General features: G+C 71.2%; 204 protein-coding genes and 1 tRNA gene (2 of these 205 cut by a window edge). 110 read left to right on the plus strand and 95 right to left on the minus strand.

Annotated features, from left to right (window positions below; translation table 11 throughout):
* Positions 1 to 543, minus strand: the 5' portion of a protein-coding gene (locus BLT62_RS05940) for a glycosyltransferase family 2 protein (protein ID WP_083363233.1). 195 nt of this gene lie to the left of the window's left edge; 543 of the gene's 738 nt are visible here — the first part of the coding sequence; the start codon lies at positions 541 to 543; the stop codon falls past the left edge of the window.
* A 36-nt stretch (positions 544 to 579) separates the two neighbouring features.
* Entirely contained in the window at positions 580 to 1,512 is a 933-nt protein-coding gene (locus BLT62_RS05945; protein WP_197675171.1) for a glycosyltransferase family 2 protein, read from the minus strand.
* 42 nt (positions 1,513 to 1,554) lie between these two features.
* Between BLT62_RS05945 and BLT62_RS05950 the strand changes: the two genes are divergently transcribed.
* On the plus strand, positions 1,555 to 2,814 hold the full coding sequence (locus BLT62_RS05950) for a lipopolysaccharide biosynthesis protein (RefSeq protein ID WP_231919365.1): 1,260 nt from the start codon (positions 1,555 to 1,557) through the stop codon (positions 2,812 to 2,814).
* A gap of 52 nt (positions 2,815 to 2,866) precedes the next feature.
* Here the strand turns inward: BLT62_RS05950 and BLT62_RS05955 are convergent, their stop codons facing one another.
* Genes BLT62_RS05955 through BLT62_RS05970 form a run of 4 tightly spaced genes read right to left on the minus strand, consistent with a single transcriptional unit; the run spans position 2,867 to position 8,628 of the window.
* Complete coding sequence (locus BLT62_RS05955; protein ID WP_156786256.1) at positions 2,867 to 4,738, minus strand: DUF4012 domain-containing protein; 1,872 nt, start codon at positions 4,736 to 4,738, stop codon at positions 2,867 to 2,869.
* Between the two features lie 36 nt (positions 4,739 to 4,774).
* Positions 4,775 to 6,079 carry an ABC transporter ATP-binding protein gene (locus BLT62_RS05960; RefSeq protein ID WP_083363235.1) on the minus strand — a complete coding sequence of 435 codons (1,305 nt, stop codon included), beginning with the start codon at positions 6,077 to 6,079 and terminating at the stop codon, positions 4,775 to 4,777.
* 3 nt (positions 6,080 to 6,082) lie between these two features.
* Positions 6,083 to 7,402: an O-antigen ligase family protein gene (locus tag BLT62_RS05965; protein ID WP_083363236.1), complete on the minus strand. Its 1,320-nt coding sequence runs from the start codon at positions 7,400 to 7,402 to the stop codon at positions 6,083 to 6,085.
* 47 nt (positions 7,403 to 7,449) lie between these two features.
* On the minus strand, positions 7,450 to 8,628 hold the full coding sequence (locus BLT62_RS05970) for an acyl-CoA dehydrogenase family protein (protein ID WP_083365333.1): 1,179 nt from the start codon (positions 8,626 to 8,628) through the stop codon (positions 7,450 to 7,452).
* Between the two features lie 131 nt (positions 8,629 to 8,759).
* Between BLT62_RS05970 and manA the strand changes: the two genes are divergently transcribed.
* Positions 8,760 to 10,037: a mannose-6-phosphate isomerase, class I gene (manA, locus tag BLT62_RS05975; RefSeq protein WP_083363237.1), complete on the plus strand. Its 1,278-nt coding sequence runs from the start codon at positions 8,760 to 8,762 to the stop codon at positions 10,035 to 10,037.
* Positions 10,038 to 10,046: 9 nt separating this feature from the next.
* Here manA and BLT62_RS05980 read toward each other — a convergent pair whose 3' ends face one another.
* Positions 10,047 to 11,042 carry a GlxA family transcriptional regulator gene (locus BLT62_RS05980; RefSeq protein ID WP_083363238.1) on the minus strand — a complete coding sequence of 332 codons (996 nt, stop codon included), beginning with the start codon at positions 11,040 to 11,042 and terminating at the stop codon, positions 10,047 to 10,049.
* Between the two features lie 249 nt (positions 11,043 to 11,291).
* On the opposite strand from BLT62_RS05980, the gene galE reads away from it, so the two are divergent.
* The 4 genes from galE (at position 11,292) to BLT62_RS06000 (ending at position 17,127) form a co-directional block, all read left to right on the plus strand.
* The gene (galE, locus tag BLT62_RS05985; RefSeq protein WP_083363239.1) at positions 11,292 to 12,254 is read left to right on the plus strand and encodes a UDP-glucose 4-epimerase GalE; all 963 of its coding nucleotides are present in this window, start codon (positions 11,292 to 11,294) and stop codon (positions 12,252 to 12,254) included.
* 146 nt (positions 12,255 to 12,400) lie between these two features.
* Positions 12,401 to 12,721, plus strand: coding sequence for a WhiB family transcriptional regulator (locus BLT62_RS05990; protein WP_083363240.1), 321 nt, complete (start codon positions 12,401 to 12,403; stop codon positions 12,719 to 12,721).
* A gap of 91 nt (positions 12,722 to 12,812) precedes the next feature.
* Complete coding sequence (locus BLT62_RS05995; protein ID WP_083363241.1) at positions 12,813 to 15,680, plus strand: glycosyltransferase family 2 protein; 2,868 nt, start codon at positions 12,813 to 12,815, stop codon at positions 15,678 to 15,680.
* Positions 15,670 to 17,127, plus strand: a complete 1,458-nt coding sequence (locus BLT62_RS06000) for a DUF5719 family protein (protein ID WP_156786257.1) — start codon at positions 15,670 to 15,672, stop codon at positions 17,125 to 17,127. Before BLT62_RS05995 ends, BLT62_RS06000 begins: the two co-directional genes overlap by 11 nt.
* Before the next feature lie 39 nt (positions 17,128 to 17,166).
* Here the strand turns inward: BLT62_RS06000 and BLT62_RS06005 are convergent, their stop codons facing one another.
* Positions 17,167 to 17,634: a metallopeptidase family protein gene (locus tag BLT62_RS06005; RefSeq protein ID WP_083363243.1), complete on the minus strand. Its 468-nt coding sequence runs from the start codon at positions 17,632 to 17,634 to the stop codon at positions 17,167 to 17,169.
* 74 nt (positions 17,635 to 17,708) lie between these two features.
* On the opposite strand from BLT62_RS06005, the gene BLT62_RS06010 reads away from it, so the two are divergent.
* Both BLT62_RS06010 and ahcY read left to right on the plus strand, forming a co-directional pair.
* Entirely contained in the window at positions 17,709 to 17,963 is a 255-nt protein-coding gene (locus tag BLT62_RS06010; RefSeq protein WP_083363244.1) for a DUF3499 family protein, read from the plus strand.
* A 4-nt stretch (positions 17,964 to 17,967) separates the two neighbouring features.
* The gene (gene ahcY / locus BLT62_RS06015) at positions 17,968 to 19,446 is read left to right on the plus strand and encodes an adenosylhomocysteinase (RefSeq protein ID WP_083363245.1); all 1,479 of its coding nucleotides are present in this window, start codon (positions 17,968 to 17,970) and stop codon (positions 19,444 to 19,446) included.
* Between the two features lie 133 nt (positions 19,447 to 19,579).
* On the opposite strand, the gene BLT62_RS06020 is transcribed toward ahcY, so the two are convergent.
* Positions 19,580 to 20,461, minus strand: a complete 882-nt coding sequence (locus tag BLT62_RS06020; RefSeq protein ID WP_231919366.1) for an RDD family protein — start codon at positions 20,459 to 20,461, stop codon at positions 19,580 to 19,582.
* A 17-nt stretch (positions 20,462 to 20,478) separates the two neighbouring features.
* Here BLT62_RS06020 and BLT62_RS06025 point away from each other — a divergent pair, with 17 nt between their 5' ends.
* Positions 20,479 to 21,474 (plus strand): stage II sporulation protein M, encoded by a 996-nt coding sequence (locus tag BLT62_RS06025; RefSeq protein WP_083363246.1) that lies wholly within the window; start codon positions 20,479 to 20,481, stop codon positions 21,472 to 21,474.
* A 17-nt stretch (positions 21,475 to 21,491) separates the two neighbouring features.
* Here BLT62_RS06025 and BLT62_RS06030 read toward each other — a convergent pair whose 3' ends face one another.
* From BLT62_RS06030 to BLT62_RS06050, 5 genes are read right to left on the minus strand one after another with little or no spacing between them, the layout of a single operon-like run.
* Positions 21,492 to 22,820, minus strand: coding sequence for a DUF58 domain-containing protein (locus BLT62_RS06030; protein ID WP_083363247.1), 1,329 nt, complete (start codon positions 22,818 to 22,820; stop codon positions 21,492 to 21,494).
* A 2-nt stretch (positions 22,821 to 22,822) separates the two neighbouring features.
* Entirely contained in the window at positions 22,823 to 23,815 is a 993-nt protein-coding gene (locus tag BLT62_RS06035) for an AAA family ATPase (protein WP_083363248.1), read from the minus strand.
* Positions 23,812 to 25,137, minus strand: a complete 1,326-nt coding sequence (locus BLT62_RS06040; RefSeq protein ID WP_083363249.1) for a DUF4350 domain-containing protein — start codon at positions 25,135 to 25,137, stop codon at positions 23,812 to 23,814. The genes BLT62_RS06035 and BLT62_RS06040 overlap by 4 nt, the downstream gene beginning before the upstream one ends.
* Complete coding sequence (locus BLT62_RS06045) at positions 25,134 to 25,799, minus strand: DUF4129 domain-containing protein (protein WP_083363250.1); 666 nt, start codon at positions 25,797 to 25,799, stop codon at positions 25,134 to 25,136. The genes BLT62_RS06040 and BLT62_RS06045 overlap by 4 nt, the downstream gene beginning before the upstream one ends.
* Positions 25,796 to 27,007, minus strand: coding sequence for a hypothetical protein (locus tag BLT62_RS06050; RefSeq protein WP_083363251.1), 1,212 nt, complete (start codon positions 27,005 to 27,007; stop codon positions 25,796 to 25,798). The genes BLT62_RS06045 and BLT62_RS06050 overlap by 4 nt, the downstream gene beginning before the upstream one ends.
* 108 nt (positions 27,008 to 27,115) lie before the next feature.
* Here BLT62_RS06050 and mtrA point away from each other — a divergent pair, with 108 nt between their 5' ends.
* From mtrA to BLT62_RS06085, 7 genes are all read left to right on the plus strand, one after another.
* On the plus strand, positions 27,116 to 27,793 hold the full coding sequence (gene mtrA, locus BLT62_RS06055) for an MtrAB system response regulator MtrA (RefSeq protein ID WP_083363252.1): 678 nt from the start codon (positions 27,116 to 27,118) through the stop codon (positions 27,791 to 27,793).
* 3 nt (positions 27,794 to 27,796) lie between these two features.
* On the plus strand, positions 27,797 to 29,404 hold the full coding sequence (gene mtrB, locus BLT62_RS06060) for an MtrAB system histidine kinase MtrB (protein ID WP_083363253.1): 1,608 nt from the start codon (positions 27,797 to 27,799) through the stop codon (positions 29,402 to 29,404).
* Complete coding sequence (locus BLT62_RS06065; protein WP_083363254.1) at positions 29,401 to 31,101, plus strand: LpqB family beta-propeller domain-containing protein; 1,701 nt, start codon at positions 29,401 to 29,403, stop codon at positions 31,099 to 31,101. Before mtrB ends, BLT62_RS06065 begins: the two co-directional genes overlap by 4 nt.
* Positions 31,102 to 31,207: 106 nt before the next feature.
* Positions 31,208 to 31,963 (plus strand): ComF family protein, encoded by a 756-nt coding sequence (locus BLT62_RS06070; RefSeq protein ID WP_083363255.1) that lies wholly within the window; start codon positions 31,208 to 31,210, stop codon positions 31,961 to 31,963.
* 101 nt (positions 31,964 to 32,064) lie between these two features.
* A complete protein-coding gene (gene hpf, locus BLT62_RS06075) occupies positions 32,065 to 32,733 on the plus strand; it encodes a ribosome hibernation-promoting factor, HPF/YfiA family (RefSeq protein ID WP_083363256.1) in 669 nt (222 codons plus the stop codon).
* Positions 32,734 to 32,926: 193 nt separating this feature from the next.
* On the plus strand, positions 32,927 to 35,734 hold the full coding sequence (gene secA / locus BLT62_RS06080) for a preprotein translocase subunit SecA (RefSeq protein WP_083363257.1): 2,808 nt from the start codon (positions 32,927 to 32,929) through the stop codon (positions 35,732 to 35,734).
* Positions 35,735 to 35,862: 128 nt separating this feature from the next.
* Entirely contained in the window at positions 35,863 to 36,339 is a 477-nt protein-coding gene (locus tag BLT62_RS06085) for a DUF2871 domain-containing protein (RefSeq protein WP_083363258.1), read from the plus strand.
* On the opposite strand, the gene BLT62_RS06090 is transcribed toward BLT62_RS06085, so the two are convergent.
* Entirely contained in the window at positions 36,326 to 36,748 is a 423-nt protein-coding gene (locus tag BLT62_RS06090) for an Rv3235 family protein (protein ID WP_083363259.1), read from the minus strand. The genes BLT62_RS06085 and BLT62_RS06090 overlap by 14 nt on opposite strands.
* Positions 36,749 to 36,884: 136 nt before the next feature.
* Between BLT62_RS06090 and BLT62_RS06095 the strand changes: the two genes are divergently transcribed.
* A complete protein-coding gene (locus BLT62_RS06095) occupies positions 36,885 to 37,505 on the plus strand; it encodes a hypothetical protein (protein ID WP_083365335.1) in 621 nt (206 codons plus the stop codon).
* 61 nt (positions 37,506 to 37,566) lie between these two features.
* On the opposite strand, the gene BLT62_RS06100 is transcribed toward BLT62_RS06095, so the two are convergent.
* Positions 37,567 to 37,908, minus strand: coding sequence for a helix-turn-helix domain-containing protein (locus BLT62_RS06100; protein WP_083363260.1), 342 nt, complete (start codon positions 37,906 to 37,908; stop codon positions 37,567 to 37,569).
* 146 nt (positions 37,909 to 38,054) lie between these two features.
* Here BLT62_RS06100 and BLT62_RS06105 point away from each other — a divergent pair, with 146 nt between their 5' ends.
* Genes BLT62_RS06105 through BLT62_RS06115 form a run of 3 tightly spaced genes read left to right on the plus strand, consistent with a single transcriptional unit; the run spans position 38,055 to position 41,467 of the window.
* Positions 38,055 to 38,699: an SAF domain-containing protein gene (locus BLT62_RS06105; RefSeq protein WP_083363261.1), complete on the plus strand. Its 645-nt coding sequence runs from the start codon at positions 38,055 to 38,057 to the stop codon at positions 38,697 to 38,699.
* A 2-nt stretch (positions 38,700 to 38,701) separates the two neighbouring features.
* Positions 38,702 to 39,952: an AAA family ATPase gene (locus BLT62_RS06110; protein ID WP_083363262.1), complete on the plus strand. Its 1,251-nt coding sequence runs from the start codon at positions 38,702 to 38,704 to the stop codon at positions 39,950 to 39,952.
* Between the two features lie 15 nt (positions 39,953 to 39,967).
* On the plus strand, positions 39,968 to 41,467 hold the full coding sequence (locus BLT62_RS06115) for a sensor histidine kinase (RefSeq protein WP_083363263.1): 1,500 nt from the start codon (positions 39,968 to 39,970) through the stop codon (positions 41,465 to 41,467).
* Between the two features lie 156 nt (positions 41,468 to 41,623).
* Here BLT62_RS06115 and BLT62_RS06120 read toward each other — a convergent pair whose 3' ends face one another.
* Entirely contained in the window at positions 41,624 to 41,872 is a 249-nt protein-coding gene (locus BLT62_RS06120) for a WhiB family transcriptional regulator (RefSeq protein ID WP_067226211.1), read from the minus strand.
* 255 nt (positions 41,873 to 42,127) lie between these two features.
* Between BLT62_RS06120 and BLT62_RS06125 the strand changes: the two genes are divergently transcribed.
* Positions 42,128 to 42,514 carry a hypothetical protein gene (locus tag BLT62_RS06125; protein ID WP_083363264.1) on the plus strand — a complete coding sequence of 129 codons (387 nt, stop codon included), beginning with the start codon at positions 42,128 to 42,130 and terminating at the stop codon, positions 42,512 to 42,514.
* Here BLT62_RS06125 and bcp read toward each other — a convergent pair.
* The 3 genes from bcp to aroA all read right to left on the minus strand — a co-directional run bounded on the left by bcp (position 42,485) and on the right by aroA (position 45,463).
* Positions 42,485 to 42,964 carry a thioredoxin-dependent thiol peroxidase gene (gene bcp, locus BLT62_RS06130; RefSeq protein ID WP_083363265.1) on the minus strand — a complete coding sequence of 160 codons (480 nt, stop codon included), beginning with the start codon at positions 42,962 to 42,964 and terminating at the stop codon, positions 42,485 to 42,487. The two genes, BLT62_RS06125 and bcp, sit on opposite strands and share 30 nt — an antisense overlap.
* A gap of 70 nt (positions 42,965 to 43,034) precedes the next feature.
* Complete coding sequence (gene rsgA / locus BLT62_RS06135) at positions 43,035 to 44,105, minus strand: ribosome small subunit-dependent GTPase A (RefSeq protein ID WP_083363266.1); 1,071 nt, start codon at positions 44,103 to 44,105, stop codon at positions 43,035 to 43,037.
* Positions 44,102 to 45,463, minus strand: a complete 1,362-nt coding sequence (gene aroA / locus BLT62_RS06140; RefSeq protein WP_083363267.1) for a 3-phosphoshikimate 1-carboxyvinyltransferase — start codon at positions 45,461 to 45,463, stop codon at positions 44,102 to 44,104. Before aroA ends, rsgA begins: the two co-directional genes overlap by 4 nt.
* A gap of 138 nt (positions 45,464 to 45,601) precedes the next feature.
* On the opposite strand from aroA, the gene BLT62_RS06145 reads away from it, so the two are divergent.
* From BLT62_RS06145 to BLT62_RS06155, 3 genes are all read left to right on the plus strand, one after another.
* Positions 45,602 to 46,240 carry a sigma-70 family RNA polymerase sigma factor gene (locus BLT62_RS06145; RefSeq protein WP_104474176.1) on the plus strand — a complete coding sequence of 213 codons (639 nt, stop codon included), beginning with the start codon at positions 45,602 to 45,604 and terminating at the stop codon, positions 46,238 to 46,240.
* Positions 46,237 to 46,479, plus strand: coding sequence for a zf-HC2 domain-containing protein (locus BLT62_RS06150; protein ID WP_083363269.1), 243 nt, complete (start codon positions 46,237 to 46,239; stop codon positions 46,477 to 46,479). The genes BLT62_RS06145 and BLT62_RS06150 overlap by 4 nt, the downstream gene beginning before the upstream one ends.
* 84 nt (positions 46,480 to 46,563) lie before the next feature.
* Positions 46,564 to 48,789 (plus strand): MMPL family transporter, encoded by a 2,226-nt coding sequence (locus tag BLT62_RS06155; RefSeq protein ID WP_231919367.1) that lies wholly within the window; start codon positions 46,564 to 46,566, stop codon positions 48,787 to 48,789.
* Positions 48,790 to 48,878: 89 nt separating this feature from the next.
* On the opposite strand, the gene BLT62_RS06160 is transcribed toward BLT62_RS06155, so the two are convergent.
* Positions 48,879 to 49,271 (minus strand): PGPGW domain-containing protein, encoded by a 393-nt coding sequence (locus BLT62_RS06160; RefSeq protein ID WP_083363270.1) that lies wholly within the window; start codon positions 49,269 to 49,271, stop codon positions 48,879 to 48,881.
* 83 nt (positions 49,272 to 49,354) lie between these two features.
* The gene (locus BLT62_RS06165; protein WP_083363271.1) at positions 49,355 to 53,047 is read right to left on the minus strand and encodes a multifunctional oxoglutarate decarboxylase/oxoglutarate dehydrogenase thiamine pyrophosphate-binding subunit/dihydrolipoyllysine-residue succinyltransferase subunit; all 3,693 of its coding nucleotides are present in this window, start codon (positions 53,045 to 53,047) and stop codon (positions 49,355 to 49,357) included.
* Positions 53,048 to 53,200: 153 nt separating this feature from the next.
* Between BLT62_RS06165 and guaB1 the strand changes: the two genes are divergently transcribed.
* The 5 genes from guaB1 to BLT62_RS06190 all read left to right on the plus strand — a co-directional run bounded on the left by guaB1 (position 53,201) and on the right by BLT62_RS06190 (position 58,559).
* Positions 53,201 to 54,640, plus strand: a complete 1,440-nt coding sequence (gene guaB1 / locus BLT62_RS06170; RefSeq protein ID WP_083363272.1) for a GMP reductase — start codon at positions 53,201 to 53,203, stop codon at positions 54,638 to 54,640.
* Positions 54,641 to 54,736: 96 nt separating this feature from the next.
* The gene (locus tag BLT62_RS06175; RefSeq protein WP_172829649.1) at positions 54,737 to 56,098 is read left to right on the plus strand and encodes a hemolysin family protein; all 1,362 of its coding nucleotides are present in this window, start codon (positions 54,737 to 54,739) and stop codon (positions 56,096 to 56,098) included.
* On the plus strand, positions 56,095 to 57,150 hold the full coding sequence (locus BLT62_RS06180) for a hemolysin family protein (protein ID WP_083363273.1): 1,056 nt from the start codon (positions 56,095 to 56,097) through the stop codon (positions 57,148 to 57,150). The genes BLT62_RS06175 and BLT62_RS06180 overlap by 4 nt, the downstream gene beginning before the upstream one ends.
* Positions 57,151 to 57,278: 128 nt before the next feature.
* Positions 57,279 to 57,656: a VOC family protein gene (locus BLT62_RS06185; RefSeq protein ID WP_331710518.1), complete on the plus strand. Its 378-nt coding sequence runs from the start codon at positions 57,279 to 57,281 to the stop codon at positions 57,654 to 57,656.
* A 9-nt stretch (positions 57,657 to 57,665) separates the two neighbouring features.
* Positions 57,666 to 58,559: an ADP-dependent NAD(P)H-hydrate dehydratase gene (locus BLT62_RS06190; RefSeq protein WP_083363275.1), complete on the plus strand. Its 894-nt coding sequence runs from the start codon at positions 57,666 to 57,668 to the stop codon at positions 58,557 to 58,559.
* Positions 58,560 to 58,614: 55 nt separating this feature from the next.
* On the opposite strand, the gene BLT62_RS06195 is transcribed toward BLT62_RS06190, so the two are convergent.
* The 3 genes from BLT62_RS06195 to BLT62_RS06205 form a co-directional block, all read right to left on the minus strand.
* Complete coding sequence (locus tag BLT62_RS06195) at positions 58,615 to 59,391, minus strand: amino acid ABC transporter ATP-binding protein (protein WP_156786450.1); 777 nt, start codon at positions 59,389 to 59,391, stop codon at positions 58,615 to 58,617.
* A gap of 59 nt (positions 59,392 to 59,450) precedes the next feature.
* Positions 59,451 to 60,314, minus strand: a complete 864-nt coding sequence (locus tag BLT62_RS06200; protein WP_083363277.1) for an amino acid ABC transporter permease — start codon at positions 60,312 to 60,314, stop codon at positions 59,451 to 59,453.
* Between the two features lie 64 nt (positions 60,315 to 60,378).
* Positions 60,379 to 61,233, minus strand: coding sequence for an ABC transporter substrate-binding protein (locus tag BLT62_RS06205; protein WP_231919368.1), 855 nt, complete (start codon positions 61,231 to 61,233; stop codon positions 60,379 to 60,381).
* Positions 61,234 to 61,317: 84 nt separating this feature from the next.
* On the opposite strand from BLT62_RS06205, the gene BLT62_RS06210 reads away from it, so the two are divergent.
* The 3 genes from BLT62_RS06210 (at position 61,318) to BLT62_RS06220 (ending at position 64,311) form a co-directional block, all read left to right on the plus strand.
* The gene (locus BLT62_RS06210; protein WP_083363279.1) at positions 61,318 to 62,637 is read left to right on the plus strand and encodes a glycosyltransferase 87 family protein; all 1,320 of its coding nucleotides are present in this window, start codon (positions 61,318 to 61,320) and stop codon (positions 62,635 to 62,637) included.
* A gap of 9 nt (positions 62,638 to 62,646) precedes the next feature.
* A complete protein-coding gene (locus tag BLT62_RS06215; RefSeq protein WP_083363280.1) occupies positions 62,647 to 62,964 on the plus strand; it encodes a thiamine-binding protein in 318 nt (105 codons plus the stop codon).
* 78 nt (positions 62,965 to 63,042) lie between these two features.
* Complete coding sequence (locus BLT62_RS06220; RefSeq protein WP_231919369.1) at positions 63,043 to 64,311, plus strand: MFS transporter; 1,269 nt, start codon at positions 63,043 to 63,045, stop codon at positions 64,309 to 64,311.
* Positions 64,312 to 64,380: 69 nt separating this feature from the next.
* Here the strand turns inward: BLT62_RS06220 and BLT62_RS06225 are convergent, their stop codons facing one another.
* From BLT62_RS06225 to BLT62_RS06250, 6 genes are all read right to left on the minus strand, one after another.
* Positions 64,381 to 65,016, minus strand: a complete 636-nt coding sequence (locus tag BLT62_RS06225; RefSeq protein WP_269457802.1) for a response regulator transcription factor — start codon at positions 65,014 to 65,016, stop codon at positions 64,381 to 64,383.
* A gap of 65 nt (positions 65,017 to 65,081) precedes the next feature.
* Positions 65,082 to 66,350 carry a hypothetical protein gene (locus BLT62_RS06230; protein WP_083363281.1) on the minus strand — a complete coding sequence of 423 codons (1,269 nt, stop codon included), beginning with the start codon at positions 66,348 to 66,350 and terminating at the stop codon, positions 65,082 to 65,084.
* A complete protein-coding gene (locus BLT62_RS06235; RefSeq protein WP_231919370.1) occupies positions 66,347 to 67,636 on the minus strand; it encodes a sensor histidine kinase in 1,290 nt (429 codons plus the stop codon). Before BLT62_RS06235 ends, BLT62_RS06230 begins: the two co-directional genes overlap by 4 nt.
* Before the next feature lie 38 nt (positions 67,637 to 67,674).
* Positions 67,675 to 68,895, minus strand: a complete 1,221-nt coding sequence (gene metX, locus BLT62_RS06240) for a homoserine O-acetyltransferase MetX (RefSeq protein WP_083363282.1) — start codon at positions 68,893 to 68,895, stop codon at positions 67,675 to 67,677.
* Between the two features lie 92 nt (positions 68,896 to 68,987).
* On the minus strand, positions 68,988 to 70,319 hold the full coding sequence (locus BLT62_RS06245) for a bifunctional o-acetylhomoserine/o-acetylserine sulfhydrylase (RefSeq protein WP_083363283.1): 1,332 nt from the start codon (positions 70,317 to 70,319) through the stop codon (positions 68,988 to 68,990).
* Positions 70,320 to 70,456: 137 nt separating this feature from the next.
* Positions 70,457 to 71,548: an acyltransferase family protein gene (locus tag BLT62_RS06250; RefSeq protein ID WP_083363284.1), complete on the minus strand. Its 1,092-nt coding sequence runs from the start codon at positions 71,546 to 71,548 to the stop codon at positions 70,457 to 70,459.
* Positions 71,549 to 71,649: 101 nt separating this feature from the next.
* On the opposite strand from BLT62_RS06250, the gene BLT62_RS06255 reads away from it, so the two are divergent.
* Positions 71,650 to 72,444 (plus strand): SDR family oxidoreductase, encoded by a 795-nt coding sequence (locus BLT62_RS06255; RefSeq protein WP_083363285.1) that lies wholly within the window; start codon positions 71,650 to 71,652, stop codon positions 72,442 to 72,444.
* A 173-nt stretch (positions 72,445 to 72,617) separates the two neighbouring features.
* On the opposite strand, the gene BLT62_RS06260 is transcribed toward BLT62_RS06255, so the two are convergent.
* Positions 72,618 to 74,135: an MFS transporter gene (locus BLT62_RS06260; RefSeq protein ID WP_083363286.1), complete on the minus strand. Its 1,518-nt coding sequence runs from the start codon at positions 74,133 to 74,135 to the stop codon at positions 72,618 to 72,620.
* Between the two features lie 76 nt (positions 74,136 to 74,211).
* Here BLT62_RS06260 and BLT62_RS06265 point away from each other — a divergent pair, with 76 nt between their 5' ends.
* From BLT62_RS06265 to BLT62_RS06280, 4 genes are all read left to right on the plus strand, one after another.
* Positions 74,212 to 74,721: a phosphoribosyltransferase gene (locus BLT62_RS06265; RefSeq protein ID WP_083363287.1), complete on the plus strand. Its 510-nt coding sequence runs from the start codon at positions 74,212 to 74,214 to the stop codon at positions 74,719 to 74,721.
* A gap of 4 nt (positions 74,722 to 74,725) precedes the next feature.
* Positions 74,726 to 75,439 (plus strand): uracil-DNA glycosylase, encoded by a 714-nt coding sequence (locus tag BLT62_RS06270; protein WP_083363288.1) that lies wholly within the window; start codon positions 74,726 to 74,728, stop codon positions 75,437 to 75,439.
* A gap of 23 nt (positions 75,440 to 75,462) precedes the next feature.
* Positions 75,463 to 76,041: a GNAT family N-acetyltransferase gene (locus tag BLT62_RS06275; RefSeq protein WP_083363289.1), complete on the plus strand. Its 579-nt coding sequence runs from the start codon at positions 75,463 to 75,465 to the stop codon at positions 76,039 to 76,041.
* Positions 76,042 to 76,169: 128 nt separating this feature from the next.
* Positions 76,170 to 77,162, plus strand: a complete 993-nt coding sequence (locus tag BLT62_RS06280; protein ID WP_083363290.1) for an IS481 family transposase — start codon at positions 76,170 to 76,172, stop codon at positions 77,160 to 77,162.
* A gap of 10 nt (positions 77,163 to 77,172) precedes the next feature.
* On the opposite strand, the gene BLT62_RS06285 is transcribed toward BLT62_RS06280, so the two are convergent.
* On the minus strand, positions 77,173 to 78,003 hold the full coding sequence (locus BLT62_RS06285; RefSeq protein ID WP_083363291.1) for an SDR family NAD(P)-dependent oxidoreductase: 831 nt from the start codon (positions 78,001 to 78,003) through the stop codon (positions 77,173 to 77,175).
* A 143-nt stretch (positions 78,004 to 78,146) separates the two neighbouring features.
* Positions 78,147 to 78,449: a hypothetical protein gene (locus BLT62_RS06290; protein ID WP_083363292.1), complete on the minus strand. Its 303-nt coding sequence runs from the start codon at positions 78,447 to 78,449 to the stop codon at positions 78,147 to 78,149.
* A gap of 61 nt (positions 78,450 to 78,510) precedes the next feature.
* Here BLT62_RS06290 and BLT62_RS06295 point away from each other — a divergent pair, with 61 nt between their 5' ends.
* On the plus strand, positions 78,511 to 78,984 hold the full coding sequence (locus tag BLT62_RS06295; protein WP_083363293.1) for a hypothetical protein: 474 nt from the start codon (positions 78,511 to 78,513) through the stop codon (positions 78,982 to 78,984).
* Here BLT62_RS06295 and BLT62_RS06300 read toward each other — a convergent pair.
* Genes BLT62_RS06300 through BLT62_RS06315 form a run of 4 tightly spaced genes read right to left on the minus strand, consistent with a single transcriptional unit; the run spans position 78,981 to position 81,301 of the window.
* Entirely contained in the window at positions 78,981 to 79,190 is a 210-nt protein-coding gene (locus BLT62_RS06300) for a hypothetical protein (protein ID WP_083363294.1), read from the minus strand. The two genes, BLT62_RS06295 and BLT62_RS06300, sit on opposite strands and share 4 nt — an antisense overlap.
* 20 nt (positions 79,191 to 79,210) lie before the next feature.
* A complete protein-coding gene (locus BLT62_RS06305) occupies positions 79,211 to 79,936 on the minus strand; it encodes a hypothetical protein (protein WP_083363295.1) in 726 nt (241 codons plus the stop codon).
* A 19-nt stretch (positions 79,937 to 79,955) separates the two neighbouring features.
* The gene (locus BLT62_RS06310) at positions 79,956 to 80,858 is read right to left on the minus strand and encodes an ABC transporter ATP-binding protein (RefSeq protein ID WP_083363296.1); all 903 of its coding nucleotides are present in this window, start codon (positions 80,856 to 80,858) and stop codon (positions 79,956 to 79,958) included.
* The gene (locus BLT62_RS06315) at positions 80,855 to 81,301 is read right to left on the minus strand and encodes a GntR family transcriptional regulator (RefSeq protein ID WP_156786259.1); all 447 of its coding nucleotides are present in this window, start codon (positions 81,299 to 81,301) and stop codon (positions 80,855 to 80,857) included. Before BLT62_RS06315 ends, BLT62_RS06310 begins: the two co-directional genes overlap by 4 nt.
* A gap of 343 nt (positions 81,302 to 81,644) precedes the next feature.
* Between BLT62_RS06315 and BLT62_RS06320 the strand changes: the two genes are divergently transcribed.
* On the plus strand, positions 81,645 to 83,063 hold the full coding sequence (locus BLT62_RS06320) for an HNH endonuclease signature motif containing protein (protein WP_083363297.1): 1,419 nt from the start codon (positions 81,645 to 81,647) through the stop codon (positions 83,061 to 83,063).
* A 24-nt stretch (positions 83,064 to 83,087) separates the two neighbouring features.
* On the opposite strand, the gene BLT62_RS06325 is transcribed toward BLT62_RS06320, so the two are convergent.
* The gene (locus BLT62_RS06325; RefSeq protein ID WP_083363298.1) at positions 83,088 to 83,573 is read right to left on the minus strand and encodes a hypothetical protein; all 486 of its coding nucleotides are present in this window, start codon (positions 83,571 to 83,573) and stop codon (positions 83,088 to 83,090) included.
* 93 nt (positions 83,574 to 83,666) lie between these two features.
* Between BLT62_RS06325 and BLT62_RS06330 the strand changes: the two genes are divergently transcribed.
* The 5 genes from BLT62_RS06330 (at position 83,667) to BLT62_RS06350 (ending at position 90,224) form a co-directional block, all read left to right on the plus strand.
* On the plus strand, positions 83,667 to 85,094 hold the full coding sequence (locus tag BLT62_RS06330; RefSeq protein ID WP_083363299.1) for an amidase: 1,428 nt from the start codon (positions 83,667 to 83,669) through the stop codon (positions 85,092 to 85,094).
* A 138-nt stretch (positions 85,095 to 85,232) separates the two neighbouring features.
* Positions 85,233 to 86,054 carry an ABC transporter ATP-binding protein gene (locus BLT62_RS06335; protein WP_083363300.1) on the plus strand — a complete coding sequence of 274 codons (822 nt, stop codon included), beginning with the start codon at positions 85,233 to 85,235 and terminating at the stop codon, positions 86,052 to 86,054.
* A gap of 129 nt (positions 86,055 to 86,183) precedes the next feature.
* Positions 86,184 to 87,152 (plus strand): ABC transporter substrate-binding protein, encoded by a 969-nt coding sequence (locus tag BLT62_RS06340; RefSeq protein WP_083363301.1) that lies wholly within the window; start codon positions 86,184 to 86,186, stop codon positions 87,150 to 87,152.
* Between the two features lie 7 nt (positions 87,153 to 87,159).
* Entirely contained in the window at positions 87,160 to 89,325 is a 2,166-nt protein-coding gene (locus BLT62_RS06345) for an iron ABC transporter permease (protein WP_231919371.1), read from the plus strand.
* Entirely contained in the window at positions 89,322 to 90,224 is a 903-nt protein-coding gene (locus BLT62_RS06350) for a siderophore-interacting protein (protein ID WP_083363302.1), read from the plus strand. Before BLT62_RS06345 ends, BLT62_RS06350 begins: the two co-directional genes overlap by 4 nt.
* Before the next feature lie 191 nt (positions 90,225 to 90,415).
* Here BLT62_RS06350 and BLT62_RS06355 read toward each other — a convergent pair whose 3' ends face one another.
* The 3 genes from BLT62_RS06355 to BLT62_RS06365 form a co-directional block, all read right to left on the minus strand.
* Entirely contained in the window at positions 90,416 to 91,279 is an 864-nt protein-coding gene (locus BLT62_RS06355; protein ID WP_083363303.1) for a carbohydrate ABC transporter permease, read from the minus strand.
* A 1-nt stretch (position 91,280) separates the two neighbouring features.
* Positions 91,281 to 92,288: a carbohydrate ABC transporter permease gene (locus tag BLT62_RS06360; RefSeq protein ID WP_083363304.1), complete on the minus strand. Its 1,008-nt coding sequence runs from the start codon at positions 92,286 to 92,288 to the stop codon at positions 91,281 to 91,283.
* A gap of 113 nt (positions 92,289 to 92,401) precedes the next feature.
* Positions 92,402 to 93,691 (minus strand): ABC transporter substrate-binding protein, encoded by a 1,290-nt coding sequence (locus BLT62_RS06365; protein ID WP_197675173.1) that lies wholly within the window; start codon positions 93,689 to 93,691, stop codon positions 92,402 to 92,404.
* Between the two features lie 186 nt (positions 93,692 to 93,877).
* On the opposite strand from BLT62_RS06365, the gene BLT62_RS06370 reads away from it, so the two are divergent.
* Positions 93,878 to 95,092 carry an ROK family transcriptional regulator gene (locus BLT62_RS06370; protein WP_083363306.1) on the plus strand — a complete coding sequence of 405 codons (1,215 nt, stop codon included), beginning with the start codon at positions 93,878 to 93,880 and terminating at the stop codon, positions 95,090 to 95,092.
* A 123-nt stretch (positions 95,093 to 95,215) separates the two neighbouring features.
* Positions 95,216 to 97,045: a glycoside hydrolase family 35 protein gene (locus tag BLT62_RS06375; protein WP_156786260.1), complete on the plus strand. Its 1,830-nt coding sequence runs from the start codon at positions 95,216 to 95,218 to the stop codon at positions 97,043 to 97,045.
* 9 nt (positions 97,046 to 97,054) lie between these two features.
* Here the strand turns inward: BLT62_RS06375 and BLT62_RS06380 are convergent, their stop codons facing one another.
* A complete protein-coding gene (locus tag BLT62_RS06380) occupies positions 97,055 to 97,432 on the minus strand; it encodes a Fe-S oxidoreductase (RefSeq protein ID WP_083363308.1) in 378 nt (125 codons plus the stop codon).
* Between the two features lie 122 nt (positions 97,433 to 97,554).
* Between BLT62_RS06380 and BLT62_RS06385 the strand changes: the two genes are divergently transcribed.
* Both BLT62_RS06385 and BLT62_RS06390 read left to right on the plus strand, forming a co-directional pair.
* Positions 97,555 to 97,770, plus strand: a complete 216-nt coding sequence (locus BLT62_RS06385) for an RNA polymerase subunit sigma-70 (RefSeq protein ID WP_083363309.1) — start codon at positions 97,555 to 97,557, stop codon at positions 97,768 to 97,770.
* Positions 97,763 to 98,227, plus strand: coding sequence for a Clp protease N-terminal domain-containing protein (locus BLT62_RS06390; protein ID WP_083363310.1), 465 nt, complete (start codon positions 97,763 to 97,765; stop codon positions 98,225 to 98,227). Before BLT62_RS06385 ends, BLT62_RS06390 begins: the two co-directional genes overlap by 8 nt.
* Before the next feature lie 37 nt (positions 98,228 to 98,264).
* Here the strand turns inward: BLT62_RS06390 and BLT62_RS06395 are convergent, their stop codons facing one another.
* The 12 genes from BLT62_RS06395 to paaA all read right to left on the minus strand — a co-directional run bounded on the left by BLT62_RS06395 (position 98,265) and on the right by paaA (position 110,413).
* Positions 98,265 to 99,050, minus strand: a complete 786-nt coding sequence (locus BLT62_RS06395) for an arginase family protein (RefSeq protein ID WP_083363311.1) — start codon at positions 99,048 to 99,050, stop codon at positions 98,265 to 98,267.
* 185 nt (positions 99,051 to 99,235) lie between these two features.
* Positions 99,236 to 99,970 (minus strand): PspA/IM30 family protein, encoded by a 735-nt coding sequence (locus BLT62_RS06400; protein WP_083363312.1) that lies wholly within the window; start codon positions 99,968 to 99,970, stop codon positions 99,236 to 99,238.
* A gap of 54 nt (positions 99,971 to 100,024) precedes the next feature.
* Entirely contained in the window at positions 100,025 to 102,031 is a 2,007-nt protein-coding gene (locus BLT62_RS06405; RefSeq protein ID WP_231919372.1) for a TPM domain-containing protein, read from the minus strand.
* A gap of 112 nt (positions 102,032 to 102,143) precedes the next feature.
* Entirely contained in the window at positions 102,144 to 103,322 is a 1,179-nt protein-coding gene (locus tag BLT62_RS06410; RefSeq protein WP_156786261.1) for an ROK family transcriptional regulator, read from the minus strand.
* 127 nt (positions 103,323 to 103,449) lie between these two features.
* Positions 103,450 to 104,151, minus strand: a complete 702-nt coding sequence (locus tag BLT62_RS06415; RefSeq protein WP_231919373.1) for a protein-L-isoaspartate(D-aspartate) O-methyltransferase — start codon at positions 104,149 to 104,151, stop codon at positions 103,450 to 103,452.
* Positions 104,152 to 104,232: 81 nt separating this feature from the next.
* Positions 104,233 to 105,630 (minus strand): GH1 family beta-glucosidase, encoded by a 1,398-nt coding sequence (locus BLT62_RS06420; protein ID WP_083363316.1) that lies wholly within the window; start codon positions 105,628 to 105,630, stop codon positions 104,233 to 104,235.
* A gap of 136 nt (positions 105,631 to 105,766) precedes the next feature.
* The gene (locus BLT62_RS06425) at positions 105,767 to 106,543 is read right to left on the minus strand and encodes an enoyl-CoA hydratase/isomerase family protein (protein ID WP_083363317.1); all 777 of its coding nucleotides are present in this window, start codon (positions 106,541 to 106,543) and stop codon (positions 105,767 to 105,769) included.
* A gap of 54 nt (positions 106,544 to 106,597) precedes the next feature.
* The gene (gene paaE, locus BLT62_RS06430; RefSeq protein WP_083363318.1) at positions 106,598 to 107,725 is read right to left on the minus strand and encodes a 1,2-phenylacetyl-CoA epoxidase subunit PaaE; all 1,128 of its coding nucleotides are present in this window, start codon (positions 107,723 to 107,725) and stop codon (positions 106,598 to 106,600) included.
* Between the two features lie 3 nt (positions 107,726 to 107,728).
* Entirely contained in the window at positions 107,729 to 108,250 is a 522-nt protein-coding gene (paaD, locus tag BLT62_RS06435; protein WP_083365342.1) for a 1,2-phenylacetyl-CoA epoxidase subunit PaaD, read from the minus strand.
* A gap of 5 nt (positions 108,251 to 108,255) precedes the next feature.
* A complete protein-coding gene (paaC, locus tag BLT62_RS06440; protein WP_083363319.1) occupies positions 108,256 to 109,080 on the minus strand; it encodes a 1,2-phenylacetyl-CoA epoxidase subunit PaaC in 825 nt (274 codons plus the stop codon).
* Positions 109,077 to 109,385 (minus strand): 1,2-phenylacetyl-CoA epoxidase subunit PaaB, encoded by a 309-nt coding sequence (gene paaB / locus BLT62_RS06445; protein ID WP_083363320.1) that lies wholly within the window; start codon positions 109,383 to 109,385, stop codon positions 109,077 to 109,079. The genes paaC and paaB overlap by 4 nt, the downstream gene beginning before the upstream one ends.
* Positions 109,382 to 110,413: a 1,2-phenylacetyl-CoA epoxidase subunit PaaA gene (paaA, locus tag BLT62_RS06450; protein ID WP_083363321.1), complete on the minus strand. Its 1,032-nt coding sequence runs from the start codon at positions 110,411 to 110,413 to the stop codon at positions 109,382 to 109,384. The genes paaB and paaA overlap by 4 nt, the downstream gene beginning before the upstream one ends.
* Before the next feature lie 223 nt (positions 110,414 to 110,636).
* On the opposite strand from paaA, the gene BLT62_RS06455 reads away from it, so the two are divergent.
* Positions 110,637 to 111,320 (plus strand): TetR/AcrR family transcriptional regulator, encoded by a 684-nt coding sequence (locus BLT62_RS06455; protein ID WP_231919374.1) that lies wholly within the window; start codon positions 110,637 to 110,639, stop codon positions 111,318 to 111,320.
* Here BLT62_RS06455 and paaZ read toward each other — a convergent pair.
* The 3 genes from paaZ to BLT62_RS06470 form a co-directional block, all read right to left on the minus strand.
* Entirely contained in the window at positions 111,260 to 113,356 is a 2,097-nt protein-coding gene (paaZ, locus tag BLT62_RS06460) for a phenylacetic acid degradation bifunctional protein PaaZ (protein WP_083363323.1), read from the minus strand. The two genes, BLT62_RS06455 and paaZ, sit on opposite strands and share 61 nt — an antisense overlap.
* A gap of 99 nt (positions 113,357 to 113,455) precedes the next feature.
* On the minus strand, positions 113,456 to 114,334 hold the full coding sequence (locus tag BLT62_RS06465; protein WP_083363324.1) for a 3-hydroxyacyl-CoA dehydrogenase family protein: 879 nt from the start codon (positions 114,332 to 114,334) through the stop codon (positions 113,456 to 113,458).
* The gene (locus BLT62_RS06470; protein ID WP_083363325.1) at positions 114,331 to 115,077 is read right to left on the minus strand and encodes an enoyl-CoA hydratase/isomerase family protein; all 747 of its coding nucleotides are present in this window, start codon (positions 115,075 to 115,077) and stop codon (positions 114,331 to 114,333) included. The genes BLT62_RS06465 and BLT62_RS06470 overlap by 4 nt, the downstream gene beginning before the upstream one ends.
* A 385-nt stretch (positions 115,078 to 115,462) precedes the next feature.
* Between BLT62_RS06470 and paaI the strand changes: the two genes are divergently transcribed.
* From paaI to BLT62_RS06485, 3 genes are all read left to right on the plus strand, one after another.
* Positions 115,463 to 115,861, plus strand: a complete 399-nt coding sequence (gene paaI / locus BLT62_RS06475; protein ID WP_083363326.1) for a hydroxyphenylacetyl-CoA thioesterase PaaI — start codon at positions 115,463 to 115,465, stop codon at positions 115,859 to 115,861.
* Positions 115,858 to 117,177 carry a phenylacetate--CoA ligase PaaK gene (gene paaK, locus BLT62_RS06480; RefSeq protein WP_083363327.1) on the plus strand — a complete coding sequence of 440 codons (1,320 nt, stop codon included), beginning with the start codon at positions 115,858 to 115,860 and terminating at the stop codon, positions 117,175 to 117,177. The genes paaI and paaK overlap by 4 nt, the downstream gene beginning before the upstream one ends.
* Positions 117,178 to 117,313: 136 nt before the next feature.
* Positions 117,314 to 117,649 (plus strand): hypothetical protein, encoded by a 336-nt coding sequence (locus tag BLT62_RS06485; protein WP_083363328.1) that lies wholly within the window; start codon positions 117,314 to 117,316, stop codon positions 117,647 to 117,649.
* On the opposite strand, the gene BLT62_RS06490 is transcribed toward BLT62_RS06485, so the two are convergent.
* Entirely contained in the window at positions 117,646 to 118,077 is a 432-nt protein-coding gene (locus BLT62_RS06490) for a PPOX class F420-dependent oxidoreductase (protein WP_083363329.1), read from the minus strand. The two genes, BLT62_RS06485 and BLT62_RS06490, sit on opposite strands and share 4 nt — an antisense overlap.
* Positions 118,078 to 118,087: 10 nt before the next feature.
* Positions 118,088 to 119,764: an HNH endonuclease signature motif containing protein gene (locus BLT62_RS06495; RefSeq protein ID WP_156786262.1), complete on the minus strand. Its 1,677-nt coding sequence runs from the start codon at positions 119,762 to 119,764 to the stop codon at positions 118,088 to 118,090.
* 259 nt (positions 119,765 to 120,023) lie between these two features.
* On the opposite strand from BLT62_RS06495, the gene BLT62_RS06500 reads away from it, so the two are divergent.
* The 3 genes from BLT62_RS06500 (at position 120,024) to BLT62_RS06510 (ending at position 121,597) form a co-directional block, all read left to right on the plus strand.
* Positions 120,024 to 120,608, plus strand: a complete 585-nt coding sequence (locus tag BLT62_RS06500; RefSeq protein ID WP_083363331.1) for a pyridoxine/pyridoxamine 5'-phosphate oxidase — start codon at positions 120,024 to 120,026, stop codon at positions 120,606 to 120,608.
* Position 120,609: 1 nt separating this feature from the next.
* On the plus strand, positions 120,610 to 121,041 hold the full coding sequence (locus tag BLT62_RS06505) for a cupin domain-containing protein (RefSeq protein WP_083363332.1): 432 nt from the start codon (positions 120,610 to 120,612) through the stop codon (positions 121,039 to 121,041).
* A 112-nt stretch (positions 121,042 to 121,153) separates the two neighbouring features.
* A complete protein-coding gene (locus BLT62_RS06510; RefSeq protein WP_172829650.1) occupies positions 121,154 to 121,597 on the plus strand; it encodes a DUF2975 domain-containing protein in 444 nt (147 codons plus the stop codon).
* Positions 121,598 to 121,676: 79 nt separating this feature from the next.
* Here BLT62_RS06510 and BLT62_RS06515 read toward each other — a convergent pair.
* Positions 121,677 to 121,749, minus strand: a tRNA-Arg gene (locus BLT62_RS06515).
* 73 nt (positions 121,750 to 121,822) lie between these two features.
* Positions 121,823 to 122,455, minus strand: a complete 633-nt coding sequence (locus BLT62_RS06520) for a hypothetical protein (RefSeq protein WP_156786263.1) — start codon at positions 122,453 to 122,455, stop codon at positions 121,823 to 121,825.
* A gap of 45 nt (positions 122,456 to 122,500) precedes the next feature.
* On the opposite strand from BLT62_RS06520, the gene BLT62_RS06525 reads away from it, so the two are divergent.
* The 10 genes from BLT62_RS06525 (at position 122,501) to BLT62_RS06570 (ending at position 135,786) form a co-directional block, all read left to right on the plus strand.
* Positions 122,501 to 124,195 (plus strand): arginine--tRNA ligase, encoded by a 1,695-nt coding sequence (locus tag BLT62_RS06525; RefSeq protein WP_083363335.1) that lies wholly within the window; start codon positions 122,501 to 122,503, stop codon positions 124,193 to 124,195.
* A 2-nt stretch (positions 124,196 to 124,197) separates the two neighbouring features.
* The gene (locus BLT62_RS06530; RefSeq protein ID WP_083363336.1) at positions 124,198 to 124,986 is read left to right on the plus strand and encodes an LmeA family phospholipid-binding protein; all 789 of its coding nucleotides are present in this window, start codon (positions 124,198 to 124,200) and stop codon (positions 124,984 to 124,986) included.
* A 178-nt stretch (positions 124,987 to 125,164) separates the two neighbouring features.
* Complete coding sequence (gene lysA, locus BLT62_RS06535; protein WP_083363337.1) at positions 125,165 to 126,595, plus strand: diaminopimelate decarboxylase; 1,431 nt, start codon at positions 125,165 to 125,167, stop codon at positions 126,593 to 126,595.
* Complete coding sequence (locus BLT62_RS06540; RefSeq protein ID WP_083363338.1) at positions 126,592 to 127,908, plus strand: homoserine dehydrogenase; 1,317 nt, start codon at positions 126,592 to 126,594, stop codon at positions 127,906 to 127,908. Before lysA ends, BLT62_RS06540 begins: the two co-directional genes overlap by 4 nt.
* Positions 127,905 to 129,002: a threonine synthase gene (thrC, locus tag BLT62_RS06545; protein WP_083363339.1), complete on the plus strand. Its 1,098-nt coding sequence runs from the start codon at positions 127,905 to 127,907 to the stop codon at positions 129,000 to 129,002. The genes BLT62_RS06540 and thrC overlap by 4 nt, the downstream gene beginning before the upstream one ends.
* Before the next feature lie 8 nt (positions 129,003 to 129,010).
* A complete protein-coding gene (gene thrB / locus BLT62_RS06550) occupies positions 129,011 to 129,979 on the plus strand; it encodes a homoserine kinase (RefSeq protein ID WP_083365343.1) in 969 nt (322 codons plus the stop codon).
* 758 nt (positions 129,980 to 130,737) lie between these two features.
* Positions 130,738 to 132,939, plus strand: coding sequence for a transcription termination factor Rho (gene rho / locus BLT62_RS06555; protein WP_083363340.1), 2,202 nt, complete (start codon positions 130,738 to 130,740; stop codon positions 132,937 to 132,939).
* A 100-nt stretch (positions 132,940 to 133,039) separates the two neighbouring features.
* Positions 133,040 to 134,119, plus strand: coding sequence for a peptide chain release factor 1 (prfA, locus tag BLT62_RS06560; RefSeq protein WP_083363341.1), 1,080 nt, complete (start codon positions 133,040 to 133,042; stop codon positions 134,117 to 134,119).
* 183 nt (positions 134,120 to 134,302) lie between these two features.
* Positions 134,303 to 135,496 carry a N(5)-(carboxyethyl)ornithine synthase gene (locus BLT62_RS06565; protein WP_083363342.1) on the plus strand — a complete coding sequence of 398 codons (1,194 nt, stop codon included), beginning with the start codon at positions 134,303 to 134,305 and terminating at the stop codon, positions 135,494 to 135,496.
* A 35-nt stretch (positions 135,497 to 135,531) separates the two neighbouring features.
* Positions 135,532 to 135,786, plus strand: coding sequence for a PLDc N-terminal domain-containing protein (locus BLT62_RS06570; protein WP_083363343.1), 255 nt, complete (start codon positions 135,532 to 135,534; stop codon positions 135,784 to 135,786).
* Positions 135,787 to 135,823: 37 nt separating this feature from the next.
* On the opposite strand, the gene epsC is transcribed toward BLT62_RS06570, so the two are convergent.
* Positions 135,824 to 136,402 carry a serine O-acetyltransferase EpsC gene (gene epsC, locus BLT62_RS06575; RefSeq protein WP_083363344.1) on the minus strand — a complete coding sequence of 193 codons (579 nt, stop codon included), beginning with the start codon at positions 136,400 to 136,402 and terminating at the stop codon, positions 135,824 to 135,826.
* A gap of 4 nt (positions 136,403 to 136,406) precedes the next feature.
* Positions 136,407 to 137,345, minus strand: a complete 939-nt coding sequence (cysK, locus tag BLT62_RS06580) for a cysteine synthase A (RefSeq protein WP_083363345.1) — start codon at positions 137,343 to 137,345, stop codon at positions 136,407 to 136,409.
* Positions 137,346 to 137,461: 116 nt separating this feature from the next.
* On the opposite strand from cysK, the gene prmC reads away from it, so the two are divergent.
* From prmC to BLT62_RS06645, 13 genes are all read left to right on the plus strand, one after another.
* A complete protein-coding gene (gene prmC, locus BLT62_RS06585) occupies positions 137,462 to 138,343 on the plus strand; it encodes a peptide chain release factor N(5)-glutamine methyltransferase (protein WP_083363346.1) in 882 nt (293 codons plus the stop codon).
* Positions 138,344 to 138,510: 167 nt separating this feature from the next.
* A complete protein-coding gene (locus BLT62_RS06590) occupies positions 138,511 to 139,317 on the plus strand; it encodes an L-threonylcarbamoyladenylate synthase (RefSeq protein ID WP_083363347.1) in 807 nt (268 codons plus the stop codon).
* Entirely contained in the window at positions 139,314 to 140,603 is a 1,290-nt protein-coding gene (locus BLT62_RS06595; RefSeq protein WP_083363348.1) for an MraY family glycosyltransferase, read from the plus strand. The genes BLT62_RS06590 and BLT62_RS06595 overlap by 4 nt, the downstream gene beginning before the upstream one ends.
* On the plus strand, positions 140,600 to 141,100 hold the full coding sequence (locus BLT62_RS06600; protein WP_083363349.1) for a hypothetical protein: 501 nt from the start codon (positions 140,600 to 140,602) through the stop codon (positions 141,098 to 141,100). Before BLT62_RS06595 ends, BLT62_RS06600 begins: the two co-directional genes overlap by 4 nt.
* A gap of 174 nt (positions 141,101 to 141,274) precedes the next feature.
* Positions 141,275 to 142,072 carry a F0F1 ATP synthase subunit A gene (gene atpB, locus BLT62_RS06605; protein WP_067226461.1) on the plus strand — a complete coding sequence of 266 codons (798 nt, stop codon included), beginning with the start codon at positions 141,275 to 141,277 and terminating at the stop codon, positions 142,070 to 142,072.
* A 48-nt stretch (positions 142,073 to 142,120) separates the two neighbouring features.
* Positions 142,121 to 142,357 carry an ATP synthase F0 subunit C gene (gene atpE, locus BLT62_RS06610; RefSeq protein WP_055833920.1) on the plus strand — a complete coding sequence of 79 codons (237 nt, stop codon included), beginning with the start codon at positions 142,121 to 142,123 and terminating at the stop codon, positions 142,355 to 142,357.
* A 29-nt stretch (positions 142,358 to 142,386) separates the two neighbouring features.
* The gene (locus tag BLT62_RS06615) at positions 142,387 to 142,953 is read left to right on the plus strand and encodes a F0F1 ATP synthase subunit B (RefSeq protein WP_083363350.1); all 567 of its coding nucleotides are present in this window, start codon (positions 142,387 to 142,389) and stop codon (positions 142,951 to 142,953) included.
* A gap of 5 nt (positions 142,954 to 142,958) precedes the next feature.
* Positions 142,959 to 143,759: a F0F1 ATP synthase subunit delta gene (locus BLT62_RS06620; RefSeq protein WP_083363351.1), complete on the plus strand. Its 801-nt coding sequence runs from the start codon at positions 142,959 to 142,961 to the stop codon at positions 143,757 to 143,759.
* Between the two features lie 89 nt (positions 143,760 to 143,848).
* The gene (gene atpA, locus BLT62_RS06625; RefSeq protein WP_083365344.1) at positions 143,849 to 145,480 is read left to right on the plus strand and encodes a F0F1 ATP synthase subunit alpha; all 1,632 of its coding nucleotides are present in this window, start codon (positions 143,849 to 143,851) and stop codon (positions 145,478 to 145,480) included.
* Between the two features lie 56 nt (positions 145,481 to 145,536).
* The gene (locus tag BLT62_RS06630) at positions 145,537 to 146,436 is read left to right on the plus strand and encodes a F0F1 ATP synthase subunit gamma (RefSeq protein WP_083363352.1); all 900 of its coding nucleotides are present in this window, start codon (positions 145,537 to 145,539) and stop codon (positions 146,434 to 146,436) included.
* A gap of 40 nt (positions 146,437 to 146,476) precedes the next feature.
* Positions 146,477 to 147,940, plus strand: coding sequence for a F0F1 ATP synthase subunit beta (gene atpD / locus BLT62_RS06635; RefSeq protein ID WP_083363353.1), 1,464 nt, complete (start codon positions 146,477 to 146,479; stop codon positions 147,938 to 147,940).
* Between the two features lie 2 nt (positions 147,941 to 147,942).
* Positions 147,943 to 148,203 carry a F0F1 ATP synthase subunit epsilon gene (locus tag BLT62_RS06640; protein WP_083363354.1) on the plus strand — a complete coding sequence of 87 codons (261 nt, stop codon included), beginning with the start codon at positions 147,943 to 147,945 and terminating at the stop codon, positions 148,201 to 148,203.
* Positions 148,204 to 148,305: 102 nt separating this feature from the next.
* Positions 148,306 to 149,067 carry a YaaA family protein gene (locus tag BLT62_RS06645; protein WP_083363355.1) on the plus strand — a complete coding sequence of 254 codons (762 nt, stop codon included), beginning with the start codon at positions 148,306 to 148,308 and terminating at the stop codon, positions 149,065 to 149,067.
* 115 nt (positions 149,068 to 149,182) lie between these two features.
* Here BLT62_RS06645 and BLT62_RS06650 read toward each other — a convergent pair whose 3' ends face one another.
* The 3 genes from BLT62_RS06650 to BLT62_RS06660 form a co-directional block, all read right to left on the minus strand.
* Positions 149,183 to 149,752 (minus strand): DNA-3-methyladenine glycosylase I, encoded by a 570-nt coding sequence (locus BLT62_RS06650; RefSeq protein ID WP_083363356.1) that lies wholly within the window; start codon positions 149,750 to 149,752, stop codon positions 149,183 to 149,185.
* The gene (locus tag BLT62_RS06655) at positions 149,749 to 150,303 is read right to left on the minus strand and encodes a methylated-DNA--[protein]-cysteine S-methyltransferase (protein WP_083363357.1); all 555 of its coding nucleotides are present in this window, start codon (positions 150,301 to 150,303) and stop codon (positions 149,749 to 149,751) included. The genes BLT62_RS06650 and BLT62_RS06655 overlap by 4 nt, the downstream gene beginning before the upstream one ends.
* Before the next feature lie 105 nt (positions 150,304 to 150,408).
* Positions 150,409 to 151,305 carry an SDR family oxidoreductase gene (locus tag BLT62_RS06660; protein ID WP_083363358.1) on the minus strand — a complete coding sequence of 299 codons (897 nt, stop codon included), beginning with the start codon at positions 151,303 to 151,305 and terminating at the stop codon, positions 150,409 to 150,411.
* Positions 151,306 to 151,448: 143 nt separating this feature from the next.
* Between BLT62_RS06660 and BLT62_RS06665 the strand changes: the two genes are divergently transcribed.
* From BLT62_RS06665 to BLT62_RS06675, 3 genes are all read left to right on the plus strand, one after another.
* The gene (locus BLT62_RS06665) at positions 151,449 to 152,462 is read left to right on the plus strand and encodes a hypothetical protein (RefSeq protein ID WP_083363359.1); all 1,014 of its coding nucleotides are present in this window, start codon (positions 151,449 to 151,451) and stop codon (positions 152,460 to 152,462) included.
* A complete protein-coding gene (locus tag BLT62_RS06670; protein ID WP_156786264.1) occupies positions 152,459 to 152,815 on the plus strand; it encodes a GntR family transcriptional regulator in 357 nt (118 codons plus the stop codon). Before BLT62_RS06665 ends, BLT62_RS06670 begins: the two co-directional genes overlap by 4 nt.
* 90 nt (positions 152,816 to 152,905) lie before the next feature.
* Positions 152,906 to 153,874, plus strand: a complete 969-nt coding sequence (locus BLT62_RS06675) for an aldo/keto reductase (protein ID WP_083363360.1) — start codon at positions 152,906 to 152,908, stop codon at positions 153,872 to 153,874.
* A gap of 188 nt (positions 153,875 to 154,062) precedes the next feature.
* Here BLT62_RS06675 and BLT62_RS06680 read toward each other — a convergent pair whose 3' ends face one another.
* The 3 genes from BLT62_RS06680 to BLT62_RS06690 all read right to left on the minus strand — a co-directional run bounded on the left by BLT62_RS06680 (position 154,063) and on the right by BLT62_RS06690 (position 158,133).
* Positions 154,063 to 155,589, minus strand: a complete 1,527-nt coding sequence (locus BLT62_RS06680) for an FGGY-family carbohydrate kinase (RefSeq protein WP_083363361.1) — start codon at positions 155,587 to 155,589, stop codon at positions 154,063 to 154,065.
* Entirely contained in the window at positions 155,590 to 157,233 is a 1,644-nt protein-coding gene (locus tag BLT62_RS06685; protein ID WP_231919375.1) for a fucose isomerase, read from the minus strand.
* Between the two features lie 144 nt (positions 157,234 to 157,377).
* On the minus strand, positions 157,378 to 158,133 hold the full coding sequence (locus BLT62_RS06690) for an HpcH/HpaI aldolase family protein (protein ID WP_083363362.1): 756 nt from the start codon (positions 158,131 to 158,133) through the stop codon (positions 157,378 to 157,380).
* 168 nt (positions 158,134 to 158,301) lie between these two features.
* On the opposite strand from BLT62_RS06690, the gene BLT62_RS06695 reads away from it, so the two are divergent.
* The 9 genes from BLT62_RS06695 (at position 158,302) to BLT62_RS06735 (ending at position 169,551) form a co-directional block, all read left to right on the plus strand.
* On the plus strand, positions 158,302 to 159,282 hold the full coding sequence (locus BLT62_RS06695; protein WP_083363363.1) for a LacI family DNA-binding transcriptional regulator: 981 nt from the start codon (positions 158,302 to 158,304) through the stop codon (positions 159,280 to 159,282).
* Positions 159,283 to 159,452: 170 nt separating this feature from the next.
* Complete coding sequence (locus BLT62_RS06700) at positions 159,453 to 160,442, plus strand: tripartite tricarboxylate transporter substrate binding protein (RefSeq protein WP_231919376.1); 990 nt, start codon at positions 159,453 to 159,455, stop codon at positions 160,440 to 160,442.
* A gap of 9 nt (positions 160,443 to 160,451) precedes the next feature.
* Positions 160,452 to 161,078, plus strand: coding sequence for a tripartite tricarboxylate transporter TctB family protein (locus BLT62_RS06705; RefSeq protein ID WP_083363365.1), 627 nt, complete (start codon positions 160,452 to 160,454; stop codon positions 161,076 to 161,078).
* On the plus strand, positions 161,075 to 162,613 hold the full coding sequence (locus BLT62_RS06710) for a tripartite tricarboxylate transporter permease (RefSeq protein ID WP_083363366.1): 1,539 nt from the start codon (positions 161,075 to 161,077) through the stop codon (positions 162,611 to 162,613). The genes BLT62_RS06705 and BLT62_RS06710 overlap by 4 nt, the downstream gene beginning before the upstream one ends.
* A gap of 37 nt (positions 162,614 to 162,650) precedes the next feature.
* On the plus strand, positions 162,651 to 163,520 hold the full coding sequence (locus BLT62_RS06715) for a dihydrodipicolinate synthase family protein (RefSeq protein ID WP_083363367.1): 870 nt from the start codon (positions 162,651 to 162,653) through the stop codon (positions 163,518 to 163,520).
* A 187-nt stretch (positions 163,521 to 163,707) separates the two neighbouring features.
* Positions 163,708 to 164,346, plus strand: coding sequence for a TetR/AcrR family transcriptional regulator (locus BLT62_RS06720; RefSeq protein ID WP_156786265.1), 639 nt, complete (start codon positions 163,708 to 163,710; stop codon positions 164,344 to 164,346).
* A gap of 7 nt (positions 164,347 to 164,353) precedes the next feature.
* On the plus strand, positions 164,354 to 166,087 hold the full coding sequence (locus BLT62_RS06725; protein ID WP_083363369.1) for an ABC transporter ATP-binding protein: 1,734 nt from the start codon (positions 164,354 to 164,356) through the stop codon (positions 166,085 to 166,087).
* Positions 166,084 to 168,171 carry an ABC transporter ATP-binding protein gene (locus tag BLT62_RS06730; RefSeq protein WP_083363370.1) on the plus strand — a complete coding sequence of 696 codons (2,088 nt, stop codon included), beginning with the start codon at positions 166,084 to 166,086 and terminating at the stop codon, positions 168,169 to 168,171. The genes BLT62_RS06725 and BLT62_RS06730 overlap by 4 nt, the downstream gene beginning before the upstream one ends.
* Before the next feature lie 195 nt (positions 168,172 to 168,366).
* Positions 168,367 to 169,551, plus strand: coding sequence for a DUF4192 family protein (locus BLT62_RS06735; RefSeq protein ID WP_083363371.1), 1,185 nt, complete (start codon positions 168,367 to 168,369; stop codon positions 169,549 to 169,551).
* Here BLT62_RS06735 and BLT62_RS06740 read toward each other — a convergent pair.
* The 4 genes from BLT62_RS06740 to BLT62_RS06755 form a co-directional block, all read right to left on the minus strand.
* Positions 169,496 to 169,951, minus strand: a complete 456-nt coding sequence (locus BLT62_RS06740; protein WP_083363372.1) for a DUF805 domain-containing protein — start codon at positions 169,949 to 169,951, stop codon at positions 169,496 to 169,498. The genes BLT62_RS06735 and BLT62_RS06740 overlap by 56 nt on opposite strands.
* 142 nt (positions 169,952 to 170,093) lie before the next feature.
* Positions 170,094 to 171,536: an NAD(P)/FAD-dependent oxidoreductase gene (locus BLT62_RS06745; protein ID WP_231919377.1), complete on the minus strand. Its 1,443-nt coding sequence runs from the start codon at positions 171,534 to 171,536 to the stop codon at positions 170,094 to 170,096.
* Entirely contained in the window at positions 171,521 to 172,918 is a 1,398-nt protein-coding gene (locus BLT62_RS06750; protein WP_083363373.1) for an aspartate aminotransferase family protein, read from the minus strand. The genes BLT62_RS06745 and BLT62_RS06750 overlap by 16 nt, the downstream gene beginning before the upstream one ends.
* A gap of 3 nt (positions 172,919 to 172,921) precedes the next feature.
* Positions 172,922 to 173,404: an Lrp/AsnC family transcriptional regulator gene (locus BLT62_RS06755; RefSeq protein ID WP_083363374.1), complete on the minus strand. Its 483-nt coding sequence runs from the start codon at positions 173,402 to 173,404 to the stop codon at positions 172,922 to 172,924.
* A gap of 124 nt (positions 173,405 to 173,528) precedes the next feature.
* On the opposite strand from BLT62_RS06755, the gene BLT62_RS06760 reads away from it, so the two are divergent.
* The 5 genes from BLT62_RS06760 (at position 173,529) to BLT62_RS06780 (ending at position 180,694) form a co-directional block, all read left to right on the plus strand.
* Positions 173,529 to 174,962 carry a gamma-aminobutyraldehyde dehydrogenase gene (locus BLT62_RS06760; protein ID WP_083363375.1) on the plus strand — a complete coding sequence of 478 codons (1,434 nt, stop codon included), beginning with the start codon at positions 173,529 to 173,531 and terminating at the stop codon, positions 174,960 to 174,962.
* The gene (locus BLT62_RS06765) at positions 174,959 to 175,921 is read left to right on the plus strand and encodes an FHA domain-containing protein (protein WP_156786266.1); all 963 of its coding nucleotides are present in this window, start codon (positions 174,959 to 174,961) and stop codon (positions 175,919 to 175,921) included. The genes BLT62_RS06760 and BLT62_RS06765 overlap by 4 nt, the downstream gene beginning before the upstream one ends.
* Positions 175,922 to 175,959: 38 nt before the next feature.
* Positions 175,960 to 176,793, plus strand: coding sequence for a PP2C family protein-serine/threonine phosphatase (locus BLT62_RS06770; protein ID WP_083363377.1), 834 nt, complete (start codon positions 175,960 to 175,962; stop codon positions 176,791 to 176,793).
* Positions 176,790 to 177,383: an FHA domain-containing protein gene (locus tag BLT62_RS06775; protein WP_083363378.1), complete on the plus strand. Its 594-nt coding sequence runs from the start codon at positions 176,790 to 176,792 to the stop codon at positions 177,381 to 177,383. The genes BLT62_RS06770 and BLT62_RS06775 overlap by 4 nt, the downstream gene beginning before the upstream one ends.
* A gap of 191 nt (positions 177,384 to 177,574) precedes the next feature.
* Positions 177,575 to 180,694 carry an FtsK/SpoIIIE domain-containing protein gene (locus BLT62_RS06780; RefSeq protein WP_083363379.1) on the plus strand — a complete coding sequence of 1,040 codons (3,120 nt, stop codon included), beginning with the start codon at positions 177,575 to 177,577 and terminating at the stop codon, positions 180,692 to 180,694.
* 60 nt (positions 180,695 to 180,754) lie between these two features.
* Here BLT62_RS06780 and ald read toward each other — a convergent pair whose 3' ends face one another.
* Both ald and BLT62_RS06790 read right to left on the minus strand, forming a co-directional pair.
* Positions 180,755 to 181,870 (minus strand): alanine dehydrogenase, encoded by a 1,116-nt coding sequence (gene ald, locus BLT62_RS06785; protein ID WP_083363380.1) that lies wholly within the window; start codon positions 181,868 to 181,870, stop codon positions 180,755 to 180,757.
* Between the two features lie 108 nt (positions 181,871 to 181,978).
* Positions 181,979 to 182,980: an asparaginase gene (locus BLT62_RS06790; protein WP_083363381.1), complete on the minus strand. Its 1,002-nt coding sequence runs from the start codon at positions 182,978 to 182,980 to the stop codon at positions 181,979 to 181,981.
* Between the two features lie 115 nt (positions 182,981 to 183,095).
* Between BLT62_RS06790 and BLT62_RS06795 the strand changes: the two genes are divergently transcribed.
* Entirely contained in the window at positions 183,096 to 183,566 is a 471-nt protein-coding gene (locus tag BLT62_RS06795) for an OsmC family protein (protein ID WP_083363382.1), read from the plus strand.
* Between the two features lie 51 nt (positions 183,567 to 183,617).
* On the opposite strand, the gene BLT62_RS06800 is transcribed toward BLT62_RS06795, so the two are convergent.
* Positions 183,618 to 184,637 (minus strand): hypothetical protein, encoded by a 1,020-nt coding sequence (locus BLT62_RS06800; RefSeq protein WP_156786267.1) that lies wholly within the window; start codon positions 184,635 to 184,637, stop codon positions 183,618 to 183,620.
* A 58-nt stretch (positions 184,638 to 184,695) separates the two neighbouring features.
* The gene (locus BLT62_RS06805; RefSeq protein ID WP_407937557.1) at positions 184,696 to 185,481 is read right to left on the minus strand and encodes a lysophospholipid acyltransferase family protein; all 786 of its coding nucleotides are present in this window, start codon (positions 185,479 to 185,481) and stop codon (positions 184,696 to 184,698) included.
* 98 nt (positions 185,482 to 185,579) lie between these two features.
* Between BLT62_RS06805 and dxr the strand changes: the two genes are divergently transcribed.
* Positions 185,580 to 186,665 carry a 1-deoxy-D-xylulose-5-phosphate reductoisomerase gene (gene dxr / locus BLT62_RS06810; protein WP_083363384.1) on the plus strand — a complete coding sequence of 362 codons (1,086 nt, stop codon included), beginning with the start codon at positions 185,580 to 185,582 and terminating at the stop codon, positions 186,663 to 186,665.
* Positions 186,666 to 186,762: 97 nt separating this feature from the next.
* On the opposite strand, the gene BLT62_RS06815 is transcribed toward dxr, so the two are convergent.
* Positions 186,763 to 187,677 carry an NAD-dependent epimerase/dehydratase family protein gene (locus BLT62_RS06815; protein WP_083363385.1) on the minus strand — a complete coding sequence of 305 codons (915 nt, stop codon included), beginning with the start codon at positions 187,675 to 187,677 and terminating at the stop codon, positions 186,763 to 186,765.
* 178 nt (positions 187,678 to 187,855) lie between these two features.
* Here BLT62_RS06815 and BLT62_RS06820 point away from each other — a divergent pair, with 178 nt between their 5' ends.
* On the plus strand, positions 187,856 to 189,187 hold the full coding sequence (locus BLT62_RS06820) for a M50 family metallopeptidase (RefSeq protein ID WP_197675175.1): 1,332 nt from the start codon (positions 187,856 to 187,858) through the stop codon (positions 189,185 to 189,187).
* Between the two features lie 881 nt (positions 189,188 to 190,068).
* Here the strand turns inward: BLT62_RS06820 and BLT62_RS06825 are convergent.
* Positions 190,069 to 191,619 (minus strand): succinic semialdehyde dehydrogenase, encoded by a 1,551-nt coding sequence (locus tag BLT62_RS06825; RefSeq protein WP_197675176.1) that lies wholly within the window; start codon positions 191,617 to 191,619, stop codon positions 190,069 to 190,071.
* Between the two features lie 78 nt (positions 191,620 to 191,697).
* Between BLT62_RS06825 and BLT62_RS06830 the strand changes: the two genes are divergently transcribed.
* From BLT62_RS06830 to BLT62_RS06840, 3 genes are all read left to right on the plus strand, one after another.
* Positions 191,698 to 193,068, plus strand: coding sequence for an MFS transporter (locus tag BLT62_RS06830; protein ID WP_083365349.1), 1,371 nt, complete (start codon positions 191,698 to 191,700; stop codon positions 193,066 to 193,068).
* Positions 193,065 to 194,603, plus strand: coding sequence for a pyridoxal phosphate-dependent decarboxylase family protein (locus BLT62_RS06835; protein ID WP_083363387.1), 1,539 nt, complete (start codon positions 193,065 to 193,067; stop codon positions 194,601 to 194,603). Before BLT62_RS06830 ends, BLT62_RS06835 begins: the two co-directional genes overlap by 4 nt.
* Positions 194,604 to 194,710: 107 nt before the next feature.
* Positions 194,711 to 195,655 (plus strand): DUF1214 domain-containing protein, encoded by a 945-nt coding sequence (locus BLT62_RS06840; RefSeq protein WP_083363388.1) that lies wholly within the window; start codon positions 194,711 to 194,713, stop codon positions 195,653 to 195,655.
* A gap of 81 nt (positions 195,656 to 195,736) precedes the next feature.
* Here BLT62_RS06840 and BLT62_RS06845 read toward each other — a convergent pair whose 3' ends face one another.
* Genes BLT62_RS06845 through BLT62_RS06855 form a run of 3 tightly spaced genes read right to left on the minus strand, consistent with a single transcriptional unit; the run spans position 195,737 to position 198,765 of the window.
* Complete coding sequence (locus tag BLT62_RS06845; protein WP_083363389.1) at positions 195,737 to 196,888, minus strand: Mrp/NBP35 family ATP-binding protein; 1,152 nt, start codon at positions 196,886 to 196,888, stop codon at positions 195,737 to 195,739.
* Entirely contained in the window at positions 196,872 to 197,426 is a 555-nt protein-coding gene (locus BLT62_RS06850; RefSeq protein ID WP_083363390.1) for a DUF1003 domain-containing protein, read from the minus strand. The genes BLT62_RS06845 and BLT62_RS06850 overlap by 17 nt, the downstream gene beginning before the upstream one ends.
* Entirely contained in the window at positions 197,413 to 198,765 is a 1,353-nt protein-coding gene (locus BLT62_RS06855; protein ID WP_083363391.1) for a magnesium transporter MgtE N-terminal domain-containing protein, read from the minus strand. Before BLT62_RS06855 ends, BLT62_RS06850 begins: the two co-directional genes overlap by 14 nt.
* Positions 198,766 to 198,820: 55 nt before the next feature.
* On the opposite strand from BLT62_RS06855, the gene BLT62_RS06860 reads away from it, so the two are divergent.
* Positions 198,821 to 199,366, plus strand: a complete 546-nt coding sequence (locus tag BLT62_RS06860; protein WP_083363392.1) for a general stress protein — start codon at positions 198,821 to 198,823, stop codon at positions 199,364 to 199,366.
* Positions 199,367 to 199,387: 21 nt separating this feature from the next.
* On the opposite strand, the gene BLT62_RS06865 is transcribed toward BLT62_RS06860, so the two are convergent.
* The 3 genes from BLT62_RS06865 to BLT62_RS06875 form a co-directional block, all read right to left on the minus strand.
* On the minus strand, positions 199,388 to 199,999 hold the full coding sequence (locus BLT62_RS06865) for a hypothetical protein (protein ID WP_083363393.1): 612 nt from the start codon (positions 199,997 to 199,999) through the stop codon (positions 199,388 to 199,390).
* Positions 200,000 to 200,179: 180 nt separating this feature from the next.
* Positions 200,180 to 201,739: an aminopeptidase P family protein gene (locus BLT62_RS06870; protein WP_083363394.1), complete on the minus strand. Its 1,560-nt coding sequence runs from the start codon at positions 201,737 to 201,739 to the stop codon at positions 200,180 to 200,182.
* Positions 201,740 to 201,784: 45 nt separating this feature from the next.
* On the minus strand, positions 201,785 to 202,819 hold the full coding sequence (locus BLT62_RS06875) for an endonuclease/exonuclease/phosphatase family protein (protein WP_083363395.1): 1,035 nt from the start codon (positions 202,817 to 202,819) through the stop codon (positions 201,785 to 201,787).
* 80 nt (positions 202,820 to 202,899) lie between these two features.
* On the opposite strand from BLT62_RS06875, the gene BLT62_RS06880 reads away from it, so the two are divergent.
* Positions 202,900 to 203,769: a PHP domain-containing protein gene (locus BLT62_RS06880; RefSeq protein WP_083363396.1), complete on the plus strand. Its 870-nt coding sequence runs from the start codon at positions 202,900 to 202,902 to the stop codon at positions 203,767 to 203,769.
* Positions 203,770 to 204,009: 240 nt separating this feature from the next.
* Here BLT62_RS06880 and BLT62_RS06885 read toward each other — a convergent pair whose 3' ends face one another.
* Positions 204,010 to 205,533, minus strand: a complete 1,524-nt coding sequence (locus BLT62_RS06885; RefSeq protein ID WP_407937558.1) for a DEAD/DEAH box helicase — start codon at positions 205,531 to 205,533, stop codon at positions 204,010 to 204,012.
* Positions 205,534 to 205,767: 234 nt separating this feature from the next.
* A complete protein-coding gene (locus tag BLT62_RS06890) occupies positions 205,768 to 206,130 on the minus strand; it encodes a cupin domain-containing protein (RefSeq protein WP_083363397.1) in 363 nt (120 codons plus the stop codon).
* A gap of 288 nt (positions 206,131 to 206,418) precedes the next feature.
* Between BLT62_RS06890 and BLT62_RS06895 the strand changes: the two genes are divergently transcribed.
* Both BLT62_RS06895 and BLT62_RS06900 read left to right on the plus strand, forming a co-directional pair.
* Entirely contained in the window at positions 206,419 to 207,147 is a 729-nt protein-coding gene (locus BLT62_RS06895; RefSeq protein WP_083363398.1) for a ferritin-like fold-containing protein, read from the plus strand.
* A 31-nt stretch (positions 207,148 to 207,178) separates the two neighbouring features.
* Positions 207,179 to 208,897 (plus strand): long-chain-fatty-acid--CoA ligase, encoded by a 1,719-nt coding sequence (locus BLT62_RS06900; protein ID WP_083363399.1) that lies wholly within the window; start codon positions 207,179 to 207,181, stop codon positions 208,895 to 208,897.
* Between the two features lie 130 nt (positions 208,898 to 209,027).
* On the opposite strand, the gene BLT62_RS06905 is transcribed toward BLT62_RS06900, so the two are convergent.
* From BLT62_RS06905 to BLT62_RS06925, 5 genes are all read right to left on the minus strand, one after another.
* Positions 209,028 to 209,963: an endonuclease domain-containing protein gene (locus BLT62_RS06905; RefSeq protein ID WP_197675177.1), complete on the minus strand. Its 936-nt coding sequence runs from the start codon at positions 209,961 to 209,963 to the stop codon at positions 209,028 to 209,030.
* A gap of 173 nt (positions 209,964 to 210,136) precedes the next feature.
* Positions 210,137 to 210,547, minus strand: a complete 411-nt coding sequence (locus BLT62_RS06910; protein WP_083363400.1) for a VOC family protein — start codon at positions 210,545 to 210,547, stop codon at positions 210,137 to 210,139.
* Positions 210,548 to 210,557: 10 nt separating this feature from the next.
* Positions 210,558 to 211,025, minus strand: coding sequence for a helix-turn-helix domain-containing protein (locus BLT62_RS06915; RefSeq protein ID WP_083363401.1), 468 nt, complete (start codon positions 211,023 to 211,025; stop codon positions 210,558 to 210,560).
* 9 nt (positions 211,026 to 211,034) lie between these two features.
* On the minus strand, positions 211,035 to 211,337 hold the full coding sequence (locus BLT62_RS06920; protein ID WP_083363402.1) for a hypothetical protein: 303 nt from the start codon (positions 211,335 to 211,337) through the stop codon (positions 211,035 to 211,037).
* A gap of 2 nt (positions 211,338 to 211,339) precedes the next feature.
* A complete protein-coding gene (locus tag BLT62_RS06925; protein ID WP_083363403.1) occupies positions 211,340 to 211,564 on the minus strand; it encodes a DUF3107 domain-containing protein in 225 nt (74 codons plus the stop codon).
* Between the two features lie 152 nt (positions 211,565 to 211,716).
* Here BLT62_RS06925 and BLT62_RS06930 point away from each other — a divergent pair, with 152 nt between their 5' ends.
* Positions 211,717 to 214,992 carry a UrvD/REP family ATP-dependent DNA helicase gene (locus BLT62_RS06930; protein WP_172829653.1) on the plus strand — a complete coding sequence of 1,092 codons (3,276 nt, stop codon included), beginning with the start codon at positions 211,717 to 211,719 and terminating at the stop codon, positions 214,990 to 214,992.
* The gene (locus BLT62_RS06935; RefSeq protein WP_083363405.1) at positions 214,989 to 218,396 is read left to right on the plus strand and encodes an ATP-dependent DNA helicase; all 3,408 of its coding nucleotides are present in this window, start codon (positions 214,989 to 214,991) and stop codon (positions 218,394 to 218,396) included. The genes BLT62_RS06930 and BLT62_RS06935 overlap by 4 nt, the downstream gene beginning before the upstream one ends.
* Positions 218,397 to 218,757: 361 nt before the next feature.
* Here the strand turns inward: BLT62_RS06935 and BLT62_RS06940 are convergent, their stop codons facing one another.
* Positions 218,758 to 219,936 (minus strand): phosphotransferase, encoded by a 1,179-nt coding sequence (locus tag BLT62_RS06940; RefSeq protein ID WP_231919378.1) that lies wholly within the window; start codon positions 219,934 to 219,936, stop codon positions 218,758 to 218,760.
* A 118-nt stretch (positions 219,937 to 220,054) separates the two neighbouring features.
* On the opposite strand from BLT62_RS06940, the gene nudC reads away from it, so the two are divergent.
* Both nudC and BLT62_RS06950 read left to right on the plus strand, forming a co-directional pair.
* Positions 220,055 to 220,996, plus strand: a complete 942-nt coding sequence (gene nudC / locus BLT62_RS06945) for an NAD(+) diphosphatase (protein WP_231919379.1) — start codon at positions 220,055 to 220,057, stop codon at positions 220,994 to 220,996.
* Positions 220,993 to 222,732, plus strand: a complete 1,740-nt coding sequence (locus tag BLT62_RS06950) for an ATP-dependent helicase (protein ID WP_083363408.1) — start codon at positions 220,993 to 220,995, stop codon at positions 222,730 to 222,732. The genes nudC and BLT62_RS06950 overlap by 4 nt, the downstream gene beginning before the upstream one ends.
* A gap of 981 nt (positions 222,733 to 223,713) precedes the next feature.
* Here the strand turns inward: BLT62_RS06950 and BLT62_RS06955 are convergent.
* Complete coding sequence (locus tag BLT62_RS06955; protein ID WP_083365352.1) at positions 223,714 to 225,045, minus strand: zinc-dependent metalloprotease; 1,332 nt, start codon at positions 225,043 to 225,045, stop codon at positions 223,714 to 223,716.
* A gap of 200 nt (positions 225,046 to 225,245) precedes the next feature.
* Between BLT62_RS06955 and BLT62_RS06960 the strand changes: the two genes are divergently transcribed.
* Positions 225,246 to 225,323 carry the start of a YlbL family protein gene (locus tag BLT62_RS06960; RefSeq protein WP_231919380.1) on the plus strand. 1,068 nt of this gene lie beyond the right edge of the window, so only the first 78 of its 1,146 coding nucleotides appear in the window; it begins with the start codon at positions 225,246 to 225,248; its stop codon lies beyond the right edge, outside the window.

The following is a 225,323-nucleotide window of genomic DNA, read 5'->3' on the forward strand; positions in this document are numbered from 1 at the left end:
GATCGTGTCGCCGAGGTATTCGGCGGGGTAGTGCTGGGCGAACAGGCTCACGGTGCGCGGCCCCATCGCCTTGAAGCCGGAGGTGGTGTCGGTGAGCGTGGTTCCCGCGGTGCGGCTGAGGGTGGCCGCGAGGAATCGCATGGCCCACTTGCGCGGGCCGCGCACCTCGTAGTCGCCCTCGCCGGCGAACCGGGCCCCGATCACGAGGTCGGCGCGGTCGAGGGCGTCCAGCAGCGCGGGAACGCTGCGCGGGTCGTGCTGGCCGTCGGAGTCGAGCTGCACCACGTTGTCAAAGCCCTGCTCGATGGCGTAGCGGAATCCGAGCCGCATCGCGCCGCCAACGCCCAGGTTGTAGGGGAGCTCGGCGACGGTGGCGCCGGCCGCGCGGGCGACGGCGGTCGTCGAGTCTCGGGACCCGTCGTTGACCACGAGGCAGTGCACGCCGGGGAGCGTCCGCAGGACCTCCCGGACGACGTCTCCGACGACCTCTTCCTCGTTGAACGCCGGCATGACGATGAGCGTGCGTTTCAGGCGTTCAGACATGGCTTCGATCCTATCAATCGGCAACTGGGCGAGCGCTCAGGCCGCACTGCCGCGGAGGCTGAACGCATGGCCGAGCAGGCTGCGGATGCCGCGGCCATCGCGTGCCGCGAGGGCGGAGGGCAGCCGGGTGATGGCGTTCAGGCGGCTGGACACGTGCCGGGTGGCGGCGCCGGCGGCCCGGCGCCAGCCCAGCGCGCGCAGGGCGGCGGCCGTCTCGAGGAAGTAGGACTGCTCCTCGAGGAAGCGACTGCCGTCGCTCGCCTTCCACGAGGAGACGCTGGCCTGGTGCCTGCGGTAGCGGAAGCTCGGCACCGTGTCCAGGATGAGGGTTCCGCCCTCCGCCACGATCTCCATCTGCAGCGCCAGATCCAGCACGACATCGAGGTCTGCCCGGAATCCGTGGCTCTTCAGCACGGAGGTGCGCCAGAGGATCGAGGGGAAGTAGGTCCAGTTCCCGCGGAGCAGGCTGGTGGCCAGCGTCTCGCCGCGGAGGGCGAGGGGCCCGGGGCCGCTCGGCCGGTAATAGCCCTTCACCCGGTCGGCGAGCGGCAGGCAGACGGTGCCGTCGGCGTCGATCACCTCCACCCCCGGCTGCACGTAGGCGGCATCCGGAAAACGCTGCGCGAGCTCCCGCATGCGGGCGACGTAGCCGGGCAGCAGCACATCGTCGCACCCCATGATGGTGGTGAAGTCGGCCGTCGCCAGCTCGACGCTGCGCGCGAAGTTGCCGCTCACGCCCAGGTTCACCGGGTTCTCCAGCACGGTGATGCGCGGGTCGGCCAGGGCGCGCGCCCACCGCATCGGCTCCGGGTCGGGGTAGCGATCGTCGATGATCACGAGGCGCCACGCGGGGTCGGTCTGCGCCTGCACGCTCAAGACGGCGGCGCGGAGCAGCTCGAAGCTGCCGTAGAACGGCATCATGATGTCGATGCTCGGGACTGGCAGGGGGGCCGATGCGGGTGATGACATAATTGCCTCCAGCCTAGCAATCGAAGGGACACGCTGATCTTGGTGACCGAGAGGGAGGCCGTGCGCGCTCCCGCGCCCTCCGGCGTGAAGTGGATGCTGGCAGCGACCCTGGTCAGCGGGGTGGCCGGATACCTGGTGACCTTCTTCGCCTATCAGGCGCTCGCGGGCGCCGGCTACGTCGTGTTCGCGGCCTTCTGGTCGGCACTGTTCCTGGTGGTCGGCGTGCTGTTCGGGCTGCAGCAGGAGTCGACGCGGGCGACGGCGGAGGCGCTGCGCGACGCGGACCGGCCGGGCCGCCGACAGAGCTCGCTCTGGATCTTCGGTGCGGGGGCCGGCCTGATCGTCGGCGCGATCGTGCTCGTCTCCAGCGTGCTCTGGGCGCCGGACTCGCTCGGCCAGGAGAACACCGGGCTCGCCCTGCAGGTGGCGCTCGGCTCGGCCGCGAACGCCGTCGTCGCCACCATGAGCGGGGCCCTCGCCGGGTCGCAGCGCTGGCGGCTGCTGGCGGCCGTGATCTTCCTCGACGGCATCCTGCGCCTGGCCGCCGTCTCCCTCGTGCTCAGCGTGAGCGACGACCTCAACCTGCTGGCGTGGGCCGTCGTGCTGCCGTTCCCGCTGGCCATCGGAACCGTGTTCTGCTTCGCGCCCGGCGTGCTGCGCCGGCTCGGCCACTCGCCGCTGCGCTACCGCACCCTGGCCGTCAACTCGGTGCACACCGTCATCGCCGCGTCGGCGACGGCGATCCTCATCAACGGCTTCCCGCTCGTGCTCGCCTTCTACGGACAGGGCAGCGACAAGGACGTCCTGGCGGACCTCATGTTCGCCATCATGCTCACCCGGGCGCCGATCCTGGTTCCGCTGATGGCGCTGCAGAGCTACCTGGTGACCCGCTTCACCAACGACAGGGCGGCGCTCTGGGCGTTCCTGCTCAAGGCCATCGGCGCGGTGGCCGCAGTGATGGCGCTGCTCGGCGCCGCGACCTGGCTGTGGGGGCTCTGGGCGTTCCAGACCTTCATCAACGAGTCGTTCACGCTGCCGACCGCGGCGCTGGTGCCGCTCGTGGTCTCCTCCGGCTTCATCGGCATCCTCTGCGTGACGGGCCCAGCGCTGCTGGCGCTCGGCCGGCACCGCGCATACGCGGCCGGCTGGGTCGCGGCATCTGCCGTCGCGCTCGCCGTGCTGTTCGTGCCGATCCCGATCGAGTTCCGCGCGCCGCTCGCGCTCTCGCTCGGCCCGGTGGTCGGCATCATCTGGCACCTGCTCGCCATCCGGCAGGGGCTGCGCGCGCAGCGCCGGCCGTAGCCGGCCCGGGCGGCAGCGGCCCCGCGGCCCCGTGGTTCAGCGGCCCCGTGGTTCAGTGGCCCCCGCAGCCGGCGTCGATGACGGTCGTCGTGGTCGGGTTCAGCATCGGCGTCGTGCGCAGCGCGGAGGGGCCGAATGTGCCGACGGCGGCGGCGGCGCTCACCGTGCCGCTCGCGCCGCCGGCCACGGGGGCATCGGCGTCGAAGCGCGCACTGAGCGTGACCGTCTCGCCGGGGCTCAGCATCACCCAATAGGTGGCGACGGGGCGGCCGAGGTCGGCACCGGAGTGGCCGACGAAGGTCTCCTCGTCGCCGCCCGCCTCAATCTCCGCGCCGCTCAACGTTGTGCCGGGCGGGCCGTAGACGAAGACCTGTGTCTTGAACTGCCTGCCCTGCCAGACCCCGCCGGAGACGAACTCGGGCAGCGCGTCGGCTTGTTCCTGGGTGAGCGAGGAGTGCAGCTCGACCTGCGCGGTGAAGTGTGGGGGCTCTGCGCCGCACGCACTGGACGTGAGCGTCGCCGCCGTGTGCAGGTAGTAGTCGATCTTGGAGGCGGACATGTCGCGGAAGAAGACGCCGGTCACGCTGGCTGCCGTGTTGTCCGTCGGCAGGATGCCGGACAACGGCGTGCTGGCCAGCACGGCCTGCTCGGCCGGGTTCGCGCTCCACGCCATGATGCGGTGCTCCGCCACACCGCGCTCGACGGCGTCGACCAACCCGTGCGTGTTGGCGTTGCCCCGGCTCAACGCGTCGAAGATCTCCCGGGCGGCCATGGCGAAGAAGGCATCGGTGATGTCCGGCCCATCGGGGCCGGGATTCTCGATGTAGATCTCGTTCAGCAGCAGCGAGACGGCGTTCTCGGCCGTGAGCGGGCCACCGAAGTCGAGCTCGACGGGGCCGGTCGCCTGGAGGATGTATGAGAGGGCGACGGGGTCGATCGAAATCACCCCGTCCGGGCGCGTTCCGAAGTCACGCTCCCAGAACGCCGAGGCGATCACGGCGGCAGTGGGGAAATCCGGCCGGCTGGTGGCCAGGTTCAGCGTCGCATACATGTAGGGGTTGAAGATCGCCGCGACGCCGGGATCAACGGGCAGGGCCGGGGCGTTCAGATCGCGCCCGAAGCTCTGGCTGGAGGCCTGGTTCACGAGCGCGATGGCCCCGTTGTTGACCGTTACCTCCGCGAGGGCAGCCGCTGTGCCGCCGAGCGCCGTCGATTCGGCCAGATTCTGGAACATCAGCAGGTAGCTGCGCGGCCCGGACGCACCCAGAGCGTCCGGGGCGAGGCTGAGCGTGGTGCTCAGCTCGTCGACGACGGGCATCGCCTCGGCTAACTGCGCGGTGAGCTTCTGCCCAACGGCGGCGAGTGGGGGGACCGTCTGTGTGAAGTCGACCGCGGCGATGCGGGCCGCGGCCTCGCGGAACGCCGTGGCGGCGGGCAGCGCGCTGCGCGACAGGCTGCTGATCTTCTCGACGTCGATCCGCCCCTCGAACGGTTTGATGGTGTCGATCGTCAACGTTCCGGCGACGCTGCTGAGCGGTGCGACGGTCTCCCGCGCGATGTGGTCGACCGATTCGGCGACGGCGCGCAGCGCGGAGAGGTTCACGCCGAGCCCTGGCACCAGCTCGGCGACACGCCAGACGGGATCGGCGGTCTGCTCGACGGCGGTCGAGCTCAACGCGCTGAGCTCTGCGGATGCCGAGGGGAGGGTCGTCAGGTCGCCGGTTGTGAGCTGCGCGGCGACGGTGCGAACGAGAGCCTCACCATCCTCGAGTGCGGACTTCGCGTTCAGCACGCGCAGCGTCAGCCAGCCGCCCGCGAGCAGCGCCAGCAGCAACACGGCCGCAGCGCAGAGCAGGCCGACCCGCCAGGCGCGGCGCCGTGCGGCATCCGGTCGACCGGTCGTCCCCTCTTCGACTGCGCTCATGCGATGAACGTAACGCATCGGTGGGGATAATTGTGACTATTCTTCAGGAATCGACGATGGCTCGTGCCGGCGCAGGGCGTCGCGCCAGCTCATCGCCTGCGAGGCCTTGATGGCGCAGACGATGAGCAGCATCCAGCCGTACTCGCCGAGCACCGTGCTCTCGGCGAGGGAGGTGACCGCCAGCGCCAGCACGATCAGCGCCGGCCAGACATAGACCGAGCTGCGCTTCTCGCTGGCCAGCAGCCAGGAGCGCACCACGGCGAAGCCGAGCAGCGCGATGAACGTGATCAGCCCGACCAGGCCGAGCTGGAAGTACACGTCGAAGAAGGCGCTGAGCGCCGAGTTCTGCGTGCCGCGGGTGGCCAGGTTGAGCCAGAGGTAGGGTGGTTCGCTCGGCTGCCAGGCGCCGACCCAACCCCAGCCCTGCAGCGAGTTCAGTTGAGAGTAGCGCTGGATCTCGCGCCACAGGGCGGTGCGCACCTCGAACTCGCTGCCGGCGTTGAGAAGGTTCAGGATGCCGGAGCGCAGCAGCCAGAGCACCCCGCCGGCGACGGCGACGGCCGCCAGCAGGCCCAGCTGCCAGTACATGCGGCTGGCGGCGGGCACCCGGCGGATCCCGGCCAGCGCGAGCGCGGCGAGGCCGACGATGACGAAGGCGCCGAACGTCACGGGCGAGCCGGAGAGCAGGATCAGCAGTGTGGCCAGCGCGATGGAGAACATCGCCTGCATCCGCGGGACGGACCGGGTCATGAACTCGACGGCGAAGGTGATGAGGGCGATCAGGGCGACGAGGCCGAGCTGGTTGCGGCTGCCGAAGACGCCCTGCAGCGGCCCGAGCGCCGCGATGTTGCCGTGGATGTCGAGGAAGGCGATCGGCAGGTCCAGCAGCAGCCCGGAGAGCACCTCCAGGGCGAGCGAGAGGCCGAGCAGCACGCGGAGCACGTCGCCGAGGGCGCGCACGAGCTGGATCGTGTCGCGCACCAGGGTCAGGTAGACGGCCAGCGCCGTGAACAGCAGCAGGTAGAGCACGCGGGTCCCGCTGACGATGGTCGTGGTGCTCCAGAACACCGAGAGGATCACCCAGCCGAGGAACATCAGGATCGTGATCGGCGGCAGGCCGTACCAGTCGATGCTCTCGCGGCGGGAGAGCAGCGAGAGCGTGGCCAGCGCGACCAGGGCGATGAGGATCGCCAGCAGACCGGCCCAGCCCATCGTGGCGCGCAGCAGGTGCGTGCTGAACGCGGTGCCCAGGATGCACAGGGTGAGCGCGGAGGCGAAGCGGGCGGAGCCCAGCAGGTGGGCCGCCGCGGGCGGCAGCACTGTGCGTCGGATGGCTTCCATGCCTTAGGGCATCGTCTCGACGCGGCGCAGGTTGCGCTTGGTGATCAGGGCGAGCGCGACCAGCAGCATCCAGCCGCCCTCGACGAGGATGCGGCTCTCGGTGACGCTCTGCACGAGCAGAGCGACCATCAGCAGGTAGGGGACCAGGGCGGATGCCGTGTACGGCCGCTCCAGTGCGGCGCCGTCCCTGGGCCGGTCAACGGCGAGGAACCAGCTGCGCCAGAGCGTGCCGAACACGAGGGCGGCGAACAGCACGACGCCGATCACGCCCAGCTGCAGCCAGACGTCGAGCCAGGCGCTGTGCGCCTGCAGGTAGGTGACCCCCTTGCGCACCGCGAGGTCGTCGAACGGCTCCACCCACGGCGCCCAGTAGCTCACCCAGCCCCAGCCGGCGACGGGGCGCTGGGCGGCCAGGGCGCTGACGGAATCCCAGATGTCGAAGCGGCCGGTCAGGTCGTCGCTCTTGCCGAACACGGCCAGCAGCTGGCCCCAGAAGGCGGCGCAGAGCGCCCCGACGACGACGACCGCGCCGGCGGCGCTCAGGTAGACGGGGCGGCGGCCGTCCGGGCCGGCCCGGCGCGCCCAGAGGGCGAAGCCGAGGGCGGCCGCGACGACGACGAGCGCGACGAGCACGGTAGCCGAGCGGGTGAGTGCGAGCGTCAGCGCGGCGATGACCAGCCAGGCGATTCCGGGGCCGCGGCGCACCGTCCTCGCCGCCAGCTGCGCGGCGAAGACGATGACCGCCAGCAGGGCGGCCGCGGCCAGCAGGTTGCGGTTGGCGACGATGCCCTCGATCGGCCCGCCGTCAAAGAGCAGGCCGCGCGACCAGTAGAACGCCGCGGGGATCTTGCCCTCGTAGTCGGTGAAGAACGGCAGCACCGGGCCGCCGACCCAGGCTGCGACGATGAACTCGAACAGGAGCGACAGGCCGAGCAGCCAGCGCAGCGCCGCCCCGAGCGCGCGCAGGAACTCGGCCCAGCTCAGGCACAGCCCGAGCAGGAGCGCCGGGACGGTCGCGGCCAGCTGCGCGGCGAGGCCGACCGCGGTGGCGCCCGGGTAGAACGACCAGGCCAGGGAGAGCACCGCGAAACCGAGGAAGAGCCAGAGGCTGCTCGGGGTGCGCCGCCAGAAGGAGCCGCCGCCGAGCCAGTCCGGCTTGAGGCGTACCAGCGCGACGACGCTGGCGGCCACCAGCAGCAGCACGAGCGCCCCCCAGCCCCACCAGCCGAGCAGGTTGCGCCAGAACTGGCCGGCGAGCGCCGAGAACAGCAGCAGCGTGGCCAGCGTGTGCACGGCGAAACGGCTACGGACCGGCTGCATCATGGCACAAGGCTATCGAACTCGGGCGGGGGAGCGGTGCAGGGTGGCGTTCAGGCGAACGCCGCGTGGCCGGTGATGGCGCGGCCGACGATCAGCGCGTTCATCTCGCGGGTGCCCTCGTAGGAGTACAGCGCCTCGGCGTCGGCGAAGAACCGCGCCACCTCGTAGTCGAGAACGATGCCGTTGCCGCCGAACAGCTCCCGGCACCAGGCGACGGTCTCGCGCATCCTGGACGTGCAGAACGCCTTGGCCAGGGCCGAGTGCTCGTCGCGCAGCTCGTCGCGGTCCTGCATCTCCGAGGCCCGCACCACCATGCCGAGCGACGCGGTGATGTTGCCGAGGCTCTTGGCCAGCAGGTCCTGCACGAGCTGGTGCGAGCCGATCGGCCTGCCGAACTGCACGCGCTCCTTCGAGTAGGCGACGGCCGCCTCGTAGGCGCCGGCCGCGACGCCGACCGCCGACCAGGCGACCTCGGCGCGGGTCAGCCGGAGCACCTTCGCGGTGTCCTTGAACGAGTGTGCGTTCGCCAGCCGGAGCGACTCAGGGACGACGACGTTCTCCAGCGTGATGTCGGCGTTCTGCACGGCGCGCAGGCTGATCTTGCCCTCGATCTTCTCCGTGGAGAAGCCGGGGGTGGAGGTCGGGACGATGAAGCCCAACACGCTGTTGTCCGCGGCATCCCGCGCCCAGATGATGGTCACGTCGGCGAAGGTGGCGTTGCCGATCCAACGCTTGGTTCCGTTCAGCACCCAGTTGTCGCCGTCGCGGGTGGCCGTCGTCCGGAGGCCCTGGGCGCTGTCGGAGCCGCTCTGCGGCTCGGTCAGGCCGAAGCTGCCGATGACCTCGCCGGATGCCAGCCGGGGCAGCCACTCCGCCCGCTGCTCTGCGGACCCGCACACCGCGATCGAGCCGCAGGTGAGGCCGTTCTGCACGCCGACGAAGGTCGAGACGGAGGCGTCGATGCGGGAGAGCTCGTAGGCGACGAAGCCGCGGAACATCGCGGAGTTCGGGAATGCGCGGGTCTCGTCCCAGGCGTAGCCGAGCACGCCGAGCTCCGCCAGCTTCGGCACGACCTGCAGGGGGAACTCCGCGCGGTCCCAGTAGCCGCCGATGATCGGGCGGACCTCGGCCTCGAGGTAGCCGCGGAGCGCCAGGAGGGCGGCCTGCTCCTGCCCGGTGAGGAGCGACTCGTAGTTGTAGAAGTCGGAAACGAGGGGCTCGAAGGTCATGCTGTGCTCCATTGCATGCTGAGGCCCCTGCGGTGGGGCGACGGTGACGTGACGCTCAGCCTAGGGCCCGAGTCGGCCAGGGGCAGAGGCGCTTGGTAGTTTGGGCTGAAGCCAGCCAGACGGGATCCACAATGTTTGTAGCAATCACCAGTTCGCCGCGCGATTACGCCTGGGGCTCGACCTCGGCCATCGCCGGGCTGCTCGGCCGGCGCCCGAGCGGGCGCCCGGAGGCCGAGCTCTGGCTGGGCGCGCACCCGGGCTCGCCGAGCCTGCTGCTCGGCGAGGACGCCCCCGCCGCGACGCTCGCCGACTGGGTGGCGGCCGACCCCGCCGCCGTGCTGGGGGCGGACGCCATCGCCGAGCACGGACCGCGCCTGCCGTTCCTGCTGAAGGTGCTGGCCGCCGCCGCGCCGCTCTCGCTGCAGGCCCACCCCTCCCCGGCGCAGGCGTTGGCCGGCTTCGCCCGCGAGAACGCCGCCGGCATCGCGCTGGACGCTCCGGAGCGCAACTACAAGGACGCCTTCCACAAGCCGGAGCTGATCGTGGCGCTGAGCGAGCGGTTCGAGGCGCTCTGCGGATTCCGCGCGCCCGCCGAGGTGCGGGCCATCCTCGCGGCGCTGCGCGCGGCGGACGCCGAGAGCGCGGCGCCGGACCCGGCGCCCCTGCAGGGGCTCGAGGCCCGGCTGTCCGGCCCGGACGGGCTGCGGGACACCGTGCAGTGGCTGCTGCGCGCCGACGCCGACGACGCCGACGACGCCGACGACGCCGACGACGCCGACGACGCCGAGGCGGGCGAGGTGGCCCGGCTGGTCGAGCGCGTGCTGGCGCTCGCGGCATCCGACACCCTGGCCGGCGGCGAGTTCGCCCGCGAGTTCGCCACCGTGCGCGGCGTGGCCGACGCCTACCCGGGCGATCCTGGCATCGTGCTCACCCTGCTGCTGAACCGGGTCACCCTGCGCCCCGGCGAGGCGCTCTACCTGCCGGCCGGCAACATCCACGCCTACCTGGACGGCCTCGGCATCGAGCTGATGGCCGCCAGCGACAACGTGTTGCGCGGCGGCCTCACCCCGAAGCACATCGACGTGGACGAGTTGCTCGACGTGCTGAGCTTCAAGCCGGTCCCCGTGCCGCTGATGGTGCCGGAGAACCCGCACCCGGGCGCGCTGGTCTACCGGCCGGACGTCGCCGACTTCGTGCTGCACAGCATCGAGCGCTCGGAGGGGCAGGAGCCGACCCCGGTCGCGCTCGCCGGCCCGGCGATCGCGCTCTGCACGGCGGGGCGGCTGCAGCTCACGGGCGCGCACGGCGGGGCCACGCTGGAGCGCGGCGAGTCGTGCTTCATCACGCCGGACGAGGGCGACCTCCGCGTCGACGGCGCCGGCACGCTGTTCATCGCCACCGTCGGCTAGGGCCAGCGGCTAACTGAGCGGGGCGAGCTCCCGCTGCCCGGTGCGCGGGCCGAAGGTGTGCCGGTACGCCGTCGGCGTGGTCTGCAGCACCTTGACGAAGTGGTGCCGCATCACGGAGGCCGTGCCGAAGCCGGTGTCGCTGGCGATGACCTCCAAGCTGAGCTCGCTCTCCTCGAGCAGCTGCTGGGCGCGCAGCAGTCGCTGCCGGTTCAGCCAGGCCGTCGGCGTGGTGCCGAGCTCGGCCCGGAACCGCCTGGCGAAGGTGCGCGGCGACATGAGCGCGATCCGGGCGAGCTGGTTGACGCTCTGCTCGCGATCCAGGTTGGCCAGCATCCACGTGGTCACCCCGGCCATCGAGTCGTCGGGGGTGGCGGCCGGCAGCTGGATGAACTGGGACTGGCCGCCGTCGCGCTGGGGCGGAACGACCATGCGCCTGGCGATGTTGTTCGCCATGGACGCGCCGAGCTCGCGGCGCACGATGTGCAGTGCCGCATCGATGCCGGCCGCGGTGCCGGCGCCCGTGACGACGTGGCGGTCCTCGACGAAGAGCACATCGGCGTCGACAGTCGTGGCCGGGAAGCGCTGGGCGAGCGTGTCGGTGTACATCCAGTGCGTCGTGCTGCGCCGGCCGTCGAGCAGCCCGGCCTCGCCGAGCAGGAACGCCCCGCTGCAGACGCTCAGCACCCACGCCCCGCGCGCCTCCGCCTCGCGCAGCAGGCGCAGGATCTCCGGGTGCGCGGCCGGCACATCGTCACCGCAGATGTCGGCGCCGTAATAGGCGGGGACGACGACCAGGTCGGCGTCGGCCGCCGCGGTCAAGTCGTTGTGCACGACGATGTCGAAGCCCAGCTTCGTGCGGATCGGGCCGGGCTCGGCCGCCACGATCGTGAAGTCGAAGCGCGGGCCGCCGGCATCCGACCGGTCGATGCCGAACACCTCGCAGACCACGCCGAACTCGAACGGGGCCATGCCCGGCAGGGCGAGGCAGGCGACCTTGTTGAGCATGGGAACCTCCGCGGGGACGGCTGCCGGATGGCAGGAACTCGACGAATACTGGCGATTCTGCCACTCGTGGCAGGAAAGCACAAGGGCGAGACTTCCTGCCATGATCATTCTCCTTTTCCTCACGGCCCTCGGAATCTGGGCCATCGTCGGAGCAGTCATCTCGGTGCGACGCGACGGCTATCGCCGCTGCAATACAGTGGAGGCTGGCCTGCGGCTGGCTCCGCGGAACGCACTCGAGATGGGGAAACAATGGCGTGGTTGGTAACGGGCGGCGCGGGATACATCGGATCGCACGTCGTGCGGGCGTTTCTCGCCGACAACATCGACGTCGTCATTGTCGATGACCTCTCCAGCGGCCACGCCGAGTTCGTGCCGGCCGAGGTGCCCTTCTATCGGGGCAGCATCCTGGACGCCGAGCTGCTCGGCCGCCTGTTCGCCGAGAACCCCATCGACGGCGTCGTGCACGTGGCCGGCTTCAAGTACGCCGGCGTCTCCGTGCAGCGGCCGCTGCACACCTACGAGCAGAACGTGACCGCGACGGCCGTGCTGTTGCAGGCGATGCAGGATGCCGGCGTCAACCGGATCGTGTTCTCCTCCAGCGCCGCCGTCTACGGCACCCCGAACACCGATCTCGTCACCGAGGACACGCCGAAGGCGCCCGAGTCCCCGTATGGGGAGAGCAAGCTCATCGGCGAATGGCTGCTGCGCGACGAGGGCGTCGCGACCGGCCTCGCCCACACCTCGCTGCGCTACTTCAACGTGGTCGGCTCCGGCCACGACGGCCTCTACGACACCAGCCCGCACAACCTGTTCCCGCTCGTGTTCGAGGCGCTGCTGGACGGCCGCACCCCGCGGATCAACGGCAATGACTACGCGACGGCCGACGGCACCTGTGTGCGCGACTACATCCACGTCGCCGACCTGGCGATCTCGCACGTCGCCGCGGCGGAGCGCCTGCAGGCCGGGCGGGAGATCGAGCCCGTCTACAACCTGGGCAGCGGCGACGGCGTCTCCGTCGGCGAGATCATGAGCGCGATGGCCGAGGTGACCGGCATCCCGTTCGCCCCGGAGATCGCGCCGCGCCGCGCCGGCGACCCCGACCGGATCGTGGCCTCGGGGGAGCGGGCCCGCCGCGACCTCGACTGGCAGATGCGGCACACCCTGGACGACATGGTGCGGAGCGCCTGGGAGGCGCGCCGCGCCGCCGCGTGAGCGCGGCCGGGAACATTCGGCGCGCCGAACCCTCGATATTGAGTTGAGGGTTTATGCTCCAAGACTTGACGCCAACCTAATCACACCGGTGTAATTAGATTCGGACGCGCCGTGCAGGTGCGTGGACAAGAAGGGTGGGAGACGGTATGTCGGTAATCGAGTATCGTCCGGGGGTACCCGAGGATTGGTTCGTCGATCCCGTCAAGTTGGGTGTTCCCGGGGTCAGAACGAACAGCGACGACGGCAACCCGTTGGCGTGGCAGACGGATTCCCTCTGCGCGCAGACCGATCCGGAGGCCTTCTTCCCGGAGAAGGGCGGCTCCACCCGGGACGCCAAGAAGATCTGCGGCTCCTGCGAGGTGCGCACGGAGTGCCTGGAGTACGCGCTGGCCAATGACGAGCGCTTCGGTATTTGGGGCGGGCTCTCCGAGCGCGAGCGCCGCAAGCTCCGCAAGCGCGCGAGCTAGTCTGCACCGCGAAGATCTGAGCGCCCGAGTTTGCGGCGCGCCTGCCGCGCCTCCTGATGATCGGACGCGCGCAACCTAGGCTGGTTCCGATATGTCTCCCCGAGTAACCGCCATCCTCATCGCGCGCAACGGCGCACAGCATCTGGACCGCACACTGGCGGCGCTCGCGGCGCAGACCCGGCGCCCAGACACCGTCATCATGGTCGACTGCGGCGGGACGGATGCCACCGCGCAGCTGCTCACGGCCGCCGCGCCCACCCAGCTCATCGCCGCGGAGCCGGAGCTCAGCTTCGGTGACGCCGTCGCGCTGGCCGTGCGGCTGATCCCAGAGCCAAGCGCCGACGACGAGCTGCTCTGGCTGCTCGGGCAGGACACCGCGCCGGAGCCCGGCGCCCTGGCCGCCCTGGTCAACGCCCTCGAGGTCGCCCCGTCCGTCGCGGTCGCCGGCCCGAAGCTGATGGACTGGGAGCGGGCCGACTACATCCGCGAGTTCGGCGAGACGATGACCCGCTACGGCCGCACCGTGACCGTCGTCGGCGCGGAGCTCGACCAGGCCCAGCACGACGACTTGAGCGACGTGCTCGCCGTGGGCTCTGCCGGCATGCTGGTGCGCCACCACGTCTGGCAGCGGCTGGGCGGCTTCGACCCGGCGCTGCCCGTCGTCGACAACGCGCTCGACTTCTGCGTGCGCACCCGGTTGTCCGGCCACCGAGTCTCTCTCGTGCCTGCCGCCCGGGTCGCCGTCGCCGGCGACGGCATCACCGGGGCCGACAGCTCGCAGGAGGGCAGCGCCGTCCGCAAGCGCGTGCGCCTGCGCCGCCAGGCCCAGCTGCACCGCCGCCTGGTCTACGCACCCGCCGCCGCACTGCTGCCGCACTGGCTCTCGCTGGTGCCGCTGGCCTTCCTCCGTGCCTTCCTCCGGCTGATGCGCAAGGAGCCCGGCTCCATCGGCGCCGAGTTCGGCGCCGCGTTCGGCGCCGCATTCTCCGGCCGCAGGGTGCCTGCTGCCCGGCGTCGGCTGCGGCGCACCCGCACGCTCGGCTGGGGGGCGATCGCCTCGCTGCGGATGCCGGGCGCCGAGGTGCGCCGACGCAAGGCCCTGCTGCGCGAGCAGCACCGCACCCTCGCCCGCGGCTCGCGCAGCGAGCTCGCCTTCCTCAGCACCGGCGGCGGCTGGACCCTGATCGGGGCCGGCGTGGCCGGCGTCGCGCTGCTCGCCCCGCTGCTCGGCGCCTCCGCGCTGGTCGGCGGCGGGCTGCTGCCGGTCAACAGCCCGGCCGCGCTCTGGCAGAACATCGGCTACGGCTGGCGCGACATCGGCACCGGCTTCGTCGGCGCCGCCGACCCGTTCGCCGCCGTGCTGGCCGTGCTCGGCTCGCTCACCTTCTGGTCGCCGTCCGCGCTCCTGCTCTGCCTGTACTTCGCCGCGCTCCCGCTGGCGGCCCTCGGCGCCTGGCTCGCCGCCGCCCGGTTGAGCGGGCGCGGCTCGCTGCGCGCCCTCGCGGCCGTGCTGTGGATGCTCGCCCCCACCTTCCTCAGCGCGATCGCCGACGGCCGCCCCGCGCCGATGATCGCCCACATCCTGCTGCCGTGGCTGTTCTTCGCGGCCGCCGCGGCCGGGCGGTCCTGGTCGGCGTCTGCGGCATCCGCCCTGCTGTTCGCCGCGATCGTCGCCTGTGTGCCCTCGCTCGCCCCGGCGCTGCTCGTGCTCTGGGTGATCGCCGTTGCCGTCAGCGGCCGCAGCATCATGCGCTTCATCGGCATCCCGATCCCCGCCGTCGTGCTCGTCGCCCCCCTGCTGCTCCAACAGGCCGTCGCCGGCAACTGGTGGGGGCTGCTGGCAGACCCCGGGGTGCCGCTGGCCGGGGCGGGCGCCTCGAGCTGGCAGCTGCTGCTCGGATTCCCGAACGGCGGCTTCGGCGGCTGGGGCGCGCTGTTCGCAACGCTCGGGCTGCCGGAGGCGAGCGCGGCACTGCTCGCCCCGATCCTGCTCGCGCCGCTCGTCGTGCTCGCCGTCCTCGCGCTGTTCCTGCGCGGTTCGCGGCTGGCGCTGTTCGGCCTGCTCACCGCGCTGCTCGGCTATGCCACCGCCGTCGCAGCCCTGCAGATCAGCGTCTCGATGCTCGGCGAGCAGAGCGTGCCGATCTGGCCGGGCGGCGGCCTCAGCCTCTACTGGGCCGGACTCATCGGCGCAGCGGTCATCGGCCTGAACGCGCTCGGCCGGGCCGCAGCGGCCCCCGCGCTCGTCGCCGGCGTCGCGCTGTTCGCGCTGGCGCTGCCGCTGGCCGGCTCGCTCGCGCTCGGCGCCGCCGCGCCACAGCCGGCCGCCGTGCACAGCGGCGACCAGCGGATCCTGCCCGCCTTCGTCACCGCCGAGGCGCAGGCCGACCCGCGCGCCGGCACCCTCGTGCTGGTGCCCCAGCCGAACGGGGCCGTGCTGGCCCAGTTGCAGCGCGGAGCGGGCACCCGACTCGACGACCAGTCCACCCTGTTCGCGACGGACACGACGCTGAGCGCCGAAGAGCAGGGCTTGGCCGAGCTGGCCGGCAACCTGAGCTCGCGCAGTGGCTTCGACGCCCGCCCGGGCATGGACGCCCTCGGCATCCACTTCGTGCTGCTGGAGCCGGGCGCCGACTCTGCCGCCGCGCGCGACACCGCGCGGCGGGCGGCGAGCTCGCTCGACGGCAACGCCGTGCTGGTGCCCGTCGGGCAGACCGACTTCGGCGCCCTCTGGCGTTACCAGGGCGACGCGGGGGCGGCGACGGATGGCGGTGCCATCCCGCCGGACGCCGGCGGATGGTTCGGCAGCGTCGTGCTCTGGAGCCAGCTGGCCGTGTTCGGTTTCGTGCTGCTGCTCTCCATCCCGACCGGAGCCGGGCGCGACGCCCCGCGCGGCCGCACCGCACCCGCCGCAGCACCCGCAGTCGCAAGAGAGAGCGAGCAGGACGATGAGCGCTAGCCGTCGATGGGCGCTGGCCGGCGCCCGCGTCATGACCGGGCTCGTCGGCATTGCCGCGTTCGGCGCCACGGTGGCGGCCGCAACCCTGCTCCCGCTGCCCAGCCACCACGCCGAGCCGGTGCAGAGCACGGTCACCCCCGTCGCCACGCAGCAACAGCGCGTCTGCGCCGGCCCGCTGCTGGCCCTGGCCGCCGACGCCAGCGCGGCATCCACCGCCTCGTCGATCGGCGTGGCATCCGCCGTCTACGCCGCCGGCAGCGCGGGCGCGCTCTCGGCCGACGAGGTCACCGTCTCCCCGATGGACGTGCCGGACAACGCCGCCCGCGACGTGGCCGGAACGCCGCTCGCCCTCAGCGTCCCCGCCCAGGGCGACGCGCTCGAGGAGCCGCTGCTGGCCGGGGCCCAGTCCCAGGGCGCGGCGACCGAGACGCTCACCGGCTTCGCCGCGGCCAGCTGCGCGGAGGCCGCATCGGACGGCTGGCTCGTCGCCGGCTCGACCGCGATCGGGCAGACCAGCCTGCTGCTGCTCAGCAACCCCACCGAGGTCGTCGCCACGGTCGAGCTGACCGTGTACGGCGAGAGCGGCCTCGTGGACGCGCCCGGCGCCAGCGGCATCCTGGTGCAGCCCGGATCGCAGCGGGTCGTCTCCCTGGCCGGGCTCGCCCCCAACCTGAACTCCCCGGTCATCCACGTGGCGACGCGCGGCGGCCAGGTCGTCGCCTCCCTGCAGCAGAGCGTCATCCGCGGCCTCGCGCCCGGCGGCATCGACCTGGTCGGCACCACCACGGCCCCGGACGTCGAGCAGGTCATCCCCGGCTTCATCGTGCCCGCCACCCTGATCGATGACACGCACAGCAACGACAGCGGTTTCCACGACGATGCGGCCGCGGTGCGTGTGCTCAACCTGGGCGACGTCGCGACCGAGGTCGAGCTGAGCGTCACCGCCGACGACGGCGGCAACGGAAGCTCCACCCGGGTCACCCTGGAACCGGGGGTCGCGTCGGAGATCCCGCTCGACGAACTCGCCGCCGGCAGCTACACGCTGCGGCTGAACTCGCAGGAGCCGATCGTCGCGGCCGCCCGCAGCACCGAGAAGTCGGCGACGAGTGAGGACTTCGCCTGGTTCCAGGCCTCCGGCCCGCTCGGCGAGCAGAGCGCCTTCTCCGTCGCCGACGGCCCGGCCCCGACGTTGCACCTGGCGAACGCGAGCGGCACGGAGCAGTCGCTGACGCTGTACCCGCAGGACGGCGCTCCCGCCCTGCTCACCCTGCCGGCCGGCAGCATGCTCACCCGGCCGGTCGCGGCCGGCGCCAGCTACACCCTCGTCGGCGACGGCCTGGGCGGCGCGCACGCGAGCATCAGCTACCAGGGCAGCGCGGAGCTGGCCTCCTACTCCGTCAACCCGCTCGGTCCGTTGGCCCAGCCGATCGGCGTGTACGTCCGCTAACGGCGGCAGCCGCAGCAGCCCGCCGGCCGCGCACGTCGCCTAGAAGTGGCGGAAGCGGTCGGGGGCCAGGTCCCAGGGGTCCTTGCCGAGCAGGTCGCCGACGGCCCGGAACACGCAGCTCTCCACCATCATCCGGCGGTGCAGGTCGTCGTCGTGGTGCAGCTTGCTCATGCGCTGGATCGGCACTCGGAAGAACACGATGCGCGCGCGCTCCGCATCGACGTGCCAGCGGTCGACGTGGTCGCCGTGCAGCGCCTGCTCTGGCGCGGCGGCGACCTCGAAGCGCACGTGCGCCAGCTCGGCCGGCCAGACGCCGCGCAGATACTCCGCGGTGGAGAGGATGGTCTCCTCGAACGTCTCGATGCGCCCGCCCAGCATCGGCAGGTACGGCCCGGCCACTGAGGAGCGCAGGCCCCGGCCGTGCCGGTCCCGGATGCCGCGGCGCGGCGATCCCGCGCTCGCGCGGGACGCTGCGCGGCCGGAGGGAGAACGGGGGGAGCGGGGCATATCCCCAATCCTAGGCGGCCATACCGGCATCCTCACCCGGAATCGGGGCGTGCTGGCGATACGCTGGAGTCGACATGAACAGGCCCTGCTCCAAGATCGCGTGCTCCGAGAGCGCCGTCGCGACACTTACGTACGACTACGCAGACTCGATGGCGGTGCTCGGCCCCCTCAGCGTGACCCCGGAACCGCATTGTTACGACTTGTGCGGGAGGCACGCCGACAGACTCTCTGCCCCCGTGGGCTGGCAGGTTGTGCGCCATATGAGCCTCGCCAGCAGGCCCGGCCGGCACGCCGCGCGTGACGAGGGCGCGGGCATGCTGCGAGAATAACGCCATGACTGCCGCCTCCTCCACAGCCCTGCCGTTCAAGGTCGCCGATCTCGCCCTCGCGGAGGCCGGCCGACACCAGCTGCGCCTCGCCGAGAACGAGATGCCCGGGCTGATGGCGCTGCGCGCGGAATTCGGCGCCTCCCAGCCGCTGGCCGGCGCCCGCATCGCCGGTAGCCTGCACATGACCGTGCAGACGGCCGTGCTGATCGAGACCCTCACCGCCCTCGGCGCGCAGGTGCGCTGGGCCAGCTGCAACATCTTCTCCACCCAGGACGAGGCCGCGGCCGCGATCGCCGTCGGCCCGAGCGGCACCGTCGACGAGCCGGCCGGCATCCCCGTGTTCGCGTGGAAGGGCGAGACGCTCGAGGACTACTGGTGGTGCACCGAGCGCATCTTCGACTGGAGCGCGGAGGCCGCCGCGGCCGGCGAGAGCTGGTCCGGCCCGAACATGATCCTGGACGACGGCGGTGACGCCACCCTGCTCGTGCACCGCGGGCGCGAGTTCGAGTTGGCCGGCTCTGTGCCGGCGACGACGGATGCCGACAGCGCCGAGTACCGCGTGGTGCTGGACACCCTGCGCCGCTCGCTCGACCTCTCCACCGACCGCTGGACCCGCATTGCCGCGGAGATCAAGGGCGTGACGGAGGAGACCACGACGGGCGTGCACCGCCTCTACGAGCTCGCGGCGGGCGGCGGACTGCTGTTCCCCGCCATCAACGTCAACGACTCGGTCACCAAGTCGAAGTTCGACAACAAGTACGGCATCCGGCACTCGCTGCCGGACGGCCTGAACCGCGCCACCGACGTGCTGATGGGCGGCAAGGTCGCCTTCGTCGTCGGCTACGGCGACGTCGGCAAGGGCGCGGCGGAGGCGCTGCGCGGCCAGGGCGCCCGCGTCATCGTCAGCGAGGTCGACCCGATCTGCGCGCTGCAGGCGGCGATGGACGGCTACCAGGTCGCGAAGCTCGAGGACGTCGTCGGCGACGTGGACATCTTCGTCACCTGCACCGGCAACTTCAATGTGATCACCCTCGACCACATCCTGGCGATGAAGCACCTCGCCATCGTCTCCAACGTCGGCCACTTCGACAACGAGATCGACATGGCCGCGCTGGAGTCGCTGCCGGGCGCCGTGCGGGTGCAGATCAAGCCGCAGGTGCACGAGTGGCGCCTGCCCACCGGCCGAAGCGTGCTCGTGCTCAGCGAGGGCCGCCTGATGAACCTCGGCAACGCGACCGGGCACCCCTCCTTCGTGATGAGCAACTCGTTCACCAACCAGGTGCTCGCCCAGATCGAGCTGTGGTGCTACCCGGAGCGCTACCCGATCGGCGTCTACGTGCTGCCGAAGCACCTCGACGAGAAGGTGGCCCGGCTGCACCTGGACGCCCTCGGCGTGCGGCTGACCACCCTCTCGCCGGAGCAGGCCGCCTACATCGGCGTCCCCGTCGACGGCCCGTACAAGGTCGACCACTACCGCTACTAGCCGGGCCGGCATCCGCCGCCCGCCCTGCGCTCCGCGCTCCGCGCCACTTCGTCGGGCTCCACGCCCGCTCAGCTGGCGTGGAGCCCGACCAAGTGGCGCGGAAGGCGCCGCTGGAGGCGGCGGGCGCTGGGACTCAGCGCTCGGGGAAGCCGTGCGGGCGGCCGTGCAGCACGGGGGAGAGGCGCTCCAACCGGGCGGCGGTGAGCTCCAGGGCCGCGGCGTCGCGCTGCCGGCGGATGGCGGCCACCCCGGCGAGGAACAGCTCCGGCTCCACCTGCGGCAGCGGCGAGACGTAGCGGGCGGCCTCCTGGGTCAGCTGCCCGGCCAGGCGCGCCCTGGCGGCGGGCGAGAGCTGGGGGGCCTGCGCCAGGAACTGCGCGATGCGCCGCTGCAGCCGGTCGGGCAGCGTCGCGACGTCCGCGACCTGCGCCCACGCCTGCAGCGGCTCCGGCACGCCGTAGGCGGGGGCGCTGTAGCCGGGCACCCGCTCCATCTGCGCGTGCGTGCCGGCCAGCAGGTCGCCCAGGCGCTTGCCGTCCGGGTTCAGCATGCCGACGATGACGGCGAGGCCGCCGAGCGTCATGTAGATCTCGAGCACGCCGGTGAGGGCGCGGATGAAGGCGTGCCGCAGCGCGATCGCGCCGCCGTCGTCGCGCACGACGCGGGCGCCGATGGCGAGCTTGCCGAGGGAGCGCCCGCCGCTGGCCGTCTCGACGACCGTCGGCGCGATGACGAGCGCGGTGACGAGGCCGATGATGGTGAGGGCAGCGGCCAGCGACTGGTCCAGGCCGTCGCCGGCGGCGGCCGTCACGATCCAGGCCAGCCCGGCGAGGGCGCCGAGGTAGACGATGGCGTCGATCATGGCGCCACCGGCCCGTAGCAGCACGCTGGCCGGGCGCACATCGAGGGCGACGGCCTCACCGGTGAACACCGAGCCTGGCTCGTGCCGGGGATCGGGACCGGGCGCGTCCGCGGCGCGGAATATCGCGGCGTGCGGTTCGCGGGGCATGGCCATGGTTAGTATTCAATCAGATGGATCTTGACGCCTACTCCGCAGCCCACCGCGAGCGCTGGGAGCGCCTTGACGCCCTCTCGACGAAGCGCAGGCTGAGCGGGGCGGAGGCGGACGAGCTCGTCGAGCTCTACCAGGCCGGCGCCGCGCAGCTCTCGCAGCTGAAGACGACGGCCGGTTCCACGGTGCAGGGCGACGCCCTCTCGGTGAGCCTGTCCCGGGCCCGGCTCCGCTTCACGGGCACCGGCGACAACCTGCTCTCCCAGCTGCCGCGCTTCTTCCTCGTGCAACTGCCTGCCGCCCTCTACCGGCTGCGCTGGCTCACCCTCGTCTTCGCGCTCGCGACCGCCGTCATCGCGACGCTGTACGCGCTCTGGGCCCTCGGCGACCCCCGGGTGCTGGCGAACTTCGGCTCGGCCGAGCAGCTGCGTCAGCTCGCCGACGAGGACTTCGTCGACTACTACTCGGTCAACCCGGCCGCCTCCTTCGCCGGCCAGGTCTGGACCAACAACGCCTGGATCGCGGCGCAGTGCATCGCCTTCGGCGTGCTCGGCGTCTACGTGCCCGCCGTGATCTTCGGCAACGCGCAGAACCTCGGCGTGACGGCGGCCGTCATGTTCGCGCACGGCGAGGGCGACACGATGCTGCTCTACATCGCCCCGCACGGCCTGCTCGAGCTGACCAGCGTGTTCGTCGCCGCGGCCGCCGGCATGCGCATCTTCTGGGCCTGGATCGCTCCGGGCGCCCGCAGCCGTGGGCAGGCGCTCGCCGCGGAGGGCCGCGCCATGTTCACCGTCGTGATCGGCCTGGCCATCGCGCTGTTCGTCTCCGGCATCATCGAGGGCTTCGTCACCCCGGCCCCCTGGCCGTGGCCGGTGAAGATCGGCATCGGCGCCCTCGCCCTCGGCGCGTTCCTGTTCTACATGCTCGTCGTCGGTGGCCGCGCGTACCGGGCGGGCGAGACCGGCGACCTCGACGAGCACGCGGCCGGCGCGCGCACGATCGCCGCCCACTAACCAGAGCGCTGGGGCGGCTACAGCCGGCCGGCCGCCTTCAACGCGATGTAGCGGTCGGCGAGCGCCGGTGGCAGCGCGGCGGGCGCGGCCGTGACGACCTCCGCGCCACTCTGCCGGATGGCCGCGGAGACCCGCTCGACGTCCAGCAGCGCCTGCTCGGCCGCCGCCGCCCGGTAGATCTCGTTCCGGCTGCTGCGGGCGGATGCCGCCTGCAGCAGGGCGGGGTCGGTGACGGACGCCACCACCACCGTGTGCCGTTTGCTGAGCTCCGGCAGCACGGCGAGCAGGCCGCTGGCCGCCCCGGGCGCCTCGATCGACGTGAGCAGCACCACGAGCGCGTGCCTGCTGGTCACCCCGCGCACCAGCGACGGCACCGCCGTCCAGTCCATCTCGATCAGCTCCGGCTCGATTCCCGCCATCGCGTCGACCATCCGGCTGAGTAGCTCCGGGCCGGACGCCCCCTGCACGCGGCCGCGCACGAGCCGGTCGTAGGCCAGCAGGTCGACCCGGTCGCCGGCGTGGCTGGCGAGGGCGGCCAGCAGCAGGGCGCTCTCGAAGGCCGTGTCCAGGCGCGGCTCGTCGGCGATGCGGGCGGCGGAGGTGCGGCCGCTGTCGATGACGATGACCACCCTGCGGTCCCGCTCCGGCCGCCAGGTGCGCACCATGAGCGAGGGCGCCAAGCTCGGGCTGCTGCGCCGGGCCGTCGCCCGCCAGTCGATGGAGCGCACGTCGTCGCCGCGCACGTACTCGCGCAGGCTGTCGAACTCGGTGCCCTGGCCGCGCAGCATGACCGCGGTGCGGCCGTCGAGCTCGCGCAGCCGAGCCAGCCGCGACGGCAGGTGCTTGCGGGAGTGGAACGGCGGCAGCACGCGCAGCCGGCCGGGCGCCTCGAGCGTCGCCTGGCGCGCGGCCAGGCCGAGCGGGCCGAGCGAACGGATCGTGATCTGCTCCACCCGGCGCTCCCCGCGCCGCGTCGGCGTGAGCCGGGTGCTGACGCGGCGGCGCTCGCCGGCCGGCAGAGCGATCCTCTGCCGGTTCGTGTCGGCCCCGGCCGAGGGCTGCCAGGCGTCGCGCACGACGCCGCGGAGCGCCCGGGTGCCCCGGTTGCCGAGGAACAGCTGCGCCTCCGCGCTCTCGCCGAGCCGCAGCCTGGCCGGCACGACGCGCTCGGCGGAGAGTAGCCGCGGCGAGGCGGCCAGCACCAGGTCGAGCGCCGCCAGCACCAGCACGAACGCCAGCCACACGCCGAGCACGGTCGCCGCATCCGCCAGCGAGTCGCCGCCGAGCGCCACGATGGGCACCACGCCGAGGGCGAGGAGCAGGACGAAGCGCGGGGTGATGGCCATAGTTAGATCGGCACCTGCACCTGGGAGACGATGGAGCGCAGGATCGCGTCGACGGACACGCCCTCCAACTCGGCCTCCGGCCGCAGCTGCACCCGGTGCCGCCAGACCGGCAGCAGCATCGCCTGCACGTGGTCGGGGGTGATCGAGTCGTAGCCGCTCAGCCAGGCCCACGCCTTCGCGGAGGCGAGCAGCGCCGTCGTGCCGCGCGGGCTGACACCGAGCTTGACCGAGGGGCTGGTGCGGGTGGCGCGGGCGAGGTCCACGACGTAGGCGAGCACGTCGGCGCTGACGCCGACGGATGCCGCGGACGCCTGCGCCTCGGCCAGCCGCCCCGCGTCCAGCACCGGGCGCACCCCGGCGCCGGCCAGGTCGCGCGGGTCGAAGCCGGCCGCATGCCGGCGCAGCACCTCGATCTCGGTGTCGCGCTCCGGCAGGTCCAGCACGAGCTTGAGCAGGAAGCGGTCCAGCTGCGCCTCTGGCAGCGAGTAGGTGCCCTCATACTCGACGGGGTTCTGCGTGGCCGCCACGATGAACGGCTCCGGCAGCGGCCGGGAGACCCCGTCGACCGAGACCTGGCGCTCCTCCATGGCCTCCAGCAGCGCAGACTGCGTCTTCGGCGGGGTGCGGTTGATCTCGTCGGCGAGCAGGATGTTGGTGAACACGGGCCCGGCGCGGAACTCGAAGTCGCCGGCCTTGACGTCGTAGACGATCGAGCCGGTCACGTCGCCGGGCATCAGGTCGGGGGTGAACTGCACGCGCCGGGTCTGCAGGTCCAGCGCGGCGCTCAGGCTGCGCACGAGCAGCGTCTTGGCGACGCCGGGCACACCCTCCAGCAGCACATGGCCACGGGCGAGCAGGGCGATGATGAGACCGGTGACGGCGGCATCCTGGCCGACGACGGCCTTGCCCACCTCCGCGCGCACCTGGGCGAGCGACTGGCGGAGCTCTGCGGCGCGCGTGGGCGCGTTCAGGGTGTCGGCAGCGATGTCTGTCATGGTTCCATTCTCTCTGTCGGAGGGGTCGAACTCGGAGCGGGCGAACTCGGCGGTGTCGTGCCGCGGATGACGGCATTCTCGAGCCCGGCGAGCCGGTCCGAGAGCGCCAGCATTGCCGTGTCGTTCTGTGGCTGCTCGTCCACGAGCACGGAGCGCACGGCGTGGAGCGGCAGGCCCGTCGCGGCGGAGGCGGCCGCCACCACCTCGTCGAAGGAGGCGGTGCGGGCCAGGCCGAGCCGGCCGGCGATGCGCCCGATCGCGGCCAGGCGCAGCGCGTCGACGGCGCGGAGCCGGGCGGAGCTGCGGGCATAGAGCCGGGACCGGCCCTCCATCGTCTCGCTGGCGCGGACGGTGACGGGCAGGCGCTCCAGCACGAGCGGGCCGAAGCGCCGACCGTAGGCGACGGCGGCGGCGACGCCGGTGAGCACGAGCAAGGCCATCACCGGGGTGACCCAGCCGGGGCTGAGCTCGGCCATGCTCGGCGGGGCGCCGGCGGCGACGTCGGCGAGGGTGGGCAGGTACCAGACCAGGGTCGGCGCCTCGCCGAGCAGCCCGAGCGCGAGCGCCGCGTTGCCGGCGGCCGTGATCGACTCGTTGGCGAGGATCGCGGGGTCGGCGAGGAAGCTCAACCGGGCGTCCTGGTCGCCGCCCTGCACCAGCACGGAGGCCCCGGCGCCGTCGGTGAAGCAGCCGGCGTAGCCCGCGGCGTTGGCGGGAATCCGCAGCGTCTTCAGACCGGCCCCCGGCAGCGCGGCCACGCTGCCCGCCCGCTCGCCCGCCGCGCTCGCGCAGGAGGCGCCGGCCTCGATGGCCCGGTCGGCGGCGCTGACGCCGCCGAAGCCGATCTCGGGGGCGAGGCCCTGCAGCAGGGCGAAGCCCGGGTCGACGACGACGGTGTGGGCGGCGGCATCCTGCAGGCGGGCGATCTGCTCCGCGTCGAGGAGAGCGTTCTCGTCGTAGACGAGCAGTGTGGCGCCTCCCGCCGCGGCGGCCGTCGCCGCGAGGGCGGCGTCCAGGCTGTCGGCGGTGATGACGTCGACGCCCTGTGCCGCGAGCACCTCGGCCACCGCCTTCGCGCCGACGGGCGCCGGGTTGGCGCGGCCGAGGGCCGGACCGCCGGCGATGGCTGCGCCGTTCAGCAGCAGTGCGATCACGGCGACGACGAGGGCGCCGGCCGCGGCGGCCAGCCAGAACGCCGCCTTTCGGCCGCTGGCGCGCAGCGTCGGAGTGACGGCCGGGGCGAGGGCGGGGTCGAGTGCGGGGTCGAGTGCGGGAGCCGCGGCGGGGGCCGCAGTGGGGCGCCGGGCGCCGGTGTCGATCACGCGAGCACCGCCGGCTCCGGCAGGGCGGGCCTGGACGCCCGGAGGCGCTCGTCCAGGGCCTGCACGGCGCGGTAGTCGGCCTCGCTGCCCGGGTGGCCCAGATAACGGACCTCGTCGAAGGCGCGGGCGGCATCGGCCAGCGCGCGGCCCTCCTCCGGCAGGGCGCGGCCGGCCGCCGCGGCGAAGTCGGTGGCGGTGGTGCCCGGGCTCAGCGTGACGATGGTGCGATCGGCCAGGTCGGCGGCCAGGGCGCGGAACTGCTCGGCGATGGCGAGCGGCCAGTCCTGCCCGGCCGCGGCGGCGCGGGCGGCGGCGCGCATCTGCTCCGCGCTGCGGGTCTCGCGCTGCCCGAACAGCTCGCTCGCCGCGGAGCGCCGGTTCAGCCGCGGGACGCCCCAGACCAGCAGGGCGACGACGACGGCGGCCACGACGAGGATGACCGCCACCAGCGGCAGCCAGCCGCCGCCCGCGCCGTCCGCGCCGGCGAACAGGCTGCCCAACCAGTCGAAGAATGCCTGCGAGGCCCGGTCGAACCAGGTGGGCGCTGCGGCCCGGTACTCCGGCTTGGCCAGCTCCTCCAGCAGCAGCCGGTGTGCCTCGGGGGCGTCCGGGTCGACGGGGACGGACACGGCGATCGCCGACAGCGCGTGGGTTCCGATCATGCGGCGGTCTGCGCGGCGTGCGGAACCAGGTACGGGTCGGCGACGCCCTGCTCGCCGAGCTCGCGGGCCTCGACGAAGCGCAACAGCTCGAGGTCGAGCCCTTCCTTGCGCATGCGGAGGTCGATGTAGATCAGCGCCACCGCCGCCGACTGCGCGACGACGGCGATCGACGTGATGATGAGGGTGACGAGCATGAGCAGCAGGTAGGAGGCGGCGGCCGGGCCGATCGTGCCGAGCACGTCGTTGGGGTCGATGAAGGTGGCCGCGAAGCCGTAGAGCAGCGAGACCGGGGTCGTCACGATCTGGGAAGCCAGGTTGACGATGAAGCCGACGAGGAACTGCACGCCGAGCGTCTTCCAGAAGTAGCCGCGGGTCAGCGACCAGGAGCGGGCGACGGCGGTGCCGACGCCGAGCCGTTCGAGCATGATCAGGCAGGGGGTGAGGGAGGTCTTCACGGTCAGCCAGGCCAGCAGCGCCACCACGCCGAGCCCGAGCAGCACGCCGACAGCGATCGTCAGGCCGAGCAGCTGCACTCCCTGCACGGCCAGCAGCACCACGATGCCGACGGCGGCGGCGATGATGACGACGTACCCGGCGGCGAGCAGCAGCACCCAGCCGAGCAGCGGCCAGATCCGGCGCAGCGCGGTCTTCCACAGGGCGAACAGGGTGAGCTTCTCCCCGAGCGTCGCGCGGGCCACCTCCAGCACGATGACGCCCTGCAGCACGGCGGATGCCAGCACGGTCAGCAGCACGGGGATGAGCGCGGCGAGGAGGATCGCCGTCACGGCGCCGGCGGCGACGGCATCCGACTCCGCGGCGCTCGCCCGCTCCATCCGGTCGATGGCGATGAAGGTCACGGGTCCGAGCACGAGCAGCGAGACGAGCACCGAGAGGGCCTGCACGAGCAGCGCGCTGCCGAAGGTGGCCTTCGGGTTGCGGCGGAGCACCTGGAACGGGGCGCCGAGCAGCGTGCCGAAGCCGAGCGGGCGCAGCGGGATGAGCCCGGGCTTGGGCGGCGGGGTCCAGCCCGGCGCCTGGCCGTACGGCGCCTGCCCGTAGGACGGCTGGCCGTACGGCGCCTGGCCGTACGGCGCCTGGCCGTACGGCGCCTGGCCGTACGGCGCCTGGCCGTACGGGGGCTGCCCCGGCACTGCGCGGCCGGGCTGGCCCTGCTCCGAGGGCGACTGCCAGCTCTGCTCGTCGGTCATACCGCCCATGCTGCCACATCACGGCCCCTGGAGGCCCGGACTGCACTACTGTTGTCCCAAAGCATGCCGCTGCATGAATATGTGCACGGCCTCAGCGGGAATGGATGCATGAGCGCACGGATTTTGGTCGTCGATGACGACACCGCACTGGCGGAGATGATTGGCATCGTCTTGCGCAGCGAGGGCTTCGAGCCCAGCTTCTGCGCAGATGGCGCGCTCGCGCTGGACGCCTTCCGGCAGAACAAGCCCGACCTGGTGCTGCTCGACCTGATGCTGCCCGGCCGCGACGGCATCGAGGTGTGCACGCTGATCCGCGCCGAGTCCGGCACCCCCGTGATCATGCTCACCGCCAAGTCCGACACCACCGACGTGGTCAAGGGCCTGGAATCCGGTGCCGACGACTACATGGTCAAGCCGTTCAACCCCAAGGAGCTGGTGGCCCGCATCCGCACGCGCCTGCGGCCGAGCGCCGCGGCATCCGAGACGCTGCAGGTCGGCGACCTGGTGGTGGATGCCGCCGGGCACGAGGTGCGCCGCGGCGAGGAGCGCATCAACCTCACCCCGCTGGAATTCGACCTCCTGCTCGCGCTGGCCTCCAAGCCGCAGCAGGTGTTCACCCGCGAGATGCTGCTCGAGCAGGTCTGGGGCTACCACTACAAGGCAGACACCCGGCTGGTGAACGTGCATGTGCAGCGCCTGCGCGCCAAGGTCGAGCACGACCCGGACAACCCCCGCATCGTCATGACGGTGCGCGGGGTCGGCTACCGGGCCGGCGCCGCCAACTGACCCATGGTTGATTGGCGCTCCTGGCGCAGCTGGCCGCAGCGGGCGGTCAGGGCCTGGCGGGAGTCGCTGCAGTTCCGCACCGTGCTCATCTCGCTCGGGCTCTCCAGTGTGGCGATCCTGCTCACCGGGCTCTACCTCTCCGTGAGCGTCAGCAACAACCTGTTCCAGGCGCGGCTCGACCAAGTGCTCGGCGACTCCTCGCGCGCCGTCGCCACCGCCCAGCAACTCGTCGACGCCTCCGACGCCACCGACCGCGCCGCCATGCTCGGCGTGATGAACAGCGCCCGCAACGCCATGAGCGCGAGCTCCGCCAGCCGGCTGGTCGCCGGCTTCCGGGTGCCCGGCCAGGAGCCGAGCCCGATCGCCCCGCTGGACTTCGTGCCGTCGACGCTGCGCACCGGGGTGATCACCCCGGAGCTGCAGCAGCGCGTCCGCGACAACGCCGACGAGCAGTTCTGGCAGTCGGTCAGCCTGCAGACGCCGGAGGGGGCGACGGTGCCCGGTATCGTCGTCGGCTCGCAGCTGGTGCTGCCCACCGCCGGCCGCTACGAGATCTACATCGCGTACAGCCTGGCCGACGCCGAGCAGACGCTCGGCTTCGTGCAGCAGACGGCCGCCGTCGCCGCGATCGCCCTGCTGCTCCTGATCGGCGCGGTGACCTGGGTCGTCGTGCGCCTCGTGGTGACACCGATCCGGGTCGCGGCGGAGACCAGTGAGCGCCTGGCAGCCGGCGAGCTCGAGGTGCGCATCCCGGAGAAGGGCGAGGATGTCATCGCGACACTGGCCCGCTCCTTCAACGGCATGGCCGACAGCCTGCAGGCGCAGATCAAGAAGCTCGCCGACCTCAGCGAGGTGCAGCAGCGATTCGTCTCCGACGTCTCGCACGAGCTGCGCACTCCGCTGACCACCATCCGACTGGCCGGGGACGTGCTCTACGACCAGCGCGAGAGCTTCCCGCCGGCCACCGAGCGCACCGCGGAGCTGCTGCACACCCAGGTGCAGCGCTTCGAGCTGCTGCTGGCCGACCTGCTCGAGATCAGCCGCTACGACGCCGGCTCCGTCGCCCTCGACCTGGAGCCGACCAGCCTCGTGCACATCGTCGAGGAGACGATCGAGTCGATGGGCGAGCTGGCCGCACAGAACGGCACCGAGCTGCGCCTGGTCGCCCCCGGCGGGCACCTGCCGGCCCAGCTCGACCCGCGCCGCATTCGCCGCATCGTGAGCAACCTGCTCGGCAACGCCATCGAGCACAGCGAGGGCAAGCCGATCGTGCTGTTCGTGGACAGCACGGCCAGCGCGGTCGCCCTCACCGTGCGCGACTACGGCGTCGGCATGAAGGAGGGCGAGGCCGCCCGCGTCTTCGACCGCTTCTGGCGTGCGGACCCCTCGCGCAAGCGCACCATCGGCGGCACCGGCCTCGGCCTGCCCATCTCGCTCGAGGACGCGATGCTGCACGGCGGAACGATCGACGTCTGGTCGGCCCCCGGCGCCGGCTCGGCGTTCCGGCTGACGCTCCCGCGCGTGCACGGGCGCCCGATGGGGGAGTCCCCGCTGCCGCTGCCGCCGGAAGACGCGGGCCGCAACCGGCCGGAACAGGGAGGATCCTCGTGAGGAACAGATCCAGGCTCGCCGCCGTCGCCGCACTGCTCGCCCTTGCCCTGGCCGGCTGCGCCGGCATCCCGAGCTCCGGCGGCGTGCACGCCGGGCGGGGCGTGGAGAATGAGGTCAGCCCCGAGTTCGACTTCCTCGCCCGCAGCCCGCAGCCCGGCGCCACCCAGGAGGAGATCCTGCTCGGCTTCGTGGAGGCCGCGGCCAGCCCGCACGACCGCTACGCGGTGGCCAAGGAATACCTCACCCCCGAGTTCTCCGCCGAGTGGGACCCGGACTCCAGCGCCCTCATCGACAGCGGCACCCTGCGCAGCACGCAGCCGCAGGGCGCGGATTCCATAGCCCTCACCGTGTCGGCGCTCGCCGACGTGAGCGCGACCGGGGACTTCGTGCAGCGCGAGGAGCCCACCACACAGGTGCTCGGCTACGAGTTCAGCCGGGTCGGCGAGCAGTGGCGCATCAGCAGCGCGCCGCAGGGGATCCTCGTCGACCAGCCCACCTTCGCGCTCGTCTTCGGCAGCTACCCGCTCTATTTCTTCGACCCGACGTTCAGCTACCTGGTGCCCGACCTGCGCTGGTTCCCCCGCCGCACGTCGACACCGACGGTCATCGTCAAGGCACTGCTCAGCGGCCCGAGCGACTGGCTGGCCGACGCCGTGCAGTCCGCGTTCCCGGAGGGCACCGCGCTGGCGTCGGACTCCGTGCGCATCGTCGCGCGCGACGCCATCGTCGACCTCTCGCCCGGCGTGCTGCAGACCGAGGCGGTGCAGTTGAGCCGGATGCGGTTGCAGCTGCGCGAGAGCCTGCGCAACGTCTCGGCGATCTCCGGGGTGGCCATCACCGTCGATCAGATCGAGCAGCAGATCCCCGAGGTGCCGGGCACCGTGATCACCGACCCGCACGTCGACCCGCGGGCGCTCATCCTGCGCGACGGCCAGATCGGCTACCTGGCCACCACCGGCGACACCATCACGCCGCTGGAGCAGTCGGCCCAGATCACGGCGCTGAACCCCACGGCCGTGAACCTCGGCGTCCGGCAGCAATCCGGCGACACGGCGGCCGTGCTGAGCGCAGACGGCGTGCACGTCGCGCGCGCAGGCAGCGATGCGCGACTGTTGGACGACCGGGCGGGACTGATCGCCCCCGCCGTCGACGTGTTCGGCTACGTCTGGTCGGTGCCGGCCGATGCGCCGGGGGAGCTGCTGGCGTTCGCGCCGGACGGCTCGGAGCACGTCGTCGGCACGAGCTGGCCCGACGCCACCCAGATCACCTCCATCGCACTCTCCCGCGACGGCACCCGCCTGCTCGCCCTCTACCGGGCGGGTGACGCGACCCGGCTGGTGGCGGCCGCCGTGCAGCGCCGCGACGGCGAGGGGCGCAACGCCCCGCTCAAACTGGGCATCCCGCTCGAGCTCGCCATCCCGGCAGAGACCCCGCTCGGCACGGCCTGGGTGAACGAGCTGACGGTGGCGACGCTGACCCGCGGGGAGGGCGAGGAGACGCTGATCACGACACAACAGCTGGGCGGGCCGAGCTCCGAGATCGAGGGCTCACCCGGCGCCACCACCCTGAGCGGCGGCAACGCGACTCGGGAGCTGCGGCTGCTCACCGCCGACGGGGTGCTGCTGCAGCGCCGCGGGCTGACCTGGCAGCCGCGCCTGGACGGCGTGGCGGTGCTGGGGGTCTCGCTCGGGCGCTAGGCCCGTTCCGCGCGGCCTGTTGTGCACAGCGCCCGCGCGCGGCGGGTCCGTGCACAGGCCGGGCCGGCTCCGCGCGGGCGCCGCCGCAGTGGGCCAGCATGGCGCCATGGCCTCGCTGCTGCCGCCCCTGCCGCCCACACTGAGCTCGGCCCTGAACGCGGCGCTGAACTCATCGCTGAACTCGGCACTGCGCACCGCGCTCGCCGAGGCTGTCGCCGTCTTCGCCCCGAGCGAGTGCGTCGGCTGCGGCCGCCCGGAGCGGGGGCTCTGCCCCGGCTGTGCCGCCGCCTTCGCGGCATCCGTCCCGCACCCCGCGGAGCGGCTCGGCCAGCGGGTGTGGTGCGGCCTCGACTACGCCGGCCCCGCCCGGCGGGCGCTACTCGCTTTCAAGGACGCCGGGCGCACCGAGGCCGCCCGGCCGCTGGCCGTCCCGCTCGCCGCGGCCATCGCGGCCGCCGTGGCCGAGGCGCCGGCCGGTGCCCCGATCGAGCTGGTCTGCGTGCCATCGGATGCCGCGGCGCTGCGCCGACGCGGCTACCACCCGGTCGGCAGCCTGCTCGCCGCGGCCGGGCTGCGCGGTGCCCCGCTGCTCGCCCACGCCGCCTCGCACCGCGACCAGGTCGGCCTCGGCCGCGGCGCCCGCCGCGACAACCTGGACGGGGCGCTGCGGCTGCGCCGGGGCACGGCCTCCCTGGCCGGGCGCCGCCTGCTCCTGGTGGACGACATCCTCACCACGGGGGCCACCGCGGCCGAGGCCGTGCGCGCCCTGCGGGCCGCGGGCGGCACCGTCTGCGGCGTCGCGGTGCTGGCCGACACCCGCCTGCGCAACCCTCCGGCCGAGACTCGTGGCACCTTCGGATGAAATGGCGATGACTTTCCCTGGGGCAGCGACTACGGTGGGCCTAAAGGCGAGAAAGGTCCGCCCAGTAGACGCCGGGCGGCACGCCTGTCTGGGAGGTCGTCATGGAAATTAACATCGTCGGACGCAACCTGGGAATCACCGATCGTTTTCGGGACTACGCAACAGAGAAGGCCGAGAAGGTCGCAAATCTGGCCGAGAAGGCACAGGTACTCGAGATCAAGGTAAGCCGCCAGAGCCAGGCCAACGGCTCCGTGCGCAGTGACCGGGTGGAGCTCACGCTGATCGGCAAGGGACCACTGGTCCGCGCCGAGGCCGAGGGCTCAGACAAGTACGCCGCGTTCGATGTCGCACTCGGCCGATTGTTGGAGCGGGTCCGCCGCGCCAAGGATCGGCGCAAGGTGCATCGTGGCAACCACCGGCCGATCTCGCTGCGCGAGGCCAGCACGGGAGGTTTCGAGGCCGTGCACATCGAGCCGGCCGACGCCGAGGTGCTGGAGCAGGTGCGAACGGGCTCTGTTCCCGTTGTGGGCGAGGCAGGCGGCGAGGGGGACGAGCAGGACTACACGCCCGTCGTCATCCGGCGCAAGCTCTTCGCCTCCATCCCCATGTCGATCGACGACGCCCTCTACAACATGGAACTGGTCGGGCACGACTTCTACCTGTTCCACGACATCGAGACCGACCGCCCGAGCGTCGTCTACCGGCGCAAGGGCTGGGACTACGGCGTGATCGGGCTCGGAGACGCCGAGTTGGAGGCCGTCTCCGCCTGAGTGCCGTCGCAGGTCGCCCGGGCCCCACACCAGTCGCTGGTGCGGGGCCCGGTGCCGTCCGGGCGGCGCATTCACACCGTTCTGCCCGATACGATTGCTATCGTTGCCGAGTGGAGTCGGCCGCGCGCTGACGCGCCCGCTGTCCGACAACGTGGCGGCACGACCCGAGCCCTCAGACAACTGGAGACAATCCGTGGCCTCAATTCTGGAAAAAGTCCTTCGCGTCGGTGAGGGGCGCACTCTCAAGCGCCTCGAGAACTACGCCAAGGCGATCAACGCGCTTGAAGACGACTTCACGCACCTGAGCGACGAGGAGCTCAAGCACGAGACCGTCGAGCTGCGCGAGCGCTACTCGAACGGCGAGTCCCTGGACGACCTGCTGCCGGAGGCGTTCGCCGCCGTGCGCGAGGCCAGCCGCCGCACCCTCGGCCTGCGCCACTTCGACGTGCAGCTCATGGGCGGCGCTGCCCTGCACCTCGGCAACATCGCCGAGATGAAGACCGGTGAGGGCAAGACTCTGGTCGCGACGACCGCCGCCTACCTCAACGCCATCACCAGCCGCGGCGTGCACATCATCACCGTCAACGACTTCCTGGCCAGCTACCAGTCCGAGCTGATGGGCCGCGTGTTCCGCGCCCTCGGCATGACGACCGGCTGCATCGTCGCCGGCCAGACGCCCGAGGTGCGCCGTGAGCAGTACGCCTCCGACATCACCTACGGCACGAACAACGAGTTCGGCTTCGACTACCTGCGCGACAACATGGCCTGGCAGGCCAGCGACATGGTGCAGCGCGGCCACTACTTCGCCATCGTCGACGAGGTGGACTCGATCCTCATCGACGAGGCCCGCACCCCGCTGATCATCTCCGGCCCGGCATCCGGCGAGGCGAACCGCTGGTTCACCGAATTCGCCCAGCTGGCCAAGCGCCTCGTCCCCGGCACCGACTTCGAGGTGGACGAGAAGAAGCGCACCGTCGGCGTGCTGGAGCCCGGCATCGAGAAGGTCGAGGACTACCTCGGCATCGACAACCTGTACGAGTCGGCCAACACCCCGCTGATCTCCTTCCTGAACAACGCGATCAAGGCCAACGCCCTGTTCAAGCGCGACAAGGACTACGTCGTGATGAACGGCGAGGTGCTCATCGTCGACGAGCACACCGGCCGCATCCTGATGGGCCGCCGCTACAACGAGGGCATCCACCAGGCCATCGAGGCCAAGGAGGGCGTCGCGGTCAAGGCCGAGAACCAGACCCTGGCCACCGTCACGCTGCAGAACTACTTCCGCCTCTACTCCAAGCTCTCCGGCATGACCGGCACCGCCGAGACCGAGGCCGCCGAGTTCATGTCGACCTACAAGCTCGGCGTCGTCTCGATCCCGACCAACAAGCCGATGCAGCGCATCGACCAGCCCGACCTCGTCTACAAGAACGAGGAGGCCAAGTTCGGCCAGGTGGTCGAGGACATCGTGGTACGCCACAAGGCCGGCCAGCCGGTGCTGGTGGGCACGACATCCGTCGAGAAGAGCGAGTACCTCTCGCGCCTGCTCGCCAAGAAGGGTGTCCGCCACGAGGTGCTCAACGCCAAGAACCACGCCCGCGAGGCAGCCATCGTCGCCCAGGCCGGGCGCCTCGGCTCCGTCACTGTCGCCACCAACATGGCCGGCCGTGGAACCGACGTGATGCTCGGCGGCAACGCCGAGTTCCTCGCCGTCGCCGAGCTGAACGCGCAGGGCCTCAGCCCCGTCGAGACGCCAGAGGAGTACGAGCTGGCCTGGGACGAGGTCTTCGAGAAGGTCAAGGCCACCGTCGAGGAGGAGGCCAGCAAGGTCGTCGCGGCCGGCGGCCTCTACGTGCTCGGCACGGAGCGGCACGAGTCGCGCCGCATCGACAACCAGCTGCGCGGTCGTTCCGGCCGTCAGGGCGACCCGGGCGAGAGCCGCTTCTACCTCTCGCTGACCGATGACCTGATGCGCCTGTTCAACGCCGGCGCCGCCGAGGCCCTGATGGGGCGCACCGGCGTGCCGGACGACATGGCCATCGAGTCGAAGGTCGTCAGCCGCGCCATCCGCAGCGCGCAGTCGCAGGTGGAGGCGCGCAACGCCGAGATCCGCAAGAACGTGCTCAAGTACGACGACGTGCTGAACCGCCAGCGCGAGGCCATCTACAGCGACCGCCGCCACATCCTCGAGGGCGACGACCTGCACGAGCGCACGCAGGCGTTCCTGGAGAGCGTGATCGACGACGTGCTCGAGCAGCACACCAGCGAGGGCTCCGGCGACGACTGGGACTTCGACGCCCTGTGGACCGAGCTGAAGACCCTCTACCCGGTGGGGCTCACCATCGACGAGGTCGTCGCGGAGGCGGGCAACAAGGGGCGAATCAACCCCGAGTTCATGCGCCGCGAGATCCTCTCCGACGCCAAGCTGGCCTACAAGAAGCGCGAGGAGTCGCTCGGCGCCCCCGCCATGCGCGAGCTCGAGCGCCGCGTCGTGCTCTCGGTGATCGACCGCCGCTGGCGCGAGCACCTCTACGAGATGGACTACCTCAAGGACGGCATCGGACTGCGCGCCATGGCGCAGCGCGACCCGCTGGTCGAGTACCAGCGCGAGGGCTACGCCATGTTCCAGCAGATGATGGGCCAGATCCGCGAGGAGACCGTCGGCTTCCTGTTCAACCTCGAGGTCGAGGTGACGCAGGGCCAGGGCGAGGTCGCAGGGCCGCGCGTCGCGGCCAAGGGGCTCTCCCGCTCCGAGGCGCCGGTCGAGAAGCTCAGCTACACGGCTCCGAGCGACTCCGGCGGAGTCGAGGTGCGCAACCAGCGCGGCCAGATCCAGCAGGCGGCGACCGACCGCGCCCGCCGTCAGGTGGCCGCGAGCCAGACCGAGCCGGATGCCGCAGAGGCCGCCGCCGAGGCGCCGGCCGGCCGCGGTGCCTTCGGTCAGAGCACCGGCGGTGCCGCCCCGTCCAACCGTGCCGAGCGTCGCGCCCAGGGCAAGAAGTAACACACGAGACACCCGGAATGCCCCCGCACTCATCCAGTGCGGGGGCATTCCGTCTTTGGATGGATGTGCTTGCGGCTGGCCCGCTGGGAGACTGAGTGGACCCCCGCCACCCAGAAAGCTGCTGCCTGATGAGAAGACTGTTCTACGCCGCGTTCGCCTCGATGCTGCTCGGCGTCGCGTCCGGGTTGTTCTACCGCGAGTTCACGAAGGGCAACGACTTCACCGGAGACACCCAGCTCGCCCTCGTACACACCCACCTGCTCGCGCTCGGCATGACCGTCTTCCTCATCCTGCTGGCGTTGGAGAAGCTCTTCGCCGTCGCGGAGAGCCCGCTGTTCGGCTGGTTCTTCTGGGTCTACTCCGCCGGCATCCTCGTCACGACCGGCGCGATGACCGCCCAGGGCATCCTCGCCGTGCTCGGCCGGGAGCACAGCGCGGCCATCGCCGGCATCGCGGGCCTCGGCCACATCGCGCTGCTGGTCGGCCTGGTGCTCTACTTCGTCGCGCTGCGCCCGAAGGTGCTGGCCGCGCGCCCGGCCGTCGCCGCGACGGGGTCTGCCACCGCGGAGCCTGCCACGACGGAAGCTGTCGCTACAGGACGCTGATCGCGCTGGCCCGCCAGCGCTGATCCAGGCCCTCGAGCCGGATCGCCACGGCCCGGCTGCGAGCCCGGCTGTGCACGATGACGACGGCCTCCACCGCCCCGTCGCGCGGCTCGCTGACGATCACGCGGGCGATGTGATGGCTCTGCCGTTGCACCGGGATCTTCTTCACGGCGCGCGCCCTGGCCGCGATGGTCACCCGGGTCGTCAGCGAGGCGTACACCTCGTCGGTGACCCAGCGGGCGATCTGCTCCAGGTCGCGCTCGCCGGAAAGGATCTCCAGCACGCTCCTCGTCAGGTTGACCAGGAGCGGCTCCGGGTCCGGCAGTGCCGCGCGCCCCGTCCGCTGTCTGGCGAAGGCGTCATCGGCTGGAGCCTCGGCTTGGGCCGGTCGGTGCAGTTCACTGGGCATGATGCCTCCGCGGGTGACCCCCGTTCAGGGGGTGTGCTCCTGACATGAAAGCACCCGCGCTTCCCTCCTGTCCAGAGTCAGATCGCGCTGTGGATAACTTTCGACCGTCCGGGCCGGAACAAGCTAGCGTGTGCGCATGCGCTGGGAGAGCCTGTTCGACGACATGGAGAGCCAACTCGAGCAGGAGCTGACGGCAGAGGACGAGCAGCTGCGCGCCGAGGAGGAGCGGCTGCGGCTCGGCCGGCTGACGATGCGCTCCCGCCTGGCGGCGCTGAGCGGCGATGGCCCGGATGCCGGCGGCGGGCTGCTGCGGCTCGAACTGCGCTCCGGCGCCCTCGTCACGGTGCGCGCGCTCACCTTCGGGCGGGATTGGCTCGCCGGTGAGCTGGGCCGGGCCGGCGGGCACGGCACGCAGTGCGTGATCCCGCTCGCGGCCGTCAGCGGCGTGCTGCTCGACCCCGACGGCATTCAACGGAGCCTGGCCGAGCAGCCCGCCGCACCGGCCCGCCTGGCGGAGCGGATCGGCCTGGCCTTCGTGCTGCGCGACCTCTGCCGGCGGCGCGCCCGCGTCGAGCTCGACTGCGGGCCGCGGCCGTCCGGCGCGCCCTGGCTGCTGCACGGCACCATCGACAGGGTCGGCAGGGACCACTGCGACCTGGCGCTGCACGAGCCCGGCACTCCGCGGCGGGAATCACTCGTGACCGGCTACCGGCTCATCCCCTTCGAGCAGATCATGATGCTGCGGGTGGCCGGCTGAGCGATTGGCCGGGCGGTTGGTCGGGCGGTCGGCCGGGTGGTCGGCCGGGCGGCCGGTCGGCTCAGTCCTCGTCGGTGGCATCGGCGGCGGGCGGCGTGCCCGGGCCGCGCACGATGGTGCCGCCGGAGAGTTCGGGGATGTTCGCGAACTCGGCCTGGTTCCAGAGCCCCATCCGCCGGGTCTCCTCGTACTTGCCCTCGATGTAGGCCTCCAGCACCGTGCGCTCCACCCGCCACCTGCTCGCCCCGCCGCTCGTGTCTGCCGCCCGGCCGACCCGGATCGCCGGCAGCTCGCCGGAGCGGACGAGCGCCAGCGCCTCGTCGACGCTGATCTTCAGGATCTCGGCGGTGTCGCCCAGGGTCACGAAGCGACCGAGGGCGTCGTCGGGGGCGGCAGCGGGCATGCTTCGATTATGGCCGCGCGCGCGGTGCGCGGAACGGGCAGATCCAAGCTGTGGATAACTTTTTCGGGCGACCCGGATTTTTGCGATCATGGGAGCCGCATCGCGGTCGGCAGCGCTCGCGAGCGTCACGGACGGAGGGCGCGCTCATGGGGCAGGTCGAGGGTGAGGCCGTGCGGGGGTCCAAGCGGCCGTTCTGGGTCGACCCGCGTTTCGCGGTCGGCATCGTGCTCGTCGCCGGCTCGATCGTCGGCGTCTCCGCCATCGTGGCCGGCGTCGACGACACCGCCGAGGTCTACGCGGCCCGCGGCATGCTCCCGGCCGGCACGACGATCACCGCCGCGCAGCTGGAGGCGGCCCCGGTGCGCCTGGGCGCGGTCGCGGAGCGCTATCTCGCGGTCGGCGAGCTGCCGGAGGAGGGCCTCGTGCTCACCCGTGCCGTGGCCGCCGGGGAGCTGATCCCGGCCTCCGCCCTCAGCCGGCAGTCGGAGGCCGGTCAGACAGGGGTCGTGGTCGCGCTCTCCGGCGACATCGCCGCCGCGGTCGCGCCCGGAGCGCCCGTCGACCTCTGGGCGGCGGAACAGCTCGAGCACGGCCGCTTCGGGCCGCCGGCCGTCATCCTCTCCGCCGCCGAGGTGGTGCGCGTGATCGACGGCGGGGGCATCCTGGGCGGGCAGGGGCGCTCGGTCGAGCTGCGATTGCCGACCGCCAAGGTCGCCGCCGTGCTGCAGGCGATCGCCAACGGGGACGCGCTCTCGCTGGTGCCGGCCAGCATGGCGCAGGCGGGGGAGTAGCGGTGGCCACCCTCGCCCTGGCCCTCGACGCCCGCACGGAGGACAGGCTGCTGGCCGACATCCTCGAGCACGGGCACCGGATTGCGGCCCGGCTCGGCACCGCACGCGAGGTGGTCGCCGCCCTGGACGCCCCCGCGACCGGCAGCATCGACGTCGTGCTCGTCTCGGCCACCGCGCAGACCCTCGGGGCCGAGCTGCTCGCCGCCTGTGACCGCCGCGGCATCCGGCTGATCGCGCTCGCCTCCGATGCCGCCGAGCGCGCCCACGCGGCGCGGATCGGCCTGCACGAGGTGCTCGCGGCGGACGCCCCCTGGGCGGAGATCGAGGCGCAGCTCGGCGCGGGCGACCCCAGCCTGCCGGAGCCGCGGCCGGCACAGCCCGCTGTGAGACGGGGCGGCACCGTCATCGTCGTCTGGGGCCCGGCCGGGGCGCCGGGGCGCACCACCGTGGCCGTCAACATCGCGGCCGAGATCGCCGCCCTCGGCCGCTCCGTCGTGCTGGCGGATGCCGACAGCTATGGCGGCAGCGTGGCGCCCGTGCTCGGCCTGCTGGACGAGTCGCCCGGGTTCGCCGCCGCCTGCCGGCTGGGCGGCGGCGGGGGCTTGAACCGGGCCGAGCTGGAGCGGGTCGCGGAGCGCTACCCCGCGCCGCCCGGCGCCCTCTGGGTGCTGACGGGCATCGGGCGGGCGGAGCGCTGGCCGGAGCTCGGCGCCGAGAAGGTCGCGGCGACGATCGAGGCCTGCCGGGACTGGCTGGAGTACACGGTGGTCGACATCGGCTTCTGCCTGGAACGCGACGAGGAGATCGCCAGCGACCTGTTCGCGCCGCGGCGGAACGCGGCCGCCGTCGCCGCGCTGGCGGCGGCCGACCACGTCGTGGCCGTCGGGCTGGCCGACCCCGTCGGCATGTCCCGGTTCCTCCGCGGCTTCGCCGCGCTGCCGGAGTACGCGCCGATGGCCAGCCTCAGCGTCGTCATCAACAGGGTGCGGGCCAGCGCCATCGGCCTGGACCCGCACGGCCAGGTGCGCCAGACGCTGCGGCGCTTCGGCGGCATCGAACAGGCGACGCTGCTGCCGCACGAGCTGAACGCGCTGGACACGGCGGTGTTGGAGGGGCGGACGCTGCGCGATGCCGCACCGCGCTCTGCGGTGCTGGCCGGCATCCGCCGCCTCGTCACGGAGGAGTTGGTGCCGGGAGCCGGCCAGCCACAGCGCCGCCGGATGCGCCGGCGGCGCTGTGGCACCGCCCGGTAAAGGTACGCTGGATCCGTGTCGACGCTTAGTGATCTCGTACTTGCCCAGGGCCGCAGCAGTCAGCTGGATGTTGACTGGCTGCACATGCTCGTCGCCGACGGCCAGCTCATCGCCGACCTCGCCTTCGCCGACATCGTCATCTGGGTGCCGACGGAGGCGGGCAGCTTCGTCGCCGTCGCGCACGCCCGGCCCTCGAGCGCCGCGACCCTGTTCTACCGCGACTTCGTCGGCCAGGAGATCAAGGCCGAGTGGCGCAAGCAGGTGACGGAGGCCTTCGAGACCGCCCGGATCGTCGACAACACCGCGCCGGACTGGTACGAGGAGACGCCCACCCGCGTCAAGGCCGTCCCCGTGATGCGCCGGCTCTCGGCATCCGGCTCGGCCGTCGCCGAGGCGCCCGTCGCCGTGCTGACCCGGCACACCAACCTGAGCGAGGCGCGCACGCCGAGCCGCCAGGAGCTCACCTTCAACGACTGCGCCAGCGAGCTGTTCGCGATGATCGCCTCCGGCGACTTCCCCGACCTCGGCGCCCCGACCGGGCCGCGCCGCGGCGCCCCGCGCGCCTCCGACGGCCTGATCCGCCTCGACGTGGACGGTGTGACGACCTTCGCCAGCCCGAACGCGCTCTCCGCGTTCAACCGGATGGGCTTCGCCGACGAGCTCGAGGGGGAGTCGCTGGCCGAGGTCACCACCAAGCTGCTTCCGGGCAAGCTCGTCGTGGACGAGTCGTTGCCGCTCGTCGTCACCGGGCGGGCGCCGTGGCGCACCGACATCGAGGCGCGCGGCGTCACGGTCGGCCTCCGGGCCATCCCCATCCGCAACCGCGGCGAGCGGGTCGGGGCCATCGTGCTCTGCCGCGACGTGACCGAGCTGCGCCACCAGGAGCGCGAGCTGATCACGAAGGACGCGACGATCCGCGAGATTCACCACCGGGTGAAGAACAACCTGCAGACCGTGGCCTCGCTGCTGCGCATCCAGGCCCGCCGCGGCCGCTCGGAGGAGGCCAGGGAGGCGCTGACGCAGGCCATGCGCCGCGTCGCGGCCATCGCCGTCGTGCACGACACCCTGTCGGAGGGGCTCAGCCAGAACGTCGACTTCGACGCCGTGTTCGACCGGGTGCTGCTGCTCGTGGCCGAGGTGGCCTCCGCGCACAACACGACCGTGCACCCCAAGTCCAGCGGCACCTTCGGCGTGCTGCCGAGCGAGTACGCCACCCCGCTGGCGCTGGCGCTGACCGAGCTCGTCACCAACGCGGTCGAGCACGGCCTGGCCGGCCGCGAGGGCGAGGTGGAGATCATCGCCGAACGGGATGACGAGACGCTCACCGTGCGCGTGCGCGACACCGGCTCCGGCCTGCCGGAGGGCAAGGTCGGATCGGGCCTCGGCACCCAGATCGTGCGCACCCTGATCCAGGGCGAGCTCGGCGGCACGATCGACTGGCACACCGTGCTCGGCAGCGGCACCGAGGTGACGATCGAGATCCCGCTGCGCTGGCTGGACAAGCGCCAGCACTAGGGCGGAGCGGTCCGAGGTGCACGGCTTCACGCACCAGCATCGGTGACGGCTCCCGAGATTTCCCGGGTGAGGGCTGCCGCCTTTCGCGACGCCTCGCGTCACGCAGAAGCGCCGCACGGGATCCGTGCGGCGCTTCTGCTGTTTCAGTGTCTCGGGCTAGGAGGCGCGGCGCGCGCGGGCGGCGCGGCGCTTGAGCGCGCGGCGCTCGTCCTCGCTGAGGCCGCCCCAGACGCCGGAGTCCTGCCCGGTTTCCAGTGCGTACTGCAGGCAGATCTCGGTGACGTTGCAGCGGCCGCAGACGGCCTTCGCCTTCTCGATCTGGTCGACGGCCGGCCCCGTGTTCCCGACGGGGAAGAAGAGCTCGGGGTCGGCGGTCAGGCAGGCAGCTTTATCGCGCCAATCCATGGGGGTGCTCCTTTATTGCGGGGGATGTTCTGCGGAGCCATCCGGCTCACGTGCGAGTAACAGTCAGGTTGCAGGAAGTAGAATCTGAAATGATCAGCTCACGTCCCTGTGAGCGTCAACTTGACCTCAAATATGCTCCCATAGTGAGCGGGTCAAATCAATAGTTTTGTATGGGATTCCTCTGTGAGTAACGAGCTGTATACCCCCGATGGTGGGGGCGAATACCCCCCGTTCCGGCGTCGCCCCTCCCGCGGAATGGTGCTACTGCGCACCCTGCTGTTCGCCGAGGCGGCACTCCTCGCCGTCGCCGCGCTCTGGCTGGTCTTCGAACTGCTCACAGAGCAGCCGGCGTCGCTGGTCAGCGCGCTCGTCATCCTGGCGCTCACGGTCGTCGCCTTCGCCTTCGTGCTCGCCATCGCGATCGGCGCGCTGCGTCGCCAGTCCTGGATCCGCGGCGCGGGCATCGGCTGGCAGCTCATGCAGATCGCCGTCGCCGCCGGCTGCTTCCAGGGCATCTACGCGAACCCGGCCGCCGGGTGGGCGCTGCTGGCGCCCTCACTCGTGGTGATCGTGCTGCTGCTGGCCCCCGGCATCCGGAACCAGCTGGGCGCCTCAGGCGGCGATGCCGAGGCGCTTGCGTAGCATCGCCACGTGGCCGGTGGCCTTGGTGTTGTAGAAGGTGTGCGTGATGCGGCCCTCCTCGTCGATGACGAAGGTGGAGCGCAGCGTGCCCGTGATGATGCGACCGTAGCTGTTCTTCTCGCCCCAGGCGCCGTAGGCCTTGTGCACGGCCAGGTCCGTGTCGCTGAGCAGCGGGAAGGTCAGCGCGTCCCGCTCGGCGAAGGCGGCGAGCTTGGCGACGTCGTCCTTGGAGATGCCGAGCACCGCATAGCCGGCGGATGCCAGCGTGCCGAGGTTGTCGCGGAAGTCGCAGCTCTGGGTTGTGCACCCCGGTGTCATCGCTGCCGGGTAGAAGTAGAGCACGACCTTCTGGCCGCGGTAGGAGGAGAGCGAGACGGCGGTGCCGCTCTGGTCCTGCAGGGTGAAGTCGGGGGCGGTCTGGCCGGGCTCGAGGCGCACAGATTCGGTCATGCTTCCACCGTAGCCGCTGTGGCTGCGCGCCCCGTGCGCGCCCGGGCCCCCGGCCGGGGCACGCCGGCGGCTAGCGCTCGGTGCTGACCGCGCGGTTGGAGGGCGCGAAGGTGCCGAGCAGACGCTGCAGCGAGTCCAGCCTGGCCGCCCCGGTGTCGCCGAGCGTGCCCGCCTCGACGGCCTCGACGATGGCGCAGTCCGGCGCGTCCGGCAGGTGGGTGCAGCCGCGCGGGCACTCCTCGGCAATCGCAGCCAGGTCGGTGAAGGCCTTGAGGATGTTCTCGGTGTTGATGTGGCCGAGGCCGAAGGAGCGCACGCCCGGCGTGTCGATCACCCAGCCGCGGCCGGCATCCGTCTGCAGGCGCAGCGACACGGTCGAGGAGGAGGTGTGCCGACCGCGGCCGGTAACGGTGTTGACCACGCCGACGGCCCGCTGCGCATCCGGCACGAGGGCGTTGACGAGGGTCGACTTGCCCACGCCGGAGTGCCCGACGAAGACGGTGTCGTGGCCGACGAGGGCGGCAGAGATGGATTCCAGCGGCATCTCGTCGGTGCGGCTGGTGAACACCTGGAAGTCGAGGCCGGCGAAGTTGGCGAGGAACTCGGACGGGTCGGCGAGGTCGGTCTTGGTGACGCAGAGGATCGGCGTGATGCCCGCGTCGTAGGCGGCGACCAGATAGCGGTCGACCAGGCGGATGCGCGGCTCCGGGTTCGCGGCGGCGACCACGATCAGCATCTGGTCGGCGTTGGCGACGATGACGCGCTCGACGGCGTCGGTGTCGTCGGCGCTGCGGCGGAGCAGGGTGACACGCGGCTGGATCCGCACGATCCGGCTCAGGCTGCCCTCAGCGCCGGAGGTGTCGCCGACGATGTCGACGCGGTCGCCGGTGACGACGGCCTTCTTGCGCAGCTCGCTGGCGCGCGCGGACGTGACCTGGCGCTCCTCTGCGGTGTTCTCGTCGAGCAGCACCGTGTAGCGGCCGCGGTCTACGCCGAGCACCCGGCCGGTCAGCGCGTCGCTGTGCTCCGGCCTGGTCTTGGTGCGCGGCCGGTTGCCCTTGCGGTTCGGCCGCACCCGCACGGCCGTTTCGTCGAGCTCCTGCTCATCGTCGTCATCGTCGGCTCCCGCCCACCAGCTCATGCGCCGTGGCCGCCCAGCATGCCGTGCCAGAGCGCCGTGAACTGCGGCAGCGTCTTGGCCGTGGTACCGACATCCTCGATGTCCACGCCGGGAACGGCGAGCCCGATGATGGCGCCCGTCGTGGCCATGCGGTGGTCCTCGTAGCTCAGCCAGGTGCCGCCGTGCAGCTCGGCCGGCTCGATGTGCAGGCCGTCCTCCAGCTCGGTGACCCGGCCGCCGAGCTTGTTGATCTCGGTGACGAGCGCGGCCAGCCGGTCGGTCTCGTGGTGGCGGATGTGGCCGATGCCGGTGATCGTGCTCGGCTCGGAGGCGAGCGCGGCGAGCGCGACCAGGTTGGGCACGAGCTCCCCGCCCTCCGGCAGGTCGAGGGTGACGCCGCGGATGCTCTCGCCGCCGGTCACGGTGAGGCGGTGGCCGTCGCGGCTGACCGTCGCGCCGAACAGGGGCAGGAGGTCGGCCAGTCTGGCGCCGATCTGGGTGGTCTCGCTCGGCCAGCCGGTGATGGTGACCGTGCCGCCGGTGACGAGCGCGGCGGCCAGGAACGGGGCGGCGTTGGAGAGGTCGGGCTCGATGTCGACCTCCGCGGCGGCGATCGGCCCGGGTGCGACGACCCACTGGCCGGTGGCGGGGTTCTCGACGGTGACGCCGCGGGCGGCGAGGGTCGCGATCGTCATCTCGATGTGGGGCAGGCTCGGCAGGCGCTCGCCGTCGTGCGTGAGGGAGAGGCCCTCGTCGAAGCGGGAGGCGGCCAGAAGCAGGCCGGAGACGAACTGGCTGGAGAGGGAGGCGTCGATGGTGACTTCGCCGCCCTCGATGCGGCCCGTGCCGTGCACGGTGAACGGGAGCACGGGGCGGCCGTCGTCGTTGATGTCGACGCCGAGGGCGCGCAGAGAGCTGATCGTGGTCGCCATTGGGCGGCGGCGGGCGGCCTCATCGCCGTCGAAGGTGGTGGGGCCGAGCGCGAGGCCGGCCAGCGGCGGCAAGAAGCGCATGACGGTGCCGGCGAGCCCGCAATCGATCGTGGTGCTGCCGGAGAGCTCCTCCGCCGGGGTGATCAGCAGGTCGTCGCCGTACTCGCCGTGGCCGGGGACGGCCTCGATCACGGTGCCGAGCTCGCGGAGCGCCTCGACCATCAGCGCGCTGTCGCGGGAGTGCAGCGGGGAGCGCAGCAGCGACGGCCCGTCGGCCAGGGCCGAGAGCACGAGCTCCCGGTTGGTGAGCGATTTCGACCCCGGAAGCGAGAGAACGGCGCTCACCGGGGCGGTCGCGGTTGGCGCCGGCCACAGCGTTTCTTCGGGCTCAGGGCTGTTTTCGCCGTAGGGGTCGAAGTCGGGCTTGGAATATCTCGAGATCAGCATTGGTTATCAGGATAGTCGGTACGGGTGCGCGGCACCCGAAGATGACACTGGAGCGTGAGGAGAACAATGCCAGAGGCCGCACTGCTGGAACGCCCGACCCGGGCGTTCACGGCATCCGACGCCCTAAGCTTGCCGGTGATGAGCAACGAATCACCAGAAGCGGAAACGCCTCACGCAGACCAGCCGGATTTGAGTGCGCTGTTCGAGGAGCAAGCGCTCCCCTTCATCGACCAGCTCTACGGTGCTGCGCTGCGGATGACGAAGAACCCCTCCGATGCGCAAGACCTCGTGCAGGAGACCTTCGTCAAGGCCTTCGCCGCGTTCAAGCAGTTTGAGCAGGGCACGAACCTCAAGGCGTGGCTCTACCGGATCCTCACCAACACGTTCATCAACACGTACCGCAAGAAGCAGCGCGAGCCGTACCAGGGCACCATCGACGAGCTCGAGGACTGGCAGCTCGGCGGCGCGGAGTCGCGCACCGCCAGCTCGACCCGCTCGGCGGAGGCTGAGGCGATCGACCACCTGCCCGACAGCACAGTCAAGGACGCGCTGCAGTCGCTGCCGGAGGACTTCCGGCTGGCCGTCTACTTCGCCGATGTCGAGGGCTTCTCCTACCAGGAGATCGCCGACATGATGAAGACCCCCATCGGCACCGTGATGAGCCGCCTGCACCGCGGCCGCCGGATGCTGAGAGAAATGCTGGCCGGATACGCCCAAGAGCAGGGCATCGGCCTCAACCCGGACACCGGTGCGCGCGCACCTAGGAGCAAAAAATGAGCGATTGCGGATGTGAGAAAGCCAAGGCAGAACTCGAGGAGTATCTGCACAACGAACTGTGCAGCTCGGACGCGGCGGACATCCGCGAGCACCTCGCGAACTGCGCGGAGTGCACGACGGAGCACCTGATCGGCGTGGTGCTGACCGAGACGGTCCAGCGCGCCTGCAAGGAGACCGCGCCGGAAGACCTGCGCGACATGGTGCTCTCGCGCCTGCGCCTCTCCCAGCAGCACGCCTGAGCGGCGACGGCAGCGAGGGCGCACCCGGCAGCGTCAAACTTTTGATTGTTTCGCCTGGCTAGGTAAATCGATAGCCTTGGCTGCGTGAACAAAACTGCACTCGATCCGGCCACCGCGCCGCCCCGCCCGTCGACGCGCGTTCCACGCTGGCTGCGCGCCACCATCCCCGCCGTCCTGATCCTCGTCTGGTTCGCCCTGTTCGGCATCGGCGGGGCCTCCTTCGGCAAGATCGGCGACGTCGCCACCAACGACGCGGTCCAGTTCCTGCCGGCCAGCTCCGAGGCCACCCAGGTGCAGCAGATCCAGTCCGAGTTCCGCGGAACCGACGCGATCCCGGCGATCGTCATCTTCCAGCGCGACGGCGGCCTGACCGATGCCGACCGCGCCGCCATCGCGGACGCGGCCAGCGCGTTCCAGGGCACACCGGGCGTGCTGGCCGACGGCGTCTCCCCGGCCATCCCCTCCGAGGACGGCGAGGCCGCGGAGGTGTTCGTGCAGATCGACGCCACCGGCGAGGTCAAGGACACCGTCGTGGAGTTGCGCGCCGAACTGGCCGAGCTCGACACCCCGGGTCTCACCAGCATCCTCGCCGGCCCGGCCGGGTTCACCGCCGACCTCTCCGGCGCCTTCGCCGGCATCGACGGGCTGCTGCTGGCCGTCGCCCTCTCGGCCGTCTTCTTGATCCTCGTCATCGTCTACCGCTCCCCGCTGCTGCCGCTGATCATGCTCGGCTCCAGCATGGCCGCGCTCTGCGCGGCCGTCTTCGTCGTCGTGCAGCTGGCCGCGGCTGACATCCTGCTCATCAACGGCCAGACCCAGGGCATCCTCTTCATCCTCGTGATCGGCGCCGCCACCGACTACTCGCTGCTCTACATCGCCCGCTACCGCGAGGCGCTGCACGTGCACGAGAGCAAATGGGCCGCCACCTGGGCCGCCCTGCGCGGCTCCTGGGAGCCGATCCTGGCCGCCGGCGGAACGGTGATCGCCGCGCTGCTGCTGCTCTTGTTCAGCGACCTCAACTCCAACAAGATCCTCGGCCCGGTCGCCGCGATCGGAATCGTCTTCGCCCTCCTCGCCTCGCTGACCCTGTTGCCGGCGCTGATGCTCTGGGCCGGGCGCACCGCCTTCTGGCCGCGCCGGCCGAAGCTCGGCGAGGTCGGCCCGAGCGAGAAGAGCCTCACCGAGAAGGGCGCATGGCCCGCAGTGGCCCGCTTCATCCGCCGCCGCCCGCGCACCATCTGGATCACCTCCACACTGCTCCTCGGCGTGATGGCGCTCGGCATGCTCGGCCTCAAGGCCGACGGGGTGCCCTCCAGCGAGTTCGTGCTGGGGGAGTCGCAGTCCCGCGACGGCCAGGCGCTGATCAGCGAGCACTTCCCCGGCGGCTCTGGGACCCCGGCCGTGATCGTCGCGCCGGAGGGCGCGCTGCAGGACGCCGCCGACGTGGCCCTGACCACCGACGGGGTGGCCTCCGTCACCGTGCTCTCCGCCGACTCGCCGAGCGGCAGCCTGCCGGTGACCTCCGACGGCATCCAGGCCATCGGCGCGCCCGGCGCCGCCCCGACGGCGCCCACCGTGATCGACGGGCGGGTGCTGCTGCAGGCGACCCTCGACTACCCGGGCGACTCGCTCGAGGCGGAAGCACTCGTCACCGAGCTGCGCGCCGAGCTCGCCGGCGTCGGAACGGCCGAGGACCCGGTGTTGGTCGGCGGCACCACCGCCGTCGCGCTGGACACCAACACGGCCGCGATCCACGACCGCAACCTGATCATCCCGCTCGTGCTCATCGTCATCATGCTGATCCTGATGCTGCTGCTGCGGGCGATCGTCGCGCCGCTGCTGCTGATCGCCAGCGTGGTGCTGTCGTTCGCCTCCGCGCTCGGGGTCTCGGCGATCGTCTTCAACAACGTGTTCGACTTCGCGGGCGCCGACCCCGTCGTCCCGTTGTTCGGCTTCGTGTTCCTGGTCGCGCTCGGCGTGGACTACAACATCTTCTTGATGACGAGGGTGCGCGAGGAGGCGCTGGTGCACGGCAGCCGGGAGGGCGTGCTGCGCGGGCTCGTCGTGACCGGCGGGGTCATCACCTCGGCCGGCCTGGTGCTGGCGGCCACGTTCGCCGCGCTCGGCGTGCTGCCCATCCTGTTCCTGGCCCAGCTCGCGTTCATCGTCGCCTTCGGCGTGCTGCTGGACACCTTCCTGGTGCGCTCGCTGCTGATCCCGGCGCTCAGCTACGACATCGGCCGCGCCATCTGGTGGCCGTCGAAGCTGTCCCGGATGCCGGAGGAGCCCCGCTCCGTCGACGCCCGGTAGCGGCAGGAAGGGCCGAGTCGAGCGGGGGCTCCCGCACAGTGCGCAGCGGGCGCACTGTGCGGGAGCCCCCGCTCGTTGTCGGTGGGTCGCTACCGGGGCGTGGGCGCGGCCGGCGGCGCGGGAGTGGGCTTCTCCGCCCGGGCGGCGTCCCGGCGCGCCCTGGCCACCCTCGCCGCCTCGCTGGCCTTGCGTGCGACCCTCTGCGCGGCCGCGTTGGCCGTGCCGCTGACCCTCCGTGCGCCATCGAACTCGGTGGCGAGGATGCCGAGGCCGCCCAGCACGATCAGGGTGCCGGGGCCGGGCAGTGGCATCAGCACGACGCCGAGGGCGAGCGTGCTGCCGCCCACCACGCCGACTCCCGCGCGGTACACCTTGTCGGCCGTCGGGTTCTTGCGGATCGCCGAACGGGTGCCGCGGGCGGCGCTGCTGGCCGCCCGCCCGACGGCGGCGCCGGCCCGTCTCGCGTTGCTCTGCTCGCTCATACGCCCAGCCTAGGCTCGCCGGTCGGGAACGCAGAAGGCCCGCCGCGACCGGGTGGTCGGGGCGGGCCTTCCGGCGTCTGCGCTTAGTCGAGCGTCAGCGCGGTGCGCAGCAGCTCGGACTGCTCTGCGGCGTGGCGCTTGGCCGATCCGGCGGCCGGCGAGGCGGATGCCGGGCGCGACACGACGCCGACCGGGCGGTGGCCCAGCTTCGCCGTCTCGAGGCAGAAGAAAGGCCAGGCACCCTGATTCTCCGGCTCGTCCTGCACCCAGTACAGCTCGGCGTTCGGGTACTGGTCGACGACCGCCTTCAGCTCGACGGCGGGCAGCGGGTAGAACTGCTCGAGGCGCACCAGGGCGATCTCGGGGTTCGGGTTCTTCTCCAGCTCGCTGCGCAGGTCGTAGAAGACCTTCCCGGCCATGAACAGCACGCGCTTGACGGCGGCCTTGTCGGTGATCCGCACATCGTCGATCACCGGCTCGAAGGCGCCGCTGGTGAAGTCGGCGACGTCGCTGGACGCCCCGCGGAGGCGCAGCATCGCCTTCGGCGTGAAGACGACGAGCGGGCGGCGCGGGCGCTGGTACGCCTGGCGGCGCAGCAGGTGGAAGTACGACGCGGGCGTCGACGGGCGGGCCACCGTCATGTTGTTCTCCGCGCACAGCTGCAGGAAGCGCTCGATGCGGGCGGAGGAGTGGTCGGGGCCCTGACCCTCATAGCCGTGCGGCAGCAGCAGCACGACGCTCGAGCGCTGGCCCCACTTCTGCTCGGCCGAGGCGATGAACTCGTCGATGATGGTCTGGGCGCCGTTGGCGAAGTCGCCGAACTGGGCCTCCCAGAGCACGAGGGCGTCCGCGCGCTCCACCGAGTAGCCGTACTCGAAGCCCATCGCGGCGTACTCGCTGAGCAGCGTGTCGTAGATCCAGAAGCGGGCCTGGCTGTCGCTCAGGTTCGCCAGCGGCAGCCATTCCTGGCCGTTCACGCGGTCGTGCAGCACGGCGTGGCGCTGCACGAAGGTGCCGCGGCGGGCATCCTGGCCGGCGAAGCGCACCGGGGTGCCCTCCAGCAGCAGCGAGCCGAGCGCGAGCAGCTCGCCGAACGCCCAGTCGATGTTGCCGTTGCGGCTCATGTCGAGGCGCTTCTGCAGCAGCTGCTGCAGCTTGTTGTGCACGGTGAAGCCGGCCGGCTTGTTGTTGAACGCATCGCCGATCAGCTGCACGACGGCCTCGCTGACGCCGGTGGTCTCCGGCACGCCGATCGCGTCGTCGTTCTCGGCCTCGCCGTTGCCCAGCGGGTTGACGACGGTCATCGAGCCGGTCTGCGCCGCGTGCGTCTCCATGAAGGCGCGCTCGAGGCGGTCCTGGAAGTCGCGGTGCGACGCCTCGTACTCCTCCTCGGTGATGTCGCCGCGGCCGACGAGGGCCTCGGTGTAGAGCTTGCGCACCGAGCGCTTGGCCTCGATCAGGTTGTACATCAGCGGCTGGGTCATCGAGGGGTCGTCGCCCTCGTTGTGCCCGCGGCGGCGGTAGCAGATGAGGTCGATGACGACGTCGCGCTTGAACTCCTGGCGGTACGCGAAGGCGAGCTCCGCCACCCGGACGACGGCCTCTGGGTCGTCGCCGTTCACGTGGAAGATCGGGGCCTGGATGGTCTTGGCGACATCCGTCGAGTAGACCGAGCTGCGCGCCTCACCGGGGGGAGTGGTGAAGCCGACCTGGTTGTTCACGACGACGTGGATGGTGCCGCCGGTGCGGTAGGCACGCAGCTGCGACATCTGCAGCGTCTCGAGCACGACGCCCTGGCCGGCCATGGCCGCGTCGCCGTGGATCAGGATCGGCAGCGTGGAGAAGGTGCCGATCGGCTTGCGGTCCTGCTTGGCGCGGACGATGCCCTCGAGCACGCCGTCGACGGCCTCGAGGTGCGAGGGGTTCGCGGCGAGGTAGACAGGGATCTGCGCGCCGGTGCTGCTGCGGAAGACGCCCTCGGTGCCGAGGTGGTACTTGACGTCGCCGGAGCCCTGCACGTTCTTGTTGTTCGCGGTGCCCTCGAACTCCTGGAACACCTGGCCGTAGGTCTTGCCGGCGATGTTGGTGAGCACGTTGAGGCGGCCGCGGTGGGCCATGCCGATCGCGGCCTCGTCGAGGCCGGTCTCCGCCGCGCCGGCGAGGATGGCGTCCAGCAGGGCGATGGTGGACTCGCCGCCCTCGAGGCTGAAGCGCTTCTGGCCGACGTACTTGGTCTGCAGGAAGGTCTCGAAGGCCTCGGCCTCGTTGAGCTTGCCGAGGATGCGCATCTGCTCGTCGTGGGTGGGCTTCTCGTACTTGCGCTCCACCTTGGACTGCACCCAGCGGCGCTGGACCGGGTCCTGGATGTGCATGTACTCGATGCCGGTGGTGCGGCAGTAGGAGTCGCGCAGCACGCCGAGGATGTCGCGCAGCGGCGCGGAGCGCCGCTCGCCGAAGCCGCCGGTGACGAACTCGCGGTCCAGGTCCCAGAAGGTGAGGCCGTGGGAGGCGATGTCGAGGTCGGGGTGCGAGCGCTGCACGTACTCGAGCGGGTCGATGTCGGCCATGAGGTGGCCGCGCACGCGGAAGGAGTTGATGAGCTCCTGCACGCGGGCCGTCTTGTCGACGGCGCTGGCGAGGTCGACGCTGATGTCGGGCGCCCACTCGATCGGGGCGTACGGGATGCGCAGCGCCGAGAAGATGTCGGAGTAGAAGGTGCGCTGGCCGGTGAGCAGCTCGTGCACGATCTTCAGGAACTCGCCGGAGCCGGCACCCTGGATGACGCGGTGGTCGTAGGTGCTGGTGAGCGTGATGGTCTTGCCGATGGCCAGGCCGGCCAGCGTCTTCTCGCTGGAGCCCTGGAACTCGGCCGGGTACTCGAGCGCTCCGGCGCCGATGATGCAGCCGGCGCCCTTCATCAGGCGGGGCACGGAGTGCACGGTGCCGATGCCGCCCGGGTTGGTGAGCGAGATGGAGGCGCCGCTGAAGTCGTCGGCGGTCAGCTTGTTGCCGCGGGCGCGACGGACCAGGTCCTCGTAGGCCGCGAGGTACTCGCTGAAGGTCATCGTGTCTGCGCGCTTGATGGCGGGCACCAGCAGGGCGCGCGATCCGTCGGGCTTGGGGATGTCGATGGCGATGCCGAGGCCCACGTGGGCGGGCTTGACGACGGAGGGCTTGCCGTCGACCTCGGTGTAGTAGACGTTCTGGCTGGGGAACACCTTGAGCGCCTGGATCAGAGCCCAGCCGATGAGGTGGGTGAAGGAGATCTTGCCGCCGCGGGCGCGCTTGAGGTGGTTGTTGATGACGATGCGGTTGTCGATCATCAGCTTCGCCGGGATGGTGCGCACGCTGGTGGCGGTGGGCATGCTCAGGCTGGCGTCCATGTTGACGGCGAGCGTCTTGGCCATGCCGCGCAGCGGGGTGACCTCGTCCGGCGCGGTCTCCGCCTGCTCGGCGGGGACCACCGGCTGCGAGTTGGTGACCGGCGCGTCCGCGGGAACCGGCTCCGGCTTGGGCGCGACCGAGGTGGTCTTGGCCGCAGGCTGGGTGCCGATCACGGGGATCGGCGCGGTGATCGGGTGCGTGATCGCGCCGGGGGCCGCTTCGGCATCCGGGCTGCTCGGGGTGTAATTCTCCAGAATCGGCCACCACGACTGGTCGACAGAATTCTTGTCAACGAGGAATCTCTCGTACATTTCGTCGACGAGCCATTCATTGGCTCCAAATTCTTCCGACGTTGTTTCGTCGGAACCCGACCCGGTCAACTGGCTCGACACAGCCGATCGCCCACTCTCTTCGTTGATTTGGAACAGGGATGCGGATGGGCTCGCGTGAGCACATGCCGCGACTTCCAAGCCTAATCCCCTTTTCCGGCCATCGTTGTCTGTGTGCCTCGCGCGTCGGCCCGGTTCGGGGCTAGCGTGGGCCACATGGAGTTCTACAGCACAACGCCGAGCCACGATCTCACCTACTCCGATGTGTTCCTGGTGCCCAGTCGCTCCGGCATCGGCAGCCGCCTCGACGTCTCCCTCGCGCCGAACGACGGCACCGGCGCCACCATCCCGATCGTCGCCTCGAACATGAACTCGGTGACCGGGCCGCGGCTGGCCGCGTCGCTGGCGCGTCGCGGGGGCCTCGGCGTGCTGCCGCAGGACACGCCCCTGCAGCAGCTGGATGCCTCCATCCGCTGGGTGAAGTCGCAGTCGGTGCGCTTCGACACCCCCTTCTCCTTCTCGCCGGACGCCACCGTCGCCGACGCGCTGGCGCAGGTGCCGGCCGTCGCCGGGCACGGCATCGTGCTGCACGAGGAGGGCGGCGCCTACCGCGGCTGCATCCAGGCGGCCCGGCTCGCGACCGCCCCGCCGGACGCCCGGCTCGGCGACCTGCTGCACGGCGAGCTCACCGCGCTGGACGCCGACGACGTCGACACGGCGCGCCGCGCCTTCGACGTGATGACCGCCGCGGGGCTGGAGTTCGCGCCCGTCATGCACCACGGGGCCGTGGTCGGCACGCTCAGCCGCACCAGCGCGCTGCGCTCCACCCTCTACCAGCCCGCCGTCGACGCGGACGGGCGCCTCGTCGTCGCCGCGGCCATCGGCGTGAACGGCGACGTCGCCGCCAAGGCGCAGGCGCTGGCCGCGGCCGGCGTCGACGTGCTCGTGCTCGACACGGCGCACGGGCACCAGGAGAGCATGCTGCGCGCGCTCGCCGCCGTCAGCAGCCTCGGCCTCGGCATCCCGCTGGTCGCCGGAAACGTGGTCACGGGGGAGGCCGTCGGCGACCTCGTCTCGGCCGGCGCGAGCATCATCAAGGTCGGGGTCGGCCCCGGCGCGATGTGCACGACCCGCATGATGACCGCCGTCGGGCGGCCGCAGTTCTCCGCCGTGCTGGAGACCGCGGAGGCGGCCGGCGCGCAGGGCGCGCACGTCTGGGCGGACGGCGGGGTGCGCTACCCGCGCGACGTCGCTCTGGCCCTCGCAGCCGGCGCGGCATCCGTCATGATCGGGTCCTGGTTCGCCGGCACGATCGAGGCGCCGGGCCAGCTGGCGACGGATGCCGCGGGCCGGCTGTACAAGGAGAGCTGGGGGATGGCCTCCACCAAGGCCGTCCAGGAGCGCTTCGAGCGGCTCGACGCCTACGAGCTGGCGCGCAAGATGCTCTTCGCCGAGGGGATCTCCTCCTCGAAGATCTACCTGGACCCGCTCCGCCCCTCCGTCGAGGACCTGCTCGACATGATCACCTCCGGGGTGCGCAGCTCCTTCACCTATGCGGGTGCCAAGGACATCGGCGAGTTCCAGCAACGCGCCAGGGTCGGCATCCAATCGGCCGCCGGCTACGAGGAGGGCAAGGCGCTCCCAGTGAGTTGGTAGCGCGATTCACTTATACTGGCAACACGATGGACGACCCTCCCCCTGCCAACTCGCCCGCCCATAAACCCATGCCCGTGACCTACGGGGGTGAACAGCGTGTCTGAGTGGATTCTGCTTGGACTCGGACTCATCCTCACCGTGGGAACGGGCCTCTTCGTCGCCAGCGAGTTCGCGCTGGTGAACCTCGATCGCGCGGAGCTCGAAGCCCGACGCGACAGGGGTGAGACCAAGCTCGGCATGACCATTGCCGCGCTGAAGATCACCTCGACCCACCTCTCGAGCGCGCAGCTCGGCATCACGCTGACGACGCTGCTCACCGGATACACGATGGAACCGGCCATCTCCAGCCTGATCAGCGGCCCCCTCACCAGCTGGGGCGTGCCGGAGGCGGTTGTCCCGGCGCTCGCCGTCACCATCGCCATCGTCACCGCGACGCTGCTGTCGATGATCATCGGCGAGCTGGTCCCGAAGAACTTCGCCCTGGCCCTGCCGGTGGCGACGGCCAAGTTCGTGATCCCGTTCCAGACTGTGTTCACCGCGGTGTTCAAACCGGCGATCACCCTGCTGAACGGCAGCGCCAACGGAATCCTGCGCTCCTTCGGCATCGAGCCCAAGGAGGAGCTGAGCGGTGCCCGCACCGCAGAGGAGCTCTCCTCGCTCGTGCGCCGCTCCGCCAGCGCGGGCATGCTCGAGGCCGACACGGCCACGCTGCTGAACCGCACCCTGCGCTTCTCCGAGCACACGGCATCCGATGTGATGACCCCGCGCCCGCGCATCGCCAGCATCTCGCGCACCGACTCCGCGCAGAGCGTGATCGAGCTCACCGCGCAGACCGGGTACTCGCGCTTCCCCGTCATCGACGAGAGCATGGACGACGTCGTCGGCGTCGTGCACATCAAGCAGGCGCTCGCCGTGCCGCGCGCCAAGCGCGCCGACGTGCCGGTGTCCGCCCTGCAGTCGGACGCCCTGCGCGTGCCGGAGACCATGAAGCTCGACACCCTGCTGGGCGAGCTGCGCGGCCGCGGCTTCCAGATGGCGGTCGTCGTCGACGAGTACGGCGGGACCGCCGGCGTTGCGACGCTGGAGGACCTGGTCGAGGAGCTGGTCGGCGAGGTCGCCGACGAGCACGACCGCGCCAGGGCCGGGATCGTGCGCCAGGCCGACTCCCTCACCTTCCCCGGAATGCTGAGGCCGGACGAGCTGCTGGAGCGCACCGGCATCAAGGTGCCGGAGGAGGGGCCGTTCGAGACCGTCGCCGGCTTCGTGATGAGCGAGCTCGGCCGCCTCCCCGTCGTCGGCGACACCGTCGCCATCGAGGGCGGAGAGCTGCGCGTCGAACGCCTCGACGGGCGCCGGATCGACCGGATCCGGTTCACGCCCGACGCCGATGAGACGCAGCCGGATGACACAGGCGGCACGGATGCCCCGGCATCCGCCCGTGCGGAGGGAAGCCGATGAACGACTGGGCCGGACTGGCATGGCTGGTCGTGTTGCTGCTCGGCAACGCCTTCTTCGTGGCCGCCGAGTTCGCGGTGATCTCCGCGCGCCGCTCGCAGATCGAGCCGCTCGCCGAGGCGGGCAAGTCCAGCGCGAAGACCGCGCTCTGGGCGATGGAGCACGCCACCCTCATGCTGGCGACCAGCCAGCTGGGCATCACCGTGTGCTCGCTTCTGATCCTGAACGTCTCCGAGCCGGCGATCCACCACCTGCTCGAGATCCCGCTCGCGCTGACCGGCTGGTCGGAGGCCCTGATCGGCGGTGTCGCCTTCGCGATCACCCTGCTGCTGGTCTCCTACCTGCACGTCGTCTTCGGCGAGATGGTGCCGAAGAACCTCTCCTTCTCCATCCCTGACCGGGCGGTGCTGATCCTGGCCCCGCCGCTGGTGTTGGTCGCACGGGTGTTCAAGCCCGTCATCGTCGCCCTGAACGCGACGGCGAACGGCGTGCTGCGCCTGTTCGGCGTGGAGCCGAAGAGCGAGACGACGAGCGCGTTCACCCTGGACGAGGTGGCGACAATCGTCAACCAGTCCACCCGGGAGGGCGTGCTGCGCGACAGCACCGGCGCGCTGACCGCGGCCTTCGAGTTCACCACCAAGAAGGTGCGCGACGTCGCCGTGCCCATGGCCTCGCTCGTGAGCCTGCCGTTCAACGCCACCCCGACCGACCTCGAGCGGGCCGTCGCCCGGCACGGATTCTCGCGCTACGTCATGCTCGACGAGCACGGCGAGCCGAGCGGCTACCTGCACCTCAAGGACGTCATCGACCTGGACCTGGTGCCGGATGCCACGACGCCCGCCTGGGACGAACCGGTGCCGGCCAAGCGCATCAGGCAGCTGGCATCCGTGTTCGAGGGAACCGACCTCGAGGACGCGCTGACCTCGATGCGCCGCACCGGGGCCCACCTCGCGCGGGCCTTCGACGCGGAGGGCCAGGCGACCGGCGTCCTGTTCCTCGAGGACATCATCGAGGAGCTCGTCGGCGAGGTGCAGGACGCCACCCGGCGGGCGTAAGCGGAGCGGAGCCTCTGGCGCGCACACGGGCCGGAAACGGTGTGGTCGATCCGCTTCTGTGCGCGCCATTCCGTGCCCCGGCACGGCGGCGTAGGCTCACGGCGGGGGAGAAAAGAGGAATCCTGATGATGGATTTCAAGCGTTCCATTGGCGTGCTCCCCGCGAGCGACCTCGCTCGCGCCCGCGCCTACTACAAGGACATGCTCGGCCTCGAGCCCGAGGAGGACATGGACGACGAGGGCGGCTCGCTCTACTCGGTCGGCGGCAGCTTGTTCATGCTCTACCAGACGAGCTTCGCCGGGACGGCGAAGAACACCGCGCTGACGCTGGAGACCGGTGACCTGGACGCCACCATGGCCGACATGCGCGGCCGGGGCGTCGCCTTCGAGGAGTACGACATGCCCGGCCTGAAGACCGAGAACGGCGTCGCCGAGCTGGGCGGCGAGCGCAGCGCCTGGTTCATCGACAGCGAGGGAAACATCATCGCCATCGCACAGAGGAGCTAGCGTTCGAATATGGATACCGCGGCGGAGTGGCTGGAATGGGACGAGAGACGGGCCAGGGAATGGCTGGCGGTGCCGCGCGACGGCGATGACAAGTACTCGCGCGGCGTGCTCGGCGTGATCACCGGCTCGCACGACTACCCGGGCGCGGCCGTGCTCGGCGTCGAGGCGGCCATGCGGGCGGGCGTCGGAATGGTGCGCTACACCGGCCCGAGCGCCGTGCGCCACCTGGTGATGGCGCGGCGGCCGGAGGTCGTCGGGGTCGGCGGTCGGGTGCAGGCCTGGCTGATCGGCTCCGGCATGACGACCGCCAGGCGCACGCTGATCCTCGGCGGCGAGCTCGACCAGGCGATGGCCGAGGGCGTGCCGACGGTGTTGGATGCCGGCGCGCTCGACCTCGTGCACGAGGCCCGCGGCGCGGTCGTGCTCACCCCGCACTACCGGGAGCTGGCCACGCTGCTGATGGAGACCGCCCGCCGGGCCGGCCATGGCGCGGTGAAGGTCAGCGCCGAGCACGGCGGCCCGCCCCACGTCGACCAGATCGCCGCTCAGCCGGCTCTCTGGGCCGGCCGGGCCGCGCAGCAGCTGGGCGCAACCGTGCTGCTGAAGGGCGCGGTGACCTACATCGCCCACCCGGACGGGGCGCGCTTCACGGTGTCCGGGGCGCCGAGCTGGCTGGCCACGGCCGGAACCGGCGACGTGCTCGGCGGCATCCTGGGCGCGCTGCTGGCCACCCGGCACCGCACCATCGCGCAGGACCCGGACGCGGTCGCGCCGATCGCGGCGACAGCCGCGCTGCTGCACGCGCTCGCCGCGCGCCGTGCCTCGCAGGGCGGGCCGATCACCGCGCTCGACGTGGCCGAGGCCGTGCCGGCGACGGTCGCCGCGCTGCTCTCCGGCAAGTAGCCGGGCGCATCGACCCGCCGGCTGCGGTCGCACGCGCCCGCGCGCCAACGGCGGACTAGGCGGGCGGCGTGAGGCCGGTGCCGCTGAAGCGGGTGAGGAACTCGCGGGTGCGCTCCTGCTCCGGGTGGTTGAGCAGCCGCTCCGGCGCGCCCTGCTCCACGATCAGCCCGCCGTCCAGGAACACGACGCGGTGGGCGACGTCGCGGGCGAAGGCCATCTCGTGGGTCGCCATCAAGATGGTGGAGCCGCCCTGGGCGAGCGTGCGCACCAGCTCGAGCACCTCGCCGACCAACTCGGGGTCCAGCGCACTGGTGATCTCGTCGAGCAACAAGAGTTCGGGATCGGTGGCGATGGCACGCACGATGGCGACCCGCTGCTGCTGCCCGCCGGAGAGGCGGTCGGGAAACTCGCGCGCCTTGTCGGCCAGGCCGACCTGGTCGAGCAGCTCCAGCGCCTGCCTCTCGGCCGCCGCCTTGCCGCGCCGGTGCACGGTGCGGCCGGCGAGCGTCACGTTGCCGAGCACGCTGAGGTGCGGGAACAGGTTGTAGTGCTGGAACACGACGCCGATGCGGGCGCGCACCGCGTCGAGCTTGACGCGCGGGTCGCTGACATCCGTGCCGGAGAGGAACACCTGCCCGTCGTCGATCGGCTCCAGCAGGTTCGCCGTGCGCAGCAGCGTGGACTTGCCGGAGCCGCTGGCGCCGATCAGCGCAACGACCTCGTGCCGGCGCACATCCAGGTCGATGCCGCGCAGCACCTCGACGTCGCCGAAGGACTTGCGGATGCCGCGCAGGCTGAGCACGGGCGGCTCGATGGCCGCGTCGGAGCCCATGTCGGGGCTCGTGCCGGTGCGGGCGCCTGGCCCGGTCTCGAGGCGTGCGTCGGGGGAACTCATACGATGCTTCCCATCTGCTCGCGGCGGCGCATCCTGGCCGAGTACCAGTCGGTCAGCCGGATCGTGGGCCAGGCCAGCAGCACGAAGAGCAGGCCGGCCAGCACGTACGGGGTGAAATTGTAGCTGGCGGCCGTCTCGATCTGGGCGGCGCGCACCGCGTCGATGGCGCCGATCACCGAGATCAGGCCGACATCCTTCTGCATGGCGACGAAGTCGTTCATCAGGGCCGGCGTCACCTTGCGCACCGCCTGCGGCAGCACGACCTTGCGCATGGTCTGGGCGTGGCTGAGGCCGAGGGCCCGGGCCGCGAGGCGCTGGGACGGATGCACGGCCTCGATGCCGGCCCGGAACACCTCGGAGACGTAGGCGGAGTAGGTGAGGACCAGCGCGACGGTGCCCCAGAACTCGGCGGGCATGCGCGGGAACAGGCCGAGGCCCGGCACCCCGTAGCCGACGAGGTAGAGCACGATGAGCAGCGGGACGCCGCGGAAGAGGTCGGTGTAGCCAGTCGCGAGCGCGCGCAGCGGGAAGAACACGGGGCCGCGCAGGGTGCGGATCACCGCGAGCAGGAGGCTCACGATGAGCACGCCGATGGACGCGAAGAACAGCACCCGGATGTTCAGCCAGAGGCCCTCGATGACGCGCGGGAACGCCGAGATGGCGACGTCGAGGTTGAAGAAGCTCTGCTGCACGGCGGTCCAGCCCGGCGTGTTGACGACGAGCAGCCAGACCAGCGCCGCGAAGACCAGGGTGCTGGCGAGGGCGATGGCGACCGACTTGCCGTTCTGGCGCCGCCGGTAGAGCCGTCGGTCCAGCTCGATCTCACTCGGGACCCGCAGGGCCAGTGCGCTGTTCGTCACGTCGTTCTCACTGCATCAAACTATCGGATGCCGGGCCGGGGCCCGCCACGCTGTGCCCGGGCGGCTACTTCAGCACGGGTGCGGAGGCGCCGGCGGCCAGCCACTCGTCCGCCAGGGCGTCGAGGGTGCCGTTCTCGCGCAGCGCGTCGACGGCCGCCGTGACCTTCGCGGTCAGCGGGCTGCCCTTGGCCAGCACCAGGCCGAACTCGTCGCCGGTTCCCGCGGCCTCTGGCAGCTGGCCGATGATCGAACCGCCCTCGAGCTCGACGCCGGTCAGGTAGAACGCGGTGGGCAGGTCGACGACGATGGCGTCGACGACGCCGTTCTGCAGGGCGAGCTTCGCGTCGTCGTTGGTGTTGAAGGCCTGCGCGCCCTTGTCGGGCGCGATCGCGCTCTCGACGGCCTGGAAGCTGGTGGTGCCGGTCTGTGCGCCGATCAGGAGGCCCTTGAGCTCGGCGATGGAGCTCGCGCCCTCCGCGGGGGAGCCGGGAACGGTGATGACGGCCTGCGTGGTCGCGTAGTACGGGCTGGAGAAGTCGACCGCCTGCGCGCGCTCCGGGGTGACGGAGAACTGCTGCAGGTTGATGTCGAAGTCCTTCGGCCCGGGCGCGATCGCCTGGTCGAAGGTGCTGCGCACCCAGACGACGTCCTCCGCGGCGAAGCCGAGCTCCTCGGCGACGGCGTAGGCGACGGCGGCCTCGAAGCCCTGGCCCGTCTCCGGGGCGTCGTCGAGCACCCAGGGGAAGTAGGCCGGCTCGCCGGTGGCCACCGTGAAGCTGCCCTCCGTCACGTAGTCGGAAGCCGGGGCGTCGGATGCCGGGGCGCCGGCCGCGCACGCGCTGAGCGCGAGCATCGTCGCCGAGGCGGCAAGGATCGACAGGGTGCGGGCGAGGCGTGACGGCATAGTGGCTCCAGACATGTGCGGGTAACCCATTCTGGCGCGAATGCGCGCGGAGGCCAGCCGGGCCGACGCATTCCGACATGCGCCGGTAGCATGGCCAGCATGCCAGAGCCGTCCGCGCCGCTCGCCGGGGACGCGCTCCCCGCGCCGCGGGCTCGGCCCTCCCGGCGGCTGCCGCGGCATCCGCTGGCCCTCTGGGCGGCCTTCGCGCTCGTGCACACGGTGCTCGTGCTGCTCTGCCTGCACGCGCCAGGCTGGCCGCTCGGCGATGTGGAGGGTGTCTACAAGGTCTGGGTGGGGGAGGCCGCCGGCGGGGGCAGCCAGGTGGGCATCGACCTGCCCTGGGTGTACCCGATCCTCGCCTACCCGCCGATGGCGCTGGCGAACCTGCTCGGCCTCGAGCTGTACGCGCAGACCTGGCTGGGGCTCGTCGTCGCCCTGAACGCGGCCGCGTTCGCCGTGCTCACCGGCGGGCTGCGCGCCCGCCGCGCGCGGCCGCTCTGGCGGCTCACCGCCGCCTGGTGGTGGCTGGCTTTCCTGCTCCTGCTCGGTCCGATCGCGCTCGCGCGCATCGACGCCGTCACCGTTCCGCTGGCCATCGTCGGGCTGCTGCTGGCGACCGGCCGCCCGGCACTGGGGGCCGCGCTGCTCACCGTGGGGGCGTGGGTGAAGGTGTGGCCGGCCGCCCTCGTCACAGCCCTGTTCGTCGCCGGGCGCTCGCGCGCCCGGGTGGTGCAGAGTGCCCTCTGCGTCAGCGCGGTCGTCGTCCTGGTCAGCGTGATCCTCGGCGGCGGGGCGCATGTCCTCGGCTTCGTCGACGAGCAGACCGGGCGCGGGCTGCAGATCGAGGCGCCGATCGGCACCCCCTGGCTGTGGCTCACCGCCCTCGGTGCTGCGGGCACCGGCATCTACTACGACTTCGACATCCTCACCTACCAGCTGCTCGGCGACGGCACCGCGCTGGCCGGCACACTGGCGACCCCGCTGATGGCGCTCGCCGCGGCATCCGTCGTGCTGCTCGGCGTGCTGCGGCAGCGCGCGGGCGCGCACCTCGTGCAGCTGCTGCCGCCGCTCGCCCTGGCCCTCGTACTGGTTCTCATCGTGTTCAACAAGGTGGGCTCGCCGCAGTTCATGACCTGGCTGGCGGCGCCCGTCATCGTGGGGCTGGTCTACCGGGGGAGGCAGTGGCTCACGCCGGCCCTGCTCGCGTTCGCACTCGCCGGGCTCACCCAGCTGATCTACCCTTATCTGTACGGCGCACTGCTGGCCGCCGAGCCGTGGATGGTGCTCGTCATCACGCTGCGCAACCTGCTCGAGGTGGTGCTGCTCGGCTGGGCGGTGCGCGCCGTCCACCGTGCCGGGCGCGCTCCGGCATCCGCCCCCGACCCCCGCGCAGCCGGCCGCCGCGCACTCAACCCCTAAGGATCACTCATGCTCGTCGCATTCTCCGTCGCCCCCAGCGGAACCGGCCAGGCCGACGGCTCGGTGCACGACGCCGTCGCCGCCGCCGTGCGCATCGTCCGCGAGTCCGGGCTGCCGAACCACACCGGCTCCATGTTCACCGAGATCGAGGGGGAGTGGGACGAGGTGTTCGCCGTCGTCAAGGCGGCAACGGATGCCGTCGCCGCCTACGGCTCGCGGGTGTCGCTCGTGCTGAAGGCCGACATCCGCCCCGGCTACAGCGGCGAGATCGAGGGCAAGGTGCAGCGTCTCGAGGCAGCGCTCGAGCGCGGGGCAACGGCCGAGTAGGCGCCCGCCGCGCGGCGCGAATGTCGCTCGGGGTCACGCGTGTATCGAATCGATTCGATTCGGTCGTAGAATTGCGCAGTGACCGAACAGACCCCCGCCCTCTCGCCCGCGCGAGTCCGCTTCGCCCTGCTCGCCCTCGCCCTGGGCGGGTTCGGAATCGGGGCGACGGAGTTCGTCGCGATGGGCCTGCTCCCCAACCTCGCCGCCGACCTGCTGCCCGGCCTCGCCGCCGCCGACCCGGCCGCGGCCAACGCGCAGGCGGGCTGGCTGATCAGCGCCTACGCGCTCGGCGTCGTCGTCGGTGCGCCCACGATCGCGGCCGCCGCCGCCCGCTGGCCGCGCAAACAGCTGCTGCTGGTGCTGCTGACCGCGTTCACGCTGGGCACCGTGGCATCCGCCCTGCTGCCGAGCTTCGAGCTCGTGCTCGTCGCGCGCTTCGTCGCTGCGCTGCCGCACGGGGCGTACTTCGGCATCGCCTCCCTCGTCGCGGCCAGCCTGATGGGCCCGGGCAAACGCGCCCGCGGCGTGGCGCTCGTGCTCTCCGGCCTCACCGTCTCCAACGTGATCGGCGTGCCGGCCATCACCTGGCTCGGCCAGGTGCAGGGCTGGCGGGTCGCCTACATCGCCGTCGCGGCGATCTTCGCGCTCACCTTCCTTGCCGTGCTGGTGTCGGTGCCGCTGCAGCCGGGTGACCGCACAGCGACGATCCGCAACGAGCTCAAGGCGTTCGGCCGGGCGCAGGTCTGGTTCGCGCTCGGCATCGGCGCGATCGGCTTCGGCGGCCTGTTCGCCGTCTACAGCTACGTGGCGCCGCTCGTCACCGAGGTGACCGGGCTCGGCGAGGCGGCCGTCCCTGTCGTGCTCGTCGTGATCGGCCTCGGCATGACCGCGGGCAACTTCCTCGGCGGCTGGGCGGCAGACAAGAGCGTGCGGCGCAGCATGTTCGGCTTCTTCGGGGTGATGCTGGTGGCGCTCGTCGGCCTGGCCCTGACGGCCGAGAACGTCGTCGGCCTGCTGGTCTTCATCTTCCTGGTGGGTGCGGCCGCGGCCGCACTCTCGCCGACCATCCAGACCCGCCTGATGGACGTCGCCCGCGACAGCCAGTCGATCGCGGCCGCGCTCAACCACTCGGCGCTGAACATCGGCAACGCGCTCGGCGCCCTGCTCGGCGGCATGGCGATCGCGGCCGGCTTCGGCTACGTCGCGCCGGTCTGGATCGGGCTCGGGCTCAGCGTGCTCGGCCTGCTGATCGCGCTGGTCAGCTTCAGCTGGGACGGCAAGCGGCGCGGCCGCGGCGAGGTGCTCGGCTACGGCACCGACCTGGTGCAGGTTGTCAGCGCCCGCTGACACCGCGCGCCTTTGACGCAGGAAGCCCCGGGGGATCCCGGGGCTTCCTGCGTTGACGGGCGGCTGCGCCTAGTCGGTCTGCAGCAGGATTCCGTCCTGGATGGCGCGCTTGCGGAGGGCAACCTTGGTGCCCACGTCGAAACCGGCCACCCGGTACTTCTCGCGGATGCGCTTGAGGTACGACTTCGCCGTCTCCTCGGAGATGCCGAGCTGGAAGGCGACGGCCTTCACGGGCTCGCCCGCTCCGTAGAGGGCCATGACGCGGCGCTCCTGCGCGCTCAATCGAGGCGTGTCGCCGCGGCCCCCAGCGGTCAGGGCCAGGTCGAGCTCCTCGGAGATGTAGGACTCGCCCTTGTGGGCGGCGCGGATCGCCTCGACGATCATGTCGGCTTCCTCGGTCTTCACCAGGTAGCCGAGGGCGCCGGCGGCGAGGGCCTCGCGCACGACGGTGGGCTCGGAGTAGGTGCTCATCAGCACCGTCTTCACACCCGTGGTCTTGAGGGTGGAGATCTTCAGGGAGATCGGGATGTTGTCCTTGAGGTCCAGGTCGAGCAGCACGACGTCGACGGGGAACTGCGGGTGCGAGAGCAGCTCCGGCCAGGTCGTCGCGGCGATGACGAGATCGATGTCGGTCGCCGCACCCCTGATCCACTCGGTCAGGGCGCCAAGCAGCATCTTGTGGTCGTCGACGACGGCCAAGCGAATCTTATGAGCCTGGTTTCCCACGCGTTCCTCCTTGTGCACATGCACGTTCCGATGCCCCTGATACCCTACGCATCCACCGGGTTGTCGACCATGCACTCTATCTCCACGTGCAGGTCTCCCTTGCGCGTGTATTCCGAATGCGGGCCAACGTTAGAGATAGCTTCCCATGCCGCGGCGTCTACCCTGCGCCGTGGCACACCGGTCGCATGAAGAAATACCGGAAACCGGATCTTTCTGGGCGAACCGGCCGTCGACGGGGCGCGCGGGCCGATGTCGATGTGCAGCATCACGTCGTGCCGCTTGGAGTCGCTCACCAGCAGCCAGACCGCCGTCAGCATGGCGTCGCGCTGCGCGGGGGAGAGCAGGCCGGCCAGGCTCCCCGGGTCGTCCAGCGAGACGGCGGGCGCCAGGAACTCCGACTCGGTGATGGCGTTGTGCAGCCAGGTCTTCTTGCGCCCCTCCACCAGGTGCAGGCGCAGTTGGGTGGCCAGCTGCGAGGCGGCGCCGGCGGCATCCGGATGCAGCGGCAGCGCCGTCCTGCCCTCTGCGACATCGTCGAGCAACCGCTCGGCGTCGAGGTCGAGGCGCACGAGCTCCTCGGAGGCCAGCATGCCCACGGCCAGGCGCGGGGCGTCGACGGTGCTCTGCACCAGCACCAGGTCCAGCTCCAGCTGCACCATCCGGCGGAAGGCGCGCACCACCGAGATCGCGATGAAGGGCAGCCAGACGGCGATCGCGATCGCCACCAGCTCGGGGCCCAGGGTGAGCGGGCTGCTGCGCTCCTGGACGAGTGCGGCGACGAGCAGCACCGCGCCGAGCGTGACGGTGGCGGCCATCACCTCCCTGGTCTCGCGCACGCTGACCAGGGGCGTCATCATGACGCCGGCGGCGAGGGCGGCGGTCGGGTAGACGCTCAGGCCGGCGGCGGCGGCGACGGCGCTGAGATCGAGCGTCACCACGCCCGCCAGCCCGACGAGGGTCAGCGTGAACAGCCAGGTGGGCATGGTGCCGCCGCAGAGCAGGACGCCGAGGAGCGCGCCGGCCGCCGTCACGAGCAGCAGCAGCCAGGCGGAGATGGCGAGCGTGGGCGTCGGGTAGGAGGTCCACTGCTCGATCGTGCGCCAGACCAGGAACAGGGCCATGACCAGGCTGCCGGCGATCATGCCGCCGGCCAGGTCGCGCCCGCCGAGGCCGCGCTGGTTGGCCCTGGTGGTGGAAACGGTGCGCTCGGAGCGCCGGAAGGTGCGCTGCGGCTCGCGCTGCCTGCGCTCGCGCCCGACGATCACACCGAGGGTGTTCTCCTCGATGCCGGAACCCGTTCGTGCCTTGCTCATCGCTCACCGCCGAAATGCCGCTCGTGCCCGTACGGCTCGTCGTATCCGGCGGCCTCGTCGTGGCCGAACACCTCGTCGTGCTTGGGAACCTCCAGGACGACGGTGGTGCCCGATCCGGGGGAGGAGAACAGTCGGGCGTTGCCGCCGACCTCGCGGAGCCGGCCGACGACGGATTCGGCGAAGCCGAGCCGGGCCGGGTCGACGTCGCCGAGGTTGAACCCGACGCCGGCGTCGGTGACCATGGCGCGCAGCGTGTGCTCGTCGTCGGTGATCGTGACGTCGGCCTCGCTGACCTGGGCGTGCCTGCGCACATTCTCGAGGCACTCGCCGAGGGCGCCGAGGAAGGCGTCCAGCACCGCGCTCGGCAGCAGGATCTGGCCGCTGCCGTGCCACTTGACGTCGAGGCCCATCCGGCCGAAGCGCTGCTTGACCGACTCGAGGGTGTTGCCGAGCGCCGACTCGGCGACGGGCTGGAGGTTGTAGGTTCCGGAGCGGAGCGGGGTGGGCACCCCGCCGAGGCGCAGCTGCCGCAGCAGCTTCGCGTCGTTGGCCGCCTGGTGCCGCAGCGCGTCCGCGCTCACCCCGACCCCGGAGTGCGCGAGCAGCGTGAGGGTGGCCAGCACGGTGTCGTGCAGCAGCCGGGCGTCCTGGCGCCGCTGCGCCTCCGCCTCGCTGGCCAGCCGCTCCGCGCGGTGGGCACGGCCGATGCTGGCGATGCGCTGCATCACCCGCGGAACGCTCTGGGCGATCCACCAGCCCGCCGTGCCGATGGCCGCCCACGCCGCGATGGTGAGCAGCAGCGGGGTCGAGCTGGGCAACGCGCGCGGGGCGGATGCCACGGTGACGCTCAGGCAGGTCAGCGCGAAGCCGACCGCGATCAGCAGCAGCCGGGAACGGCTCATCGTCGCCATGAGCGCCAGCGCACCGAGGACCCCGGAGCCGATCACCGCGATCGCCGCGACGGCCGCCACGCTGGGGTCATGGCTGAGCGCCGGATCGAGCGCCTCGCCCGCATCACGGACCGCCCCGGGGTCCACGCCGAGCAACAGGATCGCGAAGTTGCCGGCGATCAGGCAGATCGCCATCCAGAGAGGGGCGCCCCGCTCGCCAATGAAGTAGTGGGCGATGGCCGTGATCGCGACGAGCGCGAGCGTCGAGACCAGCGTCAGCGGCGCCACCCCTCCGGGCAGCACGATGCACACGGCGGCGAGGAAGCAGGAGGCGAGACCGGAATACCGCACGGTCCGGCGAAGCAGCCGGTCACGCTCTTTCAGAATGCGCTGCATGGATCCTGCCGGTGGAGGGGACGGGGGTCGCCCCCAGACTATCCTGCGGCTTGCTCCGGCTGCAGGAGGCGCAGCAGCTGCTGGGCGACGAACTCCGTCTCGATCAGGAAGCCGTCGTGGCCGTACTCCGAGACGAGCTCGACGGGGACGTCGCCGTCGATGTTGCCGGACAGGCCCGCGGCGATCACCTGCTGGCCGTCCAGCGGGAACAGCCGGTCGCTGTCGATGCCGAGCACGAGGCTGGTCGCGGTGACCCTGGCCAGCGCCGCCTGGATCCCGCCGCGGCCGCGGCCGATGTCGTGCGAGTTCATCGCCTCGACGAGCGTGATGTAGCTGTTGGCATCGAAGCGGCGGGTGAACTTGTTGCCGTGGAAGTCGAGGTAGGACTCGACGGCGAAGCGGCCGCCGTCGCCCAGCGGGCTGATGCCGCTCTGCCAGCTGCGGTCGAAGCGCTCGTTGAGCTCGCTGTGGCTGCGGTAGTTGAGCATGGCCATCCGCCGGGCCAGGGCGAGGCCGCGGGTCGGGCCGTCTCCGGCGACGGCGTCGTAGTACTCGCCGCCCTGGAACAGCGGGTCGGTGCGCACGGCCTCGATCTGCACCGAGTTCAACGCGATCTGGTCGGCCGTCGTCACCGGGGGAGCGGCGAGCACGGCCAGGCGCTCGACCCGCTCCGGCCGCCCGACGGCCCACTCGATGGCGTGCATGCCGCCCATCGAGCCGCCGATGACGGCGGCCCAGCAGTCGATGCCGAGGGCGTCGGCGAGGGCGGCCTGGGCGTCGACCTGGTCGCGGATGGTCAGGAACGGGAAGCGGGTGCCCCACTCGCTGCCGTCCGGGGCGAGCGAGGCGGGGCCGGTGGAGCCCTGGCATCCGCCCAGCATGTTGGGGGCGACCACGAACCAGCGGTCGGTGTCGACGGCCTTGCCCGGTCCGACGATGCCGCCCCACCAGCCGGCGGTGGCATGCCCGGGGCCGGAGTCGCCGACCACGTGGCTGTCGCCGGTGAGCGCGTGCAGCACGAGCACGGCGTTGTCGGCCGCCTCGTTCAGCTCGCCCCAGCTCTCGTAGGCCATCCGGGCGTAGGGAAGCGTGCCGCCGGCCTCGAACTGCCGGGCGCCGATGCCGACGAAGCGGCGGTTGCCGACGGGGTCTCCCTCGCGCCAGGCCCCCGTTGCGGGCGCCTTGCCGAGCAGCGTGCGCGCCTGGGCCTCCGTGATGAAGCTCGAGGGCGCGACATCCGCCGAAGTCTGCCAATCCATGACTCAATTGTGGCGTGGAAACAGAGCGGCCCGGGCATTGTTACAGCTGCGGTGTCGCAGCTGAACAAGCCCGGGCGGCTCTTCAGGGGTGTTTAGGCGTTGGCGTTGGCCGCGTCGGTGACGGCGCGGGCGGCCGCGAAGCCGGTCTCCAGGTCGGCCAGGATGTCGGCGATGTTCTCGATGCCGAGCGAGAGGCGCACCAGGCCGGGCGTGACGCCGGCGGAGAGCTGCGCCTCGGGCGAGAGCTGCGAGTGGGTGGTGGATGCCGGGTGGATCACGAGCGAGCGCACGTCGCCGATGTTGGCGAGGTGGCTGAACAGCGTGAGGCTGTCGACGAGGGCGCGGCCGGCGTCGACGCCGCCCTTGAGCTCGAAGGAGAGCACCGCGCCGACGCCCTTGGGGGCGTACTTGTTGGCGGCGCCGTACCAGGGGCTGGAGGGCAGGCCCGAGTAGTTGACCGACGCGACGTCGGGGTGGTTGTCGAGCCACTCGGCGACGTCCTGGGCGTTCTGCACGTGGCGCTCGATGCGCAGCGACAGCGTCTCGATGCCCTGGATCAGCTGCCAGGCGCTCGCCGGGGCGATGGCCGCACCGAGGTCGCGCAGCAGCTGCACACGGGCCTTGATGATGTAGGCCAGGCCGTCGCCGACGGCGGCCGTGTAGCTGGCGCCGTGGTAGCTGGGGTCCGGCACGGTCAGGCCGGGGAAGCGCTCGACGTTCTTGGACCACTCGAAGGTGCCGCCGTCGACGATGATGCCGCCGATGACGGTGCCGTGGCCGCCGAGGAACTTGGTGGCGGAGTGGATGATGATGTCGGCGCCGTGCTCGAACGGGCGGATCAGGTACGGGGTGGCGATGGTGTTGTCCACGATCAGCGGCACGCCGCCCTCGTGGGCGACATCGGCGACGAGGGCGATGTCGAGGATGTTGATCTTCGGGTTGCCGATCGTCTCCGCGAAGAACAGCTTCGTGTTGGGGCGCACAGCCCGGCGCCACTCGTCGGCGTCGTCCTGGTTCTCGACGAAGGTGGTCTCGATGCCGAGCTTGGCCAGCGTGTACTTGAACAGGTTGTAGGTGTCGCCGTAGATGGAGCTCGACGAGACGATGTGGTCGCCGGCCTCGGCGATGTTCAGCACGGCGATGGTTGCCGCGGACTGGCCGGAGGAGAGCAGCAGCGCGCCGGTTCCGCCCTCGAGGGCGGTGAGGCGCTGCTCGACGACATCCTGCGTCGGGTTCTGGATGCGGGTGTAGATGTTGCCGAACTCGGCCAGCGCGAAGAGGTTCTTCGCGTGGTCGGAGTTGTTGAACACGTACGAGGTGGTCTGGTAGATCGGGGTGGCCCTGGCGTTGGTCACCGGGTCCGGGCGGGCACCGGAGTGGACCTGCTTGGTTTCGAACTTCCAGTTGCTTGTGTTGTCGCTCATGAGGGTTTGTCTCCTATAGAGCGTGCGGACCATCCACCGCTCGAGTGTGAGCCTAAGCCTGAGCCCTGTGCGCAGCAATGGAGGCCGCAACTCGTCGTAACACTAGGGATTCGGGTGTAACAGTGCGCCGGTCCGGCCTAGCGGTTGTCGCCCCTCGGCAGCACGATCGTGCCCGTCGCCGTGCCCTCCGAGCGCCGGAACAACCACTCGGCGCGAGGCTCGACGAGGGGCCGGAACACGCGCCGGATGAACGGCATCGAGAGCACGACCGAGAGGGCGATGCAGAACACGATCATGCCGGGCAGCACCCACCACGGCTGCGGGCCGGCCAGCACCCCGCTCTCCCGGATCGGGTAGAGCACGAAGGAGTGCAGCAGGTAGATGTACATGGTGGCGGCGCCCAGCCCGGTGAACCAGGTGGTGCGGCGCGGCATCAGCATCAGGAAGGCGAAGACCAGGGCGAAGGCGAGCAGCATGAAGCCGAGCCGGATGCCGCCGGCCCACCACTCCGGGTAGCCGATGGCTGCGTACGACTCGTCATAGAGCAGGAAGCGGCGGAGCTTGAGATCCCGCCAGGTGTCGACGCCCACCCAGCAGACCACGGCGAGCAGCGCGAACAGGGCGATGGCGCCCGCCCGCCAGCGCCAGAGCACGGCGGGCCGCATGGTCAGCCAGCGGCCGGTCACCTGCCACTGGCGCAGGCTCCAGCCGAGCACGAAGAAGGGGAACAGCCCGAGCGTGCGGGAGAGGGCGAACAGGGAGTCGACGTTGCCGACGTAGCCGACCCCGATCGAGCCGATGATGGCGATCGCCAGCGGCCAACGCAGCAGCACCAGGTAGGGCAGGGCGACACGCCAGACGGCGAGGGCGAGCAGGAACCAGAGGGTCCAGCTGGCGCTCGAGTAGTCGAGCTTGAACGCGCCGCCAGCCAGCCAGTGGATCAGCGTCCAGATCGTCTCGAAGATCAGGTAGGGCAGCAGGATGTCGGTGATGATGCGCTTCATCTGACGCCCGTTCGGCGTCGCCGACTTGGCGAAGTAGCCGCTCACCGTCACGAAGATCGGCACGTGGAAGGCGTAGATGAACAGGTACACCGCGTAGGCGGCATCCGATTCGGAGATCAGTTTGAGAATGCCGTGGCCGATCACCATCAGGGTGATGGCGATCCAGCGGGCGTTGTCCCAGAGCGGGACGCGGCGTTTGGCCTTGGCTGTGGTGGGGGAGGTCATCGCGTCCCATTCTCTCCTGTCTCGCCTCTGCGGCCCAGCGTCTGTCCGTGCGTTGTGGTTCTTGTCTGTGTGGTTCGGCGCCGGGCGGCAGAATGGGAGGCATGACGATGAAGCGTGGTGGCACGAGGCGTGCAGTGGTGACGGGTGCGAGTTCAGGGATCGGGGCGGCGACCGTGCGCCAGCTGCGCGCGGCTGGTTGGGACGTCGTCGGGGTGGCCCGGCGCGAGGACCGGCTGGCGGCGCTCGCCGCGGAGACCGGGGCGAGCTTCTTCGTCGCCGACCTCACCCGGCAGGCCGATGTCGATGCCCTGGCCGCCCACCTGGCCGAGACCGGGCCGTTGCACGCCGTGGTGAACAACGCCGGCGGCGCGAAGGGCCTCGACAGCGTCGAGGGCTCGGATGCCGCCGACTGGCAGTGGATGTTCGAGGTGAACGTCATCGCCGTCAAGCGCGTGATCAGCACCCTGCTGCCGCTGCTGCGGGACACCGTGCGCGCGGAGGGCGGCGGCGCCGACATCGTCACCGTTACCTCGATCGCCGGGCACGTGGCCTACGTGGGCGGCGGCGGCTACAACGCGGCGAAGTTCGCCGCGCACGCCCTGACCGCTGTGCTGCGGCTGGAGCTGAACGGGGAGCCGATCCGGGTGATCGAGATCGCCCCCGGCATGGTGCACACCGAGGAGTTCTCGCTGGTGCGCTTCGGCGGCGACCAGGCCAGGGCCGATGCCGTCTACGCCGAGGTGCCGAACCCGCTCAGCGCCGACGACGTGGCCGAGACGATCGTGCACGCGCTCGGCCGGCCGGCGCACGTGGACCTCGACCTGATCGTGGTCAAGCCGGTCGCCCAGTCGGCGCCGCACCTCGTCGCCAAGGGCGAGCTGCGCCCCCGCGGCTGAGCCCGCCGCCTGACCCGGCCGCCGACTCGCGCTCTGCGCCCGTCTGCGACGTCCCGCGCTCCGCGCCCGACTGCGACTTCTCGCTGGTCGAGTAGCGAGGAACGAGCGTATCGAGACCCCGCACGAGACCCGGCTTCCGGCGAGAAGCCGGGTCTCGTACGGCCCCGGCGGGCCTACTCGACCAGCGGCAGGGGGACGGGTTCGCCCTCTGGGCTGCTTGCGTTTGTCGAATCCGCCGCGGCATCCGGGTCGGCGAACGCCAGCTTCGGCACGAAGAACAGCAGCACGGCGGCGGCGAGTGCGCCGAGGCCGCAGACCGCCCAGACCACCATGTAGCCGGCCAGGCTGGCCGCCGTCGAGGTGACCGCCGAGGCGGCCCCCGCCAGCAGCACGACGCCGAAGACGGCGGACGCGAACGATCCGCCGATGGTCTTCGTCGTGTTGGTGAGGGCGGATGCGACGCCGGTCTGCCCCTGCGGGGCGGCGGCCGCGGCGGCCGCGGGCAGCGCGCCGACGAGCGCGCCGGAGCCGATGCCGGCGATGCACATGTTGAGGAACACCTGCCACACCTCGAGGTGGAACGGGATGAACAGCAGGTACCCGATGGCGACGAGGAACGCGGCGGCGATGAGGGCGACCCGCGGGCTGAACCGCTTGGAGACGAGCGGGAAGAGCAGCGCGCCGACGATCATCGAGATCAGGTAGACGCCGATGAGCGTGGAGATGTCGGAGGCGTCCAGGCCGAGCCCGTAGCCGTTGACGGTGTCGGTGCCCGCATACGTGGCCAGCGGCGCCTGGGCGCCGAGCAGGCTGATGCCGACGAGGCCGGCGGTCAGCAGCACCGGCCACATGGTCGGCTGGCGCATCACGCGCAGGTCGATGGCCGGGTCGGCCTGCTTGAGTTCCCACTTGCCGAACGGCCAGAAGGCGAGCACGCCGACGGCGATGAGCGCCCAGACCCAGAGCGTCTCCGGGCCGTTGATGCGCATGAAGGTGAGTCCGGAGGTGATCAGCAGCAGGCCGATCGTGAGCAGCGAGAAGCCGACGACGTCGAGTGAGCGCTTCTCGGTGCCCGGCTCGGACTCCGGCACGCCGAACAGGATGGCGAAGAACACGAGGGTGACGGCGATCGCCGGCACGAACAGGGTGAGGGTGACGTCCTCGCCGAGCGCGGCGAACACGCGTCCGGCGCTGAGTGCGCCGATGATCGCACCCGCCTCCAGCGCGACGACGAGCAGCCCGGCGGCGCGCCGCGTCTGCGACGGGCCGCGCCCGGAGCGGCGGCCCCTGTCGAAGATCAGCGCCACCTCCAGTGGCAGCCAGACCACGTAGAAGCCCTGCAGTGCCCACGCCGCGAGGAAGCTCCAGAAGTCGCCGGCGAAGGCGAGCCACCAGCTGGCCGCGGCGGTCAACACGGTGGAGGTCAGCAGGATGCGCTTGTGCCCGTACATGTCGCCGAGCTTGGCGAGGATCGGCACAACGAGCGCGGAGAGCAGCAGCTGGGCGGCCTCGAACCAGTTGAAGTCGGCGTCGTGGATGCCGAGGTGGTCGACCAGGTCGGGGATCAGCGGCACGTAGTACCCCTGCAGGATTCCACTGGTGATCTCCACGAGGAACAGCCAGCCGATGATGGCCGCGGTCACCCCCGCGGCGGTGCGGGCGCCGCGTCGCGCCGTCGCTGCAGATGTCATTCTCGGATGCTACTGCCTGCGGTATCCGGGCTGCACCACAAGAATGTGCGCAGGAAAGTGCGATTACCCTTACTCCATGGCCTTTGATGCAGACGACTCCGCAGGATCCAACACCACCATCGAGAAAGAGATTCTCGAATGGTCCGATTTCGCCGACGCCTCGCGCGGTTTGGCCGAGGATGTGCTGAAGAGCGGCTTCGTGCCCGAGGTGGTCATCGCCGTCGCCCGCGGCGGCCTGCTGCTGGCCGGCGCCATCTCCTACGCGCTCGGCACCAAGAACTGTGGCTCGATCAACGTCGAGTTCTACACCGGCGTGAACGAGCGCCTGCCCGAGCCGATGCTCGCCGCGCCGATGCTGGACGCGCCGGCCCTCGCCGGCAAGCGCGTGCTGCTCGTCGACGACGTCTCCGACTCCGGTCACACCCTGGTCAAGGTGCTCGGCATCCTGGCCGAGAACGGCGCGGAGGTGCGCACCGCCACGCTGTACACCAAGCCGCACACGGTGCTGGAGCCCAACTTCTACTACCGCAAGACGGCCGGCTGGATCGTCTTCCCCTGGTCGGCGCTGCCGCCCGTCTCCGTCTAGACCCGTGGCCGTCACCTTCGACCGCTCCGCGGTGCACGAGGGATGGCTGCGCGCGCTCGGGCCCGTCGCCGAGGAATTGGCCGGGCTCGAGCGCTTCCTCGCGGGGGAGGCCGGTTACCTGCCGGCCCCGGCTGCCGTGCTGCGGGCGCTGCGCATCGACCCACAGAGCGTGCGGGTGCTCATCGTCGGGCAAGACCCGTACCCAACGCCCGGGCACAGCATGGGCCTCGCCTTCTCGGTTGCGCCGCACGTGCGGCCGCTGCCGCGCAGCCTCGCCAACATCTACACCGAGCTGCGGGGCGACCTCGGCATCCCGACGCCGGAGCACGGCGACCTCGGCTCCTGGGCCGAGCAGGGCGTGCTGCTGCTGAACCGGGTGCTCACCGTGCGCCCCGGCGAGGCCGGCTCGCACCGGAGGCAGGGCTGGGAGGCGGTGACCGAACAGCTGATCCGGTCGCTCGCCGCGCGCACGCCGGAGCAGCCGCTCGTCGCCATCCTCTGGGGCAACGACGCGCAGGCGCTGGAACCGCTGCTCGGCGGCATCCCCGTGATCGCCTCCGCGCACCCGAGCCCGCTGTCGGCCCGCCGCGGATTCTTCGGCTCCCGGCCGTTCAGCCGTGCCAACGCGCTGCTGCTCGAACAGGGCGCGGAGGCGATCGATTGGTCGCTCGGCGGCAGCCAGGTCAGCGAGCAACAGACCCTCGAAATCTTCCGTTAATACTGCTCGTTTACGCTGGCGTCATGCTTGAAGAGGAATACCAGCCGCGCCGCACGCTGCCGCGCCGCCTGCGCAAGCCAGAGCCGCCGGAGGCGCCGTTCGACTTCACCCTGCGTGAGGCCGTCGAAGCAGACATGCCTGCTGTGCGCGAGATCTACAACTACTACGTGGCGAACTCGACGGTCACCTTCGACGAGGACGCCATGACGCTGGCCGAGTGGCGCGACAAGTTCGCCTACCTCCAGAAGCTCGGGATGCCGTTCGTCGTCGCGATCTCGCCGACGGACCAGATCCTCGGCTACGCGCTGGTCGCGCCGTGGAAGCAGAAGCGCGCCTACCGCTTCACCGTGGAGAACTCGATCTACCTGGGCCCGGCCGCCACGGGCAAGGGCCTCGGACGGGTGCTGTTGGCCGACCTCATCGAGCGCTCGGCGGATGCCGGCCTCAAGGAGATGGTCGCCGTCATCGCCGACCAGGGCGCGGAAGCGTCCCTCGCGCTGCACCGGGAGTTCGGCTTCCGGGAGACCGGACGGATGGGCCGCGTCGGCTACAAGTTCGAGCGTTGGCTCGGCATCGTGATGATGCAGCTCTCGCTCGGCTAGCTGTACTGCCCAGGGACGTTGGTTGAATCGGTGTGACGACTCGCTGTAGTCCTTCGGGAATGAGTGAGGACCTCCTGCTGCAGAGTGGAGCTGCTTAGAAACCAGTTCTGCGAGACCAGGAGGCCCTCATGTCCCACGCTAACGCTGCGCTGACTCCACGCCAAAGGCTGCGCATGGCGCGCCTGATCGTGGACGACCGTTGGCCGATCTCGCAGGCCGCGAGACAGTTCAACTGCTCCTGGCCGACCGCCAAGCGGTGGGCTGAACGTTACGCGGCGATGGGTGAGGACGGCATGCAGGACCGCTCCTCCCGGCCGCACCGGAACCCGAACAGGACCCCGCAGCGGCTGGTGCGGAAGATCGTGCATCTGCGGTGGAAGAAGCGTTTGGGGCCGGTCGCGATCGGCGCGAAAGTGGGCATGCCCGCGTCGACCGTGCACGCCGTGTTGACCCGGTGCCGGCTGAACCGGTTGAGTCACGTCGACAAGCGCACCGGGGAAGTCGTGCGGCGCTACGAGCACGACAAGCCGGGGGCGATGATCCACGTCGACGTGAAGAAGCTCGGCAACATCCCCGATGGCGGCGGCTGGCGTTACCTGGGCAAGCAGCAGGGCGGCAAGAACCGGGCCGCGACCGTTGGCGCGGGCCGGAGCAAGCGCCGGCAGCCGCTGGTCGGGACGGCGTTCGTGCACACCGTCATCGACGACCACTCCCGCGTCGCCTACGCCGAGATCCACGCCGACGAGCAAGCGGTCACCGCCGTGGGTGTGCTCCGCCGGGCCGTGTCCTGGTTCGCCGCCCGAGGCATCACGGTCGAACGGGTCCTCTCCGACAACGGCTCTGCCTACAAGTCCCACCTCTGGCGCGACACCTGCACCGAGTTGAACATCACACCCAAGAAGACCCGCCCCTACCGGCCACAGACCAACGGGAAGATCGAACGCTTCCACCGCACCCTCGCCGACGGCTGGGCATTCTCACGGTTCTACGCGTCCGAGTCAGCCCGCCGGAACGCCCTCCCGGTCTGGCTCCACGAATACAATCACCACAGGCCCCACACGGCCATCGGGAGCAAACCACCCATCAGCCGGTTAACCAACCTTGCTGGGCAGTACAGCTAGCGCGCCGCGGCTACCGCGACGCCCGTCGCGCCGGGTTCGTCACCCGGCCGAGCGTCGTCAGGAGCGAGCGCTGCGGAACCAGGCGAACGGCCCGCGCCGAGAACGCGTTGCCCAGCCCGCTGACGACCCGCGGCGGCGTCGAGCGCCGGTCGAGGGCGCGGAACGCCGTCTCGATCACCTCGGCGCCGCTCTGCGGGGCGCCGAACGAGACGCCCTCGCTGCCGGCAACCTGTTTGAACTCGGTGGCGGTCGGGCCCGGGCAGAGCGCGAGCACCTTGAGCCCGGTTCCCTTCGCCTCGGACCAGAGCCCCTCCGAGAAGCTCAGCACGTAGGCCTTCGTCGCCGCGTACACCGACATGAACGGCACCGGCTGGAACGCGGCCGTGCTCGCCACGTTGATCACCGCGCCGGTCGCCGGCGCGGTGCGGGCGTGCCTAAGCAGCTCCGGCCAGAGGGCGCGGGTGAGCTGGGTGAGCGCGAGCACATTCAGCTGCACCTCGTTGTGCAGCCGCTGCGGCTCGAGCGCGCCGAAGCGCCCGTAGCTGCCGAAGCCGGCGTTGTTGACGAGGGTGGCGATCTGGATGTCGCGCTGACGGAGGTCGGCGACGAGGGTGTTCACGGCATCCGGGGCGGTCAGGTCGAGCGGGATGACGGTCGAGACCGTGCCGAAGCGCTCGGCGAGGTCGACGGCGAGGGCCTCCAGGCGTTCCAGCCGTCTGGCCACGAGCACGAGGTCGGCGCCGCGGGAGGCGAACTCCCGGGCGAACGCGGCGCCGAGACCGCTGCTCGCGCCGGTGATGAGCACCGTCGTGCCCATCGGGTTGAAGACGAAACGAGTCATGTTTTCAGGCTAGACCCCGGGGCCCCGCACGACCGTGATCGCGTCGAAAAAACAGGAGGAGCGCACGGCGGAGCCTGCCTGCGGGGGTCGCAGTGCTCTCCTCCTGCTTTTCCCGGCGGCGGGCTGTTGCAGCCCTGGCCGGACTAGCCGCGCGCCAGGCCGCGCCGGGCGAAGGCCCAGCCGCCCCAGGCGGCCAGGGCGAGCGCACCGAGGGTCGCGAGCACCAGGCCGAGCACCGCGCGCGGGGACAGGAGCACGCCGGCATCCGGTCTGAACACCGTCTCGGGGAGCGGGGCATAGGCGAACCAGCCGACGGTGGTCTGCTCGGTCGGCAGGAGCAGCAGCACCACGCCCGTGAGCACGAGCAGCGCGGCGAGCACGACGCCGATCCGCAGCCAGGCTCGGTGGCGGGGGTCAAGCCGGTGGGCAGCGCCGAATTCGCTCATGTCGCGAGACTAGGCCATCGGCACGGACCGGTGCCGTGGCCTCGGAAACTAGAATCGGGGGATGCCCTCGTCTCAGTCCCACCCCGCGCTTCCGACCGGCCGCCCCCCGCGCCACACCGTGCTGCGCTCCTTCGCCGGGCACCTGGATGCCGCCCCGGATGCCGTCTTCTCGGCGATCCAGCAGAAGATGAGCGCCGCGCCCGGCGTCACCGTCGACGCCTCCGGGCAGGAGATCGTGCAGCAGGGCGGCTGGTGGTACCGCGGCGAGTACCGGGTGATGGCGGAGCCGGCCGACGCGGGCACCGACGCTGGCACCGACGCGGGTGCGGATGCCGCAGCACCGGGCACCCGGCTCGAGTACGAGATCGTGAACGTCGCCCAGAGCTGGCACTGGGCCGGGCCGATCGCCGGGCGCCGTGTGCTCGCCGAGGCGCCCTACGGCTTTCACGCGTTGCTGAGCGAGATCGAGGCGGAGCTCTGGCCCGAACTCGTCGGCGAGTCCGACCTCGACGCCGGGCCCGCCGACGAAGACTAGAGGCGGGGCGGCACGGCCTCGGCGGCGAGCCCGACGTGCTCGCGGGAGTTCTGGCGCTTGCGCTCGAGCCAGTTGTCCTGGTCGCGCAGCCCCCTCGCGACCGCGACCCTGATCACGCTGTAGCGCAGCAACAGCCCGATGCCGATGCCGATGCCGAGGGCGGGCAACGGCGGCGACTGCAGCGCGGGCACGGCGACGTTGTCCATGCCCGCGTTCTGGCATCCTGCTAGTTCTTCGGCGTCGCCCGGCGCAGCATCGCGTAGCCGGCGAGCCCGGCCAGCGCGGAGACGACGAGCGACCACGCGGCCATCCCGGTCGTGCCGTGAGCGGCCATCCACGAGCCGATTGCCGCCCAGCTGTTCGTGTACGCGATCAGGGCGAACAGGCCGACGAGGGCCGCTCCGCCGACCACCCAGAACACGACCATGCCGTTGATGCGCCAGCGCATGTAGATCGTGGCGATCGCGGCGCCCGCGAAGCTGAACAGCAGCTGCAGCGCGAAGAAGCCGAACCAGTGCTCGATGGGTGTGCCGCCGCCGCCCCAGGGAACCGTGAACAGCCGCCCGTTCAGGCCCCAGCCGTTCGTGGCCTGCTCGATCGAGGCGAGAACGGTGAGCACCACGGCGTTGGCGGCCGAGACCAGGCCGAAGGTGAGCGCGGTGCCGAGGTAGAAATCGCGCCGCGTCACGCTGAAGCCGAGCGCGAACGGGAAGGTGAGGTTGATGGCCATCACGGCGGCCACGAGCAGGTAGATGAGGATCGAGAGCAGCGCGCCGCTGAACTGCGGGCTGCTCGCCGACCCGTCGAAGCCGCTGGTGACGCCGACGGAGCGCAGGATCATCCAGATGGCGATGGTGATGAGGAAGGCGGAGCCGAGGATGATCCAGGGCAGCGTGACGTAGGCCATGCGGTTCACGAGGTGCAGGCGCACCACGTTCCAGATGCGGGTCATGGGATGTCCTTTCCGGCGCTCAGGCCGAGGCCTGGAAGTCATGGGTGGAGGTGTTCGTGCTGCGCACGATCAGCTGCTGCAGGGAGACGGGCAACAGCTCGAGGCCGGAGTCCGCGGCATCCGCTCGTTCGAATGCGCTCAGCTGGCCCTGAACCGTGACGGATGCCAGCCCGCCGATGCTCTCGCTGTGCAGCAGCGTCCGGCCGGCGGTGAATCGCTCGACCGCGGCGCGGGTGCCGGCGACGGTGGTGGCCGAGCCGCGCAGGGTGTCCGCCTCCTCGTCGATGATGATGCGGCCCTGGTCGATGACAAGTACGTGCTCGAGGAGGTTGCTCACCTCGTCGATCAGGTGGGTGGAGAGGATGACGGTGCGCGGGTGCTCGGAGTAATCGGCCAGCAGGCGGTCGTAGAAGATCTGCCGGGCGACGGCGTCGAGGCCGAGGTAGGGCTCGTCGAAGAAGGTGAGCGGCGCCCGGGAGGCGAGCCCGACGATCACGCCGACCGCCGAGAGCTGGCCGCGGGAGAGCTTCTTCATCGGGCGGTTGAGGGGAACGTTGAACTCCTCGATCAGTTCCTCCGCGAAGGCGGCATCCCAGTTGGTGAAGAACCACGGGGCGCTCTTGAAGACGTGCTTGGCGCGGAACTCGTCCGGGTACTTCTGGCTCTCCTTGATGAAGCAGATCTGGGAGAGCACCTCCGCGTTCTCGACCGGGCTCGCGCCGAACACGTTGATGCTGCCGGAGCTGGCGAAGTCCTGCCCGGTGAGCAGCTGCATGAGCGTCGTCTTGCCCGCGCCGTTGCGGCCGAGCAGGCCGTAGATGGTGTTCTCGCGCACTTCGAAGTCGACGGAGTCGACCGCGGTGACGGAGCCGAAGCGCTTGCTCAGCGCAGTGACGGAGACGACAGCGGAGGTGTCGGTCATGAGAGCTGCTCCTTCCGGGAGGCGGATGTCGGTGCTGCTGTGGATGCTGCGGATATGGCGGTTGCTGTGGATGCCCCGGATGCCGTGGCGGAGGCCTCGTCGCGGAGGAGCTCGCCGAGCTGCGTGGGGGAGATGCCGAGCTTGGCCGCCTCGGCGAGCAGCGGGTGCAGGTACTCGTGCACGAAGCGATCGCGCCGCTTGGAGACGAGCCGCTCGCGTGCGCCGCTGCTGACGAACATGCCGATGCCCCGCTTCTTGTAGAGGATGCCGTCATCGACGAGCAGGTTGACGCCTTTGAGGGCGGTGGCCGGATTGATGCGGTAGAACGCGGCGAACTCGTTCGTCGAAGGAACCTGACCCTCCTCGGGCAGTGCGCCGTCGATGATGTCGTTCTCGACGCGCTCGGCGATCTGCATGAAGATCGGTCGCTCGTCGGTGATCACGATCGTCCCCCTCTGCGCATTCGCCCCGCTGGTTCATTACTCATGTAACTAACCAACTAGCTAGCCGTGCTTTTGTCAAGCCCCCGCTGACTCTTCCTCCGGCCGGCGTGCAACTCACGCGTCGCTCCCCGCGTCGACTGAGGGTGCGAGGCGTCTCCGCGTCGGCTGAGCTTCTCTCTCCACGTCGGCTGAGGGAGCGAGGAACGAGCGACCGAAGCCCGGTTTCCAGCCCGAACGCGGCGCCACTTCCGACGCTACCGCACCCCACCGACATTCCGCGGAAAGTTATCCACATCAGGCATTTTTCTCGGGAATTGCTTGCATTCCGCCGTAGAATAGGAGCATGGAAAACGCGGCGGGGCAGCTGGCAGAGGCACAGTCCCTCCTCGCCGCCGCACTCGCCGGATCCGATGAGCGGATGCTGCGCGACGACGCCCTGCTCGAGCTCACCGCGACGGCCGAGGCCGTCGGCCGGCTCGTCGACGCGCTCCGCATCCGGGCGGCCGGGGAGGTCGCGTTCCGCTCCCGCCGCGAGCTCGGCGAGGACCGGCTGTCGGCGAAGAAGGGCTGCCGCAACGGGGTCGAGCTCCTCGCCCGGACCACGCTCGCGTCCGAGCGCACGATCACGCAGCGGATGCGGCTCGGGGCGGCGACCCGCGCCCGGGTCGCGCTCACCGGCGACACGATGCCGGCCCGCTTCGAGCAGGTCGCCGACGCCCTTCGTGCCGGTTCGCTCGGCTACGACAGCGCGGCCGCCATCATCGACACCCTGGACCCGATCCGGGCCCGGGTCGGCGACCTCAACGTGGAACACGCCGAGACCGCCCTCGTCGCCGCGGCGACCGGACCCACCCTCGAGTCCCCACTGCCGTTCGCGGCCGACGAGGTGCGCGGGCAGGCCCGCGTCTGGGAGAGCGTCCTGGACGAGGACGGCACCGAACCGATTGAGGAGCGGGCGATGGCCGCGCGCGGCATCAGCGGCGGCCTGACCCGGGACGGGTTGGTGCACCGCAGGATGGCGCTGCTGCCCGAGGTCGACGCCAAGTTCGAGACGCTGCTGAACGCCTACCTGAGCCCGCGCAGCAAGCCCAGCTTCGCCGATCCCGACCCGGGCCAGCCGAAGGACCCCCGGGCGACCGCGCAGGCCCGGCACGATGTCTTCGCCAGCCTGATCGACGGCGCCGCCCGCAGCGCCGCCGCCCCGACCATGGGCGGGGCCGCCCCGACCGTGCTGGTCTCGGTCCGGCAGGCCGACCTCGCCTCGGGGGCCGGGTCCGGTTTCATCGAGGGCTGCGAGGCGCCGATCTCCCTGCGGGCGGTCGAGCAGTTCGTCTGCGCCGGCGGGCAGCAGCACGTCCTGATCGACGGCGACGGCCGCCTGGTCAGCCTGAGCAGCACCGATCGGGTGTTCAACGCCGCCCAGCGCCGGGCGATCAGCCTCCGCGACGGCGGCTGCATCATCCCCGGCTGCTCCATCCCGGCCGCCTGGTCCGAGATCCACCATGTCATCGCCTACCGGGACGGCGGCGAGACCGAGACCTGCAACGGAGTCCTCCTGTGCTGGTATCACCACCGCACGATCGAGACCAGCGGCTGGCGGATCCTGATGATCGACGGCGTCCCGCACGTGAAACCGCCGCCCTGGCTCCGGAACGGACGCAGCGAGGCCGAGACGCCGTGGCGAAGATCGACGAGGTCCCGCACCCAGCTCGCCGACCTCCTCGAACACCAGCGGGAGCGCCAGCCCGTGCTCGTCGAGTAGGCCGCCCCGGAGTCAGGGCGGCAGCTAGCGGAGGGCCCCCGGCGTTCGGAACTTCGGTTCCACGGGGAGGGCAGGGAGCCTCCGCAGCCGTGCCGCAGAGTTGAGGTACAAGGCCGCGAGCGCCGTGAGCGCGAGAACGCTCGTCCACAGCCCGGCCTCCGTGTAGCGGCCCAGCGCCTCGGATGCAGCGTCCACGCCGAATGCCGCGGCGATGGCGACCGCCGCCGCCGATGCCGGAGTCAGAGCGAAGAGGACGCCGAGTGCGCGGCTGAGTCGTGGCCGCGCCGTCATCTTCCACCAGGGTCGAGGGGGTGCGACCGGCTCCCCGCGGCCGCGGAAGATCCGTGCGCCGAGGAGGACGCTCGCGAGTGAAACTGCCCCGCTCACTGCGTCGACTGCTGCAGGCGGCAGGTGGAGCGCATTGAGCAGCGCGAGAACCGGAATGCCGAGAAGCCACGCGCCGACCACGTACAAGAGCTTGAAGTACCAGCGCGTGATGCGGACATCCACGAGTCGTCGCACAGTGCCCCCCCGTTCCAGTTCTGGCCAACAGTAGTGGGCGGAGCGGGCTCACCGCCTCGGCATCCGCAATAGGCTCTGGACATGGCTGAACTGCACGATCTCACCGCACTCGACCAGTGGCAGGCACTGCAGAGGGGCGAGTTCTCGCCGCTCGAGCTCACCGAGCACTACCTCGCCCGCATCGAGCGGCTGAACCCCGAGCTGGGCGCCTTCGTCACCGTGACGGCGGATGCCGCCCGCAGCCGCGCCGCCGAATTACAAGAATCCGGCCCCGGACCGGCGCCGATCTGGGGGCTGCCCTTCGCCGACAAAGACCTGGAGATGCGCGCGGGCGTGCCGACCGGCTTCGGCTCCCGGCTCTTCACCGGGTTCGTGCCCCCGATCTCGGACGAGATCGTCGAGGCCCTGGACGCGGCCGGCGGTGTCAGCCTCGGCAAGACGGCGACACCGGAGTTCGGGCTGCCGAGCTACACCGAGAGCCTGGCGGGCCCGCCCGCGCGGAACCCGTGGGACACCAGCCGGGGCTCCGGCGGGTCGAGCGGCGGAGCGGCCGTCGCCGTGGCATCCGGCATGCTTCCCTTCGCCCCCGGCAGCGACGGCGGCGGGTCCGTGCGCATCCCGGCAGCGGCCTGCGGCCTCGTCGGGCTGAAGCCCTCCCGCGGGCGGGTGCCCGGCGGCAGTGCCCTCGATTCCCTGGCCGGTCTCGCCGTGCCGGGGCCGCTCGCCCGCACGGTCTCCGACGCCGCCCTGCTGCTGGACGCCATGATCGCCCCGAACGGCTACCCGGCCGACCACCATTTCGCGCTCCGCGCGCCCGCCAGCGACGGCCCGTTCCTCGCCTCGGCGGTGCGCGGGGAGGGGCGATTCCAGCTCGGGGTGATGACGACATCCGCCTGGGACGACGCCTACGAGATCACCATCGCACCCGAGGCGCTGCAGGCGCTGGATGCCGCCGTGGCGGCGTTCGCGGCCATGGGGCACGGCATCGAGCAGACCGCGCTGGAGCCCGACGAGAGCTACGCGCCCGCGTTCCGCACCATCTGGCAGGCCGGGGCCGCAAGCATCCCCGCCGAGACGCCAGAGCAGGAGGAGCTGCTGGAGCCGCTCACCCGGTGGCTGATGCACCGCGGCCGCGCCCTCAGCGCCCGCACCCTCGCCGAGGCTCTCAAGGCGCTCGCCACGTACGAGCGCTCGCTGATCCGCCAGCTCTCCCGCTTCGACGCCGTGCTCACGCCGGCGCTGGCCATGACGCCGCGCCCGATCGGCTGGTACGACGCCGGCGACGGAGAGCGCAACTTCGCCCAACAGGTGCAGTACACGCCGTTCACGTCGATGCTCAACGTCAGCGGGCTGCCCGCGATCGTGCTGCCGATCTCCGAGACCGATGCCGGCCTGCCGATGGGCGTGCAGCTGATCGGGCGGCCGGGGGGAGAGGCGACGCTGCTCGCGCTCGGCGCACAGCTCGAGCGCCGCGTGCACTGGGAGAGGCGCCACCCGGCCAGCTGGTGAGGTGCTGGTGAGGTGCGGAGGGCGCACCGAGGGCGCGCCGGAGGCACGCCAGGCGGCCAGGGCGAGTTTCGCGGCAGTGCTGAGGAATTCCCTCTTTCGGCTTGACAATATTAGCTAAGGCTTACCTAATATGTAAACATGCTCGGAATTGACCTCACGCTCGCCTACAACGGCACCGCCGTTGTGCACGGGGCAGACATCACCCTCGCGCCCGGTCAGATCACCGCGCTCGTCGGCCCCAACGGCAGCGGCAAGTCCACGCTGCTGCGGGCGCTGGCCCGCCTGCACGCCCCGCAGTCCGGCCGCATCGAGCTGCCGGCGGATGGGGCAGACCCGCTCGACGCGCTGAGCCTCGGCCAGCGCGACTTCGCCCGCCGGGTCACCCTGCTCGCACAGAGCCGGCCGACCCCGGCCGGGCTGTCGGTGCGCGAGGTGGTCGAGTTCGGCCGGCACCCGCACCGCGGCCGCTGGACCCGCGGCGACGCCGACGGCGCGGCCGCCATCGAGCACGCGATGGCCGTCACCGGCGTCGACTCCCTCGCCGAGCGCCCCGTGGACCGCCTCTCCGGCGGCCAGCTGCAGCGCGTCTGGCTGGCCAGCTGCCTGGCCCAGGGCACCGGCGTGTTGCTGCTGGACGAGCCGACCACCTACCTCGACCTGCGCTACCAGGTCGAACTTCTCGACCTGGTCCGCGACCTCGCCGAGGTGCACGGCGTCACGATCGGCGTCGTGCTGCATGACCTCGACCAGGCGGCCGCCATCGCCGACCACGTCGTGCTGCTGGCCGACGGCCGGGTCCGCGCCGCCGGATCCCCGGAGCGGGTGCTCACCACCGAGCTGCTCAGCGCCGCCTACGGCATCCGCGTCGAGGTGCAGCTCGACGAGCGCTCCGGCCAGCTGCGCACCCGCGCGCTCGGGCGGCACAACACCGCGCGCGCCCCCGAACGAGCGGTCGCCTAGGGCCACAACCGCTCCGGAAACGCCCCCGCCCACCACCCCGCAGCAGCACGGCTCGCACCGGCCGGGCAGCAGCATGCCCGAAATCCCCTGGCGAATCCGTTCGCCGACCCCACAACACCCAAGGAACCCATGAACAAGCGCACCATCGCCCTGTCCATCACCGCCGCCGCGACCGCGGTCCTGCTCGTCGGCTGCGGCACCAGCGAGGACGCCGCGCCCGCCGCATCCGGCGAAGCGGCCATCACCGTCACCGACGACCGCGGCCAGGTCATCTCCCTCGACGCCCCCGCCAGCCGCGTCGTCGCGCTCGAGTGGAACACCGCGGAGAACCTCGTCGCGCTCGGCGTGATGCCCATCGGCGTCGCCGATGTCGAGGGCTACTCCACCTGGGTCAAGGCGGAGGACCTCGACGAGTCCGTCACGGATGTCGGCCAGCGCGGCGAGCCCAGCATCGACGCCATCGCGGGCCTCGCCCCCGACCTCGTGCTCACCACCACCGACCTCAGTGAAGCCGCCATCGCCCAAATCGAGGAGTTCGCCCCCGTGCTCGTCGTGCGCGGCGCCAACGCCGAGGACGCGATCGGCCAGATGGAGCGAAACCTCGACAACATCGCCACGGCGACGGGCACAGAGGAGCAGGCCGAGGTGCTCATGGACGACTTCGAGGCCAAGGTCGCCGAGGGCAAGGCCGCCGTTGAGGCAGCCGGACTCACCGGAACCGAGTTCTTCATGAACGACGCCTGGGCCTCCAATGGCCAGGTCTCGATCCGCCCGTTCGCGCAGGGCGCGCTGCTCGCCGAGATCACCGAGGAGCTCGGCATGGTCAACGCGTGGGCCGAGGAGGGCGACGCTGACTACGGCCTCGGCTCCACCGACGTCGAGGGCCTCACCGTGCTCGGCGACGTGAACTTCTTCTACATCACCAGCGGCGATGCCGACGTCTACCAGAACGAGCTCGCGACGAACGCCGTCTGGACCTCGCTGCCGTTCGTGCAGAGCGGCAAGGTGCACCGCCTCGCCGACGGCATCTGGATGTTCGGCGGCCCGTCGTCGATGAGCGACTACATCGACGCCGTCATCGCCGTCGTCTCGAAGTAACCCGCCGGTGCTCTCCTCCATTCAGCGGCCCCCGGCGGGCCCCGACGCCCACCTCGTGCCGGGGGAGGGCACCGCATCGCGCTTCCGGCCGGAAGCCGGCGCGCCAGCCGGACGGCCGGCCGGCCGCCGCGGCCTCCTCGCCGCCGCGCTGGCCGCCGGCCTCGTGCTGATCGCCGTGCTCGCCGCCATCCACCTGACCCAGGGCTCCGCCCCGGTCTCGGTGGCGCAGCTCTGGCACGTCATCACGGGCGGAGGCGAGGAGCAGGCGACCGCCGTGCTCCTCGCCTCCCGGGTGCCCCGCCTGCTGGCCGGGCTGCTCGTCGGCGTCGCGCTCGGCACCGCCGGCGTCGTCATGCAGACGGTCGCGCGCAACATCCTCGCCTCACCGGACACACTGGCCGTCAACGCGGGCGCCTACCTCGCCGTCGTCGCCTTCGCCGCGTTCGGCATCAGCGTGCCGCTGCTCACCGGCAGCCTGATCGCCTTCCTCGGCGGCCTGGCCGCCGCCGCACTCGTTCTCGGACTGGCGGCCGGCGGCGGCGGGGGCAACGGCGGCGGCACGGTGCGGCTGGTGCTCGCCGGCTCCGCCATCGCCCTCGCCTTCTCCGCGCTCACCACCATGCTGCTGCTGCTCTTCGCCGAGGAGACCACCGGGCTCTTCGCCTGGGGCGCCGGAACCCTCGGCCAGACCAGCATCGACGGCGTCGCCCAGCTCGGCCCCGTCGTGCTCGCCGCCTTCCTGGCGCTGCTGCTGCTCGCCCACAAGCTCGACATCCTCGCCCTCGGCGACGACACGGCCAGCGTGCTCGGCATCCGGGTGCGCCGCACCCAGACCACCGCCATCGTGCTCGCGGTGCTGCTCTCGGCCTCCGCCGTCACCGTCGCAGGGCCGATCGGCTTCGTCGGCCTCGCCGCGCCTGCCATCGTGCGGCTCCTCGCCGCGCGCATCCCCGGCCTGCAGCGCCACCGCGCCCTGATCCCGGCCGGCGCCATCATGGGCGTCATCGTCGTGCTCGGCGCCGACGTGCTGCTGCGCCTCGTCTTCGGCGGCTCGGCCGCCGTCGCCGTGCCGACCGGCGTCGTCACCACCGTCTTCGGCGCCGTGTTCCTCGTCATCCTCGCCCGCCGGCTCACCGACGGCGGCGGCACCGGCTCCGCGGGCACCTTCGCCCTCGGCACCAGCTCCCGGCCGCTCACCCGGCGCCTCCTCATCGTCGGCGCCGGCGTGCTGCTCGTGGCCGTCGCGTTCGCCTCCCTGCTGCTCGGCGACGCCAAGCTGCTCGCCGGCGACCTGCTCAACTGGGCCACCGGACAGGCCGGCCCGGTCACCGAATTCGTGCTCAACACGCGGATGCCGCGGGTGCTCGCCGCGATCCTGGCCGGTGCGGCGCTGGCCGTCGCGGGCGCCGTCGTGCAGGCCGTCTCCCGCAACCCGCTCGCCGAACCCGCCCTGCTCGGCGTCACCGGAGGCGCCGGGGTCGGCGCCGTGCTCGTCATCACCATCGCGCCGCTGGCGAGCTTCTGGGCCGTCAGCGCCGGCGGCCTGCTCGGGGCCGTCGCCGCCGCGGTCATCGTGTTCGGCCTCGCCGCGGCCGGCGGCTTCGCACAGAGCCGGCTGATCCTGATCGGCATCGGCGTCTCGGCCGCCGCCGGGGCGATCGTGAGCATGCTGATCATCGCCACCGACCCGTACAACGCCGCCAAGGCGCTCACCTGGATGTCCGGCTCCACCTACGGCCGCACTCTGCCGCAGCTGCTCCCCGTACTCGTCGCGCTCGTCCTGGCCGCCCCGATCCTGGCCGGCGCCCGCCGCGATCTCGACGTGCTCGCGCAGGACGACGACACCCCGCGCATCCTCGGCGTGCCGCTCGGCCGCACCCGGCTCTGGCTGCTCAGCGTCGCCGTCGCCCTGAGCGCGGCCGCGGTCGCAGCCGTCGGCGTGATCGGCTTCGTCGGGCTCGTCGCCCCGCACGCCGCCCGTGCCCTGGTCGGCGGCCGGCACGCCCTCGTGCTGCCCATGTCGGCGCTGCTCGGCGCCCTGCTCGTCTGCGTCGCCGACACCCTCGGCCGCACCGTCATCGCCCCCGGCCAGCTGCCGGCCGGGCTGCTCACCGCCGTCGTCGGCGCACCGTACTTCGTATGGCTGCTCTGGCGCTCACGAAGGACATCATGAAGCCCAGTTACCGCCAGTTCGACGTCACCGTCGCCGGCATCCGCCCGCTCAGCCCGAACTTCACCCGGGTCACCTTCACCGGCCCCGAGCTGCACGAGTGGGGCTGGTACGGCGCCGACCAGCGCATCAAGGTGGTGCTGCCCGGCGAGATCTGGCGCACATACACGATCCGCGCGGCCCGCGCCGCGGAGCGCGAGGTCGACGTCGACTTCGTCACCCACGGGCTCACCGGCCCCGCCACCCGCTGGCTGCACGGCGCCGCGATCGGTGACGCCCTCGCCCTGATCGGGCCGGATGCGACCAGCGGCGCCGAACCGGACGGCTACGTGTGGCGGCCGGGTGCCGCGCGCACGCTGCTGCTCGCCGCCGACGAGACGGCCGTGCCCGCCGTCGCCACCATCCTCGAGGGACTGCCGGCGGATGCCACCGGGCACGTGTTCCTCGAGGTGCCGAGCCCCGGTGACGCCCTGCCGCTCACCGCGCCGGCCGGGGTGGCGATCACCTGGCTCCCGCGCGGCACCGACGCCGGGCACGCCGGCGCCGCCAACGGTTCCGAGCCGCTTCCGTTCGGCGGGGCGCTGGTACCGGCCGTGACCGCCTGGGTGGACGCCTGGGCGGAGAGCTGCGCGCAGGCCGCCCCGGCGGGGGAGCCTGCGCCGGAGGATCCGGTCCAGGAGGCCGGCGCGGACGCGGAGTACGAGATCCTCTGGGAGGTGCCGGACGAGCAGGACGGGCCGGCCGCGCCGGAGCAGCCGGCATCCGCCGAGCTCTACGCCTGGCTGGCCGGTGAGGCCGGCGCGATCACCGGGCTCCGCCGCCACCTCGTGCGCGAGCGCGGCGTCGACCGCAAACAGGTCGCCTTCATGGGCTACTGGAAGCTCGGCCGCTCCGAGAACTAGGAGCGCCCGGCCGACTCCAACGCCCGCCCGCGGACGCCGCACACGCTCGCGGCCCCCGAAAAATCTCGCGGCCCCCGGTAAGTCGGGTGCCACGAGACTTTTCGGGGGCCGCGACGGGTGGAACCGGAGCGGAGCGCGCTCGCCGGAGACGTAGCCAACGTCCCGTCCCGGTGCACTGAGGCGCGCCCGCGCTAGCCCTTGACGGCGCCGGCGGTCAGCCCGGACTGCCAGTAGCGCTGCAGCACGAAGAACAGCACCACGAGCGGGATCACGCTGAGCAGCGCGCCCTGCAGCACGGCGCCGTACTGCGGGCTGAAGTAGCTCATCATGCCGTACAGGCCGAGCGTCACCGGCTTCAGCTCGGCGCTGTTGAGCATCATCAGCGGCAGCAGGAAGTTGTTCCAGGTCGCCACGAAGATGAACAGGAAGATCGTCACCATCGCCGGCGCCAGCAGCCGGAGCACGAGCGTGAAGAAGGTGCGCACCTCGCCGGAGCCGTCCAGGCGTGAGGCCTCCAGTAGTTCGTCCGGCACGCCGGCGTCGACGAACATGCGGCCGAGGAACACCCCGAACGGGCTCACGCAGGAGGGGATGATCACCGCCCAGATCGTGTTCGTCAGGCCGAGGCCGTTGAAGAAGATGTACAGCGGCACGGTGAGCAGCGCGATCGGCATCAGCAGGCCGCCGAGGATGGCCAGCTGGATGCCGGCCTTGCCCGGCATCCGGAACTTCGCCAGGGCGTAGCCCGCGCTGACCGACACCAGCGTGCCCAGCACGCCGGCGACGGTCGAGTACAGCATCGAGTTGCCGACCCAGCGCCAGAAGTTGCCCTGCGTCCACGACATGAGCGCCGTGTAGTTCTCGACGATGTTGTTGCCGGCAAACAGCAGGCCGTTCGAGGAGATCAGGTCCGGGTTGCTCTTCGTCGACGAGACGATCAGCCAGTACACGGGAGCGAGGAACAGCACCGCGGCGGCGATGAGCACGATGCGGGTGATGGCGCGCGTCGCCGGCGAGGGCCGCAGCGACGGGGGAGTCTGGGTGGTGGTGGCCATGTCAGCGAGTGCTCCGCTTCTGAACGAGGGCGAAGATGGCGGCGAGGATTCCCGCGATGACGGCCATCGAGATCGAGACGGCGGATGCCGGGCCAGCGCCGGACGGGCTGGTCGTGCCCATCATCGAGCTGTAGGCCAGCATCATCGGCGTGTAGTCATTGCCCATCCACGGATTCACCGCGGCGAGCACGGTCGGCTCGTTGAACAGCTGCACGGTCCCGATGATCGAGAGCAGCACGGCGAGCAGCGTGGCCTGGCCGACCATGGGTACCTTGATGCGGCGCACGATGTCGAACTCGCTGGCGCCGTCCAGGCGCGCGGCCTCGTACAGGTCGTGCGGGATGGCCTGCAGGGCGGCCAGGAAGATCAGCATGTTGTAGCCCATGAAGGTCCAGGTGGTCATCGTCGCCATCGACGCGATGATGTTGCCAGGGGCGAAGAAGTCGATGGTCAGGTCGACGTTGTTCCCGAGCAGCCCGGTCAGCCAGTCGGAGATCGAACCGAGGGTCTGGTTGATGGGGGAGAGCCCGGGGCTGAAGATGTACGTCCAGACCAGTGCCGCGATGACGCCGGGGATGGCGTAGGGCAGGAAGTAGCTGAGGCGGAAGAATGCGACCCGCCTGACGATGAAGGAGTCGAGCAGCAGGGCGAGGATCAGCGCGCCGCCGAGCATGACCGGGATCTGGAAGGCGCCGAAGAGCAGGACGCGCCCCATGCCCTCCCAGAAGATGGCGTTGCCGAGCACCTGGGCGTAGTTGTCGAGGAACGCGAAGGTCTCGACCATCCCGCCGCCGCCGTAGAGGGAGTCGCCCGCCGCCTTCTCCGTGAAGAAGGAGGATCGGATCGAGACGAGGATCGGGATCACGAAGGTCAGGACGAACAGGATCGCGAACGGGGCGAAGAAGCCCCAGCCGATGCGTCCCTCGCGCCGTCGGCGCCTCCTGTTGGCCTGAGCGCGTTGCTCGGTCACCAGGCGCTCTGGGGCTGTCGGCCGCGTTAGCGTGCTCATCGTCGAATCGCTCTTCTCGTTGCTTCCGGAATGATGGTGCGTCCGGAATGATGATGTCGGCACGGCACGCACGAGTGTGCCTGCCGTGCCGACGTTTCAGAGGTGGTGCTGCGTTACTTCGCGACCGGCAGGCCGGCGCTGGTGAGCGCGGCGATGGCGGACGTCTGTGCGGCGGTGAAGATGTCTGACACGGGCGCGGTGCCCTGCCCTGCGGCATCCGCAGCCTTGACCATGTCACCGTTGATCGCCGGGAAACCGGGGATGTAGATGAAGTCAGGGCTGAGCGACTCGTTCGCAGCGGCGAGCACCGAGAACACGTCCTGGCCACCATAGAACGACTTGATGGCGTCAGGCGTGGTCATGGCGCCCTTGGCGGCGACGACGAGGCCCTGGGAGACGAGCGGGTCGATCTGCGTGTTGAACCAGTTGTTGAAGTCCATCGCCTCGGCCGGGTGCGCGCAGCCCTTCATCACGGCGACGCCGGAGCCGCCGTCGGGGCCCGTCATCTGCTTGGCGCCGAAGGTCGGCAGCTCAACGACGGCCCACTGGCCGTCGTTGGCCGAGCCGGCCATGTCGCCGGCGAGCAGCGGGGCCTCCCACGCGGCGCCGATGGTGCCGATCAGCGTCTGGTCGACCAGCGCCTGCTTGAACTCGTCGCCCCAGCGGTTGGCGACGAGCGTGCTCTTCGAGTCGATCAGGCCCTGCCAGAACGACGCGACCTTCGCGGTGCCGGCGTCGGAGACGTCGACGCTCCACTTGCCGTCCTCCGCCGTGAACCAGGCGGCGCCGGCGGCGGCGGTCTGGCCGGAGAGCCAGTACTGCGCCTCGTCGGGCTGGAAGGCGACGGCGTACTTGCCGGCGGCCGCGGCAGCGGTCGTGGCTGCGGCGAGCTCGTCGGCCGTGGTGGGAACGGTCAGGCCCAGGCGCTCGAACTCGGCGGCGTTGTAGTAGTAGACCAAGGGGCCCGTGTCCTGCGGCAGGCCGACGGTCTCGCCGTTGACCGTCATGAGGGCAACGGCACCGGCCGAGAAGTTGTCGACGTAGCCCTTGGCGACATCGGTGACGTTCTCGAGCATGCCCTCTGTGTACATGGTGGGCACCTCGGCGTAGCCGAGCTGTGCGAGGCAGGAGACGCTTCCGGCCTTCACATCGGCCTTGAGCTTGGTGAGCATCTCGGCGGCCTTGCCGTCGAACTTGGTCGCGGTCACCTGCACGTCGGGGTGCGCGGTGTTCCACTCGGCGATGATGTCGGCGACCTTGGTCATGCCCTCGCCGTCGGGAAGGCGGTGCAGGTAGTCGATCGTGATCGACTCGTTCGGACCGGCCTCCTCTCCGGAGGTGGCGGGGCCGGTGGAACACGCGGTGACGCCGAACAGCATTGTCGCGGCTGCGGCGATTCCCATGGTGCGAAGAGCAACTGATTTCATGTGGATTCACTTTCTCGGTGTGTGCTCTGAGGAATCCAAATGGCCTCATCCTCGAAGCATCGCTAAATCATTTGAATAATACCCGAACTAATTACTTCCCTGTCAAGATGGAGTTTCAACAAGTGCGATTCACCGACGGATCGCCACTGGAGGCAGGCCGAAATGAGTGGGCGAGTAGATCAGGCCGAGATGCGGCGCGCGAACATGAGCCTGATGCTGCGCAGCCTCCGCAGCGGCGACCCGCGTTCACGGGCGCGGCTGGCGACGGAGACCGGGCTGTCCAAGGGCACGACCTCGACCCTGATCGCCGACCTGGTCGGCCTCGGCCTTGTCCGAGAGGACGAGCGCGAGCGCACCGGCGCGGTCGGGCGCCCCGGCACCGCCATCGCCATCGACGGCGGCCGGGTCTTCGGCGTCGGCATGGAGATCAACGTCGACTACCTCGCCCTGACGGTCGTCGACCTGCGCGGCCGGACCGTGCACAGCGCTGTCGCCGCCCTCGACATCGCCAGCACCCCGGTCGCCGAGGTCCTGGACCAGCTCGCCCGGCTCATCGAGGACGCGATGCGCCTGGCCCGCGCCCGCGGCGGCCAGATCGTCGGCATCGGCATCGGCGCCCCCGGCATCGTCGACCTCGAGTCCGGCTCGGTGCGGTTCGCGCCGAACCTCGGCTGGCACGGGGTGGCCGTTGCGCGGGAGCTCGCGGCCCGGCTCGGCCCGGCCGGCCCGCCGATCAGGCTGGAGAACGACTCGAAGCTCGGAGCCGTCGCAGAGTTCTCGGTGCGCGAGAACCAGGACATCGAAGACCTGCTCTACCTCTCCGCCGACGTCGGCGTCGGCGCCGGAATCGTCGCGGGTGGGCGCCTGATGCGCGGTTGGTCCGGCTTCTCCGGGGAGGTCGGGCACTTGCCGATCGGGCCGAAGGGCGTCGCCTGCCCGTGTGGGCGCACGGGCTGCTGGGAGCTCAACGTCGGCCTCAATGCCTTCCTCGCCCTGGCGGCCGATCAGGGCGACGTCGTGCACGACCGCTCCGTGCCGTTGGAGGAGCGCCTGCGCGCGCTGCGCGGCCGCGCCGACAGCGGCGACGGACGCGTGCTCGCGGCGCTGTCGACGATCGCCGCGAATCTGTCGATCGGGCTCTCCGTGCTCGTCGACGTGCTGAACCCGCGGATGATCGTGCTCGGCGGCTACTTCCCCTCCTTCAGCGACTTCCTCATCGCGCCGATCACGGCCGCGCTGGAGGCGCGCCGGATGGACCTCGGCAGCTCGGCGATCCTCGTCGGATCGAAGCTCGGCCTGACCTCTGCGGCGCGGGGCGGAGCGCAGCTGGTGCTCGAGGACGTCTTCGAAGACCCGACGATCGCCGCGTCCAAATAGCCCGTCGCGGCGATCGGCGGAATTGACATTTGACGCGGCCTGTCGGAATAATTCTGGCATTGAACTAATCGGACTTGATTGGCCGCGCAGTGCTGCGCGTGCCAGTTGCATCAAAGGATGGCCATGAACGTGACGCCCGACCACACATCCGCTTCGCGAATCCTGACGGTGCGGGATGGCGCATTCCGGCGGGGCGGCGAGGAGCACCGCATCCTGAGCGGGGCGATCCACTACTTCCGGGTGCGTCCGGAGCTCTGGCACGACCGCCTGCTCCGGCTGCGCGCGCTCGGCCTGAACACGATCGAGACGTACATCCCCTGGAACTGGCACGAGCAGACCCGCGGCGACATCGACTTCACCGGGCCCCGCGACGTCGCCCGCTTCGTGCAGGAGGCCGGCGAGCTCGGATTCGACGTGATCCTGCGCCCCGGCCCGTACATCTGCGCGGAGTGGGACTTCGGCGGCCTGCCCGGCTGGCTCATGGCGGAGCCCGGCATCGCGCTGCGCACCATGGACCCCCGCTTCATCGGCGCCGTCGACGGCTGGTTCGACGCCATCTGTGAGGTGATGCGCCCGCTGCTGGCGACGAACGGCGGCCCCGTCGTCTCGGTGCAGGTCGAGAACGAGTACGGCTCGTTCGGTGACGACGCCGAGTACGTGCGCTACTGCCGGGACGCGCTGACCACGCGCGGCATCGATGTGCTGCTGGTGACCTCCGACGGCCCGATCGCCGGCATGTTCGCCGCGGGCATGGTGGAGGGCGCCCACGCCACCGTCAACTTCGGCTCCCGCACCGGCGAGGCCTTCGAGGCGTTGCGCGCGGTGCAGCCGCAGGGGCCGGACATGTGCATGGAGTTCTGGAACGGCTGGTTCGATCACTGGGGCGAGCCGCACCACGTGCGTGGCGCCGCGGATGCCGCGGCCACGCTCGAGGAGATCCTCAGCGGCGGGGGCAGCGTCAACTTCTACATGGCGCACGGCGGAACCAACTTCGGCCTGTGGAACGGCTGCAACACCGAGGACGGCATGCTGCAGCCGACCGTCACGAGCTACGACTACGACGCCGCCGTCGGCGAGGCGGGCGAGCTGTCCGAGAAGTTCTACGCCTTCCGCGAGATCCTGCGGCGCTACGCGACCCACGAGATCCCGGAGCCGCCCGCGCTGCCCGCCCGCCTCGGCGCGCAGGACGCCGCCGTCACCGAGTGGGTGTCGCTGCGCGGCTCGCTCGGCGCCTTCGACGCGCCCCAGCAGTCGGCGCTGCCGAAGCAGATGGAGCAGCTCGGCCAGGACCAGGGGCTCGTCTGGTACCAGGCGTCCCCGCTGTTGGACGCCGAAGAGGTCACCCTGCAGATCGACGGCCTCGCCGACCGGGCCACCGTGCTGTTGGACGGCGTTGTCGCCGGCACCATCGACCGCAACGACGCCGAGCACACCCTCGTCGTGCAGACGCGCAGCGACGGCCGGCCCACCGAGCTCGTCATCATCGTCGAGAACCAGGGCCGCATCAACTTCGCCGGCGGGCTCGGCGAGCACAAGGGGCTCCGCAGCGTCCGCCAGGGGGCGCGCTTCATTCACGGCTGGACCAGCACCGCGCTGCAGATCGGCCGGGACGGCGCCATCGACTCGCTCCAGTTCGGCGATTCCGCCGACAGCGCCGGACCGGTCTTCGGCCGCACCACGCTGACCGTGGACGAGCCGGCGGACGGCTTCATCGCCCTGCCCGGCTGGGGCAAGGGGTTCGTCTGGCTCAACGGCTTCCTGCTCGGCCGCTACTGGGAGCGCGGACCGCAGGTGACGCTGTACGCGCCCGCACCGCTCTGGCGCACGGGCGAGAACGAGATCGTGGTGCTCGAGATGGAGCGCGCGGGCTCCCGCGTCGAGCTGCGCGGCGAGCCTGACCTCGCCGGTGGCCGGCTGGCCGGCATCCCCAAGGCCGCGGAGTTCTTCGACTAGGCGCGAGGGTCAGCGGCTGGCGCGCTGGGCGCGCAGGTAGCCGCCCTTCTCCAGGCCGGCCTCGATCTCGAAGCGGTTCTTCAGCGGATTGCGGCCGGCCAACAGGTACAGCAGCGGGAACAGCATGCCGTAGCGCTGCCACTGGCGCTTGTGCACGGCCTCGTGCTCCATCACGTCCTGGGTCACGTTCTGGTCGGTGAGGTAGCAGCCGCCGACGCAGGAGCCGCCGCGGCCGAAGGCCCACTTCGGCATGCCGCGGAACACGAACAGGCCGTTGTGGCGCTCCACCCGGCCGGTGCTCCAGATGAAGCCCCAGACCAGCCCGACGAGGGTCGCGTAGAGGTAGCCGAGGCGGCTGAGGGGGGAGTCGAAGAGGAGGGCGCGCACGGTCTCAGCGTAGCGTCAGTGCCTCCCAGTGCCTCCCCGTGCCTCCCAGCACCGCCCGCCAGCTGGCGCCGCCTTGTCAGTTTGGGTTGACAGATCAGACTTGTCAGTTCACACTGACAGACATGGACCCGATCGATGTAGACCAGCTGCGCACCGCCGACCCGGCGACCGGGCTGCGCGCCGTCACGGCGCTTCACCGGCTCGCCGAGCGCATCGAGGCGACCCACGTCGCGGCGGCTCGACGGGCGGGCTGGTCCTGGGAACAGATCGGCGATGCCCTCGGGGTCACGCGCCAGTCGGTGCACGCGAAGTACGGAAGGCGGGAGAGCGATGTTTGAGAGGTTCAGCCGTTCGGCCAGGGCGGCGGTCGAGGACGCCGTCTCCGAGGCGGCACGACGCGGTGACCGGCGCATCGGCACCGACCACCTGCTGCTCGCCCTGCTCGCCGACGACGACGTGGCGCGGCTCGTCGGCGTGGACGCAGCCACGGCCCAGGGCGCCGTCGACCGGCTCGACCGATCAGCCCTCGCCGCGGTGGGGATCACGCTGGGCGAGTTCCGGCACACCGCACCCGCCGTGCTCGCCCGACCCAGCGCGTCGATGTCCTCCGGCGCGAAGGCCGTGCTCACACAGGCCCTCGCCCACGCGGTGTCGGAGAAGGCGCGGGCGATCACCTCACGGCACCTCCTGCTGGCGGTGCTCGACCGGAACGAACCCGACCCCGCCGCGTCGCTGCTGGCCGCGCTGCCCGTCGACCGCCCGGCCCTGCGGCAGCGGCTGGCGGACGCGGGCTAGGGCCGCCGGTCGGCCCCGTTGGCCTCGCCGGGCCGGCTCAGCGGGTGAGCGCGCCGATGACGCGCAGGATGGTCGGCAGGTCGGCCTCCGCGTCGAGCGGCGAGGCGGGGGAGAACCCGGCGATCGTGGCCCCGGCCAGGGGGAACTCGGCGCGGAGCGCGGCGACGGCGCCGGTCAGCTGCTCCAGGCTGAGCCCGAACGGCAGCGGGTTCGCGAGGCCGGTGATGACGGCGGGGTCGAGCACGTCGAGGTCGATGTGCACGTACACGCTGCCTGCGCCGGTCGCGCGCACGGCGTCCAGCAGGAGGCCGGGGTGATCCAGCTGCTCGGCCCCGACCCGGGAGATCTGCTTCTCGTCGATGAACGCCGACTCGGCGGGGTCGACGTCGCGGATGCCGCCCAGCACCAGGCGGTCCGGGTGCAGCCGGTGCGCGGCATCCGGCAGCAGCTCGCCGTCGCCGCAGAGGGCGCGCAGCACCATGCCGGTGAAGGCGCCGGAGGGGGAGTCGTCCGGCACGTTGAGGTCGGGGTGGGCATCCAGCCAGACGACGGCCAGGTCGCCGTCGGTGCGTCGCATGGCGTGCTCGACGGCGCCGAGCGAGACCCCGCAGTCGCCACCGATGGTCAGCGCCCAGTCGGGCACGGTCGCCAGGCTGTGCAACAGCCGGTCCCGCACACCGAGCAGCGCGGAGAACCGCAGCACCCCGGTGCCGAGGGCGTCGCCGCTCTCGGCCGGGACCTCGACGGTGCGCGTCGCCGAGGCCGGCAGGTCGCCGCGGATCGCCTCGGCCCCGTCGGCCAGGCGCATGGCGCGCGCGGACATGGAGCCTTGCCACTGGGGCACAACAACAAAGGTGACAGCCACCCTCTCAGTATCCTCTCCAGCCGCACACAATGGCAGTTTGCCCGGCAGCGGTTTTGCACAGCGGGTTCGCGGCGCCGGGATACACAGCGGGACAACGCAGGGAGGGCGGCCGGATCGACCGGCCGCCCTCCCCGTGCGCTCGTCTACTGACCGATGGCCCCGGCGGAGCCGCCGGCCTTCAGCGCCGCCAGGCGCGCGTCGACCTCGGTGAGCTCGCCGATGTCCTCCAGCTCGTTGAACTGGGCGTCCAGGCTCGATGCGGCGAGCTCGCTCGCCCCGCGCACCTTGGCCTCTTCGCGGCGGATCTTCTGCTCGAAGCGGGAGACCTCGCTGGTGGGGTCGAGGATGTCGATGCTCTTGACGGCATCCATCACCTGCGCCTGCGCGGCGGCGGTCTTCGAACGCGCGATCAGCTCGTCCCGCTTGGAGGAGAGCTGGTTCAGCTTCTCCTTCATCGAGTTCAGGCCCGCCTTGAGCTTGGCGACGATCTCGGTCTGCGAGGCGATCTGCGGCTCGGCCGCCTTCGCCTCGTTCTCGGAGGCGATCTGCCGGCCGAGGGCGACCTTGGCGAGGGCGTCGAACTTGTCGGCGCCGGCCGCGTCGCCGGCGGCGCGCAACTCGTCGCCCTTGCGGCTGGCCGCGATGGCCTTGTTGCCCCACTCGCGGGCGGCCTCCACGTCCTCGCGGTGGTCGTCCTCGAGCAGGCGCAGGTTGCCGATGGTCTCGGCGATGGCGCTCTCGGCGTCGGCGATGCTGCTGGTGTAGTCGCGCACCATCTGGTCGAGCATGAGCTTCGGGTCCTCGGCGGAGTCGATCAGAGCGTTGATGTTCGCCTTCGCGAGCTGGGCGATGCGACCGAAGATGGACTGCTTAGCCATAGTGTGTTTCCCTTCCCAATGTTTCTACGGTGTGGTGTGTTGTGGTCTGCTGAGCTAGAAGCGGCCGCCGGAGCCGCGCCGGGAGCGCGTGCCGCTGCCGCCGAAGCTGCCGGGGCTGCGCCGGCCGCCGGATCCGCCGGAGGATCCGCCGAAGCCGCCGCCGAAGCCGCCGCCTCCGCGGGAGCCCCCGCCGCCGAGCATCGAGTTGATCAGGATGCCGCCGAGCACCGCGCCCGCGACGTTGCCGCCCCGGCCAGAGCCAGCGCCCATCCCGCCCATGCCGCCCATGCCGCCGAATCCGCCGACGTCGTTCTGGGCCAGCCGGATCGCCTCCCCGGCGAGCTGGTTGGCGCGCTGGGCCTGGGCGAGAGCCTGCGCTGGGTCGGCGGCGCCGAGCGATTCGGCCTGCACGATCAGCCGTCCGGCTTCCGCCAGCCGGGTGCGCGCCTCGGCCCCGACGGCGCCGCGGCGCGCGGTGATGAAGTCCTCTGCCGCCCCGAGCTGGCTGCGCGCCGCCAGCAGCGTCTGCGTCAGCGCCGCCTGCGCGCGCTGCCTGGCGGCCTCGGCATCACGCACGCTGCCGAGCAGCGCATCGATCTGGGTGTTGGCCTGCTCCAGGCGCTGCACCACCTCGACCGGGTTCACCCGGTCGGCGGAGAGCTTGGCCGACACGTCGGCGAGCACCGACTCGGTCGAGGCGACGACGGAGGCCAGCTGCCCCGAACTGTCGGCGCTGGCCGGCAGTGCCTTGGCCGCGGCGATGTCGGAGCGGAGGTCGGCGATCGCCTCCGAGAAGCTCGCCCGGGCCTCGGTGAGGTCGTGGTCGAGGCGGTCGACGGCGTCCAGCAGCAGGGCGGCCTGGTCGACGGCCTCCTCCGCCGCCCGGATGTCGACGGCGGCGTCGCTGGTCTTGCCGGCCGCGAGGGCCGTGTCGGCCTCGGCCAGGGCGGTGTCGGCGAAGGCCAGTCGGTCCTCGGCCTGCGCCGGGTTGTCGGCGATCGTGGCGAGCGCGGCATCCGTGTACTGGTTGGAGAGCCGGGCCAGCGTTGCACGCACGCCGTCCAGGCGGGCACGCGCCGCCTCTGCCGCCTGCCGGGTCGCCTGTGCGGCCTGCGGGGCGTTCTTCTCGAGGGCGCGCAGGGCATCGAACGCTTGGGCCTGGGCGTCCAGCGCGGCGTTGGCCTTCTCGCAGTTCTCGATGATCTGGGCGTACCAGGCGCGCTGCTGCTCCTCGGTGTCCGGCTCGGAGTCGTCGAGTTTCTGCTGCAGGGTGAAGCCACGGGAGAGCAGCTCCCTGGCCTCGGTCAGCGCCTTCTGGAAGCCCGCGGTCGCTTCGGTACCGTAGGAGGCGATGGCGAAGCCGAGCTCCTCCTCGCTGGTCTTCACGGCGTCGTCGGTGCGCACCAACGCGCTGCCTGCGCGCTGCTTGAGCTCGGCGGTGCTGAGCGCGCCGATCCCGCTGGGGGCTGCCCGGCCGCGGGATGCCGACGAGCCGCGCCTGCGCAGCACGAAGAACAGCACCACGCCGACCACCAGCACGCCGATCACGAAGAACCAGAAGAAACCCGAGCCGCCGGATCCGCCGGTGCTGCCGTCCAGGGAGTCGCCGCCGACCGCGCGCTCCAGGCCGGTCGCGGCACCGATCGCCGCCCCGGCCCAGTCCTCGTCGCGCAGCGCAGGCTCGATGTAGTTCTGGTCGATCTCGCTGAGCTGCTGGTCGCTCAGCGGCGAGTCCGCAGCAGCGGAGAGGTAGTAGGTGCGGCCGTCGACGGCGACGGCCAGCAGGTAGTCGTTGGCGCCCATTCCGTTGGCGTTCGCCGTGTCCTCTGTCCACGCGACGGCGTCGGACGGGTTCTCGAAGACGTCCACGTAAGCGACGAAGAGCTGCACCCGCTCGTTCTCGTAGAGGGTGTCGATGGCCTTCTCGACGTCGCCGGTGCGGGAGCCGAGGACGCCCACGGTGTCGACGATCGGGCTGGACCCGAACGTCACCGGCCCCGCGGCGGACGCCGCCAGCGGCGCTGCGAATATCAGCGCGCCGACCGCCAGTGCAGCCCCCACAGTCCACCGTGCCCGCATCGGCCCACCTTCTCTAGCGCGTACTCTTTTCGAAGTCTAGGGGGAGCGCCTCCGAGGCGTCCAGCAGCGCTCTCGCGGGCGGGAGCGGGCGGTGTCAGGCCCCGACGAGGGCGACGCGGTCGAGCAATTCCGCTCGCACCTCGGTCACCAGCAGTTCCCTGGCGCCCTGCAGAACGGCGTTGTCGCGCACACTGGTGGCGACCACCTCCGGGTACCACCGGCTCTCCGCGCGGATGTGGCCGGCGACGAGCGCGGCCAGCTCCGCCCCGCCGGCGCTGCCCGTCGGGCCGCCGAGCACGAGCAGCTCCGGGTCGAGCACCGACAGCAGCGGGGTGAGCGAGATGGCGATGCGCGGGGCGAGGTCTTCGATCACCTCGTGCCGGTTCGGTGCCGTCGCCAGCGCGTCCAGCGCCGCCGGAAGCGTCTCGCCCGGGATGCCGTGCCGGGCGAGCAGCGCCTGCACGGCGCGCCCGCCGATCAGGTCCTGCACCTCGCGGGCCGACTCGTCGTAGTGGATGGCGGCGTGGGGGATCGGCATGAAGCCGATCTCGCCCGCACCGCCGAAGGCGCCGCGGTGCAGCGAGCCGTTGGTGTCGAAGGCGGCGCCGACGCCGTTGCCGATCCAGATCAGCACGAACACCTCGCGGCCCTGGCCCTCGCCGTCCACGCTCTCGGCCGTCGCGGCCAGGTTGGCGTCGTTCTCGATGCGCACCTGGGCGCCGAGCGCGTCCTCGAGCAGGTCGCGGACGCCGGTGACGGGCCATTTCGGCAGGGCTTCGGTGAACAGCTCGTCGGAGTGCCGCGGGTCGACGTAGCCCGGGATTCCGATGCACAGCTTGTGCACGGCGGCCGGGTCGGAGCCGCTCGCCGCGCAGGCGCGCTCGATGGCGCCGCGGATGTCGCGCACAGGGTCGCGCTCTGCGGGGTCGGCCGGCAGCGGTGCCCGGACGACGGGGTGCAGCGTGCCCGCCGCGTCGACGACGCTGGAGCGGATCTCGTGGGCATCGATGTCGACGGCGACGCCGAGCGCCCTGTCCACTCGAGCTGCATACAGGATCGGTGCGGGCCCCGGAGTGCCCGTCTGGCGCCCCGCCTGCACGATGAAGCCGGACTGTTCGAGCCTCGCCATCATCAGCGAGGCCGTCGGCTTGGAGACGCCGGCCAGCTCGCAGATGCGGTTGCGGGTCAGCGGCCCGTGCTCCAGCAGCAGCGACAGACCCGTTCGGTCGTTGACAGCGCCCAGCCACGCGGGGGTGCCCTGGGGGGACTTCACCGCGGGATTCGCTGAGGATTTCACTGCCACCGGGGCCGCCTTCGAGCCGTCTGCGGCTGAAGCCGCACTGTAAGGAGTCTTCACGAGCATAGCGGCGCGGTGCGCGGCCGGAGGTGAACGGCCGGTTTCAGAGGGAGCCCGGCTGGGTGCCGTTCGGCTGCCAGCCCTGCTCGCCGATCAGGGGCACGAAGCGCACGCCGCCCAGAGATTCGAGCTCCCAGCCGGCGTCTGCCCTGCCCGCGCCCGGGCCCGCGTCTCCCGGCCGGTGCAGCACCAGCAGGCGCTGCCAGCCGCTCGGCGACTCCACCGGCAGCACCAGCCGGCCGGCCGGGGCGAGCTGCGCCCGGAGAGCGTCGGGGATGGACGGCCCGGCCGCGGAGACGATGATCGCGTCGTACGGCGCGTGCTCAAGCAGGCCGAGCGTGCCGTCCGCCTGCCGAACGTGGGCGTTGTCGTAGCCGAGGCGTGCGAGCAGCTCGCCCGCCCGGGCGGCGAGCAGCGGCATCCGCTCGATCGACCAGACCTCGGCCGCGATGGCCGCGAGCACGGCGGCGGCGTAGCCGGAGCCGGTGCCGACCTCGAGCACCCTGCTGCCCGCGCGCACCCGGGCCGCCTGCACCATCAGCGCCACGATGTAGGGCTGCGAGATGGTCTGCCCGTCGCCGATCGGCAGGGGGTGGTCGGCGTAGGCGTCGGCGCGCAGATCCGGGCTCACGAACTCCTCGCGCGGCACGGCGGCCATCGCGTCGAGCACGAGGGCGTCGGTGATGCCGCGTCGGGCGAGGTGTCGCTCGAGCATCTCGGCGCGGCGCGCGTCCAGCTCGGTCACCCCTCCAGTACAGCACCGCGGCGGGGCGAGCGCCATGCCCGGGGCGAGCGCCAGGCCCGGGGCGAGCGCCCTGCCTCCGGGTCAGGCCCGGGCGCGGTTGCCCGCGATGACGTCGCGGTACCAGTGGAAGGACTGCTTCGGGGTGCGCTGCTGCGTCTCGAAGTCCGTGTGCACGAGGCCGAAGCGCATCGAGTTGCCGACCGCCCACTCGAAGTTGTCCAGCAACGACCAGTGGAAGTAGCCGCGCACGTCGACGCCGGCCTCGATGGCCGCGGCGATGGCGCGCAGGTGCGCGTCGGTGTAGTCGATGCGGCGCTGGTCGGCGACCTGGCCCGCGGCATCCGGCCCGTCGTTGATGGCCGCGCCGTTCTCGGTGATGTAGACCGGGGGGAGGGCGTCGCCGTAGCGCTCCCGGAAGGAGACCAGCAGCTCGGTGAGGCCGGCGGGGATGACGGGCCAGTCGAAGTCGGTGCGCGGGTAGCCGTCGATGTCGACGAGTTCGAACGGCAGGCTCGCGTCGAGCTCGTGGCCGTCGATGAGCGCGGGGCCCTCGTCGCCCTGGCGCTCGCTGAAGCCGGGTGCGGCCACAGCGGTCGGGTTGTAGTAGTTGATGCCGTACCAGTCGATCGGGCTGGAGATGATCTCGAGGTCCTCGGCCGGCACCTCTGGCAGCATGCCGGCCATGGCCTCGGGGTAGCGCCCGGTGAGGATGGGGTCGGCGAAGATCCAGTTGGAGATGTTGTCGTACAGTCCGGCCGCCTGCTGGTCGGCCGGCTCGTCGCTGGCCGCCCAGGTGGGGGCGTGGTTGTTGGCGACGCCGATGTTGCCGGCGCCGGCCGCCCGCAGCGCCCGCACCGCGAGGCCGTGCCCGAGCAGCAGGTTGTGCGCGGCGGGGAGCGCCTCGAAGCCGAGCTGCAGGCCGGGGGCCTGGATGCCGGCGCCGTAGCCGAGCATGGTGAGCACGACGGGCTCGTTGATGGTGATCCAGCGCGGGATGCGGTCGGCGAAGTGCTCGCCGACGATGCCGGCGTACTCGCCGAAGCGCAGCGCGGTGTCGCGGTTCAGCCAGCCGCCCGCCTGCTCGAGCGGCAGCGGGGTGTCCCAGTGGAACAGCGTCGGCGACGGCGTCACGCCGGCCTCGAGCAGGCCATCGACCAGGCGGTCGTAGAAGTCCAGGCCGAGCGGGTTCACCGCGCCGGACCCGGCGGGCTGGATGCGGCTCCAGGCGAAGGAGAAGCGGTAGGCGTCCACCCCGAGCTCGGCCATCAGTGCGATGTCCTCCGGGTAGCGGTGGTAGTGGTCGCAGGCCACCTCGCCGGTGTCGCCGTTCAGCACCCGGCCGGGCTCGGCGCAGAACGCGTCCCAGGAGCTCGGGCCGCGGCCGTCCTCGGCCACCGCGCCCTCGATCTGGTAGGCGGCCGTGGAGACCCCCCAGACGAATCCCTGCGGCAGGACGGGGAACGGGGACGGCTGGGTCATGGTGGCCTCTCGACGGCGTTGTCAGGGATGCGGTGGCTGGGGTGCGCGGTCTGCTGTTCGCTGCTGCTTCCGAGGATCGCCGACATCCGTGACTAAGTCAAGCGTCTGGGACACATGACCCACTTATCGGGCGGGGTCAGCCCTCGCCCGTGAACAGCGGGCTGCGCTTCTGCTGGAACGCGGCGAAGCCCTCGGCGTAGTCTGCGCTGCGGGAGAGCGCGCCCTGCGCGGCGCTCTCGGCGGCCAGCGAGCGCCAGAAGCCGACCCGCTCGTCGCGCAACTCGTGCACCAGACGCTTGCTGGCGAGGAACGCCTGCGTGGCCCCGCGGGCGACCCGGCCCACCCGCGCCCGGGTGAAGGCGAGGATCTCCTCGTGCGGCACGACCCGGCTGAACAGGCCGAGCTGCACGGCCTCGCTCCCGCTGATCAGCTCGCCCGTGTAGATGAGGTCGAGGGTGCGGTGGGCGCCGAGCCGCTCGAAGAAGAGGGTGTGCCCGCCGGAGTCGAGCGTCGCCCCGAGGTTCGCGAACGGGGAGCCGATCTTGGCGGTGTCTGTGACGTAGACGACGTCGCTGGCGATCAGCAGGCCGAGTCCGACGCCGAGGCACGCCCCTGTCGCGATCGCGAAGGTCGGTGCCGGGAAGGAGTCGATCCGGGCCAGCAGGGGCGCGACCGTGCCGGAGAGGTAGCCCTCGGCGTCATCCGTCGCCGGGTCGACCGCGGAGATGTCGCGCCCGGCGCAGAACGCCCGCCCCGCGCCGTGCAGCAGCACGGCGCGCACGCCGGCCGCCTCCGCCTGGGCGTAGCAGTCGGAGAGCGCCGCGATGGCCTGCTCGTCGAGCGCGTTGAGCTTGCCCGGGTCGTTGAGGAGGATCTCGGCGACGCCCTCTGTGATGGTCAGATCGACGCTCATTGCCCCTCCCAGGGTCTCGTCGGCTGGCCGGGTCCGCAGGCGCGGCCCGGGGGATCAGGAGTCGTAGTTGACCTCGACGCGCGGGCTCGTGGGCACCGACTGGCAGGTGAGCACATAGCCGCGCGCGAGCTCGTCCGGCTCGAGGGCGTAGTTCTCGGCCATCTCCACGGTGCCGGAGACGAGCACCGCCCGGCAGGTGCCGCACACCCCGCCCGCGCAGGCGAACGGCACGTCGCCGCGCACGCGCAGGGCGGCGTTGAGGATGCTCTCGTTGCTGTGCACGGGGCTCGTCACGGTGCCGGTGGTGCCGTCGAGGCGGAACGAGATCGTGTGCACCTCCTCGTTCGGCGTGTGCTGCACCGGGCGCCCGGACTGGCCGATCGGGGCCTCTGGCCGGCCGGCCGTGAAGAGCTCGAAGCGGATGTCGGCCGCATCCACGCCGAACTCGGCCAGGGTGTCGCGGCAGAGCTGCACCAGCTCGAACGGCCCGCAGAGGAACCACTCGTCGACGCTGGCCGGCGCGATGAGCGTGCGGAAGATGCTGCGCAGGCGCTCCGCGTCCAGGCGTCCGCTCAGCAGCTCGGAGCTGCGCAGCTCCCGCGTGAGCAGGTGGTGCAGGGCCAGCCGCGTCGGGTAGCGGTCTTTCAGATCGGCGAGCTCGTCCACGAACATCGTGTCCATCGCGGTGCGGTTGGAGTAGAGCAGCGTGAAGCTGCTGCCCGGGTGCGCGCCGAGCGTGCTCTCGATGAGCGCGAGCACCGGGGTGATGCCCGATCCGGCGGCGATCGCCGTGATGTGCACCGCGGCGTTGCCGTCCAGCTGGGAGGTGAACCGCCCCTCTGGGCTCATCACCTCCAGCTCCATGCCGGCGGCCAGGTTGTCGACGGCCCAGGAGGAGAATAGCCCGCCGAGGTCCCGTTTGATGGCGACCCGGAGCTCGCCGCTGACGGGTGCCTGGCAGATCGAGTAGCTGCGGCGCACGTCCTCGCCCTCGACCTCTGCACGAAGCGCGACGTGCTGGCCCGGGGCGTAGGAGTACTGCTCGCGGAGCTCGCCCGGAACGGTGAAGCTCACCTCGATGGCGTCGGCCGTCAGCCGGCGCACCCGGGAGACCGGGAGGCGGTGGAAGACGGCCCGGCGCCGCGTTGTCGTGCTCGTGCTTGCGCTCGTGGCTTTCGGCACCGCTCAGTGCTCCTTGAAGTAGTCGAACGGCTCCTGGCAGCGCTGGCACACGTAGTGGGCCTTGCACGAGGTGGAACCGAAGCGGCTCACCTCGCGGGTGTGCAGGGAGCCGCAGCGGGGGCAGCGGATGCCGAGGCCGAGGCCCACGACGCCGTCGGCGCGGCGGCCGGGCGCGGCGATGCCGTAGCTCTCCAGCTTGGCGCGGCCGGCCTCGCTCATCCAGTCGGTGGTCCATGCCGGGGAGAGCACGGTGGCCACGGTGACGTCCGGGTATCCGGCCCGTGCCAGCGCCGCGGTGATGTCGTCGCGGATGGCGTCGACGGCCGGGCAGCCGGAGTAGGTGGGGGTGATCTCGATGCGCACGGCGCCGCCCGGCTCGACCTGGGCGCTCCGCAGCACGCCGAGGTCCTCGATGGTCAAGACGGGCACCTCGGGGTCGACGACAGCCGCGGCGAGGTCCCAGACCCGGCGGTCGGGTCCGTCGGCCGGCCGCGGGCGAGCGGTCCGTTCCAGCGTCGTCGCCATGACGGTCACCACGATGCCCCCGGGTGGGCGCGGGCGAGCACCTGCATCTCGGCCAGCAGCGGTCCGAGGTACTCCGTGTGTGCGCCGGATCGGCCGCCGCCCCGCGCGAAGGGGGCGGTGGGCACGGTCAGGCCGGCCTCGGTGATCAGCCGCGTGAGGAGGGCGTATGCGTCCTCCCGCAGTGCGGACGGGGAGACGGCGATGCCGGCCAGCTCGCCCGGCACGCTGTCGTCGTCGAAGAGCTCGTCGGCGAAGACCCACATGCGCTCCAGGCCCCGCTGCATGCGCCGGTGCGACTCCGCCGTGCCCTGCCCGAGCCGCAGCAGCCACTGTGCCGAGTGGTCGAGGTGGTAGTCCACCTCTTTGAGCGCCTTGGCGGCTATGGCGGAGAGGGTGGGGTCGGCGGAGGCCGAGAGCGCCCGGTAGAGCCCGATGAAGTAGGCAGAGGCGATCAGCTGGCGGGCGATCGTCTGGGCGAAGTCGCCGTTCGGCTGCTCGAACAGCTGCCGGTTGGTGAACTCTGCCTCGCCGCGCAGGTAGGCCAGGTCGTCCTCGCTCTGCCCCCAGGCGGAGCCGGCGTAGGTCAGCAGGTTCCGCGCGTGGCCGAGCTGGTCCAGAGCGATGTTCGCCAGCGCGACGTCCTCCTCGAGCTCCGGCGCGTTCGTCACCCACTCGCCGAGCCGCTGGGCGAGCACGAGGGCGTCGTCGCCGAGGCCGAGCGCGTAGCGCGCTACCGCGTCGCTCGCCGCGGCATCCGCGTCGCTGAGCGTCAGGGAGATCGACTCGGGGGTGATCGCGGTGGAGATCGGCCGGTTGCTGTGCCCGCTCATAGGTGGGGCACCTTCTCCGACTCGGTGTAGTAGGTGGCGTGCCGGTACTCCTTGCCCTGCGGGGACTCGAAGAACGCGCCCTTGGCGTCGGGGTCGGATGCCGTGATCGCCGAGGCGCGGACCACCCAGATCGACACGCCCTCCGCGCGCCGGGTGTACAGGTCGCGGGCGTTGCGCACGGCCATGGTCTCGTCGGGGGCGTGCAGCGAGCCGGCGTGCACGTGGGAGAGCCCGCGGGTGGAGCGGATGAAGACCTCCCAGAGCGGCCACTGCTCGCGCTCGCCGGAGTCGCCTGGACTCGTCATGATGCCACCCTCTCGCCGGTCGAGTTCACGGTGGTCGAATTCGTGGCGGATGCCAGCTCCGCCTGCTTGTCCGCGTAGGCGCGCGCGGCGGCGCGCACCCACTCGCCGTCCTCGTGGGCCGCTCGGCGCCGGGCGACCCGGATCGCGTTGGCCGGCCCGCGGCCGGCGAGCACCTCGGCGAACTCGGCCCAGTCCAGCTCGCCGAAGTCGTAGTGGCCGCGCTCCTCGTTCCACTTCAGGTCGGGGTCTGGCAGGGTGACGCCGAGGATCTCGGCCTGCGGGACGAGCATGTCCACGAAGCGCTGGCGCAGCTCGTCGTTGCTGAAGCGCTTGATGTTCCAGGCCATGCTCTGCTGAGAGTTGGGGGAGTCGGCGTCGGGCGGGCCGAACATCATCAGGGCGGGGGCGTACCAGCGGTTCACGGATTCCTGGGCCATCTGCTGTTGCGCCGGGGTGCCGCGCATGAGCTCGAGCAGGATCTCGAAGCCCTGGCGCTGGTGGAAGGACTCCTCCTTGCAGATGCGCACCATGGCACGCCCGTACGGCCCGTAGGAGGCGCGGCAGAGCGGCACCTGGTTGCAGATGGCGGCGCCGTCGACCAGCCAGCCGATCGAGCCCATGTCCGCCCAGGTCGGCGTCGTGTAGTTGAAGATCGACGAGTACTTGGCGGTGCCGGTGATGAGCTGTTCGAACATGGTGTCCCGGTCGGTGCCGAGGGTCTGCGCGGCGGAGTAGAGGTAGAGGCCGTGGCCGGCCTCGTCCTGCACCTTGGCCATCAGGATCGACTTGCGCTTGAGGCTCGGCGCGCGGGTGATCCAGTTGCCCTCCGGCTGCATCCCGATGATCTCGGAGTGCGCGTGCTGGGAGATCTGCCGGACGAGCGTCTTGCGGTAGGCGGCCGGCATCCAGTCGCTCGGCTCGATGCGCTGGTCGGCGGCGATGAGCTCGTCGAAGCGGCGCTGGCCCGAGCCGTCCGGGTCGTCGTCCGCCTGGCCAGCGGTGCGCAGCTGGGGCAGGGGATCTGCCATGAGAGCCTCCTCGCTCGGGGCGTGCGTCGGTGCACGCCCATCCGACGGTGCACCCATCCGGCGGCGCGGATGACTACTTACCGATCGTTCGGTAATGCTAACATTGGCCGGGGCTCCGATCAAGACGCCCGCGCCCGCACAGGGGCCGTCGGCTAGGATCGGGAACCGCGCCGGCCGTCCAGCCTGGTGCCCCGGTGAGCCGAGATCTGGAGTGTGCAGCGTCGTGAACCAGCCAGCGAATGCCACCGGCCGGGCGCCGAGGGGCGGCAACGGCCGTGCGGGCCGGGAGCCATACGACCTGGATGCCGTGCTCGACATCGCCGTGCGGGCGTTCAACGAGTTCGGCTACGAGGCGACCTCGATGGGCGTGCTCGCGGAGCGGCTCGGCACCAGCAAATCGGCGATCTACTACCACGTCACCGGCAAGGAAGACCTGTTGCGGCGGGCCCTGGAGCGCGCCCTCGGCGGGCTTGAGGGGATCCTCGCCGAGCCGGGCGCGGTGGACGGCTCGCCCGCGGAGCGGCTGCGCTTCGTGCTGCGCGGCGCCGTGCGCGTGCTCGCCGACGACCTGCCCTACGTCACCCTGCTGCTCCGGCTGCGCGGCAACACCGAGCTGGAGCGCGAGGCGCTCGCGCGGCGCCGGGCATTCGACCGCGCCGTCGCCGAGCTCGTCGACGAGGCCCGCGTCGAGGGCACCCTCCGCGCCGACATCGATGCGCGCACCGCGGTGCGCCTGCTCTTCGGCATGATCAACTCGATCGTCGAGTGGTACCGGCCGGGCGGCGCGCTCACCCCCGACCAGCTCGCCGACGATGTCATCACGGTCGCGTTCGAGGGCCTGCGGGTTCACTCCGCTGGCGACGCGGCGGCCGCATCCTCCTTGGCCACGAGGGTCAGCACGTCGTAGCTGGCGACCAGCTCATCGCGCTGGTTCACGAGCGCGGCATCCCAGCGCACCTCGCCGTACTCCTCGTTCTCGCGCGGCGTGATCTGCTTGGCGGTCAGCGTCACCCGCACGCTGTCGCCCGGTGAGACCGGCGTGGTGAAGCGCAGGTTCTCCAGCCCGTAGTTGGCCAGCACCGGACCGGGGGCCGGGTCGACGAACAGCCCGGCCGCCCAGGCCAGCAGCAGGTAGCCGTGCGCGACGCGGCCGGGGAAGAACGGGTTGGCGGCCGCGGCGGCCTCGTCGGTGTGCGCGTAGAAGGTGTCGCCGGTGAACTCGGCGAAGTGGCCGATGTCCTCCAGTGTGATCTCGCGCGCGGCGGAGACGACGGCATCGCCGATCCGCAGCCGGGCGAGCGACTTGCGGAACGGGTGCTCATCGCCGGCCTGGCTCGGCGCTCCGGCGCGCCACTGGCCGGTCAGCGCCGTCAGCACGGCCGGGGTGCCCTGGATGGCGGTGCGGCGCATGAAGTGCTTGACCGCGCGGATGCCGCCGAGCTCCTCGCCGCCGCCGGCCCGGCCGGGCCCGCCGTGCACGAGGTGCGGGACGGGGGAGCCGTGCCCGGTGCTGGTCTTCGCGTCGTCTCGGTCCAGCACCAGGATGCGGCCGTGGAAGGCGGCGATGCCGGAGACGAGGCTCGCCACCGTCTCCGGGTCGAAGCTCGCGACGGTGGCGACGAGGGAGCCGCCGCCGCGGTTCGCCAGCCGCACCGCATCGGCGGAGTCGGTGTAGCCGAGGACGGCAGCGACGGGCCCGAACGCCTCGACCTCGTGCGCGGCATCCGCGTCCGCGTCGTCGAAGGCGAGCAGCACCGGGGCGAGGAAGGCGCCGCCCGGCGCGGGGGCGACGGTTCCATCCTGCTGCAGCACGGCCGGCTCCTCCCGGCTGCCGACGACGATGCGGCCGCCCCCGGCGAGGAGCGCGTCGATGCTCCGCCGCACCTCGTCCCGCTGCTCGACGCTGGCCAGCGGTCCCATGCTCACCCCGTCCGCGCGCGGGTCGCCGAGGGTGACGCGCTGGGCGAGGCGGGCGCCGATCGCCTCCACAACGGTGTCGATGCGGTCGGTGGGCACGATCACGCGGCGGATGCTGGTGCACTTCTGCCCGGCCTTGGATGTCATCTCGGTGACGACGCTCGCGACGAAGGCGTCGAACTCGGGGGTGCCGGCCGCGGCATCCTGCCCCAGGATCGCGGCGTTCAGCGAGTCGGTCTCGCAGCCCAGGGCGACCTGCCCACCGAGCACCCGCGGGTGGGCGGCGAGGGTGCGCGCGGTGGACGCGGAGCCGGTGAAGCTCACGGTGTCGCGCACGTCGAGTGTGTCGAGGAAGCCGCGCACGGAGCCGCAGATCAGCTGCAGCGAGCCGGCCGGCAGCAGGCCGGAGTCGACCATGGCCCGCACGGCGGCCTCGGCGAGGTACGCGGTCGGCGTGGCCGGCTTGGCGATGCTCGGCACCCCGGCGAGGAAGGCGGGTGCGAACTTCTCCAGCATGCCCCACACGGGGAAGTTGAAGGCGTTGACCTGGAATGCGACGCCGGGCAGCCGGCTGTAGACGTGCTGGCCGCCGAAGGAGCCGTCGCGGGCCAGGTTCTCCGGTTGCCCGTCGACGATGACCTGCGCGTTCGGCAGCTCGCGGCGGCCCTTCGACGCGTACGTGAAGAGCACGCCGATGCCGCCGTCGATGTCGACCATCGAGTCTCGGCGGGTCGCCCCGGTCTGCGCGCTCACCGCGTACAGCTCCTCCTTGACCTCGCCGAGGGCCAGCGCGAGCGCCTTCAGGCGCAGCGCGCGCTCGTGGAAGGTGAGCGCGCCGAGGCTCGCCTGCCCGACCGTGCGGCCGAACTCCACCGCGGCGGCGAGGTCGAGGCCCTCGCTGCCGACACGGGCGATGCCCTCCCCGGTGGAGGCGTCCCGCACGAGGGTGCCGCTGGTCGGCTCCCGCCAGGCGCCCTGCACGAAGCTCGGGAGGAGCGGGGCCGTTGCTGCGTCGCTGGGTGCCATGGGGGTCCTTCGCTGTGCTGGGTGCGTGTTTGGGGTGTCTTTGTGTCTGGGCGTTTGTGTTCTGGGTGACTGTGGATCGGCGGCCTGTGTAGCCGGGGCCTAATGGATGCCGGGCTCGGCGGGCCAGGTGAAGAAGCCCTCGCCGCTCTTCCGGCCGAGCTTGCCTGCCGCGACCTTCTCGCGGAGCAGGGCCGGGGGCTCGAAGCGGGGGCCCAGCCGGGCCGCGAGGTGCTCGGCGATGCCGAGGCGCACATCGAGCCCGACGAGGTCGGTCAGCCGCAGCGGGCCGATGGGGAACTTGTAGCCCAGCACCATGGCGGCGTCGATGTCCTCGGCCGAGGCGACGCCCTCCTCCAGCATGCGGATCGCCTCCAGGCCGACCACGAGGCCGAGGCGCGAGCTGGCGAAGCCGGGGGAGTCCCGCACGGTGATCGGCGTCTTGCCGAGTGCCGCGACCCAGCCGAGCGCCGCCTCGATCAGCTCGGGCGCGGTGGCGGGCCCCTGCACGATCTCCACCAGCTCGGAGGCGGGGACGGGGTTGAAGAAGTGCAGGCCGCAGAACCGCTCCGGCCGGGCCAGACACGAGGCCAACTCGCCGATGGAGAGCGCGGAGGTGTTGCTGGCCAGCCAGACGTCGGGCGAGAGTTCGCGCTCCACGCGCGTGAGGACCTCCGCCTTCAGCCCGGCATCCTCCGGCACGGCCTCGATCACCAGGGCGCACCCGGCGAGGTCTGTGGCATCCGTCGTCGTCAGCGTGCGCGCCTCGAGGGCGTGCGCCGTCTCGCCCGTCGTGCGGCGTTCGACGCTGGCCCGGATGACGGCGCGCAGGGCGTCGTGCGTGCGCGCCGCGGCATCCGCGTCGCGTTCGAGGATGGCGACCGAGGAGCCGGCGAGCAGGAAGGCGTGCGCGATGCCGGCCCCCATCCGCCCTCCGCCGGCGACGCCGACGCGGGCGGGCACAGTCACTGGTGGAGTCATGATCGCTTCCTTTTCGCGAGGAACGCGTCCATGCGGGCGAACTTGGCCGGCGACTCGAAGAGCACCGCCTGGGCCTGTTCGTCCACCGCGGGGTGGCTGTCGCGCGGCGCGTGGAAGACGCGTTTGGTGGTTTGCACGGCGAGGGGATCCTGTTTCGCGATGCGGTCCGCGAGGGCGTTCGCCGCCGCGTCGAGCTGCCCCGGCTCGTGCACCTCGGTCACGAGGCGGAGCGCGAGAGCCTCATCGGCGTTCAGCACCCGGCCGGCCAGCAGGATCTCCTTGGCGACGGGTTCCCCCACGAGCTCGGCGAGTCGCCACGTCGCGCCGGCCGCTGCCATGATGCCGAGCGAGGTCTCCGGGTTGCCGATCCGCGCCGTCGTGCTCGCGATGCGGAAGTCAGCGGCGTAGGCGAGCTCGGCCCCGCCGCCGAGCGCCCAGCCGTCGACGGCGGCGATGACGGGCATCGGCAGGGCGGCGATGCGGCCGAACAGGCGGGAGTTGATGCCGGCGAGGCCGTCCTCCCTGCGGCGGTCCCGCAGCTCGGCGATGTCCGCGCCGGAGGCGAAGACGCCCTCTGACCCGGTGAGGATGAGGATGCGCGGCACGGCCTCGAGCTCGGCGCAGACGACGTGCAGTTCGGCCACCATGGCGGCGTCGATGGCGTTGCGCACCGCGGGGCGATGGAGGGCCACATGCATCCGGTCGGGGCGGTCGGCGGTGATGCGGAGGGTGGTGGCCGTCATGCCGTCACCGCGGGTCGGGGTCGCACGCCTCGCGTTTCGGCGCCGCAGCGGGGAGGGCGCACTGCCGCTCCGCTCACATTCGCTTCTGCCATGGCCCCATCGCCTCGTGCCTTCGGTGTCCTGGCGCGTTGCCACACGTCATGACTTACTGACCGTTCGTTCTGTTCACGATGTCATGCGCCGCGCCCGTCGTCAATATCGATCGCGGGAGGTGCCCGATCTTCTCTTGCACTGCCGGGCTGCCTACTGTACGTTCAGTTGGCGCGGAGCGGCGCAGCTGCCGACATCCGTATGCCCGGGGCCGGGTGCCCGACGCGACGAGGCGAGGACGGCGATCGACAGCATGGAAGCAGCGAGCGAGCCGGAGGGCGAGAAACAGCGTGCCATGCTGCAGCGAGATCGTGTCGCGGTGCAGCTTGGCCTGCGCCTCACGGTCGACGAGCCCGGCCATGCCGTGATCTCGATGGTGGTGCGCGACGACATGCTGAACGGCTTCGACGTGCTGCACGGTGGCCTCATCTTCACCCTGGCCGACACGGCCTTCGCGGTCGCCTGCAATGAGGACGACGAGGTCACGCTCGCCGCCGGCGCCGAGATCTCCTTCCTCCGCCCCGTCCGGATCGGCGCCGAGCTGACGGCAACCGCCACGCGGCGCACGCGCACGGGGCGCAGCGGCATCTACGACGTGCAGGTGGTCGATGAGGGCGGCAGCGTCGTCGCAGAGTTCCGCGGGCGCAGCCGCACGACTCGGCTTCCGCAGAGCACCGCGGGGGAGGAGCAATGACACGGGCCAAATCCGCGGCGCACGCGCCCGCCGTACACGAGCTCGATGCCGAGGAGCGGATGTCGCGCGACGAGCTGGAGGCCCTGCAACTGGCCCGGCTCCAGGACACCGTGCGCCACGCCTACGCGAACGTGCCGTTCTACACCCGGAAGTACGACGAGGTGGGCGTGCACCCCGACGACATCCGCGAGCTCAACGACCTCGAGAAGCTCCCGTTCACGACGAAGGAAGACCTCCGGCAGAACTACCCGTTCGGCATGCTGGCGGTGCCGCGGGCCGAGGTCGCCCGCATCCACGCGTCATCCGGCACCACCGGACAGCCGACCGTTGTCGGCTACACCAGGGCCGACCTGGACGACTGGGGGCAGCTCGTCGCGCGGTCGCTCCGTGCAGCCGGCATCCGCCCCGGGCAGATGGTGCACAACGCGTACGGCTATGGCCTCTTCACCGGGGGACTCGGCGCCCACGCCGGAATCGAGCGGCTCGGCTGCACGGTCGTGCCGATGTCCGGCGGCAACACGGCCAAACAGGTGCAGCTGATCCGCGATTTCGAGCCGGACGCGATCCTCTGCACCCCGACCTACCTGTTGACCATCATCGACGCCCTGCGTGAGAGCGGCATGGACCCGCGCGACTCCTCTGTCGCGGTCGCCGTGCTCGGCGCCGAGCCGTGGACCAACGAGATGCGCGCGGTGATCGAGGAGAGTTTCGGCATCGACGCGCTGGACATCTACGGCCTGAGCGAGGTCATGGGCCCGGGCGTCGGCAGCGAGTGCATCGAGTCCAAGGACGGCCCGCACATCTGGGAAGACCAGTTCCGTCCAGAGGTGATCGACTCCGAGACGGGGCAGGCGCTGCCGGACGGCCAGTGCGGCGAGCTCGTCTTCACCACGCTCCGCAAACAGGCGCTGCCCGTCATCCGCTACCGCACCCACGACATCACCACCCTCCTGCCGGGCACAGCCCGCCCGGCCATGCGCCGGATCGAGAAGATCACGGGGCGCAACGACGACATGATCGTGCTGCGCGGCGTCAACCTCTTCCCGAGCCAGATCGAGGAGATCGCGCTCGCGATCGACGGCCTCTCGCCGCACTTCGAGCTGGAGCTGACCCGGGTCGCACACCTGGATCGGATGACGGTGCACGTCGAGCCCCGCATCGGGCTCAGCGCGGCCGACGGCGAGCGGGCGGTCGCCGCCCTCGTACGCGAGGTGAAGGTGCGCGTCGGCACGACGGTCGAGGTGCACCTCGCCGCCCCGGGGAGCCTGGAGCGCTCCGGCGGCAAGCTCAAGCGCGTCTACGACCACCGGCAGTAGCGGAGCACAGCGTGTGCGGCGCGCCCCGGGAGTCTCGCCACGCGCGCGACCGCCCCACTAGACTGCCGGGCAGCAGCGGGCCGCATGCAGCGTCCCTCCTGCACAGGCACTGTCGGGCAATCGGAGGGAATCGCTCATGAGCAGCACCGTTCACACCAGCAAGTCGGGGCTCTGGGGGGCCTTCGCGGGCATCATCACCCTGGCGCTGGTCGCCTTCCCGCTCTCCGCTGCGCTGTCGTTCGCCACGCATCCGGCAACGCAGGCACTTTTCGGTGGGCGGCTGGAGGAAGCCTCGCAGTTCGGCTACCTGGCGTTCTGGTGGGTGCTGGTGGCCATGATCGCTGCGCTGCCGTTCCTCGTGGGCTTCGGCGTCGCCAAGCTGAGTGCCAAGACCCTGACCATCGCCGGAGCCATCGTCGCCGTGTTCGTCATCCTCATCCTGGTGCTCGGCCAGTTGTTCGTGTTCATCTAGGAGCCGGCAGGCTGCCTTGCCCCCTCATCGACCGTGACCGCCGAGAGGCGCAGTGCGACGCTGCCCGACTTCTTCGAGCCGAACTTGTTCGCCAGGCGGATGGCCGTGAACTGGATGCCATATTTGGCCTTCAGTGCAGCGTCGGTGACCACGCGCGTGTCGGCGTCCGACACGATCTCTGCGCGCGCCTGCACGGGCGCGGAATCCCCACGGATGCCGCCGCGGGCGTCACAGGCGACGAGCTCTATCCGCGGGTTGTTGCGGATCCGCTTCACCTTGCCCGAGCTCGTGCCTGTCGTCACCAGCACCTGGCCGTCGGGGCTCTCTGCGATCCAGACCGGCGTCGAGACGGCCTCGCCGCTCTGTCGAAACGTGGTCAGGAGCACATAGCTCTCGGCGGCCAGCGCGGAGAGTGGGGAAGTCGACATGCGACCAACTCTACGGGGCCGGAATCCGCGTTCCGGTACGGTGCTCGGCCGTCGCGGGGGCGGGGCATGCCAGCGCTTTCGCGACGGAATCTCCCGCTGTTCTGGGCTGCGCGAGCCGGTCGGGGAGTTGTATCGGCGGTCTTCGCCGCAGCCCCGATTTGGACGTCAAACGCCGGGGCGTCTGCTCCGGGTCCACGCTGCGAGGCGGGATGAGCAGGTACCCGGCGCCGTCGCGGATGATCTCCCAGCCCTGGTTGTGAAACAGCAGGTGGTGGTGTCGGCAGAGCAGGATGCCGTCCTCGATGTTCGTCGGGCCGTTGTCCCGTTTCCAGTGCTTGATGTGGTGTGCCTCTGTCCACGACACCGGCCGGTCACAGCCCTCGGCCATGCAGCCGCCGTCGCGTGCGGCCAGGGCGATCCGTTGCCGCCGCGTGAACAGCCGGGTCTCCCGGCCGAGGTTGAGCGGTTGCCCCTGCTCGGTGAACAGCACGGCGATGGAGCCGCCGGCGCAGATCTCGCGTTCGACGGCCTCGAGCGGCACCGCCTCGTTGCTGGACTCGATGATCCCGAAACCCACGCCGGCTCCGTCGGTGCCCCGGGTGAGGGATTCCTGCTGCACGTGCAGCCTGACTGAGGGGCGGTGGTTGTCGAGCACCGCGTCGGGGTCGACTGTGATTCCGGCGCGGAGCAGATCGACGAAACCATCGGCGGTGTACTCGTCAACCTCGCGCAGATCGCCCCGTGCCGCGCGGGCGGCGACGGTGTCCGTCTGGCTGCGGAACTTCACCCCCGCCCTCCGCGGATGGCGCAGCTGATCTGTGACCGCGATGACGAGGGCGCCGTTCTCCGGCTCCAGCAGGAAGGACCCGGCCACCATCCCGTCCGGTCGCTCCCACGCCTTGAAGAATTGCTGCCGACGCATCTGCTCCGAGCGCGCGAGGACGCCGGCCGCATCTGCCCGGTCGCGCGCGGCCCGCGCCGCCTTGAACGCCAGTTCCGGGGTCAGGCCGGCGCAATCCCGCAGGAGCTCGGGCAGCAGCGCACCCACCGCCGCGGCGAGCGCCGCCTCTCGGGCGGCCCGCAGTTCCGACGATTCGTCGGTCTGGCCGCCGAGACCGTCCCGGGGCACCTCGGAGAGGAGCAGGCGCCCGTCCGGTCCGGCCCGAAGACCGCCGCGGATCGCATCGCCCACGCTGAGGCTGAACCATTCGCCCGCGACTGCGTCGCTGATCGGCGCGAACCACGGGCGCACGGCCACCGAGTCAGGTGCGCCCGACTCGGTTCCGGCATCCGTTCCGGCGCCAACTTCGGCGTCAACTTCGGCGTCAATTATGGCGTCGGCCGCTTCCGTCTCGGCCAGCATGAGTCCCGTGCTGAGCAGAGTCTGGGCGTCTGCACGGGAGCCGCCCGTGAGCTTCTGCACCAATGCGCCCGGGCTGGAATGCCCCAGCCGGTGGGCCAGACCCTGCGCGCCGGCCTCGCGCTCCGAGCGGCGGGCCAGTGACGCCGACGTCAGCGCGAGTTGCCGCTGCACCGTGGACGCGTGCTGCGAGAGGGCCGTCATGGTACCCAGGAGGTCGTCGTCGCCGAGTCCGTCGTAGCTGGCGGCGGTCAGGCGCACTGTGGTCTGCTCGCAGCTCTGGATGAGCTGCGCCGCGGGTGGCATTGCCGGGGACCGATCCTGCATACCCCAATTTTACCGGCGCACTCCCGCCCGCCTCGAAGGAAAACCCTGATGTGGATGAGTTTCCTTTTCGGCCGTGCTGTGCATAACAGGCCCAGGGGAGGAGGCTCACCGGGCGTCGGTCGCTACGGCGCCGGCGCCGGCGGTGCGAGGGTGAGCCAGGATTCGTCGATCACGTAGCCGAGCGATGCGTTCGCTGAGGGCCGGCGTCCCGCGGAGACCGCGTATGCGATTGAATGTGAGGAATCTCGATGGGGGTCAGATGAACACCACACGGACGCATACCTCGATCGGCCCATGGCTGCGGGCCCAGCCCGCTCTGGCCGGCACGCCGCCGACGCTCGACCGGGCGCAGATCCCGCTCGATCCTGTCGATCTCTTCGTGTCCTGGATCCGCGAGGCCGCCTCGGCCGGGGTTCCGGAGCCACACGCCGCAACCCTCGCCACGGTGGACGAAGACGGCATCCCGGACGCGCGCACGCTCATCCTGAAGGATGTGGGGCCGCGCGGTTGGGCGTTCGCTGGCCAGCGCTCCTCGTCGAAAGGGGCCCAGCTCGCGGCCCACCCGGCGGCCGCCCTGAACTTCTGGTGGCAGCCGATTGCGCGCGCCGTGCGCGTGCGCGGAGCGGTGCAGGAGGCGAGCCGTGCCGACAGCGAGGCCGACCTGGCGGCGCGCTCGGCGCCGGCGCGAGAGGGCATCCCGTCGGGCGACTGGACGCTGTGGCGGATCGAGCCGGTGCGCGTGGAGTTCTGGCAGGGCGCCCCCGATCGGCGGCACGCGCGCATCGTGTACCTGTCGGACGGCCGATCGTGGGAGCGCTCGTTCAGCGGCGGGGACGGGGCGTGAGGTGAGCGGTTACGAGCTGGCGCAGATCGGCGGGCCCGACGAATGGCGCGGCCACTACGGCGGTTTCGATGTCGCGCGGTCGCGGGACGGCCGGCGAATCGTGGACCGGGAACTGGCGATGCAGTACATCGGGTTGTCGGCGAACGCGCTCGAGCCCGGCGAGGAGGCCGGCTACTGGCACGCGCACTCGCGCATCGAGGAGGTGTACGTCTTCCTGGACGGTCGGGGCCAGATGGGCCTCGACGACGACGTCGTCGAGGTCGGCGCCGGGACCGTCGTGCGTGTTGCACAGGGCGTGTGGCGCACGTGGCGGGCTCGCCCAGACAGCCCGGGTGAGCTCCGATGGCTGTGCATCAGGGCCGGAGGCGACCAACTGCCAGACCGCCCCGACGACAGCTCGCTCAATCCGGGCAAGCCGATGCCGTGGGCCTGAGTGCCCCGGCATTGACGTCGGGGCACCGCACCAATAGCGTTCTCCAAGAGTCACGTGTCCACAAGCGATGGGGGTCGCCATGCAGGCAGTCGCGGTTGCAGGGGCACGGGCTGTGCTCGTCGTTCTCCTCGCCGTCTCCGTCCTCGCCCAGGTCGTCCTGATCCCACGGCTTGCGCTGGACACCGTCGCGGTGTTCCCGGAGGCAGAACCGCTGCGGATGCCGGGCATCATCGGCTGCGTGGCGATCGTCCTGTGCGCGCAGGTGGCGCTTCTCGCGGCGTGGAGGCTCCTGTCGCTGCTGCGGCACGGCGGAATGCTCCAGCCAGCGGCATCCGGGCCCCTGAACGCCCTCATCGGCAGCGGTGTTGCGGCCGTCGTCCTGTTCCTGGCCTCCTTCGCGATCCTCACTGCCGCCCAGTCGATGCCGCCCGCGGCGATGATCATCATGGTGCTCGGGGTCCTCGGCGGGAGCGGGCTGACGGTCGGGGCGCTCGCGATGCGGGAGCGCGTGCGGAAGGCGGGTGCAGTGCAGCGCGACGTGGTGGAGGCCGCCTGACGCCGATCGCACCAGCTCCGAACGCAGAAACGGGTGAAGCCCCGGCCACTGGCCGGGGCTTCACCCGTTGTTGCTGCTGTGCCCCCGGAGGGATTCGAACCCCCGACCTTCGGTACCGGAAACCGGCGCTCTATCCCCTGAGCTACGGAGGCGCTTGAACGAGATTACCGCATTCCGACCGCGTCGAAAGACCACGGGCTGCGACGGCAGCCGGAGCGGGCCGCGCTACTCCGGCAGGTGCGAGAGCGCCGCGTTCACGAGCGTCTGCGCGTCGCCCGGCTCGAAGAACATCGTCGAGGTGGCGCTCAGCCAGTACGTCGGCGTGAAGACCTGCACCTCGCCGCTCTTCGGGTCGAAGAAGCCGTTCACCGCGGGCGGGGTGCCATAGGTCGGCACCGGCGTGCTGGAGGCTGCCGCCGCGTTCAGGGCCAGCGTCAGCTGCTCCGGGCTCGGCTGCGACAGGGCGAAGTTCATCAGCTCGTTGCTGGTCTGGTGCAGGTAGCCGCAGGCGATGCCGTTGTCTGCCAGCGCGAGGGCGGCCAGCGAGCCCTCGGCCGGCTCGAAGCCCGGGTCAGTGCTGACGTTCGGGTTGAAGTCGTAGATGTCCTGCGGGGTGAGCAACGTCTCACAGTCGATCGTGATGGGCGTGCCCGGCTCGATGCTCGGCGTCGGCTCCGCCGTCGGCTCGTCCGTCGCGGCGTCCGTCGGGGCCGCGGTCGCGGTTGCGTCCGGTGTCGCCTCCGGGGTCGGCTCCGCCGAGCAGCCGGCGAGGCCGAGCACGGCAATCGCGGCAAGGGATCCGACGAGCAGGAAGGAGCGCGAGCGCGCGCGCGACGCAGGGACAAGAGCGAGAGGCATGTACGCGACTTTAGCAATCAGGCGGCCCGGCTAAGATTGTGCCTCGTGACTCCCGCAGAACTTTCTCAGTCCCTCGTCGGCATCGTTCAGAGCATTGTCGACGGCCGACGATCGGCAGAGCAGGGCGAGAACGGCGCTGCGGATGCCGCAGCGCCGGTGATCACCGCCGCCGACGTCGTCCTGGAGCGCCCGAAGAACCGCGACCACGGCGACTGGGCATCCAACATCGCCATGAAGCTGGCCAAGCCGCTCGGCGCCAACCCGCGCGAGCTCGCCACCGAGATCGCCGCCGCCGCCGCGGGCATCGACGGCATCGCCAGCGCCGAGGTCGCCGGGCCCGGCTTCATCAACTTCCGCATCGACGCGGCCGCAGCCGGCGCCCTGGCCCGGGCCATCGTCGAGGCCGGCAAGGCCTACGGCACGAGCGACTCGCTCGCCGGCAGCACCATCAACCTCGAGTTCGTCTCGGCCAACCCGACCGGCCCGCTGCACATCGGCCACACCCGCTGGGCCGCGCTCGGCGACTCCATCGGCCGGGTGCTCCGCGCCGCCGGTGCCACCGTCGCCAACGAGTACTACATCAACGACGCCGGCAACCAGATGCAGAACTTCGGCGCATCCGTGCTGGCCGCCGCGAAGGGCGAGCCCACCCCGGAGGGCGGCTACCCCGGCGCCTACATCGCGACGCTCGCCGAGCAGGTGCTCGCCCGCGAGCCCAAGCTGCTCGAGTTCGATGACGCCATCGCGCTGCACACCGCCACCGAGATCGCCTACGAGCTGCAGCTCGCCGAGATCAAGGCCTCGCTCGACCGCTTCAACGTGCACTTCGACGTGTGGACCAGCGAGCGCACCCTGCACGCCCCCGGCGAGGACGGCATCTCCGACATCGACACCGCCGTGGAGCGCCTGCGCGCCCAGGGCCACGTGTACGAGGAGGACGACGCCGTCTGGGTGCGCACCACCGACTTCGGCGACGACAAGGATCGCGTCATCCGCCGCGGCAACGGCATCTACACCTACTTCGCCGCAGATGCCGCCCTCTACCTCGACAAGGGCGACCGCGGCTTCCAGCACAAGATCTACCTGCTCGGCGCCGACCACCACGGCTACGTGCACCGCCTCAAGGCCCTCGCCGGCGCCGCCGGCGACGACCCGGAGAAGGACGTCGAGGTGCTCATCGGCCAGCTGGTCAGCATCAACGGCGCCAAACTCTCCAAGCGCGCGGGCAACATCATCGAGCTCGACGACCTGCAGGCCTGGCTCGGCACCGACGCGCTGCGCTACACGCTCGGCCGCTACCCGGCGGACTCCCCGCTGACCATCGACCCCGAGATCCTGCAGCGCCGCACCAACGACAACCCCGTCTTCTATGTGCAGTACGTGCACGCCCGCACCACGGGTGTCGCCCGCAACGCGCTGGCCGCCGGCGTCGACCGCAGCGTGTTCGCCCCCGAACTGCTCGACCACGAGAGCGAGTCCGCCTTGCTCGGCGGCCTGCAGGAGTTCCCGCGCATCGTCGCCCAGGCGGCCACGCTGCGCGAGCCGCACCGCGTCGCCCGCTACCTCGAGGAGCTGGCCGGCCTGTACCACCGCTGGTACGACAGCTGCCGCGTCACCCCGCTCGGCGAGGAACCGGTCGGCGATGTGCACCGCACCCGCCTCTGGCTGAACGACGCGACCGGCCAGGTCATCAGGAACGGCCTCGCCCTGCTGGGCGTCAGCGCGCCGGAGCGGATGTAGTCATGTCGGAGGCGCTGGGCGCGACAGAGACCGGAACCGGGGCGAGAAGGCGCCGGAATCCGCTCACGATCGTGCTCAGCGTTCTGATCGGACTCGGCGTGCTCGTCGCGGTGTTCTTCATCGCCGACGGCATCGCCCGCGGCGTGGCCGAGCGCCGCGTCGCCGAGGAGATCGTCGCGCAACTGCCGCACGGCGTCGTCGCCAGCCCGAGCGTGCACATCGGCGGCACCAGCGTGATCGCGCAGTACCTGGGCGGCCGCTTCGAAGACGTCACCGTCTCGGCCCCGGATGCCGTCGTCGACGGCATCCCCGCCGACGTCACGCTGCAGGCCAACGGCTTCCCCGTCGACACCACCCAGCCCGTCGACACGCTGACCGGAACGGTCACGCTCAGCGAGGACGCGCTGAACACCCTGGTGGAGCGCACCGCCCCGAACTCCGCCGTGCAGCTCGGCTCCGGCGAGCTCAGCTACGCGGCCGAGGCCAGCTTCTTCGGCTTCACCGTCGGCTACCGGGTGACCGGCGAGCTGCAGGCGGCCGGCGACAGCGTGCTCGTCACCCCCACCGGCGCCGAGGTCACGGCCGGCGGCGGCAGCCTCGACGTCGGCAGGCTCGTCGACCTGATCGTCGGCTCCGAGCCGATCAGCGTCTGCACCGCGCAGTACCTGCCGGTCGGCATCCAGGTCAGCGGCATCGACGTCGTGCCCGGCAGCGCGACGGTGCGCCTCGAGGCGCACGACCTGGTGCTCAACGACGACACCCTCGGCACACTGGGCAGCTGCGCGCCGTAGCCGCCAGGCCCGCGGCCGATTGGCAGGCCCCGCCCGGTTCTCGCTAGTATTTGCCGTACCTCGCCCCGCCGCTCACCTGCGGCAGGCGGCGACCTCTGTTTGCTGGCTTCAGGGACCAATCCGGGTTCGCTCGCCACGCAGTGTGACTCCCACTCGTTCTCTCCGTGAGGTCCTCACCGTGGCCAATTTTGCCCTCGCCCCCGACTGGCTGGCCGTTCCAGTCCAGCCAAACGCCCTGAACCCGGCCATCTGGCCGGCACATGCCGAGCGCACGGATGCCGGTGAGATCAGCATCGCCGGTGTCTCGGCGCGTGCGCTGGCCGCCGAATTCGGCACCCCGCTCTACGTCTTCGACGAGGAGGACGTGCGCTCCCGCGCCGCCCAGATGCGCGAGACCTTCGAGGCGGCCTTCGCCGCCATCGGCACCACTGTTTCCGTTTATTACGCCGGCAAGGCGTTCCTCAGCACGGCCGTCGTCGGCTGGGTGCGCGACGCCGGCCTCCGCGTCGACGTCTGCAGCGGGGGAGAGCTCGCCGTCGCCCTCGCCGGCGGCGCCCCGGCATCCGAGCTCGGCTTCCACGGCAACAACAAGTCCGTCGCCGAGATCGACCGCGCCGTCGCCCTCGGCCTCGGCACCATCGTCATCGACAGCTCGATCGAGATCGAGCGGGTGGCCGCGGCCGCCGCGCGGCTCGGCCGGGTGCAGGCGGTGCGCCTCCGCGTGAACAGCGGCGTGCACGCCCACACCCACGAGTTCCTGGCCACCGCGCACGAGGACCAGAAGTTCGGCATCACGCTCGCCGACGCCCCCGCCGTCGTCGCCGCCATCCGCGCCCACGACAGCCTCGACTTCCGCGGCCTGCACTGCCACATCGGCTCGCAGATCTTCGACGCGGCCGGCTTCGCCGAGTCCGCCGCGCGACTGCTCACCCTTCAGGCCGAGCTGCTCGACGGCGGGCCCGTTCCCGAGCTCAACCTCGGCGGCGGCTTCGGCATCGCCTACACCGAGGCAGACAGCCCAGCCGCCATCGCGGACATCGCCCGCGGCATGGCCGCCGCCGTCGGCGAGCAGTGCGCCCGCCTCGGCATCCCCGTGCCGCACATCGCCATCGAGCCCGGCCGCTCCATCGTCGGCAACGCCGGCGTCACCCTGTACGAGGTCGGCACCACCAAGCAGGTCAGCGTCCCGGATGCCGGCGGCGCCGACACCGACAACACCCGCCTCTACGTGAGCGTCGACGGCGGCATGAGCGACAACGCCCGCCCCGCCCTCTACGGAGCCGACTACACGGTGCGCGTGGCCAACCGCGCCTCCGAGGCGCCCGTGCGCCTGGTGCGGGTCGCCGGCAAGCACTGCGAGTCCGGCGACATCGTCGTGGACGCCGACTACCTGCCGAGCGACGTCACCCCGGGCGACCTGCTCGCCGTCGCCGCGACCGGCGCCTACTGCTTCTCGCTCTCCAACAACTACAACTACCTCACCCGCCCGCCCGTCGTGGCCGTCAAGGCCGGCTCAGCCCGCCTCATCGTCCGCGGCGAGACCGAGGCCGACCTGCTCGCCCGCGACCTAGGCGCAGCCGGCTCAACCGTTCAGGAGACCGCACGATGATCGCCTACCGCTCCCTCCGCGTCGCCCTGCTGGGAGGCGGGTCCGTCGGCGCCCAGGTCGCCCGCCTCCTGCTCGAGGAGCAGGAGGAGCTCGCCCTCCGCGTCGGCGCCAAGCTCGAGCTGATCGGCATCGCCGTGCGCGACGTCAACGCCGAGCGCACCGTCGACCTGCCCCGCGAGCTGTTCACCACGGATGCCGAATCGCTCATCCTCGGCGCTGACGTCGTGATCGAGCTGATGGGCGGCATCGAGCCGGCCCGCACCCTCATCCTGCAGGCGCTCGGATCCGGCGCCGATGTTGTCACCGCCAACAAGGCCCTGATCGCCACCCACGGCCCGGAGCTCTTCGCCCTGGCCGAGCAGGTCGGCGCGCAGCTCAACTACGAGGCGGCCGTCGGCGGCGCCATCCCGATCATCCGGCCGCTGCGCGACAGCCTCGCCGGCGACACCGTGCTGCGCATCCTCGGCATCGTCAACGGCACCACGAACTTCATCCTCGACCAGATGGACTCGACCGGCGCCACGCTGGAGGACGCCCTCGCCACGGCGACGGCGCTCGGCTATGCAGAGGCAGACCCGACCGCCGACATCGGCGGTTACGACGCCGCCCAGAAGGCCGCCATCCTGGCCGGACTCGCCTTCCACACCTCGGTGCCGATCGACTCCGTCTACCGCGAGGGCATCACCGGGATCACGGCCGAGCAGATCGCCTCCGCCCAGAAGGCCGGCTACGTCGTCAAGCTGCTCGCCGTCTGCGAGCGCGTCACCGACCCCGCCACCGGCATCGAGGGCGTCTCCGCCCGCGTGCACCCCGCCATGGTTCCGCGCGACCACCCGCTGGCCGCCGTCCGCGGCGCGAACAACGCCGTCTTCGTCGAGGCGGAGTCGGCCGGCAGCCTGATGTTCTACGGCGCGGGCGCCGGGGGAGTGGAGACGGCATCCGCCGTGCTCGGCGACCTCGTCTCGCTCGGCCGCAGGCACGTCGCCGGCGGCCCCGGCCTCGGCGAGTCCACCCACTCCGAACTGCCGATCCTCGACATCAGCAGCGTGAGCACCCGCTACTCGGTCACCCTCGAGGTCACCGACGAGCCCGGCGTCCTGGCCGCCATCGCCAACGTCTTCGCCGAGAACGGCGTGTCGGTCGAGCTCGTCGAGCAGTCGATCCAGGGCGACGCCGGCACGGCTACCCTTGTGATCGGGACCCACCAAGCCCCCGAGGCCGCGCTCGCGGCCACGGTCGACGCCCTGTCGTCAAACAGTGTTGTGACATCCGTCGCATCCGTCATCAGAGTTGAAGGAGCCCAGCGACCATGAACGCCCAGCCCAGCCCCACTTCACGGCAATGGCGCGGCGTCCTGCGTGAATACGCGGACCGCCTGAATGTGACGGACGCCACCCCCATCATCACCCTGGGCGAGGGCGGGACCCCGCTCATCCCGGCCCCCGCGCTCTCCGCGCGCACCGGTGCCAAGGTGTGGGTCAAGTTCGAGGGGATGAACCCGACCGGCTCCTTCAAGGACCGCGGCATGACGATGGCCATCTCCAAGGCCGTCGAGGCCGGCGCCAAGGCCGTCATCTGCGCCTCCACCGGCAACACCTCCGCCTCGGCCGCCGCCTACGCCGCCCACGCCGGCATCACCGCCGCCGTGCTCGTGCCGGAGGGCAAGATCGCCATGGGCAAGCTCAGCCAGGCGGTCGTGCACAACGGCCAGCTGCTGCAGGTGCAGGGCAACTTCGACGACTGCCTCGACATCGCCCGCGACCTCGCCGCCAACTACCCGGTGCACCTGGTCAACTCGGTCAACAACGACCGCATCGAGGGCCAGAAGACGGCCGCATTCGAGGTGTCCGAGGTTCTCGGCGACGCGCCGGACTTCCACTTCCTGCCCGTCGGCAACGCCGGCAACTACTCGGCGTACTTCCGCGGCTACAGCGAGGACCTCGAGCGCGGCAGCACCACCAAGCTGCCCCGCATGTTCGGCTTCCAGGCCGCCGGCTCCGCACCCATCGTGCTCGGCCACGTCGTGAAGAACCCGGAGACCATCGCCAGCGCCATCCGCATCGGCAACCCGGCATCGTGGGAGATGGCCCTCAACGCCCGCGAGGTCAGCAACGGCTACTTCGGCGCCATCACCGACGAGCGCATCCTCGAGGCGTACCGCATCCTGGCCGCCGAGGTCGGAATCTTCGTCGAGCCCGCCTCCGCCATCAGCGTGGCCGGCCTGCTCGAGCAGGCGGATGCCGGCAACGTCCCCGCCGGCGCGACAGTCGTGCTCACCGTCACCGGCCACGGCCTGAAGGACCCGCAGTGGGCCCTGCAGACCGCAGACGGCGGCACCGTGCAGCCGACCGTCGTCCCCGTCGACACCGCCGAGATCGCCAACGTCCTCGGACTGGGCAAGGCGTGACCGGCGTGATGCCCGGCGCCGGGAGCACGGCAGCGGCGACCCCGCTGCGTGAGCTCGGCGCTCTCATCGACGGCCGCCGCGTCGAGGTCAAGGTTCCCGCCACGACGGCGAACCTCGGCCCCGGCTTCGACACCCTCGGCCTGGCACTGGCCCAGTACGACGACCTCGTCGTGACGGCATCCGCGACCCCCGGCGTCCACGTCGAGGTGCACGGAGTCGGCGCCGGCGAGGTGCCCACCGACGAGACCCACCTCGTCGTCCGCGCCATCGCACACGGCCTCGCCCACTACGGCTACGCGCTGCCGGGGCTGCGCCTCGAGGCGCACAACACCATCCCGCACGGGCGCGGCCTCGGCTCCTCCGGCGCCGCCATCTCGGCCGGCATCATCGCCGCCCGCGGCCTGCTCACCGGCATCGCCGAGATGAGCGATGTGGACGCGCTGGCCCTCGCCACCGACATGGAGGGGCACCCGGACAACGTCGCGCCCGCCCTGTTCGGCGGCCTCACCATCGCCTGGGTCACCCCGGACGGCCCGCAGCACAAGAAGCTCATGGTGCACCGCGGCGTCTCGCCCGTCGTGTTCGTGCCAGAGGCCGAGATGTCCACGGCGCTGGCGCGCAGTCTGCAGCCGGACTCCGTGCCGCACGAGGACGCCGTGTTCAACGTGTCGCGCTCGGCCCTGCTGATCGCCTCCCTGATCCAGAGCCCCGAGCTGCTGCTCGCGGCCACCGAAGACAAACTGCACCAGAACTACCGCGCCGCGGCGATGCCGGAGACGAACCGTCTCATCACGCTGCTGCGGGACGCGGGCCTGCCCGCCGTGGTCTCCGGTGCCGGTCCATCGATTCTGGTGCTGGCGAGCGACCCCAGCCAGCGCCTGATCGCGGCCGAGCTCGTGGCCCAGCACGCGGAGACCCCGTGGCAGGCGCTCATGCTCGCCGTCGACGTGAAGGGAACGGTGCTCGGCGTCAGCTAGACCGAGCCCTCCGTCACCCTGCGACTCCGTTTCACGAGATTCTGCAGATCCGAGCGGATGCCGCGGCCAACAGGCTGCGGCATCCGCTCTCTGTGTTCCAGCTGCCGCCCCCTGCATCATCGACTACGCGGAAAGCGCTCCAACCGCGCCAGGTTGGGGCATCTTTTGCGTAGTCGATGCGCTGCCGGCTGGGAGCAGCCGCCGGTTGCGGCAGGCGGGCACCCCTCCGTGGGCTCGAGGGAGGGTGCGACCGAAGCCAACGCTGCGGGGTGGGGCACCCTTCCGTTGGCTCGAGGGAGCTTGCGACCGAAGCCAACGCTGCGGGGTGGGGCACGCTCTCCCGTTGGCTCGAGGGAGCTTGCGACCGAAGCCAACGCTGCGGGGCACGGTTGCCCGGCGCACCCGGTGCATCCGTTGACTCGTGCGCGGAGCGGGTCGTGCGGGGGGAGGCCGACGAGCAGCGGTCGCTGTTTCGTAGGTTGCCTGGGGAATGGCTGCCGCCTTTCGTGTCGCTTCGCGACACGCCGTTGCCCGCGTGGGAGAAACGCGCAGCCCGAGATGCTAGGGTTGCAGAGCACCCGGTAAACGGCGCCAAAACAGGCGAATCCAGAACCCGGTGTATTTCTAGCAAATCTTGCTTTCGCTCGCGCCAACTGCTCTGCGCGTCATCTCCCTTGATACTCGCTCTCAGAAGCTCGAACGATCAGCTCCCTGGCACCACACTCTCGTTGTGGGCCAGACGGAAGGACCAAGACCCCGTGACTGATGTCAACACTGGCGCCACAGGCGCACACACCCGTACCGAACTGAACGCACTGCGCGTTGCCGAGCTGCAGGCCCTGGCCAACCAGCTGGGCATCAGCGGTGCAGGCAAGCTCCGCAAGGGCGAGCTCATCGATGCGATCTCCGAGACCGAAGCAACGGCCGCCCCGGCAGCCGCTGCCCCGGCCGCCGCAGTGGAGGCCGTCATCGTCGACGCCGCCCCCGTCGCGCCGACCGCGGCCGCTCAGGCCCCGGCAGCCGCACCGGCCGAGTCGCCCGCTGAGGCACCTGCCGCGCAGCCCGTCCGCGCCAAGCGCGGACCGCGCCGTGCCAGCAGCGCGACCGCAGCAGCGGGCCACGTCAACGTGGAGGCCGGCACCGGCCTGGACAGCCTCGTTCCCGCGCTCGACGCCGTCGCAGCCAACAAGGCGAACAAGGCCAACCAGACGAACAAGGCCGGCCAGGCGGGCAAGACCGCCGCGCCGGTCGACGCCGCTGCCCCCGACGCAGTCGCCGCCGACACAACGGCCGCCGACACCACGCCCGCCGGCGCCACCGAGGGCGACGCCAGCGAGAAGCCCGCACAGAACGAGCGTGGCGGCCGCAACCGCCGCCGCAGCTCGCGCGGCGGCGACGCCACCGCGAACGGCGACTCGGGCGAGGCTGCAGAGGCCACCGCGCCCGCCGAGGGCGAGAGCGCCGAGGCCGGCACCAGCGAGGAGCCCCGTCAGGGACGCAACCGCAACCGCAACCGCAACAAGCAGCAGAACGGCGGCGAGCAGGCCGACGGCCAGCAGGGCGAGCGCCAGCAGAACGACCGTCAGCAGGGCGAGCGCCAGGGCAACCAGCGCAACCAGCGCGGCCAGCAGCAGGAGCAGGGCCAGGGCGCCCAGCAGGCGCAGAACCGTGGCGAGCGCGACGGCCGGGGCGAGCGCGAGCTCCTCGACGGCGACCGCGGCGGCCGCAGCCGATTCCGTGACCGCAAGCGTCGCGGTGGTGGCCTCGACGACGACTTCGAGCCCGAGCTCAGCGACGACGACGTGCTCGTTCCCGTTGCCGGCATCCTCGATGTCCTCGACAACTACGCCTTCGTGCGCACCAGCGGCTACCTGCCCGGCCCGAGCGACGTCTACGTCTCGCTCGGCCAGGTCAAGAAGTACAACCTGCGCAAGGGTGACGCCGTCGTCGGCGCCATCCGCCAGCCGCACGAGGGCGACCAGAGCGGCCGCCAGAAGTACAACGCCATCGTCAAGGTCGACTCGATCAACGGCCAGACCGTCGACGAGGCCGCGGCCCGCGTGGAGTTCCAGAAGCTGACCCCGCTCTACCCCCAGGAGCGCCTGCGCCTGGAGACCGAGTCCGGCAAGGTCACTCAGCGCATCATCGACCTGGTGTCGCCGATCGGCAAGGGCCAGCGCGGCCTGATCGTCGCTCCGCCGAAGGCCGGCAAGACCATCGTGCTGCAGCAGATCGCCAGCGCCATCGCGCAGAACAACCCCGAGGTCCACCTCATGGTCGTTCTGGTCGACGAGCGGCCCGAAGAGGTCACCGACATGCAGCGCACCGTCAAGGGTGAGGTCATCGCCTCCACCTTCGACCGCCCGGCAGAAGACCACACCACGGTCGCCGAGCTGGCCATCGAGCGCGCGAAGCGCCTCGTCGAGCTCGGCCACGACGTCGTCGTGCTGCTCGACTCGATCACCCGCCTCGGCCGCGCCTACAACCTCGCCTCGCCGGCATCCGGCCGGATCCTCTCCGGTGGCGTCGACGCGGCAGCGCTCTACCCGCCGAAGCGCTTCTTCGGTGCCGCCCGCAACATCGAGAACGGTGGCTCGCTCACCATCCTGGCCACCGCGCTCATCGAGACCGGCTCCAAGATGGACGAGGTCATCTTCGAGGAGTTCAAGGGCACCGGCAACATGGAGCTGCGCCTGTCCCGCCAGCTCGCCGACAAGCGCATCTTCCCGGCCGTCGATGTGAACGCATCCGGCACCCGCCGCGAAGAGATGCTGATGAGCGCCGACGAGGTCAAGATCACCTGGAAGCTGCGCCGTGCCCTCGCCGGCCTCGAGCAGCAGCAGGCCCTCGAGGCCGTCCTCGGGCGCCTCAAGGAGACCCAGTCCAACGTCGAGTTCCTCATGCAGGTGCAGAAGACCATGCCGGCGGGCACCGCCGGTCACGAGAACGACCACCGCTAGCTCTCTGTCAGAACCCGTCTGGGCCCGCGGATGCACGATCGTGCATCCGCGGGGCAGGCGGGTTCTTGTCGTTGAGGGAGAATGAGTCACGGAGGAAGCAATGTTTGAATCAGTCCAGGTCCTGTTCAAGGAGCACGCCGATCTGCAGGAGCAGCTCGCCGACCCCGCGCTGCACGCCGACGCGGCACGCGCCAAGAAGGTGAACCGGCGCTACGCCGAGCTCTCCAAGATCGTCGCCGCCCACGAGGGCTGGGTGCAGGCGCAGGACGACCTCGCCGCAGCCAAGGAGCTGGCCAAGGAGGACGACGCCTTCGCCGAGGAGCTCCCCGCCATGGAGGAGCACCTGGCCACCGCGCAGGAGAAGCTGCGCCGCCTGCTGATTCCCCGCGACCCGGATGACGGCCGCGACGTGATCATGGAGATCAAGGGTGGAGAGGGCGGCGCGGAGAGCGCGCTGTTCGCCGCCGACCTGCTCCGCATGTACATGCAGTACGCCGCCTCCAAGGGCTGGAAGACGGAGATGATCGAGAGCGACGAGAGCGATCTCGGCGGCTACAAGAACGTCCAGATCGCCATCAAGTCCAACGCCACAGACCCGTCGCAGGGCGTCTGGGCGCACCTCAAGTACGAGGGCGGCGTGCACCGCGTGCAGCGCGTGCCCGCGACCGAGACCCAGGGCCGAATCCACACCTCGACGACCGGCGTGCTGGTCTTCCCCGAGGTCGACGAGCCGGAGGAGGTCGAGATCCACGCGAACGACCTCAAGATCGACGTCTACCGCTCCAGCGGCCCCGGCGGCCAGTCGGTCAACACGACCGACTCCGCCGTGCGCATCACGCACCTCCCGACCGGCATCGTCGTGGCCATGCAGAACGAGAAGAGCCAGCTGCAGAACCGCGAGGCCGGCATGCGCGTGCTGCGCGCCCGCATCCTGGCCCGCCGCCAGGAGGAGCAGGCAGAGCTCGACAGCGCCAAGCGCAAGACGCAGATCCGCACCATGGACCGGTCAGAGCGCATCCGCACGTACAACTTCCCGGAGAACCGCATCGCGGATCACCGCACCGGCTACAAGGCGTACAACCTGGACTCCGTCATGAACGGCGCCCTCGACCCCGTCATCGAGTCGGCGATCCACGCCGACGAGGAGGCGCGCCTGGCCGACATCGGCGACCAGGGCTAGTCACCCGCGCCCGCGCGGATGCACCCTCCAGTGGCGCAGCAGGCTTCGGCCGGCTGCGCCACTGCTGTCCCCGCCGTCTGTTGCGCCCGCTCCCCGCGTGCGCACGCGCACAACCCGTTCGCGACTGCGTGCAGTAGTGTCGGCAGCACGGAGTCACACTGGCCCCCGTGAGCGGATGAGCACATGCTTCCAACGCACGAAACGGTTCTCGGTGTGCTCGGCACATCGCGCAAGCCCGATGAACGTCGAGTCCCCATCCATCCGGCGCACTTCGAGCGCATCGCGGAGCCGCTGCGCCAGCGCATCGTCGTCGAGGAGGGCTACGGCCGGCATTTCGGGGTCGGCGACGCCGAGATCGCCCCCTTCGTCGGAGCGATCCGCAGCCGCGCCGAGGTGATTGCGGCGGCAGACGTCGTGCTCCTTCCCAAACCCCAGCTCGAGGACGTCGCAGCGCTTCGCGACGGACAGACGCTGTGGGGCTGGCCGCACTGCGTGCAGGACGCCGCCCTCACCCAGCTGGCCGTCGACAAGCGACTCACCCTCATCGCCTTTGAAGCCATGAACCACTGGCAGAGCGACGGGGGCTTCGGCCTGCACGTGTTCCACAAGAACAATGAGATCGCCGGGTACAGTTCTGTGCTGCATGCCCTGGCCCTCTGCGGCTCGACGGGGGACTACGGGCGCAGGCTCACCGCCGTCGTGATCGGCTTCGGTGCCACCGCCCGCGGGGCCGTCACCGCGCTGAACGCGCTCGGCATCCACGATGTGCGCGTGCTCACCAACCGCCGCGTCGCATCGGTCGCCGCACCGATCCACTCCGCGCAGATCGTGCAGTTCGACCACGACGACGGCCCGTACCTCAGCGAGGTCATCACCGACGACGGCCGGGTGCCGCTCGCCCCGTTCCTGGCCGAGAGCGACATCGTCGTCAACTGCACGCTGCAGGATCCGAATGCTCCGCTTCTCTACCTGCGCACGGCCGACCTCGGCGCATTCCGGCCCGGCAGCCTCATCATCGACGTCTCCTGCGACGACGGCATGGCCTTTGACTGGGCGCGGTCGACGAGCTTCGCGGAGCCGATGTTCACGGTGGGCGGCAGCATCAACTACTACGCGGTCGACCACAGCCCGTCCTACCTGTTCAACTCCGCCAGCTGGGAGATCAGCGAGGCGCTGCTGCCGTTCCTCGGCGGCGTCATGGGCGGTCCGGCGGCCTGGGCGGGCAACGAGACGATCAGCCGCGCCGTCGAGATCGAGAGGGGCGTCATCGCGAACCCCGCGATCCTGGCATTCCAGCATCGGGCGGCCGAGTACCCGCATCCGCGCGACGCCGGCGATCCGCACGCTGCACTACCGATGGGGGAGGACCGCAGCTAGGTTCTGCACCGCACCGTCGGCGCGAGGGGGCAACCATGGAACTGCAGAACATCCTGCTGGGTCTCGTCACCATCGGTGGTGTGATCGCGGCGGGCATCTGGGTACTCAAGACACTCTTCGACGCGGAGATGCCGAGCGTGGAGAGACTCATCTGGCTGCTCATCATCCTGATGTTCCCGCTGGTCGGGGCGCTGATCTGGCAGAGCTGGGGCCGGGACTCACTGCGCCAGCGCCTGGACGCCGGCCCCGGCAATGCGGCGGCGTTCCGAAAAGAGGAGGCCCCGGACTGACGCCGGGCCCGACCGGCCCTCACTTCGGATGCCGCGGCTAGATGCTCCAGTCGTGCACGCCGCGGGCGGCGTCCATCGTCTCGGGCTTCAGGGGCCGGATGTGCGCGGGAACGCCGACGATCAGCGAGTGCGGTGGGGCGTCCTTGCTCATCACCGCGTTCGCGCCGATCGTGCTCCACGCGCCGATGACGATGTCGCCGAGCACCTTCGCGCCGGCTCCGACGGTCACCCCGTCCTCGAGGGTCGGGTGCCGCTTCTGCCCGGGCTTGATGCCGTGCAGGCTCTTCCCGCCCAGTGTGACCCCGTGGTAGAGCATGACGTCGTCGCCGAGCACCGCCGTCTCGCCGATCACGACCCCCATCCCGTGGTCGATGAACAGCCGGCGGCCGATCGTCGCGCCCGGATGAATCTCGATGCCGGTGGCGAACCGGGTGAGCTGGGAGAGCAGGCGCGCGGGCAGGCGGATGCCGCGCTGCCAGAGCGTGTGCGCGAGCCGGTAGCTCCACACGGCGTGCAGCCCGGAGTAGGCGAGGAAGATCTCCGCATTGCTCCGGGCAGCCGGGTCATGGGCCCTGGCCGTTGCCACGTCTTCCCGGAGCGCTGCGAAGAAGGTCATTCCGTTAGTCAAGCAGGTCTTCGTAGAGAACGGTGCTCACGTAGCGCTCACCGAAGTCGGGCACGACGACGACGATCGTCTTGCCGGCGTTCTCCGGGCGCTTGGCGACCTCGAGCGCCGCCCAGACGGCCGCGCCGGAGGAGATGCCGCCGAGGATCGCCTCGTCGGTGGCCAGCCGGCGCGCGGTGGCGATGGCATCCGGGGTGGCCACGTCGATGACCTCGTCGTAGACGGTGGTGTCCAGGATCGCGGGGACGAAGTTCGCGCCGAGGCCCTGGATCTTGTGCGGGCCCGGGGTGCCGCCGGTGAGGATGGGGGAGTCCAGCGGCTCGACGGCGATCACCTGCAGCCCGGGCTTGCGCTCCTTGAGCAGGCCGCCCGCGCCGGTGATGGTGCCGCCGGTGCCGATGCCGGCCACGAAGATGTCGACGGCGCCGTCGGTGTCGGCCCAGATCTCCTCGCCCGTGGTCGCGCGGTGGATGGCGGGGTTGGCCGGGTTGGCGAACTGGCTGGCGAGGATCGCGCCGGGGGTCTCGGCGACGATCTGCTCCGCCCGCTCCACGGCGCCGCGCATGCCGTCGGCGCCGGGGGTGAGCACGAGCTGAGCGCCGTAGGCGCGCAGCAGCACGCGGCGCTCCTTGCTCATCGACTCCGGCATGGTCAGGATGACCTTGTAGCCGCGCGCGGCGCCGACGAGGGCGAGCGCGATGCCCGTGTTGCCGCTGGTTCCCTCGACGATGGTGCCGCCGGGCTGCAGCTGGCCGGAGGCCTCGGCCGCGTTGATGATGGCGGCGCCGATGCGGTCCTTCACGCTCGCGGCCGGGCTGTAGAACTCGAGCTTGGCGAGCACCGTGGCCTCGGAGCCGTCGGTGATTCGGTTCAGGCGCACCAAGGGAGTGTTTCCGATGGTGTCGATGATGCTGTCATAGATGCGCGGAGCCATGGGCGAAGCCTTTCGGAGCAGAATCGATCGGGAGACGCGCCCGGAGCAACAATGGCGCGGCGGGATCAACACTAGGGCTCGGGCCCGGCACAGGCGAGTGCGTTACATTCCCCTATGTGAATGTTTCAGCAAACGACACCGCCCGCCCCCTGCGCGAGATCCGCGATGCGGCGGCAGCCGCCCTCGGCTCGGCCGGGATCCTCGACCCGGAGATCGACGCCGAATTGCTGATCGGGCACGTCACAGGGCGCTCCCGCGGCGAGCTGCAGGCGGGCATCGTGATGGACGCCGAGCTGAGCGCCGCGGATGTCGCCGCCCTCGCGCCGCTCGTCGAACGCCGCGCCCGGCGGGAGCCGCTGCAGCACATCACCGGCCTCGCGCCGTTCCGCTCGCTCGAGCTCGCGGTCGGCCCCGGCGTCTTCGTGCCCAGGCCCGAGACCGAGCAGGTCGCCCAGATCGCCATCGACGCCCTGCACGCCGCCGCCGCGCCCAGCCCGATCGGCGTCGACCTCGGCACCGGCAGCGGCGCCATCGCGCTGGCCATGGCCACCGAGGTGCCGCGCGCCCGCATCTGGGCGGTCGAGAACTCGCCAGAGGCCTTCGTCTGGACCAGCCGCAACTTCCGCGAGATGGATGCCGGCAACGCCACCCTCCAATTTGCCGACCTGGCCGACGCGCTGCACGAGCTCGACGGCTCCGTCAGCGTCGTCATCTCCAACCCGCCGTACATCCCGCTGGCCGCCATCCCGCGCGACCCGGAGGTGCGCCTGTTCGACCCGGAGCACGCCCTGTACGGGGGAGAGGACGGCCTCGACGTCGTCCGGCACGTCTCGCAGACCGCGCTCCGGCTGCTGCACCAGGGCGGCACCCTCGTCATCGAGCACGGCGAGCTGCAGGCGGCCGAGATCGCCGCGCTGCTGGAGGCCGACGGCTGGCGCGCGGTGGCCTCCCACCGCGACTTCACCACCCGCGACCGCGCCACCACCGCCCTGCGCTAGCCGCCGCTCGCGAACGCGCCTGCCCCGGCCTCGTGCCCGCCGGCCCAGCGGGACGTGGCGAGGCGATAGTGGCTGGCCTCGGTCAACTCGGCCAGGCGGGCCGGTATCGCGGCCGTTCCCGTGCCGTGCCAGAAGCACACAGGCTGCCTGCAGTAGAATCGTCGGAAATGGCTCCACGCATCTTCGACTGCTCGGTCGACACCGAACTCATGTCCGGAATGAGGCTGGCGCGCTCGGCGATCGGCCGCGGCGCGCTCGTCGTCATGCCCACCGACACGGTGTACGGCATCGCGGCCGACGCCTTCAACCCGGCCGCCGTCCAGCGCCTGCTCGAGGCCAAGGGCCGCGAGCGCAGCTCGCCGCCGCCCGTGCTGATCCCCGGCGTCGCCACGCTCGACGCACTGGCCGCCGAGGTCCCGCAGGCCGTGCGCGAGCTGATCGACGCCTTCTGGCCGGGCGGCCTCACCGTCATCCTGCGCGCGCAGCCGTCGCTGAGCTGGGACCTGGGCGAGACCCGGGGCACCGTCGCGCTGCGGATGCCGGCCAACCCGCTGGCCCTCGAACTGCTCAGCGAGACCGGCCCGCTCGCCGTCTCCTCCGCCAACCGCACCGGCATGCCGGCCGCGACCGGCGCCGCCCAGGCCGAGGACATGCTCGGCGAGAGCGTCGAGGTCTACCTCGACGGCGGCGAGTCCGGCGCAGACTACGAGGCGATCGGCGAGCGTGCGGGCGACCTCTCCTCCACGATCGTCGATGCCACCACGCTCGGCCAGCCCGGCGGCGCACTCCGCATCGTGCGCGCCGGTGTCATCTCCCGCGAGCAGATCCACGCCATCGTCGGCGACCTGCTGGCCGGTCCGGACGCGGCCGCGCCGCAGCCCGCAGCCGCGCCAGACGCCGCCGCGACGGACGCCGCCGCGACGGACGCCGCCGCGCCCGAGAGCGCCGCAGAACCCCCGGAGCCGGACGCGTGACCCTGTTCGTGGTGCTCGCGCTGATCTCGGCGCTGGTCACCTTCGGGCTCTCGATGCTGGTGTATCGACTGGCCCACCGCTACAAGCTGTACCCGAAGATCCGCGCGCGCGACGTGCACACCCGGCCGACGCCCCGCCTCGGCGGAATCGCCATGTTCCTCGGCATCGTCGCCGCCTTCGGCGTGGCCTGGCTGATCTCGGCCCAGTTCCCCCCGCTGAAGATCATCTTCGACGACCCGGCCCAGATCCTCGCCATCCTCGGCGGCGCCCTGCTGATCGTGCTGATCGGCGTCGCCGACGACATCTGGGACCTCGACTGGATGACGAAGCTCGCCGGCCAGTTCCTCGCCGCCGGCCTCATCGCCTGGAAGGGCGTGCAGGTCTACGCCCTGCCGCTCGGCGGCGTGACGGCGATCGGCTCCTCCTGGATCTCGCTCATCATCACCGTGTTCGCCATCGTGCTGGTGATGAACGCCATCAACTTCATCGACGGCCTCGACGGCCTCGTCGCCGGCGTCGCGCTGATAGCCAACGGCGTCTTCTTCCTGTACACCTACCTCCTGGTGCAGCAGACCTCTCCGAGCAACTACTTCAACCTGGCCTCGCTGATCGCCGCGCTGCTCGTCGGCGCCTGCGTCGGATTCCTGCCGTTGAACTGGCACCCGGCCCGGCTGTTCATGGGGGATGCGGGCGCGCTGCTGATCGGGCTGCTGATGGCGACATCCGCCATCGCCGTCACGACCCAGGTCAGCCCGGCCTCGCCGTCGCTGGTCAGCGCCGAGCTGATGCCGGCGTTCATCCCGATCATCCTGCCGTTCGCCGTGCTGCTGGTGCCGCTGCTGGACTTCAGCCTCGCCGTCTTCCGCCGGCTGCGGGCGGGCAAGTCGCCGTTCAGCGCCGACCGCAAGCACCTGCACCACCGCCTGCTCGACATGGGCCACTCGCACCTGCACGCCGTGCTGATCTTCTACGGCTGGACGGCGGTCGCCTCCATCGGCTGCGCGCTGTTCTTCATCCTGCCCGCCTACTTCGGTCTCCCCGCCTGGTGGGCCGCCGTGTTCCTCGTCCTCGGCCTGATCGCCTGCACGGCCGTCACCCTGGCCCCGCTCAGCAAGCGCAAGGCGCTGGAGGCGGCCAGCCAGGCGGCAGCCCCCGATTCCCCGGATGCCGCGGCGACCGCGCCATTCGACCCCCTCGACGAGGCATCCGAGGCGTTCGACGACCTCGACGCCGTCCCCAGCATGGCGAACACCGCCGAAAACCAAACACACAAGGACCAGTCATGACCGGCACCACGCCAGCCAAGCAGCCCGCGAACAACACCCCCTCCTCGAACCCGGTGCTGCGCCGCGCCCTGACGCTCGGCGGTTTCGTCGCGCTCGGCATCGCCGTCGTCGGCGGCTTCATCGGCTTCGTGGTCGACGGGGGAGTGGGCCTGCTCAGCGCGCTGATCGGCACCGGCCTCGCCGTCATCTTCATGGGCGTCACCGCGGCGACGATCCTGCTGGCGAACCGCTTCAGCGGCTCCGACCTCTTCGTCGGCGCCTTCTTCGGCATCGTGCTCGGCGGCTGGCTGCTCAAGTTCGTCGTGTTCCTGGTCGTCGTGATCATCCTCAAGGACCAGGCCTGGGTGAACCCCGTCGTGCTGTTCCTCTCGCTCATCGCCGGCGTCATCGGATCGCTCATCGTCGACGTCCTGGTCATGATGAAATCTCGGATGCCGTACGTCAGCGACGTCACGCTGCCCAACCAGAGCACAGATGAGCGGCCCGAACAAAAATAATTGCCCGGAGAGCCCTTCTCGATTCGGTCACGGCCGCATATCTTGCTAGAGTGAGTCCAGTTCCCCCCGGTTTCGACACAGCTTGACCGTGTCTGAAAACGGTTCCCATCGTTCGTTGTTGCGAGAGCCGAGCTCCACGCCCCGAAACAGGAGATAGCGCTGTTAGCTACCGCTGTGAACCTGCTGGTCACATCCTCAACCGACGATAGCGGCTTCCACGCCCCATCCATCGGCGAATTTTTCCCAGATGCCGTGCTCTTCGCCGGCACCGACTTCGAGATCAACCGCATCGTCTTGGTGCGCTTCCTCGCCGTGGCTGTTCTGATCCTGCTGTTCTGGCTCGGAACCCGCAAGATGAAGCTCGTCCCCGGCCGCTTCCAGAGCCTCATCGAGATGGGCCTGGACCTCGTCCGCGTCAACATCGGTGAAGACCTGCTCGGTCGCAAGGACGCGAAGCGGTTCCTGCCGATCCTGACCTCGATCTTCTTCATGGTTCTCTTCATGAACCTGACCGGAATCATCCCCGGCCTGAACATCGCCGGCACGGCCGTCATCGGTGTTCCCCTTGTCCTCGCGCTCGTCTCCTATGTGACGTTCATCTACGCGGGCATCAAGAAGAGCCCGGGCAAGTTCTTCAAGAACTCCCTGTTCCCGGCCGGCGTTCCGCTGCCGGTGTACATCATCGTGACGCCGATTGAGCTCATCTCGACGTTCATCATTCGCCCGGTCACCCTCGCCCTTCGTCTTCTGATGAACATGATGGTCGGGCACCTGCTGCTGGTTCTCTTCTTCGCAGCAACCCAGTTCTTCTTCTTCACGGCCGGCGGCCTCTGGTCGCTGCTCGGCGTCGGCTCGCTCGCATTCGGACTCGTCTTCACGCTGTTCGAGCTGCTGGTGGCCGTGCTCCAGGCCTACGTCTTTGCCCTACTTACCGCGGTCTACATCCAGCTCGCGGTCGCAGAAGAACACTAAAACGAACTCGGCAACCGCCGAATTCGCCCAACGGAAGGAAACACAAACGTGGACGCAACAACCGTTCTCGCCGAGATCACCGGCAGCATCGCGACGGTCGGCTACGGCCTCGCAGCAATCGGCCCGGCCATCGGTGTGGGTATCGTCGTCGGCAAGACCATCGAGGGTGTCGCTCGCCAGCCCGAGCTCGCAGGTCGCCTGCAGGTTCTGATGTGGATCGGTATCGCCTTCACCGAGGCGCTCGCCTTCATCGGTATCGCAACCGCCTTCATCTTCGGCTTCTAATCCTCTTTTTCGCTCTCTAAGGAGGCCTGATGCTTCACGCAGTGTTCACTGCTGCAACCGAAGAAGCGGCTCAGAACCCGCTTCTCCCGGCGTCGTACGACATCATCTGGTCGGCCGTCTGCTTCTTGATCGTCCTGGTCTTCTTCTGGAAGTTCGGACTCCCCAAGATGCAGGTCATGCTCGACCAGCGTGCCGAGGCGATCGAAGGCAACATCGCGAAGGCCGACGAGGCTCAGCGCAAGGCCGAGGCTGCTCTCGAGGAGTACACCGCTCAGCTCGCCGACGCGCGTGCAGAGGCTGGCAACATCCGCGAGGCCGCCCGCGAGGATGGCAAGAAGATCGTCGCAGAGGCCAAGACCTCCGCGTCGACCGAGGCCGCTCGCATCACCGCGTCGGCTCAGGCTCAGATCGAGGCAGAGCGGCAGGCCGCCGTTGTCTCGCTGCGCTCCGAGGTTGGCACGCTCGCGATTGACCTGGCATCCGGTGTGATCGGCGAAAGCCTCACCGACGACGCCAAGGCCAGCGCCATCGTCGACCGCTTCCTCGCAGACCTGGAGGCCGCCGAGAAGGCTGCGCCTTCGGCAGGAAAGAAGTAGTCACTATGGGATCAGCGACCAGAGAGGCCCTCGCCTCGGCGAGAGCCGCACTGACCGCTTCGGCAGTAAGCGGAGCGAGCCTCGCCGTTGGCGAGGAGCTGTTCTCTGCCAGCCGCGTCATCGGCAGCTCGAGCCAGCTCCTGCAGGCGATTGCCGACCCCGGTGCGGAAACCGCAGCGAAGGTCGCCTTGGTCGACTCGGTGTTCGGCTCGGCGCTCTCGGCGCCGGCCCTGCAGCTGCTGCGCACTCTTGCCAGCAGCCGTTGGTCGGAGCAGGACGACGTCCTGGCGGCCATCGAGGAGATCGGGCTGCGCGCAATCGCAGACTCCGCTCCCTCCGGAGCCGGGCTCGAGCAGGAACTGTTCGCGTTCGGTACCGCCGTGGCCTCGAACTCCGAGCTCGAGCTGGCCATTTCGAACAAGCTTGGCTCTGCGAGCGCGAAGTCGGCCCTGGTCGCCTCGCTGCTCTCCGGCAAGGCTTCCGATCAGACCGTCGCCATCGTCAACCAGCTCGTGCAGCAGCCTCGCGGCCGCCGCATCGGCGAGTTGCTCCGGCATGCGGCAACCATCGTCGCCGACGAGGCCGGTTTCGGCGTCGCAACGGTGACGTCGGCCGTACAGCTCGCACCGGCACAGCTGCAGCGTCTCGCTGCGGCATTGTCCGGCAGCTACGGCCGCGAGCTGCGGATCAACCAGGTGGTTGACCCCGCTGTGCTCGGCGGACTCCGCGTTCAGGTCGGCGACGACGTGATCGACGGCAGCATTGCATCTCGTCTCAACGATGTGCGAATTCAGCTTGCCGGCTGACCTCGTGTCGGCTGGAACATATTTGACCTCGGCGCCGTAAGGCCTCGAAACGACAGAACCTGTACACCTCGTGCAGAAAAGGGAAGATGATGGCAGAACTCACAATCAGCCCCGATGAGATCCGCGACGCGCTCAAGGACTTCGTCAAGGCTTACGAGCCCGGCAGCGCTGCTGCTACTGAGGTTGGACACGTGACGGATGCCGGTGACGGTATCGCTCACGTCGAAGGCCTCCCCGGAGTCATGGCCAACGAGCTCATCAAGTTCGCCGATGGCACCCTGGGCCTCGCCCAGAACCTCGACGAAGATGAGGTCGGTGTTGTTGTGCTCGGCGAGTTCGACGGCATCGTCGAGGGCATGGAGGTCACCCGCACGGGTGAGGTTCTCTCCGTCCCCGTCGGAGACGCGTTCCTCGGCCGTGTCGTCGACCCGCTCGGCGCCCCGATCGACGGTCTCGGCGAGATCGTTGCAGAGGGCCGTCGCGCCCTCGAGCTCCAGGCTCCCGGCGTCATGGCCCGCAAGTCGGTTCACGAGCCGATGCAGACCGGTATCAAGGCCATCGACGCCATGATCCCGATCGGCCGCGGACAGCGCCAGCTCATCATCGGTGACCGTCAGACCGGCAAGACCGCTCTGGCGATCGACACCATCATCAACCAGAAGGCCAACTGGGAGTCTGGCGATGTCAACAAGCAGGTGCGTTGCATCTACGTTGCCATCGGTCAGAAGGGTTCCACCATCGCTTCGGTGAAGGGCGCCCTGGAAGACGCCGGTGCCATGGAGTACACCACGATCGTGGCCGCTCCGGCATCCGACCCCGCCGGCTTCAAGTACCTCGCCCCCTACACCGGCTCGGCCATCGGCCAGCACTGGATGTACGGCGGCAAGCACGTTCTCATCGTCTTCGATGACCTCTCCAAGCAGGCAGAGGCCTACCGCGCCGTTTCGCTGCTGCTGCGCCGCCCGCCGGGCCGCGAGGCATACCCCGGCGACGTGTTCTACCTGCACTCCCGCCTGCTCGAGCGTTGCGCAAAGCTCTCCGACGAGCTCGGCGCCGGCTCGATGACCGGTCTCCCGATCATCGAGACCAAGGCCAACGACGTCTCGGCCTACATCCCGACCAACGTGATCTCGATCACCGACGGCCAGATCTTCCTGCAGTCCGACCTCTTCAACGCCAACCAGCGCCCTGCTGTTGACGTGGGTATCTCGGTCTCGCGTGTTGGTGGCGACGCCCAGGTGAAGTCCATCAAGAAGGTCTCCGGAACGCTGAAGCTCGAGCTGGCCCAGTACCGCTCGCTCGAGGCCTTCGCGATGTTCGCCTCCGACCTCGACGCGGCCAGCCGCCGTCAGCTCGCCCGTGGCGCACGCCTCACCGAGCTGCTCAAGCAGCCCCAGTACTCGCCGTTCCCGGTCGAGGACCAGGTCGTCTCGATCTGGGCCGGCACCAACGGCAAGCTGGACGAGGTTCCGGTCGAGGACATCCTGCGCTTCGAGCGCGAGCTGCTCGACTACCTGGGCCGCAGCACCGAGGTCCTGAACACGCTGCGCGCGACCAACGTGCTCGACGACGCGACCGTCGCCGAGATGTCTGCCGCCGTTGACAAGTTCAAGCTTGAGTTCCAGACGGGTGACGGCAAGCCGCTGGCCTCGAACGAGAAGTTCGAAGCCATCGCCGAAGAAGACGTCAACCAGGAAAAGATCGTCAAGGGCCGTCGCTAACGCGACGCCCGAGACGACTATTCGACTGATATTGAACTAGGAATCACAGGAGAGACATGGGAGCGCAACTTCGGGTCTACCGGCAGAAGATCAAGTCTGCCCAGACGACCAAGAAGATCACTCGTGCCATGGAGCTGATCTCCGCATCACGCATCCAGAAGGCGCAGGCACGCGTCACGGCATCAACGCCGTACTCGCGGGCCATCACTCGTGCCGTCTCGGCGGTTGCGACGTACTCGAACGTCGATCACGTTCTCACGACCGAGCCGGAGAAGATCGAGCGGGCAGCCGTCGTCATCTTCACCTCGGACCGTGGGCTCGCGGGCGCGTTCAGCTCCCAGGTGCTCAGAGAGGCCGAGGAGCTCAGCACGCTGCTGCGCTCTCAGGGCAAGGATGTCGTGTACTTCCTCGTCGGCCGCAAGGCCAACGCCTACTTCGGGTTCCGCCACCGCGCCTTCGAGCGCGTGTGGACGGGCGGCACCGACCAGCCGCAGTTCGACACGGCGAAGGAAATCGGGGACGCGCTCCTCGAGGCCTTCCTGCGCAACAGCGATGACGGCGGCGTCGACGAGATTCACGTCGTCTACAACCGCTTCGTCAGCATGGTCACGCAGGTGCCCGAGGTTGTCCGCCTCCTTCCCCTCGAGGTTGTCGAGGGTGTCGAGGAGCCCGGCGCCAAGGATGTGCTGCCGCTGTACGAGTTCGAGCCGGATGTCGAGACTGTTCTCGACGCCCTGCTGCCGGTCTACATCGAGAGCCGCCTCTTCAACGCCATGCTGCAGTCGGCTGCTTCCGAGCACGCCAGCCGCCAGAAGGCGATGAAGTCGGCATCCGACAACGCCGACAAGCTGATCACCGACTACACGCGTCTGGCCAACAACGCGCGTCAGTCCGAGATCACGCAGCAGATCTCCGAGATCGTCGGCGGCGCCGACGCCCTGTCATCCGCCAAGTAGCCCTAGTTTTTTACGAAGTAAGTCCAGAAGAGAGAGAACAATGACTGACACTGCTACCGCGCCAGTCCAGGCTGAGAGCACTGCGGGCGCCGTCGGCCGGATCGCCCGCGTGACCGGTCCCGTGGTTGACATCGAGTTCCCGCACGACTCCATCCCCGGCATTTACAACGCGCTGAAGACCGACATCACCATCGCCGGTGTGTCGACCACGATCACGCTCGAGGTTGCCCAGCACCTCGGCGACGACGTCGTGCGCGCCATCGCCCTGAACCCGACCGACGGACTCGTCCGTGGCCAGGAGGTTCGCGACACCGGTGCACCGATCTCGGTGCCCGTCGGTGACGTCACCAAGGGCAAGGTCTTCAACGTCATCGGTGAGGTCCTCAACGCCGCCCCCGGCGAGCAGATTGAGATCACCGAGCGCTGGCCGATCCACCGCAAGGCCCCGGCCTTCGACCAGCTCGAGTCCAAGACCACCATGTTCGAGACCGGCATCAAGGTCATCGACCTCCTGACGCCGTACGTGCAGGGTGGAAAGATCGGTCTGTTCGGTGGTGCCGGTGTCGGCAAGACCGTTCTGATCCAGGAGATGATCCAGCGCGTTGCGCAGGACCACGGTGGTGTGTCGGTGTTCGCCGGTGTCGGCGAGCGCACCCGTGAAGGCAACGACCTCATCCACGAGATGGAAGAAGCAGGCGTCTTCGACAAGACCGCCCTTGTCTTCGGCCAGATGGACGAGCCGCCGGGAACGCGTCTGCGCGTCGCCCTCTCGGCCCTGACCATGGCTGAGTACTTCCGCGACGTCGCGAAGCAGGACGTGCTCCTCTTCATCGACAACATCTTCCGCTTCACCCAGGCCGGCTCCGAGGTCTCGACCCTTCTGGGCCGCATGCCTTCCGCCGTGGGCTACCAGCCGAACCTCGCCGACGAGATGGGTGTGCTCCAGGAGCGCATCACCTCGACCCGCGGTCACTCGATCACCTCGCTGCAGGCGATCTACGTTCCCGCCGACGACTACACCGACCCGGCCCCGGCGACCACCTTCGCCCACCTCGACGCCACGACCGAGCTTTCTCGTGCGATCGCGTCGAAGGGTCTGTACCCGGCTGTTGACCCGCTGACCTCGACGTCGCGCATCCTCGACCCCCGCTACCTGGGTGAGGACCACTACCGCGTGGCGACGAACGTCAAGCAGATCCTGCAGAAGAACAAGGAACTCCAGGAGATCATCGCCATCCTCGGTGTCGACGAGCTCTCCGAGGAAGACAAGATCACGGTGTCGCGTGCGCGCCGTATCGAGCAGTTCCTCTCGCAGAACACCTACATGGCCAAGAAGTTCACCGGCGTCGAGGGCTCCACCGTCCCGCTCAAGGACACGATCGAGTCGTTCGACGCGATCGCCAAGGGTGAGTTCGACCACGTCGCCGAGCAGGCATTCTTCAACGTCGGTGGCATCTCCGACGTCGAAGAGAAGTGGGCTCAGATCCAGAAAGAGAACGGCTAAGCATGGCCACGCTGTCCGTGAGCGTTGTCTCGGCCGACCGGGAAGTCTGGTCCGGCGAGGCAACCCAGCTCATCGCTCGCACCGTCGAGGGAGAGATCGGTATTCTCCCCGGCCACGAGCCGCTGCTCGCGATCCTCGCCCGTGGCGAGGTCCGCGTGACGCTGCCCGGCGGTGAGAAGATCACCGCGCAGGCGGATGACGGATTCCTCTCGGTCGAGAACAACACCGTTCAGGTCGTTGCTCGCCAGGCCGGACTGGTCTAGTCAGCTCCACCACGTTTCACCACAACCGCCGGGACCTGGCGCGCGCAAGCGCACCGGGTCCCGGCGTTTTTCATTCCCAACCGGATTGGTTCCCACACCCCCATGCTCATCCTGCTCCCGCCCTCTGAGACCAAGCGCGACGGGGGAGACGGTGCCCCGCTCGACCTCGCTGGGCTGGCCTTCGCGCCGCTCGCCCCGGTGCGGCGCGAGCTTGTGGACGCGCTGCAGGAGCTGGCGGCCGACACCGAGGCCTCTGTTGCGGCGCTGAAGCTCGGCCGCACCCAGCTGTTCGAAGTGGAGCGGAACCGCCGGCTGACGTCCGCCGGCACCATGCCCGTGATCGACCGCTACACCGGCGTGCTCTACGACGCCCTCGACTCGGCCACGCTCACGCCCGGGGCGCGCGCCTACGCGCACAGCCACCTGGTGGTGCACTCGGCGCTGCTCGGCCCCGTCGCGGCCCTGGACGGCGTCCCGGCCTACCGGATGTCACACGACTCCAAGCTGCCGGCCCTCTCGCTGAAGAAGCACTGGGGCAGCACCATCGCCGAGCAGCTGGCGCCGCTGCCGGGCGTGCTGCTGGACCTCCGCTCCGAGGCTTACACGGCACTCGGCCCACTGCCCGTCCGCGAGGGCGCCGCCTACCTGCGCGTGCTCAGCGCGGGCGCCGACGGCCAGAAGAAGGCCCTGAACCACTTCAACAAGAAGTCGAAGGGCGAGTTCACCCGCGCCCTGCTCGAGGCGGGCATCGACTTCGGCAGCATCGACGAGCTGCTCAGCTGGGCACCGAGCGCCGGGCTGACGCTGCAGCGGCACAAAGCCGCCACCGCAGGCAAGCCCGAGGAGCTCGCGCTCATCGTGTAGCGCCCTGCCGCTGCTGCCCCAAGTCGCCGCCGCGCAGTTTCGCCGCCGGCGCGCAGTTTCCCCGCCTCGCAGTTTCGCCGCCGCGCGGCAGTGCAGCCGCAGGTCGCGGGCGTGCTCAGGCGGCGCGGTGGCAGCCGACGACGTGGTCGTCGACGAGGCCGGCCGACTGCATCAGCGCGTACATCGTCGTCGGGCCGACGAAGCCGTAGCCGCGGGCACGGAGCGCCTTGCTGAGCGCCACGGACTCCGGCGTCGTGCCTGGCACCTGTTGCAGCGTCTCCGGCCGCGGCCCGGCATCCGGGGCGAAGCTCCAGATGAGTTCGCTCAGGCCGTCGGTGCCGAGCTCCTGGGTGATGCGCGCGTTCTTGATCGCGGACGTGACCTTGCCACGGTGCCGGATGATGCCCGCATTGCCGAGCAGCCGCTCGACGTCCTCGTCGCCCATTGCCGCGACCGCGTCGACGTCGAAGCCGTGGAACGCCTCACGGAACGCGGGGCGCTTGCGCAGGATCGTGATCCAGGACAGGCCGGCCTGGAAGCCCTCCAGGCAGACTTTCTCGAACAGCGCACGGCCGTCGCGGAGCGGCCGGCCCCACTCCTCGTCGTGGTAGCGGCGGTACTCGTCGTCGTCGCCGACCCAGGCGCAGCGGGCCAGACCGTCGCCCGCGACCAGGACCGCGCTCACAGGGCGTAGTCCAGCTCGAGCTCGGTGTGCGGCGCGGGCGGGGGAGCGGGCACCCTGTTGGTCTTGTGCTCAATGCCCTCGTGGTCGAGCAGCCAGACCTTGGTCGGGATGCCGTCGCCGCCGCTGTACCCGGTGATGCGCTTGTCGCCGGCGAGCACGCGGTGGCACGGCACGATCAGCGGGATCGGGTTCGCCCCGACGGCGCCGCCGATGGCGCGCGCGGAGCCCGGCTTGCCGACCTCGACGCCGAGCTCGCCGTAGGAGAGGAACTCGCCCCAGCCGATCGTGCCGAGACGCCGCCACACGCTCAGCTGGAACTCGGTGCCGTGCAGCGCGATGGGCAGCTCGAAGCTGTGCCGCTCGCCGGCGAAGTACTCGGCCAGCTGACGGGCGGCCTCCTCGAGGATGACGTCGCGGCGCTCCGGCTCGTGCTCGAGCGGGACGTGGCCCTGGCGCGCAATGCTGAGGGAGGTGACGTGCTCACCGTCGCCGGTGAGTTCGAGCAGCCCGATCGGGCTCTCGGTTCTGAGGATGTAGTCGTTCGCGCTCATGCTTCGACTGTAACCGGGCCGCCCGAGCGTCGCTGGCGAGAATCGGACATCTGTGCAGAACGTTGTCGGCCGCGCGGGCTGTGCACAACAGGCAGCGCGCCGCGGTTAGCCCAGGCTGAGCCCTCCGTCGGTCTTGAGCACCTGGCCCACGACCCAGACGCCGCTGTCAGTGCACAGCCAGCCGATCAGCCGGGCGGCGTCGGCGGGTGCGCCGAACCGGCCGAACGGGGTGGCCTGCACCCATGCCGATACCGCCTCGAGCGGGCGGTCGGCGGTCTCGGCATCGAGGTAACCAGTGTTGACCGGCCCGGGGTCGATCGTGTTGAGGACGATTCCGAGGTCGAGCAGCTCGGCCGCCACCGTCGCGGTCACCCCGGCCAGTGCCGCCTTGCTCGCCGCATAGGCGACCTCGCCGCGCATCGGGCCGTCTCCCTGCCCCGACGTCATCCAGATCACCCGGCCGGCCTGCCGCTCGTCGACGGCGGCGCGCTCGGCCCTGCGGGTGCCGGGAGCGGCGGGCGCGGTGGTGCCTGGAGCGGGCGCCGCGGCGCGCAGACGGGCGAACCGTTGGGTGAGCAGGATCGTCGAGCGGGTGTTCACCTGCCAGAAGCTGTCGAGCCGGTCGGCCGTCATGTCGAGGATCGAGCCGTCCCCGCCGCTCTGCGCGTGGTTGCAGATGAGGATGTCGAGCCGCCCCGTCAGGGCGGAGGCGGCGTCCACCAGCGCCTCAACCGCTGCGACGTCACGCAGGTCCGCGCTGAGATCGCCGGACACTGCGCCGGGGCGAAGGCTTCCGCGCAGCCCGGCGCGCACGGCTTCGAGATCATCGCTGCCCCAGGGGAGCGCGGCATCGTGCGGTGCGAAGTGCTGGATGAAGACGCTCGCGCCGAGCCCGGCGAGGTGCGTGGCGATCGCATACCCGATTCCTCGGCGGCGCGAGACGCCGGTGACGAGCGCGGTCTTCCCGTGCAACGGCAGGGCGGGGTCGGAATCGTGCGTCATGGCGTCCTTGTCTCGACGAAGCAAGCCCCGATCCTAGCAACACTCGCCAGCGGCATCCGTGCGAGATCCCTAGACCAACGGGCCGGCCAGATGTATCATTTCGCTGATACATTCAGCGCGCGGTGAGGCCGAGGGGGAGCCGTATGAGCATGTTCCAGTTCGTGTTGCTGTACGAGTACGTGAACACGGCGACAACGGTCATCGTGCCGCTGGGCATCGCACTGCACTACTGGCGCCGCGCGGAAGCCCGCGGCATCGCCGGGCCCCAGCTGCTGCGTGCCCGATTCGCCAGCGTCCTCCTCTGCGCGGCCATCCTGCTGAGTGCCCCCGGCGGGCTGCTGCCGCACAGGGGCAACGGCCGCTGGGACGACTTCCTGACCGCGCTGGTCGTCGCCACCCTCTGCATCGCGCTTCTGCTGCCGCGCCGGAGGCGCCCGAGCGCACCCGGCGAGCCCGAAACCGTGGTGCACCTGGACCTGCAGCCCCGCTCCATCCGCAGCTTCACCCGCCCCTGGTGGCTCGCGGCGTGGGGCGCGTGCGCCGCCCTGTTGACGGCGGCCGTCGTCAGCGCCGGGCTGCTCTCCAGCCCGGACGGCGAGGGGCGCTACACACTGCTCGTCGTGCCCATCGGCACGAACGGATACAGCGGCGGCAGCAGCTTCGTCGGCTGGTACTTCGGCGTCCCGATCCTCTGGGCCGCGCTCGCGCTCTGCGCGCTCACCTGGCTGGCACTCGCGGCCGTGGCCCGCCCGCGGCTCGGCCAGCGGGGCCTCAGCGTGCAGGCGGATGCCGCGGCACGGCGGAGCAGGATGCGCACGATTCTCGCCTTCAGCAGCGGGGCGCTGCTCGTCACGCTCGCGATGGTGCTGTCCTCGCTCGGCGGGGCCGCCCAGCTGATGGTCTCGTTCCCGGCCGGCGACGCCGGCCTCGTCTCGGTCGGCACCCCGATCGCCGCCCTGGGGGTGCCGCTGACGGTGGCGAGCTTCGTCGTCCGCGGTCTCGGCATCGCCCTCGTGCTGCTTCCCCTCTTCTCGCGGCGGGCGCCCACGGCCCATGCCCGCCCGGTCGGCGCACCCCGTTCCGGCACCGGGGCGGAGAACGGGAGCCGGGCCGGCGTCCACGCGCCGGGGTCGGCGCCCACCCGGCAGTCGGCATGAGCGAGATCAGCATGGGCGCCCTCGGCCTGCCCTCCGAGCAGATCGCCGGGCAGCTGCGCGCCCGCATCCTCTCCGGCGGGATCGCGGCGGGGGAGCGGGTGCCGCCCGTGCGGCAGCTGGCGCGCGACCTCGGCGTCGCCACCGGCACCGTCCAGAAGGCGTACAAGCAGCTCGAGAGCGAGGGCCTGCTGGTCTCACGGGCCGGCGGCGGCACCCGGGTGAGCGCGGCGATCACCGCCCCGCCGGTCGAGGTGTTGAAGGCGGCCCGCTCGCTCGCCGAGCTGGCCAGCGGCCGGGGCCTCAGCCTGGACGAGGCGCTGGCGGCCGTGCGCGCCTCCTGGCCGGCCGACTGACGTCGCCGTGCGCGCTGCCGTGTTACCCCCGGTGTAGCGCGCGCACGCCGTGACGCGCTCCGCCCCGGCATCCGCAATAGGCTGGCAGGCATGGCTCAGATCGAATACCGCACCCTCGGCAAGTCCGGCCTCCTCGTCTCGACGGTGGGGCTCGGCTGCAACAACTTCGGCCGCACCGGCACGCTGACCGAGACCCAGCAGGGCACGGATGCCGTCATCTCCGCCGCGATCGACGCCGGCGTGACCCTGCTCGACACCGCCGACATCTACGGCGCCGAGTACGGCCTGAGCGAGAGCCTGATGGGCAACGCGCTGCGCGGGCGCCGCGAACAGGTCGTGCTGGCCACCAAGTTCGGCCACGCCGACTACGCCAGCCCGATCAGCAACTGGGGCGCCAAGGGCTCACGGCGCTACATCCGACTCGCCGTCGAGGGCTCGCTGCGCCGCCTGCAGACCGACTGGATCGACCTCTACCAGCTGCACACGCCCGACCCGCACACCCCGATCGAGGAGACGCTCTCCACCCTGGACGACCTGATCAGCGAGGGCAAGATCCGCTACATCGGGCACTCCAACTTCGCCGGCTGGCAGATCGCGGATGCCGAGTACACGGCCGCGCTGGGCTCCCACCCGCGCTTCATCTCGGCGCAGAACGAGTACAACCTGATCGCCCGAGGCGCCGAGGCGGAGGTGCTGCCGGCCGTCAACGCCTACGGGCTCGGCTTCCTGCCCTGGTTCCCGCTCTACAACGGCCTGTTCACCGGCAAGTTCAGCCGCGACGCCGGCCCGGCCGACAGCCGCATCATGCGCACGCGCAAGCACCTCGTCGACACCGCCCCGTGGGACGCGATGGAGGCCTACGCCGCCTTCTGCGCCGAGCGCGGCGTCACCATGCTGGCCGCCACCTTCGCCTGGCTTCTCGCCCAGCCGGGCCTGGCCAGCGTCATCGCCGGCGCCACCAAGCCGGAGCAGATCCGGCAGAACGTGGCCGAGGCCACCGCCTGGAGGCCGAGCGCGGACGAGGTCGCCGAGATCGGCGCCTTCTTCGCGACCGCCTAGCGGCATCCGGACGGGCACAGCCCGCGGCCGCCCACGGCCCACAGCCCACAGCCCGCCGCCGCCGACGGCGCGAAGCCTGAACTGCGCCGCTCGCGGCACGCAGAAAGTCCCGCGGCCCCCGATATACCGGGGGCCGCGGGACCTTTCCGGGGCCGCGAGACGCGCGGGGCGGGGGCCCGGCCGCCGCCCTAGACCGGCGCCTGCCCGGCCCGCGCCGCGGAGCGCTGCAGCGCCGCGAGGGCGTGCGCGGTGTCGCGGGTGGCCGGGTACAGCTCGAGGTAGTGCCGGTACAACTCGTCGTAGACGGCGCGGTTGGCCGGGTTCGGGTGCAGCTCCACGCCGGAACCGTTCCAGCCGGCGGTCTCTGCCCCCTCCAGCAGGCCGGCCGCGAGCCGCGCCGAGCCGAGGCTGGCGCCGATCGTGTCGGCAGGCAGCTGCTGCACCAGCCCGGTGACGTCGGAGACGATCTGCGGCCAGAGCGTGCTCTGCGTCCCGCCGCCCACGGCGACGATGCGCTCGATCACGGCCCCGGCCGCCCGCATCTCCTCGACGTTGTGCCGGATGCCGAACGCCGTCGCCTCGAGGGCGGCGCGGTAGAGGGCGCCGCGCCCGTGCTCGAGTGTGAGCCCCAGCACCATGCCGCGCGCGTCGGGGTCGGCCAGCGGCGTGCGCTCGCCGGCGAAGTACGGCAGCATCAGCAGCCCGCGGCTGCCTGCGGGCTCGGCCGCGGCCTCCGCGACGAGCTCCGCGTATCCTGGGTCGCCGAAGAGGCCCCGCAGCCAGGCCGTGATGGCCCCGGACGTCGCCATGCCGGCCGCGAAGTTCCACGTTCCGGGCTCGACGCCGACCGTTCCCCAGAGCGCCGGGTGGGTGACCCGGCTCGGCGAGGTGTTGATGAGGAAGAGCGTCGTCCCGTACATGAGCATGAGGTCGCCGGGGTGGTGGGCGTCGACGCTGATCGACTCCGTCCACGCGTCGATGGTGCCGACGGTCACGGGCGTGCCGGCCGGCAGCCCGGTGGCGGCGGCCGCGGCATCCGTGATGGTGCCCGCCTGCTCGCCCGGCCAGGCCAGCCGCGGCGGCTCGATCGGGCCGAGCAGCTCCGCGCTCCACGGCGCGTGCCAGTCGAGCGCCTCGGTGTCATAGAGCGGAGTGCACTGGCTGGCGGAGTGGTGGTCGAGGGTGTACTCGCCGCTCAACTGCCAGACCAGCCACGAGGCGGGCATGAAGAACCGTCGGGCGGCCGCCCACACCTCGGGCTCGTTGTCGGCGACCCACGCGAGTTTGGGCCCGACGGCCTGGCTGGAGAGCGCCGAACCACAGCGCTCAATGATGGCCTCGCGCCCGAAGCGGGCGTTCAGCCGCTCGATCTGATCTCCGGCCCTGGTATCGACGCCGTAGAGGATCGCCGGGCGCAGCGGGGTGCCCGCTGCGTCGGCGAGCAGCAGGCACGGTCCCATGCCGCTGACCCCGACCGAGGCGATCGGGCGCCCGGCCACCGCGGCGGCGGCGGTCAGCTCCGCGGCGATCTCGACGAACTCCTGCCACCAGAGCGCGCCGTCCATCTCGACCTGGCCGGGCAGGGGCCGCGACACCGCGTGCTCGCGCACGACGGTGCACAGCACCTGCCCGTCGGGGTCGACCAGCACCCCCTTGCTGCTCGACGTGCCGACATCGACGCCGATGACGAGCCCTCCGGGGCGCTGCGCGGTCATCTAGACGTTCACATCGCCGATGAGGTGCACACGGATGCCGATGCCGTCCAGCATCGCCGCCTTGGCGATCAGCGCACGGTCGGCCGTCGCGGCATCCGGGGCGTAGACAATCTGCGAGTGGTTCGCCTTGTGCCTGGCCATGAACTGGTCGCGGTTGACGCCGTGCAGCACGACGTGTGCGATCGGCCACTCGGGGTTGGTCGCCTGCTTGCGGCGCTCCGTCTCCTCGGCCGGCAGCTCGACGACGCTGGCGCGGCCGATGTCGGCCTGCAGGATGCCGTCGGCGATGTAGACGCGGCTCCACACGATCTCGCCGGGGCGCGAGACCCCGTTGATGGTGCTTCCGCCGGCCGGGAAGAAGACCGGGTCCTGGCGCCAGCCCTCCGCGTGCTCGTAGCCGCCCAGGTGCGAGGCGGGCACCGAGCCGGAGATCTCGTAGACCCAGACGAAGTCGTCGCCGAACTGCTCGCCCCAGCGCACGTCGTGCAGGGTGTTGTCCGGCACGAGTCCGAGCGCGGTCCAGACCCGGTCGGTGATGAGTGCGTCAACGGCGACACCCTCGTCGGCCTCGTTGAAGTGGGGGAGTGCGCGCCCCTCCCAGAGCACGCGGGAGCCGTCCCAGCTCGTGACCGGGGGCCGCTCGGTGGCGTTGAGGAGCCCCTCGGCGAGGTCGCTGGCCGGGACCAGGTCCTTGAGGCCCTGCTGGTACTGGATGCCGACGGCGTCGAGCCCGAAGTCGTCGGCGATCCGCAGCGCGGCGATGTACATCTTGTACTGCCAGCGCAGCTGCGTCGCGGTCAACTCGGTGGCCTCGTCGGTGCCGAGGCGGAACGTCATCCCATGCTCGAGCAGCCAGTCGCCGACGGCGTCGGCCTCCTCGTCGGCGACGGTCAGCATCTCGGCGTACAGCGCGCTCTGCGACAGCCGCTCCTTGTAGATGCCGGTCGGGTTCAGCAGCTCGTCGTCGAAGATGGCGTTGTACATGCCCATGCAGCCCTCGTCGAAGACGCCGATGATGGCCTTGTCGCGCAGCAGCTCGGCCGCCAGCGCACGCCCGAGGGCGGACTCCGGCGAGTCGGGCAGCGCCGGCAGGGCCCGCACATGCGAGTCGTCGTGCCGGATCGTTCCCGTCTCGACCCAGCTGCGGATGCCGGCCTTGAACCAGTCATCGGTGAAGTCGGTGCTCCAGATGGTGCTGTACTCCGTGCCCATCTTCGTCATCCCGGCGTTCAGCCCGAGCAGGCCGACGAGCCCGGGCCAGTCGCCGGCGAAGTTGGCGACGGTCAGGATGGGGCCCCGGTGGGTGCGCAGGCCGGCGAGCACGTGGTGGCTGTACTGCCAGACCGCCTCGGCGACGATGAGCGGCGCGTCGAACGGGATGTTCTTGAACACCTCGATACCCATCCGCTGGCTGCGGATGAAGCCGTGGCCGAGCGCGGGGTCCACGGGGTTGGCGCGTTCGATGGTCCAGCCGAGTTCGGCGAAGGCGGCGGCGATGTCACCCTCCATCGCGGACTGCGTGGCCCACCCGGCGGTGTTGGCCGACTCTCGCAGGTCGCCGCTGGCGATCAGCCACGCGGTCTTCGGTGCAACGGCGGTCTGGGGCCGTTCCTCGGGCATGCGGTAGGTGGTCGACGGTGCCACTCATCCTCCTTGATAGAGCTTGACAACTACGGGCGCACCACTCTCGGTGCGTCAGCACAGACTGTCAGTAATCGATTTCACAGTCAAGGCAGGCCTCTCGCCGATCTCCCCAGAGGGCGGGGCGATCGGGCGTGCAGAGGCTGCTCAGCGGGGCAGCGCGGCCCCACGGGCGTCGGCGATCTCGCGCAGCAACAGCGCGTCGCTGGCCGACATGGTGAAGGCGGCGCCCTGCTCCTGCCAGAACCGGGCGTCGGCGTTGCCCGAGCAGTCGACGCCGACCGGGACGCCGGCGGCGCCGCCGGCGGCGATGATCTGCAGCATGGCGCCCAGCAGCTCCGGTGAGTCGCGGTAGCCGACCCGCCCGAGGCCCAGGCTGAGCGAGAGATCGTTCGGCCCGATGTAGAGGGCGTCGACGCCCGGCGTCGCGGCGATCGCCTCGACGTTCGCCAGGCCGGCCGCCGTCTCGATCATGACGATGCAGACCGCGGCCGCGTCGCCGGCGGCCGGCTCGATCGGCCGGTGGCTGGCGGTGGCCAGGATCGGGCCCCAGCTGCGCGTGCCGCGCGGGGCATAGCGGCAGGCGGATGCGGCGGCCGCCGCCTCCGCGGCGGTGCTGACCATGGGCACGACCACCCCCTCCGCGCCGAGGTCGAGCGCCCGCATGATCAGCTCCGGGGAGTTCCACGCGACGCGCACGCAGGGCCGGGCGGGGGTGTCGCCCAGGGCGCGCAGCAGGGCAGGCAGCGAGTGCGGCGAGGCGTAGCCGTGCTGGAGGTCGATCGTCACGAAGTCGTACCCCGCCCGGCCCAGCAGCTCGACCGGCACCGGGTCGTCGATCGTGCTCCAGGCGCCGTGGCACGGCGCTCCGCTCGCCCAGTGTGCTCTCAGCGTCTGCGTCATCTGATCCTCCTCGATCCTCTGCAGACACTAACGGCTGGCCGTGCCGGCCCGCAGCCGGCCCGCCCCGCGCCCGGCCCGCCTGAGGCCTCCCGGGGCCCGCAGCCGATAGCATGTGCCAAGCGTCGCCGGCCCGCGCCGGCGCGGATTTTGACAACGCAGGGGGGAAGCATGGCCGCACGAGCGAAGCTCAGCGACGTGGCGCGGCTCGCCGGCGTGTCGACCGCGACGGTCTCGCGGGTGCTGAACGACAACGACCGGGTCGCGCCGGAGCTGGTCGAGCGCGTGCTCAAGGCCAAGGCGGAGCTCGGCTATCGCTACAACAGCCTCGCCCGCGGGCTGCGCACCCGGGCGAACGCGGTCGTCGGCGTCGTCATCCCCGACGTGACCAACCCCTTCTTCACCGACCTGGTCCGCGGCATCGAGGACCTCGTCAGGGAGAACGGCTACCTCCTGGTGCTCTGCAACACCGATGAGACGGCGGCGAAGGAGGAGGCCTACCTCGAGCTGCTGGTCGACCAGCAGGTGGCCGGGCTGGTGATCGCCCCGGTGCGCTCGACGATCGAGGCCGCGTCCTTCGACCTCGCAGGCATCCCGGTGGTCGCCGTCGACCGCACGATGAACGGCGTCGACACCGTGACCCTCGACAATGTGCGCGGGGCAATCGCCGTGACCTCACGGCTGCTGGAATCCGCCCGCCGGGTCGCCACAATCACCGGGCCGCTGGTGACGACGACAGGGAGCGAGCGGCTCGTCGGCTACCGGCGCGCGCTCAGCGACGTCGGCATCGACTTCGAGCCGGAGCTCTTCGTCGAGGCCGACTACTCCGAGTCCGGCGGGTACGCCGCGGCGCATCGGCTGCTGGCGCTGGAGGAGCGGCCGGAGGCGATCTTCTGCGGGAACCACGCCATGGCCCTGGGGGCGATGCGGGCCATCAGCGAGGTGCTCGACGACCCGAACGAGATCGCGCTGGCCTCGTTCGAGCCGCTGCCGTGGGCGGCGGATCCGAGCGGGCGCGTGGTCACGCTGGCGGTGCCGAGCTACGAGCTCGGCCAGCGCGCGGCCCAGATGCTGCTTGAGCGCATCCGCGGCTTCGAGGGCCCCGCGCGCAGCATCGTCGTGCAGACCGAGTTGCTGCGCACGCCGCGCTGAGCCCCGACGCGGTCCCGGCGGGGGCAATTGACAAACCGGATGCCGCTCAATAGTCTTCTCGGAAATCGATTACAGACACAGCAGACTCGATGCCTCCGCATCCGAGAAATCGATTACATGCCGACCGCAGTGGCGCGCTCGGCAGTGGCCAAGACAAAGGAGTTAAGCCTGTGAATCCCAAGAAAGCTCTCGTCGGCATCGCCGTCGCAGCACTCTCGCTCTCGCTCGTTGGTTGCACCGTCGGCACCGCGGCCGACACCAAGCCGAAGGAAGAGGCCGCAGCCGCCGAGCCGGCGAGCACCTTCCCGGAGAAGCCGATCACCCTGATCGTGCAGGCCAACCCCGGTGGCGGCTCCGACCTCTCCTCGCGTGCGCTCGCCGACCAGCTCTCCCGCATCCTCGACACCGACATCATCGTCGAGAACCGCCCGGGCGCGGGCGGCGCGACGGCCATGGAGTACGTCGCCGGCCTCCCGGCCGACGGCTACACCCTCGGCTTCGGCCCGGTCGAGATCGCGATGCTCAACACCACGCAGGGCGCCGACGTGCTGCCGGAGAACTACGACCTGCTCGGCCAGATCATGCTCGCCCCCGGTGTCATCTCGGTCAGCGCCGACAGCCCGCACCAGACCCTCGAAGACCTGATCGCCGCGGCCAAGGGCCAGCCCCTGACCGTCGGCAACTCCGGCACCGGCTCCATCTGGGAGGCCGCGGCCAAGGCGCTCGCCGGCGAGTCCGGTGCGCAGTTCACCAACGTTCCGCACGAGGGCGGCGCACCGGCCGTTGCCGCCGTCATCGGCGGCCAGATCGACGCCGTTGTCTCCGGCGCCGGCGAGGCCAAGGCGGGCAACGACGACGGCACGCTGCGTGTCCTCGCCGTGCTGCACGACGAGGAGCACCCGAACTTCCCCGGCATCCCGACGGCTGCCGAGGCGGGCTACCCGCTCGAGTTCGGTGGCTGGGGCGGAATCTACGCACCGGCCGGCCTGCCGACCGACGTGCACGCGACGCTGGAGGCCGCCATCAAGGAGGCCGTCGCGTCCGACGAGTACCAGGCGTTCCAGAAGAACGCGGGCAACCTCGTCGTCTACCGCAACTCCGCCGACTGGACGACGTTCGTGAACGAGCAGTTCACGCGCTTCGCCGAGCTGCTGGGCTAACCACCAGCCATGAGCCCACAACCACTGGGCCTCGGCACAGACGACGCCGTGGCCGCGACCACCATCGCGGCCACGGCGCCGGCCCCCGAGGCCGAGGCCGAGACCGGCATCGTCTCCACGGTCGACCCCGACGTCGTCGCCCAGCCGTCGAAGCGTCTCGAGATCATCGTCGCCGCTGCGGCACTCCTCTTCAACGTCATCCTGCTCGTCGCAGCGCAGTCCATCGAGCTGCGCCGCGCGGCCGACCCCGGCCAGATCGACGCCCGATTCTGGCCGACCATCCTCGCCGTGCTCGGCATCGCCCTCGCGGTCGCCCGCCTCGTGATCGCCATCGTCGGCAAGCCGGACGAGCGCGACGACCTCGAACGGGTGCAGCCCGGCCAGATGGGCAAGCTGCTCATCGCCCTCGCCCTGACGGCCGGCTTCCTCGGCGTGTGGTCCTGGAAGACGGCGACGCTGACGCTGTTCGGGCTGGTGATCGGCTTCAAGCTGTTCGTCATCGTCGCGCCGCTCTACCTCGCCGCACTGCTCTTCGTCTTCGGCGCCCGCGGCTGGAAGTCCCTCGTGATCTACCCCGTCGTGACGACGGGCTTCATCTACCTCCTGTTCGGCCAATTGCTAAGGATCGCACTATGAACGGATTCGCCGAGGGGATGGCGTCGCTGCTCGACCCCACCGTCGGACTCTGTCTGCTGCTCGGCCTCGGCCTCGGCCTGCTCGTCGGCGCCTTCCCCGGCATCACGGCGACCATGGCCGTCGCGCTCGCCGCCGGCTTCACCCTGACGCTGGAGCCGGTGCAGGGCCTGGCCGTGCTGCTGACCATCTACGTCGCCGCCAACTTCGGCGACCGGGTGCCGTCGATCCTCGTCAACACGCCGGGAACCCCGGCCTCGATCGCGACCACTTTCGACGGCTACCCGATGGCGAAGCAGGGCAGGGCCGGGCTGGCCCTGACCATCTCCGCCCTCGGCTCCGCCGTCGGCATCCTCGCCAGCCTCGTGCTGTTCATCGCCGTGGCTGTGCCGCTGGCGACCATGGCCAACAAGCTCTTCGGCCCGGCAGAGATGTTCGCGCTGGTCGTCTTCGGCCTCACCATCATGGTCAGCATCTCCTCGAAGTCGCTGCTCAAGGGGCTCCTCGCCGGCGTCTTCGGCCTCACGCTGGGAGCGGTCGGCACCTACGCGATCACGAACGACGCCCGCTTCACGCTCGGGCTGACGGACATGCGCGACGGCTTCAGCTTCATCGCCGTCATCATCGGGCTGTTCGGCATCGGCGAGCTCTTCGACCAGCTGCTCACCTACCGGAAGTCGAAGGTCAAGCCGATCTCCAGCCTCGGGCGCTGGTGGCCGAACAAGTCGGAGGTCAAGCAGATGGGCAAGCCCATGCTCGTCTCCGGCGCGGTCGGCCTCGGCGTCGGCCTCGTCCCGGCCGCCGGCGGCGACATCGCCGGGCTCATCGGCTGGGACCGCGCACGCGCCGTCTCCAAGCGGCCGCAGGACTTCGGCAAGGGCTCCATTGAGGGCATCACGGCATCCGACACCGCGTCGAGCGCCACCCTCGGCGGCTCGCTCACGACGACGATGGCGCTCGGCGTGCCCGGTGACTCCGTCATGGCCGTGATGATCGGCTCCATGATGATCTGGGGCATCAGCCCCGGCCCCGGACTCTTCACAAACCGGCCAGACCTCGTCGTGAGCATCGCCGGAATCATGCTGATCGCGACAATCCTCTCGCTCGGCGTCAGCCTGGTGCGGATGAAGGGCATGGTGAAGCTGCTCGACGTCCCGAACCACTACCTCTGGGCAACGATCCTGATCTTCTGCGTCATCGGCACCTACGCGACGACGAACAACCTCACCACGGTGATCATGATGCTCGCCTTCGGCGTCGTCGGGGTGATCCTCAAGCGCACCGGGTTCCCGGCGGGGCCGGTCGTGCTCGGCATGCTGCTCGGCCCCCTGGCCGAGAAGGAACTCGGCCGCGCGCTGCTCATCGCCCAGGGCGACTTCTTCGACGTGGTCAGCCGCCCGCTGACCGCCGCCATGCTCGGGCTCGCGCTGATCTCGCTCGTCGTGCCGATCGTCGGCCGACTGCGCGCGCGCAAGAAGGCCGCCGCCGCGCTGGCCGCCCTGCCGGCCGAGCGCGAGCACGCCCCCACCGGCGTGTGAGCCGGCCCCAGTCATCCCTCACCCACAGAAAGAAATCATGACCAGAAGAGACATCCTCACCGCCGTCCCCGTCGCCTTCCACGAGGACGGGCGGCTCGACCTCGACGGCTCTCGCGAGATCCTCGAGTACGTCGCCAAGTCCGGCAACGAGGGCGCATTCGTGCTCGGCACGACGGGGGAGTTCCCGGCGCTCAGCTTCGAGGAGCGCGGCGCGCTGACCGCGCTCAGCCTCGAGGTGCTGGCCCCCGTCATGCGCGTCGTCGTGCACGTCGGCGGTGCGAGCGTCTACGACGCGCTGCGCTACCTGCAGCAGGCCCGCGAGGCCGGCGCCACCGAGGTCGCCGTGCTGACCCCGTACTACCTCAAGGCGACGGATGCCGCGCTGCTGGACTACTTCAGCCAGATCAGCGCGGCGGCCGACGGCATCGACGTGTACGTCTATGTCTTCCGGGCCGTCAGCGGCAACTTCGTCAGCAACGAGCTGATGGCCCGCATCGCCCAGCTGCCCAACTTCGTCGGCGCCAAGGTCAGCGACGAGCCGCTCGAACAGCTGGCCGCCTACCGGGCGGTCGTGCCGGAGTCGTTCCTCATCTACACCGGGGGAGACCGCGATCTGGCGCGCGCGGAGCGCTTCGGCGCGCAGGGCGTCATCTCCGGCATCTCCTCCGTGCTGCCCAAGCCGTTCCGGGCGCTGGCCGCCGCCGCGGCAACCGGCGACGCGCAGGCCATCGCCGCCGCCCAGAAGGACGTGGACGACGCCGTCGACACGGTGCAGGGCAACATGGGGCGCATGAAGGCGGCCTACCGGGCACTCGGCATCCGGGGCGGAACCGTCCGGATGGCGATCGAGGCGCCGAGCGCGGAGACCGTCCGCGAGATCGAGCGCGTCGTCGCGGCCTACGCCTGAGCACGGACAGGGGCCCGGCCGGTGCGCTGCACCGGCCGGGCCCCTGCATGTCCGGACGCGGTTCGCCGGCGTGCCAGGGGCCGCGGGAACGCGCCGCCCGCGGGTGCGCACTGCACGCGCCGCGTGTTCACCGAGAGCGGAAGGCGGACCCTAGCTGAGTGAGCGCTCACTCAGTTACGATTCACGAGTGATCCCCGCCGCCGCATCCGTGAAGCCCGGCCGCGCCAAGCCGCTCGGCCGCGACGAGCGGCGCAGCGCCATCTTGGACGCCACCATCCCGCTGCTCATCGCGCACGGGCGCGATGTCACCAGCAAGCAGATCGCGGCCGCCGCCGGCATCGCCGAGGGCACCATCTACCGGGTCTTCGCCGACAAGGAAGAGTTGCTCGCCGCCGCCCTGCACCGGCACATGGACGGCGGGGCGCTCGCGGCCTCCCTGCTGCAGATCCCGCCCGCCGCCGACCTGGACGAATCGGTCGCGACCATCGTGTCGCTGCTGCAGGTGCGCGTGCGCGAACTCTTCGGCCTCATGGTCGCGCTCGACTTCTGGTCGAGGCCGCGGGCGGATGCCACCCGCCACAATCGGCCGGACAACGAGGCGATCCTCGGCGCGGTCGCCGACGTCCTGGCCCGGCACGCCGACGAGCTGCGCGTGCCGCCCCGCCGTGCCGCCCAGATGATCCGGCTGACCACGCTCTCGATGACGCATCCGCTGCTCAGCGAGGGCGAGAACTTCACGACGGCGGAGATCGCCGCGCTGCTCCTGCACGGGCTGACCGCATCCGCCCCCGCACAGACTCACACCACCGCCCCCTCGAACGACTAGGAGTCCCATGCTTCTCCCACTGGTCTGGCGCTATTTGAAGCCCTACCGCTGGCTGCTCCTCTGGGTGGTCGTGTTCCAACTGGCGCAGTCGATCGCCTCGCTCTACCTGCCGACGCTCAACGCCGACATCATCGACCAGGGTGTCGCGAAGGGCGACACGGCGTACATCATCACGACCGGCGGGTGGATGCTGTTGATCACCCTCGGCCAGGTGATCTGCGCGATCGTGGCCGTCTACTTCGGCGCGCGCGCCGCCATGGCGCTCGGCCGGGACCTCCGCCAGGGGGTGTTCGAGAAGGTCGGCCAGTTCTCGGAGCGCGAGGTCGCGCTCTTCGGCGCCCCCTCGCTGATCACCCGCTCCACCAACGACGTGCAACAGGTGCAGATGCTGGTGCTCATGACCTGCACCATCCTGGTCAGCGCGCCCATCCTCTGCGTCGGCGGCATCATCATGGCGATGCGGCAGGACCTCGAGCTGTCCTGGCTGATCGCGGTCGCGGTGCCCGTGCTGCTCATCGCGGTCGGGCTGATCGTGATGCGCATGGTGCCGCTGTTCCGCTCCATGCAGAAGCGCATCGACCGGGTGAACACGGTGCTGCGCGAGCAGCTCACCGGCATCCGGGTGATCCGCGCCTTCGTGCGCGAGCCGATCGAGGCCGCGCGCTTCGGCACCGCCAACGCCGAGCTCACCGACACGGCGCTGCGGGCGGGGCGCCTCATGGCCCTGCTGTTCCCCGTCGTGATGCTCGTGCTCAACGTCTCCAGCATCGCCGTGCTCTGGTTCGGGGCATTCCGGATCGACGACGGCTCCATGCAGGTGGGCACCCTGACGGCGTTCCTCAGCTACCTCATGCAGATCCTGATGTCCGTCATGATGGCGACGTTCATGGCGGTCATGATCCCGCGCGCCGCCGTCTGCGCCGACCGCATCCAGGAGGTGCTCGGCACGGAGCCGAGCGTCACGCCGCCGGCGAACCCCGTCGTCAGCCTGCACGGGGTCGGCTCCATCGCGCTGGATGACGTCGCCTTCTCCTACCCGGGGGCCGAGCAGCCGGTGCTGACCGACGTGAGCTTCATCACGCGCCCCGGCACGACGACCGCCGTCATCGGCAGCACCGGCTCCGGCAAGACCACCCTCGTCAACCTGCTGCCGCGGCTGTTCGACGCCACGGCCGGCACGGTGGAGATCGACGGGGTCGACGTGCGGCAGATCGACCAGGAGCTGCTCTGGGGCCACATCGGCCTGGTGCCGCAGAAGCCCTACCTGTTCTCCGGAACGGTGGCCAGCAACCTGCGCTACGGCAAGAGCGATGCAACCGACGAGGAGCTCTGGCACGCCCTCGGGGTCGCCCAGGCGCGGGACTTCGTCGCCTCGATGCCCGGCGGGCTCGACGCGCCCATCAGCCAGGGCGGCACGAACGTGTCCGGCGGGCAACGACAGCGGCTGGCGATCGCCAGGGCCCTCGTGAAGCGGCCGGCGATCTACATCTTCGACGACTCCTTCTCTGCGCTGGACCTGACCACCGACGCGAACCTGCGGCGGGCGCTGCGAGCCGACATCGGCGACGCCACGCTGTTCATCGTCGCCCAGAGGGTGTCGACCATCGTCGACGCCGACCAGATCCTGGTGCTCGAGGGCGGTGAGATCGTCGGCCGCGGCACGCACGACGAGCTGCTGGAGAGCTCGGAGACCTATGCGGAGATCGTCTCTTCGCAGCTCACCGCGGAGGAGGCAGCATGAGCGAGGCAGACGACAACACGACGGAGGGCGCCGCGACCGCCGCCCCCCGGCGCGGCCCGATGGGACGCGGGCCGATGGCCGGCGCCGCCCCCGTCGAGAAGGCGATGAACTTCGGCCCGTCGCTGAAGCGGCTGCTCGGCCGGCTCCGCCCCGAGTGGTTCCAGATCATCTCCGTCACGATCCTCGCCGTCATCGGCGTCGTGTTCAGCGTGCTCGGCCCGAAGCTGCTCGGCCAGGGCACGAACATCATCTTCGAGGGCGTCGTCTCTGCCCAGATGCCGGCCGGCGCGACGAAGGAGGAGGTGCTCGAACAGCTGCGCTCCTCCGGGCAGGGCCAGCTGGCCGACATGCTCTCCTCGATGAACCTCACCCCGGGGCAGGGCATCGACTTCGCCGCACTCGGCAGCGTGCTGCTCGGCGTGCTCGCGCTGTACCTCGCGGCCTCGCTGTTCCTCTGGCTGCAGGGCTTCGTGCTGAACGGCAGCGTGCAGCGCACCGTCTACCGGCTCCGGCAGGACATCGAGGTGAAGCTGAACGCGCTCCCGCTCAGCTACTTCGACAAGACGCAGCGCGGCGAACTGCTCAGCAGGGTCACGAACGACATCGACAACGTCTCGCAGAGCCTGCAGCAGACGCTGAGCCAGGCCTTGACGTCGATCCTGACCGTCATCGGCGTGATGGTCATGATGTTCACCATCTCGCCGCTGCTCGCGCTCGTCGCGCTCGTGACCATCCCGCTGACGCTGCTCATCACGGTGATCATCGGCAAGCGCTCGCAGAAGCTCTTCGTCGACCAGTGGAAGCACACCGGCGAGCTCAACGCGCGCATCGAGGAGACCTACACCGGGCACTCCCTGGTCAAGGTCTTCGGCCGCCAGCAGGAGACGAACGACGAGTTCACCGAGAAGAACGAGGAGCTGTACGGGGCCAGCTTCGGCGCCCAGTTCGTCTCCGGCATCATCATGCCGGCGATGATGTTCGTCGGGAACCTCGTCTACGTCGCCATCGCCGTGATCGGCGGCCTGATGGTCGCCAGCGGCCAGATGAGCCTCGGCGACGTGCAGGCCTTCATCCAGTACTCCCGGCAGTTCACGCAGCCGCTCAGCCAGCTGGGCTCGATGGCGAACCTGCTGCAGTCCGGCGTCGCCTCGGCCGAGCGGGTGTTCCAGCTGCTCGACGCCGAGGAGCAGAGCCCGGATGCCGAAGCGCCCGCCGAGGCGGCACCGGCCCCCGCCGCGCCGGCGCGCGCGGGAGCCCTGGCCGCGGCATCCGCGCGCACCGAGCCCGCGCGCGCGGACTCTGGGCGCACGGCACCCGGGGAGGGCAGCGGCCGCCTCGTGTTCGAGGACGTCTGCTTCCGCTACGCCCCGGACAAGCCGCTGATCGAGCACGTGAACCTCGTCGCCGAGCCCGGGCACACGATCGCGATCGTCGGGCCGACCGGTGCGGGCAAGACCACGCTGGTCAACCTGATCATGCGCTTCTACGAACTGGACTCCGGCCGGATCACGCTCGACGGCACCGACATCGCGACGATGACCAGGGCGGAGCTGCGCGGCCGGATGGGCATGGTGTTGCAGGACACCTGGCTGTTCGGCGGCACCATCCGGGAGAACATCGCCTACGGCCGGCCGGGTGCCACGGAGGAGGAGATCCTCGCCGCCGCCCAGGCCACCTACGTCGACCGCTTCGTGCGCGCCCTGCCGGAGGGCTACGACACGGTGCTCGACGACGAGGCCGGCAACATCAGTGCCGGTGAGAAGCAGCTGATCACGATCGCGCGCGCCTTCCTCGCCCAGCCGAGCGTGCTGATCCTGGACGAGGCGACGAGCTCGGTCGACACCCGCACCGAGTTGCTCGTGCAGAAGGCCATGAACGCCCTGCGCAGCGACCGCACCAGCTTCGTCATCGCCCACCGGCTCTCCACGATCCGGGACGCCGATCTCATCGTGGTGATGGAGAACGGGCAGATCGTCGAGCAGGGCACGCATGCCGAGCTGCTGCAGGAGGGCGGCGCGTACTACCGCCTCTACAACGCGCAGTTCGAGGCGCCGGCGTTGGAGGGCGAGGAGGGCGCGGCGTAACCGGCCGGGCCGGGCTCCCTGCCGGGTGCGTGCACCGCGTCTGTTGTGCACCGCGTCAGTTGTGCACGGCGCGAGTTGTGCACCGCTCGCGTTGTGCACCGCGTCTGTTGTGCACAGGGCGGCCCGGCTCGGCAGTTGTGCACAGCAGCCAGCTGGGGGCTTCCGACGGGTGCGTCCGCGGCGAAGAATCGCCGCATGACAACGATCATCACGGCCCACGAGCCGCAGGAGTTCCTGGCCATCGTGCCCGAGCTGGCCGGCTTCCGGCCGGTTCAGAGCATGGTGCTTGTCGCCTTTCGTGGCTCACGCAGCTGCGGCGCGCTCCGCGTCGACCTGCCGCCGGCCGGACCGGTCGATGCCGACACCGTGAACGCCATGGCGTCCTCGCTGATCGGCATGCTCTGCAAGATCCCCGAGGTGGATGCCGTGGTGCCGGTGGCGTACACGGCTGCCCGCTTCGGCGCCGGCAGTATCCCGCCGCACGGCGAGCTCATGAACGCGCTGATCTTCCACGCCGGCCAGTCCGGCTTCCGGGTGCGGGACGCCCTGTGCGTCGCCGCCGACGGCTGGGCGTCCTACTTCGACACGGCGGTGCCGCGCGGCGGGCGCGCGCTCGAGTTGATCGCGGATGCCCGCCCACCGGGTGCCGGCCGCCCGGCCGCCCTCGACGACCAGCATGGCCCCGCGCTGGATGAGTCCTCGGCTGACCTCGCGACCCGGCAGCGGATCGGCCGCCTTCTCGCCCGGTTCCGGGAGATGGCCAGCGACCCCGCGGCACTCGGCGTGCCGTCGGCCGAGCTGGACGTGCTGCTGGGTGTTCCGGCGATCGTGGAGTCGAGCCTCGCCGGGCAGCCTGGCGAGCTGAGTGACCTGCACGCGGCCGCGCTGCTCTTCACGATGCAGTCGCCGCCCAGCAGGGACGTGCTCCTGCTGCAGTTCGCCTTCGGGGCGGGCGCCGGTCTCGCGGCGGAGCGCGAGAACGAGCGCTTCGCCGCCGGCGAACCGGGTGCAGGCGAGCAGAGCGCCCGACTGCTCTGGGGGGAGGGGCCGCGACCGGACCCGGAGCGCGTCGAGGCGGCGATCGCCCTCCTGCTCGAGCTCGTGGCGCGGTCCCCGCGCAGTCGCAAGCCGCCGCCGCTCACCCTGCTCGCCTGGCTGAACTGGGCGCTCGGGCGCAGCAGCCGGGCCGGGGTGCTGCTGGGCATGGCCCTGGGCATCGACCCCGGCTATGGGCTGGCCGGCCTGCTGGATGCCATGCTGCGGGCCGGGCATGTGCCGGAGTGGGCCTTCGCGGTGCCGGTTGAGCGGCCGGCACCGCGCCGGATCAGGCGGTCGGCTGGTCGAACCGCGCCCCGCGCGGATCGGAGGGCAGCACGGTGAAGATGAAGATGATCAGGGAGCCGATCGACGGGATCAGGTTGAGGAACCACATCCAGCCGCTGAAGTTGATGTCGTGCAGCCTGCGCACGGTGAGGGCGAGCCCCGGGATGACGGTCGCGAGTGTCCATGCCCCGATGAGCACGAGTCCGATCACTGCAATCACGCCGGGCGTCGAGGCGCCCGTGGCCGGATCGATGGTGGAGGTGGGCAGGCCGAGCGCGAGGGTGACGCCGAACAGCACCAGCAGCACCAGCCCGTTGGCCAGCGCCCAGTACCAGTACTCGCTGCGGCTGGCGCGGCCAGAGAAAGTGGCGTATTTCTTCCAGAAACGCGAGAAGGCCTCGCCGAAGGATGCGCCGTAGAGGGGCGCCCAGAGTGGGGTGCTTGTAATGGTGGACATAGTCGCTCAGTGTACGGATCGTTCCACCCTGGGCGGCGCGACGCGCCCGGGATTCGCGGCAACGGCCGGGCCGGGCCGCCCAGCGTCCTCCGGGTGGCGCAGCTCCGCTGCCGGTGCGTGCCCGGGCCGGTGCCTGTCCGAGTCAGTGGCCGGTGAGCGGCGCCATCAGCTTCGCGGCGAGCGACGGCCGCTTGGTCAGCCCCTGCTCGACATCGGCGAGGCCCGTGGCGAGAAGCCCCAGGTTGGATCCGACGAAGCGCAGCGGCTCCGGCTCCCAGCGCGGCGAGCGGTGGTTGACCCAGGGCAGCTCCGTCAGCGGGCCCTGCTCGTCCCGGATCAGCGCGCTGAGGGTGCGGCCGGCCAGGTTCGTGGTGCTCAGCCCGTCGCCGACATAGCCGCCGGCGATGCCGACACCGGTCTTCGGGTTGAAGCTCGCCGTCGCATGCCAGTCGCGGCTGACGCCGAGCGGCCCGCCCCACCGGTGGGTGATGGCGGCATCCGCCGCAGCGGGGAAGAGGTCGGCGAGGGTGCGCTGCAGGTGGCCGAAGACACGCGGGTCGCGGTCGTACTCCTCGCGGATGGCGCTGCCCCAGTGGTAGCGGGCGCCGCGCCCGCCGAAGGCGAGCCGGTTGTCGGCCGTGCGCTGGCCGTAGATCACGAGGTGGCGGTAGTCGGTGAACGTCTGGCCGTGCTCGATGCCGATCTCGCGCCAGACGTCATCGCTGAGCGGCTCCGTCGCGATCATCAGCGAGTACAGCGGCAGCACGTGCCGGCCGACCCGGGGCAGCGCCGCCCCGTACCCCTCGACGGCGATCACGATGTTCGTCGCCGACACCGCGCCGTCGACGCTGCTGCCGTCGGGCAGCTCGGAGCGGAACCGGACCCGCCGGGCGAACCAGTTGGTCACCTCGGTGTGCTCGAAGAGGGAGACGCCGAGCGACTCGACCACCCGTGCCAGCCCGCGCACCAGCTTCGCCGGCTGGATCCGGGCGCAGGACGGGTCGAAGACGGCGCCGAGCGGGCGCTCGCTGCCGGATCCCCGAGCCCCGAACCGCTCGCCGACCTGCTCGGCGCCCCAGAGCTCCAGCTTGTCGACGCCGTACTCGGCCGCGGCGGCGACGTCGGCCGTGGCCGCAGCCAACTGCGGGGCGTTGCGCGCGAAGGAGACCGTGCCGCCCTGGGCGAAATCGCAGTCGATGCCCTCGGCGGCGCTCGCCCGGGCGACCTCGTCGACGGTGTCGATCATGGCCTGGCGCATGGCGACGGCCGCCTCCCGCCCGTGGCTGCGCTTCAGCGCCTCCGCGGAGGTCGGGAACAGCGACGAGCACCAGCCGCCGTTCCGCCCGGAGGCGCCGAAACCGGCGATGTGCTTTTCCAACACGGCGATCTTCAGGCTCGGGTCGGCCTTCGCCAGGTAGTAGGCCGTCCACAGCCCGGTCAGGCCGCCGCCGACGATGCAGACGTCGAAGGCGGCGTTGCGGCCGAGCGCTGGGCGCGGCCGCAGGTCGTCGGTGCCGGAGGCCAGCAACGCGTCGAGCCAGAGGCTGGGCGGTGCCGCAGCCTCCCGGCTCAGAGCCGTGACCACGCCTCGCTCAACACACCGCGCAGGATGTCGGTGATCTCGGTGAACTCGGCCGGCCCGATGGTCAGCGGCGGCGCCAGCTGCACGACGGGGTCGCCGCGGTCGTCGGCCCGGCAGTACAGGCCGGCGTCGTAGAGGCCCTTGGAGAGGAAGCCGCGCAGCAGTCGCTCGGACTCCTCATCGTTGAAGGTCTCCTTCGTCGCCTTGTCCTTGACCAGCTCGATGCCGAAGAAGTAGCCGTCGCCGCGCACATCGCCGACGATCGGGAGGTCGAGCAGCGTCTCCAGCGAGGCCCGGAACAGGGGGGAGTTCTCGCGCACGCGCTCGTTGAGCTTCTCCTCCTCGAAGATGTCCAGGTTCTCCAGTGCCACCGCGGCCGAGACGGGGTGACCGCCGAAGGTGTAGCCGTGGTAGAAGGTCGTGTCGCCCTTCGAGAACGGCTCGTAGATGCGATCGCTCACGATGGTCGCGCCGATCGGGGAGTAGCCGCTCGTCATGCCCTTGGCGCAGGTGATCATGTCCGGCACGTAGCCGTACTGGTCGCAGGCGAACATGTGGCCGATCCGGCCGAAGGCGCAGATGACCTCGTCGCTGACCAGCAGCACGTCGTACTTGTCGCAGATCTCGCGGACGCGCTGGAAGTAGCCGGGAGGCGGCGGGAAGCAGCCGCCCGAGTTCTGCACCGGCTCCAGGAACACGGCCGCGACGGTCTCCGGGCCCTCGAACTGGATCATCTCCTCGATGCGGTTGGCCGCCCAGACGCCGAACTGCTCCAGGTCATCGCTCGGGGCGCCGACCTCGCCGGCCCGGTAGAAGTTGGTGTTCGGCACCCGGAAGCCGCCGGGCGTGATGGGCTCGAACATCTCCTTCATCGCCGGGATGCCGGTGATGGCGAGGGCGCCCTGCGGGGTGCCGTGGTAGGCGACGGCGCGCGAGATCACCTTGTGCTTGGTGGGGCGGCCCTGCAGCTTCCAGTAGTACTTGGCGAGCTTGAACGCCGTCTCGACGGCCTCGCCGCCGCCGGTGGAGAAGAACACCTTGTTCAGGTCGCCCGGCGCGTAGTCGGCCAGCCGGTCGGCCAGCTCGATCGCAGAGGGGTGGGCGTAGGACCACAGCGGGAAGAAGGCGAGCTCCTCCGCCTGCTTGGCCGCGACCTCGGCCAGGCGCTTGCGGCCGTGGCCGGCGTTCACGACGAACAACCCGGAGAGGCCGTCGAAGTACTTCTTGCCCTTCGAGTCGAAGATGTGGTGGCCCTCACCCCTGGTGATGATCGGCACATCGTTCTGCTCGAAGCTGGACTGGCGGGTGAAGTGCATCCAGAGGTGGTCTTTGGCCTTCTGCTGCAGTTGCTCTTCGCTGAGCTGCGGACGAGTTGAGATTCCCATGATTTACCGTGTTCCCCAGTTGTACAACTGCTTGTGAAGTCGGAGATAGACGAACGTTTCGGTGCTCATCACGCCGTCCAGGTTGCGGATCTGCGTGTTCAGCAGGGTGAGCAGCTCCTCGTCGTCCTCGCAGACGACCTCGACCAGGAGGTCGAAGCTGCCGGCCGTGAGCACGACGTAGTCGACGGAGCTGAGAGCGGAGATCGCATCGGCGAGCACGCGGGTGTCGCCGCTGGCCCGGATGCCGATCATCGCTTGGCGGAAGAAACCGAGTTGCATCGGGTCGGTGACGGCGACGACCTGCATCGCCCCGGCATCCGTGAGCTTCTGCACCCGCTGGCGAACAGCGGCCTCGCTGAGGCCGACGGCCTTGCCGATCTCGGCGTAACTGCGTCGGCCGTCGACCTGCAGCTGCTCGATGATCGCCTTGGAGACAGCATCCAGCTGCACCGGCTTGACCGGAGATATGCGACCCTGCGTGCTCATGGCTTGATTCTGTCAGTGCGAGGCCGCTCTGACAAGGGAATCCGTGGTTGAACGGCACATCTTCGACTGATTCCATCGAATAGCGGGCTCGATCCCGACGCCGGAGCGGCCTAGGATGTTGGCCATGACCCACCGTGAACTGCGCAATTTTGTCAATGGCGACTACACCGAGTCGCGTTCCGAGTCCCGCCTCGACCTCGTCGACCCCGCGACCGAGGAGGTCTACGGCACCAGCCCGATCTCCACCGCAGAGGATGTCGCCGACGCGTATGCCGCGGCATCCGACGCCTTCGAGGTGTGGGGCGAGACCACGCCGGGGGAGCGCCAGCTCGCCCTGTTCCGGATCGCGGACGCCATGGAGGCGCGCGCCGACGAGTTCGCCGACGCGGAGTCACAGGACACCGGCAAGCCGCGCGGCACGCTCGTCGAGGACGAGATCCTGCTCTCCGTCGACCAGATCCGCTTCTTCGCCGGCGCCGCGCGCAATCTGGAGGGCCGCTCGGCCGGCGAGTACATGAAGGACCACACCTCCTTCATCCGCCGCGAGCCGGTCGGCGTGATCGGGCAGGTGACCCCGTGGAACTACCCGCTGAACATGGCCGTGTGGAAGTTCGCCCCCGCGCTCGCCGCGGGCAACACCACGGTGCTGAAGCCCTCGGACACCACCCCGCTCTCCACCCTGCTGCTGGCGGAGGTCGCGGCCGAGTTCCTGCCGCCGGGCGTGCTCAACGTCGTCACCGGCGACCGCTCGACCGGTGCCGCCATGATCGAGAACCGGACGCCGCAGATGGTGTCCATCACCGGCTCGGTTCGGGCAGGCATGGAGGTGGCCAAGGCCGCGGCCAGCGACCTCAAGCGGGTGCACCTGGAGCTCGGCGGCAAGGCCCCCGTCGTCGTCTTCGACGACGCCGACATCGAGGCCGCCGTGCGGGGAATCACCGCCGCCGGCTACTTCAACGCCGGGCAGGACTGCACAGCGGCGACCAGGGTGCTGGTCCAGGCCGGGATCCACGACGAGTTCGTGCAGGCGCTGCGCGACTACGCCCGCGCGAACGCCATCGCCGGCGCTCCGAGCGAGCAGGGCATCCTGTTCGGGCCGGTCAACAACGCGGGCCAGCTGGCCCAGGTCAGCGGTTTCATCGACCGCCTGCCCGACCACGCCACACTCGAGCTCGGCGGCGCGCGCCAGGGCGACCGGGGCTACTTCTGGCCGGCCACCATCGTCTCCGGCCTCAAGCAGAACGACGACGCCGTGCAGAACGAGATCTTCGGCCCGGTCATCACGGTGCAGAAGTTCAGCGATGAGGCGGAGGCCCTACGCTGGTCGAACGATGTCAACTACGCCCTCGCCTCCTCGGTCTGGACCACGGACCACAGCCGCGCCATGCGGATGGCGAAGCACCTCGACTTCGGCTGCGTCTGGATCAACACGCACATCCCGATCGTCGCCGAGATGCCGCACGGCGGGTTCAAGCACTCCGGCTACGGCAAGGACCTCTCCATGTACGGCTTCGAGGACTACACGCGGATCAAGCACGTGATGAGCTACATCGGATGAGTTCCCCGCGGTGGCGCGCAGTCCCAGACGTGCCGGGTGTCGACCCGAGCACGCTCTGGAACTACGTCATCGCCCAGAGCTGGGTGGCGGCGGTGCCCGGCAGCACGCCTGAGCCGGTGCTCGACGCGCTGCTGGGCCTCCGCGGCGCCGCGGAGGGCACGCTGGAGCGCGTGCTCGCCGTGATCCCGCTGCAGGGCGAGAACGCCGTTGAGGACTTCGCCATCGTCGAGCTGGCGGCGGACATCGACGGCACCGCCGGGGACGGCGCGGAGGGCACCGTCAGCGTCATCGTGCGCGGGAGCGCCGCCGTCGACGTGTTCGGCAGCGGCGGCCCCAGGCGGCTCACGAGCCGCGGCATCCGCCCCTGGCTGCTCGCCGACTTCCGCGAGGTGAAGGCGCTCTCCTTCTCGGTCGAGAATGCCCGCCCGATCACCGCGGCCGAGCTGCCGCCGCGCGGCGCGACGGCGAGCGTCGACGGAGACGGGCAGTGGGCGGAGCAGGGCGGCGCCCAGCAGGGCAGCGCGCTGCACGGCCGCCGGCTCGACCTGGTGCTGGGCGTGCCGGGCGATGCCGAGGAGGGGCCGGCAGGCGGGGAGGCCGCCGCGCCCCGGATGCGCATCGCCGGGGAGATCTTCGTGCTCGACGTCGACAGCTACATCGGCCGACGCCCGCGCGCCACCGCGCTCGGCCAGGACACCGCCCGGCTGATCACCGTGGTCTCGCCCGCGCAGGAGGTCTCCGCGACCCACATCCTGCTCGGCCCGCGCGGGGAGGACGTGGTCGTGACCGACCTGCACTCGACCAACGGCACCCTCGTCGAGCTGCCGGACGGCGCCCAGTTGCACCTGCAGGCCGGGGTCGCCACCGTCGTCGTGCCGGGCAGCCGAATCCTGCTCGGAGACGGCGTGGTGGTCGAGTTGCTGCCGCATTCGGCCGATGGCGCCGCCAGGTGGCGATAAAGTTGGATCCCACCCACCACCTAGCAAAGGCGCACCAGGTGATTCAGAACGGCCAGGAACACATCGGCCACACCGAGACATTCTCGACCCCGAACGGCACCGAGATCACGCTGGCCTGGGCCGCGCTCACCGACACGGGGCGCCGCCGCGAGGCCAACGAGGACAGCTTCCTGGCTGCGACGCCGATCTTCGCCGTTGCCGACGGGATGGGCGGCCACTCGGCGGGGGATGTCGCGAGTGCCGCCGTCGTGAGCCGGCTCGCCGAGCACACCGGCGAGAGCGCCGTCGGGCCCGCCGCGATCGACGAGGCCCTCCGCCTCGCCGTGCAGGACATGCGACACCAGGTCGGGCTGACGGATTCCGGCTCGGGCACGACGGTGACGGGGGCGGCGATCACGACGACCGCCGGGGCGGATGCCGCCTGGCTGGTGTTCAACATCGGCGACTCCCGGGTCTACGCGCTGCGCGCCGGCCAACTGGAGCAGCTGACCCGCGACCACTCCGTGGTGCAGGAGCTCATCGACTCCGGCCACATCACGCCGGAGGAGGCCGAGGTCCACCCGCACAGCAACGTCATCACCCGGGCCGTCGGCTTCCACGAGGCCCCCGTCCCCGACTACCAGCTGCTCGCGGTCGAGCCCGGAGTGCGCCTGCTGATCTGCTCGGACGGGCTCACCAAGGAGCTGACGAATTACGGCATCCGGCACTTTCTGCTGGCCAACCCGCGCCCCGCCGATGCCGCGGCGGAACTGGTCGGAGCGGCCCTCGGCAACGGCGGGCGCGACAACGTGACGGTGGTCGTCGTCGACGTGGTCGCGGTGAAGCCCGCCGGCAGCCAGTACGCTGGGGGGATGGAAGGAGAGCGATCGTGAACTGTCAGATCTGCGGCGCGGAGCTCCCGAGCGACGCCCTCTTCTGCGGCGAATGCGGCAGCTCGACCAGCGCGACCCCCCAGTCGCGCCAGCGCACCGACGCCCGCCCGACCGACACGACCGTGATCCAGCCGATCCGCCCGCGGCAGACCACCGGCATCGTCAGCATCTCGCTGGACGCCCCGACAGCGCCGACCGAGCCCGCCGCCGAGGCCCCTGCCGGCACCGAGCCGGCCGTCAGCGAACCGCGCAGCGCGGTCTCCGGCATCAGCTTTGTGCTGCAGTTCAGCACCGGAGAGACCTTCGACGTCAGCGGCAGCGGCCTGATCGGCCGCCGCCCGCTGCCCGCAGCGAACGAGCGCTTCGACCACCTGGTCCAGATCACGGATGCCGGGCGCTCGGTCTCCAAGACCCACCTCGAGTTCGGCCAGCACGACGGCGAGCTCTGGGTCTGCGACCGCGGCTCCGGCAACGGCACCGTGCTGCGGCGCGCGGACGGCACCGTGACCCTCTGCGAGGCCGGGCGCCGCTACCTGGCCGGCCGGGGCACCCGGGTCGAGATCGGCGAGCAGTTCTTCGTCGTCGCCTGAGCGCTCGAGTCCTGTAGCACTGAGTTCGGCAGCACTGAGTTCTGCAGCACTGAGTCCTGTGTCGACCCGTCCCGGGCGCACCCATCCTGAGCGCCACGCCCTGTTGTGCACAGCCCGTGCCGCGCGCGGAGTTCTGCACCGCCGGCCACTAGCGGGGTGACGGCGGCGGCATCCGGTGGTCGACTGCGATCATGTCGCCGTCCTCCCCGATGCGGCAGGGGCCCTCATCCGGCACCCTCACCGCTCCCGCCCTGCCGCAGCCGCCCGCGCGCACGCCGTTCCCGCTCGTGGCCAGCGTCGCCCCTGTCGTGGCGGCCGGGGGCATCTGGCTGCTCACCCACTCACCGTTCGTGCTGCTCTTCGCCCTGCTCGGGCCGGTGGTGGCCGTGGCGGGCATGCTCGACGGGAGGCGGCAGGGCAGGAGGGCGCTGCGCCGCGCCCGAGCGCGATTCGACAGCGAACTGGCCGAGCTCGACGGGCAACTGGCGGCCCGGCATGACGAGGAGCGGCGCGCGGCACGCCTGTTGACGCCATCGGCACTCGACATCGCGGCGGGCGAGGAGGACGCCGGGCGCTGGCAGGGGCGGGGCCCCGGCCTCGTCAGCCTGGGGAGCGGGCCGATGCCGAGCTCGGTGCGCCTCGACCCGGCCCCGGCCGGCGGCGCTGCCGGCGACCTGGACCAGGCGGGCTGGGCCGCGCTCGGCGCGCTGCGCGAGATCTGCGACCGGGCGGAGACCGTGCAGGACGCGCCGATGACGGAGCCGCTGGCCGGCGGCATCGGCGTCGTCGGCCCTGCCGCCCTCGCCCGGCCGGTGCTCAGGGGCCTGCTGCTGCAATTCCTGCGCTCCGCCCACCCCGGCTCGGTGTCGCTGCAGCTGCCGCCCGGTGCGGAGTGGCAGTGGGCCGCCGCCCTGCCGCACTGCCGTGCGGCCGCGCCGGGCGGTGCGGGCCTGCTTCTCGTGGACCGGGCCGGGGGAGGGGAGGGCGCGGAACCGGCGGCGCCCGAGCCCGGCGGAGAACCGTCCTCCGGCGGATCCCCGCCGCACCTGCTGGCCGTGGCCGACTCGATCGAGGAGCTGCCGACCGGCTGCCAGAGCATCCTCCGGGTGGAATCGGCGCGGTCGGCGCTGCTCCTCCGCACGGGCGGCGCGGCGATCGGCACCCGGCTGGTGCCCGAGCTGCTCGGCCGGCAGCAGGCGGCCGTCGCGGCCGGCCGACTTGCCCGCGCGGCAGAGAGCGCCGGGGTGGCGCCGGTCGAGGCCCGACTGCCGGACCTCGTGCGCCTGCGCGACTTGGAGCGCTTCGGCCGGCGCGGAGCCGGGCTCAGCTGCGTGCTCGGGGTCGCCCAGCGTGGGCCGATCGAGCTCGACCTCGTCGCGAACGGGCCGCACGCCCTGGTCGGCGGCACGACGGGAAGCGGCAAGAGCGAGCTGCTGGTCAGCTGGGTGCTCTCGCTGGCCGCGGCCTACCCGCCCAGCGCGCTCTCGGTGTTGCTGGTCGACTTCAAGGGCGGCTCCGCGTTCGGGGAGCTCGCCCGGCTGCCGCACTGCGTCGGGGTGCTGACCGACCTCGAGGAGGCGGAGGCGGCGCGGGCGCTGGCCAGCCTGCAGGCCGAGCTGCGCCACCGGGAGCGCACCCTGCGCGCCGTCCGGGCCCGCGAGATCGACGACCCGGCGGTGCGCGGGCAGCTGCCGCGCCTAGTGATCGTCGTCGACGAGTTTGCCGCGATGCTCGGCAGCGCACCCGATCTGCACGCGGTCTTCGTCGACATCGCCGCCCGCGGGCGCTCCCTCGGCATGCACCTGATCCTCTGCACGCAGCGGCCGGCCGGAGTGCTGCGGGACGCGCTGCTGGCCAACTGCACGCTGCGCGTCTCGCTCCGGGTCAACAACCGGGACGACAGCAGGGCGACTGTCGGCACCGACTCCGCCGCCCTGCTTCCGCCCGGCAAACCCGGTCGGGCCATCGTCGCCGCGGGCGACGGGCGCCTGATCGAGTTCCAGTCGGCGATCAGCGCGCGGGAGGAGCTGGAGCGGGCCGTCGGCACGGCGCTCGACGCGGCCGAGGTCGGGCCTGCGGACGGCCCGGGGCCTGCCGGTGCGGGCGGAGCGACCGGTGCCGGTGCCGGCGGGCGGCGGCCGTGGCTGCCCCCGCTGCCCGACGCGTTGAGCCTCGCCGAGGTGCCCGCCGCGCTGCTCGGGGCGGAATCATCGGGGCCGGTCGCGGGCACCCCGGCCGGCACGGCATTCACGCTCGGCATCGTGGACGAGCCGGAGCGGCAGCGGCGGCGCCCGGCGCTCTGGGCGCCCGCCGAGCACGGCCCGCTGCTCGTGCTGGGCGTCGCCCGCAGCGGGCGCAGCAGCGTGCTCGGGGCCCTCGCCGAGCAGGCGTCGGCCGTCGGCTGGGTGGTGCAGCGCTGCGGCACGGAGGACCCGGAGGGATATTGGGACGCACTCGTCTCGGCGACCGAGCCGTGGCCGAGCGCCGGCGCCAAGCGCCTGCTGCTCCTGGACGATTGGGATGCCGTGCTGGCCCGGTGGCCCGCCGAGTACCAGGCGGAGGCCGGCGAGATGCTCGGCATCGCGCTGCGCGAGGGCGCGCGCACCGGGCGCAGCATCGCCCTGGCCAGCCGCGGCGTCTCTGGCGCGCTGCAGACCCACCGTGCCCTGTTCGACGCCACGCTGTTGCTGCGGCAGGCAGAGCGGGGCGAGCACCTGCGCGCGGGCGGGAAGGCCGCCACCTGGAGGGAGAGTGCCCCGGCCGGGCGCGGCGAGTGGCGCGGCCTCGAGCTGCAGTGCGCCGGCCCGGGCGAGTCCGGAGGGGCCGCGGAGGCCAGGCCGGACGAGCCGCTCGAACTCGGGCAGGAGGTGCTGCTCGTGGTCTCCTCGGCGCCGGCCCGGGTGCTGCCCGCGCTGCGGGCGCTCGTGGCGGCCGCCGGCCCGACCGGGGCCCGATTCGCGCGCGGCGCCCTCGGCGCTCGGGACGGTGCGGGGGAAGGCCCGGGGGACGACCCGTGGGACGGTTTTGCGGGCAGCGTGGTGGAGCTGAGCGAGGTGGACCTGCTGGCCTCCGGGCCGGGCGACGGGGTGCGCGTGATCGTCGGGGATCCCGACGCGTGGCAGGCACGCTGGGGGCTCTTCGCCGGGCTCCGCCCGCGCGCGCGGCTCCTCTTCCACGAGTGCCGCCTGGCCGACTTCCGCACACTGGCGCGCCTGCGCGAGCTGCCCCCGCTGCTCGCCCGCCGCGACGGCGCGCCGCGGGCGATTCTGATCGACCCGGAGGGCCGGGCGCAGCGGGTGCGGATCGGGTGACGTGCAGCGGCCAGCGGCCAGCGGCCAGCGGCTAGCGGCCGGACGCCGACGCGCGGCGGCTCAGTCCAGGATCGCGGCCAGCTCCCGCACGGGCTGGCCGTGGGCGGCGGCGACGGCGGCGTTGCACAGCTCGCCGTCGTGCGCGTTGAGGCCGCGGGCCAGCGCCGGGTCGGCCTGCATCGCGGCGCGCCAGCCGTGGTTGGCCACCGCGCGCACGTAGGGCAGCGTCGCATTGGTCAGGGCGTACGTCGAGGTGATCGGCACGGCGCCCGGCATGTTCGCGACGCAGTAGAAGATCGAGCCGTGCACCAGGAACGTCGGGTCGGCGTGCGTCGTCGGGCGGCTGTCGGCGAAGCAGCCGCCCTGGTCGATGGCGATGTCCACGAGCACGCTGCCGGGCCGCATCCGGGAGACCAGCTCATTGCTGACCAGCTTGGGAGCTTTGGCGCCGGGGATGAGCACGGACCCGATGACGAGGTCGCTGGCGATCACCGCGCGCTCCACCTCCAGGGTGCTGGAGGCGATCGTGGTGATGCGCCCGCCGTAGAGGGCATCCAGCTCGCGCAGCCGGAAGAGGTTCGTGTCGAGCACCGTCACCCGGGCGCCCATACCGATCGCGAGCTGCAGGGCGCTGGTGCCGGCGACGCCGCCGCCGAGCACCGTCACGGAGGCGGCCGAGGTGCCCGGCACACCGGGCACGAGCAGGCCGGGGCCGCCGGCCGGCTTCAGCATGGCGTTGGCGCCCACGATCGGGGCGAGCCGCCCGGCCACCTCGCTCATCGGGGCGAGCAGCGGCAGCGACCGGTTGGCCAGCTGTACCGTCTCGTAGGCGATGGCCGTGACCCCGTGCTCCAGCAGGGCACGCGTGAGGGCGGCCTCCGCGGCCAGGTGCAGGTAGGTGAAGAGCACGAGCCCCGGCCGGAAGAAGCCGTACTCGCTCCCGGCGGGCTCCTTCACCTTGAGCACGAGCTCGCCCGTCGCCCACGTCTCCGCCGCGTCGGCGAGGATCCTCGCCCCGGCGGCCGCGTAGTCGGCATCCGAGATGCCGGAGCCGACGCCCGCGCTGGCCTGCACGAAAACCTCGTGGCCGTTGCTCACCAGGTCGTGCACGCAGCTGGGCGTGATCGCCACCCGGAACTCGTTGTTCTTGACCTCGCGGGGGACTGAGATTCTCATGCCGCTCCTTGCGCTCGGGGACGTCGTCGTCCTGCACTCGGCAGCCTACTCGCGCAGGTGCCGCCGCCGATATGCCGGGCGAGGGGCGCCCCGGCCCGGCGGCTCGCGCTAGATGCTGACGCGGACCCGCCCGACGATGGCGTCGCCGCCGGAGAGCAGCAGGCCGAGCTCGGAGGTGAGCGACTCGACCGCGGCGCCGTCCACGGCCTCGGCGTCGGCGAGCAGGCGCAGCGCGACGGCGCTGGCCGCGCGCAGGCTGCCATCGAGGACCTTGAGCGTGACCGTTGTGCCGTTCGGCGCGACCATGGTCATGATGCCCTCCGCGCCGAACTTGGCGAAGACGCCCAGCCGGTCGATGGCGACGGTGTCCGGCTGGCCGGGGCCGGCGACGACCCAGCCGTTCTCGCGCACGGCCTCGGCGAGCACGCCGGCCTCACGGAAGATCGCGAACGGGGAGGCGGGAGTCGAGGTGCCGATGCGGTGGATGCCGCGGGCCAGCGCGAGCAGCGAGATCGCGTGCACGGGGGTGCCGCAGCCGTCGATGCCGGTCGCGACGGGGCGCTCGCCGGTGAAGCGCTCGATCACGTCGAGCACTCGCTTCTGCAGGGGGTGCTCCGGGTGCAGATAGCTCTCCAGCGGCCAGTCATTGGCGACGCAGGCCAGCAGCATGGCGGCGTGCTTGCCGGAGCAGGTCATCTGGATGCGCTGCTTGCCGGCGCCAGAGCGCACCGCGGCGTCGCGGGCCTCTGCGTCCTGCGGGTAGGACGGCGGGCAGCCGAGCGCGCTCTCCGGGATCCCCTCCCGAGCGAGCAGGCCGCGCACCAACTCGACGTGGCGGGCGGTGCCGGAGTGGCTGGCGGTGGCGATGGCGGCATCCTCGCCGCGCAGCGTGACGCCGCTGGTCATCGCGGCGATCGCTTGGAACGGCTTCAGCGTCGACCGGGGGAAGACCGGCGCGGACGGGTCGCCGAGGCTCCGCAGCACGCTGCCGTCTGGGGCGAGAACGACGGCCGAGCCGGCGTGCCGGGACTCCACGAAGCCGCTGCGCTCCACGACGGCGAGCTCGACGGCATCCGAGAGGCGGAAGGTCTCGGCCACGATCACCGACATTCCTAGGCCGCCCGCTCGGAGCAGATGCTGGTCACGGGTGCGGGGGCGGCGGAAACGTCAGTCATGATGAAGTCAGCTTATCGCGCGGCCCCGCGCGCAGAAGGAGGAGCCGGCCATGGTGCACGAGCACAACTACGCCGTCCGCGTCGAGTGGCAGGGAAACCGCGGCACGGGCACGAGCGGCTACCGGGAGTACGGCCGCCAACATGAGGTGAGCGCGGCGGGCAAGCACCCGATCGAGGGCTCGGCCGACCGCACCTTCCACGGCGATCGGGAGCGCTGGAACCCGGAGGAGATGCTGCTGGCGGCGCTCAGCCAGTGCCACATGCTCTCCTACCTGCACGTGGCGGTGCGGCACGGCGTCGTCGTGCTCGGCTACGAGGACGATGCCGTCGGCACCATGGAGTCGGATTCCTCCGGGGCGGGCCGCTTCACCTCGGCGACGCTGCGGCCGCGGGTGCTCGTGGCGGATGCCGGGCAGATCGAGCTCGCGGGCTCGCTGCACGCCGAGGCCTCGCAGCTCTGCTTCATCGCCAACTCGGTGAACTTCCCGGTCGGGCACGAGCCCGTCACGTCCGCCGGCTGACGTCCCGCTGCCTGGGCCCGTCGAAACCCCCGGGCGGAGCCGGGGCTCCCGCTACTTCGTGCTGAACTCGGCCGGCAGCGGCGCGAGCGGCCAGCGCGGAACGCCGCAGCCGTGGCCGCCGACGAGGTTCGTGCAGGCGCCGAAGATGGCCGGGAACGGCACGGTCTGCGGGTCGCCGAACCACTTCGAGTAGAGCAGCCAGAAGTTCAGGTTGCCGTGCGTCGAGCAGCCGTCGCCCTCGCCGGCCAGGTCGCTGGTCGCGGCGCGGTTCGGCTGGTACGGCGTGTAGTTGTAGAGGTTCGCGGTGGCCTGGTTGCGGATGTCGACGGCGGAGGAGCCGCAGCCGGCATCCGGGTGGTAGCCCACCTCGACGGTGCCGACCTTGTACTGGCGCTCCGGCTGCTCGGTGTACTGGCGCATCTGCCAGGCCGCGTTGAAGACCTGGTTGAAGAAGCCGAAGTACTCGGTGTCGCAGTCGGCCGTGTCCGGGCAGCCGTAGCCCATCGCCCGCGTGTAGCCGTGCTCGCTCGGCCGGGTGAGCAGCGACTGCTCCTTCTGCAGCAGCACCAGCAGGGCGCGCGGGCTGATTCCGCAGGCCACGGCCACCTTGGCGATGATCCGGCTGGCCGGCTCGGAGCGGGCGCCGGTGTAGGCGGCACAATGCTGGCCGCCCTCGGCCTTCTGCGAGGTGGTGGTCTGGGTGAAGTCGGCCAGGCAGGAGACGCCGTCCTTGGCCACGCAGTCCTGCTGCTCGAGGAAGAGCTGGATCTCGGCCTCGCTCATCGCCCGGCTGTCGTAGAAGTTTGCGTCGCTGATGATGAAGCCGGGGTCGAACTCGCCGTACACGGTCGGCACGAAGTCCCCGTCGGCGGATGCCGAGGCGGGCGCGATTCCGGCGCCGAGTGCGGCGGCGACGGCCGGCCCGGCCGGCTGGGCCTGCACGGCCTGCGCCGTGATGGTTCCCGTCCCGGCCAGCAGGAGCGCCGAGAGGAGGGCGATCAGCAGGGCGCCGGCTCGCGGCATCCGTCGGCGCTGGTCGGGGCGGTGGCTCTGGTGTCGGCGAGAAATCATCAGGCTCGACCCTAGCCGCTGCACCTCGGAAAAGGCTGCCGACAGGCGCGGGGCGCGCTTACAGGCGCTCCTTGGGGAACACCTTGTCGGCGAGCTTGTGCAGCGTGCCCGACGGCGGGGCTTCGTTGTAGGTGCCGGCGAGCTCCTGCCCGGTGAGCGCGTGGATGGCCGCCATGATCTCGTCGGTGGCTTGCCGACGCGCCTTGCCGGACGTCGCGGCGCCGTAGTGGGAGAGGTCGAGCGGCTCGCCGAACTTCACCGTCACCTTGCGCACGCGGGGCACCTTCGAGCCGACCGGCTGGATCTCCTGGGTGCCGATCAAGCCGACAGGAACGACGGTGGCGCCGGTGGTCAGCGCCAGCCAGGCGATGCCGGTGCGGCCGCGGTAGAGGCGGCCATCGATGGAGCGGGTGCCCTCCGGGTAGAGGGCGAAGGCGTTGCCGCCGTCGAGGATGCGCTTGCCCTGGTCGAGTGCGTTCTGAGCGGCCTGGCCTGCGCCGCGCTCGACGCCGACGGCACCGATCGCGGTGAAGAAGGAGCGCGACACCCAGCCCTTGAAGCCGGTGCCGGTGAAGTAGTGCGACTTGGCCAGGAACTGCACGGGGCGCGGCGCCGAGACCGGGATCACGATGCTGTCGATGAAGGAGAGGTGGTTGCTGGCGAGGATCACCGGGCCGGTCTTCGGCACGTTCTCGCGGCCCGTGATGGTCGGGCGGAAGACGGTCTTGGCGATCACGGAGATGAGCGTGCGGCCGAGATAGTAGACCGCCCCCGGCGACTTCGTCGGGGCCTCGACACCCTCGTCGTCGATGGGTTCTGCGGGGGTGTTGGCTGCTTCGGTCACCTGACGACAGTACGCGTATTTATATGCCGCTGTCGGCATTCACATTGGATGATTCCCACAGTCGTGCCCAGAACGCGCCCGCGCCGTAGGCTGAGGGAGTGCGCAAGGTGATCATTCTCGGTTCGACAGGTTCCATTGGAACGCAGGCACTCGACGTGATTCGGGCCAACCCCGACCGCTTCGAGGTAGTGGGGCTGGCCGCGGGCCGCAACGCCGAGCTGATGGCGGCGCAGGCGGAGGAGTTCTTCGTCGACGACACGGCGCTCGGCGCAGAGGATGCCGAGGCGCTCGTGCGCGGCGTGGAGGCGGATGTCGTGCTGAACGGCATCACCGGCTCCGTGGGCCTCGGGCCGACGCTGGCAGCGCTGGAGACCGGGCGCACGCTGGCGCTGGCCAACAAGGAGTCGCTGATCGTCGGCGGCCAGCTGGTGACGGGCCTCGCCGCGCCCGGCCAGATCGTGCCGGTCGACTCTGAGCACTCCGCGATCGCCCAGGCGCTGCGCTCCGGCGCGGCATCCGAGGTGCGCCGGCTCGTCGTCACGGCATCCGGCGGCCCCTTCCGCGGCCGCAGTGCCGAGTCGCTGGCCGGCGTCACGCCCGCCGAGGCGCTCGCCCACCCCACGTGGGACATGGGCCGCGTCGTCACGACGAACTCGGCGACCCTTGTCAACAAGGGGCTCGAGGTGATCGAGGCACACCTGCTCTTCGACGTGCCGTACGACCGCATCGACGTCGTCGTGCACCCGCAGTCGATCGTCCACTCCATGGTGGAGTTCGTCGATGGCTCCACGATCGCCCAAGCCTCCCCGCCGGACATGAAGCTGCCGATCTCGCTCGGGCTGGACTGGCCGAACCGGGTCGGCGGCGTCGGCGCGCCGCTGGACTGGACCACGGCGCAGAGCTGGACCTTCGAGCCGCTGGACGACACGGTGTTCCCCGCCGTCGCGCTGGCCAAGCAGGTGGGCCGGGCCGGCTCGAGCTACCCGGCCGTCTTCAATGCCGCCAACGAGCAGGCCGTGCATGCCTTCCACGCCGGCGCGATCGGGTTCACCGACATCGTCGGCACGGTGCGCCGGGTCGTCGACATGCACGAGGCCGATGGCACGCTCACCCGCGAGTCGCTGGCCGAAGCTGAGCGCTGGGCGCGGGCGAGTGCAGACAAGCTGATCGCCGGTCTGCGCTGACGACTGCTCTGGACACCGCTCTGAATGCTGCGCCGACCACAGCGCCGACCACAGCGCCGACCACAGCGCTGTCCGGCGACCGCGCCGGCCGCCGGACTCAGCGGTAGGCGTCGGCCGTCGTCGTCAGGGCCTCCAGCCAGCCCGTCGCGCTCACCCCGAGCAGGCGTTCCGTCTGGGCGGAGTCGATGACGAACGGCATCCGGAACTGATAGCTGGACGCCTCGATCTCGCGCATCAGCGGGCTCACCGCGGCGAGGGCGCGCAGCACCCACTGCGGGTACCCGGCGACGCGGCCATGCCCGCCGTAGTGTTCGTTCAGCTGCTCCATGATCACGGTGCGGGCGCGGGGCTGGCCGCTCGGGACATGCCAGACGCGGCCCCACGCGCCCTCGTAGTCTGCGGCGGCGATCAGCGTCGACACGATGTCGGGCAGGTAGCTCCAGCTGTGCGGCAGCGCCGGGTCGCCGACGACCCTGGCCGTCTTCGATTTCTCCGCAGCGTGGAAGAAGCTCTCGCCCAGGTGGGCGGTGCCGGTCGCGCCCGGCCCGAAGTAATCGCTGGCCCGCACCTCGACGGCCCGAATGTCGCCGCGCTCGTGGGCGGCGAGGGCGGCGTGCCAGCCGGCCAGCCGCACGCGGCCCTTCGTCTCGGTGCTGAGCTCCGGTGAATCCTCCGTCATCGGCCCCTCCGGCGGGCCGTAGCCGTAGAGGTTGCTCATGATCACGAGGCCGGCGCCGCTTCTCGTGGCCGCGTCGATCGCCGCAGCGAAGACGGGCGGCCAGTCCGTCGGCCACCGCGTGTACGGCGGGTTCGTGCAGAGGAAGATCGTGGCCGCGCCGCTCGCCGCGGCGGCGAACGCGTCGGCATCCGTCGCATCGAGGGCGAGCGCTCGGGCGCCGTCCACCGCGGTGCCGTGGCGGGAGGCGATGACCACGTCGTCGCCGTGAGCCGCGAGGCGGCGTGCAACCCCGCCTCCGATGAGCCCTGCTCCGACGACGAGCTGACGCGACATGGTGACCCCATCCCTGCCGCTTCGGGGCGGCAGGGACATCAAAGCACAGCGGGCCGCGCGGCACACCTGCCGGCGCCGGGAAATGCGCGGGGACGCCGGCCGCGATGGGCGCCCCGGTGCAGACCCCGTTCAGCTCGACCTCAGCGGGCTCGCAGCGAGGGAGGGCTACGCTGTCGACGTGGATTCCGTGCTTCTCTTCGTTCTGGGTGTCGTCATTCTGGCGGTCGGCCTCGCTGTCTCGATCGCGTTGCACGAGATCGGGCACCTCGTCCCGGCCAAGCTCTTCGGTGTGAAGGTCACCCAGTACATGATCGGCTTCGGCCCGACGCTCTGGTCGCGCCGCAAGGGCGAGACCGAGTACGGCGTCAAGGCGATTCCGTTCGGCGGCTACATCTCGATGATCGGCATGTTCCCGCCGGCCAAGGACGGCACGGCGGCTCGCAGCGCCAACACCGGCTTCCTCAGCAGCATGGCCAGCGACGCGCGCACCGCCAGCGCCGAGACGATCGGCGAGGGCGAGGAGCACCGGGCCTTCTACCTGCTGCCGGTGTGGAAGCGCATCATCGTCATGTTCGGCGGGCCGTTCATGAACCTGCTCATCGCCGTCGTGCTGTTCGCGATTCTGCTGATGGGCTTCGGCGCGGCCCAGGCCAGCACCACGATCGGCAGCGTCTCCGCCTGCGTGCAGACGGCCGGCTCCACCAGCCAGGAGTGCGGACCGAACGACCCGGCCGCGCCGGGCGCCGCGGCCGGCATCCTGCCCGGCGACCGCCTGGTCAGCATCGACGGCACCGCGGTGACCGACTGGCAGCAGTCCACCGAGACGATCCGTGCCTCAGCCGGGACCGCGCTCGTCGTCGTCGTCGAGCGCGACGGGGCCGAGAAGACGCTCACCCTCACCCCGCTGCTCACCGAGCGCCCCGTGTTCGACGAGGCGGGCCAGCCGGTGACGGATGCCGCGGGCAAGGCCGTCACGACCGAGGTCGGTTTCGCCGGCATCGGCCCGGCCAGCGAACTCGTCCCGCAGCCGGCGACGGCCGTGCTGCCCGCCGTCGGCGACAACATCAGTGGCGTCGCCCACATCATCCTGAACCTGCCGCAGCGCATGGTCGACGTCGCCCAGGCCGCCTTCGGCCCGGAGGAGCGCGACCCGAATGGCCCGATCAGCGTCGTCGGCGTCGGCCGCGTCGCCGGAGAGATCGCCGCCCTCGACACCCTCACCGTCGAGAGCAAGGTGGCCAGCCTGATCGGCCTGCTCGCCTCGCTGAACATCGCCCTGTTCGTGTTCAACCTGGTGCCCCTGATGCCGCTGGACGGCGGGCACATCGCCGGCGCGCTCTGGGAGGGGATCCGGCGCGCGTTCGCCAAGCTGTTCCGCCGCCCCGACCCGGGCCCCGTCGACACCGCGCGGCTGATGCCGCTCACCATGGCCGTCGTGATCATCTTCGGCGGAATGAGCGCGCTGCTCGTCTACGCCGACATCGTGAAACCGATCAACCTCTTCGGCTAGCGGACCAGCTCCCTCTCCCGTCGGCGCGAGGGAGCGCCCGGCCCTCTCCCGTTGGCTCGAGGGAGCGGCCGGCCCTCTCCCGTTGGCTCGAGGGAGCGCCCGGCCCTCTCCCGTTGGCTCGAGGGAGCGTCAGGACCTCTCCCGTTGGCTCGAGGGAGCGCCAGCGACCGAAGCCAACTCCGCCGGTCACGAGGCGTCCGCCGTGGCATCCGATCGGGAGGCAAACGGCGGATCGGGAGGCCGAAGCCGGCCTGAAACTGCCTCCCGATCGTCCTTCGGCCTCCCAAACGGGCGCGGCCGGGCGCGGCCGGGACACAGCCACGGGCGCGGGCACGAGCGCACCCGGCGGGCGCGGATGCCGCGCGAACGCCTTTCCCGTTGGCTCGAGGGAGCGCCAGCGACCGAAGCCAACCCGCCCGTCACGAGGCGTCCGCCGCGGCATCCGTTTGGGAGGCAAACGGCGGATCGGGAGGCCGAAGCCGGCCTGAAGTTGCCTCCCGATCGTCCGTCGGCCTCCCAAACCGGCGCGGCCGGGCGCGGCCACGGGCACGGTCGCGGGCACGGGCGCACCCGGCGGGCGCGGCCGGCGGGCGCATCCGGCGGGCGCACCCGGCGGGCGCGGCTGCCGCGCGAGAGCCTTCCCCGTTGGCTCGAGGGAGCGCCAGCGACCGAAGCCAACTCCGCCGGTCACGAGGTGTCCGCCGCGGCATCCGTTTGGGAGGCAAACGGCGGATCGGGAGGCCGAAGCCGGCCTGAAGCTGCCTCCCGATCGTCCGTCGGCCTCCCAAACGGGCGCGGTCGGGCACAGTCGCGGGCGCGGCCGGGCACAGCCACGAGCGCACCCGGCGGGCGCACCCCGGGGCGAGTGGATGCCGGGCGCCCTACCGGCGGCGGATGCCCTTGAGCACGGCGGCCATGACGAGCATCACGCCGCCGAGCTTGGCGAACTCCGCGCCGGTGCGCGGAAGCTGCACCAGGCCCGTCGCGTGCGAGATCGTGACCGAGTCCACGAAGCGCAGCAGGCCCTCGCGGCCGTTGCGCCGGCCGACGCCGGACTGCTTGACGCCGCCCATCGGGGCATCGATCGAGCCGAAGCTGGCCCGGTAGCCCTCGTTCACGTTGACGCTGCCCGCATCGATTGCCCGGGCCAGCCGGAGCCCGCGTGCGGTCGAGCCGCTGAACACGGCGGCGTTCAGTCCGTAGTCGCTCGCATTGGCGGCGAGGATCGCCTCCTCCTCGCTGTCCACCACGGTGATCGAGACGACGGGGCCGAAGGTCTCCCCGGCGAAGCAGTCCATCTCGCTCGTCACACCGGTCAGCACGGTCGGCTCGAAGAACAGCGGGCCGAGATCCGGACGGGCCTGTCCGCCGGCGATGACCGTGGCACCCTTGGCCACGGCATCCGCCACATGCTCCTGCACCCGCGCCAGCTGGGCCGGCGTGGTCAGCGAGCCGACATCGCTGCCGAAGTCGTAGTTCGCGCCCGGCACGAGGGTGCCGACGCGGGCGGCCATGGCGGCGATGAAGGCCGGGGCCACGGCGCGCTCGACGTAGATTCGCTCGATCGAGACGCAGAGCTGGCCCATCGACGAGAAGCAGGCGTATGCGGCATCCGCGGCGGCCTTCTCCGGGTCGACGTCGTCCAGCACGATCAGCGGGTTCTTGCCGCCGAGCTCGAGCGAGGCGCCAACCAGGCGGCGGCCGGCCTTCTCTGCCACGCCGCGGCCGGTCGCGGTCGAGCCGGTGAAGCAGATGTAGTCGGCATGGTCGGTGACGGCCCCGCCGATCTCGGCGCCGGCGCCGGCGACGACGGCCCAGAGCGCGCGGGGGACACCGGCGTCGATGAAGGCCTGGCGGAGGGCGAGCACGCTGAGCGCGCCCTGGTCATCGGCCTTCTGCACGACGCCGCAGCCAGCCGCGAGCGCGGGCACGACATCCATGGCGGCCAGGCTGAGCGGGTAGTTCCACGGCGTGATGACGCCGGCGATGCCCTTGGGCTTGTAGGCCACCCGGGTGGCGACGACGGTCGGGACGCCGCTGCGGCGGCGCCCGCCGCGCAGCACCGGCCGCGCGGCCAGCGCGTTGTAGCGGGTGACGCTGAGCACCTGGTAGAGCTCCTCGAAGGCCTGGCCGCGGGTCTTGCCGGTCTCGGACTGCAGCACGTCCAGCAGCATCTCGCGGCGCTCCAGGATGTTGTCGTGGGCCTGTAGCAGCACGGCGCGGCGGTGCGCGAAACCGGCTCTGGCCCAGGCGAGCTGCGCCAGCCGGGCGCGCGCGAAGGCGTCGGAGACATCGGCGGGGGTGCTGTGCGGCAGCTCGTGCAGCAGTTCGCCGGTGAACGGCGCCTGTACGGAGCGGGTCGTGCCGGAGGTGGCGACCAGGTCGCGGTCGAGTTCGGCGATGAACGTCGGGTGCAGCGGAGAGGCAGACATGAGCGCCATTCTAGGTCAGCTGACACCGAATTAGGTCAGTTGACCCAGTTCTCGTCGGCGGCTCGCTACACTGCCGGAATGACCGCAACGGAGCGTGCACTTCCTGTCAAGACGATCGTCGGCTATGCCCTGGGATCCCTGGGCACCGGCGGCTTCGCCACGCTGCCCGGGCTGGTGCTGGTGTTCTACCTGACCGACACCCTCGGGGTGACCGCGCTGCTGGCCGGGGTGCTCGTGACGGCGGCCAAGATCTGGGACGTGCTGATCGACCCGGTGATCGGTGCCCGGAGCGACCGGGCGCTGGCCCGCCACGGCTCCCGGCGCGGTTTCATGCGGGCGGGCGCCCTGCTGCTGCCCGTGTTCTTCGTGCTCACGTTCGCCGTGCCGGCCGGGCTGGAGCCCGCGGCATCCGGCCTCTGGGTACTCGTCGCGTTCATGCTCACGGCCACGGCGTTCAGCCTCTTCCAGGTGCCGTACATCGCGCTGCCGGCCGAGCTCGCCGACGGCTACGACCAGCGCACCCGGCTGCTCACCTGGCGGGTCGTGGTTCTGACCGCCGCGATCCTGCTGTTCGGCGCCGGCGGCCCGATGCTGCGCCGTCTGGGCGGCGAGAACGAGTACCTCGGCTACCTGATCATGGCCGTCGTCGCCGGCGTGGTGATCGGGGGCGGGATGCTGCTGGCCTCCCGCGTCGCGCCGCGGGGCGTCGGGGCGCACGCGGCCGCTTCAGGCGGGCACCCCGGCGGCGGCATCCGCGAGCACTACAAGGCCGGACTGGCTGTGCTGCGTCGCTCGCAGTCGTTCCGCGCCCTGCTGCTCACGTTCATGCTGCAGGGTCTCGCGACCGGCGTCATGCTGGCCGGCGCCAATTACGTCGCCGTCTGGGTGCTGCACTCGGAGGCCGCACTCGAACTGTTGTTCGTGGCGCTGATCGCCCCTGCGCTGTTCTGCGCACCGCTCTGGGGTGTGATCGCCCGGCGCGTGGGCAAGGAACGCGGCTTCGTGCTGGCCAGCGTGCTGTTCGGCGTCGCCGCGCTCTCGCTCACCGCGATGCTGTGGGCACCGGGGGCATGGGTGTACCTGCCCGTCGCCCTCGCCGGCGCCGGCTACGCGGGCATGCAGTCGCTGCCGATGGCGATGCTGCCCGACGTCATCTCGCACGACGCCGCCGAGCACGGCGACGGCCAGGCCGGCACCTTCAGCGGCGTCTGGACGGCGGGGGAGACCACCGGCATGGCCCTCGGCGCCACCGCGCTGACCCTGATGCTCGCCGCCACCGGCTACATCGAGAGCGTCGGCGCGACGGCCGTCGAGCAGAGCGACGCCGCGGTGATGGGTATCGTTCTGAGCTTCAGCGCCCTGCCAGCCGCCCTCATCGCGGTCAGCCTGCTGAGCCTGCGGCGCTACACCCTCCGCAAATCCGACATCGACAGGAAGGTGCTCGTGTGAGCGCACACTTCGAGCAGAACCCGGCAGATGTGCTGGCCCGGCTGGGCGCGCTGCGGGAGGGCGACGCGCCCACCCACGGCGGCCGCGTGCTCTCTTACGTCTACGACTCCGGCGTCGCCGAGCTCGACGAGCTGGCCGCGAGCGCGATCCGCGCCGTGCAGCCGGTAAACGCGCTGGACCCGACCACCTTCACCTCCGTCGCCGCGATGGAGCGTGAGGTCATCGGCTTCGCCCGCGCGGTCTTCCACGGCGACGAGCAGGTCGTCGGCACCGTCACGAGCGGCGGCACCGAGAGCTGCCTGCTCGCGATCAAGACGGCGCGGGAGCTGTGGCGGGCGGATGCCGCGCGCCGCGGCATACCGGCAGACACCGTGGTGCCCCGCATCCTGGCCCCCAGCACCGTGCATGCCGCGTTCCACAAGGCGGCCGACTACTTCGGGCTGCGCCTCGAGCTGGTTCCGGTGGACCCGGATTCCGGCCTGCCCGTGGCCGCGGACTTCGCCGCGCGCCTGGCGGATGCCGACGACGTGGCGCTCGTCGTGCTGAGCGCCCCCGCCTACCCGCACGGCGTGCTCGACCCGATCGCGGAGGTGTCGGCGCTGGCCGCGGCGGCCGGCGTCAGCTGCCACGTGGACGCCTGCTTCGGCGGTTTCGTGCTGCCGTGGTGGCCGGGCCTCGACGCAGCCAGCTGGGACCTGCAGCTGCCCGGCGTCACGAGCCTCTCCGCCGACCTGCACAAGTACGGCTACGCGCCGAAGGGGGCCTCCGTGCTGTTGCAGCGCGGCCGGGACCGGCAGCGGCAGCAGTACTTCGCGACGACCGGCTGGCCCGGCTACCCGGTCGTCAACTCCACCCTGCTCGGTTCCAAGTCGGCGGCGGCCCTCGCCGCGGCGTGGGCGATCACGCAGACCCTCGGCGGGAGCGGCTTCGCCCGGCTGACGGAGAGCTGCGCGCGGGCCACTGCGGCGCTCGCAGATGCCATCGCGGGGATCGACGGCCTCCGCGTCGTCGGGCACCCGACCGGCCCAGCCATCGCCGTCGCGGCGGACGAGTCTGTGCCGGCCGAACGCCGCGTCGACCCGCACCACTGGGCGGACCAAGCGCGCGCCCACGGCTGGCAGCTGCAGCTGCAGCCGGGCTTCACGCAGTCCGACGGCACACGGCTGCCCGCGACGGCGCACCTGACCGTCACCCCGGTGACCGAGTCCCGGCTGGCCGAACTGACGACCGCCCTCGTGGCGGCCGCGGACGAGGTGCGCGGCGTGCCCGCCGTCGACGTCACGCCGCTTCTGGCCTCGCTCGGCGGGGCGTTCGGCGGGGCGCTGCCCGCCGCGCTGGACGCGGCGTCGGCGTTCGCCGTGTTGCAGGCGATCGGGCTGGCCCCGGATGCCGAGGGCAGTCCCGGTGAAGGGCCGGCCGACGCGGCGCTGCCCGAGCGGCTCGCGCCGTTCCTCGCCCTGGTCGAGGCGCTGCCGCCGGCCGTGGCCGAACCGCTGCTCACCGAGCTGATCGCGCGGCTGGTCGAGCCGGCCTAGCGGGCATCGCCCGTGCCGGGCGCGTGCGCACTCGCTGCGCGCGCCCGGTAGACGGCAGCTGCACCGTGGCTCTAGCGCTGGCGAGCGCGCGCTGCCATGATCGCTCCATGGCCACTCTCGTCAATGTAGACAATTTCGCCCTCGCCGAGACTCACCGCATGATGCGGGACCTCCAAGCCAATGCCGGAGGCGTCAACCGCTTCCAGCACAATCGCGAGCCAGCCGCGATCGACAACCAGACCGTGATCCGACTGAACCGCGACACGCTGTACAGCTTCGCGGTCGTCGACGTCAGCGCCGGCGCCACCCTGAGCATCCCGGAGCACGGCGAGCGGTACCTCTCCGCCATGGTCGTCAACGAGCACCACTACGTCGACGCGATCTTCCACGACGCCGGTCGCTACGAGCTGACCCAGGAGCAGTTCGGCACGCCGCACGTCGTGGTGGCGGTGCGCATCCTGGTCGACCCCGCCGACCCGGCGGATGCCGCGGCGGTCGCGGTACTGCAGGACCAGCTCGAGTTGACTGCCGCCGCGGCGGCGCCCTTCGAGATGCCCGACTACGACACAACCAGCTTCGACGAGACGCGCACCGCGCTGCTCTCGCTGGCGCGCAACCTGACCGACTTCGAGCGCATGTTCGGCACGAAGGAGGAGGTCGACCCCGTCCGCCACCTGATCGGAACCGCGGCCGGCTGGGGCGGGCTTCCCTCCGCCGAGGCGAGCTACATCGGCGTCGAGCCGCGCCTGCCGGTGGGCGAGTACGAGCTGACGGTCGGCCCGGTGCCCGTCGACGGCTTCTGGTCCATCTCCGTCTACAACGCCGGCGGCTACTTCGAGCCGAACGAGCAGGGCGCGTACACGATCAACAACATCACCGGCGTGCCGAACGACGACGGCACCATCACCGTCCGCTTCGGCGACACCTCTCCCGGAGCGGTGAACGCGCTGCCGCTCACGGACGGCTGGAACTACCTGGTGCGGATGTACCGGCCGCGCGCGGAGATCCTCAACGGCGAGTGGACCTTCCCGACGCTCAGCAGCCAGCACTGACCATCAGGACCGGGGCGCCGGGGCGCCCTCTGCGGCCCAACGGCGCCCCGGTCCCGGAAGCGCGAGCAACGAGGCCGCGGGCTAGGCGAAGCTGAGCGGCAGCGGCCGACCGGCCAAGCCTCGGCCCGTGCCGGCGAGGGCATCCGCGACGCCCAGGATGGCCGCGGCGGCCGCGTCATCCGGTTCGCTCAACACGATGGGGGAGCCGGCGTCGCCGCCCTCGCGCAACGGCACGCTGAGCGGGATGCGGGCCAGCAGCGGCACGCCCAGCCGACTGGCCACCTCGGCGCCGCCGCCGGAGCCGAACAGCTCCAGCACGGTGCCGTCCGGCTGCGCCAGCCCGGCCATGTTCTCGATCACGCCGAACACGCTCTGCCCGGTCTGCCGGGCAACGACCCCGCTGCGCTCCGCGACGTCGGCGGCCGCCGGCTGCGGGGTGGTGACCACGAGCACCTCGGCGTGCGGCAGCAGCTGGCCGATCGAGATGGCGACGTCGCCGGTGCCGGGCGGAAGGTCGAGCAGCAGCACGTCGAGGTCGCCGAAGTAGACGTCGGTCAGGAACTGGTTGATGGTGCGGTGCAGCATGGGGCCGCGCCAGGCGACGGCCGCGGAACCAGATCCGGATGAATCCGTATCGAGGAACATGCCGATCGAGATCACCTTCACGCCGAACGCGACCGGCGGCAGGATCATCTCGCCGACCCGGGTCGGCTTCACCCCGGCCAGGCCGAGCAGGCCGGGGATCGAGAAACCGTGCACATCGGCGTCGAGCAGCCCGACGCGGAGGCCCCGCGCGGCGAGCGCGACCGCCAGGTTGGCGGTGAGCGTCGACTTGCCGACTCCGCCCTTGCCGCTCGTGACGGCGATGACGCGGGTCAGGGAATCGGGTGTGAAGGGCATCGTGCGGGTGCCCGTGCCCTGCAGCTTCGCGGTGAGCGCCTTGCGCTCCTCGACGCTCATGACGGTCATCGCCAGCTCGACGTTGCCGGCCCCGACGACGCCCTCCAGGGCGGCGCGGGAGTCGTCCTCGATGCGGCGGGCGGCCGGGCAGCCGATGATGGTCAGCTTGATGACGGCGTGCGCGCGCCCGGCGTCATCGAGGGAGAGCTCGCCGACCATGTCGAGCTCGGTGATCGGCCGGCGGATCTCGGGGTCGATGACGCGGGCGAGGGCCTGGTGCAGCGCCTCGATGCCGGCCGGTCGGATGCCGGCAGGCTCAGGGCTTGCCGACATCCGCCGCCCCGTTCTCATACTCGGCCTTCGCCGCCGCTGACTCGCGCTCGTCCAGCTGCTCGAGCAGGCTGCGCAGCTCGGAGCGGATGAAGTCCTTCGAGGCCATGTCCGAGATGGACAGACGCAGGGCGACGACCTCCCTGGCGAGGTACTCGGTGTCGGCGAGGTTGCGCTCCGCCCGCTGGCGGTCCTGCTCGATCTGCACCCGGTCGCGGTCGTCCTGGCGGTTCTGCGCGAGCAGGATCATCGGGGCGGCGTAGGAGGCCTGCAGCGAGAGGATCAGGGTCAGCGCCGTGAAGCCGATCGCCGCGGAGTCGAAACGCCACTCCTCCGGTCCCCAGGTGTTGAATGCGAGCCAGAACAGGCAGAACAGCGAGAGCCCGACGAGGAAGCCGGGCGTGCCCATGCCACGGGCGATCGCCTCGGTGAACCGGCCGAAGCGGTCACGGCTGGCGGCCTTGTCGCGCGCCGAGATGGCGGGCCCGCGCAGCCCGCGCGGGGAGTCCAGGCGGATGTCGCTCTTGTTAGCTCGTGCCATTGCCGGTCCTCCGCCCTGTGCTGTCATTCCCGATCAGCGGGATGCTGCCTGTCTCTTGTTGCGCGCGCGCCGCGGCACGCGCGGCGATATCGTCATCCTCGTCGGGATGACTTCGCCAGTCAGCGGGCAGAAGATAGTCGAGAACATCGTCAATAGTCACCACCCCGACGAGTCGGTGGTGCTCATCGACGACGGGGACGGAGACCAGGTCGTAGCTGGCCAGGATGCGGCTGACCTCGGCCGCGGAGGTGTTCGCCGTCACGGGCTCGAGGCCCTGGTCGAGCAGGGTGCCCAGACGCTCATGCGGCGGGTAGCGCAGCATCCGCTGGAAGTGCACCATGCCGAGGAAGCGGCCGGTCGGCGGCTCGTACGGCGGCAGCGTCACACAGATCGCGGCGCCGAGCGCGGGGGCGAGGTCGTGCCGGCGGATGAGCGCCAGCCCCTCGGCGACGGTGGCGTCGGCGGAGACGATGATCGGCTCCGGGGTCATCAGGCCGCCGGCGGTGTCCGGGGCGTAGGAGAGCAGGAAGCGCACATCGTCGGCCTCCTCCGGCTCCATCAGCTCGAGCAGCTGCTCGCCGCGCTCCTCTGGCAGCTGGGCGATCAGGTCGGCCGCGTCATCCGGCTGCATGTGGTCGAGCACGTCGGCGGCGCGGGCATCGCCCAGGCTGGCCAGGATGCCGACCTGCTCGACCTCCGGCATCTCCTCCAGCACATCGGCGAGGCGGTCGTCGGAGAGCTCGCCGGCCACCTCGAGCATGCGCTCGGTGGGCAGGTCGAGCAGGGTGGAGGCCAGGTCGGCGGGATTGAGCTCGGAGAAGGTGGCGATGAGGTGCTCGGCTGACTGCGCCTCTCCGGCGGTGACCGTCTCGCGCACCTCGGCCCAGTCGGCGAAAACCGTCTGGCCCTTGGCGAACGGCGACGGGCTGGTCTTGGGGCGGCGCACGAAGAGCTGGCTGATGGCCCACTCGCTCTGGTCCTGGCCCTGCTCCTCGATGGCGACATCCTCGATGGTCGCCTCGCCGGAGCCGTCGACGAAGCTCACCTTGCGGCCGAGCATCTCGGCGATGACGCGCACCTCGCCGCCGCGCTGCTCGAAGCGGCGCACGTTGATGAGTCCGTCGGTGATGATCTGGCCGCTGCCGATGCTGGTCACCCGGCCGATCGACATGAACACGCGGCGCCGGCCGGGGATCTCCACGATCAGGCCGACAACGCGGGGCGGATCCGATTTGCGGTACACAACCAGAACGTCGCGCACCTTGCCCACGCGGTCGCCCGCGGGGTCGAAGACGGTGCACCCTGCCAGACGGGCGACGAAGACTCTGTTGGCACTCACCCTTCAAATCTAGGCCACTCACACCGTTTTCAGGCCCACATGGGAGAATGGCCGCATGAGTGCCCAGAACCCCTTCTCTGCCCGCAACACCACGCGATACCCGGTGTTGCCGCAGGGAGAGGCCGTCGAGAACTACGCCAGCTACGCCGAGGCGCAGAGCGCGGTCGACGTCCTGGCACGCGCCGACTTCCCGGTGAAGCAGCTGGCGATCATCGGCAACGACCTGAAGAGCGTCGAACTGGTGACCGGCAAGATGAGCTACGGCCGTGCGGCGCTCGGCGGCGCGGCGTCCGGGGCCTGGCTCGGAATCTTCCTCGGCCTGATCCTGTTCATCTTCGCGCCGAGCGGGGCGAGCATGCCGATGATCTTTGCGGCGCTGCTGATCGGTGCCGGCTTCGGCATGCTGTTCGGCATCGTCAGCTACTCGGTCAAGCGCAAGCGCCGCGACTTCAGCTCGGTGATGCAGCTCATCGCCGTCAGCTACACCGTGCAGGCGCCCAGCGAGCTGGTGCACAAGGCCCGCAACATCCTGCACGGCGAGCCCGTTCCCGCTGGGGCGGATGCCGCAGAACAGACGCCGCCCGCGCCGCCCGCCGCCTGACAACGGCCGGGCGCTCCCCGCTCACCAGATCTCGTTCGCGGTCTCCGAGAGGGTGAAACCGTGCCCGCTCTGCGTGTGCGCGCAGGAGATGCCGGCATCCGTCGACGCGCAGATGACGTCCCCGTAGGCGATCGCCGAGCCGACCGGGAGCGCGACAGTGCTTTCGCTGTACTCGCTCTCGAACGCCACATCGCCGCGCTTGCGCGGGTGCGGCTGCTCGCTGCCCACCGCCTCGATGCCGTGCCCGCAGGGAACCTGCGCGTCGAAGCAGTAGTCCTCGGGCTGAGCGGTGGGGAACTCCCACTGCTTGTCGTCGATGGCGCAGCCCCAGACGGCGTTGCCGGGGTCGTTGTCCAGCGTCAGGATGCCGCACGCGAGGTTGCGCGACGGGGAGGTGAAGACGACCCCCGTCCCGAAATCGACGGGGGCGAAGTCGGCCGGGTCCACCAGGGTCGGCGCCGCGCTCGGGGTGGCCGTGGCAGCCGGAGCCTCTGACGGCTGAGGCGTCTGAGCGGGCTGCAGCGCATCCGCGCTCGGGACCGGGACGACGGGTGCGGTCGCGGGTGCGGCGCATCCGCTCAGGCCGAAGCTCAGGAGCACGGCGGCGGTGAGGATCCAGCGCTGTCTGGTCATGGCGACACCCTAGTGCGTGGCCGGTCGGATGCGTGGGACTTGGGTCTCGACAGGACGCAAAAAACAGGAGGAGAGTCTCGCCGACCGCATATGCGGCCCCGCGAGGCTCTCCTCCTGTTTTTTTAGCGCGCACAGTGTGCGGGTCCGGCCGGTCGCTGCCGCCGGGCCGGGCGCGAGAGCTTAGCTCCAGCCGCCGGAGCGCACCCACGCCTCGACGTCGGACGCCGTGCGCGGGATGCCGATGGACAGGTTCTCCGCACCGTCGGCGGTCACCAGGATGTCGTCCTCGATGCGCACGCCGATGCCGCGGAACTCGGCCGGAACCGTCTCGTCGTCGCTCTGGAAGTACAGCCCGGGCTCGATCGTGAAGACCATGCCCTCCTCGACGATGCCGTCGATGTACATCTCACGGCGCGCCTGGGCGCAGTCGTGCACGTCGATGCCGAGGTGGTGGCTGGTGCCGTGCACCATGTAGCGGCGGTGGTACTGCTTATCGGCCTCGAGGGACTCGGCGGCCGAGACGGGCAGGAAGCCCCACTCCGCGGTGCGCTCGGCGATGACGGCCATGGCCGCCGCGTGCACCTCGCGGAACACGATGCCCGGCTTGACCACGGCCAGCGCGGCATCCGCGGCGTCCAGGACGGCGTCGTAGATCATCCGCTGCACCGGGCTGAAGGTGCCGTTGATCGGCAGGGTGCGCGTGACGTCGGCGGTGTAGAGGCTGTCGACCTCGACGCCGGCGTCGAGCAGCATCAGCTCGCCGGGGCGCACGGGGCCGTCGTTGCGGGTCCAGTGCAGGATCGTGGCGTGGGCGCCGGATGCCGCGATGGTGTCGTAGCCGAGGGCGTTGCCGTCCAGGCGGGCCCGGGTGTAGAACACGCCGTCGACGATGCGCTCGCCGCGCGGGCTGGCCGAGATCCGCGGGAAGTCGGCGATGACGTCGTTGAAGCCGCGCTCGGTGGCGTCGACGGCGAGGCGCATCTGGGCGATCTCGTAGGAGTCCTTGACGAGGCGCATCTCGCTGAGCACGACGTGCAGCTCGGCGTCCGGCTCGTGCTCGGCTCCGATCTCGAGGCTGAACGGCGAGTCCTGGGCGTTGTCGCGCAGCGCCTCCTCTGCGGCGAAGCGCAGCCGGGCGGAGTCGACGGCCTCGGTGACGGCCGGGTCGGCCTCGCGCAGGACGAGCGTGGTGGAGTCGACCGCGCCGTAGACGGCGTCGAGGTCGGCGATGCCGCGGGTGTAGATGCCGAGGTCGGCGGCGACCTGGGCGATGGAGGGGCGCGGGCCGATCCAGAACTCACCGATTGCGGGGTTGTGGTAGAACTCCTCCGAGTCGCGGCCGGCGCGCTCGCGGAAGTACAGGGTTGCCTCGTGCCCGGCGGCGGTGGGCTCGAAGACGAGAACCGCCTCCGGCTCTGCGTCGGCGCCCCAGCCGGTCAGGTACACGAAGGCGCTGTGCGCGCGGAACGGGTAGTCGGTGTCGTTGGAGCGCTGCTTCGGGCTGCCGGCCGGCACGATCAGGCGCTGGCCGGGGAAGCGGGCGGAGACGGCGTCGCGGCGTGCCGCGGCGAAGCTCGCCTGCTCACGTGCGGCGGGGAGGGTGTCCTCCCTGTGCGCCCAACCGGTGCTGATGTAGGACTTGAATACATCGGATTTCGGCGTCGTCGAGCGGCTGGCGTTCGGGTCCGTCTCCGGGGCAGCGGTCAGGATGTCGGTGGTGGCGTCGGCGGTGTTGTCCATGCCCCCATTCTCGCACCGCGAGACGGGAGCCGCCTGTGCCCGCGCTCAGCCGTCGGCTGGCAGGTAGCGGGTCAGCAGCGGCCGGTGGTCGCTGCCGGAGTCGTCGACCTCGTCGAGCACGCGAAAGGCGTCGACGCGCCAGTTGTCGGTGGCCAGGACGTGGTCGATCGGGGCGCCGAGCAGGGGTGGGACGGCGGTCGGCCAGGTGCCGAGCGCCGCGCTGCCGGCGGAGAGGGCGGCATCCGCGCAACGCCCCAGCGCAGCCCCGTCGATGCCGCGCCCGGCCATGTGGTCCAGCGTGGCGTTGAAGTCACCGGCCATGATCACGTTGGGGGCGTCGCACTGCTCGGCCAGCCAGTCCAGGTCGCTCCGCCAGTCGCTCATGGCGCCCTCGGTCGGGGCGCCGGCGTGCACTGCGATGATCGTCGGGCCGTCCCCGTTTACCGGTGTCGCGACGACGGTGGGGGAGATGTTGGTGTTGCCGGGCGGTCCGCTGCCCGCGGCGGAGGCGAGCGTGTACTCGCCGAGATCGGGGCTGATCAGCAGCGCGGTGGAGCGCGCCTTGTAGACGTCGTTGAAGTTGAGCGTCCACACCCACATCGGCCGGCCGCCCTCCTTCATGGCGACGGCCACCTCGGTGCCGAGCTCGTCGGTGGTCTCCGGCAGCGACACGATGTCGGCGCCGCTCTCCAGGGCCAGCTTCACGATCGCGTCGACGCCGGGCTCCTCGCCGCGCGTGTTCCAGCTGAGCACGGTGATCGAGTCGTCCGCGCCGTTCGTGGCGAGCGAGACGTCGCCGTTGGCGGCGCCGCGCAGCGCGAGGATCCCGCTCGTGGCCACCGCGAAGACCAGCACGAGCACGGCCAGGGTGCCGGTGATGCGGCGGAACGGGCGGAGGATTCCGATGACCATCAGCAGCACGATTCCGACGGCGGATGCCGCGACGAGCACGCCCCGGAACGACACGAGCTGCGCGATCATCCACGTGTTCTGCAGCCCGAACAGCTGTGGCCAGGCCAGCACGAGCAGCCCGACGGCGGCGCCGAGCGCGATGAGGGAGCTGAGGATGCGGCTGAACATTGCTTGATCACCATATGCGACGCGGCCACACGGGAGCCGCCTCGCCGCGTCGGGCGCGCGGCCAGAACTAGCATGGGGGGATGGACTCTCGGCGTTTTCACGGCCCCATCGACCTGCACGCGCACTCGAGCGTGTCGGACGGGACCGAGACGCCGGGCGAGCTGGTGCAGGCCGCCGCGGCCGCCGGGCTCGGCACGATCGCGCTGACCGACCACGACTCGACGGCCGGCTGGGCCGCCGCGGCATCCGCCGCGCGCACCGCGGGCGTGACGCTGATCCCCGGGATGGAGCTCTCCACCCGCCTGCAGCACTCCAGCGTGCACCTGCTGGCCTACCTCTTCGACCCCGCCGACCCGGCGCTGCTGGCCGAGACAACCCGCATCCGCGATGCCCGGATGTCGCGGGCCGAGGAGATCGTGGAGCACATCGGCCGCGACTACGCGCTGAGCTGGGACGACGTGCTGGCGCAGTCCACGGAGGGGGCCACCATCGGCCGGCCGCACATCGCCGACGCGCTCGTCGCCCGGGGCCACGAGCCGAACCGCTCCGCGGCCTTCGAGGGGATCCTGCACTGGCGCAGCGGCTACGTGAAGCCGCACTACGCCCCGGACCCGGTCACCGGCGTGCGCCTGGTGCGAGCGGCGGGGGGAGTGCCCGTGCTCGCCCACCCCGGCACCCGCGGCGCCATGAACGTGCTCTCGGAGTCCGAGCTGAAGCGGCTCGTCGAGGCCGGCCTGTTCGGCCTGGAGATCGAGCACCGCGAGAACCTGTCGGATGCCAAGGAGCGGCTGCGTGTGCTCGCCGACCGGTTCGGCCTCGCCGTCACCGGCTCCAGCGACTACCACGGCGCCGGCAAGCCGAACCGGCTCGGCGAGAACACGACCGCCCCGGAGGTGCTGGAGGCTCTCATCGCCGAGGCGCGCGGCAGCGAACCCGTCTACGCCGGCTAGGGGTAGCGCTCCCCGCCGCCCCTCCGCGCTACCCGACCAACGGGTTGGGAGGCAGGCGGACGATCGGGAGGCCGTTCGGGTCGAAAAGTGGCCTCCCGATCCGCCGGATGCCTCCCGAACTGACGTGGCCGGCGATGCGGTTTCGGCAGGCCCAAGCGGCGGGTTGGTCACACCTGCACCACGCAGAAGTGGCCCAACACCGTGTCGGTGTTGGGCCACTTCTGTGCTGCGAAGAGAGTGCTACTCGGCGCTGGGCGCGCTGCGGCGCGAGCGGTTGCGGTTGCGGCGGCGCGGGGCGCTGTTGCCGTCGTGGTGCTCGGGTCCGCCGCCGTCGTGGGCCCCGGATGCCGGGTGGCCCGGTGCCTGGAACGGGTCGGTGATCGTCGCCACGGCCGGGGCCGCGCCCGTCGCGTCTGCGGCCGGAGCCGCAGCAGCGGCCTCGGAGCCGGCGCCACCGCGGGTGCGGGTGCGGCTGCGCGAGCGGCTGCGCGAGGAGCCCTCGCCGGCTGCCGCCCCGGTGCCGTCGGCGGAGCGGGATCCGCCGCGGCCGCCTTCACGCCCGCCACGGCCGGCATCCGCCGACTGCTCGCGCGGGGCGCGCTCCTTGATGGGCGTCGGCTTCAGGCGGCCCTTCGAGCCGGCCGGGATGTCGAGGTCGGAGTAGAGGTGCGGCGACGAGGAGTACGTCTCCACCGGCTCCGGCTGGTTCATCTCAAGCGCCTTGTTGATGAGCGCCCACTTGTGCAGGTCGTCCCAGTCGACGAAGGTGACGGCGATGCCGGTCTTGCCCGCGCGGCCGGTGCGGCCGGCACGGTGCAGGTAGGTGTCGTGGTCGTCGGGAACCGTGTGGTTGATGACGTGGGTGACGTCGTTGACGTCGATGCCGCGCGCTGCGACATCCGTGGCGATGAGGATGTCCTTCTTGCCGGCCTTGAACGCGGCCATGGCGCGCTCGCGCTGGTCCTGGTTCAGGTCGCCATGCACAGCGGCGGCGTTGAAGCCGCGGTCGTTCAGCTCCTCGACGAGCTTGGCCGCTGCACGCTTGGTGCGGGTGAAGACGACGGTCTTGCCGCGGCCCTCTGCCTGCAGGATGCGGGCGACGACCTCGTCCTTGTCGAGCGAGTGAGCCCGGTAGACGACGTGCTTGATGTTCGCCTGGGTGAGCCCCTCGTTGGGGTCGGTCGCGCGGATGTGGATCGGCTTGCTCATGAAGCGGCGGGCCAGGGCCACGATCGGGCCGGGCATCGTCGCGGAGAACAGCATGGTGTGGCGGTCGGCCGGGGTCTTGGCGAAGAGCTTCTCGATGTCGGCGAGGAAGCCGAGGTCGAGCATCTTGTCGGCCTCGTCGAGGACCATCTCGCGCACCTTGCCGAGGTCGAGCAGTCGCTGCGAGGCGAGGTCGAGCAGGCGCCCGGGGGTGCCGACGACGATCTGCGCGCCGGCCTTGATCTCCTCGATCTGGCCCTCGTAGGCCTTGCCGCCGTAGATCGCGACGATGTTGGTCGCGCGGTTGGACGTCGCCAGCTCGAGGTCCTGGGCAACCTGCACGCAGAGCTCGCGGGTCGGCACGACGATGAGTGCCTGCACGCCGGGCTCCGGGTTCAGGCCGAGGCGCTGGATCAGCGGGAGGCCGAAGCCGAAGGTCTTGCCGGTGCCGGTCTTGGCCTGGCCGATGATGTCCTGGCCGGTCAGGGCCAGCGGGATCGTCTGCTCCTGAATGGGGAACGGCTCGATGATGCCCTTCGAAGCGAGGGCGTCGACCATGTCTTGTTCAATGGTCAGATCTGAAAATGTAGTCACGTGTTTTAGGCCTGTCGTACTGCGTTCACTGAGGATGCGCCCTTGTGTCATCAGGCGCACGGCCGCGGATCCATCGCCCGCGGGATGCCTCCAGCCTAGCGCGGCGTGTCTGGGTGGCCGCTTGACGCCGCGCGGGCGGGAGGCAAATGCCGGGCCATGGCATTCCGAGCCTGGCCCTCTGCGTGCGGATGCCGCGGCTCACGCCTTCGCGTAGTTGCTGTAGCCGTTCCAATCGAGGAACACGCACGGCTCGTCGCCGAGCGTCCACGCGTCGTGCCCCGGGGCCATGCTGGCGAAGTCGCCGGGGCCGTACTCCATCTCCTCCCCGTCCTCCATGACGACCTTCATCCGACCGGACAAGACGTAGCCGACGTGCGCCGTCTGGCAGCTGTCGGTCTTGGCGATCGGCTTCACGTGCTCTGACCAGCGCCAGCCGGGCTGGAAGGTGGCGCGGCCGACGCCGCCCGTCGTGGCCTCGACGAGCTGGAGCTGGCCGGCGCCGGCCTCGAATTTCCGCGTCTCGTCGGGCGAATCAAGACTCTTGCGCACGAGGCTTGACATGATGACCTCCTTGATCGGTTTTTCTCAGCACGCCCTGGATGGGCGTGGCTCTGGCACGCGTCGGAGATCGCACAAGGCTTCGGGAGGGCTGGCGGTTCGGCGGTGGACAGCCGGTGGCGCGACGGGGACGGCATCGTCCCGGCCGCTGTGAGCGCAGTCTACGCCCGGCCTTTCGCCCTGTCACCCGGTGCGGGGGAGCCCCGCCGTCGACGGTGCGCGGCGCCCGTTCCGGGTCGGCGACGGGCTGTTCCCGGCACGCTCGCCCCGCGCACGCCCTAAGCTGAACTCGTGGTCTCATGGTTCGGTCGGAGCAACATCCGCGTGGAGATCCCGCGGCTCAAGGCCCGCGGGGAGTCTTCGGCGACGAAGGTCGACTTCGCCGAGTACACCCCCGAGCTGCTGCCGTTCCTCGGCCAGGCCGCGGCCGTGCACCTCGAGGTCGCCGAGAACCTGGCCCGCGCGCTCGCCGCGGCGCCCAGCCTCGAGACCAAACAGGGCATCAGCTACGCGGCCTCCCAGGTGCTCGCCACCCAGCACAAGCTGGTGGCGGAGATCCGGGCGCTGCACGCCGACCCCGACGCGCTCATGCGCCCCTTCGCCGAGGCCCTGGAGCGCTACCGCACGCTGGCGACCGGCAGCGACTGGCGTGAGCTGCTGCTCACCTGCTACCTGAGCGCCGGCATGCTCGGCGACTTCTTCGAGCAGCTCGCCCGCGGCATCGGCGGCGACGTCGGCAAGCGCGTCGCCACCCTGCTAGCCGCGGATGCCGGGGCCGAGGAGCTACGCCAGCTGCTGCAGAGCGCCATCAACGCCGACCCCCAGCTCACCTCCAGCCTGGCCATGTGGGGCCGCCGGCTGGTGGGGGACACCCTCCTCGTCGCCCGCTCGGCCCTGGCCAACGTCGACTCACCCGGAAGCGCGGCGCACCACGCCGCAGAGGCGAACATTGAACCCGTCTTCACCGAGCTCATCGCCGCGCACACCCGCCGCATGGACGGCCTCGGCCTCACAGCCTGAGCCCGCCGCGGCAGATTTGAGAGAGGTCGTCATGACCGCAGCATCCGTCTTCTCGAGCCGCCCCTGGCTGAGCGCGTACGCGCCGGGAGTCCCGTTTGACATCACGCCGCCGAAGGAGAGCCTCGTCGACATGATCGAGGCCGCGGTGCGCTCGTACCGGGCATCCGTCGCCCTGGAGTTCTTCGGCGAGACCACGACGTACGCCGAGATGGGGGAGCAGATCCTCCGGGTCGCCAACGCCCTGCGCAAGCTCGGCGTGCGCGCGGGCGACCGGGTGGCGCTCGTGCTGCCCAACTGCCCGCAGCACATCGTGGCCTTCTACGCGGTGCTCCGGCTCGGCGCGATCGCCGTCGAGCACAACCCGCTGTACACGCCGAGCGAGCTGCGGCACCAGTTCGAGGACCACGGTGCCACGACAGCCATCGTCTGGGACAAGGTGCACGACACCGTCATGGACTTCCCGGACGACATGGGGGTCGCCCACGTCGTCGCCGTCGACCTGACCCGGGCGATGCCGCTGATGAAGCGCCTCGCACTGCGGCTGCCGGTGAAGAAGGCCAAGGACGCCCGGTCGGCGCTGACCGCGCAACCGCGGGCCAAGAACGCGCTGCGCTGGGAGGACCTGCTCGAGACCCGCAAGCTGAAGAAGTCGCACCCGCGCCCGGCGCCTGCCGACACCGCGGTGCTGCAGTACACGAGCGGCACGACCGGGGCGCCGAAGGGCGCGATCCTCAGCCACGCGAACCTCCGCGCGAACGCGCTGCAGGGTGAGGCGTGGGTGCAGGGGCTCCGCCCGGGCAAGGAGGTCGTCTACGCGGTCCTGCCGATGTTCCACGCCTACGGGCTGACCCTCTGCCTCACCTTCGCGATGAGCACGGGCTCCCGCCTGGTGCTGTTCCCGAAGTTCGACGAGGGCCTGGTCCTGGATGCCGTGCGCACCAGCCCGCCCACCTTCCTGCCCGCCGTGCCGCCGATCTACGAGCGGCTGGCGAAGGCGGCGGCGAAGCGCGGGGTCAGCCTGAGCAGCATCCGTTTCGCCATCTCGGGGGCGATGAACCTGCCGCTCGCGACCGTCGAGGCGTGGGAGAAGTCGACCGGCGGCCAGCTGGTGGAGGGCTACGGGATGACGGAGACCTCGCCGGTCGCGGCCGGCAACCCGTTCAGCACCGCCCGGCGGGCGGGCACCGTCGGGGTGCCGTTCCCCAGCACCGAGATCCGCGTCGTCGACCCGGAGAACCCGCACATCGACCGCGGCTTCGACGAGGAGGGCGAGCTGCTGCTGCGCGGCCCACAGGTGTTCTCCGGTTACTGGAACCGGCCGGAGGAGTCCCTCGCCGTGTTGCAGCCCGCCGGTGACGGCGGCGGCCAGTGGCTGCGCACCGGCGACATCGTCTCCGTTTCGCCCGACGGCTTCATCACCATCGTCGACCGGATGAAGGAGCTCATCATCACGGGCGGCTTCAACGTCGCGCCGAGCGAGGTCGAGGACGCCCTGCTCTCGCACGAGTCGGTGGCCGACGCCGCCGTCGTCGGACTGCCGGCGTCGGGCGGCGGCGAGACCGTCACGGCCGCCGTCGTGCTGCAGCCAGGGGCCACCCTCGACGTCGAGGCCCTGCGCGAGCACTGCCGCGGCCGTCTGAGCGCCTACAAGGTGCCCAGGCAGATCGTGGCCGTCGAGGAGCTGCCCCGCTCGATGATCGGCAAGGTGCTGCGCCGCCAGGTGCGGGCGCAGCTGAGCGCGCTGCTCTAGCCCCGCGGCATCCGCCTGCCTCGCGCCGCCCGCGCAATGGACTCGCCAGAAAACGTGCCACGGCCCGAGTTTTGGGACGATTCTTGGCGAGTCGATCGTGTGGCAGGGGCGTGGATGCCGCGGGCGGCCTTCACAGGTGCCAGCCCGCCTCGCTCAAGGCGGTGTGCACCCGCGCGACCGTGAGGTCTGGGCGCACGAACAGCCCGTGCTTGCGCACAGTGACCACTGTCCAGCCCGCACGGCGGATGCCTTCGAGCCTGCTCAGGTCGCGCTCGTATTGAGTGGTGCTCGTGCGGTGTTGGTCGCCGTCGTACTCCACGACCAGCCGCCACTCCGGGTAGACCATGTCGACGCGACCGAGGAAGCGCCCCGCAGGGTCTCTCAGCACCTGGTTGAGCAGCGGCTCGGGCAGCCCGGCATCCACGAGGAGCAAGCGCAACAATGTCTCCGGCCGTGACTCGGCACCAGCGCGCACGCGGGCGAGCGCGCGCAGGGCCACGCGTTTCCCCCGTCCGCCGTAGCCGGCCAGCCGCTCGGCGAGCTCGTCGACGGACGTGAACGGGCGCGGGTCGACAGGGTCGAGCAGCGCTGGGTTGAGCACGAGGTGATCGCCGACCACCACGAGCTCGTTGGCGGGGAGGAGCCCGGCCAGTTGAACCCAGCTCGAGGCTGCGCTGCTGACCGGAAGCCCGTGGCGCAGAACGAGCGGCGCCGACCCCGGCGGGAGTTCATGCCCGATCACCCCGCGGGTGCGCGGCGGGCGGTGCGGCGCGAAGCTGGCGACGTGGAGCTTCTCCTCGGGGCCGAAGGCCGCGGGAAGGGGCGCACCCCATATCCGGGCGGCGGTCAGGTGGCTGAAGAACTGCCCCGGTCGCATCCGCGTGGCGTAGGCGCGGCAACGATCGAGCAGAGCGCCGCCGTCCGGGGCGGCGACGCGCACTCCGTGGAAGGGACTGGTCAAGTCGCCGCCGCGCAGCCGCTCCGGGCTCAGACCCGCGTCGCGTGCCTCATCGACGGTGAACGCGCGCCCGGTGAAGCCGGGTGGCAGCGGAACGCGACGGGGCATGCCTCATCATGCCGCGAAGCGCCCACTCCTTGCAGAAGTTATCCACAGCCCGGTGCCAGGCTGGAGCCTGCCCGGCATCCGCGCAATCGACTCGCCAGAAAACGTGCCAAGGCCCGAGTTTTGGGACGATTCTTGGCGAGTCGATGCGGATGCGGCGGGCACGGGCCGCGGGCTCAGGCGGCGGGCGCCTGCGCGATGCGGACGGTGTTGCCGGACGGGTCGCGGAAGGCGCAGTCGCGCGGGCCCCACTGCTGGTCCATCGGCTCCTGCAGCACCTCGGCGCCGGACGCGCGCACCGTCTCATAGAGGCCGTCGAGGTCGTCGGTGCGGAACACGAGCATCGGCAGCACGCCCTTGGTGAGTAGCTCCTGCAGCGCGTCGCCGTCGGCTTGGGAGCGGCCGGCGTGCGGCTCGGAGAGCACGATGCCGAGGCCGGGCTGCGCGGGGGTGGCGAGCGTGACCCAGCGGTGCCCGCCGGAGCCGACGTCGTTCTGCACGTCGAGGCCGAGTGCGCCACTGTAGAAGGCGATCGACTCGTCGACGTCGTTGACCGTTACGTTGGTGAACTGGAGTGAGAGTGTCATGTCCGCGACACTACGCCGCGGCCGATCCGCCCGCTTCTTCGATCCTGCTCGATTCGCGCGTCGATTCTCGCGCGGGCCGAGCGGCCCGCACCGGGCGCGTGTGCGCCTGGGCGATGCAGCTGGGCATGGCGCGCACCGCGCTGTGCTCGCGGCGGCGGTACGCGGATGGCGTCTCACCGGTGATCTCGGTGAAGCTCGAGCTGAACGAGCCGAGCGAGGTGGCGCCGACGGCGAGGCAGGCGTCGGTGACGCTGGCCCCGTCCCGGAGCAGCGCCATGGCACGCTCGATCCTGCGGGTCATGAGGTAGCTGTACGGCGTCTCGCCGTAGGCGGCGCGGAAGCGCCGGGAGAAGTGCGCGGGCGACATCAGCGCCCGCGCCGCCATCGTCGGCACGTCCAGGGGCCGCGCGTACTCCCGGTCAATCAGGTCGCGGGCGCGGCGCAGGTGTGCCAGGTTCTCCAGCTCCTGCGGGGTCATCGCCGGGCCTCAGGCCGTGGCTGTTCCGGAGCTGAGCGTGGCGAGCAGGCGCTCGTCGGATGCCGCACGGGTGCGTCCGATCAGCAGTGCAGCGCCGGCGGAGACCGCGGCAGCGCCGACGAGCGTGATCAGCCAGATCCAGCCGCTGTCCCATGCCATGCCGAGCCAGGTCAGTGCAACCCAGAGGATCGCCGCGGTGGCGGTGCCGATCGCCGGCACCACAACCACGCCGTACTCGGCGCGGCGCGGCAGGGTGTACCGGGCTGCGATGCCAAGGATCGCCCCGCCGAGCGCCACGAAGAGCAGCTCCATGGTTAGCCCACGAATCCGATGCGACGGCTCTCTTCGGTGCCGATCTCGATGTACGCGAAGGTCGCGGAGGGCACGATGTAGGTGTTGCCCTTGTCGTCGCCGAGCTTCAGGTAACCGGTCTCCCCGGCGAGCAGCGCGGCAACGGCGGTCTCGATGTCGGCGACCGGCTGGGAAGTCTCGAAGTTGATCTCGCGAGGAGAGTTCTGGATGCCAATGCGAATGTCCACCGGGTGTGCCTTTCCTTTGCCCTGACGCCAGGGCGTTCCTGTCAGAGTATTCCAGATCGGGCGCCGCTCGCTTCCCGTTCACTGTTGGCGCAACCGCGCGCGCACGGCGTTGTCGCGGGGGCCTGTCAGTGCCGGGCGCTACCGTGGGAGACGTGGCCAGAACAGAGCAGAATCCGGCGCCAGCAGGGCGCGCCTTCGTGCCCCGTGCCGGAGCGGGGCATCCCGTCGGCGCCGCGGTGCTTGATGACGCGCAGCGAGCCGTGCTGGAGCTGCCGCTGACCGCGACGGCCGCCGTGCTCGGCGCCCCGGGCAGCGGCAAGACGCTCACCCTCGTCGAGCTGATCGCCGACCGGGTGCTGAACCACGGCCTCGCCCCTGAGCAGGTGCTCGTGCTGGCCCCGAACCGCCTCGCGGCCACCCGGCTGCGCGACCGGCTGGCGGTGCGCCTCGGCGTGCCGAGCGCCGGCCCGATCGCACGCACGGCGAACTCGGTCGCGTTCCAGGTCGTGCGGGCGGCATCCGAGCAGCCCGTCACCCTGCTCACCGGCGGCGAGCAGGACTCGATCATGTCCGAGCTGCTCCTCGGCGACATCCTCGACCAGGCCGGCCCTGACTGGCCGCACCCGCTCGGCGAGGAGGTGCGCCAGATGCGCGGGTTCCGCACCGAGCTGCGCGAGCTCAGCATGCGCTGCGCGGAGCACGGGGTGTCGATGCCGCGGCTGGCCGAACTCGGCCGCGCCCACGACCACCCGGAGTGGGTGGCGGCCGCCGAGTTCCTCGACGGCTACGCAGACAACAAAGAGCAGGCCCGGCCCGGCCAGTACGACTCGGCCGAGCTCTCCACCGAGGCCGCCGTGTATGTGGCGCGCGCCGAGCCCGGCGCCGCCGGGGCGGCCACCCTCGGGCCGCTGGCCGGGGTGCGCCTGATCGCCGTCGACGACGCGCAAGACGCCACCGGTTCGACGATCGCGCTGTTGCAGGCCTTCGCCGCCCGCGGCGTCGCCATCGTCGCCTTCGGTGACCCGGATGTCGCGAGCACGGCGTTCCGCGGGGCCCGCTCGGAGGTGCTCGGCCGGCTGGGGGAGGCGCTCGGCGTGCCCGGAACGGCTCGACTCGTGCTCTCCACCGTCTACCGCGGCCGGCCGGAGCTGCGCGAGCTGGTCGGCGCCGTCGTCGGCCACATCGGCACCGCGCTCGCCGGGCTGCAACGGCGCGCCGAGCTGGCGCCGTCGGCGTTCGCCGGCCCCGCGACGGGCGAGACCGCCGTCGCGGCGGATGCCGGAGCCCCGGATGCCGGCGCATCGACTCCTGCAGCGCCGAGCGCCGCCGAACGGATCGGGTACGCCGCGACCGTGCGCATCGAGGCCAGCTCGCACGCCGCCGAGTGCGGGGAGCTCGCCCGGCTGCTGCGCGAGCACCACCTGCTCCGCGGGATGCCGTGGGCGCGCATGGCGGTCGTCGTGCGCTCCGGCGCCGACATCGCCGGGCTGGAGCGCGGGCTCTCCCTCAGCGACGTGCCCACCCGGGCCGCCACGGCCAGGCGGGCGCTCCGCGACGACCCGGCCGCCGCCCAGCTGCTGGCCGCGGCATCCGTCGCCATCGGCGTCAGGGAGCTGACCGCCCCGGCCGCCGTGGAGATCCTGACCGGCCCGCTCGGCCGGCTCGACGCCATCGCGCTTCGCCGGCTCCGGCTGAGCCTCCGCCAGCAGGAGCTCGCTGGCGACGGCACCCGCACCAGCGACGAGCTGCTCGTCGAGGCCATGCGCGTGCCGGGCGGCTTCGGCACGATCGACTCCGGGCCGGCCGCGCGGGCCGGGCGAGCAGCCGCGAACGTGGCGGAGGCCGCACGCGTCGCCGCAGCGGGCGGCTCGATCGAGGAGGTGCTCTGGCAGCTCTGGCAGGGCGCCGGCCTCGGCACGGAGTGGGGCAAGCAGGCCAGGGGCACCGGCGTGCTCGCCGACGAGGCGAACCGAGCGCTTGACGGCGCCGTCGCGCTGTTCGCCGCCGCCCAGCGCTTCGTCGAGCGCACCCCGGAGCTTCCGCCCGCGCAGTTCATCGCCGACGTGCTGGCCAGCGACCTGCCGGAGGACTCCCTCGCCCCGCAGAGCGAGGGCGACGCCGTGCTGATCTGCACGCCGCCCGGGGTCGTGGGGCAAGACTTCGACGTCGTCGTGCTGGCCGGCCTGCAGGAGGGCGTCTGGCCGAACCTCAAACCGCGCGGCTCCCTGCTGCACCCGGAGCTCGTGGAAGACCTCGCCGGCCTCGGCGACGAGCCGGCAGCAGCCGGGGTGAACGACGAGCGGGCGGCCGTCCGCAGCGACGAGCTGCGCATGTTCGCCCTCGCCGCCTCCCGGGCACACCGCCAGCTCGTGCTCAGCTGCACCAGCAACGACGACGAGCAGCCGAGCACGTTCATGGGCTTCGTGCCCGACCTGACGCCGCTACACCGCGGGCGCCCGCTGCACCTGCGCGGGCTCGTCGGGAGCCTGCGCCGCGAGCTCGTCGAGCGGGGAACGCCCGCCGCGGCATCCGCCCTGGCCCTGTTGGCCAGCGAGGAGATCCCCGGCGCGCACCCGGCGAGCTGGTACGGGATGCGCCCGCCGTCGACGCTGGAACCGCTCGTCGACCTGGAGGCGGAGGGCGCCGTCGTCGCGGTGTCGCCCTCCCAAATCGAGAAGGCCGAGAAGTCGGCGCTGGCCTGGTTCGTCGACACCGTCGCGGCCAGCCCGGGCGGGCTCGCCGCCTCCATCGGCACCATCGTGCACGCGGTCATGGAGACGGCGAGCACGAAGCCGGACGCCGACCTCAGCGTCGACGGGCTCTGGGCCGAGGCCGCGGAGCGCTGGAAGCAGCTGCGCTTCGAGGCGCCGTGGCTGGCCGAGCGCGAGAGGCGGGGCGCGGAGCGGCTGCTCGGCGGCCTGAGCGAGTACCTCGGCGACTTCGCCGACGACGGCAAGACGCTGCTGCAGGCGGAGGGCCGGTTCACGGTCGACTTCGAACACGTGAGCCTGCACGGCAGCGTCGACCGGGTCGAGCGCACCGCCGACGGCACCACGGTCATCGTCGACCTGAAGACGGGGTCGCGGATGCCGACGCAATCCGGCATGGCCGAGCACCCGCAGTTGGCCGCCTACCAGCTCGGGATGGCCAGCGGGGCGATCCCCACCGGCACCGGCGAGGGCGATGAGGGCACGATCGGCGGCGCGAAGCTGGTCTTCGTGTCCTCCGGCGTGCGCGGCAAGAGTTACAGCGAGAGGACCCAACAGCCCATGGACGAGGCGGCGCTCGAGGCGTTCCGGCAACGACTGCTCACGGTCTCCCGCGCCATCTCCGGCGCGAGTTTCGCCGGGCCGCTGCAGCTGGACTTCAACGACCCGCTGGCCCGCTGGGAGTACCGCATCCACCTGGTGCCGGCGGTGTCCGCATGAGCGGCGCGATCGACGCCGTGCTCGAACCCGTGCTCCCGGCGAACGCCGACGCCACCCCCGGCGCGGGCATCGGCGCGGCCGCGCTGGCCCTGGCGCTCGAGCTGCCGCCGCCCACGCCCGAGCAGATCGCCGTCATCGAGGCGCCGCCCGGCGGGCAGGCCATCGTCGTCGCCGGGGCCGGCAGCGGCAAGACCGAGACCATGGCCAACCGGGTCGTCTGGCTGCTCGCCAACGGCCACGCCGCGGTGCCGGAGGTGCTCGGCCTCACCTTCACCCGCAAGGCGGCCGGGGAGCTGGCCGTGCGCATCCGGGAACGGGTGGAGCAGCTCGTGCAGGCCGGCATCGCCGACGTCTCCATCGACATCTTCGAGGCGGCATCCGTGTCGACCTACAACTCCTTCGCCAGCGCCATCTACCGCGAGAACGCGATGCTGATCGGCCGGGAGCCCGACGCGGTCGTGCTCGGCGAGGCCTCCGCTTGGCAGCTGGCCCGGCAGGTGGTCAGCGACACCGCCGACCCCCGGCTGGTCGAGATCGACAAGCGGCTCGACGCCGTCACCGGCGGCGTGCTCACGCTGAGCCGGGCGCTCGCCGAGAACGTCGTCGACGTGCGCGACGTGCAGGCAATGGTGCGCGATTTCACCGGGATGGCCGACCTGCCGATCGGCGGCACGGGGCGCAAGAAGACGCCGCACGCCAGCTTCACCGGCGCGCTCGAGGCGGTGGGCTCGCTGCCGCCGCTGCTCGAGCTGGCCGAGCGCTTCCAGGCCGAGAAGCGCCGCCGCGGCTACGTCGAGTTCTCGGACCAGGTCGCCCTCGCCCTCGAGGTGTGCGAGCGCAATCCGGCGGTCACCGCCGGCTACCGCGAGCGGTACAAGGCCGTGCTGCTCGACGAGTACCAGGACACCAGCGTCGTGCAGACCCGCCTGCTGGCCGCCCTCTTCGGCGGGCACGGCGTCATGGCCGTCGGCGATCCCGACCAGTCGATCTACGGATGGCGCGGCGCCAGTGCCGCGAACCTGGCCCGCTTCTCGCGCGACTTCCGCGGGGCCGGCCCCCAGGCAGACGGATCGGCGGCGCCGGAGGCGGAGCGCTTCGAGCTCTCGATCAGCTGGCGCAACCCGCGCGCGGTGCTGGCCGCCGCGAACGAGATCGTCCGGCCATTCACCGAGCAGACCGGGGAGGCGGGGGAGGCCCCGCCGAAGAGCCCGCTCACGGCGCCGAGCTTCGCCTCCGACGGCCTGCTCGACGTCAGCTTCACCGAGACCGTCGAAGACGAGGCCGCCGCCGTGGCCGAGTGGTTCGCCCAGCGGCTGGGCCCGGGGGCGGCCAAACCGGACGGCTCCAAACGCTCCGCCGCGATGCTCTGCCGCAGCCTCGGCAAGATCACCGTGTTCACCGAGGCGCTCCGCGAGCGCGGCGTCCCATTCCACGTGCTGGGCCTGGCCGGGCTGCTCGACCAGCCCGTCATCGTCGACCTGGTCTCCGCGCTGCGCGTGCTGCACGACCCCAGCCGGGGCTCAGAGCTGCTGCGGGTGCTGGCCGGCGCGCGCTGGAACATCGGCCCGAAAGACCTGCACGCGCTCGGCAAGCTGGCCGGCGAGCTCGCCGCCCGCGACCACAGCCTGGCCAAGCTCAGCGACGAGGTGCGCGCCCGGCTGCGCGGCAGCGTCGCCGAGGACGAGGGCCGCTCGATCGTCGACGCCCTCGACTTCCTCGTCTCCGCCCGCGACGGCCATGGTCTCGTGCGCGGCTTCAGCGAGGTCGGCCTGCAGCGGCTGAAGGAGGCGGGCGACCAGCTGATCGCGCTGCGCCGCCGCGCCGGGCTGGAACTGCTCGACCTCGTCACCCTGGTGCAGCAGGAGCTGCTGCTCGACATCGAGGTCGCGGCCAACGGCATCCGCCCGCTCGGCGCCGCCAGCCTGGAGGCCTTCGACGAGCTGGTCAGCGGCTTCCTCGCCGCGAGCGAGCACAGCACGCTCGGCGCCTTCCTCGGCTGGCTGGAGGAGGCCGAGCAGCGCGACCGCCTGGCCCCGCGGCAGGAGGAGCCGGAGCCCGGCACCGTGCAGATCCTCACCATCCACGGCTCCAAGGGGCTCGAGTGGGATGTCGTCGCCGTTCCGCGCATGGTCGTCGACGAGATGCCGGGCAAACCGCGCAGCACCCTCGGCTGGCTCGCCTTCGCCGAGCTGCCATTCGAGTTCAAGGGCGACGCGGCCGAGCTGCCGGAACTCGCCTGGCGCGGGGTGCACGACCAGACCCAGTTCGACGAGTCCGTCACCGATTTCAAGGAGCAGAACGCGGCCCACTACGCGGCGGAGCAGCGCCGGCTGGCCTACGTGGCCGTGACCCGCACCAAGAGCGACCTGCTGCTCAGCGGCTCCTGGTGGTGGAGCCAGAAGGGCGCGCGCGGGCCGAGCGTGTTCCTGCGCGAGCTCGCCGTCGCCGGCCTGATCGACCCGGAGCTGTTGCCCGGCTCCCCGCAGGAGGCCGAGAACCCGCGCTCCGAGAACAGCGTGCCGCCCGAGTGGCCGCTGCACCCGCTCGGCGTGCGCGGGGCCGCCGTGCTGCAGGCCGCGAGCCTCACCCAGGGCGCGATCGACAGCGGGGCCGGCGCGCCCATCCCGGAGCGGCTGCGCGCCGAGATCGACGCGCTGCTCGAGGAGCGGCGGCGTCGGATGCAGGGGAGGGCGGCGCTCGCGTTGCCGACACGCATCCCGGCCTCCCGGTTCAAGGACTTCATCGACGACCCGTCCGCCGTCGCCGAGCAGCTGCGCCGCCCGATGCCGCAGCGACCGTACCGGGCAACCCGGCTCGGCACGCTCTTCCACAGCTGGGTCGAGCAGCGTTCCAACACGGTCGCCGGCGGAGACCGGGTCGACGCCGGGCTGTTCGAGCTGGAGGGTTTCGACGTCGACAGCTTCGACGCTGACAGGTTCGACTCTGACGGCCTCGCTGTGGGCCAGGGCGGAGCCGCGGGTGAGGGCGCTGGACTGGACGGCGCCGACTTGGACGACACGGAGGCCGCGCAATTCGCCCGGCTGCGCGCCACCTTCGAGGCGTCGCCCTGGGCCGGACTCGCCCCGGAGGACGTCGAGGTGGAGATCCACCTGGTGCTCGACGCGCAGGTGTTCATCTGCAAGCTGGATGCCGTCTACCGCACAGAGCGGGGCTACCAGATCGTGGACTGGAAGACGGGCAAGGCGCCGAAGAACGCGGCCGACCTGGCGCTCAAGCAGACCCAGCTGGCGCTCTACCGCCTCGCCTACTCGCGGTGGAAGGGCGTGCCGGTGGAGCAGATCGACGCCGTGTTCTACTTCGTCGCCGACGACACCGTCATCGCGCCGGAGCGCCTCGCCGGCGAGGAGGAGCTGCTCGCGCTCTGGGCCGGCGTCACCGCCTAGCCGGGCCCGGCAGCGCTGCGCCGATCGCGCCTGCTGATCGCGCCTGCTGATCGCACCTGACGATCGCGCTGGGCGTTTGCGGCGGGCGATCCCGGCCGGCGTTTGCGCCCGCGGCCTTGCGCCCGCGGCCCTCGTTGTGTCTCGCGGCCCCCGTTATACCGAGGGCCGCGAGACACAACGAGGGCCGCGAGAGCGCGCGTCGCTCGCGTGCGGCCTCGGCGGCCACACGTGCAGGCCGACGACGCGGCAGCTCGCAGGCGAAGGACCCGGGTCAGGCTTGCGGCCGACGGCTTGGCGCCGCCGGCTTGGCGGCAGCCGGCTCGGCACCGACGGCGCGGCGCCGACGGCTTGGAGCCGCGGGCTAGCGCCCGGGCAGCTCGATCGGGCCGGTGTCGAGGTCGTCCGAGACGGCCACAGAACCGGTGCCCGTGCCGGGCTCACCCGTGGCCTGCTCCGCCTCGTCGGCGGAGTCGAACCCGGAGTCGAACGCTGTGCCGAGCTCCGACTCCGACTCGAACGCGGACACGTCGTAGCTGTCGGTGTGCAGGGCGCCGTGGCCCTCCTGCGGTGTCGCCGAGGAGCGGGGCGTCTGCGCGAGCAGCTCCTCCACGTCGTCGACGGCGAGCACCGGGCCCACCGCCTGCGTCAGCGGGTTCATGCGCTGGCTGTGCACGCTCTCGACCAGGGCGTCGAGCATCTGCACGGCATCCTCGACGATCGCCTCGCTGCGCGTCGCGACGCCGTGCAGCAGCCAGCGGGCGAGCTCCAGCTCCGCGTAGAGCAGTGCGCGCTGGGTGAGCAGCCGGTCGATGCCGCCGCTGCGGGCCGCCGTGTACGCGGCGAGCGTCGTCTCACCGGCGTCGCCGGGGGCGGCGAGCACCCAGTGTAGGTCGCGGGCCGCATCGCCGACACACAGCTCGGACCAGCCGAGCACCGCCGAGACGGCGTAGCCGTCGACGAGGAACGAGTCGGCGGTGAGCTTGCCGTTGATGACGGAGGGGGCGAACTGCCAGAGCGCGGCATCGTCGGTGGCCTGCTCCCAGCGCTGCAGCAGCGCGGCCGGCAGCTTGCCCGTCTCGGCCGCGCGCGCGATCAGCGCGGCGGTCGCGGCACGGGAATCCTCGGCGGTCTGCTGCGGCAGCCCGGCGTCGCCGATGAAGGCGGTCGGCAGCGAGTGCACGGCGGCGATCGAGCGGCCGATGGAGTGGGCGAGATCCGGGTTGTACTCGAGCATCGACGTGTCGGCCGGCAGGCCGTCGAGGTAGCCGTAGACGATGGCGCGGGTGGGCCCGACGGGCGCCTGGCCGACGAAATCGGCGATGTGGAACGGCAGCCGGCTGCGCACGCCGGTGCTCAGCGCGCGCAGTGCGAGGAGGTCGGCGGACTGCTCTGTCTCGGCCGCCTGGTTGCGGGGCACCCGCACGATCAGCTCGATGCCGTCACGGAGGCTCAACACGGCCGCATCGAAATCGCCGGCCACCTGCCGGCTGTGGGTGCGCGTGGCGACCACGTCGAGCTCGGGCACGGCCGAGGTGGCCAACGCAGCTAAAGTGAGAGGGGATCTGGCCATGCCTCCAAGGTTAGGTCGAAAAGAGCCTCCTCGCCTACGCGCCACGCCCCTGACGGCGGCGCGGCGAGCCGTTCCGAAAGGGTCAACCGTGCTGACTGACGCGCTTCCGCTCGCCCGCCACCGGCTCGAGCGCGACGCGACGGCCCGCGCCGACCCCGAGCTGGTGCGGCGGCTGCGTGCCGACGCCGGCACCCGCGTGCTCGTGCTGAGCGCCGGCTCCGCGCTTCGCGCCCTGCAGGTCGATGGCGCCGCGCCGGCGCTGGCCTGGCTCAGCCCGGCCGAGGTCCCGGATGCCGCCGGCTGGCTCTACCTCGGGCGCGAGGCCGTCGCCGGCAGCGTGACCGCGCAGCCGCTGCTGGCCGCCCTCCTCACCGTGGAGCAGGCCGAGGCGCTGCAGCCGGAGCGGCTGCGCTGGGCCGGGCTCCGCGCCCTGGCGCCTGTGCTCGGCGACGTCGAGAACGCCCTGTTCACCGAGGCCATCGCCGTGGCGAACTGGCACGACTCGCACGGCTTCTGCCCGCGCTGCGGCACCGCCACCGTGGTGGAGCAGGCCGGCTGGGTGCGGCGCTGCCCGGCCGAGAACACCGAGGTGTTCCCGCGCACCGACGCCGCCGTGATCGTGCGCATCACCGACGCCGAGGACCGCATCCTGCTCGGCTCCAACGCGCTCTGGGAGCAGAACCGCTTCTCGCTGCTGGCCGGCTTCGTCGAGCCGGGGGAGTCGCTCGAGGACGCCGTGCGCCGCGAGGTGCTCGAGGAGTCCGGCCTGCGCGTCGCGCACCCCGGCTACCTCGGCTCCCAGCCGTGGCCGTTCCCCGCCTCGCTGATGCTGGGCTTCGCCGCGACGCTCGCGGCCGGGCAGAGCCCGCAGGGCACCATCCCGGACGGCGAAGAGATCATCGAACTGCGCTGGTTCAGCCGCGCCGAGCTCCGGGCGGCCGGCGACGACATCCTGTTGCCCGGCCCCATCTCCATCGCCGGCGCCATCATCCGCGAGTGGCTGGAGAACCCGGAGCCCGTGACGCCGTGATCCCTTCCGCAGACGCCCTGCTCGCGGGGCTGGACGAGCAGCAGCGCGTCGCCGCCGAGGCCCTCGTCGGCCCCGTCTGCATGCTCGCCGGCGCCGGCACCGGCAAGACGCGCGCCATCACCCACCGCATCGCGTACGGCGTGGCCACCGGGGCCTACACGCCGAGCCGCGTGATGGCGCTCACCTTCACCACGCGTGCCGCCGCCGAACTCCGCGGCCGGCTGCGCGAGCTCGGTGCGGGTGGGGTCGCCGCGCGCACCTTCCACTCCGCGGCGCTCTCCCAGCTGAACTTCTTCTGGCCACAGGTGGTCGGCGGCCAGACCCCGAGCCTGCTCGACGGCAAGGCGCGGCTGCTCGGCCACGTCGCCGAACGGCTCAAGCTCAAGCTCGACACCGCGACTCTGCGCGACGTCGCGGGCGAGATCGAGTGGCGCAAGGTCTCCGGGATCGGCTTCGACGCCTACGCCCGCTCGCTCGAGGAGCGAGGCCTCCCCGGCCGGCTCACCGCCGAGCAGGCCGTGGAGCTGCAGCAGGGCTACGAGAGGCTGAAGGACGAGCGGCACCAGATCGACTTCGAAGACGTTCTGCTCACCGTGGCCGGCATGATCGAGCAGGAACCCTCCGTCGCCATGCAGGTGCGCGAACAGTACCGCTTCTTCGTCGTCGACGAGTACCAGGACGTCTCGCCGCTGCAGCACCAGCTCCTCAAACTCTGGTTGGGAGGCCGGCACGAGATCTGCGTCGTCGGCGACGCCAGCCAGACTATCTACTCCTTTGCCGGCGCGCGGGCCGAGTACCTGCTCGAGTTCCCCAGCCGGCATCCGGACGCCACGGTGGTGCGCCTCGAGCAGAACTACCGCTCGACGCAGACCATCATCGACGCCGCCAACCGGCTGATGCGCGGCCGGGCCGGCGCGCTCATGCTGCACGCCGCCGCGAGCGAGGCGCCCTCCAAGGCCCCGATCACGGTCACCGCCCACCCGAACGACATGGCCGAGGCGCGCGGCGTGGCCCAGAAGATCCTCGAGCTCATCGCCGCCGGCGCACGCCCGGAGGACATCGCCGTCCTGTACCGCATCAACGTGCAGGCGGCCGCGCTGGAGACGGCGCTCACCGAGGCGGGCATCAGCTATCAGATCCGCGGCTCCAAGCGATTCTTCGAGCTGCCAGAGGTCAAGCAGGCCGTCATGTCGCTGCGCGCGGCGTCGGTGTCGATCTCGGGGGAGCCGCTGTTCAAATCCGTCAGCGACGTGATGCGCGGCCTCGGCTGGAGCCAGAGCCCACCGGAGACGCGCGGCGCCGTGCGCGAGCGCTGGGAGTCGTTGAACGCCCTGATGGGCCTCGTCGACCAGGCGGTGCCCGGCACCACCTTCCGCGCCTTCACCGACGAGCTGATGGAGCGCCAGGCCAGCCAGCACGAGCCCACCGTCGCCGCCGTCACCCTCGCCACGCTGCACTCGGCGAAGGGCCTGGAGTGGGACAACGTCTACATCGTCGGAGCCAGCGAGGGGCTGGTGCCCATCAACTACGCGAAGACCCCGGAGCAGATTGACGAGGAGCGCCGGCTGCTCTACGTCGGCGTCACCCGGGCGCGACTGCGCCTCGCCCTCAGCTGGGCGGAGACGGGAGCCGGGGCGCGTGCCCCGCGGGAGCGTTCCCGCTTCCTCGCCGAGATGGAGCGCCCGGCAGCCCCCGGCAGCCGCACTCCGGGTGCGGGGAGTGCAGCGCGGAGCTGATCCAGCCGTCCAGCCCGATGTGCACGGATGCCGCCGACCACGGTTCCGGCACGATGAGCGCGGCGGGCGCGCCCGAGCAGGCGAGGATCAGCCCGCAGGCCGTCGTCGCGGCCAGCCGGGAGGTCTGCTCCGTCGCCCCGGGCGCCCGCCGGTGCACCAGCTGGCTGGCCAGCGCCGGCCAGGCGGCATCCCGGTCGGTGCGCTCCAGGTCGAGGCAGAACAGGCAGGGCCCGGCGCCGGGCTGCACGAGCGGGCCCACCCGCACGCCGCTGTCTCCGAACACGATCGGCAGGTGTGCAACGTCGGCGCGCAGCCAATGCCCGTACCGAGCGGGCGGAACGGCGTAGCGGGCGATCAACACGACCAGCTCCGGTTCGCCGCCCCGCGGCGCGGAGCCCGCGAGCGGGTCGGAGACCGAGGCGGTCACGCCGGCATCCAGCAGCGCGTCGAGCAGCAGCTCGGCGCAGCGGCCCTCACCGTCGATGAGCACGCGCGGCACGCTCGGCTGGGGCCGGCCCAGGCCGTGCTGCAGCACCGGCTCGAGCCGGTCCAGCCGCGCCTCGAGCTCTGCGGCATCCGCGCCGGAGCGCTTCGCGACGGCGAGCAGATCCTCCCGCTGTGCGCCCGCGCGGAGCGCCGCGACCAGCGCCTCGTCCAGGGCGTCGACCACGTCCAGCACCAGCCGCGGGCTGTCCACGCCGAACTGCAGCGAGCTCGGCGAGCGCCACACCACCGGCGCGGCGGGGTCCAGTCGCAGGATCATGCCGACAGCCTGCCCCATCTGGCCAGCGAGCGTCGGAAGTTATCCACAGGCGCGACGCGAAGCGTCGCGACAGGCGGCAGCCCTCAATCAGGAAACCCCGAAAACCGCATGCGATGCTCGTGCGGTTTCGACAAGCTCAACCAACGGGCTCGACCAACGAGCTGAACCAACCGGCTGTGCCAGCGGAGTGTGCCATCGCTTCAGCCCGGGGCTGAGGCCTAGGCGGGCGGGTCGTTCGGGTCGAGCGGGCGCTCGGGCCCGTCGCCGCGCAGCAGCGCCTCGAGTGCCTGGTCGATCTCGTCCAGCTCCGGCTCGACGCCGGAGGCCTTCGCCACCAGGCGTGCCACCAGGCTCGCCGGGTCGTCGAGGTCGGCGGAGGTCGGCAGGATGTCGGGGTGAGCCCAGAGCGCGTCACGGGCGTCGTTGCCGACGGCATCCGTCACGGCCTGCCACATGGCGGCCGCCTCGCGCTGGCGCCGGGGGCGCAGCTCGAGGCCGACGAGCGTGGCGAAGGCCGACTCGGCCGGCCCGCCCGCGGCACGGCGGCGGCGCACCATCTCGGCGATCGAGACGCTGCCGGGCAGGCGGCCGGTCGCCTCGGCGGTGACGACGTTGACCCAGCCCTCGATGAGGGCGAGCATCGTCTCCAGCTGGGCGAGCGCGGCCAGCTGGGCCTCGCTCTTCGGCGGGATGAGCGAGCCGTCGACCATGGCCTGGCGCAGCTCCTCGGGGTTGGACGGGTCGAAGCCGGATGCCAGCTCCTCGAGCTTGCCGGCGTCCACGCTGATGCCCTGCGCGAACGACCGGATCGCGCTGATCAGGTGCAGGCGCAGCCAGCGGGCGTGCCGGAACAGGCGGGCGTGGGCGAGCTCGCGCACGGCGAGGTAGATCTGCACCTGGTCGGGGCCGACGTCCAGGCCCTCGGAGAAGGCCATCACGTTCTGCGGCAGCAGCGCGGCGTGCTGCTCGGCGAGCAGCGGGATGCCGATGTCCCCGCCCGAGATGACCTCAGTGGCGAGTTCGCCGACCACCTCACCCAGCTGCATGGCGAAGAGGGTGCCGCTCAGCGAGCGCATCATCGGCATGGCCTGGGCGAGCATGCCGCGCATCTCCTCCGGCAGTTGGTCGCCCAGCGCCCCGGTGAGGGTGTCGGCGATGCTGGTGGCGACGGGCTCGGCGAGCTGCGTCCACAGCGGCATGGACTGCGCGACCCACTGCCTGCGGGTGATCAGCGACGGCACCACGGTGATCTCGCTGATGGCGATGACCTCGTCGAGCCAGAGCGCGGCGATGTTGAACGCCTGGTCGAACTGGGCACGCTGCTCGGGCGTCACCTGCTCCTGCCCGGCCGCGGCCTTCTCCTCGGCCCGGCGCAGGGCGAGGTCCCAGTTGATGCCGTCGCCGGCGCTGCTCATGGCGCCGCGCAGCTGGTTCATCAGCGCGGCGATGCTCGCCGGGTCGTTCGGCAGGCCGGCCGCTCCCGCCAATTGGGCAGGATCGAAGGAGGCACCGCCGTCGGGGAAGTTGCCGGAGAGGATGTCTCGGAGCATCCTCTGCAGGTCATCGTCGGGGGTGTTGTCGTCGGGGCCCAGATTGTCACCGGGCTGGGCGTTGTCGGCCACTTCAGCCACCTCTCAGTCGCGTGCTTCTACGCTAGTGCGAGATCCTGCGGCTTCGTTGGGAAATACCCTAGGCTGGGGTGCTCCGCTGTCCGCCTGTCGCGAACACCGGGGAGTGAGAAGGGATGCCCGTGGCACTGTTCAGCGAAGGCCAACCGGGCACCGAGACCGGCGGCTCCCGCGCCGGGGCCGCCCGCAGCCGCGAAGAG

The organism is Microterricola viridarii (genome assembly GCF_900104895.1).
GTDB classification, from domain to species: Bacteria; Actinomycetota; Actinomycetes; order Actinomycetales; family Microbacteriaceae; genus Microterricola; species Microterricola viridarii.

Excerpts from the sequence above, each read along its gene's own strand:
- hpf (WP_083363256.1), top strand. The coding sequence starts at position 32,065 with ATGGAAATTAACATCGTCGGACGCAACCTGGGAATCACCGATCGTTTT.
- BLT62_RS06530 (WP_083363336.1), top strand. The coding sequence starts at position 124,198 with ATGTCGGAGGCGCTGGGCGCGACAGAGACCGGAACCGGGGCGAGAAGG.
- ahcY (WP_083363245.1), top strand. The coding sequence starts at position 17,968 with ATGACTGCCGCCTCCTCCACAGCCCTGCCGTTCAAGGTCGCCGATCTC.
- BLT62_RS06375 (WP_156786260.1), top strand. The coding sequence starts at position 95,216 with ATGAACGTGACGCCCGACCACACATCCGCTTCGCGAATCCTGACGGTG.
- cysK (WP_083363345.1), bottom strand. The coding sequence starts at position 137,345 with ATGGCTCCGCGCATCTATGACAGCATCATCGACACCATCGGAAACACT.
- BLT62_RS06090 (WP_083363259.1), bottom strand. The coding sequence starts at position 36,748 with ATGCCCAGTGAACTGCACCGACCGGCCCAAGCCGAGGCTCCAGCCGAT.
- BLT62_RS06245 (WP_083363283.1), bottom strand. The coding sequence starts at position 70,319 with ATGAGCGACAACACAAGCAACTGGAAGTTCGAAACCAAGCAGGTCCAC.
- BLT62_RS06465 (WP_083363324.1), bottom strand. The coding sequence starts at position 114,334 with ATGACTCCACCAGTGACTGTGCCCGCCCGCGTCGGCGTCGCCGGCGGA.
- BLT62_RS05995 (WP_083363241.1), top strand. The coding sequence starts at position 12,813 with ATGTCTCCCCGAGTAACCGCCATCCTCATCGCGCGCAACGGCGCACAG.
- BLT62_RS06355 (WP_083363303.1), bottom strand. The coding sequence starts at position 91,279 with ATGGCCACCACCACCCAGACTCCCCCGTCGCTGCGGCCCTCGCCGGCG.
- BLT62_RS06955 (WP_083365352.1), bottom strand. The coding sequence starts at position 225,045 with ATGCTCCGAGACATCCTCTCCGGCAACTTCCCCGACGGCGGTGCCTCC.
- BLT62_RS06590 (WP_083363347.1), top strand. The coding sequence starts at position 138,511 with ATGGCTCCACGCATCTTCGACTGCTCGGTCGACACCGAACTCATGTCC.
- BLT62_RS06335 (WP_083363300.1), top strand. The coding sequence starts at position 85,233 with ATGCTCGGAATTGACCTCACGCTCGCCTACAACGGCACCGCCGTTGTG.
- BLT62_RS06425 (WP_083363317.1), bottom strand. The coding sequence starts at position 106,543 with ATGAGCGTCGATCTGACCATCACAGAGGGCGTCGCCGAGATCCTCCTC.
- BLT62_RS06655 (WP_083363357.1), bottom strand. The coding sequence starts at position 150,303 with ATGAGCGCGAACGACTACATCCTCAGAACCGAGAGCCCGATCGGGCTG.
- BLT62_RS06285 (WP_083363291.1), bottom strand. The coding sequence starts at position 78,003 with ATGACTCGTTTCGTCTTCAACCCGATGGGCACGACGGTGCTCATCACC.
- BLT62_RS05960 (WP_083363235.1), bottom strand. The coding sequence starts at position 6,079 with ATGGAAGCCATCCGACGCACAGTGCTGCCGCCCGCGGCGGCCCACCTG.
- BLT62_RS06485 (WP_083363328.1), top strand. The coding sequence starts at position 117,314 with ATGAGCAGCACCGTTCACACCAGCAAGTCGGGGCTCTGGGGGGCCTTC.
- BLT62_RS06250 (WP_083363284.1), bottom strand. The coding sequence starts at position 71,548 with ATGACCTCCCCCACCACAGCCAAGGCCAAACGCCGCGTCCCGCTCTGG.
- BLT62_RS06935 (WP_083363405.1), top strand. The coding sequence starts at position 214,989 with ATGAGCGGCGCGATCGACGCCGTGCTCGAACCCGTGCTCCCGGCGAAC.
- BLT62_RS06695 (WP_083363363.1), top strand. The coding sequence starts at position 158,302 with ATGGCCGCACGAGCGAAGCTCAGCGACGTGGCGCGGCTCGCCGGCGTG.
- BLT62_RS06120 (WP_067226211.1), bottom strand. The coding sequence starts at position 41,872 with ATGGATTGGCGCGATAAAGCTGCCTGCCTGACCGCCGACCCCGAGCTC.
- BLT62_RS06360 (WP_083363304.1), bottom strand. The coding sequence starts at position 92,288 with ATGAGCACGCTAACGCGGCCGACAGCCCCAGAGCGCCTGGTGACCGAG.
- BLT62_RS06320 (WP_083363297.1), top strand. The coding sequence starts at position 81,645 with ATGGAAAACGCGGCGGGGCAGCTGGCAGAGGCACAGTCCCTCCTCGCC.
- BLT62_RS06160 (WP_083363270.1), bottom strand. The coding sequence starts at position 49,271 with ATGAGCGAGCAGAGCAACGCGAGACGGGCCGGCGCCGCCGTCGGGCGG.
- BLT62_RS06275 (WP_083363289.1), top strand. The coding sequence starts at position 75,463 with ATGCTTGAAGAGGAATACCAGCCGCGCCGCACGCTGCCGCGCCGCCTG.
- BLT62_RS06790 (WP_083363381.1), bottom strand. The coding sequence starts at position 182,980 with ATGTCGGTGATCGTGGCCGAGACCTTCCGCCTCTCGGATGCCGTCGAG.
- BLT62_RS06640 (WP_083363354.1), top strand. The coding sequence starts at position 147,943 with ATGGCCACGCTGTCCGTGAGCGTTGTCTCGGCCGACCGGGAAGTCTGG.
- BLT62_RS06180 (WP_083363273.1), top strand. The coding sequence starts at position 56,095 with ATGAACGACTGGGCCGGACTGGCATGGCTGGTCGTGTTGCTGCTCGGC.
- BLT62_RS06000 (WP_156786257.1), top strand. The coding sequence starts at position 15,670 with ATGAGCGCTAGCCGTCGATGGGCGCTGGCCGGCGCCCGCGTCATGACC.
- BLT62_RS06725 (WP_083363369.1), top strand. The coding sequence starts at position 164,354 with ATGCTTCTCCCACTGGTCTGGCGCTATTTGAAGCCCTACCGCTGGCTG.
- BLT62_RS06340 (WP_083363301.1), top strand. The coding sequence starts at position 86,184 with ATGAACAAGCGCACCATCGCCCTGTCCATCACCGCCGCCGCGACCGCG.
- BLT62_RS06290 (WP_083363292.1), bottom strand. The coding sequence starts at position 78,449 with ATGAGCGAATTCGGCGCTGCCCACCGGCTTGACCCCCGCCACCGAGCC.
- BLT62_RS06265 (WP_083363287.1), top strand. The coding sequence starts at position 74,212 with ATGGCCTTTGATGCAGACGACTCCGCAGGATCCAACACCACCATCGAG.
- BLT62_RS06875 (WP_083363395.1), bottom strand. The coding sequence starts at position 202,819 with ATGTTCAGCCGCATCCTCAGCTCCCTCATCGCGCTCGGCGCCGCCGTC.
- BLT62_RS06310 (WP_083363296.1), bottom strand. The coding sequence starts at position 80,858 with ATGACCGACACCTCCGCTGTCGTCTCCGTCACTGCGCTGAGCAAGCGC.
- BLT62_RS06190 (WP_083363275.1), top strand. The coding sequence starts at position 57,666 with ATGGATACCGCGGCGGAGTGGCTGGAATGGGACGAGAGACGGGCCAGG.
- BLT62_RS06915 (WP_083363401.1), bottom strand. The coding sequence starts at position 211,025 with ATGACCCCGCAGGAGCTGGAGAACCTGGCACACCTGCGCCGCGCCCGC.
- BLT62_RS06630 (WP_083363352.1), top strand. The coding sequence starts at position 145,537 with ATGGGAGCGCAACTTCGGGTCTACCGGCAGAAGATCAAGTCTGCCCAG.
- BLT62_RS06420 (WP_083363316.1), bottom strand. The coding sequence starts at position 105,630 with ATGACCCAGCCGTCCCCGTTCCCCGTCCTGCCGCAGGGATTCGTCTGG.
- guaB1 (WP_083363272.1), top strand. The coding sequence starts at position 53,201 with ATGGAGTTCTACAGCACAACGCCGAGCCACGATCTCACCTACTCCGAT.
- BLT62_RS06105 (WP_083363261.1), top strand. The coding sequence starts at position 38,055 with ATGGGGCAGGTCGAGGGTGAGGCCGTGCGGGGGTCCAAGCGGCCGTTC.
- BLT62_RS06385 (WP_083363309.1), top strand. The coding sequence starts at position 97,555 with ATGGACCCGATCGATGTAGACCAGCTGCGCACCGCCGACCCGGCGACC.
- BLT62_RS05990 (WP_083363240.1), top strand. The coding sequence starts at position 12,401 with ATGTCGGTAATCGAGTATCGTCCGGGGGTACCCGAGGATTGGTTCGTC.
- BLT62_RS06025 (WP_083363246.1), top strand. The coding sequence starts at position 20,479 with ATGGATCTTGACGCCTACTCCGCAGCCCACCGCGAGCGCTGGGAGCGC.
- paaK (WP_083363327.1), top strand. The coding sequence starts at position 115,858 with ATGACACGGGCCAAATCCGCGGCGCACGCGCCCGCCGTACACGAGCTC.
- BLT62_RS06885 (WP_407937558.1), bottom strand. The coding sequence starts at position 205,533 with ATGGTCGACGCCCTCGCTTCGAAGGGCATCATCGAGCCGTTCCCCATT.
- BLT62_RS05955 (WP_156786256.1), bottom strand. The coding sequence starts at position 4,738 with ATGAGCGCAGTCGAAGAGGGGACGACCGGTCGACCGGATGCCGCACGG.
- BLT62_RS06125 (WP_083363264.1), top strand. The coding sequence starts at position 42,128 with ATGGTGCTACTGCGCACCCTGCTGTTCGCCGAGGCGGCACTCCTCGCC.
- BLT62_RS06615 (WP_083363350.1), top strand. The coding sequence starts at position 142,387 with ATGCTTCACGCAGTGTTCACTGCTGCAACCGAAGAAGCGGCTCAGAAC.
- mtrB (WP_083363253.1), top strand. The coding sequence starts at position 27,797 with ATGGTTGATTGGCGCTCCTGGCGCAGCTGGCCGCAGCGGGCGGTCAGG.
- BLT62_RS06780 (WP_083363379.1), top strand. The coding sequence starts at position 177,575 with ATGTCGCCGTCCTCCCCGATGCGGCAGGGGCCCTCATCCGGCACCCTC.
- thrB (WP_083365343.1), top strand. The coding sequence starts at position 129,011 with ATGCCCGGCGCCGGGAGCACGGCAGCGGCGACCCCGCTGCGTGAGCTC.
- BLT62_RS06750 (WP_083363373.1), bottom strand. The coding sequence starts at position 172,918 with ATGGGAATCTCAACTCGTCCGCAGCTCAGCGAAGAGCAACTGCAGCAG.
- BLT62_RS05980 (WP_083363238.1), bottom strand. The coding sequence starts at position 11,042 with ATGCTCAACAAGGTCGCCTGCCTCGCCCTGCCGGGCATGGCCCCGTTC.
- BLT62_RS06840 (WP_083363388.1), top strand. The coding sequence starts at position 194,711 with ATGGCCACTCTCGTCAATGTAGACAATTTCGCCCTCGCCGAGACTCAC.
- BLT62_RS06300 (WP_083363294.1), bottom strand. The coding sequence starts at position 79,190 with ATGGACAACGTCGCCGTGCCCGCGCTGCAGTCGCCGCCGTTGCCCGCC.
- BLT62_RS06010 (WP_083363244.1), top strand. The coding sequence starts at position 17,709 with ATGAACAGGCCCTGCTCCAAGATCGCGTGCTCCGAGAGCGCCGTCGCG.
- BLT62_RS06715 (WP_083363367.1), top strand. The coding sequence starts at position 162,651 with ATGACCAGAAGAGACATCCTCACCGCCGTCCCCGTCGCCTTCCACGAG.
- BLT62_RS06020 (WP_231919366.1), bottom strand. The coding sequence starts at position 20,461 with ATGGCCATGCCCCGCGAACCGCACGCCGCGATATTCCGCGCCGCGGAC.
- BLT62_RS06740 (WP_083363372.1), bottom strand. The coding sequence starts at position 169,951 with ATGTCCACCATTACAAGCACCCCACTCTGGGCGCCCCTCTACGGCGCA.
- BLT62_RS06365 (WP_197675173.1), bottom strand. The coding sequence starts at position 93,691 with ATGGGAATCGCCGCAGCCGCGACAATGCTGTTCGGCGTCACCGCGTGT.
- BLT62_RS06865 (WP_083363393.1), bottom strand. The coding sequence starts at position 199,999 with ATGACCAGACAGCGCTGGATCCTCACCGCCGCCGTGCTCCTGAGCTTC.
- BLT62_RS06670 (WP_156786264.1), top strand. The coding sequence starts at position 152,459 with ATGAGCGAGATCAGCATGGGCGCCCTCGGCCTGCCCTCCGAGCAGATC.
- BLT62_RS06860 (WP_083363392.1), top strand. The coding sequence starts at position 198,821 with ATGAGTGCCCAGAACCCCTTCTCTGCCCGCAACACCACGCGATACCCG.
- BLT62_RS06520 (WP_156786263.1), bottom strand. The coding sequence starts at position 122,455 with ATGCCTCTCGCTCTTGTCCCTGCGTCGCGCGCGCGCTCGCGCTCCTTC.
- BLT62_RS06710 (WP_083363366.1), top strand. The coding sequence starts at position 161,075 with ATGAACGGATTCGCCGAGGGGATGGCGTCGCTGCTCGACCCCACCGTC.
- BLT62_RS05945 (WP_197675171.1), bottom strand. The coding sequence starts at position 1,512 with ATGTCATCACCCGCATCGGCCCCCCTGCCAGTCCCGAGCATCGACATC.
- BLT62_RS06050 (WP_083363251.1), bottom strand. The coding sequence starts at position 27,007 with ATGACCGACGAGCAGAGCTGGCAGTCGCCCTCGGAGCAGGGCCAGCCC.
- BLT62_RS06470 (WP_083363325.1), bottom strand. The coding sequence starts at position 115,077 with ATGACGGCCACCACCCTCCGCATCACCGCCGACCGCCCCGACCGGATG.
- paaD (WP_083365342.1), bottom strand. The coding sequence starts at position 108,250 with ATGGCGACGACGCTGGAACGGACCGCTCGCCCGCGGCCGGCCGACGGA.
- BLT62_RS06095 (WP_083365335.1), top strand. The coding sequence starts at position 36,885 with ATGCGCTGGGAGAGCCTGTTCGACGACATGGAGAGCCAACTCGAGCAG.
- BLT62_RS06920 (WP_083363402.1), bottom strand. The coding sequence starts at position 211,337 with ATGGAGCTGCTCTTCGTGGCGCTCGGCGGGGCGATCCTTGGCATCGCA.
- BLT62_RS06215 (WP_083363280.1), top strand. The coding sequence starts at position 62,647 with ATGCTCGTCGCATTCTCCGTCGCCCCCAGCGGAACCGGCCAGGCCGAC.
- BLT62_RS05970 (WP_083365333.1), bottom strand. The coding sequence starts at position 8,628 with ATGACCTTCGAGCCCCTCGTTTCCGACTTCTACAACTACGAGTCGCTC.
- rsgA (WP_083363266.1), bottom strand. The coding sequence starts at position 44,105 with ATGAGCTGGTGGGCGGGAGCCGACGATGACGACGATGAGCAGGAGCTC.
- BLT62_RS06760 (WP_083363375.1), top strand. The coding sequence starts at position 173,529 with ATGACCCACCGTGAACTGCGCAATTTTGTCAATGGCGACTACACCGAG.
- BLT62_RS06600 (WP_083363349.1), top strand. The coding sequence starts at position 140,600 with ATGACCGGCACCACGCCAGCCAAGCAGCCCGCGAACAACACCCCCTCC.
- BLT62_RS06395 (WP_083363311.1), bottom strand. The coding sequence starts at position 99,050 with ATGTCCGCGCGCGCCATGCGCCTGGCCGACGGGGCCGAGGCGATCCGC.
- BLT62_RS06005 (WP_083363243.1), bottom strand. The coding sequence starts at position 17,634 with ATGCCCCGCTCCCCCCGTTCTCCCTCCGGCCGCGCAGCGTCCCGCGCG.
- BLT62_RS06660 (WP_083363358.1), bottom strand. The coding sequence starts at position 151,305 with ATGACGCACGATTCCGACCCCGCCCTGCCGTTGCACGGGAAGACCGCG.
- BLT62_RS06350 (WP_083363302.1), top strand. The coding sequence starts at position 89,322 with ATGAAGCCCAGTTACCGCCAGTTCGACGTCACCGTCGCCGGCATCCGC.
- mtrA (WP_083363252.1), top strand. The coding sequence starts at position 27,116 with ATGAGCGCACGGATTTTGGTCGTCGATGACGACACCGCACTGGCGGAG.
- BLT62_RS06390 (WP_083363310.1), top strand. The coding sequence starts at position 97,763 with ATGTTTGAGAGGTTCAGCCGTTCGGCCAGGGCGGCGGTCGAGGACGCC.
- BLT62_RS06370 (WP_083363306.1), top strand. The coding sequence starts at position 93,878 with ATGAGTGGGCGAGTAGATCAGGCCGAGATGCGGCGCGCGAACATGAGC.
- BLT62_RS06490 (WP_083363329.1), bottom strand. The coding sequence starts at position 118,077 with ATGTCGACTTCCCCACTCTCCGCGCTGGCCGCCGAGAGCTATGTGCTC.
- BLT62_RS06900 (WP_083363399.1), top strand. The coding sequence starts at position 207,179 with ATGACCGCAGCATCCGTCTTCTCGAGCCGCCCCTGGCTGAGCGCGTAC.
- BLT62_RS06870 (WP_083363394.1), bottom strand. The coding sequence starts at position 201,739 with ATGGACAACACCGCCGACGCCACCACCGACATCCTGACCGCTGCCCCG.
- BLT62_RS06825 (WP_197675176.1), bottom strand. The coding sequence starts at position 191,619 with ATGTCTGCCTCTCCGCTGCACCCGACGTTCATCGCCGAACTCGACCGC.
- BLT62_RS06815 (WP_083363385.1), bottom strand. The coding sequence starts at position 187,677 with ATGTCGCGTCAGCTCGTCGTCGGAGCAGGGCTCATCGGAGGCGGGGTT.
- manA (WP_083363237.1), top strand. The coding sequence starts at position 8,760 with ATGTTTGTAGCAATCACCAGTTCGCCGCGCGATTACGCCTGGGGCTCG.
- BLT62_RS06540 (WP_083363338.1), top strand. The coding sequence starts at position 126,592 with ATGATCGCCTACCGCTCCCTCCGCGTCGCCCTGCTGGGAGGCGGGTCC.
- BLT62_RS06230 (WP_083363281.1), bottom strand. The coding sequence starts at position 66,350 with ATGAGCAAGGCACGAACGGGTTCCGGCATCGAGGAGAACACCCTCGGT.
- BLT62_RS06795 (WP_083363382.1), top strand. The coding sequence starts at position 183,096 with ATGGTGCACGAGCACAACTACGCCGTCCGCGTCGAGTGGCAGGGAAAC.
- BLT62_RS06570 (WP_083363343.1), top strand. The coding sequence starts at position 135,532 with ATGGAACTGCAGAACATCCTGCTGGGTCTCGTCACCATCGGTGGTGTG.
- BLT62_RS06035 (WP_083363248.1), bottom strand. The coding sequence starts at position 23,815 with ATGACAGACATCGCTGCCGACACCCTGAACGCGCCCACGCGCGCCGCA.
- paaC (WP_083363319.1), bottom strand. The coding sequence starts at position 109,080 with ATGAGCGGGCACAGCAACCGGCCGATCTCCACCGCGATCACCCCCGAG.
- BLT62_RS06330 (WP_083363299.1), top strand. The coding sequence starts at position 83,667 with ATGGCTGAACTGCACGATCTCACCGCACTCGACCAGTGGCAGGCACTG.
- thrC (WP_083363339.1), top strand. The coding sequence starts at position 127,905 with ATGAACGCCCAGCCCAGCCCCACTTCACGGCAATGGCGCGGCGTCCTG.
- ald (WP_083363380.1), bottom strand. The coding sequence starts at position 181,870 with ATGAGAATCTCAGTCCCCCGCGAGGTCAAGAACAACGAGTTCCGGGTG.
- BLT62_RS06800 (WP_156786267.1), bottom strand. The coding sequence starts at position 184,637 with ATGATTTCTCGCCGACACCAGAGCCACCGCCCCGACCAGCGCCGACGG.
- BLT62_RS06880 (WP_083363396.1), top strand. The coding sequence starts at position 202,900 with ATGGACTCTCGGCGTTTTCACGGCCCCATCGACCTGCACGCGCACTCG.
- BLT62_RS06735 (WP_083363371.1), top strand. The coding sequence starts at position 168,367 with ATGACAACGATCATCACGGCCCACGAGCCGCAGGAGTTCCTGGCCATC.
- BLT62_RS06260 (WP_083363286.1), bottom strand. The coding sequence starts at position 74,135 with ATGACATCTGCAGCGACGGCGCGACGCGGCGCCCGCACCGCCGCGGGG.
- paaB (WP_083363320.1), bottom strand. The coding sequence starts at position 109,385 with ATGACGAGTCCAGGCGACTCCGGCGAGCGCGAGCAGTGGCCGCTCTGG.
- BLT62_RS06765 (WP_156786266.1), top strand. The coding sequence starts at position 174,959 with ATGAGTTCCCCGCGGTGGCGCGCAGTCCCAGACGTGCCGGGTGTCGAC.
- BLT62_RS06045 (WP_083363250.1), bottom strand. The coding sequence starts at position 25,799 with ATGATCGGAACCCACGCGCTGTCGGCGATCGCCGTGTCCGTCCCCGTC.
- paaA (WP_083363321.1), bottom strand. The coding sequence starts at position 110,413 with ATGGCAGATCCCCTGCCCCAGCTGCGCACCGCTGGCCAGGCGGACGAC.
- BLT62_RS06085 (WP_083363258.1), top strand. The coding sequence starts at position 35,863 with ATGAGAAGACTGTTCTACGCCGCGTTCGCCTCGATGCTGCTCGGCGTC.
- BLT62_RS06565 (WP_083363342.1), top strand. The coding sequence starts at position 134,303 with ATGCTTCCAACGCACGAAACGGTTCTCGGTGTGCTCGGCACATCGCGC.
- atpA (WP_083365344.1), top strand. The coding sequence starts at position 143,849 with ATGGCAGAACTCACAATCAGCCCCGATGAGATCCGCGACGCGCTCAAG.
- BLT62_RS05965 (WP_083363236.1), bottom strand. The coding sequence starts at position 7,402 with ATGATGCAGCCGGTCCGTAGCCGTTTCGCCGTGCACACGCTGGCCACG.
- BLT62_RS06620 (WP_083363351.1), top strand. The coding sequence starts at position 142,959 with ATGGGATCAGCGACCAGAGAGGCCCTCGCCTCGGCGAGAGCCGCACTG.
- BLT62_RS06730 (WP_083363370.1), top strand. The coding sequence starts at position 166,084 with ATGAGCGAGGCAGACGACAACACGACGGAGGGCGCCGCGACCGCCGCC.
- BLT62_RS06675 (WP_083363360.1), top strand. The coding sequence starts at position 152,906 with ATGGCTCAGATCGAATACCGCACCCTCGGCAAGTCCGGCCTCCTCGTC.
- BLT62_RS06905 (WP_197675177.1), bottom strand. The coding sequence starts at position 209,963 with ATGCCCCGTCGCGTTCCGCTGCCACCCGGCTTCACCGGGCGCGCGTTC.
- BLT62_RS06145 (WP_104474176.1), top strand. The coding sequence starts at position 45,602 with ATGAGCAACGAATCACCAGAAGCGGAAACGCCTCACGCAGACCAGCCG.
- BLT62_RS06495 (WP_156786262.1), bottom strand. The coding sequence starts at position 119,764 with ATGCAGGATCGGTCCCCGGCAATGCCACCCGCGGCGCAGCTCATCCAG.
- BLT62_RS06210 (WP_083363279.1), top strand. The coding sequence starts at position 61,318 with ATGCCAGAGCCGTCCGCGCCGCTCGCCGGGGACGCGCTCCCCGCGCCG.
- atpD (WP_083363353.1), top strand. The coding sequence starts at position 146,477 with ATGACTGACACTGCTACCGCGCCAGTCCAGGCTGAGAGCACTGCGGGC.
- BLT62_RS06150 (WP_083363269.1), top strand. The coding sequence starts at position 46,237 with ATGAGCGATTGCGGATGTGAGAAAGCCAAGGCAGAACTCGAGGAGTAT.
- aroA (WP_083363267.1), bottom strand. The coding sequence starts at position 45,463 with ATGCTGATCTCGAGATATTCCAAGCCCGACTTCGACCCCTACGGCGAA.
- epsC (WP_083363344.1), bottom strand. The coding sequence starts at position 136,402 with ATGACCTTCTTCGCAGCGCTCCGGGAAGACGTGGCAACGGCCAGGGCC.
- BLT62_RS06280 (WP_083363290.1), top strand. The coding sequence starts at position 76,170 with ATGTCCCACGCTAACGCTGCGCTGACTCCACGCCAAAGGCTGCGCATG.
- BLT62_RS06705 (WP_083363365.1), top strand. The coding sequence starts at position 160,452 with ATGAGCCCACAACCACTGGGCCTCGGCACAGACGACGCCGTGGCCGCG.
- galE (WP_083363239.1), top strand. The coding sequence starts at position 11,292 with ATGGCGTGGTTGGTAACGGGCGGCGCGGGATACATCGGATCGCACGTC.
- BLT62_RS06890 (WP_083363397.1), bottom strand. The coding sequence starts at position 206,130 with ATGTCAAGCCTCGTGCGCAAGAGTCTTGATTCGCCCGACGAGACGCGG.
- BLT62_RS06850 (WP_083363390.1), bottom strand. The coding sequence starts at position 197,426 with ATGGCACGAGCTAACAAGAGCGACATCCGCCTGGACTCCCCGCGCGGG.
- BLT62_RS06845 (WP_083363389.1), bottom strand. The coding sequence starts at position 196,888 with ATGTCGGCAAGCCCTGAGCCTGCCGGCATCCGACCGGCCGGCATCGAG.
- BLT62_RS06500 (WP_083363331.1), top strand. The coding sequence starts at position 120,024 with ATGAACACCACACGGACGCATACCTCGATCGGCCCATGGCTGCGGGCC.
- BLT62_RS06295 (WP_083363293.1), top strand. The coding sequence starts at position 78,511 with ATGCCCTCGTCTCAGTCCCACCCCGCGCTTCCGACCGGCCGCCCCCCG.
- BLT62_RS06305 (WP_083363295.1), bottom strand. The coding sequence starts at position 79,936 with ATGACCCGCATCTGGAACGTGGTGCGCCTGCACCTCGTGAACCGCATG.
- BLT62_RS06830 (WP_083365349.1), top strand. The coding sequence starts at position 191,698 with ATGACCGCAACGGAGCGTGCACTTCCTGTCAAGACGATCGTCGGCTAT.
- BLT62_RS06690 (WP_083363362.1), bottom strand. The coding sequence starts at position 158,133 with ATGACGCAGACGCTGAGAGCACACTGGGCGAGCGGAGCGCCGTGCCAC.
- BLT62_RS06195 (WP_156786450.1), bottom strand. The coding sequence starts at position 59,391 with ATGGGCTCCGACGCGGCCATCGAGCCGCCCGTGCTCAGCCTGCGCGGC.
- BLT62_RS06070 (WP_083363255.1), top strand. The coding sequence starts at position 31,208 with ATGGCCTCGCTGCTGCCGCCCCTGCCGCCCACACTGAGCTCGGCCCTG.
- BLT62_RS06100 (WP_083363260.1), bottom strand. The coding sequence starts at position 37,908 with ATGCCCGCTGCCGCCCCCGACGACGCCCTCGGTCGCTTCGTGACCCTG.
- BLT62_RS06400 (WP_083363312.1), bottom strand. The coding sequence starts at position 99,970 with ATGGCTAAGCAGTCCATCTTCGGTCGCATCGCCCAGCTCGCGAAGGCG.
- paaZ (WP_083363323.1), bottom strand. The coding sequence starts at position 113,356 with ATGGCACCCAGCGACGCAGCAACGGCCCCGCTCCTCCCGAGCTTCGTG.
- BLT62_RS06665 (WP_083363359.1), top strand. The coding sequence starts at position 151,449 with ATGAGCATGTTCCAGTTCGTGTTGCTGTACGAGTACGTGAACACGGCG.
- BLT62_RS06185 (WP_331710518.1), top strand. The coding sequence starts at position 57,279 with ATGGATTTCAAGCGTTCCATTGGCGTGCTCCCCGCGAGCGACCTCGCT.
- BLT62_RS06645 (WP_083363355.1), top strand. The coding sequence starts at position 148,306 with ATGCTCATCCTGCTCCCGCCCTCTGAGACCAAGCGCGACGGGGGAGAC.
- BLT62_RS06755 (WP_083363374.1), bottom strand. The coding sequence starts at position 173,404 with ATGAGCACGCAGGGTCGCATATCTCCGGTCAAGCCGGTGCAGCTGGAT.
- BLT62_RS06030 (WP_083363247.1), bottom strand. The coding sequence starts at position 22,820 with ATGGCCATCACCCCGCGCTTCGTCCTGCTCCTCGCCCTCGGCGTGGTG.
- bcp (WP_083363265.1), bottom strand. The coding sequence starts at position 42,964 with ATGACCGAATCTGTGCGCCTCGAGCCCGGCCAGACCGCCCCCGACTTC.
- metX (WP_083363282.1), bottom strand. The coding sequence starts at position 68,895 with ATGGATTGGCAGACTTCGGCGGATGTCGCGCCCTCGAGCTTCATCACG.
- BLT62_RS06235 (WP_231919370.1), bottom strand. The coding sequence starts at position 67,636 with ATGCAGCGCATTCTGAAAGAGCGTGACCGGCTGCTTCGCCGGACCGTG.
- BLT62_RS06255 (WP_083363285.1), top strand. The coding sequence starts at position 71,650 with ATGACGATGAAGCGTGGTGGCACGAGGCGTGCAGTGGTGACGGGTGCG.
- prfA (WP_083363341.1), top strand. The coding sequence starts at position 133,040 with ATGTTTGAATCAGTCCAGGTCCTGTTCAAGGAGCACGCCGATCTGCAG.
- BLT62_RS06910 (WP_083363400.1), bottom strand. The coding sequence starts at position 210,547 with ATGACACTCTCACTCCAGTTCACCAACGTAACGGTCAACGACGTCGAC.
- BLT62_RS06680 (WP_083363361.1), bottom strand. The coding sequence starts at position 155,589 with ATGACCGCGCAGCGCCCCGGAGGGCTCGTCATCGGCGTCGATGTCGGC.
- BLT62_RS06205 (WP_231919368.1), bottom strand. The coding sequence starts at position 61,233 with ATGTCTGGAGCCACTATGCCGTCACGCCTCGCCCGCACCCTGTCGATC.
- paaI (WP_083363326.1), top strand. The coding sequence starts at position 115,463 with ATGCTGCAGCGAGATCGTGTCGCGGTGCAGCTTGGCCTGCGCCTCACG.